The following is a 230,686-nucleotide window of genomic DNA, read 5'->3' as shown; positions in this document are numbered from 1 at the left end:
GGTGGCGGGTTAAAAGGAAAGTAACGTGAACGGAACAGTTGTTACACAGAAAAGATCCAAACGAGAGAGAATCCATCGGTTCATTGATAGATACCGAATCGAAACTGGTCTCGCCATTTCTGCCTTTTTACAAGCCATCATCATTCTCTTTTGGTTCACTCCTCATTTGGAAACCGATAGTTTGGATGACCTTGTAGAAGAAGTTGCTTTCATCGACAATGTCCAAATCCAAGAACCATCTACCGATTCCAAACCAACCGATGGTGATTTTGATCTGACTGACAAAGAAAAAGAAGAGAAAAAAGAAGACCCACGCATTGCCGGTGCTTCTGATCCCATCGTTTCGGGAGCAACATCTCCAGTGGATTTATCACCTAACGTTCGCCCAGAATATACATCCGATGCAAAAGCTCTTGGTGTGACAGGAACTATGACTTTGGAAGTGATCATTGGAAATACTGGCGAAGTGTTAAGAGTTCGCTCCGTAGGAAAACAGTTAGGTGGCGGTCTTGAAGAAGAAGCCATTAAAGTTTACCGAAGAAAAAGATTTTCTCCATCGATCCTAGAGGGAAAAGCCATCACCGTGAAGGTGCTTGTTCCCATTCGATTTACTTTAAATTAAAATTATCATTGGGGCGAATCCACCACCAAACGGTGGTGGACCGGGCTCTCCGCTGCAATCTGCAAGCAGGATTTCCGCTACGATCCCTTTCGCTATTCTGGTAATTCCAATACCTTATCTTCTTCTTCCATAGGTTGTTTTGGAATTTCTATTTTTTCGATTCGGATTTCATGAACAAAATCAGGATCTTCAAACTTATCTAAAATACTAATACGTCTCGGGTATTGTTTGTCGTTCCAAACTTCATAGTATCCGTATTTGATCACACCTTTATAAAAACTAAAAAGTTCCCGGTAGGTAAACTCCATCCATTCCAGGGCTCCGCTTGTTTTTTCAAAGTAACCAACATATTGGTCTGTGTCGGGAGTGGCATTCACCTGCACAGAGGTAAAATAAACTACTTCATAGTCCTGGCCTAATTTTTGACTGGGTCCTGCATATTGGATGATGGGGTATTCTGTCAGTCGCCAAGGCAGTGTTAGATACAAACGAAGGGATTCTAAATAAACTCGAACTTCATCGTCACCAGTAAAAACTTTTCCAGTATCAGCAGCAATTTGGTAAGTGTCTTTTTTGACAAGGCCGAGGATCAGGCCTTTTTTTTCACCACCAAGGAATTCCACTTCCATTGCATCTTTTTCCAAATCCAAATACACACGTAGCCTTTGTTCCGATTCTTTGATCGGTGTAAAAAATCGAACAAATTTAGAATGCCAAACATCTTTCAATACAAATTGAATATGTTTGTAACCTTTCCAATCGCCAGGTGTGAGTTCTTTCACAGGGGGATTTGTGATGATAAACAATCCCTTCTTTTTTAATTCAGGATTAAAACCTTCTTTTTGTAAGGTGGGAGGGCGTAGATCAGCCAAAGAACAAGAAATAAAAAATAAAGAAATGGAAATGAGTAAAACATGGAAACGAAACATTGATTCCAGAGTGAAGCAAAAACGATCCTCTGTCAATAGGGAAAGTGAGTTAGAAAAAATCGAAGTGGGAAAGAATCAAAAGATTTGAAATTTCAAAAGAAACTAATGAAAGAACTGTTAAAAGAAAGAAGAGATTTGGACACTAAAGAACAAAAGAGATAAGGTCGGAATCCCGACCCTCTCTTTTTAAATGATACTTATGCTTTTGCAGCACCTGTTTTTTTGATCGATTCAGCAACTTCGTTGATTTTTGCTTTTACGGATTCGATTTTTCCTTCAGGCATTTTTGCTTTGATTTCTTCAGCAATTTTGTTGTAGTTTTCTACGATTTTAGAACGAGTTTCGTCGTAGTTTTTTCCAGCAACACTAGAGAATTCTTTAATGTCTGTTAGGATTTTGTCAACGGATTGGCGAATCTTTACAGAATCTTCCGTGTTGTCCAAAGCACCTTTGGATACTAATTCATTGTAAGTTGTTTCCAACTGAGTTTTTGCTTTTTCAAGACCTTCTTTTCCAGATTGGAAAAGTCCGATTCCTGCGTTAAGAATGTCCATGATTTGTTTTTCCATAATTTAGCTCCTGGTTTTCACCTATTTGTGCAGCGCACAACACAGTTATGTGCATTGCACAAAATCTTTCAAGAACTTTTTTATCCCATTTTGTAAATTTTTGGATTTTTTTTTCGTAACCCAGTTTACGGTTCATTTTTATAGAATGGTTCTGACATGAAGACGCTGAATTCTCCAGCCAAGATACAAACGGAAATCAAAAACATCCCGATGGTACACTTAACAGATGTTCATGAGGATGCCCAAAATCCCTATTTCTATGCCGGCCGTTTGGAAGAATTACCAAATGAATTCCAAAACTTTGATAGTTCCCATAGGCATTCGTATTATGCGTTATTCTTTTTTACAGAAGGAGAAGGAAATCATTCCATCGACTTCACTTCCCATTCGATTACAAAAAATAGTCTTTTCTTTTTAAGGCCGGGCCAAGTCCATTCTTGGACTTTTTCAAAACCTGTGAAAGGTTTCGCCTTAAAGATTTATCCTGACTATTTATCCGAACAGGCAGGTCAGGTCACAAACTTTCAAAACTATCCTTTTTTCCAATTGGGAAATGAAAATTCGAAACTAGTGGTAGAAGAAAGAGAACAGTTAAAAAACGATTTTGAAAGATTACTCACCGAAAAAAATTCAAAATCAAATTCTTCTATGATCTATCTTTTGATACAGTTGGTTTTGCAACAATCACTGAAAGAATTTAATACATCCTTTACAGACAAAGTGACCGTCGATTCCAAGTTATGGGATTTTTTTCGTTTATTAGAAAATCATTTTAAAGATCAAAAAACAACTTCGTATTATGCAAAACAAATTGGAACTTCCTCTGGAAATCTAAACCAATTATGCCAAAAACAATATGGAAAGTCCGCAAAAGCAATCATCCAAGAAAGGCTTATTTTGGAAATCAAACGACTATTACTACATTCTGATTTGAATATCAACCAAATTGCTCTGACTTTAGGTTTCTTTGACAATTCTTACTTCAGTAAATTTTTTAAAAACCATACCGACAACTCACCTGAAAATTTTAGACGTCTGAAACGAAAACTACCATAAAAATCAAATTCTCTCCATTTACCAACTTTCTATTTTTCCGTAAGATACAACCAACACTTAGAAAAGGAATTAGAAATGTTAGAAAAGTTATTCTACACAGAATCAAGTTGGCTTTTTACCTTACTCAGATTGGTTTTAGGTATTGTGATTTTGCCACACGGATTACAGAAGTTATGTGGATGGTTTGGAGGGTATGGATTTTCCGCTACTTTGGATTTTTTTAAATCGGAAGGGATCCCCTACGCCATCGGTTTTTTAGTCATTGTGGCAGAATCTTTCGGGGCACTTGGACTCATCTTCGGATTTTTCACAAGGCTTTCTTCGTTCGGGATTGGACTTACCATGATCGGAGCAGCCATTTATGTAAGAAAAAACGGCTTTTTTATGAATTGGTTCAACCAACAACCCGGCGAAGGATTTGAATATCACATCTTAGCCATCGGAATTGCAGTGATTTTGATGTTCACTGGCGGTGGTCAACTAGCAATTGATAGTTGGGTTGCCCAAAAAATCAATTCTAATTGAATCCCATAGATTCCTACAAAATAAAACGTTTTGAAAGATAGAAGGAAAGCGAATTTAGCGAAATCACATTAACGTAAAAACAAAACAAGTTTCAACCAAATCTAAATACAAAGTTTTCGATTGTTTCGTTTCGATCATTCGAAACCGAGAGAATCTTTAATGTTTTGTATTTAGATTTCTAAAGCGCTGATGGGCTCTTGTTGTTGGGCCATGATGGATTCCAAAAACTTTACATAAGCGGCGCGACCTGGATACTCTACTTGGTTGACTCCTGTTTTGACAGCAGCTTCTGCTACGGCCGGAGCCACATGGTAAAGAACCCTTGCGTCCAAAGGTTTTGGAATGATATAGTCAGCACCAAATCGAATTTCTTTTTCGTTGTAAGCTTCTGAAACTTCGATGGGAACCGGAAGTTTGGTGAGTTCGCTTAACGCATAAGCCGCAGCCAATTTCATTTCCATATTCACAACCTTTGCACGAACATCTAATGCTCCGCGAAAGATAAATGGAAACCCAAGTACATTGTTGACTTGGTTATGATAATCACTGCGTCCTGTTGCCATGATGAGGTCTGGTCTTGCACGTTTTGCATCTGGATAAGGAATTTCTGGATCAGGATTGGCAAGAGCAAACATAATTGGTTTCTCAGCCATTGTTTTTACCATTTCTTCTGTTACGACATTAGCAACAGACACTCCAATAAATAGATCCGTTCCAGGAAAAATATCTGCTAACGTTTCTGCATCGGTGTTACGAACAAAAGGAAGTTTCGATTCATGTAAGTTGGTTCGTTTGTGATTGATCACACCACGAGAATCCAACATATATATAGATTCATGTTTGACTCCGATATGTGTTAACATCTCAGCAATGGAGATGGCAGCAGCACCTGCTCCATTGATCACAACTTTGATGTTACCAGCTTTTTTACCGGTAATTTCTAATGAGTTTAATAAGGCAGCAGTAGAGATGATTGCAGTTCCATGTTGGTCATCATGAAACACAGGAATTTTCATACTTTCATCTAAAGTTTTTTCGATATGGAAACATTCTGGGGCACGAATGTCTTCCAAGTTGATACCACCAAACGTTGGTTCAAGGGCCTTAACAATCGTAATGAATTTTTCAGGATCGGTTTCATTGATTTCAATATCAAAGACATCAATGCCGGCAAATTTTTTAAACAAAACTGCCTTTCCCTCCATCACTGGTTTTCCAGCGGAGGCTCCAATATTACCAAGACCTAAAATAGCTGTTCCATTGGTGATGATTCCGACTAAATTTCCTCGGTTTGTGTATTCATAAACGAGATCAGGTTGTTTTTCGATTTCAAGGCAAGGGTAAGCGACTCCCGGTGAGTAGGCCAAGGACAGGTCGTAACTGTTCTCCGTTGGTTTTGTCGGAACTACTTTGGTTTTTCCTTTCGGAAACCTAGAGTGATACTCAAGTGCGCTATTTTTCATGGTCTATTTTCCCACGATTTATGATTCAATGGAAAATCCTAGAATAAATTGGAGCAATGGCCTTTCAAAAAAGGTTGATGGAAGTTCTATGTCCCTTTAGATAAAGACCTTACGAAAAGCCATAGGGGGCAAATTTGGAACTAGTTGGAGAATTTTTTGGAACTGCTGTTCTCATTCTACTGGGTGACGGTGTGGTTGCCGGTGTTTTATTAGAAAAGTCAAAGGCGAAAGACGGGGGATGGATCACGATCACCACAGCTTGGGCCCTAGCGGTCTGTTTTGGGGTTTTGGTGGCAAAGGCCTTGGGAAGTCCCGGTGCCCATTTGAATCCTGCTGTGACCCTTTCTGTTTGTATCCAGTCAGGTGATTTTTCCAATTTTCTCCCCTATTGCCTCGCCCAAATCGCAGGGGCTGCCCTCGGTGCCACTCTTGTTTATTTGCATTACCTTCCCCATTGGAAAGAAACCAAAGATTCTGGAAAGATTCTAGCTGTGTTCTCTACTGACCCTGCCATCAAACACACTCTCTCTAATGTCATTAGTGAAGGACTTGGGACCTTTCTTCTCATCCTCGGAATCCATGCCATCTTCTCTCCGTTCAACGGCGGTGCCACAGGAGTTATGGGAACTGGATTTGTAGCACTCCTTGTTTGGGCCATTGGACTTTCTATGGGTGGAACGACTGGTTATGCGATTAACCCTGCTCGTGACTTAGGACCAAGGATTGCCCATTGGCTTTTGCCCATTCCCAACAAAGGAAACTCGAATTGGAAATATGCATGGCTTCCCGTTGTGATCCCGTTAGTGGGTGGTGGACTTGCGGCAGTTGTGATTCGGTGGGGGATCTTGTAACAATAGTTTGATTGCAAAAATTTGACGGAGAGGCGGGAATGGAAATGATTTTTATGCGTTAAATAACATTTTTACTAAGGAAAATAAATGAAGAAAAAAACTTTAATTTTGCTATTCACCATCTTCGCATTTTCCTCTTTAATTCCAGAGGAAAATACTAGTTTAAGTTTAGATGATTTCAAAAGCCAACTTATGGAATTACAAAGTTTAATTGATAATGAAAAAGAGTTTAAAAATGCCTTGAATGGATTTCTAAATTTAAAAGGTAAATTAATCAATTCTAAAGAGAATGATCCTTACATTATTGGTTTAGAAATATCTATTCTAAAAACAGCATTATTATCAGGGAATCGAAACTTAGCTGCGGATCAGCTAAACAAACTAAATCTTTTGCCAAATTCACAATTCATACATATGGAAAAATTTGATAAAAAAACGAAGGGTCTTGAATTGATTTTTTGGGAATATGGATATACACAGCCTGATTTATTTTTTAAATTCAAACATTTTACAAATTATTCAAAAAATAGTCCTGATGAAAAATTTAATTTCATAAAAAGTCAAGCTCTACTATATTCGGACCTACTCAGAGGAAGACTAAATGGAACTTCTTCTACTACTACCTATGGAGATCAGTATGTTCAATTAATTTACTTTGATGAATCTATTCCAAATACTGCGAAATTAATTTTTCTCCAAGAACTCGCAAATGTATTAAATGGAAGCGCAAAAGGAAATGCACTTTTAAGCCTTGCCCTAATGCACGAGAAAAACGAAAATTATAAAGAATCTGAATTTTGTGCGAAAGAATGCATAAACATTCTCCAACCAATTGAAAAAGATCGGTATTATAATGAAGTTCTTATCTCAAAATGCAAAAACCTTATAAACAAATAAATACATCGCATAACAAAAATATGAGATACAAAAAGAAGAAATTTATATTTCCGTGAAACAAATTTGTTAGGTGACTGTTAATTAAGTAAAACGGAATCTCATAAAAAATGAAAAACAAACTTTTGCTCTTTCCATTACTCATTCTCCCCTTCCTCGCAATTTTCGCTACAGAATCAGAAACTTTAGATACTTTTCGTGGGATTAATTTTTCAACCACTGAAGCACAAAAAATAAAAGCAATGTCCATTTTCATTCCGCAAGCTGCAAAAAGGTCCGACTCCATTCATATGAAGGATAAGTATCCAATCACTTTCTTTAAAGCAGACTGCATCCAAGAAAAAGAATGTTTTTCCTTACTCATTGCTGTATCTGTCATACCAGAATCAATCAAATCCTTTGATACATTGGTGGAAGAATCAAGGGCTGCTGATTTTGGCAATCCACCGTACGAAGTGAACAAATGGGTCGAACTTCTCACATTCAAAACAGAAAAAACCAAAATCCTAATGGGACCTGGGGAACTACTGGGAACAAAGATAAACACATTTTATTATATAAAAGATACCAATGAAACTTATAGAGTTTCCATGAATCTAATCTATCATCCTAAATTTCCGGATGAAGAATGGCAGGACATCTTAATGCATTCGTTTCTCATTTTAAACAGTATCAATATTGAATCAAAAACAAAGTGAAAAACGATCACACTAAAAAAGAAAATCTATGAACCAATACGAATCTACATTCAATCAAATCATAGGGGAATACAAAAAACTTTTTGGCAAATCAGCAAATGTCACTATCCCATTTGAAGGTCAGAAAAAAATACAAAAGAACATTCGTATTTTCGATTGGTTTCAAATGAGTAAAAACAAAAAAATCGATTTCTATGATCGGTTTGGTGACATTGAAGAAGAAAATGTTTTAGGTAAATACATTATAGACAATGGAGATGACGAGATATTCTCACCGGAACTAAGGGAGGGAGTTATTCCTTTCGCTTATATTGTCGATGATGGAGCCACTGGAAATGATTACCAAGCAGAAGGAATTTTGATGATCGACCTTCGCTCTGCAAATCGTCCTGTTCTCATTGCCGAAGTGGATGGTACAATTGACGGACAGGCACCATTCAAAATAGTTTCGTTTGAATCTTTAAAGATAAAGTCCGGTAAAATTAAAGCGGAAGATTAGAATTTGAAAAAAGTCCTACTCTTACTCGCAAAAGGCTTCGAATCATTTGAAGCCAGTGTTTTCATTGATGTCATTGGTTGGAACCTTGTTGATGGAGACAAAACTACAGAACTTTATACTTGCGGTTTTACAAAAGAAGTCACAGGATCCTTTGGCATTAAACTCAATGTAGATTGCTTAATCAACGAAGTAAATATTAATGAATTCGATGCTTTAGCCATACCTGGCGGCTTTGAAGAATATGGTTTTTATGAAGAAGCTTATCACCCAGATTTTCTCGAGTTAATTCGAGATTTTGATAAACAAAATAAAATCATAGCATCTATTTGTGTGGGAGCTTTGCCCATTGCAAAGTCTGGTGTTTTGAACAAAAGAAAAGCAACCACCTATAATCACAAAAACAGTATTAGACAAAAACAACTGGCAGACTGTGGTGCCAATGTTCAAATGGAGCCGATCGTACTGGATGAAAATATTATCACAAGTTGGAGTCCTGCGACTGCAATGGGAGTTGCTTTACTTCTTTTGAAAATATTAACCTCAGAAAAAAACGCAAATTATATTAAAGAAATAATGGGTTTTTAGAATCGTTTATTTTGGATTATCAATCAACGCTTCATTCTCCAAACAACCAAGTAGGCTATACGAATTGCCATTAACTGAACAACCTAAGTCCTGCCTACCCAAATCTGATAAGTCTAATTCCCGTTCTGTACCTTTTGAAATGCAACACAAGCATTTATAGTTTCGATTTTTCCTTCTTGTAAGTCCTTACAACTAAATAACATTATTTGTTTATGACATTCTTTATATGCCGTTTGAATCGCTAACGGATCCGCACCAATTAGTTTATAAGCATTACTTTCACGAAATCGTTTTTGGCATTGAGTTTCTTCTAGTCTGCCTTCAGTAAATTTTTTTAAATTTTCAGGAATGGACTTCCATTCTTTGTCAGCGCACTCTCTATACTTTCCGCAAATCTCAGCAGTTAAACTCAAAGATTCGTTTTGCCACTCTAAGTTCATAATCCCTTTGTCTTTTTTACAGGATTCAGTTGTTACTAGAACTAAGATAGATAAGAAGATACTTACTCCATTTTTCATATTCAATTTAGGAAGAGAAATATATATTTGGCTGTTAATCGTAGATCGCTTATTATCCGTCGTCGCTCGGGATTTATGCGTAGTGCGTATATTCGAAAAAAGTAAATTTAGTAAGTTCATAAGTTCCTTTGGTTTTCCTTTGTTATTTTCCAGTTTCGGTTGTTTCTTTTTTGCGAATGAGAATTTCAATTCTCTCTTCTTTGGCTTTTTTTTCTGGCGTATCTGAGTCTTTTACTTTTTGAAACATAGCATAACCTTGAACAGAGACCTGTTCTTTAGGAATTCCATATTCGTTCACTAATTTTTCTGCAAGTAAAGAGGCTCTATGGGAATGATAGTCCCATGAATTTTGAAATTTGGATTTATCAATTTGTGATTCGTAAGGGATTTGTACACGAACCACAATATCTATATCCATTCCTTTGGATAATTCAGCCAATTGTTCAAAGGCAAATTTTAAATCAGGATCAGCTTTTAAAATATCATCGGATGCCAAATCAGATCCAGCAAACGTTAATTTAAGTTCTTCAGTTTCTGCAAGCCCCAATTTCAATTTAGCTTTTTCGCGAAGTGTCTTTAAAGCGAATCCAATTCTTTCCCAAAGTCGAAACACTTGCGACTTCGGTTCCATCGTATCATCTTCTAAAATTCCCGAGCCGCCATCCAAAAGTGCACCAACAGAGCTGACATTTAAGCCAAACCCACGTTTGATATCCTTAGCAACTTCTGTTAATCGGTTAGCATCTACCTTACTGATTGCATACAAAATAATAAAAAGCCCAAGTAACAGAGTGATCATATCGGCATAGGTCAACAACCAACGGTCATGCGCCTCTATATGTTCTTCTTCTTTTGATACAAATCTAGAACGTCTTCTCATACTTCCTCTTTGAGGGCCGGAAATGCTTTATGTAAAAACTCCCATTCCTTTTCTTGGACTATTGCATAAAATTCGTTAAACAATTCTTGGTTTACTGGCAACGTAGCATAATAACCTTGTTCTACTTTTTTAAACAAGGGATAAACTCCAAGTAATCTTGACATCATAGCTGCAGGTTTAATGACATATGCACTTACTGGTTTATGTGCTAATTCATAAAATTTTTTAAGGTTAAAAAGTACAACTTCTAATTGTTTTCTCCTAGTTTCACGTTGGTCTAACTCGCAAAATAATGAAAAATACTCGTCTTGGTTGATTTCCTTTCCCAATTCCCAACCTTTATTGAGAAGAAGTTCAGCCATTTGGATATCCAACTCATCTGTTATTGTATTGAGTTCCATGAGACGTTCGACGTTTTCTCTAGTACCTTCCTTCATCATGTTTTTCACTTTGTCATACGTAGTAAAAGCTAACGTTTCCCATTCTTCTTTTCCATCCAAATTATATACGGTTTCAAAAAAGAATTTTGCCATCCCAATTGTTTCGTTACGGTGAAAAAAATCATAGTAGTAAAGATGAAATCGATCCACTTGCACACGAACGATTTCTCTTCTAGCTAGTGCAACTTCTTCCGTTAATTGGTGTTTCATTTCCGCTTAGTTCACCGGTGTTCCTAAAAGATAAGAAGGAAATCCTTGTTGGTCGCGTTCAAAAGGTGCAATCGAAAACTGATTGGGTATAGAAACAATTTCATGATAGAACTTGTATGTGGAACGAAACAAAATCTTTGGAGTCGAAGATTCTTTCGGAGTATAATAGAATTTTACTCCATAACGAAAGTTATTTGCCCATCCTTCTTTTGTAACTTCTAACAATGGATATTCGGCTGGGATTTTTTTGTTTTGGACAACATTAAAAACAATGTCACCTTTTTTATATAACCGAACTCCTTGTGTTTCACCTGCCAATCGAACATTGCCAGCTTCAGGGAAGGACAATGATAAGTATGTTAAACTAACATAGTTTCCACGATTCTTTAGTTGCAAAGTGACAAGCGATTCTTTTCCGACTTCAAATTTTGGAACAACTTCTAAAGATACGAAAGAAGGTACTGGTTGCATGGGAAGGTTTGGAATCATTTCCCAACCATTAAAAACAAATTCTTGAGAGTAATTTGGATTCGTCGGAAAAATTCGAAAGGATTTGTCTTTATTATTATACTCAAAGTCGACTCGTTTACTTCTTATTAATTCTTCGTGTTCTTTGAGTTGAAATCCGTCCCAAATTTTTTTGCCTTTTCGATAACCCATAGGAACAGAAAATAAACCTAACGGAGGTTCTTCGGCCAATACTTCAATAAACACGGAATTAAAGTTGTCTCCCGGAAGTTCCGAAAGCACAATCCGACGTATACAATCACCAGCAAAGGAAACTTTCTCCTTTCCGGGTGCTGATCCAGGAACCCAAGTTTTGAGTTTTCCATCGTAAAACATCGCGCCTAAATTTTGCAAAAAGAATTCCAACTTCCATTGAAAGACCCAACTCGATCCATCTTTACGAAATGCGGCAAGAACCTCACTGGTTCCCGATTGGAATAAAACCAAAGTTTCCATTTCTGGAGTTTCATCCAAATTGATCTGTTTTTGGCCTAATACACGAACCTGCCTGCCTTGATCATCTCCATAGACGGCTTGTCGGATTTCGGAATCGGAAGGGACTTCCTTTTGAGAGCAAGACACGAAAGAAACAGATGCGAAAAGTAAAGCGACTGTAATTCGAAACAAAATGGATAATTTCATAGGAATTCTTTCATTCCAGCACAACAAAACTCCAATTCAACCTTTTTTGCTTTTCCTTTCTCACTCCTGTGTTTTACTCGTCTAAGTATTAAGAATTGGGGACGACATTGGTTTCGACTGTTGTTGGCTTGGATTCAGTGGCACGTAGGGGTGAGGGACCTCTTAAAAACCTTCAAAACAATAACTGCAAATAACGAATTTGCTCTAGCAGCTTAATTTTAAGCTCTACGGTTTCACTGGCTGTTTCCTTAGGTGGCCAAGAAACCGACACCTCTCTAAGGACCTTTCGGATTTGTCGCCCGCTTCGAACCGGATTGAACATTAAGTAGGATAGGAATTAGTCCCCCGTTTGTAGGGTAAGTCTTTCCGAAATTTATTTGCAAACTAAACGTGTAGAAGCTGCATTTGAGGATGATAGGACCCGGGTTCGACTCCCGGCGTCTCCAAAGTTTCAGCGTTCGCTTCTCGCGTTTGCATGACCCTCCGTGACCAGAGCTCCCGCACGAACGTATCTCTTTAGCGTTTTCGAAGCAGACGCCATCACTGGGTTATCACGAAATCGTGTTTATATATTTGATATCAATACAGTCAATTTTATCGTTTAACCATTGCTTTACGATACAAATCGAACGATCAAGCCGGTTAGTTAGAATGTTATCAAATAAGTAAGTAGATTCTTTGAATCATTTCCATTCTAAAATGGGCATGGTATTATTTTATGAATTCTAAACCTTACTTTGAATCAGTTTAAAGCTATAAAATGAAATTAAACTATAAATTGGCAAGAAAGCTAAATTGTGCCATGTAAGTATATGAGTGGATGTTTCATTAGGACAAAAAAAAGAAATTCCAATTTGGGAAAATGCAAAAGGCAACACATAAACCGATAATCGATATAATATGGTAGGTTCGATAAACCCTTTTTTTAAATAAAAATTTAGAAGAATCATAGGAATAATTGTTATCAAGAGAACAAATTCTACGCAACTCGAACCATGATTTTTCAGTTCTTCAGAAAGAGACGAAAATAAACCCTTCTCTGAGAATGAAACGGATAAAATCAAAAAACAAAACCAGCTAACGAGAATTAAATTATGAAACAAATAGTCAAATCTTGATTGTTGTCCTGGAATGTTTCTTTTAAATAAAACAATTCCACAAGAAAGAAAAACTGTCGCTAAGGCAAGATTTGATTGCCAAAATCGGGGAATATGGTACTGCCCTCGAATGATAATCGAAAAAAGTAAGATCGCAGACATAGTTAATAAAGAGAATAAAGTCCAACGCAAGAATCGATACTGAGGACTTTTTAAAGGAGATACTTTTTTATTGTCTTGCGTAAGGACTTCAATTAATTCTTCAGTCTTCATAAATCGCCTCCCGGACGAAGTCGAATGATTTTATAGATTCTATGTGCTGCAGTTTTTACTGCAGATTGTGACATAGACATAATTCTCGCAGTTTCAGCGATTGACATTTTCTCCAACTTTAAAAGACGAAAAATCAATCTTTGTTTTTCGGAAAGATTAACCATTATTTTCTCAATTCGTTCCTTGGAATCATCTTCAAAAGGTAAATGTTGATTTTCAGGTAAGTACTCATTAGACAAAATGAATTCTCTTCTTTTCTTTCGTCCTTTTTTTCGAATGTAGTCAATTATCTTATAATTTGCAATTGCGTACAACCAAGGTAAAAAGGATCTGTCAGGTAGAAAAGTATGCTTGGAAAGATGAACTGCAATGAGAATTTCCTGAAGAACATCTTCTCTGTCGTCTGAATCATAAATTTTTACGGCAAGAATTCCCCTTACAATAATGTCTATTTCTTCCAATAATTTCTTATAAGAAGATGAATCTCCCTCTTGGGAAGAACGCATCAAACCGGCTAATTCATCCGATGAGATCCTATTCTTGGATAATTTCAGCACTCTTCTTTCATCTGAATGTTCCGTGCATAAATCAATTTATTTATAAAAGCCAATTTTTTTTTTCGCAGATGTAACTTTTTCATCTTTCAAACGAAAGAAAATACAAATCAAACGAGGAGTTTATTATGAATTACAAATCAGGAATCCTTTTAGGTGCAGCCTTGGCTGGACTTACTTTTACATCTTGTATGAGTGCTAAGACCCAAGTAGCAGAAAAAGCAGAAGGTGAATGTCACGGAATCAATGCCTGCAAAGGTCAGGGAGATTGCGGAGGAAAGGGACATGCGTGTGCAGGTAAAAATTCATGCAAAGGCCAAGGTTGGAAGGGCACTTCCGAAAAGGAATGTGCAGAAAAAGGCGGAAAATTCGTTAAAACATAAGACTTTTGGAAAATCAAACTTCCATATTTGGTGTTGGTCTCAGACGAGAGCATTATCCATATCTAACTGAAAAACCAATTACAGATATAGATTGGTTCGAGGTCATAAGTGAAAATTATATGAACACTGAAGGACGACCTATATCTGTATTGGAATCCATACGTAAGGACTATCCTATCACATGCCACGGAGTTGGTATGTCTTTGGGAAGTTCAAATGAAATTGATCCAAATTACCTTAAAGATTTAAAAGCACTGATTGATAGATTGGATCCATTTCTTGTATCGGATCATTTGGCATGGAATCATTGGAACGGCATCAAATTGCATGAGTTAATCCCTGTTCCTTATCACGAAGAATCTCTAAAGATTATAGCGAATCATATAGATTATGTACAAAATGAACTACAAAGGCAGATTGCAGTAGAAAACATCTCAGCATACTTCAATTATACTACTTCAACGATGAATGAAAGCGAATTCTTAAGTTTACTTGTTCAACAGACAGGTTGTTCGATTCTCCTAGATATAAATAATATTTACGTTAACGCAAAAAACTTTCATTTCAATCCAGTAGATTTCATAAAAACAATTCCTAAAGAAAGTATAGCTCAGGTTCATTTAGCAGGTTTTACAGATATGGGAACTTACTTATTCGACACACATGCAGAACCCGTACATCAGGAAGTCTGGAATTTATTTGAAACATCTTTAGAACTTATACCAGAAAATATCCCGATCATGATTGAATGGGATGAGAATGTTCCTGAGTTTCATAAACTGGAAGCTGAACTAAACAAGGCACGGCAAATCATGAATAAAAGGGATAAAAATGAAACTAGAAAAATTACAAAACCTGTATTGTGAATGTATTTTATCTAATAGAGATTCCCCATTCCAAAGCCAAATTAATGCGTGTGGGAATTTGTCCATTGCGGAGGCTACATCTGTTTATAAGAATGCCTATTTATACCGAATGAAGGAAGTCATGGCTGACAATTTTGAAGCCGTCAATTTTGTATTAGGTGAAAATTTATTTGATTTAGCTATTGAAAAATTTATACAAATAAACAACCATAAGTCCTATGATTTATCCAAATACGGAGAAAATTTTCCCTCCTTTTTGACGGAAATGTTTCCTGAATTCCCTTTTTTAAAAAATTTAGCTGAATTTGAAATCCAATTTACTGATTGTTTTCACACGAAAGAACATCGGAGTTATGATTTCAGTGTTATTAAAAATCAATATGATTTGGAAAATTCAGTCTTCGAGTTTGGAGAAACAGTAATACTCATTCAAAATCAATTTTCAATTTATTCAATTTGGAAAAATAGAAAATCAAAACTACCGCCAGATACTTCCAAAATCGAAAACCAAGAATTTCTACTTTTATACAAACAAAATTCGAATATTTATGTTCTTTCACTAGAACCTTTTGAATTCCATTTTTTGGAATTACTACATAAAGGTGAAAGTATCAACATTTCATTGAAAAAAATAGATTCAATTTTCCAATTAAATCCTGAAATCATATCCAATCTTTTTGGAAAAATATCAACTTCAGGAATCATTAAAAACATTTTTATACAAAAAGAAATAAAAGTTTAAATTTAGAACTTTTAATAAAATTTCATTTAAAAGAAATTATACTTTATAATGGATCCTTCAAAGGAAAGAACCAAACTGAATCTTTGGCCATTCACCAAACCACGCATGATAATAAAGAACATAGATTCCAAATGATATTCCGCATAAGATAAGAAAGACAGCAGTTTTCCGAAAGACCAAAAGATTTCCCATTTCCACTGTCATTTTCAAAACAATCTTAGTGAGCCTATCAATGATAGAGAACAAAAAGAAAAAGAGCAATAGGATCACAGCCATACCAATCAAAGTCACAACAGGTTTTTCATATAAGTTCGTAAGACCCAATACTCGTCCGTTGATGATTGTTACAATTAAATCCACTGCAAGTATACAAAGTAAGCGAAAATAAAAACCTAAAAAACGATGGAAGAGGGATTGTTTCGATGAAGTTGACATGGAATAAAATCTAGGGATCCAAATCAAGTTTGCAAGTATGATTTATCGAAATTAACTAACAAAACTCATAAATTGTACGTTAGCTGACTCATTCTAAATCAGATTTATATCATAAAAACTGAAGTTTTTTCAAGAATTTCTAACCTAACACCTGAAATGTTCTAGATTTAAATATATCGAATATTATACTTTGCCGGTAATGCAATTTTTGATTCGTACAACTTGTCTGATTTATTTCTTTTGTATTTCTTTTTCTCTCTTTGCCGAGGAACCTGCCAATGACAAACAAAAGGAAGGGAGAGAAACCAAACCAGCCAGCCAAGAAATCAGAGATCGAAGAATTCAGATTCAAAACGACTCAATCATAGAACCTCCTTTGCAACCACTCCCGCCAATTCCATCAAAAGAATTTTCTCTCAAAAAAGATAACGGAGCAAAATATTTCACCTTTTATCCGGGTGTCCAAGCCAACTTAAGTGATTTAAAGATTGTATCTTCAACTGGTGGAAGAGCTGTTATGGTGGATGACCAAAGGATGGATCAAAATCTTTCCTTTCTTTATGATTTAAAATCTCATGAGTGGCAGGTGGGAGAAAACTGGGGGTTATTCATTCTAAATCGAAACGTTAATTTCCGACAATCCAAACAAAAAATAACAGATATTACCGAAACAAATATGGCAAGTGAAGGAGAATCTGGTTCGTCCAATCGATCTTCCCCAATCAAACAATATAAGAACCAAGACTTAGGAACAGAAACTTTTGGTAGTTACCATATGTTACTTCCTGCAATTTATTACGGTCAAAAAGGTAACGATAAATTTAGAATTGGTTTAGGTTTAGGTTATTCAAAAGTCAACATACAAGGTACTGCTGATTTTAACGATGGGAATGGATATTTTAATAATATAATGATATTTAGTGGAGGAAGAAATCTCGATGAAAAAATCGACAACATGGGTCGATATTCCTTATTGAACAATGGAAACATCGATGGAGATCCATACCGTGCCTACCTATTGTCTAATTTATCTTATGGAAATAACTTAGAGGCACTTGGAGCTTATACATTAATCAAAGGAGATGTAAACCCAAAAACAATCAATCCACTATTAGCTTTATACTATGCACAAGCTACTGGAAATAATTTAAACCCACTTGAACTTTATGCTTTGTTAACCTTAGGAATCGGGAGAGTTAATTCCTCGACAAACTATGCAAAAAGTTTTTACTTTTTTTGGGAGATTCCCATTGGTGCGATCAATTGGAGATTGGGTTTAGGTGGACCATTCTATGCACAAAACGGATACAAAATTTCTTTTACAACAGTTGAAATGTCTTTTTATATGCCGATCGAATTTTAGTCTTTTGTATGTATTAACTTTGACTTAAATATTCCACTGAACCAGTTATACAAAAGATAACTTCTTTTTCATAAATAGAACCAGCTATCAATTACTTCATTACAGGAATATAAATCATCTCTTCTGAACTCGGATCATTATTTTTATATTTGTCTCCCATCACTTCAAAATGAGGACGTTGGTCCAAACTATATCCCGAGCTTGGAAACCAATCCTGAAATATTGATTGGTAAAAAGGTCCGGCATGACTTGGTAAACCATGATACAAAAATCGAACATAAGTTCCTTTCGGAATTTTTATGATTTCCAGTCCATCGGATAAGGTTGGCTCTTCGCTCACTTCCACTCCGGCCCATTTCATAAAACGATTAGATGGATTAAAACTATGAAAATAATCAGAAGGATAAATCGACATGGAAATCAAATTATTGTCCAATCGATTCGAAATGAAATTTAATTTTGGCATGAATGTTTGCCACAAAGTTTGGGTTTGATTCTCCAAAAGAGAGATTTCTAATTTCATTCCGACAATTATTTTTTGGTCAACTTCTACTATTTCTGAATCCATAAGCATAACATAAAATATTAATTCTATTTAGCAATACCTTATTGCGAAATATCTATGTCTCCATCTCTTTTAATTGTTTTGCATCACGAGCGGGTGATGCTCCAAAAAATCGAGAATATTCCCTATTGAATTGCGATGTACTTTCATAACCAACATCTAATGCAGCATCAGTCACAGAATAGCCACTATAGGTTAAAAGTTTTCTTGCTTCCAGGAGTCGTAATTGTTTTTGAAATTGAATCGGACTTAAGCCAGTGATGGATTTGAATTGTCTATGAAAGGTCGTGATTCCCATACAAGCTCGATTTGCCAATTGATCTATTTCAAAACTATCTGTAAAATTTTGTCTGACCCATTGGATGGCTTGGTGAATGCTCGAACCTTTTTGATGAGAATGAAATAATTGCCGGAGTCGCCAACCTTCTGGGCCAATCAACACATGGTATAAAATTTCTCTTTCGTAGACGGGGGCTAATGCTCTGATATGTTCCGGTGTTTTCATTAACCGTAACATTCGTAACCAAGCTTCTAAAAAAGGAAGAGTAGCAGGACAGGCAGAAAATTCATGATTATTTTTATTTGTCTCTAAGTGATCAGGAGTATCTTTTAATAAATCCAATAAGACTTTTTGATCTAGTTGAATCGCAACAGACAAATAAGGAGAACCATTGGCGGCTTGTCTTACATAACCCGTTGCAGGCATTTCTGTGGGGATGACAAAATAGGATGGTCCTTCCAAATGAACCACCTGTGTACCAATTGAAATGGTTTTTCCACCTTGGACAACAAGACCAATTAACGGTTCATAGACGGCCGCCAATTGGTGTGTCGGAACTTCTCCTTGGATCATGAGCACACGCGGAAGCCCTGTTTTTGTAGGTTCTGTTGTGGCACCTTGGCAAAGTCCCACAATTTCATTTAGTATTGCTTGCACAACTCATCCTAACACAAAAGATTCTTTTAGGCACCCCATTCCTCAAAAAATACGATTTTTGGGCCAATTTTTTTAACCAAAAAATCTAGATCGGTAGTTTTAGGCAATTATTTGGTAAAATCGGATCTTGTTACGAAACTTCCCTTCGGTTATATTTCTTATCATAAAACTTGCAATCAATGAATCCTTGTTTCCCTGAAAAAGAAATAAATCCTTTTCTCACATTACAAGTGTTTATTGGTAATCAAGCTTATAAAAGGAGTTTATTATGAAAATAGCAATCATCACCGGTGGTAGCAATGGAATTGGGAAAGCAACAGCTCTTGAACTTGGCAAACGAGGAATTAGTGTAATCCTTACTTATAATTCTTATAGGGACCGAGCGGAAGAAGTCGTCAAAGAAATTGAAAAGAACAAGGGAGTTCGAGCCATTGCTTTGAAGTTAGATCTAACTAAGAAGGAAACCTTTTCCATGTTTGTTGAGGAAGTGAAAAACAAACTTACAAACACTTGGAACCGGTCCAGTTTCGATTACCTTGTAAACAACGGTGGGATTGGTGGACCAATGGCATTTACAGATTTAACCGAAGAATACTTTGAACAAATTTTAAATACCAACTACAAAGGCCCTATCTTTTTAACACAAAAGTTAATTAGTCTCATGGAAGATGGAGGTGCGATTGTAAACACTTCGAGTTCCTCTAGCACAAAAGCTTTTGTCGGTTATTCCATTTACGGATCTTTAAAAGCAGCATTGTCTACTTGGACTCGTTACTTAGCAAACGAACTAGCACCTCGCAAAATTCGTGTGAATGCAGTATCACCTGGCCCCACACATAGTAATTTTGGCGATGGAGTATTTGATAAATATCCAGAATACATCAAACCATTGGCCGATCAAACTGCCTTTGGACGCATTGGACTTCCCGAAGACATTGGGAAGGTCATTGTTAATTTTCTTTCCGATGATTTTGGCTGGGTCACTGCCCAAGACATTGAAGTTTCGGGAGGACATTTGTTATAAAATTTTAAAAGAAACAACCCTCTCTGGATGAGGGGGTATTTTGCAATCGTTAAATGCTCATCGATAACATGCCAAATTCCAGATTAAACGCAGGAAAAACTTTGGTTTCATTCTTTTATGATTTCGAAGTTGATTTTACTGCTCCACACATAAGATAACGGATGCAGCATTACAATCTCCTAATGTAGAAGTGAAGACTGAAACGCTATTTGCCGCAACACCTGCATTACCAGTTCCTGTTCCATCTGTCCAACGATTGCAATGGTTATTTGTACGAGTTGTCCAACCACCTGTTGCAAGGCCCGTTAAGGTATTCGTGAGTACGTTCACATCCACATGCACCAGCTGTGAATTGAAAATTCCGACACTATCGGTAACTGCAAACTTTGTTGAATCTGCCGCTCTAAAATAGGATGTATTCGGCTTTAAAATCCAATCCACATGTTCGGAAATTCCACCACTACAATTCGAAGTCGTGCAGGCAACCCGATTCACATCATCTACCAGAAACGCTTTGTAGACCGCAAGCCTTGGCAATGGTGGTTTTTTAGGATCACTCATACAAATCGCATCAGCTCCAGCGATCCCAACTCTATTTCCATTATAGGTATTGGCTGTAGAATAAAACCTACATTCAGTACAAACGGGAATCGTTGTTTGGCAATCAGAACTTTGCCCCGTGAGACAAAGGAGTGCTTCGTTTGCGCGGAAAGAATCGGATTCAAAATCTTTTGGATTATTGAGTTCTGGTTTAGTACAATGGATGAAAGCAACAATTACAATGAGAAGGCCAAAACGCATCTTTACATTGTATCCTGATTGTATTTCCAATCAACCAAGAATTCCATTCATTCTTATAGAATTTCTCAACATGTGTTTGGAAAGATTTTATTTACTAAAACAATTGATCAATAGAACCAGTTGAAGTTTCATTCATTCAATCCAAGATCATTGTTCATAACAAAATACATGTTATATGATTTTTGAACATTAGTACATAAACCAAAATCCTTCCAACCTGAAAAAACAATTCTGCTTTTGGGGCGTTCCCAATCTCAATCTATTAAAACATTTTATTTTTCAAAGGGTCAGGCTCCTCCGGGGTGCGCTTACGCTCCCGTCCCCCACCATCTAACGATGGCAGGTGACCAAGCCCTCCGTATCCTTAACGCGGTTTTATGGGTATATAAACCAATCCTTCAGAACGAAGATGTAAACAAAATTCTTGACCAAATCAGAAAAGGGCAATACAACTTCTGAAATGGTTGCTCAAGCGCTGCTGTTCAAAACAATGTCTGTGATTTGCGAATGGCAGAAGGAGATTTCAAACCAGAGTTATCTCCCAAAAAAACGGATTCAATTCAATCGCTTTCCATCCATTAGGATAAACAACAAAAGAGGATAACGATGAGAAAACTAATTATGTGGAATGTGATCACATTAGATGGCTACTTCGAAGGAGAAAAGAACTGGGACTTAAGTTTTCATGGACTTGTTTGGGGAAAAGAACTCGAAGAGTTTAGCCTAATCCAACTTCGGTCAGCCGACATACTTGTGTTTGGTGCCACAACCTACCAAGGTATGGCCGATTATTGGACGAACGCTCCAGAAGATGAGGGAGAAGTTGCAAAATTCATGAACGAACTCCCGAAACTTGCCTGCTCCACAACTCTTGGAAACGCCAAATGGAAAAATACCACTATCACCAAAGATGCGGTGAGCGAAGTTTCTAAACTGAAAAAGGAAGGGAGTGGGGATATGTTTGTATTTGGAAGCGGGATCCTTTCTGCATCACTGATGAAAGCAGGTTTATTTGATGAATACCGTATCTGCATTGCACCTACATTTTTAGGAAAAGGAAGGCGACTTTTTCTAGAAGGAATTCCAAACAAAGAATTGAAACTCATCGAAACAAAACCACTTTCGACTGGTGGTGTCATTCTCACCTATATACCATAAGAAAAAAAATCTGGCATCGATTCGCTAAAAGGAAGTTTTACTATGACGACAAATAAATTTGAAGATTCTCTAAAAGATGGACCTCATCATCAACTACAACGGCTCCTTGGCCACTGGCAAGGAAACACAAAAACCTGGTTTGAAAAAGATGTTTTAGCAGATGAATCAGCGGCAGAAGTCACCATCACTAGTGTGTTTGGTGGTCGTTTCATTTCTCTGGATTACCGCAGTAGCCTGGAAGGAAAACCCTTCGAAGGAAAGATGATCATTGGATTTGATATTCCTTACAAAAGATACACAAGCTCTTGGATTGATAGTTTTCATATGGGAACTCAAATCATGTTATCGAGTGGAGAATCAAAAGGAAACGGATTTTCTGTCTTAGGTTCTTATGGCAATCCTGAGTATGGAGAAGCTCTTTGGGGTTGGAGAACCGAAATTCAGGTCCTCAATGAAAAAGAATTTTCTCTAACGGCTTTTAATATTTCACCCGATGGCGAAGAATCAAAGGCGACAGAGACATTTTATAAGAAAGTGGGGTAAGCGCTAACTAACACCTCTAGAGTTGGTTGACCCTTCCTGTCTCCCTGCCATCTAACGATAGCAGGTGATAGGTCCCATCTTTTCCTTAACATGAGATTGTAAATTACTTTGCAAATTCAAAAAACTATTGTTGTCTACCTTCAATGATTTGTAACAAAATCACAATGGCAATCCCCAATCGTCGGTCTAGTGCGTTTGCAGTATCGGATGAAAAATCTATATTGAACTGCGGAACAAAAGGATTAAAAGTTTGTTTTAATACTCCCACATGATTCTTGTTGATTGTGATGAAAAAAGTTTGAGGAATTAAATTAGTTAAAAAACGGCGAAGGATTGCTTTCAACATACTATCTTCATCAATAGAGCCAATCACTTGGTCTTTGGTGTCTAAAATTTCCCAAGAATCTTTTAATATCGATTTGAATCCTTTTCTACGAAGTGATCCAATAGGTTCATTCGAAGAAACATCCACAACATCGTAAATCGCAGAAAAATCGATCATACTACGCGCTTTTATTTTTAAAAGTTCTTTTGTTTTTGTTTCATCTGCGTAAACTGTAATGTCTTCTTTTAATTTAAAAGCTTTCTGTTTTACGAAAAAGAGAAGGTTGTTTTTGTTCTCATCAAAAATACGAATTTCACCACCAAAGATTTTCAAAAAACTTTTTTTAGCAAAATATTTGTTAAATGTGTACTGTTGCATAGGCCACGATTCTATCGAATCTCAGACAAACTCAAGTCAAAAAATAACACAATTTGGTTTCCGAGAATCAAAAAAGTACTTTACGAAATTAAACGAACGGTCGTACTTTTATTTATGGGCAAGGGAGAGGACACAAAATCAATGATTTTGGACAAAGCAGTCCAAATGGCAAGCATCCAAGGATTGGAAGGACTTACCATAGGATCTCTTGCCGATGAATTGGGAATGTCCAAAAGTGGACTATTTGGTAAATTTGCTTCCAAAGAAAATCTCCAAATCGAAGTCCTAAGGGTTGGAAGCGAACTATTCCGAAGGAATGTTGTGTATCCTGCACTGAAAACCAAACCCGGGTTAACCAGACTAAAAACAGCGTTTCAGATGTGGTTGTCGTGGGCAAATACGGATAGCCTACCCGGAGGATGTTTGTTTTTGTCATCTAGTTCGGAATTTGACGATAGGCCCGGTGTGGTAAGAGATCATTTGAAAAAAACACAACTCAGTTGGCAAAAGACTTTAAAACAATTTGTACAAGATGCAAAAGACACTTTAGAGTTAGATGCGAATACAAATGTAGACAAAATGGTGCAAGAGATCTGGGGACTGATCTTAGGTTTTCATTTTTATAACCGGCTTTTGGAAGACAAAAACGCTGAAAAAAGAACCAAACAAAGTTTTAACGAATTAATCAAACGACACCAATACGATATTTGAAAAGGAATTGAGATAGAATTTTTTACAAGAGGTTTTGAATTATGGAAACAAATAGCACGATCGTTCGTACTTTAAATAGGTCTTACCCATTCAGCATGGACGAAAAATGGGCTTTTGCGAGAAGGAAGCCCGCATTCTTGGGTTATGTGGCCGCTGGGTATTTTTTATCCACACAAAAACAAAAACCTTCCAGAAAGGAAATGGATGTGTTATCTCTAGCAGAACAAAAAGAATTTCGAGAAAAAGAACATCGCATCCAATACTTTCACTGGAAGGGAGAGAAAGAAACCGTACTTCTTGTCCATGGTTGGAATGGACATACGGGAAATTTTGCAAGAATTGTTCCTGCCCTTATTGAAGAAGGTTATAATGTCATTGGAATTGATTTGCCTGGACACGGCTTTTCTTCAGGTCGATATTCTAATATTGTTTTATCTGCAAAGATGGTACGTAGACTCGTAGAAGAAATTGGAAATCCAGATTATATCATTACACATTCATTTGGTGGAGCTGTCGCAACCGTAGCACAAGAATTAGGTGTAAGTGCCAATAAATTGATTTACATTGCTCCACCCTTACGATTGGAAATTCTTAGAAAAAGTTTTAGTACATACTATCAATTGACTGAAGATGAAAGTGAATCCATGCGAATTATTTTAGAACGAAAGGTGAAACAACCTCTCAGTAGTTTGGATTTAGGAAAAGCAGGACCAAAATTTGATAATTCCCTTCTTGTGATTCATGATGAAGATGATTTGGAAATTCCTTTTGCTATGGGGCTTGCGGTTTCAAAGGCATGGAAAAATTCTAAGTTAGTCCAAACAAAAGGGCTTGGTCACAAAATGATTTTGCGTACCGAGAGTGTAAAAGATGAAATCATTGGTTTTTTAAAAGAAGGATGATGTAAAAATATAAAAGTGAAACCTAATCTTATAAAAATGAAATTAGGTTCACTTGGTTTGGATCGAAATTTTAAAATTAAGAACTAACTTTGGCTCATAGATGCCAATTTATTGGATTCATCTTTAATCATTTCGATATGTTCTTCAAGGTCTTTGGAGGCACGGCTAATTTCGTTGACCTCCATTTCTAGTTGGACAATTCCTTTGGATGCTTCTTTTTGACCGAGTAACTGTTCTTTGGTGGATTCAGAAATTTGTTTGGATAGTTCACGAATTTGTCCCAGTTCTGTTAGAATGGCAGAGAGAGTATTTCTTTGCTCTACATACAAGCGGTTCATGTCTTGGATTTCAACCAAAGTTTGGTTCAAACGATCAATTTGTGATTTTGCCAACTCACCAGTTTCTTTGGATGCATTTCTAGCATTGGCAATGATTTCTTTGGAACTTTTAACTACGACGGAAATTCGTTTTACGTTGTTTTTCGTAAACTCAGCCAGTTTACTAACTTCATTTGCCACAACGGCAAATCCTTTTCCAACATCTCCAGCCCTTGCCGCTTCAATCGATGCGTTTAACGCTAGTAAGTTTGTTTTTTCTCCAATTTCAGCAACGATATTGTTGATTTCGTTAACCTGGTCAAAAGAAGATTGGATGGATTCCAAATGGTTTGCCGTTTGGTCAGCTACTTCTGTCACAGACATACTTTCTTTTTTGTTGATCTCTGCAATTTCAACAAGTCGTTCACTTTGAACAAGAATTTGGTCCACAGTTTCTTTTAGAATTTCGGTATCTGCTACCATTCCTTGGACTTTATTGTTTTGTTCTTCAATGGAAGATCCATTTGATTCGAATGAACTGGAGAGTTCGGAAATAACAGCAGTGATTTCTTCTAAGGAAGCGGCCTGCGATTCTAATTTCACAGATGTTTGCGAAACAAAGTTACTGAAGTTGGTGATAGAACTTTCGAGTTTGACTGCTGCATTTGCTGAAATTTTATTTCTTTCTTTGGTTTGGTTTAAAAGAAGTTCCGCTTCATCCGCTTTGATTTCAGCAAGGGAACTAATCTTTGTTAGGAGCTGCACCAATAAACTAACAATATAACCGGCAATCATAATAAATATTGGCTTCATTACTTCGCCCGCCATACCTACATAACCCAATTGACGAGAGAGCTCTGGGTCAACAGAAAGTTTGATTCCTCCAATTGTTACAGCGCAGTACAAAGCAATTGCGGAAGTAGTGGCACCGATAAATGAGTTTAATAAAACAAATTTTCGATCACCTAAAAAACCAGAGTAGATAGCATTAAAAAAGAAAATGAAATACACCACTGCATTGGCAAGTGCTGCTTGTGCTTCTTTTAAACTAAGAGTACAGTCCATAATGATAGTGCCACCAAGGACTAATGTATCAAGTAATATCAATGATTTATGAAACCAAGTGGGAGGGTTTGATTTTCTTTCTAAAAAATAGGCAACAGCACAATAGAATCCCATGGTGCATGTTCCGACCATATGGATCAAAAACATCTTTGGTTGGAACTCGTCCTTGGCCCCGATCATAGCGAGAAGGAATAAAAGAACCAAACCAAATCTGATTCTGTTAATGATGATTTTCCCTTGTTTCCAAAGATCTGCAATTGATAACACTAAATACCTCGATTCATTACATCACCAGAATGGTGATTAGGCGCAATATTTTATTGGTAATATTCATCTACGGATCAAAACACTTAGAAATGATCTGTATTTTTGCAATTTTTCTAAGAAATTTACATTTTTTAAACTGGAACGAACCGTACGGGCAGACAAACCTCCGGCAATTTGTGGGGACATTAGAAAGAATCTAAAACCTTAATTTTCTCTTTTCGGGAAAATACGAGATGATTGACTCATCCAAAAATGAAAAGGATGGAGAAGTAAGTTATGACTGCAGGGTATTCTGGAAAACCACTAGTTGAAAAGTTAGGGATCAAAGAAAATATGATCCTCCATTTCATCAATCTTCCCTCCAAAGATTTTACCAAAACCTGGGGCAGTTTTCCCAAACAAATCCAGATCCTAGACAAACCAAAATCCGGAATGGATATGATTCATTTTTTCACCACAACATCCAAAGAGTACAATGAAAAGTTACCAAAACTAATCAAATTCCTAAAACCAAATGGAATGATTTGGATTTCTTGGCCGAAAAAAACTTCGAAGATTCCTTCCGATATGAATGAAAATCTAATCCGAGATTTTGCCTTTGAGTTGGGACTTGTGGATATTAAAGTTTGTGCCGTGGATGAAACATGGTCGGGATTAAAATTGGTCATCCGAAAAGAGAATCGATAAAAAAGAAAAACAACCCCTCCTATTGTGAAAAAGCTCAAAAACGAATTATATTCGTTTTAAGGTTTCAAAATTAACCCCAATGATTCCGAAAATAGAGATAGTTCACAAAAACATTTCTCCAAAAAAATCCAAAAAGATTTGGGATAGAAATAGTTAGTACAAATCGTCCTTATATGTGGTTTGACAAATGAATTCGAAAGATCATGACATATGATTCTATTTGTTTTTGTTAGGATAGGAGAAAATGAAATTCAATAGCCTAAAGATCGTAATCATCACCCTGAGTGTTTCTGTCATTATGGTTTTAACCGTAGGGGTCTCGTCGTTTGCGTACTTCATAGGCAAAGAATACATTGTCAATGCCTATATCGGCGAAATGAAAAACATCGCAAGGCTCTCCGGCAAACACATTCAGAATTTTTTTGACGAACAATTTCTTTTAGCTGAACTAACTGCCTCTAATCCAGAATTTGCAGAACGTTGTATTAAAAAAGATCGAAAGTACCTAGATCTTCTCCTAGCCAATATCAGTCATAAATTTGGATTTTACGAAAATGTTTTTTTGTCCACAGCGGAAGAGAACCCAATGGTTTTTTCTGATGCCACTGGCAAGGCCATTGGATTTCGATGGGGCAACACAGGTTTTGATGCCAATATCAAAGCTGTTCTCGAGGGAAAACCTCTTTTGAGTAAAGTAAATCGTTCCCCCGTTACCCAAGAGCCAGTAGCCGTATTGACCATGCCTGTGTTCCAAGGAAAACAAGTGGTGGCAATCTTTGCCTTTGCAATTTCTCTCAACCATCTCACTGATGAAGTCGTAAAGGATGTGAAAATTGGGAAAGAAGGTTTTATTGCAATTACGGATAAAGAAGGACAAGTCATCGGACATCCTGATAAGTCGTTAATCTTAAAGTTGGATCTCCAAAAATTAGATTGGGGAAAAAAATTACTCTCTCTCAAATCCGATGAACATATGGAATATTTTTTCGGCAAAGAAAAAATTGCGACAGTGATTGATGTAGGCCAATACAACATAAGACTGGCTACCATTGCGTCCAAAGGTGAAATCCTTACCGTTGTTCATGATATGTTATTGAAGATAGGTGTCTTTGCCTTTCTTATTTTGGCTCTTTCTGTTTTTGCTTTGTATCGATTGATCACCCAAAGACTGAAACCCATTGCAGGACTTAGAGATCTTTTCAAAAAAATGTCTGCAGGTGACCTAAGCCAATCACTAGCCATCATCCACGATGATGAAATTGGAGAACTCAGTGGTGATACCAATCTCTTTTTACAGAGTCTTCGTAAAAGTGTATCAGAGATTCAATTTATATCGCAGGAGCTTGCTTCCAGCGCAGGACAACTTTCCTCTAGTTCTGATAGTTTTTCCGGAGGTGCACAAGCAACGGCAGCTTCCACCGAACAGATGTCAGCTACAGTAGAAGAAATGTCTGCGAGTATGGAAAACATTACTGGTTCAATTGATATCCAACATCATAACATTTCTCAATTCCAAATAAAAATCCAAGAACTTGCAGATAGTGTCAAACGTGTTGCAGATGAAATCAATTTGACTTTGGGTCGAATGAAATCCATATCCAACCAGGCAAAAGAAGGCGAAGAGTCGCTCACTGGTATGAATGATATGATTAGCAATATTTTAAAATCATCAGACGAGATGAAGGCCATCATTGCCATTATCAACGAAATTTCAGACCAAACACAACTATTGGCACTCAATGCTGCCATTGAAGCGGCTCGGGCCGGAGATGCAGGGAGAGGATTTGCTGTGGTGGCGGAAGAGATTTCCAAACTTTCCATTCGGACCGCCTCTTCTATCAAATCGATTTCAGAAATGATCGGCAAAAACTCAAAGGAGTTGGATGGAGGGGCTAAAAGCATCCAGTCTTCCACTTCTCTCATCCAAGAGATCATCCGAAACATCAATGGAGTTTCCGAAGCTATGGATTCACTCTATACGGTTATGGGCTCTCAATCAGAAATCAACCAATCAGTTTTGGAAAACTCAATTGTTGTGAAAGGGGAATCGGACCAAATCAAAGTGGCGGCAGATGAACAAAGAGGGGCCGTCAGAGAAATTACCGATGTCATCACCCAAATCAACGAACATACCGTCAACACGGCTGCAGGGGCGGAAGAAATGTCTTCTTCAGCGAGAAATCTTTCCAATACGGCTGACAAATTGAAAGGGATTTGCGACCAGTTTCAATTGTAGGGAACTAAAGCGGAAGGGATCGTAGCGGAAATCCTTTCCGTAGGAAAGATTGGAGCGGAGAGCCCGGTCCGCGCCAGCGGAGCCGCCTAACAAACCGAATCGAATCTCCAATTCGTTGATCATCAATCCGTGATGTTTTTGTAACAATCTTCCTTTTGGTTTGTAACAAACCGAAGTTTTGCTAAAAAAACGAACAAATTTTTCCCTATCCTGGGACCTGTAACCAAATTGTAACATTTCTGTCATCCAATCCCAACAGTACTTCAATACGTTTGTAACCAGACTGAAACATTGAATCGGACGAGAACCTCCGGTGTCATAAATCCAAATCAGTCATGACTAGAATCGAATGAAGACTATCTCAAAAGCCATTTTGGCCTTCCTCATCTTTGTAGGGACAGTTTCTGCGGAACCAGAAGCTCCCCAAACGGAAGCCAAAGACCATAAAAAAGAAACGAAAGAACCACAAGCGAAAGTTTACCAAGAGTTTTACGAAGACACGGAATCGGGCCAAATTTTTACCAAACCAGGCCCCAACCGAGTGAAAGTAGAATACAACCGTCCTTTAAAGAATGGGAATACAACTACCCTTCCCGATGCCTTTGCTCACAGGCCCGATGATACGACCAAAGAAAAATTAACGATTTATGGTCGGATTCAATTTCGCGGAGTTTCAGGATCGCAGGACTCTCTTTTCAATAATGGACATCGTGATTTTAATACCGTGGATTGGAACTTCCGTCGTTTACGGTTGGGTGCTCAATATGAAAACGATTGGTGGGGAACAAACATCCAACTTCGTTTGGAAAATATGCTCAACCGACCAGATGTGGTCCAAACTACTAGCACTTTAAACTATTTGGATGCCAACGGTAGACCAGCTACCACTAGTTATGTGACAAATACTAGATTAAAAGACAACCGTGGTTATATTCACGAAGCTTTTGCTTATGCAAAAATTCCTTACGGTGGTTTACGATTTGTGTTTGGACAATTGCCTACTCAATTCAGCCGGGAGTATTTACAATCTTCTGCAAACTTTGTTACTTTAGAACGAAGTATGATCGTGAATGCCATTCCTCAGTTTGATAATGGTGTGATGATCCAAGCAACTCCTCTGAAAGAAATTGATCATAAATGGGAAAGATACTTACAACTTTCATTGATGGTGAGTAATGGAAAAGGTGGTGGTGGTGACTACGGAACAGGGAGAAGACAAGATTTAACGACCGCTAACCGATATGGTGCAGTGAACACCTCTCCTATTTACTACGCTCGTGCACAAGTAAACGTGTTTGGTGGACTCAAACGAGAGTCTGATGGGAAAACTGTGAACTGGCAAGAAGGGGAAGAAATTTTCCAACGAGAATTGAAATGGTCTGTTGGTGCGGGTTATGTCCAAACTCAGAACTTAATCACGCCAGCACTTTATGTTCCGGAATACACTCCAGGGACAACCAGTGGAATTCAATTGTTAACTGCCCAAGGATCTAATCCCGATCGAGGAAGTTTGGATGCCAATGGAAATCCTAACTTTTTGGTTCAGAACTCTGTTCCAACCCTGGCTCGACCGAAAATGGGACTTGTGGGTCATACATACGATAGTACCTTTACTTATAAAGGATTCTACTTGTCTGGCGCCTATACAAAGTTTGGTGGAGCAGCTTCCAATGATTTATTTGGATACCATGGAACGATTGGTTACAATATTCCCTTTTTGGATCGTTACTACATCATGCCTGTGTTTAAATATGAATTTATCCAAGGTGATTTCAATCGAAATGGAAAAGTGGATCCTACCGATTCATTACGAGTGTATTGGGCAGGTTTGAACTTGTTCGGTGACAAACACCATTTTAAAGCTCAACTTTATTACCAAGTCCTTGGCAATCAGTTTGATGTAAATCCAAGCACGGGAAATGCAATGCCGATTGATGATAGAAGAGTTTACCTACAATTCCAGGCGAACTTTTGGACCGGAGTTGTTTCTCCTGAAGCTTACAGTTATAGACCAAACTAAGAGGAACTCAAATGAACATGAAATTAAATTTAATGATACGATTATTGATTATCTTAGTGGTTTCTAACTTTGTTTGGAATTGCCAATCGAAAGAACAAAACAGAGAAGATATATCTTCCCTTGTGATCAATAACTTACTCAATGGTGTTGCAGATCGAAATAAATCACTAGTAGTGTTAGAAGTGGCCGATCTTGGAGGATCTTTTACTGGAACTTGTTTTGATACATTTCAGTTGAACGGAGGAAATATTGGGCCAACCGCTTATTTCAACACTCCACAAGGAGGGGCTGGTGGACTCTTGAATACGAACATAAAAAAGTATGCAGTTTCTACTTCTTCTTGTTCCGATTTGGGTTTTGCTAGTGGAACCAATTTTGGATCTACTTCACAACGACCCAATCCAAATGATTTGTTTACATTCAAAATGTTTACCTGCGATCCAAATAACAATCCTTGTACGAAAGCAGCGATCACTGCTTCAGGATTTTGAATTTAAGGAAAACTAACTCCAAATAAGGTTCTCTTCACAAAAGGATAAAATCACTATCCTTTTGTGAATTTTGTAACGATCACAACTTAGTTAAAACAAGTGGTTCCTTTGGAAAAGAAGTTACTGTTCAGAAATAACTTAGGTTCGGCTTAACTCTCACTCAAAAAAAGATAGAATTGAAACTTCTATAGAAGAAGATATCGTCCGGCGAACGTACAGAAATCGAATGTACGTTCTTTATTGGAAATAGATTTTTTATAGGAATCAATGAGGATGAATTATAATAACGACTACCAAATCGTTTTAGGTCTTATCTTAGCGCTGATGATCTTCGGTGTTGCATTAGAACTTAGGTTCATAGCCTTTCGAGCAGTATTACAACGACCTGTATCTGTTTTCGCCGGACTCATCGGCCAAACTCTTTTTTTACCATGGATCACGTTACTCATCACACTATCACTTGATTTGCCCGCAGGAATTGAGTTGGGGATGTTACTCGTCGCAGCAAGTCCTGGTGGAAACCTATCAAATATCATCACTCACTTAGCACATGGAAACACTGCACTTTCCGTTAGTATGACGGCAGTTTCTAGTGCATTTGCAATCATTACATTACCGCTTAACTTTACCTTAACGGCACATAGCAATCCAGTTACAAAAGCTATGATTTCGGGAACTGGAGAATTACATATTGATAGTCTCATGATTATCAAAGGTTTAATTATTTTACTCCTGCTTCCTTTGGCATTAGGAATGTCCATTGGTAATTTTGCAACGAAAGTGGCTCACAAAATCACTCCATTTTTCAAACGGATTTCATCTGTTATCTTTTTGGTGTTTTTAGTGGTGGCTGTCGGTGGTAACTGGAAAGTTTTTTTAGACAATATTGGATTTGTTTTTCTGATTGTTGTCTTTCACAATTTAGTAGCCCTCATCATTGGTAATTTAATTGCCAGGGCCTTCCAACAAGACATTCCCAATCGACGTGCCATTACCATTGAAGTCGGAATGCAAAATTCGGGACTTGCTCTTGGTCTCATCCTCACACAGTTCCAAGCAGAACCAAACATGGCTTTGGTGGCAGCCTTTTGGGGGATTTGGCATATTGTCTCTGGGCTTTTGTTAGTTTTGTTTTGGCGAAAATTTTCCCCTATAGAAGGAACTTAAGATTGAGGGTTTTAATCACTGGTGGTGCCGGTTATATCGGCACTACACTCATCAAACATATAACAAAACACTTTGCCGATTGGAAAATTCTTACGACAGATATCAGACCACTCCAAGGATTGGAACCTATTCCCCATTTGGAATTTCAAACTCTAGACATTAGCCAAAGGGATGAGGTTATCAAATTAATCCAAACATGGAAACCAGATTCCATTGTTCACCTTGCATCTATTATAAATCCACCAGCAGGAATGAGTGAAGCCATCCAACATAAAATCGATGTCGAAGGCACAAAAAATGTGTTAGATGGTGCTATTTTATCTCAAACCCAACAAGTGATCATCACAAGCTCTGGTGCAGCTTATGGATACCATAAAGAAAACAAAGATTGGATTGAAGAAACAGATCCCATCCGCGGGCATTCCGCTTTTGCCTATTCCAGACACAAAAGAGAAATCGAGGAAATCCTTTCTGAATACCGCATTCAGCACCCTGGATTAAAACAACTGATCTTAAGACCAGGAACCATTTTAGGAGCCACAGTGAATAACCTAATCACTGATATGTTTCGAAAACCGTTTGTAATGGGTGTTTGGGGACATTTAAGTCCTTTTGTCTTTATCTGGGACGAAGATGTCATCCAAATCATCACCAAGGGGATTCTAGAGAAAAAAGAAGGTGCATTTAATCTTGCTGGCGATGGAGCAATGACTCTCAAAGAAATTAGTTCTATGATCGGGAAAACTTACGTTCCCATTCCCGCCTTTTTTTTGCAGGCAGCGCTTTTTGTATTAAGGTTATTACGCCTCACCCAATATGGCCCAGACCAAATTGATTTTTTGCGTTATCGACCTGTTTTATCTAACAAACAATTAAAAACTGTGTTTGGATACACACCAAAATTTACATCCAAAGAAACTTTCATTCAATATTTAAAAGCCAAAGGAGTTCCTTACCATGAAACTTAAACATATTTTGTTTTTAGTTCTATTCGCCTATGTTCCGTTATTTGCCATTGAGATTGAAGTAAAAGATTCTTCCGGAAAACCTTTAGACCTTGTGATGGTGACAGTGAAAGCTGAAAAACCACAAGTGCCTCCACGAGATGACCATGGGTATCCGCCAGAAGGATTGGAATTTACCATCACTCCAGAAGTGACTATGTTTACAAATCCCAATGGACGAATCAACCTACCCTTTCCTTATGCACCGTCTGTGATTGTTCGATTGAGAAAAATTGGATACAAAGACCAAAACCTAAGGACCTTTTCCTCAAGCTCATTCCAATCGTTTCGAATGGAAAAGGTTGTAGACATCAATCTTCTTGTAAGCCAATACCCTTCCAATAGTTGGGTGGCTGCACTTGATTTTGGTGAGGATAAGGACTTAAGAAAAACCTATTTAGAACAATGTGGATTTTGCCACCAACAAGGTAGTTTTTTTATGCGACGTGCCTTTACTGCTGGTGACTGGGAAGAAATCATCAATCGAATGATGGGTTATGGAGCAAGGCCTCATGGCAAAGCCAAAAAAAAGCTCCCCACTCTTTTATCCAATGCTTATATCGATTTACTCAAACATCCAGAAAGAGTACAACCTGGCCGGACCTGGGGAAAAGAACTCCACGGTGCTGTCATCAGAGAATGGCCAATGGGAGATAGTTTTTCCCAAATGCATGATCTACTATATCATAAAAAAACAGGACTTGTATATGTTGGTGATAATATCCAAGACAGACTTTGGGAAATTAATCCTAACACTGGTAAAACGGTAGTATACAAAGTACCAAAACAACCAGATGACGAATTGGGTGGACTCTTACCAGGAAGGTTACGTTCTTTTCAGAAACATGAAACTTATGTTGGATTACATTCCTTAGCAGAATCACCTGTTGATGGTCATATATTCATCACACCTTCTCTTCAAAAACGAATTACCGAATTTGATCCAATCACAAAAAAATTCACTGACCATATGTTTGATGATGGATTGTATCCTCATACCGTTCGTATTGATGACCAAGATCGTGTTTGGTTTACTTTAGCACTGTCAAACCAAATCGGAATGTTCGATCGCAAATCAAACAAATTCAAAAATTATACCTTACCCGCAAGAACCAAAAAGGAAAGTTTTAGTTTATGGATTAGTGGATTCATTGTAAAACTAATGAACTGGGGTTTCCCTATGCATTTGTTGCCTGTAGATGAACGAGTGAGTGGAATGCCGCTTCCTTATGGGATTGACATTGCACCGAATGGAAATGTTTGGTTCACTCGTTTGCATGCAGATACCATTGGAGTGATCAATCCAAAAGATGACAGTTTCCAATTAATTGAAACTCCTTTCCAAGGACCGCGCCGCCTAAGAATTGATAAAGACAACCATATCTGGATCTCCGCTTTTCCTGAAGGTTCCATTGCAAAGTATACACCTGAAGATGGGAAATTTAAACTTTATCCTTTGCCAACAGCCATAGATGGAGTAGAAACTCCTTATTCTTTGAATGTTGACAGACCAAGAAACATTGTATGGGTGAATGGTACGTCTTCAGACAATCTTATGGCAATGGATATCAAAACAGAAGAATGGAAAGTATATCCAATGAGCCGAAAGGTTACCTTTACAAGAGATGTTGAATTTGGTCCAGACGGCAAAGCTTACACTTGTAATGGCGCCTTTCCAAGTTGGCAAATTGAAGATGGCCAACCAACCCTGATGGAAATAAAACAATCAAAATGAATACAAATCAAGAATACAAACAAGGACAAATTGTTCGATTTTTGATGGCCTCTTTTTTAGGATTTTTAGCAGGCCACCTAACAAACTACAGTGTAATTTTATATGCGCAAGACGTTTGGAATGCAGATGCACTAGCTGGAATCGGTTTTGGATTGAGTTTTGGTGTTCCTCTAATTCTTGGATGGTTTGCCGGAGCTTGGTGTGACTCCTATTCCCCACAAAAATTAGCCCAAGCTGCCCATCTTTCCTTTTTAATTGCTTTGGGATTGTTACATTTCTCTTCACAAATGGACGGACAAATATCGGTCGTTTTATTTTTGTTTGGTGCTGGTTTTGTTGGTATGGGTTGGTCAGTGCTTGCTCCTGCTAGGATGTCGCTATTGGGAAGGCTTGCTGGGGAGCGCCAAGTAAAATTGGCAGTCGTTTTTAATATTTTAGTAATGCTTGGATTTGGAGCAGCGCCCCCTATTTTAGCTTTTTGTCGAAAAATTCATTCTTGGGAAATGGTTCACCTAACTGGAATTACTTTATTTTTAATTGCAATGGTTCTTCTATTGGGAATTAAAACTGATGGTCTCGGAAAATCTTCTTCCGCTTGGGATCGAATTTTAAGAGGGGTTTCATACGCAAAAAATCATCCTCTTCTCAAACAAACCTTACTCTTTTCTATTGTTATCTATTGTTCGATGGGGCCTGTTCAAGTGATGATGCCTCGATTTGCCAAAGGAGTATTAGAACTTGGGGAGTTAGAGCGTGGTTTCTTTTTAGGAGGTCTTGCTCTTGCTCTCTTACTCGGTGGAGGAGTTTCTTTGAAACTAGCAAAAAAAGTTGGTTATGGGAAGATGATTTTCCTTGCAGGACTTTTTTGTGGTTTGGGTTTTTTAGGTATTGGATTTAGCACAATCGTATGGGTATCTGTTTTGTTTTTGTTATTCAGTGGGTTTGGCGCCGGAGCAAGCATAAGCCTTATCGTCGCCATCTTACAATCAGAAGTCACCACAGAATATAGAGGTAGGCTTGTGAGTTTATATACAATCACAAGCCAAGTGATTCCTGCTTTGTCTGGATTGTTGTCGGGACTATTGTTAGTAAAGGTTTCGATTACGGCAGCAGTTATTTCTGCAGGTGCCGTAATCACTTTAGTTGTAGTTCTCAGCGCAATCCGATTAGAAACATTGAGAAATTATAAAACTTAGATTACCACTGCTGGTACATTTGTTCTGCAAAACCAGCAAGGTCTTTGACTTCTAATTTTGTGCCGTTGTCAAGAACCACATAACCGTTGTAATGTCCAAATGCTTTATTCAAATAAGCTTCTGTTTTTAGTAAGTCTAAAATTTCTGAAAAAGTAAAATTTTGGTACAATTGTTTTAAGAATCCGACCATTCCCATTAAGTCAATGTCCGAATGTAAGAGATATAACGGTGTAAATTCTAATTCAAGACGACCTTCATTGCTAATGAATTTCCAAGGTTTTTTATAGTCAGTTACATCATATTTCCAAGTAACTTTATCTAATTTATGAACCTTTCCCTTGTATACAATTCCATTCTCTGTGGCGTCTGTGGGAGTTCCAAATCCATAACCCAAATTTAAACTGAGTAATTCCCCGTGAACAAGGCCAGCACCTGCCGCCCATAACCATTTGTTTTTTTCAGGCCAAGTTCCCCGACCCCAATCCAAAACCGCATAACTTTTGTTATCAAATTCATACGTTGTTTTGTTGTATTGGATAGAACCTTTGCAAAGAAAACTAGGCATTTTATATTCATAAAAAAATGTAGATTCCGAAAATGGAGTAATAACAGCCAGTGCTTCTGGAGCTTTTTCTTCTAATTCCAAATTACCTAAAATTACTTCAGATTTCGAGTCACCAACGATAGAGTATTCAATGAGTCTTTTTCCTTTTTGTTTCGTAATCCGAATGAACTGATCTCCTTTTTTGAATTCAATTGGATCAGTTGTATTGGTTGGAAAAAAAATCTCTCCTGGTCTTACTAGCTCCGTTTTTGAAAAAATAATTTTTCCTGTGGAAAAATCTAAAAGTTCAATGCTACCCATTGCCAAATTACCAATGTCTGTAACAGTAACCGCTCCACCAAATTTTTCATTGTAAAAAGTATAATGTTCCCATCTTTTATATCGTTTGGGGTCTACTTTGATACGAGATTCTTCGATTTGAAAATTAGGATATCTAGACCAACCTGATACATTTAGTTTTCCATCAGCTAACAAAAGAGAAATTGGGCTTTTGATTTCTTTCTGAATGGTGGCTTCCGGTCCGGGTTCAGGAATCAAAATGATTGTTTTCCCGTGTTGGTCTACAATTTGACCAGGTTCTAATTTTGCATTAGAACAATTGAATATGCAGAAACTCAGGAATATTATCCCTAAGATACTTATCAGTTGTGGTTTCAATTGAAACATGTATGTTCTCCAAAAATACAAATCTTAACTTAGGATTCACTCAAAGTCAATAACTCTTGCGATTGAAATCTAATTTGTTCCACATACTGCTCCAAATTTCTGGAAGCATTTGAAATTTGATTTACCTCATCTTCCAAGGCAAGAATTCCTCGGTTCACCTCAGTTTGTCCTGAAATTTGTTCTTTTGTGCTGAAAGAGATTTGAGAGGACAAATCGTTGATTTCATTCAAACGACTTAAAGTATCACAAATGATTGTTTTTTGTTTTTCAAACAACTCAAACATGTAACCGACACGTTCCATTGTTTTTTCTAACTTTTGAATTTGATTTGTAGTTAAATTCCCTGTTTGGGCTGAAACTTCGGTGCCGGACAAAATAAATTTTCTAGAATTTCCAACAACCTCAGAAATGATTTTTGCATTTGTTGCAGTGAAGTCCGCAAGTTTACTGACTTCGCTTGCGACCACTGCAAATCCTCTCCCCACATCTCCAGCACGAGCCGCTTCAATCGATGCATTGAGAGCTAGTAAATTGGTTTTTTCACCTATCTCTGCAACAATTTGATTGATTTCATCCACTTTATCGAAGGAAGACTTTATTGAACTTAAGTATTCACTTGTACGTTTTGAAACGTTTGCAATTTCCGTTGTATCTTTTTTGTTTTCAGCGGCGAGCAAAATCAGTTCTTGATTGATATTGCTAATGGTTGCGACCAATTGATTTAAATCATTGGATCCTGAAAATAAATCTGTTATTTTTATGTTTTGATCATCGATGATTTTCGCATTGGATTCAAAGGAAGAAAAAAGTTCTGTATTGATCGCTGTCACTTGTTCTAAAGAAGCTGCTTGAGATTCCAATCTTTCTGCAGTTTGCGAAATATAGTTACCGCAGTTTTGAATAGAGGATTCCAAATTTTTCGCAGCATCTTGCAATAGCTTTTTTTGTTGAATAGACCTTTTGAATAATTCTTCCGATTCATTTGCTTTTTCAATTCCTTTATCACTAATCCGAATCAAAAGAGCAATCAACCTTGAAAGTAAAACTCCGCTCACAATAATAAATATTCCTTTCATTATTTCGGCAGAAGTACCTACGTACCCAGTTTGTATATATAATGTTGGATCTTCAGTTGGAAACAAACCTCCGTAAGTCACAGAAATATAATATGATAAAAATACTCCGACTCCAGCCAAACATCCATTAAATAAGACAAAACCTGGATTACCTAAAAAACCAGAATATATCAAATAAAAATAAACAACGAGTAAGACCGCCGTGTTGTTTAATGCTGATTTTGCTTCGATAGGTCCCATACTACAATCGATGGATGTGTTGATTAAATGTATTCCTATATCGAAAATGATTAAGAGTTTATGAAACCACTCTGGTGGTGTACCATAACGAAGCCATAAAAAACAAACTAAAGCATAAATTCCCATTATGATTGTTCCAGTCAGATGGAGCAAGAACATAGCGGGAGGCATACTCTCTTTTGTTCCGAGCAAAGCGGCAAAAAAAAGAAAAAACAATACAATTCGTATACGATTGACTGTTACTTTTCCATTCTGCCAAAGAGCTTCTATACTCATTGTTAGTTTCCAGTAAACACTGGTTTTCGACGGTTGGTGAAACTATCTAATGCTTCTTTTAAATCCGTTGAACCCAATAGTTTTGATTGTAACTCAATCTCAAGTTCTAAACTTTGATCCAAAGGAATTTTGTCACCCTGTTTGATTATTTGTTTGGTGATTGAAATGGTTTGCGGAGGTAATGATTTAAATTTATTTGCAAACTGAGCTACAGCATCATCCAAATTTTCTGGGATTACTACCTTAGTTAACAAATTATGTTGGAGTGCTTTTTCAGGATTAAACTTATCACCTAACATTACTATTTCATTTGTAGCAGCAATGCCTGCATTTCGTGTTATACGATTTGTTCCCATAAGAACAGTTAAACCCAATTTCACAAGAGGAACAGAGAATACAGATTTTTCACTGGCGATTCTAAAATCACAACATTGTGCTAACATAAAACCGCCTCCCATACAAAAACCTTGTATTTTGGCTATCGTAGGTTTGGGAATGTTTTCAAATGCGGTAAAACAACTTTGCATTTCGCGCATATGTCTTTTAAATTCTTCTGCATTGATTTCTGCTGCTTTGTTTAAAATTTCAATATTCACTCCAGATGAAAAGTGTTTACCAGCTCCTTCTAAAATGATGACCCAAACTTTATTGTTATTCTCTAATTCTTTACTCAGACTTTTGAGTTCAAAAAGAGAATCCATATCCATCACATTCATATCATTGGTTTGTAATCTGACCGATGCGATCCTATCCTCAATTTCTACATTCCAAGATTTATACATTTATCTTTTTTCCCCACCTATTTGCGATACATCGATTCAATTTCATTATGATATTTTTCTTGCACTCGATTCCGCTTCACTTTCTGCGTTTGAGTCAATTCATCATGAATTACAAATGGATTTTGTAAGATAAAAAAATTTGTGATCCTTTCAAAAGATTTGAACCCATTTTTATCTGAAACAAATCGTTTCACTTCCTCTTTTATTAATTTTAATAAATCATCTTCTTCATTAAAAATACAATTGTTCAAATCCAAAGATATTGAATGTAAATGAAGGTAAGATTGAACTTTATCTAAATTTAAAAGGATCAGAACTGATAATGATTTTTTATCTTGTCCTACAACAACTGCTTGGTCGATAAATTCACTTTGTTTTAAACAAATTTCAATTGGTTCCGGTTCCACGTTCTCTCCACCAGAAAGAACAATTGTATCCTTTGCTCTGCCAGCAAATTTCAGGGTTCCTTGTGCGGTATAAACAAGTAGATCACCGGAATTTAACCAACGATCAGTTGTTAACACAGCCTTAGTTTTTTCTTCTTCTAAATAATATCCTTTCATATTATGAAATCCATGATGATGAGCTACACCTTTGATTCCTGGTTTCGTTATTACGTTTCCTAAATCATCAATCAATTTGATAGTTACCCCATGAATTGGTTTCCCAACGTTCCCTACAGAAAAATCATTATAGTGTCTTATTGTTGAAACTCCAGAATTCTCGGTCATACCATAAACTTCTAATATAGGCATGCCAATCGCATACATAAATCGATCCACTTCCGCTTGCAAAGCTCCTGCGCCGGCAAAAGCATACCGTAACTTTCCACCTAATACAGATAAAATTTTTGAAAGCACTAATTTCGAAATTGGTAACAAAGGAAAATAAACAACTAGTTTGATTAGATGAAAAATTTGTGATAAAATTTGGAAGGTTGTTTTTGGTGAATTCAATCGGGGGATTCGATCGAAAGCCTTATCATAACAAATGGAATAATTTACTGAATTCCATAAGAGTGTCTTTAAAAAATATTTTTTGAAAAAAATACTTTTGTGAATCGTATCTTTTATTTTATCGTAAAAACTTTCCCAAACGCGTGGAACAGTAAACAAAATCGTTGGCTTTGCTTTTGCTAGATCTTTTCCAAGTTCAGGAACACTTGTAAATGCAATCTTAATTCCTGAATAAAAACAAATAGTTTCAAAGATTCTTTCTCCACTATGCCATGGAGGTAAAAATCCTAATGTGACATCACCTTCGCCAACTTGTACTCCAGTTTTCCGAAACTCAGCAACTAAAGAATTAATTTCAAAAAGAATACTTCCATGAGTCAACATTACACCTTTTGGTTTTCCTGTTGTCCCTGATGTATAAATGATAGTGGCTAAATCTTCTTCCTGAATTTCTTTTCCTCTCTGATGAAAATTTTCATCGTTTATCGTGACACCGTATTTTTTTAAATCTGAGAAGTTTAATACTGGAATGGCTAAATCAGTTTTATCACATTTTGTATCTCCAAATAAAATGATGGTTTCTATTTTTAACTTTTTTAATTCAGGAAGAAACTTTTGCAGAGCTTTTTCCGTTTCAATGAAAACAATTTTACATTCTGCATGTTTTAAAATATAACCTATATCATCAAGTGTTGCATCCGTCCCACGAGGAACATCAACACAGCCAATATTAGTAATTGCCATACTCACTTGTAACCATTGATGGCCTACATCCGCTATGATCCCTACTCTATCTCCCGCCTTTGCATTTAGATATAACAATCCCTTTGCTATATTTTCAACATTAGAAACGAATTCATTATAATTGATATCTTGATATTCTTTTTTATGATCTTTAAAACTTTGAACAGGCAGAGAACCATAAAGACGTCTCCCTTCCTGTGACAAGTAATACAAAGTTCTTTTTTCTAGATTGGGAACTTTCATAATCATTCCTAAACGTTTATGTTCATATGATCTAATAAGATTTTATCTTTTAACTTTTGAGGCAAAAAGCGATTGAGTCCCAAAAAGAAAGTACTCATAAAATCAACTTGATTGAATAGTTTTGGTCGGTTAGACACAATTACTTTTACAATTCTTTCTGCCGCTTGTTTTGGATTTGTTGCTGAACGAATTAAATCATTATCTCTATCAATAAACCGCACACATCGTTCGAAATATGGAGAATCTTTTTCTGGTAACTTTTGAGCCTTTGCCGCAAAATTCGTCGAAACTTGAGCCGGTTGGATCATTGCAACTTGGATTCCAAAAGGACTTACTTCATAACGTAAAGAAGACACCATTCCTTCAATCGCAAACTTAGTAGCAGAGTAAATGGACTCAAACGGAAATGGGACTTGCCCTACAAGCGAAGACATAACGATCAGTTTTCCTTGATTTGCCTTTCTCATCGAAGGGATAAATGCTTGGAGTAATCTTGCGCAACCAATAACGTTGATATCAAAACATTGTAGTGCTTTGTTTAAATCTACCTCTTCAAATGGACCAAAAAAGCCAATTCCAACATTGGAAACGACTGTATCGACTGTTCCAAACTTTTTTATTACACTATCTTTAAACTTCAGGATTTTTTCTGATTCAGTAATACTGAGTGTTTCTAAATGAAAATTAGCGTTTAACTTTGTTAATTCGGATGACAAACTATCTAAATATTTTTTTTCAACATCAAAACCGCAAATAGTATATCCTTTTGCAGCCAACATAAGAGAAACTTCTCTGCCCATCCCTTGTGCAATTCCACTGATTACAATTACCTTACTCATTTTGTTGATTCTCCTTAAGAAACAGATTACATTTTTAAAATAGAATTTTTGAAATCAGGGTATTGAAAGGTATAACCAACTGATTTTAATTTTTGATTATCCATACAATAATCTTTATATAAGTATTTAATTGCTTCAAATTCTAAGTCAGGTATCTTTCCCCTTAACTTTGCAAATGGTGCCTCAAGTTTGGCTAACACCTTTAGAATACCCAGAGGAATATTGATTTTATTAATCTTCGAACCAAATGCAATTGAAGCGAGATCCAATGCTTCTCCTAAACTTGGCTGGCTATCATCAGCAATGTTAAAAATTTCACCAAAAACATTTTCCTTTTCCGATAAAAAAATAGCGGATGAAGAAACATCTTCAACCCTAACGTTTGCTAATTTCTGGTTCCCATTCCCTGGTATCCCGGCAATATTTCCTGGTCGAGAAAACACTTTTCCTGCACCATCATTACAACCTGGACCATAAACAGTGCATGGCCTTAAAATCACTGCCTTCAATCCTTTTGCAATTTTGATTAATACAATTTGTTCCCCATCATATTTACTCTTCGCATAAGCATCCATAGGATTACAGAAATCGGTTTCTTTAAAAGGAGTTCCACGATAAGTTCCGTACACACTAGAGGAACTAAAGTGAATGTAAGCTTTTACTTTATTTTCTAAAGCAAAATCAGTGATTTTATCTACAGCGTTGACATTGATAGGTTTCAAAGTTTCATATGGAGTGCTAAGATTACAAATTCCCGCCACATGAAATACTCGATCCACACCTGTAAATAAAGTTTTTAAATCTTCTTCATTACGAATATCAGACCGAATATATTCTATATTTTTGTTACTTAACGAATTGATTCTATCATTGTGAAGATCCGTAACTCGAATTTTCAAAGATGAATCTTTCGAGAGTTCCTTTAAAAGTGCAAAACCAATAAAGCCGTTTGCACCCGTGATTAATGTTATTCCTGAAAATTTCATTTTAATAGTGGTAGGAAGGTCTTAAAATTTCTCTCGCAACATTATTTAACATCACTTCCGAACTTCCACCACCGGCTAAAAGTGATTTCACTTCTCTCACATAACGATCATAAGGACGGTTGCGATAACATGCATGTGAACCAGTTAATGTAAATGCCTTGTTAACTGTTTCATCAGCAATCACTCCTGCTAAGTATTTAGCAATTGAAGTTTCCAAATTATGATTCACTTTTTGATCATGTAACCATGCTGCTTGGTTTCTTGCAAGTTTGGCTGCTTCTAACTCAGCTGTCAATTTAGCAATGATCCATTGGATTCCTTGAAAATCAGAAACTCTATTTTCACCAACCTTTCTAGACTTTGTAAAGGATACCGCATGTTCTAAACAACCTCGAGCAATTCCAATTAACTGTGAAGCTACACCCAAACGGCTTAGTTTAAAAATTGCCATAAAGGTTTCAATTCCTCTGCCTTCTCTCCCCAAAACAGTATCGGCAGGGATACGACAATCTTCAAAATGTACATCATACATAGGAGCTGAACGTAAACCAATAGGGTCTTGTTTTTCATAACGAATTCCTTTTGAATCTTTATCGACTAAGAATTCCGTTAAACCCTTATCAGTTTTTGCCAAAACCATCATCAATTGAGCTTCCTTCCCCAAATTGATATGAACTTTAAGACCATTTAACACCCATTCATTGCCATCTTTGACTGCTGTCGTTTGAATGTTTTGAAAGGAAGAACCTGCATCTGGTTCAGAGATAGCTTGAGCCGCCATAATTTTTCCTTTTGCTAATTCTGGTAACCATTTTCGTTTTTGTTCTTCCGTTCCAACCGCTAACAATCCTTGTTGTGCTTGGATTAAATTTTGAGGACCGTAAATAAGCTCTTTTGCTGTTTCTTCCATAATGATTGTGTATTCAACAGCACCTTTACCCAAACCGCCGTATTCTTCTGGAACAATCACGCCAGTCCAGCCTTTCTCACCTAACGCATTCAAGACATCCCAAGAAAATTCACTGTCTCTTTCTTCGATGTCTCTTTGTGGATCTGCTCCTGCAATTTTCGCATAAGTTGCCACTGCTTCTCGCAATCGGTTTTGTTCTTCCGAAAAATAGAAATTCATGAAACTAGTTCCTTCTGATTTTTTTTTGATTTTAAGTAAAAATAATATGTAGCAAGTGATGAAGTTACGGGAACAAATAGAGCATATAAAAGTGGCATCCAAAGAATTTCATTAATCTGGTTTTCAGGAAAACTAAGTAAGATGACAGCTATCGTTAGTGGTCCATTTTGAATTCCTGTTTCAAGTGATACTGTTGTACTTTGGCGTTCCGTTAAATTGAGAAATTTACTAAATACATAACCAAAGAAATAACCTAAAACCGTAATAAGAATAGCGGAGATGTACATTTCCCAAGTTGTTTTATTTAGTAATTCAAAGTTTTTTGGAATCATAACGACTAGTAAAAATAGGATCATCAGAATTCCTAAAAAACTTCCGATCTTTTCAATTTTTAACGCCAATCTTTGATTAGATGATCTTATTTTAATACCAAGCAAAACTGGAATGATTAAAATAATAATAGAACCAATTATACTTTTGTAAGGAATCTGAATTTGTTCTGCGTTAAATCCTGAACAATACAACCAAAACAAAAATGGCATCATGATTGCTGCAAGAACCGTTGAAGTAATCGTCATACTAATACTTAAGGCAACGTCACCTTTTGCATAATAAGTTAATAAATTTGAAGTGGTTCCACCAGGTGTACATCCAACCAAAATCAGTCCGATAGAAAACATAGGTGACAATCCAAAGATGTTGGACAAACCAAAGGCGATGAGAGGCATAAAACCGAATTGAGATAACATTCCAATCATCAATGGCTTTTTAGATTGAACTGCTTTTTTAAAATTTTCTAAGGTTAAGGTTGTGCCCATCGCAACCATTAGAAAAAAAATCATTGAAGCAAATAAAATTTCTTCTACTCGCGTTAACATAGAATTAGGTCATCTCCCTTGCCAGTTGATTAGCTAATTTCGAAGCAATAGAATAAATTGTAAAACTTGGATTCACTCCAAGACTTGTAGGAAAAATGGATCCATCAATCACTGATAAATTTTTTAAATGATGAAACTTACCAGAAGTATCAACTACGGAAGTTTTTGGATTTTTACCCATTGGATTACCACCTAACGGATGAGTGGAATTCACAACTGTGTTAGGAGATTGAATGGTCATTGATTCAATCCCTTTTTTGGCTTCCATCCAAGAGGAAAATGGAGAAACTGCATTGTTTGCAGGAACAACTGTCTTGGCTCCCGCAGCAAACTGACATTCCGCCATCGAAAGATAAGATCGTCTGATTCCATCAATCATGTAATCATTCAATGGATAATCAAGGATTGGATATCCGACATCATTTAAACTTACTGTTCCACCTTGGCTATCTTCATTAAATCCATCTCGAATTTGCGATACTAACACATGCAAGTTTGGATAACTTTTCACATATGCTTCAAATTCTTCTCCCACCAGTTTACGTAAATTCATCAAAACAATTGGTTGTGCTCCAACTGCTTCTATATTGTAACCAGCCCTTCCTGTGACTCCATCCTTCCATAAAAATTCATCTGATGCGACTGATTGTGGAGCTCCAAAAAATCCGAAAACGGAAGAAGGCATTTCTGCCACTGAATAATTGTGTAATTGTACAAAAGTTCTTTTCCCAATCAATTGGTAAGGATCGGGAAGTTTTGATCGTAACAATAAAGCAGGTGAATTGATCGCTCCTGCACTGGTTATAAAATGTTTTGCAAACAAACGTATTTTCGGAGTTTTTATTCCGTAAACAGTGGCTGGTGTACAATTTAAATAATCGATTCGATTGTCTTTCCATTCATAACGAACTGCTTTCGTATTATAGAGTAAGGTTGTGTTTTCTTTTAATGCAGAAGGGATAGTCGTCACAAGTTGGCTTTGTTTGGCATCAACTGGACAACCTAATCCACAATAACCTAACATATGACAATTTTTAACATTTCGCGGAATTGAACTATAACGCCATCCCAACTTTTTTGCACCAAGACTTAGTAAATTATTGTTTTGATTATGTGCTTCCCACGTATGAATGGAAAGTCTTTTGGATGCAACTTCAAACCAAGGTTCCAGCTCTTTTGAACTATAACCCTGAATCCCCAATTCATTTTCCCAATACTCTAAAGTTTCCTTTGGCGTTTTGATACAAGTAGTCCAATTGACCACTGTTGATCCACCGACAGTCCTTCCTTGAACAACTGTAAATGCTTTGTCTTTTGTTGGCCGAGTTGCACCTTCAAAATACAATCGATTAAAAGTAGATAGTTCCTTTAGATCAAAATCTTTACTCGTCTCATAATTTCCTTCTTCAACGATGATAACTTTGAACCCAGCTTTGGATAAAATTTCTGCGCTGGTTCCACCACCAGCACCAGATCCAACAATGACAAAATCTGCTTCTAAATCTAAATCTTTCTGCAAATATGAAGCGTTGATTAATTTATCCATGGCGTAATCCTAAAGCATGTTCTGGGCCGGGATAACCGACATGTTTCCACGAATAAGATGTTTCAAAAAACCCTATTGTGATCATTGATTGTAATAAAAAGAATAAAGAACGAAACAAGGTGATATAAGACATTTTCCATTGGTTTAAGGTTCTAATGACGATTGTGCGATCACTCTGTGCCCAATCATTTCCAGACCCAAACAAATACCATCTAACAAATCTTAACTTTAAAAATTGAACTGCTTCTAAAATTTCATCTTGTGTGTGGATTGGTAAGGTATACAAATAGGAATCAATTCCAAGAATCACTTCATTGATCACCTTTTCTTTTTCCAAATCATCCTTGGGAAGAAATGAAAACAATAAAGCATCACTCAAATGAAAGAAAACTTCCTGAGCTTCTGGATCTAAAAATCGACAGGAGATCCCTCTTCCTGTGATCACAGAGCTTGGTGATGGTTTACAATTCCAAGTGGATAGGAACAAAAAAACCGCCCCAAAAGCTGATGTTTTGACAACAGTTCGCCTAGATATCAGATTTTTTCTCGAAATTGCCATTACCAACTCGTATTCATCCTCGTAAAATAATGAATGAATATTCATTCCTTTTTTTACTTTACAAGTACTTTTTTAAAAAAAGAATGAAACACGAGATTTAGAGATTGAATGATCTCTATTCAAAAAGGAACAATACATCCAATCTGTTTGGATGGTAGCGAGCACCATTGGTCGAAAAGTCGTCAAAATTAAATAAAAGTGAAGAGATCCTTACTGCTGCCCTTGAATTATTCACAGCAAAAGGATTTGATGGAACCGCAGTGCCACTCATTGCAGAACGAGCCAATGTGGCAGCCGGAACTATTTATCGATATTTTGCTAGTAAAGAAGAACTAGTCAATAGCCTCTTCCAACGTTGGCAAGAGAATCTATATGATAAAATCAAAACGAATTTTCCGATCGAGCAAAGTCCCAGAGAACAGTTTCATTTCATTTGGCAATCAATGGCCGAGTTCCAAAAAGAAAATCCACTGGCATTTGATTTTTTGGAAATGCAGTATAATCTTCCGTATTTGGATAAGAAGAGTATTGAAAAACGAGCTACTTTGTTAAAATTTCTAACTCGTTTCGCACATAACAATCGTTCTATATTTAGAAAATTGCCACCAGATGCTTTAATTGCAATTGTTTGGGGTGCCTTTGTTGGGTTGGTCAAAGGTTCCAGAAGTGGAAAAATTAAATTGGATCCTGGTTTTTTAAAGGAATCGGAAGAACTAATGTGGAATGCGATTCGATTGCCAAACGAATCAACATCAATCTAAAGCCAAGTCCACAAAAAAAGAATAACCCATTTCATTCACGCGTGAGAAAACAATTACATTCTTTTTTAGTTCCTTGTCCCAATACGGATCACTCACTTGCCAATTCTCTGAATCACGAAATACTTGTTTCACATGTTTATAAAAAAAAGGCATATAAGACCAGTTTTTCTGAATTAACAAAAGGTTTTCGTTAAATCCCATTTCACTTGTACGTTCATAATACGGAGACACTTGAGTGCCCAACCAATCTGTCACATAAACTCTTTTTACATGAGTATCAATTTTAAAAAAAGAATTAGGGTCAATGATGACTCGATTATCCAATTTTATTGTTTTTAAATTGATAGTATTTAATTTCGATTTGATTTGTTTTTCAAATTCAATCTCACTCGCAACTTCCTTACGTTTTTTTTCATGATACAATTGTAGATGAGGTACAACTGTATCACAAATACCTTGTTTATCATGAGCTAAATCAGAAGGCCTACCTAAAAAATATCCCTGCAAAAGACTTGCTCCAGAACTAATTGCTCGATACAACTCTTCTTCTGTTTCAATTCCTTCAAAGAGTAATTGAGATCCAATGCTCAACGAAATTTGTTTTAAATATTCTAAGATCGATTGGTATTCTCTTTTCTCGATTGATTTTTTTAATAAATTCAAATCAATTTTTATGATATCGGGTTTAATAGCACCTAATCGCTCTAAGTTGGAAGATTCAGAACCAACATCATCCAATGCAATTCCAAAACCCTGTTCTCGTAAAAGTTCAACCCCTGCTGCCAAAACATCAGTTCCATAACTTCCCGACTTTTCTGTAATCTCAATGACGATTCGATTTAACGGAATCCCATAACTATTGACCAAATCTGAAATGGGTAAGGTATTAGAACGGCTTTCTTCATATTCCAAAATCACTTGGTCCGGAGACATATTGACAAAGAGTAAATCATTCGTTGTCTGAATTTTTGTCAGGGCAAGTCCAAGCAATTGCCTATCAATCAAACTCATCCGAAGGGCCGAAACATGTGGGTCGCTGAATTCAGGAATCGAAACCAAATTCCCACTTTCATCTCGTTTCCGACCGAGGGATTCATATGCGACCACCGTCTGTTCCTCAACGGAAAAGATCGGTTGGAATAAAGGGACATAATGATTCACTTGCATAGATTCTAAAGTCTGCATGGGTTTCCTTGGGAACCAGTATCCGTTTTAACGGAATAATATTCAATAAATTAAACTATTTTCTTCCCTGAACTCAGTTCTGGGCCTTGCAGTTGGGAACAGGACAAGTCTTGACCCCATCTGCGCCCTTCTTAGACTCACTGGAGAGGCAAAGATCATACCTCTGGAAAGAATGAAACAAAAGACAAATACCCGATTTTTGCCAAAGGGCTTAACCATCCTTTATGAAGACAGAGACATCCTAGTCGTAGACAAACCCCATGGCCTTCTCACCATTGCGACCGAATCTGAAAAATCAAAAACCGCCTACGCTGCACTTATGGACTATGTGAAAAAAGGGAGCGAACGATCCAAAAATCGAATCTTCATTGTTCACCGGTTAGACAGAGAAACTTCGGGAATATTGGTATTTGCAAAAACAGAAACCGCAAAACAAACTCTCCAAGAATCTTGGGAGAAAACAAAAAAAATTTATCTAGCTGTCAGCCATGGTGTTTGGAAAGAAAAATCTGGAATGATTCAATCTTATCTTGTCGAATCCAAAGCCCATCGAGTTTATTCCACTGACGATCCAGAATTAGGAAAACTTTCTAAAACAAAATTCAAAGTCCTCAAAGAAACAAATTTATATTCATTATTAGAAATCGAATTATTAACAGGCCGCAAAAATCAAATTCGTGTCCACTTATCAGATAAAAAACATCCAATTGTGGGTGATACAAAATACGGAAATGACACAAGAACTTATCCAAGAATGGCATTACATTCTTTTTCAATTCAATTGACTCATCCCTTCAAAAAAGAAGTACTTACATTTGAAACCAAAATCCCAACTTATATTTCGGGTCTTGTTGGTGGATATGAAAGGAAGATAAATGAATCATAAAGGATTTATTTTTGATATGGATGGTGTGGTTGTAGACAATCATTCTTTTCATTTCAAAGCATGGATGGAATTTTCTAAAAAATATAATTTTCCGTTAAACTCTGAAATCTATAGAGATACCTTCAATGGCAAAACCAATGCCGATCTCTTTAGAATGATTTTTGGAGATATCTCTGACAAAGAATGCAAACAGTATGGTGATGAAAAAGAAAGTTGGTATCAAACTTTATACAAAAAAGAAATGAAACCACATACAGGTCTAATTGAGTATTTATATTTTTTGAAAGATAAAAAAGTTAAAATTGCTTTAGGAACTTCTGCTCCTCCTATGAATGTAGATTTTACTTTAGATAATCTTTCACTTCGACATTTTTTTGATGTGATTGTGGATGGAACGAGAGTTGACCAAGGCAAACCACACCCCCAAGTATACCAATTATGTGCAAAAGAATTGGGACTCGAACCTAAAGAATGTGTGGTATTTGAAGATTCACTCGCAGGTTTACAATCAGGAAAATCAGCTGGATGTTCCATCATCGGAGTTGCCACTTCCCATACAGAAGCAGAATTAAAAAATCATGTAAACCAAATCATACCAAACTTCGCTAGTCCAAAAGTGTTTCTTTTATAAACTTTTGTTATTCTTGAAAGTCGGTAAGTAAATTCCCTTGTTTATTGGATAAATCAATTCGAATGACGGCTGTTCTACCTTCGTCTGTATAAGAAAGGTCGTCAAAAGATAACTTTCGAGCCATAAAAATCCCACGACCATGAGTTTTGAAAGCGTTTTTGGTCATTGCTTCCACTGACAAGTACCTTTGCCAATCAAACCCTTTCCCTTGGTCACTCACTCGAATTTCAATTCGTTCCTCGTTTTTTTCAAAGGTAACTTTTACAAATTTATCTTTAAACTCAGGCGTATCCAACCTTCTAAAAATTTCTTCCATAAGTTTATCATTGTCATGAAGTTCTGACTTTTCTTGGTATGAGATACCTAAGTTTCCATGTTCAATGGCATTATTCAGAATTTCCATGATTCCAGTTAACACGCGTTCTGGGTCTGGACAAGCATTTGCGAGGAGTGGTGCCAACTCATGAGACTCGCGAATGGAACGAATACGAAACTCACCGGTTACCATATGACGAAGAGCCCCCATTCCTTTATGGAGATCTTCTTTGGCTCTTTGTAGTTTGATAAAATGTTCAACCGCTGTTTGGACAATACGAATTAATAAAGTTCTGGAATAGGGTTTTGTTAAATAATAAAAAGCACCGGCATCCAAACCTTCTGTCATATCCGTGACTGAACTCATTGCTGTTTGAAAAATAACGGGGATGTCTTTGTACTTTTCAGAGCGTTTGATTTTTTTTAAAAGTTCGATCCCATCCATCTTTGGCATAAGTCGATCCAAAATGATTGCATGAAAAAGTGTAGAACCAGAACTAAGGATTTGAAATGCTTCTTCACCATCCTTTGCTTTCACGACGGTAAATCCTTTGTCAGAAAGTGACTCATCAATGATCATCAAATTGATCATTTCATCGTCTACTGCTAGTAAGTTAATCATCGGAGTTCCTCACGAGAACAAGGAATTAACATAGTAAAAATTGCTCCCTTTGTTTCATGGTTCTCGGCATACAACAATCCGTGATGGTCATTGACAATCTCTCGGGAGATGGATAATCCAAGCCCCGTGCCCTTTGTCCCCGCTTTCACCTGTTTGGACTGGATGAATTTTTCAAAAATTTTATCCAAATCTTCCGGAGGAATCCCCGGTCCAAAATCGCGAATCTGTATTCCGATACCGTTGACATATGACTGAGTTTTTCTCGGAATAAATTCTCTTCTGAACATACTAATTTCAATATTAGTGTCATTTGGGATGAATTTTAATGCATTTGAGAGGATATTTCGTATCACCTGTTGAATTCTTTCGTAGTCGAACTCGGCTTCCCATCGTTCTTCCTTATCTAATAAGACAACTGTAATCCCTCTTTTTTCCAAAATGACTCGCATTTCGTTGATCACAAACTTTGCAGTTTCTTTCAGACAATTTTTCTCAAATAAATAACGCATTTTGCCAGATTCTAATTTGGCAATATCTAACAAATTTTCCAGTAAACCTAACAATCGTTTACCGGAAGAATCAATAATCTGAAAATACTCCTTAATTTTTTCTGGAGTGACAGTGGCTGATTTTTCTTCTCCTAGTTCAGCATAACTTAAAATGGCATGGATTGGTGTTTTTAGTTCATGAGAAATATTAGCTAGAAAAAGAGATTTCATATAGGAAGCTTCTTCCGCAATATTTTTGGACATTTTTAAGTCCATCGTTTGGCTTTCTACCAACTCTTCCAAATGATTTCTATATTGGTATAATTCTTCTTCTTGGATTTTCCTTTGACTAATGTCTCGTAATATCCCTGTAAACATTTTCCCTGATTTTGTTTTAAATTCACCCACAGATAGTTCACAAGGAAAAATTTCACCTGACTTTCGTAGTGCGATAAGTTCCCGACCCACTCCGATGATATGTTGAGTACCTGTAGCTTTATACCTTCGTAAGTACTCATCATGTTTTTCTTTGTATTCACCAGGTATGATTATTGTAACATTTTTACCAATGACTTCATCATGAGTATATCCAAAGGTATTTTCTGCTGTTTTGTTAAAAAATTGGATAATACCATCATCATTAATGATGATAATGGAATCGGCGGCATTTTGTGCCATAGAAAGGAATCTGGATTCACTTTCTAAAAACGCATTCTCCAAACGTTTTCTTTCCGTAATGTCCCTATGGTTGGACATGATATATCCTTCATAGAGAACTACAAATCGAACTTCCACATGTCGGATGTTTGGTTCTTCACCATAAGAGTATTCTTTCCAAAAGACTTGGCTTTTTTTCTCAGATAAATAAGCCAATGCTTCTGCAGTAATTTCACGTAAATAAGGAGGTAGGCCCACATCGATGTGTTTGCCAAGTAGTGTTTCTGGTTTATCTCCAATATTGACAAACCTGGATGTTTTATAATCAACGATGATTCCATCTCGGTTGATTTTGAGCCAAAAATCTGGATTGGACCTAAGTAGGTTTTCCAGTTCCCGGAGTACGGCTTCCGGCGGAAAGTCGGAAGGGTTCTGCCAGATTCGGGAAAATGAAGAATTAGGTGCCATTCAGTAAGGTCCTGATAATGAGTCTCTGAAAGAACGCTATTTTCGGAAAGAAATTGTAAGAAAAGAGTGCGAAAAAAGAATCAACGTAAGGATTCTCCTCTTGTTCTACAACCACCTGATCAAACCTATCTTGTTTCATTTAGATCCAGAATCTGCACACCATTTGGCTGCAACCTTCCTTTCGCTTTCACAAAAGATCCCTTTTTTCCATAAGACTCTTTCTTCAATCTTTGAATACAAATCGAAACGACTGGAACAAACCATTCAGGGAATCCATTTCCCCAATCCATTAGGACTTGCCGCAGGATTCGACAAAACAGCTGAACTTTTTCCCACAATGATTCATATGGGTTTTGGATTTATCGAAGTAGGAACCATTACTGCAAAAGGACAACCAGGCAACGACAAACCAAGACTCTTCCGTTATCCCAAACACAAAGCCCTCATCAACCGAATGGGATTCAATAATCCTGGGGCCGACATTGCCGAATCGAATATAAAGAACCAACAAAAGTTGGGTGTACGTGGAATCAATGCGGGAAAATCAAAAGTCACTGAATTAGAAAATGCTGTTGGTGATTATGTTTATACATTAAAGAAATTGGTTCCCTATGGGGATTATGCTGTGATCAATATCAGCTCTCCCAACACTCCAGGCTTAAGAACACTCCAAACGAAAAAAACTCTTATCGATCTCATCGAAGGTATCCTATCTGCTTTTGATCACAAGTTTCCAATTCCCTTGTATTTAAAATTTGCTCCTGATCTATCAGAAGAAGAGTTAATCGAAAATCTAAAGGTTTGTTTGGATTATAAAATCAGTGGAGTCATTTTGACCAATACCACACTTAACAAAGAAATCCTTGGGGAAAAAAATCCAGAAGAAGGTGGACTCTCTGGTGGACCACTTTTCGAAAGGTCACTTCATTTTGTTTCCCTTGCTTACAAAACTCTAAAGGGAAAAATTCCGATCATTGGTGTCGGAGGAATTGACTCAGGAGAAAAAGCAAAACAGATGATGGAAGCCGGTGCCAACCTAGTCCAAATTTACACTGGTTATATTTATGAAGGACCGTTTCTTCCTTACCAAATTTGTTCCTATCTCGACAAAGTGGTAAAAGAAAAAAAACTAAATAACATCTCCGAACTTGTGGGATCAGGAAACTAATTATGACAACAAGTCCTGGAACAAAAATCTGCACTCATTTCGGAACCTGTGGTGGTTGTAATTATCTAGACATTGATTACACCAAAGAACTTCGAAAAAAAGAACAAAACATCAAAGAGCTTTTTAAAACCTATCGCCATTTGGAATTTCGTACGATTGTTCCCAGTCCCTCACCAGAATATTACCGTCACAAAATCCAACTTCCTTTTGGACGTAGAAACATAGCCAACAAAACCTTACTCACATTAGGTTTATTTAATAAAGAATCTACTTTTGTTCTCGACCAAACCGAATGCCAAATCCAAGACCCAGGCCTAACCGAAATTGCACTGGCCGTCAAACAATGGGCTAGGCGAGAAGGACTTCTCCCTTACAATGAAAAATCCAAACGAGGGATGATGAAATACCTCGTTGCAAGAAAATCTTTTTCCACAGGAGAAATCATTCTTGGGATTGTCACTGCCAAAGAAGATCTCCCTCATGCCAAAGATGCCTCCAAAAGACTCCACACTGCCATCCAAAACCGAATTGGAAAAACAGGAAAGTTTGGAAAAATTGTAGGGATCATCCAAAACATCAATACAAAACACACAACAATGGCACTTGGCCGCGAAGAACATCTGTTATGGGGTAGGCCCTATATCCACGAACATTTTGGAAAACATAAATTCCGCGTGGGCCTTTCTACTTTTTTGCAAGTCAACCCCATCCAAACACCAAGTTTGTACAATTTGGTTCTAGATGAAATCGAACCAAACTCCCGAGTCATTGATGCTTATTCGGGAATCGGAACCATTTCGTTTTGGATTTCAGGAAATTGCAAAGAGGTGATGGGAATTGAAGAAAATCCCAACTCACACAAAACCGCATTAGAATCAGTCAAATTCAACAAAATCCATAATGTACGTTTCCGCAAAGGAAGGGTGGCCGAAGTGTTACCAACTCTTTTCGGAAAAAACTATGATACCTTAGTCCTCGACCCTCCGCGCACAGGACTCGGTGTCGAAGTGGCAGAAACCATTTTGGGTATGGGTTTCAAAAAAATTGTATATGTGTCTTGTGATCCAATGAGTCTCAGAGAAGATACAAATCTTTTGGCAAGGCAATACTTCTTAAATTCTGTGCAACCAGTGGATATGTTCCCAAGAACCGACCACGTAGAAACCGTAGCCGTTTTTAGAAACAAAAACCTCACATAACATCCATTACAAATCCAGAGGCTTTTTTACTAAAAGCCATAATGGTAAAACTTGGATCCACACTGACTCCTGTAGGAAAAACAGAAGAGTCAGCCACAAATAGATTTTGGAACCCATGCACTTGGTGGCGAGAATTCACAACGGAATTTTCGCTCGATTTTCCCATCCGGCATCCACCGGCAGGGTGGGGAGCTGCCATTGGAAATTCCGCAGGTCTCCATGCGAGAGCATCAATTTCTTCTTTTTTAGGAAGTTTGGAATATTTACGAAGTTTCATACCCGCAAGAAAAACTTCTTTGGCACCGGCTTCAAAGTTTAACTTCATTTGTTTGAAAGTGAGATCACTAAAGATTTGTTTGGTGATCTTTCCAAAAGGATAATGAATTTTTCGTTTTCCAAACAGATCCACTTCGATAGAACCCAGTTCCCCATCCACATCATCAATCCAACCAATGGTTCCACCCAAATGTTCCATTTGTTTCATATAATAAAAATGATCTTTTCCAAAACTAGGAATAAGAGCCGCAAGAGTGGCGGGTTGCAATTGGTTTGGCATTAACATATATCCACCCTCTTTGTACTTTCCATTTTGGTATCTGGCCAATCGGAAATCCTCAACACCATAAGCTGCGGGAATATTTCTCCATTGTACGATGGGTTCTTCATATAACGCATGTACCATGGGAGAAGGATTGATTGCCAAAAACTCACCAAGTGCCGGTAATCTTTTTTTGAGTCCATTGCGAAGTAAAAAAGTAGAACTGCCAAAACCACCTGCGGAAACACAAACAGCTTTGGATAAAAAAGTGATTTTTGTCGCCGTTGGCCGAAGGGTTCTTCTGTCTATCACCACGGCTTCGAGGCCAGTGACTTTCTGACCAACATAGTTTAACTTTTCGGCACGCAGGTCGGTATACACATCGGTTCCCAGTTGCACGGCTCTTGGAATATGAGTCACAAGTTGTGACTGTTTGGCCCCAAACATACAACCTTGCATACAATGCCCAGATTTTTGGCAGTTTTTCCTAGCCTGAGGAACTGCATGTCCTTCCCAACCTAATCGCTGTGAGGCGCTACGAAACAATCTGTTCATTGGGTTAAAGGATTCTTCACCCGCTGGGGTTACATGAAGGTCTGTTTCCAATTCCTGCCAATAAGAATGTAGGTCTTCCGGAAGATGGTTTTCGATTCCATATTTACGATTCCATAATAACAGCCTGTCATCTGGGGTTCGGTAACTATCGGCCCAGTAGTGAACTGAGGCCCCACCCAAATTATTTCCATACACGAGGTTGATCCCACCATCTGCCGTCGTATGAAAATTTCTCTCCGCAGAAACCTTGCCAGCCATATTGAGTTCATTGTTATCAAAGGTTCCTGTGTGGTAGTTTCCTCCTTGTTCCAGGAGAGCGACTTTGATCCCTTTTTTGGAAAGTTCATAGGCCATTGTCGAACCACCACAACCAGAACCAATCACCACTACATCAACAACAATGGTTTCCTTATTCGCATAACTTTTGTAATCTCTATATATTCCCGGTTTCATTTTAAACTTCCTTCCCATTCACTAAATTTTGGTAGTGGATTCTTGCTTCGCTCCATTTTTCAGGAGGATTGGCAAAGGGACCTGGATAAGATATGGGTGCCCAAGTCAACTTGTGACCGTAATAAACAAGACAGACCAGTAGTTTTAAATTTCCAACCACTGCACGAACGATATCTGAATCAGTCTCTGCCAACAGGGACAAAAGTTCTTCTCGTTTTTCTCGAGAGAGATTTGAGAAAAAACTAAAATGCCCATAAAAGAAAGGAAGGTATTCCAAAACCATGACTGCAGAATGAAAGTCTTCCTGGATCTCTTCGGAAACAAAATACAACTCTTCATCCAATCTTCGCATTACGTTTGCTTCTTCTAAATTTGGCATTCCCGACTCAGTGATGGGAAGGACTACCTCCGAAAATGCAGTGACAGTTTTTGTTTCTGAATCACTAAAATAAAAATAACGAATTTTGGATTTAATGCCCGCACAAAAAAGTAACAAGGCCAAAAAGGATTTTCTAGAGATAGAGTACATAGATTCTTCCTTGGTTTTTTTCTTCTTTCACAAGATTTAATACTGATTTTCCAGTTAATGTCAAAAAGGCATCTCCGCTGGCGACAAGGTCCCAAATTTCACCTCGGAAAAACACATTGATTCCTGCTTTTACCTTTGGATCTTTGAGACGACCACTCATCGCATATTTTTTCCAAGCGGCACGCTCAGAAATGGAACCAATGTCTTTGGGATCTACATCTTTTGGATTCGCATAACCGTTGTAACCCTGCCATTTGGTTGTCCAGGCATCAGCCGGCGATACAAATGAGGGAACTGCAAGTAACTCCGATTCCGTTTTTTTTAATTCCTTATATACTTCAGGAAACCAGGAATCGGCGCAGACCATTGTGTATAACTTCCCAAGTGGGGTTTGGTAACTTGGATTTTCCTCTAACTTACCTTCTTTTAAGAATTCTTTTTCATCAACAATGGGAAAGAGTTTGCGAACCATCTGATCATCCACTCTACCATCGGGATGAAAATAAAAACTTACGTTTTCTAAAGGCCCATCGGTCGGAGTGATTTTCCCTTCAATGACTTTTGGGTGAGGCAAAACAATCGAACCAGCAACGATGGACACTCGATACTCTCTGGCAAGTCTTGCAAAAACAGATTGGTATCTGTCAGACATTTGCCATGCCTTCATACGAAATAGTGTTTCTTTTAATGTGTCACTTGAGTAAGAGTTACTGAAGAGATAGTGCCAAAGAAAAGAACCGAGGTTATGTTTTACCAAAACTTCCATTGCTTCTTGGATTGTATTGGTTGCAAAAATGGATTTATCCTCGGCAGTCACCACAAGCCAGGTTCCAATGTATTCCGGTAAAACAACGATGCTACGATCCACAAAGAGAAGTTCATTTTCCTTTGCCATCCGAAAGTATTCGTTCAAAGCCAGATAAAAACTATCTTCTGTTGCGTAACTATACTTGTTGAGATAGGGTTCCATCCCTACAAAACTTCCACGTTTTGCCATTCCCTCTTTTTGGATGTATATCTTTGGGTTAGGTACGTATCGGGAGATTTCCTCTTGCGGAACAATTTGCTTTTGGCAGTGGATCGTAAAAATGAAAATGCTTACGAAAACAGAAAAAGAAACGGGAAAACGCATCCACCAAATCTACTACACAATTTCGTTTCAGACAATATTTAATTGTGTTCTTGGTTTTTTCTTTTATTTTGACCTTATTCTATGAAAGAGAAACCTGCTCCCAAAAAAATTGTTCTCGCTTACTCCGGAGGACTCGATACGTCCGTCATCCTGGCTTGGTTGAAAGATACCTACGGTTGTGAAGTCATTGCTTTTTGTGCCGATGTTGGTCAAAAAGAAGAACTTACCGGTCTGGAAGAAAAAGGAAAAAATACCGGAGCTTCCAAAGTGTACATCCAAGACCTACGTTTGGAATTTGCACGAGACTTTATTTTCCCTGCAATTCGCGGGAATGCCATTTATGAAATGCGTTATTTACTCGGAACCTCTCTGGCACGTCCTCTCATTGCAAAAGCAATGGCAGAAGTTGCTACAAAAGAAGGTGCGGATGCTTTCTCACATGGAGCGACAGGAAAAGGAAACGACCAAGTTCGTTTCGAACTCACTTTCAAAGCACTTTCACCTAACTTACAAATCATTGCTCCTTGGAGGACTTGGGATTTTGGTGGCCGTGCAGACCTAATTGAATACGCAAAGAAAAAAGGAATTCCAGTTCCTGTAACAGCTGCTAAACCATACAGCATGGATAGAAATTTAATGCACCTTTCTTTTGAAGGTGGAATTTTAGAAGATCCATTCAATGAACCGAAAGAAGATATGTTTATCTTAACTGTGTCTCCTGAAAAAGCTCCTGACAAACCAACCTATTTGGAATTGGATTTTGAAAACGGAGACTGCGTTTCTATCGACGGAAAAAAAATGAATCCTCTCGAAGTGATGGAAACCTTAAATGATATAGGTGGAAAAAATGGAGTGGGCCGAGTTGATATCGTAGAAAACAGACTTGTCGGAATCAAATCTCGCGGGGTTTATGAAACTCCTGGTGGAACCATCCTTCATATTGCTCACCGCGATTTAGAATCCATCACACTTGATCGTGATACCCAACACAAAAAAGATGAACTCTCTCAAGAGTTTGCTCGTTATATTTACAATGGCCAATGGTATTCCAACCAAATGAATGCTTTGCGTGCTTATATGGATTATACACAAAAGTATGTCAATGGAACTGTACGAATCAAATTGTACAAAGGAAGTTGTACGGTTGTGGGACGAAAATCCAACAAATCTCTTTACAATGCAGGCCTTTCTACATTTGAAAAAGAAGAATTGTACAACCAATACGATGCCGAAGGTTTTATCAACCTATACGGACTGCCTATGAAAGAATGGGCAAGGGTAAACAAATAAGATGAAAAATATCGCCGTATATCCAGGTTCTTTTGATCCGTTCACCAACGGTCATCTCGACATCATACGGCGAGCCCATCCGCTTTTTGAAGAGATCATTATTGCTGTGGCCATTAACTCAAAAAAAACTTCCTTATTTTCTTCTGAAGAACGTGTAGAAATGATCGGGCAAGTTTTTAAAGGTTGGGACAAAATCAAAATAGATACCTTCGAAGGTCTGACTGTCGATTATTGCAAAGAAAAAAACTCACGTGTGATTTTACGTGGGCTTCGTGCGGTAACTGACTTTGACTACGAATATGCGATTTCGCTTATGAACAAAAAATTAGCACCAGAAATCGAAACTTATTTTTTGATGGCTGACAATGAATACTCTTTTGTGTCATCTACCATCGTCAAAGAAGTAGCAAGACATGGAAGAGCAGTATCCAATCAAGTTCCAGACATTGTGGGCGAAGCCCTTACCAAAAAATTCTCCATCTAATTTGGAAATGAGGATTCTATGAAAACACGTTCTTCTTTTTTTTATGGATTCACCATACTACTGTTTGGTTCCCTTGGATACTTTCTTTTACAAGCAGGAACTCTTCTTGAAGCAGCAAAAAACATTGTCATTGTTACCAATGAACATTTGGATACGGAAAATTTTTTCAATCGTTTCCATCATCCATTAGCACTTCTATTCTTACAAATCATCATCGTCTGTGGTGCTGCAAGATTTGTAGGATATATATTTTCAAGAAAACTAAAACAACCTTCCGTCATGGGAGAGATTGTAGCCGGGATTTTACTTGGGCCATCACTTCTTGGTTACTACTTCCCAGAAACCATGGGATTTTTGTTTCCACCATCAAGCCTCCCCACTCTTGGAACCTTAAGCCAAATTGGTTTGGTGCTTTTTATGTTCATCATCGGAATGGAACTTGATATCTCCGTTCTTAAAAACAAAGCACATTCCGCTGTTGTGATTAGCCATGCCAGTATCATCTTCCCTTTCTTTTTGGGCATGATTTTGGCTTATTATTTTTATACTGATTATGCGCCTGAGAATGTAGGATTTTTGTCCTTCTCACTTTTTATGGGAATTGCAATGAGTATCACTGCCTTTCCAGTGCTCGCAAGGATCCTCCAAGAAAGAAATCTGACACGAACACCACTTGGTGCGATGGTTCTCACTTGTGCAGCAGCAGATGACATCACTGCTTGGATCTTACTTGCGATCATAGTCACCATTTCCAAAGCAGGAAATCTCAACACGGCACTTTTCACCATTGGATTGTCTTTTGCTTATATCCTAACAATGATTTATCTAGTGGCACCTTTTCTCAAACGATTGGGTTCCATTTATATTTCAAGGGAAAACTTAACAAGAACCGCAGTGGCTCTTATTTTGATGATTTTATTTTTGTCCTCTCTGGCAACAGAAGTCATAGGAATCCATGCACTATTTGGTGCCTTCCTTGCTGGTGTGATTATGCCAGCGGAAGGAAATCTTAAAAAACTCATCGCAGAAAAGATAGAAGACATCGCTGTTATTTTATTTCTCCCCATTTTCTTTGTGATCACAGGCCTTAGAACAGAAATTGGCCTACTCAATGGTTCTCACCTTTGGATGGTATTTGGTCTTGTCATCCTTGTGGCTGTGGTGGGTAAATTTGTGGGAAGTGCCTTTGCTGCCAAAGTTTCAGGTTCGAATTGGGAAGATGCCCTCTCCATCGGAGCCCTTATGAACACAAGAGGACTCATGGAACTTGTGGTCCTCAATATCGGATACGATCTTGGAATTTTAAGTCCTGAAATCTTTGCGGTTTTTGTGTTAATGGCTCTTGTCACCACCCTTTCCACAGGACCTTTACTCGATGGAATTCAAAAGTTTTTCTCTAAATCAGAAAAACGAGTTCCTACCGAAAAACCTGTGGATCGCAAGTTACGAGTGTTAGTGGCCTTTGCCCAAGAAAAAATGGGAAAAAGTCTCGTTCGGTTTGCTTATTCCCTTTCCGGTAACCAAAAGAAAAATTTGGAAATCACTGCTTTACACATTTCACCAAACGACTCTTTGTCTAATGAAGAAATTCGTCGTTACCGTGACGCCAGTTTTGAATCCATTCGCCAAACAGGTGCACAAATGGGTGTCCAAGTCCAAACAGAATATCGCATCACTGACAATGTCACTTATGAAATTGTCAATTTTGCCAAAATCAAACATACAGATATTTTACTCATTGGTGCTGCCAAACCCCTATTTTCTCGCAGTTATACAGGTGGAAAAATCAAAGGAATTCTCAACTATTGCCCCGCAACGGTTGGAGTGCTCATTGACAATGGCTTGGAATCAGTGGAAAAAGTAGCCATCCTTTACAAAGGGGAAAAGGATCCCATTCTTGGATTTGCCCAGAAGCTAACATCCCTCAAGGGGATGAAGTCGAACAAAATCAAGGTGGAAGACCTAGTACAACCCGAAACAGATCTAAGTCCCTATCCGATCGCCTTAAATAAAATCACCGGGTATTCATTGATTCTCATCGATCTAAATGTTTGGGAAGAAATGGGATTTGAGAAAATGGATCTCCTTCCAACTTCATTTCTTTTGGTTCGTTTTTTAAGCACCTAAAGATTCGATTGCTTTTTTCGGTTTCTCCATGCTTTTGGAGATATGGAAAGAACTTTTATCATGCTTAAACCCGATGCTGTGAAAAACAAACACATCGGTGACATCCTTCAAAGAATTGAAAAAGAAGGATTTAAAATCCTAGGAATGAAATTCCTAAAACTCAGCCTCGAAGACGCAAAACAATTTTACGCAGTTCATGCAGCTCGTCCTTTTTACAATGACCTTTGCACTTACATGGCTTCAGGTCCAATCGTTGCTTGTGCTCTTGAAAGAGACAACGCGGTAACACATTGGAGAGATGTGATCGGTGCTACTGATCCTAAAGAAGCAAAAGCGGGAACTATCCGTGCTCTCTTTGCAGAAAGCAAAGAAGCTAATGCGGTTCACGGTTCTGACTCTGTGGCAAACGCACTTCAAGAAATTGCGTTTTTCTTCAAAGGGTATGAACTTAACTAAGTTCGAACCAAACAAACAACCGGTTCTTTAGGGAGCCGGTTCTTTTTTCCCGTGTCCACTCAGTTTTCTGATATCTTAACAAATTCCAAACAACTCTTTGATTCTTTTTTTGAGTCCTATACTAAAGAATTGTTTCAACCTCGCACTCGCATAACAGATGCTTGCCTATATAGTTTGCAGGCCGGTGGAAAACGAATTCGACCTATCTTTGTTCTGAATTCCTTTTTTCATCCAGACCAATTACCAAAAAAACTCAATACCAAAGAACATCTCTCGGTTTACTTAGCTGCCCTTGCTGTCGAATGCATTCATACCTATTCTCTCATCCATGATGATTTACCTGCGATGGACAATGATGACACCCGCCGGGGAATGCCCACTTGCCATATTCAATTTGATGAAGCAACTGCCATCCTTGCTGGTGACACGCTGAACTCTTTGAGTTTTTATTTATTGTCTTTATTTGAAAACATTGACTCCACTGCCATCCGAGACTCCATCCAAATCCTCCACAAAGGTTCTGGAATGAATGGGATGATCCTGGGACAAATGGAAGACATCCAAGAAGAAAAAAATCCCAGCTCCAAAGATAAAGAATCAAAACTCGAATCCATCCATGAAAAAAAGACGGGTGCTCTGATTGAAGCCTCCTTCCTTTTGGGAAATCGATTACGCCCGGATTGGTTAGATAGAGAGTCCGTGATCGCAAGTTATGCGAAAGAGATTGGCTTATTATTCCAAATTACCGATGATATTTTAGATGTAGAAGGAAACCTGAAGGATCTCGGAAAAACACCTGGAAAAGATGCCAAAGCCGGCAAATTAACCTATCCTAGTCTTTATGGGATGGAAACTGCCAAAAGGTTAAGAGATGAATCCGTATCGAAAGCCATTTCTCTTGTTGCCAACCTTCCTTCCCTAAACAATGAATTCTTTTTAGGATTACCTAAATACATTGCCGAAAGAAAAAATTAGACTGGATGAATACCTCGTTCGCGAAGGTTATGCGATCGATTTAAAATTAGCACAATCGTTAATCCTTTCTGGGTCTGTACTTGTCAATGATGTAGTCATTTCAAAAGTAGGGACAAACATTAGTTCAAAAGATATCGTTCGGACCAAAGAAAAAATCAAAACCTATGTTTCTCGCGGGGCTTACAAACTTCTTGGTGCCTTTGATTCCTTTTCAAATGCCAACATCCAAAACAAAACCTGCATCGATTTAGGTGCTTCTACCGGAGGATTCTGTCAGGTTCTTTTGGAAAAAGGTGCGTCCCGCGTGATTGCTGTGGACGTGGGTTATGGACAATTAGCACAAAAGATTGCAAACGATCCTAGAGTTACCGTATTTGATCGCACACATTTAAAAGACTTAAAAATAAACCAGTTAGAACCCTTAACAAAAGAAACATGGATTACAATGGATTTAAGTTTTATTTCCCTTGTGCCTGTCTTTCAATCCTTAGTTTCCCTTTTCCAATCGAAACCCGAAATCGTTTGGCAAGGAATTTCCTTATTCAAACCTCAATTTGAGGTGCATCCGTCAAAATTGGAAAAAGGGGTTTTGAAAGATTCGCATCATATTGGTTATACGATTCGATCTGTATGGCGAAAACTCAAAAATTTAGATTCTAAATTAAAATTTTTAGGACTAGCAGAATCCCCCATCCAAGGTGCTGATGGAAATCGGGAATTTTTGATTCGATGGGAATGGAAAGGGTCGATTGAAAAATCTTAAGCAGTAAAACCGGAAACCGCTTCTTTCAGTTGTTCGGAGGTGAAAGGTTTCATTAGATAAGCATAGGATGCGTTTTGGTTGATTCTATGTCTGGCGGTATCATCTAAAAAACCCGTAAGAAACAACACAGGAACAGAAAACTGCTCTCGCAAAGATTCAGCTGTTTCGATCCCGTCTAAAGAACCTTCTAAATTGATGTCCATCAAAATCAGATCAGGAACTTTTTCCGAAACAATTTGAAATGCCTCATCCCCGGAAGGTACGACCGCAATCACATGAAAACCGAAAGATTCGATTTTCTGTTTGATATTGAGTCCGAGGAAGGGTTCATCCTCGACGATGAGGATGTTCTTTTTCGTCATATATGCTTTATTTTATAGGGGGGGGTCTGTTAAAAAGTAAAAATACTCTATGGCAGATAAAAGTAGCAAACAACCCGAAAATGTCCCAGGAAAATACTATGTCGACCAGACTTGTGTTCCCTGTAACGACTGCATTAAGGAAGCCCCTAGTCTAATGCAGTACAATAACGACGAAAGCCATATTTTCTTTAAAAAACAGCCAACTACACCTGCCGAAGAAAAACAGGCAAAAGCCGCAATGGCGATGTGCCCCGTCGATGCCATTGGCGACGATGGTGAATAATTAAGTATTATAGAATATCCTAATATTCTTTGCCACCACATCAGGTTTTTCCAAATGAATTGCATGCCTAACTTTTGGAATCCATACCAATTTACTTTTTTTAATATAGGAATTTATTTTTTTCATCATAAAAGGTGGGGTAATCTCATCTTCTGCCCCTGCTAAAATCAAGGTTGGAATTTTGATTCCTTTCATTTTTACATCAAAAAAAATCTCATCTTCCCTACGTAATGTATTTTCTTGCAAATATTCATTTGGTTTTTCGTTCCAAATAGTAACAAGCGTATGGCGAAACAAATATCCTGGTTCAGGGAATTCTTCTCCATATAAATAACGTAACAATAAAATAACTTGTTTTTCCGTCTTTGGGAAAAGGATTTTGCGCATTCTTTCGCGTTCAGGATGTGGGATTCCACCCGGAGCCAAAAGGATTAGTTTTTCCACTCGGTGTTGAGTATCCTGCAAAACTAAATGCTGTGATGTGAGACCGCCCATCGAATGACCCACAAGACAAATATCTTTTAGCTCCAATTTTTGAAAACATTCGAGCAGTAGATCGGCCCAAACATCAATTTGGTAAAGATATTTTATTAAAGGTAGTTTACTTTTCCCATATCCTGGTAAATCGAAAACATATAGAGGATAACCATCATTTAACAGTTCTTTGACGACTCGACGAAAACCAAAACTTTCGTCGAGTAATCCATGTAAAAAAACAATTGGTTTTTTGTTTCCCTTTCCAAATTTCCAATAAAAAATTTTATGGCCTCCCATCGCAACGAAACAGGGTTCGCCGCCCATATTTTTCATTGATTTACGTCTCTGGGACTGATAGTTTCGAAAAAGGCTTCGGTAAAAATATTTAATCATAATGTTGAATTCAAAAATTGAAAGACTATCGCAGCTACTTTCCCATTCCCAGAATGGTTTGGTTTTCGTCGATCTTAAATCGAACCAAATTCTTTATCTAGATGAAATCACCAAGGAACGATTGGAGATTCAAAATCCAAATTCTTTGAAAATTCAAAACATCTTTTGTGACCACGAACTATTAATTTCTGAAATCCACACCCACCCGCAATCGAAAAGTGAATATAAGTGGTTCCTAAGAAAACAAAATTCAGAAAGGATTGTTACCTCTGTTCATTTTTCCTCCTTAGCTGAATTTTTTGATTCTGATACAGAAATTTACGCCATAACAATCAATTGGACCCATGAGTTTACAAAGGAACAGTCGGAAGTCATTGACCATTTAGAAATTCCATTTTTCCAAGCTGACCTAGGCGGAAACTTAAAATATGCGAATACAAAATTCATAGATTTTTTTCGTTTATCAGCAAATCAAATTCAATCATATCATATTTCGGACATTCTTCCGCTATCAGAAGAGTTTACAAAAGAACTCTTAGTTCAAAATACAAAAAGAATTTTTGAATTCAAATTGTACAATGGAGAATTGATTACCTTACAATTACAAAGTTTTATCACAAATGAACATGGAAAACCAAATGGTTTAACTGTTCTTTTACTTGATCTCTCTGAATTACAAAATGCGGAACGAATTATAAAATATGGTGAAGATAAACTAAGGACATTCTTTGCAACTATGAACAATGGATTTGTCATTGTAAATCAAGATGCAAAAATACTAGAAATTGCTCCGATTTTTAAGTTTTTACTGTTTCAGGTTTTTGCCTTTGAAGTTGGTGAAGATATCTTTCATTTTTTTGATGAAAACATGAAATCAAAACTAATGAACGTGTTGCAGACTGTTGTTGAAAATCAAAATATCCAAACTACTGAATTTGATTATGTTCTTTTAGGTGAGGAACGAACTTTTGAAATTCGCTTTATTCCTGTAAGGCGATATGACCCAAATGATAAAAAAATAATGTTGGTTTTTTCCGATATTACGGAAGCCAAACGAATGGATCGACAACTTATCGAATCCATGAAATTTGCAAGCATCGGTGAAATTGCAGCGGGACTTGCTCATGAAATCAACAACCCACTTCAAAGTGCTCTTTTGTATTTAGATGATTTGATTACTGTCGATGAAACCGATCCGAGCGAACGAAGGAACATTCTCAAAAAAATTGAATCCGCAAATTTACGAATTCGAGATTTGGTTAAGGCTTTACTTGATTTAGGTAGGATGGAAAGTCCCAACCGTGATTTTGTATCACCCTATTATATTTTGGTGAGAACAAGTGAACTGGTGGAAGTAAGTTGTCGAAAAAAAAATATCAGTTTTACCCGCCATGCAGGTCCAAATTTACCAGGAATTTTTGTTCGTTGGCAGGAAATTGAACAAGTACTGATTAATTGTGTGGTAAACTCCATCAATGCTCTTTCCGAAATGGAAAAAACTAGGCAATTTCCAAAAATCGAATTGGGTATCGATTTAGTCAAAAATCAAAAAAAAGAGTGGGTTGTATTTTCAGTAGAAGACAATGGACCTGGAATTGATGACGATACTTTGGAAAAAGTATTTTTGCCATTATTTACAACTAGAAGAAATAAACAAGGAACAGGTTTGGGGCTTTCTATTTCTAAAAAGATCATCACCGATCATGGCGGTGAGATCTATATTAAGACAAAGGAAGGAACGGGGACAAAGGTAGAAATCTATCTTCCTGCTCACACAGATGACAATGGATAAAATTTTAATCGTCGATGACGAAGAAGACATTCGAGTTGCTTTAAAAAGAGTTTTATCTCGTGAAGGCTACCAAATTGAACTCGCCGAATCTGCTTCCGAAGCTATCCAAAGGATATCTTCAGGTGAACCTTTTTCAGTCGTTATTTCTGATATTCTAATGTCAGGGATGTCTGGAATTGATTTCACAAAATTTATCGCCGAAAAACAAATCAATTTACCGGTAATTCTCATCACTGGAAATCCTAATCTTTCTTCGGCTGAATCAGCAATTCGTTATCATGCATTCGAGTATATATCCAAACCTGTAGACAGAACTCAGATCCTATCCGTCGTAAAACGAGCATTAGAAGTTAAAAATCAAAAAGATTCCGATTTAGAAAAACTAATGTTATCTGAAAAATTAGAAAAAGCTCTTAGAACTCAAAATTTAGATTTAAACCGACAAAATGCTGCTATATTAAATGCAACTTCCGATGCAGTGATCACTATTGATTCTAAATTAACGATTGTTTCTGCAAACAAAGCTAGTTTTGAAATGTTTCGATTTCATACACCTCTGGATCTCATTGGACAGTCTGTTCATCTTTTGTTTACTGAAAATAAAATGCAAAAGTATATGACTCAGGTTTCTAAAGTTTTAAGTGAAGAGGAAAACAAATCCACCCTTCAATTATCTGATGTAACTTTACTTCGTTCCGATCTAACTACTTTTTTAGCAGATATTGCAATTTGTTCCTATAGTTTAGATGGAGATACTTACTATACAGGTGTCATTCGAGATGTAACACAAAAAAAAGTGATGGTGGAACAACTCATTCATTCCGAAAGAAGGGCTTTTTTATCTGTTGTGGCCGCAAGCATTGGACATGAAATCAACAACTCTCTTACCGCCATCCAAGGTTTTGTAGAGATGGCCTCTCGAGAAAATGCAGACACAATGTTAAAAGATCGAGCATTAAAAGTCACTTTAAACCAAACCGAAAAATTAAGAGCTTTAACTTCCAACCTATTGCAACTTGGGAAATCATTAAAATCAAACAATGAACAATCCAAAACTTTAAATTTGAACAAAGAAATTTCTTCCGTCCTCCAAGTCTTTAAAGAAACAGCTAAATTAAAATACTGCCAAATCAAAAGAGAAGAAACTTCGGAAGAAATTCCGATCCAAATGAATTCGGATCAATTTGCCTTATTACTTTCCAACATTCTTCTTAATGCTGCGGATGCTACCAATAACATTGGTACAATAGAAATCTCAACCTATCAGGATAAAAGATACTCTCACCTAATTGTCACAGATGATGGGGAAGGTATGTCTCCAGAAACCTTAGATAAAATTTATGAACCATACTTTACTACTAAAGAATTAGGAAAAGGTACTGGTCTTGGAATGTTTGTTGTCAAACAAATCGTTGATAATTTCGATATTCAATTAGAAATTTTATCTTCGCCAGGCAAAGGTTCTAAATTTCATTTTATTTTTCCTAAGCTTTTAGAAACATAGTAGCTTCAGTGTATCCAGGATTAAATGACTCACAATTAGAATTGGTTTTTTCCCGTTATGGTAAAAATTCAAACATAGAACCATTACAAGAAGAAGCATCCACACGTAGGTACTTTCGAATTACAACTTCTCAAAAAAAAGAAGAAGTGGTTTGTGCCGATGAAACACTAAATGAAGACTTTATCATTCTATCCGAGTTTCTGAATGCAAATGGAGTTTGCGCTCCAAGAGTTTTAGAAACAAATATAGAACTCGGACTTACATTTATGAGTTTTGAAGGATTAAATGATTTTAGTTCTTACGCTCTAAATGATTATAAAATTAAGTTTCCAATACTAATTGATCTAATTTTAAAACTCCAATCACTCGATCCACCCTCTCTAGTGCAAAATCGAAAATTTGATACTGAAAAACTTAGTTTTGAAACTAATTTAACTTTGGAAAAATTTGAAGGATTTAGAAAATTATTTCAAATCAAAACAGAAATATCCAATGAAGGTAGAGCCTTTATTGAAGAAACAGTTGGTTATTTAAACAAATACCCTATAAATGTTTTTACTCACAGAGATTTTCACTGTAGAAATATTTTAATATCGCCAAATTCTGATTATGCGTTAATTGACTTTCAAGATGCAAGAATGGGAGTCCCACAATACGATTTGGCTTCCATCCTATACGATGCTTATTACCCGCTGCCCAGAGATTTTCGTTCTTTAATGTTAAAGTCATTCCAAAAACGAAATATCGACCAATCCAAAAAATTCAACGATACTTTTTATCTCCAGGCCTTGCAGAGATCCTTTAAAGCTTTAGGAACATACTTCCGAATGGTGACTGATCATGGAAAAAATAAATTTAAACCTTCGATCATTTCCTGTCTGAACCAATTAGAAGAAATCATTCAATTAGGAATGTTTGCCGATTCACTATATATTTTTGTCAGAAGTCTACGTGAAGAATTAAGCCGCCATAAGGACTTTAAGAATTTATGAATGCATTTGTGTTAGCAGCAGGATTTGGAAAACGTATGGGAATTCTCACCGAAAGTTGTCCGAAACCTCTGTTAAAAATTCAAGGTATTTCCCTTCTGGATTATAGCTTGTATCTTTTGAAAAAATGGAATACTTCGAAGGTTTGGGTCAACACACATTATTTAGGTGAGCAAATCAAATCTCATGTTCAAAACTTTTCGCAATTCCCAATTGAAGTTTTAGAAGAAAAAAAAGAAATTCTCGGTACAGCGGGTGGAATTCGAACCGGTTTACCTGAAAATTTTTACAATGAACCAATCCTGTTAATCAATCCAGATACATTGTTTTTCCCGAATCCAAATTTTTTACCAAAATCCCAATTACCCCTATCGATAAAAATTCATTTATATCTACTTCCAATTCCACCAAATCAAAACTATACGAAAATTGATATCAATGAAAACGGAAAATTGACCTTTGGAAAAGGATCCAATTATTACATTGGCCTAGCATTATTAAATCCAAATTGTCTTATCCATTTGGAAAAAAACAAATATTATGATCTATCTGATATTTTTAAGGAATGCGCAAACAAAGGAGAGATTACCGGAGAAATTTTCTCCGGTACGGTTCTTGATTTAGGAACAAAAGAACTTTGGGATTCTTATATCACAAAAGATATATTTGGAACAGAACTCTCCAAAATTCAATCGTTTGTAAATTCATCTTATATGGCTTAAGATTTCTTCTTTTCTTTTTTCGAATCCTTTTTTGCCAAGTAGGGCAAACATATTGTTTTTATAGTCTTCAACACCTGGTTGGTCAAATGGATTCACACCTAACATATAACCAGAGACCCCACAAGCAAATTCAAAGAAATACAATAATTCCCCAACAATCTCTTCATTCAAAGTAGGCAAAGTGATTTCCAAACAAGGAACTCCACCGTCTCTATGGGCAATCAAAGTTCCCAACATAGCACTTTGGTTTACCTCAGAAAGTTTTTTACCGGCTAAATAGTTCAAACCATCACGATCATCCTGTTTTTCCGTTAAATAAACATCTTGTTTGGGAGCTTCTACTTTGATGACAGTTTCCATCAAAAGTCGTTCTCCATCCTGAATGTATTGACCCATGGAATGTAGGTCTGTGGTGAATTGAACTGATGCAGGAAAAATTCCTTTTCCTGTTTTTCCTTCACTTTCGCCAAACAACTGTTTCCACCATTCAGATAAAAAGCCTAAAGCAGGAGTATAACTTACCAATATTTCAGTTTTTTTCCCTTTTGTATAAAGAGCATTTCGAATCGCAGCGTAGATAGTGGCTATATTTCCATCAGATGCTGATTTTGATTTTAATTCGGCTTCCATTTGTTTTGCGCCATCAATGAGTTTGTTGATGCTGAAACCGGCCGCAGCAATCGGCAACAACCCAACAGGAGTAAACACGGAGTAACGTCCACCCACATCATCAGGAATCACAAAGGTAGGGAACCCGTATTCATTAGCTAATTGTTTTAAAGCTCCCTTTTCTTTGTCAGTAGTTGCAAAAACTCTTTTTTTTACATTTTCCCTTCCATACTTACGTTCTAAAAGAGAAAGTAACAGACGAAAGGCGATCGCCGGTTCCGTTGTGGTTCCCGATTTAGAAATAACATTTACAGAAAATTCTTTATTTTCCAGAAAAGCCAAAAGTCGAGAATGATAATCAGCATCCAAATGATGTCCGGCATAAATGATTTTTACGGATTTCTTTTGAGTCTCTGGAGCACTAAATTCAGGAGTTAATGCTTCGATCACTGCTCGTGCCCCTAGATAACTACCACCAATTCCAACAACTACCAAATACTGTGAGTGGGACTGAATGGTTTCTGCGGCCGCTCTTATCTTTTGGAGATCATCGCCGCTAATTTTTCCTGGTAGATCAACCCAACCTAAAAATTCATTTCCGGGTCCTGTTTTTTGGAGTAAGGTTTGGCGCGCTTTTTCCGCCTTTTCCAATTCATTTTGAATCAGAGTTTCAGTAAGAAAAGATTTCGCAAATCTATCCGAAATTTTTAAGTTCGACATAGCACCAGTCCTTGAATAAAGTATAGCATCGAAAGGAAGATGAAGTGGATTCTTTAAGAAGTAAAGAAAATTTGAATCAATTTGAATCAATATTTGGAAAAACAAATCAACCGCCTCGTTTATTTCAGGCACCCGCTAGAATCAATATAATAGGGGAACATGTTGATTATTTGGGTGGAACTGTTCTCCCAGCAGCCATTGATTTTTTTGTCCAAGTATTATTGCGACCCAATGAATCTCAAAACTATCGTTTGCATTCGGTTTCCTATAACGAAACAGTAGAACTCAAAAAACCATTATCACCCAATTCAAAATCTCCATGGGTTGACTACATTGCTGGTGTCATTTTTGAAATTGAAAAAAAAGGCCATGTTGTTCCTGGATTCGACTTAATCGTAGATGGAAATATTCCACAGGGTTCTGGACTTTCTTCCTCAGCTGCTTTTGAAGTGGTCACTGGTTATGCGATCAAAGAAACTTTCGGATTTTCGTTATCACGAGAGGAGATTGCATTAATCGGACAAAAAGCTGAAAATAATTTTGTGGGAACCAAATGTGGGATCATGGATCAATTCATCATTGCGGTAGGCAAAAAGGATGATTGTATTTCCTTAAATACTGAAACTCTAAAGTATTCATACCACCACTTCGACTTAGGAAACTACGAATTTTATCTAATCAACTCTAACGTTAAACATAGTTTAAAAGATAGTGCTTATAACAAACGCAGGTCGGAATGTGAATCGGCATTGGTAAAAATTAAAGCAAAGTATCCAAATTTTACACAATTGTACGATGTGAAGCTTTCAGACTCCGAAATTGAACAATGTCACCTAACAAAAGAAGAAACAAAAAGAACCAAACACGTTACTTCTGAACGAGAACGAACCAAAGTTGTGATTGAAAATTTGGAATCAGGTAATTTCAAAGAAGTTGGTTCTGCACTATTTCAAACTCATTGGTCTTTATCTAAAGAATTTGAGGTCTCTTGTCCCGAAATTGATTTCATTGTTGATTCTTTGCAGAGCCTAGGCGTCACTGGTGCGAGAATGATTGGTGGCGGATTCGGTGGATGCGTACTCGTACTAGATACCAAAGACCATTTTTCTAAAATTGAAGAAGTTTTGAAAAAAAGTTATCAACAAAAGTTTAACGTTGCGATAGACTTTTACAAGTTTCAAATTTCAGACGGGGTAAAGGAAGTTTTGATATGATCGAAAACTGGAGTGATTACACAGTTGAAAGTGGAGATTTCAAAATGGAAGTCCTCCAACAGAGATTTGTCCCCCTCCCAGAAACTGCTGTTTACTTTGAATTGTCAGGAGAAATCAACCTATACAATTCACAGGTGATGAAAGAAAATTTGGAAATTCTTATTTCCAAAGGAATCAATCACGTCTTCTTAAACTTTGAACAAGTCAGTTATATTGATAGTTCTGGACTTGGAGTTTGTCTGGGAATTCATTCTAGACTGATGAAACAAAAAGGATACATTCGAATCATATCTCCTTCGGAAAAAGTAAGATACGTTTTGGAATTAACAAAACTAAGAAGCCTGCTCCAAATTTTTCCCACTTTGGAACAAGCTGTCAGTTCAGACTAAAAGTAAGTCGGAAAAAGATATTTTAATTTGTTTATTTGTTCCTGGTTTCTCTTTTCAGGAGCAGTCACCAACGAAAACTTTGTGCTTCCCACAAGACTCGTGTCATCTGACTTTCCTAAAAGATCAATGAGTGCAGAGAGTAATTTCTTTGCTGTGTCTGCATTGGCACTTAAGTTCGCAAGAACCATTTCCAAAGTGACATGGGCTTCATCTTCTTTCCAACAATCGTAATCCGTTGACATACAAACCATTTGGTAAAGAATCTCTGCTTCTCTTGCCAGTTTTGCTTCTGGAAGGACAGTCATGTTGATGATATCTGCTCCCCAAGATCTGTACATATGAGATTCGGCTCTTGTTGAAAACAATGGCCCTTCCATACAAATCAGTGTTTTGTTGGAATGAATGGGAAGACCGATTTGTTTTGCTGCTTCTTCTACTTTTTTACCAAGACCTGGTGAAAATGGATCTGCAAAGGGAGCATGTGCCACCATACCATTTTCAAAAAAAGTTGCTGCCCGTGCTTTTGTGCGGTCAATGATTTGTGAAGGAATCACAAAATCTCTTGGAGCAATTTCTTGGCGTAAACTTCCGACAGAACTAAATGCAATGATTTCCTCTACGCCTAACTGTTTTAATGCGGCAATATTGGCTCGGGCTGGAACTTCACTTGGATTTAAAAAATGTCCTTTTCCATGTCTTGGCAAAAACGCAATTTCTTTCCCCTTAAAACGACCAATGGTGATCGTGTCAGATGGTTTGCCCCAGGGAGTTTCTGGATGGATTTCTTTGATAATTTCCATTCCATCAATTGAATATAGGCCAGTTCCACCAATGACCCCGATTTTCACTACATTTGCCATATGAATCCTCTTAAAGTGCAGTTTTCCCCCAACGATTTTGGTTGCATTCGTTTTTTACATTCGAAGACTGTAGAATGCTCATGGGAGAATTCATGAAATCCAAAATATTGTCCTTCACCACTCTTTCACTCCTGATTTTTACAGCAGGTATTACCTCGGATTCTGCTTTTGATATGTCCACACAATCGGACCGCAAGTCTGTCAGTGTTACCATTTACAATGGAGGAATTGGCCTTGTTCGAGAAACTCGTCAATTGAATTTATCAAAAGGAATTCGAACTTTACGTTTCGAAGATGTTCCTTCTCAAATCATCCCACAAACTGTAAGAGTGAAGGGAGAAGATCCTAAAAAACTCACAGTCTTTGAACAAAACTACGAATACGATTTAATTTCACCAGAACGGTTGATGGACAAATACATTGGAAAAGAAGTCACCCTTTACAATGAAACCAAAGAGAAAACAACATCCGTCAAAGCGACCCTGATTTCAAACAATGGAAACCCAGTGTATAAAATTGGAGATGAAATTTCTCTTGGATACAACGGAAGAGTGACTGTTCCTACCATTCCTGAAAATCTTTTTGCAAAACCTACACTCGTTTGGAAATTGAAAAACGATTTAGAAAAGGAACAAAACTTAGAAGTTTCTTACCAAACGAATGGACTTGGTTGGTCGGCCGATTATATCCTTGTTTTGGATAAAGAGGAAAATCTCTGCGGTCTGAACTCTTGGGTGACTTTAAATAACAACTCAGGCGCTGAATTTAAGAACGCAACTTTACAACTCGTAGCAGGAAAGGTGAATTTAATCTCCAACCAAACGAATACCTATGCAATGCAGCCTCGCTCCGTCAAAAAAACAATGATGAAAGAGTATGATGAGTCTGTCGCAGCACCGGAATTCAACCAAGAGAATTTGTCTGAATATTATTTATATACTTTGGACCAACCAACAAACATTGGTTACAACCAAACCAAACAAGTCCAATTGTTTCAATCAGAAGGAATCGAAATCAAAAAGTATTTTGTTTTTGAAAACCTACCCATGTATGAGGGAAATGAAAAAAATTTCAATAACGCAACCATCAAATACATCTTCAAAAATGCGAAGAAAAACAATTTAGGTCGCCCTCTCCCACAAGGAACCATTCGAGTTTTCAAAGCAGATTCCAAAGGAAGACAACAACTTCTAGGTGAAGATACAATCGATCACACTCCTGAAAACGAAGAAGTGAAAATTCGAACAGGACAAGCCTTTGATGTTGTGGCAAATGGAAAACGACTCTCAAACGAAGTGTTCAAACTTTCTCGTGGAGATAAATCAACTTACTCCGCAGAAATCCGAAATAGAAAAAAAGAAGAAATCGAAGTTCGGTTTTATGCAAGCCTATGGGGTGATTGGACGATCACAAAATCCTCTCATAAATTTACAAAAGAATCCGCAACAAGAGCTTATGCAGATGTTCCTTTAAAACCAAACGAAACAGTCACTGTAGAATATACTGTAGAGACTAAGTACCACTAATGGAAAATAAATATGACGTAATCATTATCGGTTCTGGTATTGGTGGCCTCACGGCCGCCTCTATCCTTTCTCAAGTTGCCAAAAAGAAAGTGCTAGTTTTGGAACGTCATTTTAAGTTAGGCGGTTTCACCCATACCTTCAAACGACTTGGAAAGTTTGAATGGGATGTGGGAATCCATTATATTGGGGACTTGGGGGAAGGTTCGATGTTACGAACTCTTTTTGATTCCATCACAAAAAAAGGTGTGAAGTGGAACAAAATGCAAGAGCCGTTCGAAGTTTTCGATTATCCCGGTTTTAGTTTTCCTGTGTACGGAAAAAAAGAAAAATTTGTATCTGACTTAAAACTTAAGTTTCCTTCAGAATCAGAAGCCATTGACAGATACTTTCGGGATGTCGAAACCTTTACCCAATGGTTTGGAAGGCATTTTACTCTCAAAGCCTTACCATCCGTATTTGAAAAGGCTGCAAAATTTTTAAACTTAAACCATATCCCTACTCCTTATATCACCACCAAAGAATATATGGACACCCATATTCAGGATGAAAACTTAAGGGCACTTCTTTGTTCACAGTGGGGTGATTATGGTCTACCTCCAGCTACATCTTCCTTTGCCATTCATTCCATGATTGTTGCACATTACTTTAATGGTGGTTATTTTCCGATTGGTGGTTCTTCCAAAATTGTTGAATCCATTGAACCCATTGTGGAAGAAAACGGTGGGAGTTTAAAAATCCTCCATACGGTTAAAGAAATCCTTATCGAGGGAGACAAAGCAATCGGTGTGAAAGTTGAAGTTCAAAAAGGTAAAACTTTTTCTGAACAGGAATTTTTTGCAGATGTGATTGTTTCGGATGCAGGTGCATATACCACCTACAACAAACTATTACCAAAAGAATATTCTTCTTCCTTTCAAAAACCTTTGGAAACTCTTAGCACACAAGGAACAACATCCATCACATTGTATATTGGATTTAAAGAATCTCCGACAAAACTCGGATTCCACGGCGAAAACCATTGGATTTTCCCTGACATAAACCATGACGCTAGTTATGCGAAACGAAATGATTTGGCGGAGGGGAAACCTCCTATGATGTATCTTTCCTTTCCTTCTTTAAAAAATCCGGAAGCAGAAGGCCACACTGCCGAAGCGATTAGTTTTGCCGACTACTCGCTATTTGCCAAATGGAAGGACGAACCTTGGAAAAAACGGGGAGAAGAATACAGCCAACTCAAAGAAACCATCACCGAAGGGATGTTAGAATTTTTAGAAAAACGATATCCTGGGTTCCGCGATTTAATCGAATTCACAGAACTCTCCACCCCCATCACTACTGAATTTTTTACCGGACATAAAGAAGGGTCCATTTATGGACTTTCCTGTACACCGGAGCGCTTCAAACAAGAATGGTTAGGTGTGAGGACAACGATCAAAAATCTTTACCTAACGGGAGCGGATGCCTGCTCTCCTGGAGTGGCAGGTGCCCTAATGGGTGGTGTTGCTGCTGCTTCTGTGGTTTTAGGACTAACGGGGACACTTCGGCTGATGAAAGAACTTTTCCAAAAGAGCCAAGAAAGCAGTTGACAATTGGTTTAAGATTTGATAGTTTGATATTAAATTAATGGGAACAAAATTCAAAGGATCTAAAAAAGAAGTACAGGCGCTGGATGCGTTCATTAAGTTGAAACGAGCTGCCGAGTCTCTATCTTCCCGACTCATTTCTGAATTTACCAAATGGAATATTTCAGAAAGTCAGTTTGGAGTTTTGGAGACCTTGTACCATTTGGGACCACTTTGCCAAAAAGAACTCGGGGACAAAATTCTAAAGAGTACAGGAAACATCACACTTGTGATCGATAACTTGGAAAAAAGAAGTTTAGTGGAACGTGTCCGAGGGGTGGAAGACAGAAGGTTTATTTCTGTCCACCTAACAAACGATGGGAAAAAACTCATTGAACAAGTTTTCCCTGATCATGTAAAACGGATCACTTCTGAGTTTGCTGTTTTATCACCTGAAGAACAAGAAGTTCTAGGAAAGATCTGCAAAAAACTCGGAAAAAAAACCGAAGCCATCTGTAAGTAAATTAATCACGGTAATCCATTACCAATCGAAATCCAGCTCGCCTATCTTCGGATAGGTTGGGAATCCCGCCGTAAGATCTAGCCGTCGCCGTCGAATTTTTTGCTGAATCGGAATAAGAACCGCCACGAACCACTTTGTAAATTTTTCCAAAAGAAAAGTTTTTGATATGATGTCCTGGATACAATTGATAATCACTGGATGTCCATTCCGGTGCATTCCCACACATTCCGATAGCTCCATAGGGACTTGCACCCTCTGTGGATAATTCTAATACAGACTGAGCTTTCCCAATTTTTGATTCTCTCGTATTGCAATACAAAGAATCGTATTCATCTCCAAAAGGATATTTGGTCGCAATGATTTGGTAACCTAAGGTTTCATCTCTGTTGGTGAATTCAATCACACCAGGCCCTCGGGCCGCTTTTTCCCATTCCCACTCCGTAGGAATGCGTTTTCCCACCCAACTTGCATACCGCTCCACTTCCCTATAAGTCAAATGGACCACCGGAAAGTCCCCTTCTCCGTCGGGATATTTTCCACCAATCCAATGAGGGGGACTTTGAGTATTGGTTTGTTTTAGAAAATAAGCATATTCTGCATTGGTGACTTCGTACTTATCGATATAAAAGGATGGGATCTCTTTTAAGCTGGAAGGTTTTGGTTCTAAAAAATAAGGATTAAAACTATCACTGGAAGGATCAGTTCCTTGGCCGTATAAAAAAAGACCTCGGCTAACAAGAACCATTTCCTTTCTATCCTTAGGATGAAAAACAGTTTTTCTAGGTGGAGTAAATCTTCCTTTAAAAAAAGCATCTGGTTCTGTAAAAAAATCTTCTTCAATATAACTAGAAATATAAGCGTCAGTTGTGATCTCTTTCATTTTTGAATCTAGATCAGGTTTGTAATCACCTACTAACACCACTTCAATGAATTGATTTTTTTTATTTATATGTTTTTCTTCCCAGACTGTATCTCGGACGACAAGAGACCCTTGTTTGATATTGGTAAGTTTTTGATACACGGGAAATTCCTTTGTATCAGCAAATAAAGACTTAATTTCACCAAGTGAAAGTTTTGAAATCCTTTGGTTACGATAAATTCGAACTTTGATCCAAAGTCTATTTTTATAAACACCGACCACTTCGCCTTTCCAAAGTTGAACTTTCCTTTTAGTCGATGCAAAAGGTGATTCTTCCGAAGTTTCCTCTTGTGAAACCAAGGGTGAGATCACAATTCCCCAAACGAATAGAATCATTAACAAGTTTTTCATACTGTCTTTTATCATCATCGGCCTATTTTGCCGAAACCTTTTGATTGAAATTTCCTGTGCGTGTATACAATCTGTGGGAAAGGAAAATGCGAAATTGATCGAGTTTCAGTACAAACGAGAGAAGGAAAATATCTTAATTTCCCTCAAAACGGATTCTACCCAGATTGGTACCTTCCACCGAATCGCTACGATCATTTATGCTCTTAAAATGGACATCCTTTCCGGCGAACTTAGTACAGTTATTGAGAAAGGCAGAGAATTTACAATCGATTCGTTCATTTTACAAGCAGATGGTGGGGATACCACCCAGGCAGCTTTCAAACTGGGAATGATGATGGATTCATTATTTTCAAAGAATACCAAGTTTGAAGAAATTTTGGAGAAATTACAAATCCAAGAACCAGCCGTTGCGACCTTCTTTCGTGAAACACCAGAATTTATTTTTAGCGATCTTCCAGAACGAAATGAAACTTGTCTGTATTTGGAAAGTAGTGCGGGAAGAGGTTTGTTGTATTATGTATCTCGCATTTTAATGCAAAACCAAATTAACATTCGTAGTGCGACCATTGAAACGGACTTTGAAACAGGCCGGGCCAAAGATAGTTTTTATTTAACAGATGCATCGGGGAAGATGTTTGCTTCTTCTGATCTTGCTGACAAAATCAGAAGAGAAATTCTAGCCCCGATCCAATCGAACTCTCGTTAGAGATTAGTTTTTACAAAGGACTTTCAAAGAAGTAGCTTTGTCTACTTTGGGAGCCTTTCCGTTAGAAAAACGGTAAGCCAAACCAGACTTCTTGTCCACTTCAGTTTTGGTCCAATATTTCTCTTCGCTAGATTTGATCTCTTTGGGAGCTGTTGCAGCAAATTTTACGAGATCATCTTTAGAAGGAACCACACCACCTACTGATTTACAATACGCAGCTGCTTCAGACCATTTTTTAGAAGCTACTTTGTCTACTAGGAACCCAGCAGTAGATTCTTCTGCAGCTTGCGCCTCTTCTACTTTTTTCTCAGGTTCTGCAGCCACTGGTTTTGTTTGTGCATCCGCTGGAACAGAAGCAGTCGCCACTGGAGTTTGTGCCTTTGTTTTGAAATATTTCACGTATCCTAAGTACCCGATCGCAAGTACTCCGGCGAGAACCAAAAATAGATACACTCCATTTCCTGATTCTTTCGTTTGGGATGATCCTTCGGAATGAGATACCGGGGATTGAAGGGAAACTTGAGCTGACTCATCGTTTCTGAAAAGCGATGCACTTTCGTTTCTTGTAGATTGTTTCTTAACCGTATTTGTTTTCTTAGCCGCTTTTTTAACAGCCTTCTTCTTAGCGGCAGATGATGATTTTTTCGTTGCCATAATGATAATCCTTATTGCCGAGACAATTCTAATTATAGTTATCACATAAAAACAAAAAAAGCTGAAGAACTTCTTCTCAAATTTGTTTTTTTTTAAATTTTTTTTAAGTGTGTTTCCCTTTCTCCTACGAAATCGTGATCCTAGATGAAAGAAGTTCGTATTGGTCTATTGGGTGCCGGAGTTGTCGGCACTAGCTTACTCCAACTCTTGGATAAAAACCGAGAAAAAATCCAACGTCATTATGGAATCAACTTACAACTAACGACCATTGCCACCCGTAGCCCGGGAAAACTCCAAGGTAAAACGAACGTTCCTGTAACAGACGATGTACTATCTGTTACAAATCGTTCGGATATCGATATGATTGTTGAATTGATAGGCGGAACCGATACAGCTTACCAAGCCGTTCGTTCCGCATTAGAAAATGGTAAAACCGTCATCACGGCCAATAAGGCATTGTTATCCGAAAAAGGTCGGGAATTGTATCCAATCTCCGCAAAAACAGGAGCTGAGCTAGGTTATGAGGCAGCAGTGGCTGGCTCCATTCCCATCATCCGCACTTTACGAGATGGACTCTCGTCCTGTGAATTTGAAGTCATTTGCGGAATCCTGAACGGAACTACAAATTTTATATTAACCAAAATGGAACAAGAGGCCTGGGATTATGCAACGGCACTGAAAAAAGCACAAGATCTGGGATTTGCAGAAGCAGACCCAACCTTCGATGTGGAAGGGATCGACGCTGGTCATAAAATCAGTTTGCTTGCAAGCCTTGCCTTCCGTGAGTACGTTTCGTTCGCATCCCTTTCCGTAAAAGGAATTTCCGATCTACAATCATTGGACATCCAGTCCGCACTTTCTCTTGGATACCGAATTAAACTTTTAGGAATCTCTAAACGAAGTTCGGCGGGTGTTCTCACAAAAGTCCATCCGACACTTGTTCCTCTCGACCATCCATTAGCAAATGTGATGAATGAATCCAATGCAGTTTTCTATAAAACCAAAGAAGCCGATTCAGGTATGATCACGGGAAAGGGAGCTGGGGGAATGCCGACTGCAAGTGCGGTTCTCTCCGACATCATTTACTACGCATCCCGACTCGGAAGCAAAGATATCGCAAAAGAGAATAATCTATTTCCGGAAGCGAAAGCCTTTCCAGAGCCTGACAATTTGGTTCGTTATTACTTACGTTTTTCCACAGTGGACAAACCTGGGGTTCTTGCTGAAATTTCTCAGGTGCTTGGCCGTCATAATATTTCAATTGCATCCGTCCAACAGAAGGAGTCCACCTCAGAACCTGTGTCTGTGATTGTTGTCACACACGGGGCAACAGAAGGGGAATTTCAAAAATCTCTGCAGGAAATTGATACTATGTCGACCATCATCAAACAGAAAACTGTGGCCATCCGGCTTTTGGAAAAACTGTAACTCGCCATGGCGGATTTACAGTTTCCATCCCTGGATCTCAAAACAGAATTCATTGAAATCAAAGGGGAACGAGTTCTGGTTGTTTCCTTTGTAGGCCAGATCACCAATACTAATGCATATGAGATCAATCGGAATATATCTGTGATCTTCAGAGATTCCGTGTTTAATATCATTTTGGAATTAACCAAATTGGATTATATCAACAGCATTGGGGTGGCGACACTCATCGGTATCATCAAAACAGTAGAAAGCCATCATGGAAAAATTATGATAGGGGGGCTCAATCATTTTCTAGAAAATGTGATTCGGCTAATGGATTTACCGCGTAAGGTTCAGATTTTTAATACCAAACAAGAAGCCATTACAAACTGGGAACCGTAACCTGCGGACTCGGTTCCTTTTTTTTCCAAAGTTCTTCTTCAATTAAATCCAAAAGATGAGAAAGTCCTTCGCGGGTTACCGCAGAAACAAGGAGTGCTTCGTTTTTTTCAAAGGAGGCTCTTGTTTCCTCATCCAACCCATCTGCTTTGTTAAAAACTACCATTCTCGGAATTTCATTCAATTGTAAAGAATTGAGAATGGTATCCACAGCTTCCATTTGTTCCGCATAATTAGAGTTTGTGGAATCGACCACATGGAGTAATAAATCTGCATCTCCTAATTCCTCAAGAGTTGCCTTAAAGGCTTGGGAAAGATCCGGTGGAAGGTCATGGATGAATCCCACCGTATCAGAAATGATGATTTCTCTTTCTTCTGGAAAACGAATCCTACGAGTTGTAGGATCCAAAGTTGCAAATAATTTGTCTTCGGCAATGACAGTCGAATTGGTGAGAGCATTGAGCAGTGTTGACTTTCCGGCATTCGTATAACCAACAATTCCCACAATGGGGATTTCATTTCGGGAACGAGCCTTGCGGTTTAATTCCCTGCGACGTTTGAGATCTTTTAGTTCATTTTCCAAACGAGTGATTTTTTCTTCCACACGTCTGTTTCCAATTTCCAACTTAGTTTCCCCAGGCCCTCTACCACCGATACCACCCGTTAGGCGACTCATATTGTCATCCAATTCGGAAAGTCGGTTTTTTAAATATTTGAGTTGGGCAAGTTCTACTTGGAGTTTTCCATCTCTTGATTTTGCATTTTTGGAAAAGATATCCAAAATCAGTTGGGTGCGATCGATGATTTTTAAATCACTGGCATCAGAGATTTTTTTGGCCTGGGAAGGTGTGAGTTCCAAATCAAAAATCAAATGTTCAATGTCTTTGTGTACTGATGTTAAAATGATTTCTTGTAACTTACCCTTTCCCACAACAGTTCTGGGATCGGGATCTCTTTTTTGGACATAGGTATCCACAACATGGATTCCAGCTGTGCGACAAAGTTCTTTGAGTTCTGCCATCGAATGTTCCGGTGAACGTTTCATTTTCCTGACATCATACACACCCACAAGGAAGGCTCTGTTTTCTTTTTGAGATTCTTTGAGGTTGGAAGTTTTTTTTGTGAATTCGGATTCGAGTGCTTCCACTTGTTCCGAATATCCATACTTCAACTGGCCTGGGTATTGTTTGGGAGAAAGGATCCAAGGTTCCTTTGCATCGGGATCTGGATTGATAAAGGCTGAAAAAAAGAATTTGGGAATTCCATCAGAACCAACACAAGCGGCGGTAATGGAATCAAATCGGTTGAGAACAAGGTCCATCAAATCTTCTTGGTTTAACGGATGTTCTTTGAGGTGCGTGTGAAAGAGTCGAAGGCCACGAAGCCTAGAATGGGCTACGCGATAACGATCCAAGTGCGGAATTTCGATGGAGTGATCATTCCCAACAATCAAATGAGTGACATAACCTGTCCTTTCGATGAGGAGGCCGATCTGCCTACCAATTTCCACTGAAATCTCACCCACGAGCCTTGCCAGGTCCATGGAGATGATAAAATCCTCCCGAAGACGCCTTTCGGAGAGAGATTTTAACTTTTTTACCTGGTTTGGCTTGAGACCAGCTAGATTGCCGCTAATTTTACTTATAGTACGTATCCGATATTCAAAGTATGGAAGTAGGCTATCAGATGTTTCAAAAGGGTCAAGACATAATTTGGAAGAGCAGTTTATGGGTGGTCCTTGTTCTGTTGATAGGTTGTTCCAGTTCCAAACCATACCAGTTAACAGATGTTTCACCAAAGTATAAAGAATACCAAGGAAGTGATTTAGATCCTCATAAAACAAAGGATGTGATCATCCCTGTCACCAATAATCGTAAATATGATGATTTTATACAAGAAGCGCATAAGACCATTGCTCTATTAGAATTTGGCGAAAATGTTGCCCTTCGTGCTGATAGCAAAAAAACTGTAGGAGAGCCTGTTACGAAAGAAATGCAGGCAGCCGCCTATTTGGAAGAAGATCTTCCACAAATTGTATCCAAACTTCCTGGACTTTTACAAACCAACCAAGACTTAATTGATAGCACTCCCAATGATTTTGATGGGCCAGCCATCGGACGTGTGAGTCATGAATTAGGTAATATTTTAGACTCACTTAAAGAATTTAATTCCAAAGCCATTGGAATCCAAAATGCGATCCGACATTTAAGATCTGACTCAGGGAACTACAACCAAGGAAAAGAAGTTACTGAAGTAGAAACTAAACCTGTTGTGGCAGATCCTGTGATTGCACCAGTAGAGGAACCGAAGAAAAAACCGGAAAAAATTATTTTCAAAAAAGAAGATACAAGTTCAAAGATTTCTATTAAAAGACTCAATCGCAAAACAAAAGTTACAGGAAAAGCCAAAGCGAATGAACAAATCAATGAACTAGTCAAAAAAGAAGAGGAAGAAGTTCTTTCTGATGAAGAAAAAAAAGACAGAGAATATACGGACCAGATCCGGAATGGACTTGTCCAAGTATTTCAATGGGAATATTACCGCAAACCTCAGAAACTAGAAAAGATTTTATCCACACATCCTATTCCACGTGTTCGCTCTGCTGCTGCTCTTGCACTGGGTCGTTTGAAAGCAGGCCGGGTCAGTTTACAGAATGCTATTGATAAAGACGGATACCAAGTAAGACCTGCTGCTTATAAAGCATTGTCTGATCTTGGAGACAAAAGGTCCCTATCTTATTTTATCGCAGGAACGAAAGCAGAAGATCCAGAAGTGATTGCTGTGAGTTATGAAGGTCTTGGAAAAACAAGAGACCCAGCTGGTAGGGAAATGATTCTCACAACTGGTCTTGCCTCCGAATATGTTGTGATTGTTTCTGGTGCACTCCGAGGACTCGCTTATCATAAATTAGATGCTGATGTTGAAGTTTTTGATAAATTTTTAAAGTCAAACGATAATGAAATCAAAGAAGCAGCACTCGAAGCACTGGCCATCCATGGAAGTCGAGAAAGCCTAAGAATTTTAGAACGAGTTGTGGTGGAAGAACCAAGTCTTGCGCTGACGGCTGTCGATGAAATTAGCAAAAATCCAACCCTCTCTGCCACATTTGCTCTCATTCGATTGAATGAATCCCAAACCGATGAAAAACTCAATAAACGAATTGGGGAATCATTACTTCGTCGCAAAGCTTTTGGCAAATATGCAATCATCTTAGTCCAAGATGATTATCTTCGAGCAGAACCAAACGAACGTTCGAGACCATTGTCTTACATTAAAAATAAAGAAATTGGTCTGATCCTTTCTGAAACGAAAAAGGAATTTGCAGTTCGAATCGGAGAAGATATTTTAACTGATAAATACATCCAAGTCAAAATGGAATCCACTCTACCTGGTGCTCGGGGAGCGTTTGTCACTGGTTGGGTGTTTTATCCAAAACTAGATATCATTGAAGTGAAACAATTGGGAAGTGATGGAAACTCTGGAAAATATTCCAATTTGAAAAAAGGAAAACATAATAATCTCTTCAACCCGATTGAAGAGATTAAAGTCCCTAGAAAGGAATAGATTTTCCTTTAGAAAGAGCGGTGGGAACCCATTCCACCGTACCTTGTTTGAGTGGGACTTTGGGGATCATCCAATGAAGCCCACAAAACCAAGGTAAAAACAAAGAAGAAAACGGCATCACACCAAACACGTCAAAACCAGTGGAAGCAATCACAAGAATTCCCTTGTAACCAGATTTATAAATTTGGCGCATCATCCAAAGCCCAGATGTTTGGGTTTCCATAGTCACATCAGAAACAATCATATCATAGTTTGGGTTTTTTGAAAAAAGGTCATATCCTTCTTTTGCATCCACAGCACGATCCGAGGATATATTTTTGGAGTCGAAATATGATTTTAAGTTATTCGCATAACGATCATTATCATCAACGATTAAAACTTTTTTCATATTTGGATCTCCGCTTCAGCAAATTGACTATCGTATAATTTTTTATAAATTCCGTTTTGAGAAAGTAAGGAATCATGATCCCCTTGTTCCTTGATCTCACCCTCTTCAATCACAACTATATTTTTTACACGTCGTACAGTGGAAAGACGGTGGGCAATGATGAAAGTGGTCCTATTTTTAAAAAGTCGTTCCAAAGCACGACTCACCAACCTTTCGGATTCTGCATCAAGAGCACTCGTTGCCTCATCTAAAATCATAATTTCTGCATTTCGTAACAAAGCACGAGCAATGACAAGGCGTTGCCTTTGCCCCCCGCTGAGATCAAGGCCTCGCACCCCAATGACGGTATCATAACCGTTTTCCATATTAGTAATAAAATCGTGAGCGTTGGCAAGACGGGCCGCACGAACTACTTCTTTACGAGTGGCAGCTCCCGTCCCATAAGCAATGTTATCGGCAATGGTTCCGTGAAAGAGAAAAATTTCCTGAGTGACAATTCCAATTTTTTTACGCAGAGAGTTAAGAGAAAAATTACGAATGTCGATCCCATCAATACAGATCTTTCCTGCGGTAGGATCAAAGAACCGGGGGATTAAGTCCATAAGCGTTGATTTACCAGATCCACTGGTTCCAACAAAGGCATAGGTTTCACCCAGTTTGATATCCAAGTTGATTCCTTTTAGAACTTCCTGATTGGTTCCTGGATACGAAAAATGAATGTCATCAAACTGAATCCCCTTCTCTATTTTTTCGAGGACAACTTCATCTCCATGTTCAACAACTTCCGGATCTCTATCGATAATTTCAAAAATCCTTTTCCCTGCTGAATTGGCTTGGGTGATTTTACCGACCATTTGTGAAAGTTGGGTGAGAGGGCGGAGTAAAAATAACAAGGTAAGTAGGAAGGCCATAAATTCACCTTGTGTGAACTTACCTGAATAAATGAATTTGGCACCCATCGCAAAGTATCCAAGCACCACGATGGATGATGTAAGCTCCACGAGACTTGGTGCCATCTGTAAGTAAAATTGTCCTTTAAAAGTCCTTCGGTAAACCTTATAGTTGATGTTATCAAATTTTTTAAGATCTTGTTTCTCTTGGCGAAAGGTTCTGATGACCTTAATCCCTGAAATGAATTCTTGGATATGGCTATTGAGGTCAGCGAGTTTTTCTTGGAACCTTGCTGTAGAAGAAGATATTTTTCGTGTAAACAAAGTCACCGGCATAATCACCACAGGAATTGTGAGACAAGCGAGGAGTAATAATTCTGAATTTAAATAAATCAGAATCATTAAATGAGTGACTACATAAAAGAAATTAATGACCGCATCACGTAAGTTACTCGAAATAACAGCGGCAACAATTTCAGCATCATTGATGACCCGACTCATAATAAGTCCCGTTTTTTCCTTATAAAAATAAGTCAGAGGTAACCTTTGGACTTTTTGAAATAGTTCTTGGCGAATGTCTCGAACGGCCTTATATCCAGCAGTAGCGATGCAAAAAACAGATAAAAGATAAGTTCCAAGTTTTAAAAGATAAAGTGGAAAAACGGCAATACAAACCGCCCAAACCACTTCCTTTGGCTCCATATCTTCAGTGAATTCGTTGATTTGAAGTTTTGCTGAAATGATCAAACGTTTGATTCGTTCCAATCCATCCAAACTATCAGTCCCCAGAAGCACCTCTTGGACTAAAATTGTTTTTTCAGGAAGAGTTAAATCTAAGTGAAAACGATTGTTTTTATCTCCACCTAACGAATCAAATAAGGGAATAAGTGCAGTTAGAGAAATACCATTCAAAACAGCTGTCAAAAGTGCAAACACAAGCCCCAATACAAATCGTTCTCGGTAATGCACAGAATAGGACAAAAGTCTAAAAAAATATTTCATGTGATGACTTCCTCATAGAAGTTACGAAGTAAGGTTTCTCCATGTTCGGTGAGGATGGATTCTGGATGAAACTGAACCCCAAAGACCTTATTCCATTTTCTGTGACGAATTCCCATTATGACTCCATCCTTCGTTTCGGCTGTCACTTCCAATTCATTTGGCAAAGAAACTTTTGACACAGCCCAAGAGTGGTACCGGTTGGCCATAAATCCATTGGGGATGTTTTTAAAGACACCCTGGCCATTGTGGATAATCTCTGAAGGGCGTCCATGGAATATGTCTCTTGTTTGTTCGAGTTTGGCACCAGTGACTTCAGCCAAAGCTTGGTGTCCTAAACAAATACCAAGAACCGGCAAACATTCATAGAAGGATTGTAAATGGGAGATAAGTTTTCCAGAAGTTTTAGGAAGCCCAGGACCAGGTGATAAAACCACAGCTTTGTATTTTTCATACAAATCTGCCGGCAAATCTTCATCATGGCGCATTACAGTTGTCGGTGTGATTTGGTTCAGGTATTGGTACAGAATATAAGTGAATGAATCGTAGTTGTCGATGAGAAGAAACATACTAGGAGAGAACAAGTGGAATTGGAATCCAACCCACTTGTTCTAAATCCAATTTTTTATGCGTTAGGAGTTTCGATCCCAACTCCATCATTCAGAAATTTGGAAATGATCACACGTTGGATCTGTGAAGTTCCTTCGTAGATTTGGAAAATCTTTGCATCACGCATCAATTTTTCTACAGGGTATTCTTCGTTGAATCCGTATCCACCAAAGATTTGTACTGCATCTGTTGTCACACGCATAGCCATGTCTGCACAAAATACTTTTGCAATCGATGCTTGGTATGTGTTTCTAAATCCGTTATCGATAAGCCAAGCTGATTGCCAACAGAGAAGTCTTCCTGCTTCAATATCGCGAGCCATTTCAGCGATCATAAAACTTACGCCTTGGTTTACAGAAATTGGTTTTCCGAACGCATTACGCGTGTTTGCGTATCGAATGGAATGGTCAAGTGCAGCTCGAGCCACACCCACGGCACCAATTGCCACTGCAGGACGAGTTTTGTCAAAAGCACCCATAGCAATTTTGAATCCCTCACCCTCTTTTCCAATCATGTTTTCTTTTGGAACTTTTACGTCTTCAAAAGTGACTCCACGAGTGTCGGAACAACGTTGTCCCATATTTTTTTCTTTTTTACCAACGATGATTCCTGGAGTTTTTGCATCTACGATGAATCCAGTCATACCTTTGTGGCCCGCATTTGGATCTGTTTTTGCTAAAACAAAAAACCAGTCCGCATGACCTGCGTTAGTGATCCACATTTTAGATCCATTCACAATGTATTCGTCACCCACTCGTTTGGCAGTGGTTCGAATCCCAGCTACATCCGATCCTGCACCTGGTTCGGTGACGGCATAAGCAGCAAGAGTAAAAGTTTCAGACATTGGTTGGATGAATTTTTTCATTACATAGTCATCAGCCCCAAGTAGAACAGGTGCTAATGCGAGATTGTTTGCAAGGATGGCCGTTGCCATACCTGAACAACCGTAAAATAACTCTTCTGAGGCGATGAGTTCGTCCAAAACACCGAGGCCAGCCCCACCGTATTCCACGGGGATGTGCATATTCATAAGGCCTACGTCAAAAGCTTTCTTTAAAATTTCTTTTGGATATTCACCGGTGTGGTCATGGTGTTCCGCTTTGGGAATCATTTCATTTTTGGCGAAATCTCTTGCTAAATCGCGGAGGGCTTTTTGTTCATCGGTGATGGAAAAATCAATCATGGTGTGCCTTATAGATGTTTTTTTACAGTACTTTGGAATTTTCTCTCTGAGTCAAGAAACTAGGGCGACTTAAATCTGTTGAAAAATCTTTTGAATCCAAAATCCTAGCCATGGGAGAAAACAATGTCAGGACACTCGAAATGGGCGACGATTCGAAGAAAAAAAGGGGCCATTGATGCGAAAAGAGGGGCCATCTTTACAAGGATTGCCAAAGAAATTTCCGTAGCTGCCAAAGAAGGTGGTGGAGACCAAGAAGGAAATCCAAGACTTCGCCTAGCGGTTACAAAAGCAAAAGCTGCCAACATGCCAAAAGACAATATCGAACGGGCCATCAAAAAGGGAACAGGTGGTTTGGAAGGTATGGTCTATGAAGAGTGTCTGTACGAATGTTACGCACTGGGTGGAGTTGCCATCATGGTGGATGTCCTCACTGATAAAAAATCACGTACTACTCCCGAAATTAAAAGCATTCTAACCAAACTTGGTGGTTCCCTTGCCAATGCAGGTGCAGTTTCTCGCCTTTTTGAGCGCAAAGGGCAAATCACACTTAAGGCAGACCAAATTTCCGAAGAAGCTCTCTTTGATCTAGCACTGGGTGCCGGAGCCGAAGACATCCAAGTCAATGATGGGATGTATGTGGTTCTTACAGCTCCTGCTGAATATGAAGCGGTTCAATCGGCTCTTTCCACAAAAGGTCTGAACATGGAAGAATCGGAAATTAAATACATTCCCATGACCACTGTTGAAGTGAACGACAAAGAAACAGCTGAAAAGATCATGAAGTTAATTGATAACTTAGAAGCCAATGACGACGTCCAAGGTGTGAGCTCTAACTTTGAGTTAGGTGACGGAGTGGAACTCGATTAACCTACCAGCGATTCGAGTAAATTCTGACATGAAGTAGTGAAAACAAAATGATAGGACGATTTATGTCGCCCTGTCATTTTTGAACTTGGAAGAGATCCTTCCTAAAAGGGAATCTTTCCCATTGGTTTATCTTTTTTTGATCATCCCGGCAATGAAGATGAGTAGAATGGCTCCCACCACTGCCACGATTAGTTCCGCAATCAGGTTATTCGTAATAAAACCAAAAAACCGAAATACAATCCCGCCTAAAAAGGAACCTACAACTCCGATGACCAAATTGGCAATGAGTCCAAATCCTTTCCCGCGCAAAATACGACCAGCAAGCCAACCTGCTACAAGACCAATCAGTAAAAACCAAATAAAACTAAACATAAGTTACTATCCTTGTTGCCTTTTCTTTTGAATTCTCATAAATTTACAAGAAGTCGTTAGAGAATCAATTCATATACGAAGGCTACATTTGAAAAATCAACTTTTAACAGGTCCCTATTATTTTGGTATGAAGGACTTGGACGTGTTCAAAAAACATTTTATCCAAGAGAACCAAGGGAAACCTCTTTTCCTCATTCGTTTTGAAAACATAACCGGCATAGAACTCACCGATTTTTTAGATCTACTTCGAACCGATTTTTATTCCTGTTTGGATTTAGAAGATATTAGTTTTGGATTTCATTACATAGAAAAACAAAATATTTTAATTATGGGAATCTCTCCGCTTTTCGAATGGGACATTGAACGATTTCCAAATATAGAAAATTCAGTTGGTAAATTCCAACAACAATGTTTACAGAATAAAATTTTATCATTTCATTTTGGAGTTTCAAGAACCCAATCTAATTATATTTCCGATAGTGATGAAATTTATAAAGAACTCTATAAATCCTCTGAAAAAAACCTTAACGACAATTTAGTACGTTGGAGTTGGACATATTATAACAAAGCCAATACTTATATTTCTGGATCTGTCCATGAAGCAATGATCCAACCCACAGTTATTTTTAATCCAAAAGATAAAACTTATGCTGTGAAAGGAGGAGAAGTTTTCCTTGGTGGAGGTGCTTATATTGGTTACAAAGATTTGATCAATGACATTCCTTCCGACCAAGATTTAAATCGTATTGAACTTTTGATTTTAGAAAAGCTGATCATAGCTTGCGAAGGGGCACCGGGTTTATTAAAATTTAATATTTCACCACAATCTTTAATCGATACTTTTTCGAATATGGATCGAGTGAATCGACTCAAACGACTCATTCAAAATAAAGACCTACTTACTGAAAATATTCGATTTGAACTCGTAGAAAAACCATACGACGATTCCCACTTTCCACTAAAAGATGTATGCCATGCATTTTATTCCCACGGAATGAGTTTTGCTGCGGACGATTTTGGAGTCAAAAGCCAATCTCACCAAATAGTTTTGGATCTCGGAATTATGATCAAAGAATTCAAATTAGATCCCATCAGTTTTAAATTTAAAATGGAAGAAGACCAAATTAAGTTTTTAGACAACTTGGCATTTATCGATTATTGTAAACGCCTAGCTGATAACCGGGAGGCCGTGATTACTGCAGAAGCCGTGGAGGATTACGATACTTTGCGATTTCTTATGGAGCACCAGGTCTACCAGTTCCAAGCAAATATTTTATTTGGAAAAATGACTGTCTCAGATTATAAAAGAGATTTTGAACTTCTACACTCAATTCACGAGGATGTCGTGAAAGAAGTATTGACAGATAAAATTTTGTCAGAAAAACAAAAGAAAGTCGGAAATTTGTTTCGAGTTGCATCAGAAGAAGGTTTAATTTAAAATTCATTTATGCATTTTATCATGGCCATTGAAAACGATCCAAATTCAGCTCAAGATTTGGAAAATATCTTTCTTGGTTTACGCCAACGAGTTGTCATAACAAAATTTTCGCAAACAGTTCAGGAGTACGTAAAATCCTCCAACCCTGATATTATATTAATGGGTTTGTCTTTTAAGGACAAAAAAGAATTAGAATTTGTTTTAGAACTTCGTCGCGATGTAATCACACATAATATTCCTATTTTGGCAATGATTCCGAAAGAAGATACGAACTTTATTACGAATCACAAAGCTCTTGGATTTACTGATTATATGGTTAAACCATTAATCAAACAACCTCTCCTTGATAGAATTCATTCGCACGTTGAAGAATATAAATTCAGTGAATCTTCGAAAACAAGAGACAATATGTCTTTTGTAGTTGTGGATCGGGGACATGGAAGAGTTCTGTTTCAATGTCGTGCCAATCTCAAACGTTATGTATTTCCAGAATTCAAAAAGATATTTACACCAAATTTTTTGAAGTCCATTCATGCAGAACGAATTTGTTTTGACGTTCGAGTTGTTCCTGAACTTGGCAAAGAGGAAGTAGATGTATTCGAACGAGTAATGAAACTTTTTTCTAATCACGAAAAGATTGTGTTTATAGCAGGCCGTCATATGGGAGCCTTCATTGAACATGCGTCAGATGATGAAAAAATGTTAGTATTTATGGCTCCAAACGAATTCGATGAATACGTTAAAATGGAAGAACAGAAAAAAGAAGAACAACGTAAAAAAGAAAAAAAGGATAAATTTACAAAAGAAAGTGGCAAAGAAAACCCACCAGCACCTCCAACCTCTTTAGGTGATGTAAAAATAGAAATTCCAATTGGTGGTGCACCAATCCCAGTTGTATCAGAAGAACCAAGTAGTTCTGAACCACCAACCGAATCTTCACCTGATTCTGATTTATCTGAAAAACCTCCGCAACTATAGATTTTATAATAACAAAACAAAAGAAGTAACCAATGAATTACAAACGTGAAGTCATAGACATTCCCAACGGCAAAGGCGAAATCATTCGCTTTCAAATGAACGACCAAAATTCACTCACAGGTCAAAACATGAGAGATCTAGGTGAAATTTTAAATGAAATCAAAGCCGACAATTCCAAACGAGGTGTGATCTTAACCACAGACAACCCTAAGTTTTTTTGCAATGGCCTCGATGCAGAAAACCTACTTTCTACCAGTAGAGACAAACTCATCGATGAAGTCGGTGGCATTGTTATCTTATTCGGTGAGTTAGTTAAATTTGATAAACCGCTTATTACCGAAGTTACTGGTCATGCGATGGGTGGTGGTGCTGTCATTACTGTTGCTTCTGATTTTAAATATATGTTGGATGGAAAAGGAAGGATTGGCTTTACAGAGGTAAATGTTGGACTTCCACTTCCGGGAAGCTTTATTGATCGCATCAAAATGTGTGTGGATCCTAGGTATTGGGCAGAAGTATGTTTGGAAGGAACAACTTACAAAGGTGCAGAGGCAAAAAAAATTGGCCTCATCGATGAGATTGCACCGACTCCAGAAGAGATTCGTAAAATTGCTTTAAAGAAACTGGAAACACTTTCAAAAGTTCCGCAAGCCGCTTACAGAGCGACAAAGAATACTTTGAATGGAGCACTGATTGCACACCTAGAGCAATATAAAAAAGACACAACTAAATCCTTTGAACAACCTGGTGTCGTTGATAATTTACTCGAAGCAATGACAGCTCTGAAAGAAAAACGGAGACCCGTTTTTAAATAAAATTTCTGAGAACGAGGGGAAATTCTGGAAACACCCCTCGATTCTTATAAGTCTTTTCACCATAAGAGCCGAAAATTATAGTGAAATCTGATGTTGCGTTCTTTCGTATTAGTACTTATAGTTTGTTTTTTCCCTCTCTCTGCAATATCTATTTCTGATTTCCCACCAGGGTTTGTTTTAAAAAATCCTTATCTTTGGCCTGTCAAAGGATATGATTCCATTACAGGAACCTTTGGCGAATTTAGAACGGGCCATTTTCATATGGGACAAGACTTTTCCACAGGAGGAAAAATTGGAGTCCCAATCTTAGCCGTTGCAAAAGGCAAAGTCACTAGAGTCCAAAGACGGTGGACTAGCATTGGTTATGCGCTTTTTTTACAACATGACGATGGAATGACATCTCGTTACGGCCATTTACATAAATTTTCTCAGAAAATTATCAAACAAATTTTAAAATCTAAACAAGCAAAACGTTATAAAGACAGAACTGATTTTGACATCGCCCTTCCAGAGGCGGTGGATGTTGAAGCAGGGGAAACCATTGCATTTTCTGGTGATACTGGTGTTGGCCCACCGCACCTCCACTTTGAACTTTTTAAAGACAACGTTTATTATAATCCTGTGCACTACGGTTTGGGTTATAATGTTGCGGAACCCATCGTGTTCAATGCTCTACGGATTACACCACAAACTCCTAGAACTTTCATCAATGGCAGAAATGAAACTGTAGAAATTCCTTTTTATGAAGCCAGTGGCAACAGATTCGAATTATCCGAGTCACCTACACTTTTTATCCAAGGAAAAGTCGGGATTCAAATAGCAATCCATCAAAAATCAAATAGTAATCGTCTTGGGATTTTCACCTTAGATATGTTAATCGGTGAGAACGTTTTACAAGGATTTCAATTTTCAAAAATCTTAAAAGAACATACAAGAAAAAATGTTCTATTATATGATAGTTCCGTGAGTAAACCCAATGGAAATCCATTTTCCTATTATTTGCACACAAGAGATGGAAACGATCTTCTTGGAATGCGAAGTAATGGAAGAGAACAGGGCCTACTTGATAGCGAACAAATGAGAATGGGAGAACCAAAAGAAATCACAATCCGAGCCACTGGTATGGGCGGACAGATGTCTTTTGCGTCCTTTTATATTCTAAAAGACCAAGGTGATTATAGTCATATAGTCACTAAAGAATGGAAATACAATGTATACTACGATCGTTATACGACTTTCAAATCGAAAGATACAAAAGTAGAATTGTTTTTTCCTGTGAATGCTGTGTACTCAAAAGCATTTTTTGAAATTGAAGCCCAGGAACAAATTCAAATCAACACAAAAGGTCTCAATCAACTTTCGAGTGTATATAAAATTGGTCCTGATTTTAAGGATTTTAATTTAGGTTATGATCTTTATGTGAAAGTTCCTAAAACAAAAGACATCAACTCAGCAGACTTGTATGAAGTGTTGGCTGATGGGAATGTAAAAAAAATCAACGGATCGTCTTTTAGTTCTTGGGGCCAATTTTTTAAAGTTAGGCTACGTAAAACAGGGCTCTTTGTTGTTTTATCAGACCAAACTCCTCCTACAATCTACTTACACGAGTTAATGAATAAAACAGTCTATCCTAGAGAAGACTTTGCTTTGTATTTAAAAGCTGTGGATGTTGGTTCAGGAATTATGCCAGATGGATTTGATATCACAGTGGATGGAATTCCAGGCAAAGCCGAATTTTTTCCCAAAGATGGTCGTTTGGAAATCTTCGAACCTGAAATTTTATACGAACCAGGGAAACATACTGTGCTTGCAAGTGTCAGAGATTTTGCAGGAAACTGGAGTTCAACAGTTCGTTATGATTACGAAATCCAAACACCGCCAGTTCCAGAAGAAAAGAAAAAACCAACAACAGATCCACTTGTGGTTGAAACAACAAAAGAGAAAAAAGCAGTAAAAGAAACAAAAACGAAACAATCTTCACCTAAGGCGCAAAAGACGGTGAAACCGATTACAGTCGCACCCAAGGCAAAGGATAAAAAATCTACATCCCGATAGCCGCACCACCGTCTACACGGAGGTAAGTTCCAGTAATGTAAGATGCATCGTTACTTAAGAAAAATTTCACAGCAGATGCAATCTCTTCTTGTTTTCCCGGGCGTTTGAGTGGGATTACAGAAGGATCTGTCAACTTATCTTGTACTTCTTTCGAAAGTGTTCCAGTCATTTCTGTTTGTACATAACCTGGACAAACTGCATTCACTAGTACGTTTCTTCCTGAAAATTCTCGAGCAGAAACTTTTGTTAATGCAATCACTCCCGCTTTAGAAGTGGAGTAGTTTGCTTGGCCTGGTTGACCAGTGAGTCCAGAAACAGAAGAAATGTTTACGATCCTACCAGAGTCAGATTTTAGAATGAGTTTACTTGCGGATTTAGTCATAAGGAAAACTCCCTTACAGTTCACATCCATGACAAAGTCATATTCTTGTTCAGACATACGAATGAGAAGATTGTCTTTCAAAACACCTGCGTTGTTCACAAGAAAATCCAATTTACCAAAAGCCTCTTTTGTTTTGCTGATAGCAGCATCACAGTCTTCTGGTTTTGTAACGTTACAAGCAACTCCAATTGCTTTCACACCAAATTTAGCTTCTACTTCTCTTGCAGCTTCTTCAATTTTTTCCTGATTCAAATCAACAAGCACCAAACTTGCACCATGCGATGCGATTCGGTTTGCGATTGCTCTTCCCAAACCAATGGGAGAGGCAGCTCCCGTTACCAGTGCTACTTTTCCTTCGAATTCTTTGGACATATGCCCCCCTAGGATTTATTACTAGATTCTAAACTTGAATTTCGAACATCGTTCGGCAATCGTAAAATTCCCAGTTGAAAGAGAAGTTTCTAATGAAAGACTGCCCTTATGATCGATCGATACAGCCATCCAGAGATTTCTGCCATCTGGGAATTAGAGAACAAATTTAAGATTTGGACAGATATTGAAATTTATGCCTGCGAAGCCCGCGCCAACCGCGGAGAAGTTCCCAAAGAGGACCTAGAAACCATCAAACAAAAGGCAAAATTCAATGTAGATGAAATTCTAGAAATAGAATCGAAAGTACATCACGACGTAATCGCCTATTTGACAAACTTAAACTCTTATATAGGACCAGCAGGCCGACATGTTCACTTTGGCCTCACATCCAGCGACGTTGGTGACACTGCACTTTGCGTACAAATGGTCCAAGCAATGGACCTTCTCATCCAAAGAACAGAAACTCTTTTAGAAACCACAAAGCAAAAAGCAAAAGAGTACAAAGACCTTCCTTGTATCGGACGTTCTCATGGAATCCATGCGGAACCAATGACACTTGGTCTTAAGTTTGCTCTCTTCTATGCGGAGATGACTCGAAACTTAGAACGGATGAAAGATGCCCGCGCACAAGTGGCTGTAGGCAAACTATCTGGAGCTGTCGGAACTTATTCCAATATTGATTTAGAAATTGAAGAATATGTGTTAACCAAACTTGGATTAACCGTTGATCCTATTGCTACTCAAGTCATTTCTCGTGACCGCCATGCCTTCTATATGTCAGTACTCGGTGTGGTTGCTGCAAGTTTGGATCGAATGGCAACTGAGATTCGCCTCTTACAAAAAACAGAAGGGCGCGAAGTAGAAGAACCTTTTGCCAAAGGCCAAAAAGGATCTTCGGCTATGCCTCACAAACGAAATCCAGTTGTTTGCGAAAGAATTTCTGGAATCTCCAGAGTCATTCGATCCAACGTAAACGTTGGATTACAAAACGTAGGGCTTTGGCATGAACGAGATATTTCTCATTCTTCTGCCGAACGAATTGTCCTTCCAGATTCCACCATTGCACTCGATTACATTTTGGAAAAAATGAATTTTGTCCTAAAAGGACTTCATGTGTATCCTGATGCTACAGAACGTACATTAAATGTAACACGTGGACTAATCTTTTCACAAAAAGTATTGTTGTGGTTGATTGAAAAAGGTGGAATCACTCGTGAAGATGCCTACTTAATCGTTCAAGAAAATGCAATGGCAGTTTGGGCAGACCAATCCAAAAATCTTCGTGACCTTTTGAAACAAGATCCAAGATGTTCTGCCATCCTCAAAGAAAGTGACCTGGATGAAATTTTCCAAATCAAACCTTATTTGGAAAGAATTCCGCTCATCTTCAAACGATTGGGGATTATTGATTAATTTCCAAACAAATCAGAGAAGATGAAATTTCCATAGTAAGTGGAAACCTGATTCAAATTAGAAAAGGATATAATCTCATGGCCGGACAACAAAATGTTTTTAAAAGATTAGTCGGTAAGGGATTATATCCTTCGCAAATGGCTTGGATGTTACTCCTTCCATTTCGAAATCTTTACTTATCTCCAGCGAAACTGGCAAGTCGATTGGGTCTTAAAGATGATTCTATCGTTTTGGAATTAGGATGTGGTCCCGGTTATTTTAGTCCCTTCATTGCAAAAAAGATTCCAAAGGGAAAACTTTACCTTGCAGACATTCAGCCAGAAATGCTTCAAAAAGCACAAAAGCGAGTGAACCAAAAAGGAATCAAAAATGTTGAATTATTTTTGACTGAAAAGGAATCCCTTCCATTTCCAAATAACCATTTTGATGTAATTTATCTTGTAACAGTTCTTGGAGAAATTTCGGAACCTAACACGTATGCAAATGAAATGTTTAGAGTTTTAAAACCAAATGGAATTGTATCGATATCCGAACAGGCTGGTGATCCAGATTCCTTATCCCTTTCAAACGTTGAAAAAGTTTTATCACCAGCTGGATTTCGTTTAAAAGAAGTTTTCGGAAAAGCCAGGACATTCACCGCCAACTTTATCAAAATCTAAATCAGAGATTTTCTTCCAACCATTGGATCAAATCTTTTAACATCTCTCTGTTAATACTATGGCCTTCTTCATATTCCTGATAGTGAGGCTGAATGCCAATTGATTCCAAATATTGTTTTACGGAGCGCGCATATTCAACCGATAACACTCGATCCTTGGTTCCGTGAGAGATAAAAATCTTCTTTTTTAAAAGATCATCTGTGACCTTTATTATTTCCTTATTCTCTTCCAACAACCTTCCGCTTAAGGCAATGATCCCTTTGATTTTATCTGGATAAAGTAATCCAATGGAATAAGACATGATGGCTCCTTGACTAAAGCCACCAATCCAAACATTGGATTCATCATATTGATGATTTAATTTAAGATAATCCAAAAAATCTAATAAAAGCTTCCTACTTTCTTTTTCTTGCTCCAAATTGATCTTAGGTTGGCCTGTCGTGAATAATACTTCATACCAGCCAAAACTATTTGGACCCAAAGTCAAAGGGCCGCGGAGTGAGACCACCAACAAAGAATCAGGTAGATAATTTGATAAAGAAAATAAATCTTCTTCGTTACTACCGACACCGTGTAACAATAGAAGGAGAGGGGGATTCTCAGTTGTTATCTTTGGTTTTCGAACTAAAAACTCGAGTGGCTTTTCCATTTTATACCTTATCCTAGTTCAAATCTGGGTCGAGTCTTACTGAAGTCATAGTTAAAGCACCTGCTACCGGTTTATCATTAAAAAATGATATGGTATCAAAATCGAGTTTTGTTCCTAATGTGTATAACAATGGCAAATAATGTTCTGCTGTTGGGATCGCCCATTCAAATTCTTTTCCATGATTTCTAATTTGAATTAAGGAATCATTATCTCCCTGTAAAATCCAATTTTTAACCTTCTGATTGACTTCCATTGCCCAATCAAATCCATACACTTCGTTCAGTCTATCCCAAGCCACCATACGCAAGTTATGTACAATATTCCCACTGGTTAAAATGAGCACACCGTGGTCCCGTAGAGGAGCCAACTCTTTTGCCAATTGAAAGTGTTTTTCCGGTGAAGTTTTATAATCCATACTTAACTGTACGACAGGAACATCAGCATTGGGATAAATATGTTTGATGACACACCAAGCACCATGATCCAAACCCCATTCGTAATCTAATTTTACATTTTGAGATTTTACCAACGACTGAACCAGTTTTGCTAGTTCAGGGCTACCAGGAGCAGGATACTGCACATCAAATAATGCTTTTGGAAATCCACCAAAGTCATGTATGGTGGGAGGATTTTCCATGGCGGTGACAAACGTTCCGTCCGTCACCCAGTGTGCGGAAATACAAAGAATGGCTTTCGGCTTGGGAATTGTTTTACTCAGATTTCGTAATCCTTCTACAAATTCATTTTCCTCGATCGCATTCATTGGGCTCCCATGCCCCAGAAAAAGGGAAGGAAGTGTTTCTGAACTTTGAAAAATACCCCAATTTTCTTTGTTTTCTGCGTGATTCATGCTGGTTTCTGGAATGTTTAGATTCCATTTCCTCTATTTAGATAGTTTAATATTAAATCATTTATTGTCAACCTAGTTTTCATCCTAGGGAGTAAATTTCTTCTTTTCTTAGTTCAAAGGTCGTCGGTAAAATACCAAAAATATAACCAGGAGAAAATGGAAGTGTGAATACAAATATGCAAAATCATGAAAAAATTTCGTTCATATTGAACGAACTAATTACAAATTATAATACTTCATCAATCCAAGAAGTTTTTTCTAACGAATACATTGTTCATACCTCCAAAAAGGATTACCAAGGGCATAAGATCATCATCAAGTGGACCAAGGATTTACATAATTTTTTGGCTAATTTAAAAATAGTCAAAATTCAATTCTTAGTACAAACTGATGAATTCATCGTATGGAAAAGAACCTTACGGGGAAAAATAAAACCGTCAAAGAACAAAAACTTAAAACAAGGCAAATCAATTCAGTGGGATGAAATGATAGTCTCAAAATTTAAAAATGGTTTTATCATAGAAGAATGGAATAATTCAGAATTTCTCGGCGCACTTATTTCCTAACCAGCTTAAATCGTGCAGTAGTCCTATATAATGAAAGTTTAATTCAAAAAGTAATAGTGTTTGGTGGGATTGGAAAAGAAGGATTTGACGAAGCAAAAGTAATGAAAGAATATTTAATAGCAAACGGCTTAAATGCAAATCAAATCATAGAAGACAATCTAGGTTACACTACGGAAAAATCTGCAAATAATTTAAAGGAAATCTTGAAATCGCATGAATCGGAACCAATTCTTATCATTTCGCAGTATTATCATCTTCCTAGAGCAAGTTATCTAGTAAAAAGAGCAGGATTCCAAAATGTCAAAACTTCCTATGCTAGGTATTCTGAAATCCGAGATTTCTATTCTGTCTTCAGAGAAACCATTGCCCTACCTTACGTAATGATTCTGAATTTATAAATTTCACCGAAGAACTTTGTCATGAGAAAAATAATCGTACTCGAATTTCTTACCCTTGATGGTGTGATCCAAGCTGGCGGTGGGCCAACAGAAGATACCAGTGGTGACTTTGTTTATGGGGGATGGCAAGTTCCCTATTCAGATGATGTAATTAATAAGGTTATGGAAAGGCAAATGAACATGCCCTTTGATTTGTTGTTAGGCCGAAAAACCTTTTCTATTTGGGCACCATATTGGCCCGAACATAGTGAAATCTGGCCAAGTGTTATGTCTGTAACGAAGTATGTTGTTTCCAATACGATGAAATCTCATACATGGAATCCCTCCATCTTTTTAAATGGAAACGTAGTAGATAAAATCAAAACACTCAAACAGGGAGATGGCCCAAACTTACATGTTTATGGAAGTGCCAACCTTGTTCAAACTCTGATGCAACATGATCTGGTGGATGAGTTTTGGTTAAAAATCTATCCACTAACACTAGGTAGTGGCAAAAGGTTATTTGCCGAAGGAACCATCCCTGCCGCCTTTAAACTTATGGAGAGTCAAATTTCGCCAAGTGGAATTATTATCGCTAATTACAAACGAGCAGGCGCAGTTCAGACTGGAAGTTTTTAAATGATTACTACCTAAGTATTTATAGAAATGAATCTATTATGAATCAAGAAACAAGCATAAACTTAATCGATACACAACTGAAAGCATATAACAATAAAGATATTCATTTGTTCCTGCAATGTTGGGACAAAAATGCAAAAATATACCTACATCCGACTGCTTTAATTGCAGATGGACTTGACCAAATCAAGGAAAGACATATAATTCGTTTCCAAGAACCAGACCTTTTTGCGAGGTTGATTTCTAGACAAGTGTTTGGTGATAAAATTGTAGACCAAGAATTAGTTACTAGAAATTTTCCAGAAGGCAAAGCTGTGGTCGACGTATTAGCAATTTATGAAATAAAAAAGAAACTGATTGTTAATGCTTGGTTTTTAATTGGTGATCCGAAATTTTAGCGTAAAATTTTTAAATTCAAAATATAGGTGAATAAAAATGGTAAACCTGTTCAAAAAGAATATAGATTTTACAGGTAACTTCAAATCTTTAATTCCCTTTGTCTTTTTCATTCACTGTAACTATCTGTCAATGGGGCCAGATTTCATCAATGGATTGGAAGCAAACCAAAGAATTTCCAGCAAAGTATTTTCTAAATTGCACAGTTGTAGTTTGGTAAACTATTCATATAACGAAAGCGATATGAATCCTGATCCTCTCCGGAGAACTCTTTCTAAAGAAACAAACAACTCTCTTTTTTTTTTATACATTTAATTGCTCGCTTCGAAGTTTTAAATCACTATTCTCATTACAAAACTGAAGATATCGACAGATGTGCAAAAGATATTGAATTTTATCCATGTGACCAATTCACCACAAGGTGGTTAAATGATCCTAATTTTGGTATTTTCATTGCCAGTCTTGTATGTTATGATGTGAAGGCATACATTTCACCGATTAAAAATATAATTATACGTTTAGATGAATTAGAGGAAAAAAATTAAGAGAGGAATACCATGGCAGCACCAAAGAAGAAGAAAACCAGTGGAGCTAAAAAAAAATCTAATCCTAAAAAACTAGATTATCGAGCAAACCCAACGCATAGCATTACACCTTTTCTAATGTTTAATGCAAATATTGAAGAAGTGGCAAAGTTCTATGCATCGGTCTTTAAAAAGTCAAAAATCATAACTGCAAACCCAATGCAAGGGGAGTTCATTTTAAACGGCCAAAAGTTTACTGCTTATAATGGTGGACCTGAGTTCAAATTCACTTGGGGAGTGTCCTTTATGATCAGTGTAGAAACTCAAAAAGAAGTTGATTATTATTGGAATGCTCTTTTAGCGAATGGCGGAAAGGAAAGTATGTGCGGCTGGCTTCAAGACAAGTTCGGTATGTACTGGCAAGTGACCCCAAAAATTCTTTTAAAACTAATTTCGCATAAAGATCCAATCAAAGCAGAACGTGCCACGCAAGCCATGTTAAAAATGAAAAAAATAGACATAGCAATGTTGAAAGAAGCGGTAAAGTAAATAAAATTTGTTTCTACTTTCTCATCGAAAAATATCAGATAAAGATTTAGAATCTGCTTCCATCATTTGGGATTTTTTAACTCAAAAAGATGACCTTAATAAAGCAGATTTAATTTTTGTCTTATGTAGCCATGACATAAGAATTGCTAAGTACGCTTGCGACCTCTACAAAAAAGGTTATGCCAACTATATTCTATTTTCGGGAGGACTCAATTTTTTTACTAAAAATGTATTCTCTGATTCAGAAGCTGATTCTTTTGCTCAGATTGCAAAGAATGAAGATATTCCTTTAAAAGATATCATCATTGAAAATGAATCTACCAACACAGGTGAAAATATTCATTTTACAAAATCTTTGATAAAGAAAATAAATATTACAGTAAACTCGGTAATAGCCATTCAAAAACCTTCTATGACCTTAAGAGTTAAGTTGGCTTTGAACAAACAGTGGCCAGAAAATAGGTTCATCATCTCTGCACCAGAATACTCTTTATTAGATGCACCTCATCGATATATGAATCTTTATATGATTATAAACGAAATCGTAGGTGATTTACAAAGAATCATTTTGTATCCCAAATTAGGTTTTCAGTCTGAAATTTTTATTCCTGAGTCAGTTGAATATGCCTTCAATTATCTCATTTCTCGTGAATATAACTTACATTTAATTCGCTGACTAAAAATTTATCTTTGGAGAAGTATAACAAAATGAACAAATTACAAATTTATTTTTTCCTTATTATTCTTTTAAACCTTTTTTTGCCATTTAAAAATGATGCGATTAATCTAAACAAAAATACAATCAAACTTGACTGCCAAAAAAAAACTTTTAGGTGTATTTGAATATACTTATCCAATTCCAGGAAAGTTCAATGTTACAGATGTAAAAATCATATATACGAAAAACAAAATTTATACTTTTAGAGAGTATCCAAAATTTTATTTCGCAGAATGTATCGAATGGATGGACTTGTGTACTTACAAAACATACAAATGTGAGCTTCATGATCCAATTCTTGATGAAAAAACAGAAGATACTTCCATCTCGGTAGAACATTTTACTCAAATTGTTGGTAATAAATTCTATTTCAAAAGATTTAAAAACCAAAAACTAACTAATGAAGGTTATATTAAAAAAACTTCAAATGATATACCGACTGAATTCAATAACAATTGAATTTTCAATAAACATATCTCCCTAAAATAAACGGAACTATCTCGAACTCAAACTAAACTGACGTTAATTGTTTATCTGAAACTAAATTATATTTCAGTTTGATTTTTTCTATTTTTTCTTCCATAGATTTCCACAATGATTCTTTTTCTGGATGGAAGGTACAAAGCACACCTTGTCGCACCAAATCAATAATTTCATCGATAGAAAAATCTAAGAAACGATAGAGTTTAAAAAATTCATAAGTAAGATTAACATTAAAGATATCAGGATCATCTGTATTGATACACAACATCAAACCTTGGTCATAATAATATCGAACTGGATGGTTTTGTTCTTTACGAACATATTTTCCAGTAAAAACGTTTGAAGTCACACAAATCTCAATTGGAATTCTATTTTCCTTCATGTAACGAACAAGTTCAGGATCTTGGATGGCAGAAGTCCCATGACCAATTCTTTCCGCCTTACATAGATTTACGGCATCCCAAATTGCCCAAGGACCATCATCTTCTCCGGAGTGGGCCACACATCGTAATCCAGATTCGCGTGCTACTTTGAATACTTCAGAATAATCCTTAGCTGGACCCATAAGTTCAGCTCCACCAAGTCCAATTCCAATGACTTCTTTATGTTTTAATCCCAAAACACGTTTCAGATTGTTCATTGCATTCTCTGGACCAAAGGAACGAGAAACATCAACTAACAAGCGAATGGTGATTCCATCTTTGACTTCAATTTGACGAATACGATTTACCATCACTTCAACCATCTCATCAAAATCTAATCCATTTTGAATGAACTTAGAAGGAGCAAAAAACGCCTCACAATACACAATATTATTGGAACGTAGGTAATCAGCTAAACTATCGATAAAATACCCAAGGTCTGAAGCCTCTTTTACTGAACCTTGCACAAAGAAAAACACCTGTATAAAACCATTCAAATCTTTGAAGTTGTATTTATCTTCAAATTCTTGATCTGTAACTTCAACGCCGTTCTTTTTATATAGGAACTTTAAAGTTTCTTTATTTACACAAGCTTCCAGATGTAGATGTACTTCTGTTTTTGGAATTTCTCGAATGAAGTTGATGACATCTTGTTCATTCGGATGGGCAACAGATAAATCCCCAGCAAGTAAAGACTTTCGCTCTTTTAAAATGGATGATTCATCAGCGGGTTCCAATCCTTCTTTGGAAAGTAACCAAAGTGGTGGATGTAAAATCGGGAGTTCCATCAAGGAAACTCGTTCGTTTAACAAAGTATTAATTTGTTTATCGAATGTAAGCTGGATGGTAGGCGAGTACGGTCTGTCAGCTGGCAGACGACTCTTCAAACGATTGAGTTCTGCAATGTCACGGTCAATGACGGCAATACGATTTAAAATCTCAGAAAAAGGAACTTCCATGTTCCAGGAAAGAATGCGAAGTTTCCTAGGTGTCTACAAGTAGATTTTTAGAGCTTGGGTGAAAATCCCTATTTAGCTTTCAAAAATCCCGTCGATAGGAAGTTTGGGGGCGGAAAAGACTGGAAATTTTTTCCGAATTATGTCGTATAAATGAATATGCTCACATCTCGCAAAACCTTCCTACCGTTTGCTCTGCCTTCGATTTCCGAAGATGCGATTGAAGAAGTCGCCCAAGTGCTTAGATCGGGCTGGGTCACTTCAGGTCCCAAAGTCAAACAATTCGAGATGGAGTTTGGCGACTTTGTTGGTAGCAAAGAAACCATCGCTGTCAACTCAGCCACTGCTGGCTTACATTTAGCCTTAGAAGCCATCGGCATGACTTCAGAAGACGCTGCCATCACTAGTTCCATCACCTTCACAGCTACAGCCGAGGTCATTTGTTATTTCGGAGCAGAACCCATCCTAACCGACGTTGATCCCATTCACAATCTCATGACTCCAAACAGTTTACGAGAAACCATTGAATCCAAATGCAAATGGAACGGAAAAGAACTCAAAAGCAAAAAAACAGGAAAACGTATCAAGGCAATTATGCCGGTTCACTTAGCAGGATATACTTGTGATATGGAAGGCCTCATTTCTATCGCAAAAGAATACAATTTATACGTAATTGAAGATGCTGCCCATGCCTTCCCAGCAGTTCACAAAGATAAGATGATTGGAACTTGGGGAGATTTTACTGTTTTTAGTTTTTATGCCACCAAAGGAATCACAACTGGAGAAGGGGGGATGGTCACTACTTCTCATAAGGAAGCCGCAGAACGAATCCGAAAGATGCGACTACATGGAATTAACCGTGATGCGTTTAACAGACCAGGTTGGTATTATGAAGTGGTGGATGCTGGTTATAAATATAATATGACCGATATCGCTGCAGCTCTCGGAGTCGTACAACTAAAGGAATCACATGGATTTTGGGAACGTAGAACAGAAATTGCAAAACATTATAATGAAGAATTTAGTTTATTAAAAGGAATCAAACTTCCTAAAGAAGATTCAAATGGAATTCATAGTTGGCATCTCTACCGCATTGAAGTAGATCCAAAAATTGCAAAAGTAGGGCGGGATACATTAGTAGAAGAGTTAAAAGAAAGAAATATTGGGACAAGCCTTCACTTCATTCCCATCTTCGAACATCCTTATTATAAAAAAACTTTCCAATACAATCGTAAAGAATATCCAAATGCTTGTCAGATGTATGATAAATCGGTTTCACTACCGCTATTTGCCGGAATGACAAAGTCCGATGAAAAAGATGTGATTGATGCAGTAAAAGATATTTTAGGATAACTAAAGTTAATTGAGAGACTGTGCGGTTCGGTTCAAATAAAATTCCGAATCGTACAATTTAAGTAATTCAACTAATCCTAAAATAAAATCGGTATCTGTTCCATCTGCTTTTCTACGAAGCCAAAATCCTACAAGTTCCTTCACGATTTGAGCATCAATTGATTCATCACCCTTCCTATAAACAAATCTTGATGATTCTTCTGGATCCTCATTGTCTGTAAAAGCAGGATACAAAAATAAAATAAATCGATCCTCTTCTACTAACATCAAATAACGGTCTGCTTCTTTTCTAAAAAACTTAGGATTAGAATCTAATTTCTGATAAACAATAAAAAACTCTCGGGCTGTGCTTCGAATCGAACTTTCATAAATGGGTAAAGTGATTGCATACAAAGTTTTGTTAGTTTTTGCAGGAAGGAGAAATTCTCTCAGTTTTATTGGAAATTCTGGATGATAATGTCCGAAGGCATTGGTCGAGTTTAATTCTAGATAGTATTTTGTATGTGGACCGGATTCAAAAATCGGGATATCCAAATATTCTGAAAGTTTTCGAAAACTTAAAATAGTTTGGATCTTACAAAAGATTTTGTGATAAGAAATTTCCTTTTCACAATACAACCCCAATTTAGGAAATTGAATCCAAGTAGACTCAACTAAATCTCGAAATTTTGTTTCCCTTTCTATTGTTTTGTCGACAAACACTGAATCAATTTTTTGACTCAGTGGTGAACACACGATTAAAAAGAATACAGAAAGTTTACTTAATTTTATAAGTAATTTCTGCAGGCAAATTTTCCCATTCTGAATTAACATCCTTTCGAAAGTATACTGGAGAAATGGATGATTTGGAATTCAAACTTTGAAATAAAATCAAATCCGTTTCTTTTTTTTCGAAATACCGTTTGTCCGTATTACTTCCCAGTCCCAAATCAGCAATTGGTATCCAACCGTAACTCAAAAGAAAAATAGAAAGAGAATCTTGAATTGATTTTGGTTTACCTTTTTCAAAACGAATCATTCGAAATGGTTGGATTGGTACTCCTAATTCTTTCATTTTATCTTTAAAATCATTAATACTAATACTTGTTTGTCGTGCCTGGTAAATTGCATCCAAATAGTCACGGGGCAAAAGTTTTAGCTCTTCTTTTGTTTTTTCATAAAAAGCAGTCACATCCCCTGGATACACAGCCTCTTTATCTAAATATTCATCAGTAACATAATATTTGATAAATTGGTTTTTTGAAGAAAACTTATATTTTACTATTTGTTCTCCCGGTAAATCTTCAATGGATAGTTTTTTCAAATGCACTCGATTTCGTTGGATGAACGAAGGTTGGTAAGTAGCATCTGTAAATTTTACGCCACGAATTCTTTGTTGTTCATTTGAAGGTGGATGGAGAATTGCAATCTGTGCCTTAGACAAAGAAACAGAATCCAATTTGAATTTTAATGATACTTCTAAGTTGTATTCTTCTTCACCAGAAGCAATGAATCGTTCTGTTTCAATGAAGGGAATGTTTTTAATTTCTTTATTTTCACGATCGACCACCCAAAGTTTAGAGCCACTGAGTAAAACCCCACGCACAGAACGAAGATTTGTTTTAATGGATCCAGTGATTTTACCGGATTTGGTGTCGTATCGATAAATACTATTGTCAGCTGAATCAGAGATCCATAATGAATCTCTCCCATAACAAATGTCACGTGGTCTTGTTCGATCGGTAAAAAAACCACCAATTAAAAGTGAAGAAGACTGGTCATAAATTTGAACCTTTCCTGAATCCAAATCTAAAATATAATAATAGTTTCCTACGCTGGCAATCCCTGCCACATTTGAAAGGGGAATTTGAATTTTGTCAGTGATACCACCGGAATTTGGATCCAATTTCAAAATTTGTTTTGGCGCTACAACAAGGAGTTTTCCCTCGCGAGAATCAAAACTAATTCCACGAAGGTTAGCAAGTCCTAAGTTAAAAATCTCTTGTTCGCCAATTTCATTGATTTTGATAATGGCGCGACGATTGGTATCAATATACCAAAAATTAACTCCATCCCAAGCAAGACCATATGCTTTGTCTGAAAGTTTGTATTCTTTGCTCTCTTGCGCAAAAAGACTCAGTGAAAGTGCTAAAAATAAAAATAAAATACGAATCATAATTCCAATCCAATGTAATGAGTCATCAGACGAAAAATATCGTTGAGTAATGAAGAATCATTAAACTCTGATCCTAATATAATTGGTTTCGGAACAAAAATAATTAGGAATGCTACTAACATTGTAACTCCAAAATAAAATCGAAATTTTCCAATCCCTGACACAGAATCGCTGATAAATGGATGTTCTACCTTAACAACAAAATAGATGATAAAACCCCAAAGTAACCAAGTAAAATGAATTAAGGAAAAAATAAGAAATAATACAAATAAACGATGAATCCATTTTCGGTATTCTTCGCCAAACATGGAGTATATGACATGTCCTCCGTCTAATTGTCCAAAAGGCAAAAGATTTACTGCTGTGATGAGAAGTCCTACCCACCCTGCTTTTGCAAGCGGATGTGCTTGGATATCCATTGTCGAAAGATCAATGGGTCCAAGAATCCATTGTGTTGTAAAATAAGTGAACAAACTATCTCCAAAAAATAAAAAACCAGAACGATCGAAATCAGGCGGAATTTCGATAACCTTTGATAGACTAATACCCACTAACCAGGCAACCATCGAAAGAACCAAACTCGCGGTAGGTCCACCGATTCCAATATCAAATAATACTTTTTTGTCTGGTATCTGTTGTTTGATTTGGATAACAGCACCCATAGTACCAATTGGTCCAACTGGCAATGGAATAAAAAAAGGCCACGTTGCTTTTACTCCATAAAATCTTGCTGGAAGATAATGTCCCATTTCATGAGCCAGTAGTATCAACAAAAGTGAAGCAGAGTATGGCCAGTTCTCAAAAAACATAAGTTTATAATTCTCTAATGTTTGCGGAACCTGAGGATTTAGAAAAATATCTGAGAATGTTAACGTAAAAAAAGTTAAGATAAATAGAAGAATGTGTATTGTTTTTTTTGATTCCAAAGTCGGAACAACCTAGAAATTTATTTCTACTCGAAAGATTACAAAACCTAACTATAGAATCAATTAGAAACAGAATTGCCATTAGAAATTTGACAAGTATCGATCAAACTGAACTTCATTCAGAGATTAACGATCCTATGAGCATTTGAAAAAACTGTGTCATTTCCAATCAAATTGGCAAAGTTCTTTGTGATTTTCGGAATTTACAAAAAAGAAAAATTTCTTCCGCAATTCAGGTCATGGAAATCCATTGAACAAGTGAATTTTCTGTTCCCATCCACAATCCCAATCTCCATTAAATCTTTCCCAACCTTCGGAAAAGTTGACTCGTCTAATCAGTAATTTTAAAACCAACTAATCAATGTTCGAAAATATAAGAATCATCAAAAAATTTGACCCTGCAGCAAAATCCTATTTGGAAATTGTTCTCTGTTACCCTGGTCTACATGCCCTATGGCTGCATAAATTTGCACATTTGCTTTATTTACTCCGATTGCCCATCATTCCAAGACTCGTAAATTACATTAGCAGGTTTTTAACCGGGATTGATATCCATCCTGGCGCAAAAATTGCCCCAGGAGTTTTTATCGACCACGGCTCCGGAGTTGTCATCGGAGAAACTGCCATCGTAGGAAGCGGATCTTTGATTTTCCAAGGAGTGACACTTGGAGGAACAGGAAAAGAATCTGGCAAACGGCACCCTACCATTGGTAAAAATGTCGTAATTGGTGCAGGTGCAAAAGTTCTCGGAAATATCACAGTCGAAGATCATGTTCGTGTCGGTGCTGGATCAGTTGTTATGCGAAATGTTCCCGCTGGTTGCACTGTGGTTGGAATTCCAGGAAAAGTTGTCAAAGCAGGCGACGTTGCCTCTGACAGCGTGGAACAAATGTTAGAACACAATCAAATGCCGGATCCAATTGCTAAAGTTTTTTCTGTTTTACTGGAAAAAGTGGAAACACAACAACAACTCATTAACAAATTATATGAGAAACAACAACTTCTAGAAAAATCATCCACAGATGCTCCAGAAGATGACCGTTTCATCCAAGAGTTCATTCATGGAGACGGAATTTAAAATTCTTTTAAGAGTTCTGTTTTTTTCCTTTCATATTCTTCATCAGTAATGAGCCGATTCTTTCTCATTTCCTCTAAGGCTTTTAGTTTTTCGGGAACTGTTTTCCACTGGTCGGTTGGAGGAGGATTCTCCTCTTCTTTTGGATACCGAAAAAGAGGAGGATTAGGCATTAAGGCCGGCACATTAAACACAACAACGTTTCCATAAATGGAATTTTTTGATAAGTTTCTATTTTTATAAATACTAGTATGTTGTTTGTCTTTTAACCAAAGTTCTGGCCGGTAGATTGGTTTGATTTCTGTAGGATGAAAAATCACCCAGTCTTCAAATGAATACTGTGTTTGAAAACTGATGTTTGTATTGATCTCGTGAAATAACAAAACCAATCCCTCTTCTGTTCCTAAAATATAAAAACTTGTTTTTAAAATTTTAACATTGGGAGAAAGAATATCATCTAGTTTAAAAATACACAAATATACCTTGGGTTCTGGGTTTGTTACAATTCTCTCTGCAAACTTTTGGATTTCAGGAAGAAAGGAATCTGGAACCAGGACTTCCCAATCTTCATACGCAAGGACTCCGCGTTTGTATTGAATGGACTTTAAAACGGTTGGTAGCGCCTCAAAATTTTTGGTATTGATTTTCAGTTTAGAAATTTCTTCGGGAAAAATATTCCTCCATTCCTCTTCTTCTACTTCAAAAAAAGCCAAAGATGCGGAAGAATCAATCAATTTGATCTTACTAGTGAAACTGGAACATCCCAAAATAAAAAAAATCGGAATCAAAACGATGGAAATTTTTGCACTTGCCGTTAATGAATTCATGAATACATTAAAAACCGTGACTCGGTTGGTTCTTTTTGTATTGGCATTATTGTTTGCTTCAAACGAAGAATGGAGTGCAGAGCCCATGCCACAATTTCACATGAAGGACCAATATGGGCAATCGTATTCTGAAACCTCAGTGAAAGGAAAACCAGTGGTCATAATGGGCTGTTTTCTTCGCGACCTTGAACTTTGTAGAAAACTTGGCAGAAAATTATATTGGAAAATGCAAAATTTACTTTGGAAGGATAGTTCCAAAGTTCAGTTCCTGCTCTATTTAGATTTTCGTGAAACCAACAAACTTGTAGAAGATTATTTAGAAGAATCAAAAACTAAACAATACGAAAGTATTCTTTTAGATCGAAAAGGACATCTAACTGATGGTCTAAGAAAAGGCGAATCGTATTTAAGAATTTATAACAAATCAGGCAAATTGATTTTTTCCTCATATCAGGAACATATGGAGAATGATCTCATCGAAGAAATATATGGTATTCTCAAAAAAGAACTATAACATAAAAAAATATCTAATCTGGGCTTTCGTTTTTTTCTTTGTCACAAATTGTTTTCAAAAAAATGAAAACCATTATCAATTTTGGAAAGGTTATGACCATTTACAACGTTCTATAAAATCTACTTCCAAAAATGAAATCTACTTTGCTGCACTTGCTGGTAGTTTAAGTGAAGAAAATGAATCACAACTCCTAAAAACAGCCGACGGATATCCTTTCCTCTCTCTCTACGGAACACTGGATCAACAACAAAACTGGAATCTTCATTGGAATGAACCAGAACCACCTAAATATGATTATCTGGCTAAAGTAACATTCACTCCAAAACTTTGGGAGGAAAAAGAAATATACACTGTGGAACGAAAAATCATCCATAAGTTAAACGGATATCAACCCAGAGATTTTTTTACTTGGTTACACGATTTTGCTTTAGCAATTGATGATCATAATGCTTATCAATCATTAAAGTCAACATCACAAAACCTTCAATTTCTTTGTGACGTTATGCAATGCCATGTCACAGAAAATGCAGAATGGCATACATTGGAATTTACAATCAATGATGATACCAAAGCGCAATTTCCTGGTTTTTATAAACGAACAGGATCAAGATTGGAAAAAACCAGATTAAACCTTGAAATCTGGGACAAATTCAATCCAACCCATAAATTAAAAATTACAAACCAAGGGAAAACCATCCAATTTCATTTTCCCATCAATCCACCTAAAGAATATTTTGTATCTCCAAAAGAGATTCATTTTTTGGGTGATATTGAAATCAAATCATTTGGAATTACAGCCAAAATTCAAAATTTGGAATACAAACTAAAAACAACTTTTGATAAACAAACAGACACACTAGATGGACATTTTGTACGCATTGGAAAAAAAGAAATTAATGGAAATTTTTTCTATGTCATTCCTCAGGGTTTTGTAAATTTTTTCATCCCAGGAAATATGGATGAATACTTTAGTGATTTTTTCACCCTACTCATCCAAGGAACCCAAGGCCGGGGTGGATCACAAATCCATGTTACCTTTAGAAAAACTGAAAAGGGTCAAATTAATACAATCACTACTTATAATGAAATCAAACGAAAACGGTTTTCATTGTTTGGTGGAGACGATTCCCAAAAGGCAAGTAACGATTTTGATTTTTTTGCTTCCTGGGAAGAAGCAATGTTAAAGGATCTAAAGTAGAATCAAAAAAAATTGATTCTACTTTTTAAATTGAATATCCACTAGTTTTCGTTAGATGGCAAAACTAAGAATTAATAAAATTTCTCAGTAAGTCTTTGCCTTCTTCTGAACCAAAAGATTCTGGATGGAACTGAACCCCTTCAATTTTTAAGGATTTATGACGAAGGCCCATGATCTCACCCTTCCCTTCCCCGGCAGAAACCCGAGCTGTGATTTCTAAATCCTTAGGGAGTGAAGTTTCTTTTGCCACCAAGGAATGATAACGCATAATTTCTATACCTTGTGTTAAGCCAGAAAAAACACCCTTTCCATCATGTTCAATAGGTGAGAGTTTTCCATGCATAGCTACATTGGCTCGAACCACTTCGCCACCAAACACAGTTGCCATTCCTTGCATTCCGAGACAAATTCCAAGCACAGGCGTAGTTTTACCCAATTCCTTTAGAATATCGGCACTCACTCCAAAATAAGCGGGGTCTGCAGGATGGCCCGGACCAGGTGAAATGATAATCTTATCATAGTTAGCTGATTTAATCCATTCAAAAGGTTTTTCATCGTTTCGGATAACATCCAATTGAAAAAGTTCTTCTCTCTCTTCGAGGATTTCGCCTACGATTTGGTATAGATTGAATGTAAAAGAATCATAATTATCTAGAATGAGCACTTTCATTTTGGTTTCTCCGTTTCCCTGTTATACCGGCAACTTTGTTTTGTCATTTTGGTTTGCTACTCCACTAAGGAGCTTTATGCAAATCTAAAGCTTTGCGAACCGAAGCCATTTTATTGATGATTTCTTGGTATTCGTCTTCTGGTTTGGAATCAAAAACAATCCCACCTGAAGCACGAACAAATCCTTTGTTTCCATTTACAAAAAAACTTCGAATCGGAATGGCAAAGGTACAATCTCCATTCAAACCAAAACTTCCCACAGCTCCGCCATAAGGCCCGCGAGGTGATTTTTCAATTCTCTCAATGATTTTCATCGATTCAATTTTGGGTGCACCGGAAAGAGTACCGGCTGGAAACGAAGAAGCTAATCCCGAAAACATATCTTCTTTTGAAGAAAGAATTCCTACCACTTCACTAGAGATATGTTGCACATGAGAAAACCTTTTCACATCAAAACGCCTACGCACTTTCACTGTGCCAAATTTTGCCACTCGCCCCACATCATTACGATGGAGATCAATTAACATATTGTGTTCTGCAATTTCTTTTGGGTCGGTTAAAAGTTTACGAGCAAGAAGAGTATCTTCTTTAGCATCAACTCCGCGTTTGGTGGTTCCTGCCAAAGGAAAAGACTCCATTTCTCCTTGGCGCAAACGAAAGAGTAGTTCTGGGCTTGCACCCAAAATAGCACGAGATCCAAATTTTACATAATACATATGAGGAGATGGATTGATTTCCCTTAGTGTCTCGTAAATTGCTAATGGGTTTCCTTCTACTTTATATAATTCTTCAAATCCAATTTGGCATTGGAAGGTGTTTCCCGCTTTTACTTCTTCTAAAGCTTCTTCCACCATCTGCTTATGAACTTCCTTAGATAAACCAGCCTGCAATAAAGAAACCTTTGCTTGTGGTTTTTGGGATTTGTCTTTTTTTATCTGTTCTAAGATTAAATTCACTTCTTGGATGCGGTTGGTTCCATTATCAAAGTAAATGAGTTCCCCAGTAAATTTGTCATAAATGAGTCCATCCAAATACAATCCAAAAATCATAGCCGGAAAATCAGGATGTGGTTCGAGCTTCAGTTTTGGCTCAAAGAATTGCATACTTTGGTAACCAAGATAACCGACAAATCCACCCGCATAACTAATGCTTAGCGAATTATAATCCGTAAGCTCCCGTAGAGCAAAATAAGGATTCTCAACAGAATATTTTTTACCATCGATTTCTAAAATTCCAGGTTCTCCCAAAAAGAGATGAGAAGGTTGGAATCCAATCACAGAGTAACGAGAGTCGTATTGGTTGTCCCCTGCTGATTCGAGTAGGAAACAATTCTCATATTTGGCTTCAATGACCCGAAAGAGTTCCCAAAACTCGATTCCTTCCGGCAAGGTTAGAGAAGTGTAATTTGGTTTTTTGGGGATCTTGATTTTCGGAAGTGTTTGGCTCATAAAAAACTCTGTATTAGGTACCAAGATTCATTTTGAATCTTTTAATGAAATAAAAAAGGCAGGTCCGGATTCCGGAACCTGCCTTTTGCTGTGCGATTCTTAAATCCGTTCTTATTTTAAGTTTTGGTTTGCAAAGTCCCAGTTTACTAAATTCCAGAATGCTTCTACGTATTTTGGACGAGCATTGCGGAAATCAATATAGTAAGCATGTTCCCAAACATCGATTGTTAGCAAAGATTGGAGTCCATCTTTCAAAGGGCTACCCGCATTGCTTGTGTTCACGATTTCAACACCGTCACCTTTTTTGACAAGCCAAGTCCAACCTGATCCAAAGTTAGTAATGGCAGATTGAGAAAACTTTTCTTTAAACACATCAAAAGACCCAAAGGATTTTGTGATTAAATCAGCAACAGCACCTGTAGGAGCTCCGCCACCCTTAGGGGAAAGGGAATGCCAGTAGAAAGTGTGGTTCCAAATTTGAGCTGCGTTATTAAAAATTCCACCAGATGATTTTTTTACGATCTCTTCAAGTGTTGCATTTTCAAACTCAGTTCCTTTGATGAGGTTATTGAGGTTTGTAACGTAAGTTTGGTGGTGTTTTCCATAATGAAACTCTAAAGTTTCAGGTGAAATGTGCGGAAGAAGTGCATCCTTTGCATAAGGAAGTTCTGGGAGTTTATGTTCCATGATCGGTCTCCTGATGGATTCAAGTGTAATTGTATTTTGTATCTAGTATGGATCGCAAAAGCAAATCGTAAACTAAAAAAGTAGAACGATTCTAATCGTTCGCCTCTATTAATTTCGACTGACTGTAGAACGAACTGTCTTTAATAAATTTAAAATTTCCGAGTGCAAAACTCCATTGGAAGCTACTAACTCAGGAAGTCCTGTATAATAATGGACTCCATTTAAGTCGGTCAATTTTCCACCTGCTTCCGTTAGAATCACTGAAATGGCTGAAACATCCCAATGTTTGACAGTTTTTTCCCAAATGGCATCCATCACACCTTCTGCAATGAAACATGCATCCAAAACAAAAGAACCCGTTCTACGAAAGGACCTTGCATAGGTTAAAAACCCGGATAAGTCAGCCATAATCTCTTGGATCATATGAGCTCTTTTTGTGGGAAGATTGGGAGAAAAAATGGCTCGGTTTAGTTCGGAAATTCTGGAAGTAACAATGGGTTCTCCATTTTTATAAGCGCCCTCACCCAAAACAGCGGAGTATACAGATTCTTGAGGAGGGACAATGACCACACCACCAACGGGTGTTTCTCGATGTTCCAATCCAAACGAAATGGCATACAAAGGAAGTCCCCGAACAAAATTCATCGAACCATCCACTGGATCCAAAACCCATTTAAAGTCACCACCATCAATGGCAGGTTTATCTTCACAAATGATTCCATCTTTCGGAAAAGACTTCTGTAAAAAACGAATCAAAATATCACCTAGTTTTCCATCGGCGGCATCAATACGTTCTTTCTCATCTGCATCCGTTTCAGAACGAATTGAAGAAACTTCTCGTTGGATTTTTTTAGCTTCATGGATGATACCCATCGCATTTGCTTTTACGTATTCGATCCGTTTGATGGTTTCATCTACGGGGAAATTAATGGTTGGTGAAGAGATTCCCATACTACCTACTTTTTATTTATCGGATGATTTTTGAATGACTTTCCATAAAATATTACCGGACTTCGACTGTGTCCTTTCCACTTCAAAAGAAGTGAGATATTCATGATATTTTTTTAACGTATCTTCAGGAATTCCTGCTTCTGTTTCGGTGAGGATTGGATAAAAATTTTTAAATTGTTGGATGGTTTTTGGCAAACTAGGGATTAAAAACCGAAGGGACAAAGACAAATAATCAATTCCGATCGGAGAATAGATCCTACCTAATTTCCAAACTTCAGAGCTAATACCTAATTCTTCTCGGATTTTCGATTCCGTTTCCGAAAAATCAATTTCATCAAAAATTTCTGAAAACCTTCGGATTGGTTTGTTATCATCTTTTTCCGATTCAACACGAAATATCCCACCCTGAAATCGTTTTGCTTCAAAGTCAGTAATGTCTTCCCCATCTTCTTTCGTGGAATGAAGGTGAATGATTTTGGTTTGAAAATACAACCGATCAGTGATAATGGAAGGAGTCATATTTTGTGAGCCAGGTTTTTTGATTTCTTCCGACTTTGCCCCACCCAAGTACAACATATCCACAGAAAACACATATAAAAAACGGGAAGATCCAAATAACATAGGCCGAACAAAAAACAATTTTCCTGTTTCTCGTTTGGGTCTTGGTTCGGGTAATAAACAAGTTCCTTCTATGGCTTCAGGAATATACTTTAAAACAGTTTGAACAAAATCTTTGATATCACCAAACTCGGGTTGTGTGACTGAAGTACCTGGGATAACAAATCGATCAGGAAACTGAATGTAAGGTGTATGTAGATTATCCACATAAATTTCACCTGGTTTATTTTTTCCGGATGTTTCGTTTAAAATCCGATTGATTGTTTTAAAATCTTGTATTCTCATTTTCTATTTTAAAATACCAAAGTTTTATTTGGGAATTCTTTTGATTTTGTAACCAAACGGCTTTAAAATCGAAAGTCCCGCCAACTTATATCGGTTAGAGTGGTTCATTGTAATTTCATAATTGAATTGTTTTCCTTCTCGGTAATGACGTTCAATTGTCGCACCAAGAAAACCAAAGGGAACCCCTGCTTCCTTCAATATCTTTCTATACAATAAAATAAAACTTTCAGGTGTGAGAGAGGTTCCCACATAATAAACTTTTCCTTTACCAAAAGAATTCACAGTGATCGCAGCTTTACCGGAATAAAACTTTTTTGAATCATTGTATCTAGCTACGACTTTGGCAGTTGTTGGCTCCAAAATTTCACAGAACTTGGATCCCTTAAGCGGTAAAATTCCCATTCGAATTCCCACTTTGTCTGTTGCTGGTGCTTCAAACTGAAACACCTCCACTCCAGTCATTTCTCCAAAAACTCCCGGAACTGGCTCTTCTACCATCCAATGGTCTTTGTCTTTGATTCCCGCCCGATAACCAAGAACCAAAGTTCCTCCATTTGTTACGTAAGTTTTTAATTTTTCTACAATCGATGGATCGAACATTGTATAAAGTGGCAATGTTAATACTTTATACTTTGACCAATCGTTTTCTGCACTAATGGGAAGAGAATGAGCGTTTACATTTAAAACATTGGTCCCTGCAAACCAAGTAGCAAGTTCAATATCGTATCCGACTTGGGCAAAGGGAACCGGTGAAAATTTTAAACCATCACTCAAAGGTTGGTGTTTGTAATTACGTGAATTTTCAATATCGTGTAAAATTGCCACTTCAGCTTTGTAAGGTGAATCAGCAATATCCGAAGCAAACTCATTGATATCTTCTATTGTTTTTTTTAACTCAAAATATTTGGCTGTTTTTCTTTTTCCGTGATCCAAAATTCCATAACAAAGTTGTTCCTGACCGAAACGTGCCGTGCGGTAACGAAAGAAATAGATTTGATTCGCACCGTTCACAATGGCTTGCGTGAGCCAAAGACCAATTTGCCCTGGTGGTGGAAGATAACCTAAAGTATCATGACCTTGTACACCAGAGAATTGTTCCATCACAGTGTATGGTTTGTTTTTTAAACCTCTCGAATACTGTTGTGTGGCAGTCACCAATGGATGTGGATATGGTTCTTGTTGGTTTCCCCAGACAGGATAGTTATCCCAAGACACATAGTCCAATTTGGAAAACAACTTTTCCATATCAGTGATTGGTAAAAATGGAGAAGGATAAAGATTTGTAGTGAGTGGTTTTCCTTTGCTGTATTTTCTTAATATTTCTGCTTGGAAATGAATGTAAGAAACTAGTTCGTCCGATTGGAATCTATAATAATCTTGGATCATTGCCGGGTTGAAATTACTAGCCACATGAGCCGCTGGCAATGGAATTTCGTTCCAATCAGTGTATAAAACTCCCCAAAAAACGTTCCCCCAACGTTTGTTAAGCGAATCTAAAGTTTTGTATTTTGCCTTTAACCAAGTTCTAAAGTTCTTTAATGCTAAGGGTGAATAATCAACATCGGATCCTTCGTGCCCTGGTTCATTGTCAATTTGCCATCCGACAACTGCTGGGTGGTTTCCAAAATGTTTGGCCATTGCAGTAACGATTCGTTCCGTTGCTTTTTGATAAGCAGGAGATGAAAAACAAGCCTGGCGTCTAGTTCCAATCCCTCTAATGATCCCATCTTTAGATACCTGAACAATTTCTGGAAATTTTTTGTACAACCAAGGCGGAAAGGTAGCTGTTGGTGTACCAAGAATGGCAGTCATTCCGTGGTCTTGCACTTTTTTTAAAACCGCATCAAACAAAGAAAAATCGAATTTTCCTTCCTTGGGTTCCATGAGTCCCCAAGCAAATTCTGCGAGTCTTACCGACGAAAGACCCATCTCTTTCATAATTTTTAGGTCTTCATCCCAATCCTTAGGGTTCCATTGTTCGGGGTAATAACAGGCGCCAAAGATCATATTTTTCCTTTTTGCGATTGCAGAATCTATCTTGTGACACAGACTGAATCAGAAAACACCCCTTTCAATCAAATAATGTCTGACCAAGTTATTTTAGGTATATCCAACACCCACCACTATCGATTTACTTTAGTCGATTTGACAGAAACAGCCAAAGAACCTATGTTTCTTCATTCTCTGAACAAAGAAATGTCCGTATTCCTTTCTAAAACCATGATGGGTGCGTTGTTTCTCGCAGAGATGACAAAAAACCAGCAAAAGGTAAGCATCCAATGGAAGGATGATTCCAACAAACAAGCCTTAGCCTACAGCGATCGATACGGTAAAATGAAATCCGTTGCGTATTCGGCAAGCCACGAAGAGGGAGATATCCGAAACGAATTTATTTTGGGCCAAGGGATTATGAAAGTAATTCGTTGGGATTTTGATTCAGATACATACCAGTCTTATACAAACCTAGTAGAAGACACATTCGAAGTAAATTTTATCAAATACTTAACTGAATCAGAACAAATCAAAGCCATCGTAGGAATGGAAGTTTATCCTTTTGATTTTCCTGGAAATGATTTTTCCGCAAAAGGTTTGTTCTTCGAAGCACTTCCCGATGCACCAGAAGAAAGTTTTAAGTATCTGATTTCCAAAATCCAACCCCTTGTCAAAAAAGAAGCTTTTTGGGGGCTCAGTATTGATGATATGCTAACCTCTCTCCAAACAGAGATCGGTTCTGAGTTGGAAGTCTTAAGTAAAGAGTCTCCCGAATTTTTATGTGATTGTTCCAGACATAAGGTAGCAGATATCATTGCTTCCCTTGGCAAACAAGAAGCAGATTCCATCATTGATGAATTTGGAAAAATTGAAATTACATGTGAATTTTGTAGAACTGCCTATCAATTTGATTCCTTCGATGTGGAGAAATTCTTTAATCAATGAAAGCCAATTTTCTCTCTCTTAGAGAATCGGAACTAAACCCAGTATTTATAAGTTTGGACCAGTTGGTGGATCAATTTCTAAAAAAACACAAATTCCCAGTTCTTCTGATTTCGGGAGAAATGGGCGCAGGCAAAACTACTTTTATCCGAGAATGGTATAGCCGATTTGGAACCGAAAGTTCTATTAATTCGCCTACTTTTTCTTTGTATAATATATATGATTCGCCTAACTTTCGCTTGTATCATTTTGATTTATACCGGATTAAAGTTTTAGAAGAACTAGAAGATTTGGGATTTGAAGAAATCTGGGGAAAAGAAGGAGTCTCTGCGATCGAATGGTGGCAAATTGCCGAACCTTATCTTCCAAAATCCAATCGAATCCATTTGTCAATTGAATCAGATTCCATAGAATTTCGTTCCTATTCTTTGGAATGGTCAGAAAAGGAAATCCAGTGAACGTGCTCTACTTCGACACAACCCAGGATTGGATTCAGGTTCTGGTTGCTACCCATACCGACGGATCCCCATTGCAGATCCTTTCAGAACAAACGGAAACTACACCCAAGGAATCTTCTTTTAAGTTAGTCGAATACATTCGTTTGTCACTGGAAAAGGCAAAAATTAAAAAGCCAGATCTTATCATTGTAACAAATGGGCCAGGCTCTTTTACTGGTATTCGCATAACAGTGACTACAGCAAGAGATCTTTCCCAATTATGGAAAATTCCAGTATTCGGTATGGATAGTTTAGAAGCTTACTTAATAGGGATTGCCGGAGAGAAAATGACCGATGAAACGTCCTTACTTTGTTTGGATGGGAAACAAGGAAAGTACTACACAAAGTATAAATCCCTCAAAGGTTTTTCAGATTCTTTTGATCTGACTCCCGAATCCATCGAAGCAAAAATCAAAACAAGTGAATGGACACCTAACAATTGGTATTATACTGGAAATTTGCCAGTGTTTTATCCCCCCACTGCAACAAAAATTGAAGCGACAAACCTTAATCTTTCGTCTATACTACAGTATAGTTTGAAAGAGTATTTCAAAACAGACCCTAATAAAAACGACTATTTATCTCTCCTGCCCAACTACATCCGCGGGACCTACGTAGATCACAAATGAATTTATGGATACCTATAAAATACAAAGAAAAATCATAGAATTTCTGGACCAAAAGTCTGGAAAGGACATCACAAGACAAGAGATCAAAAAAAAATTTACCGAATCAAGTGAATTCAAAAGACCCGATCCGAAAACGAAGAAAGTTAAATCCTTCAAACGCAAAGAGAAAGTTCCTAGAAAAGAAATCGAATTTTTAATCGATCAACTTTTCAATTTGTTAGAAGCAGAAGGACTACTGATTCCCAATAAAAAATACCTAACAGTAGCAAGTCCGTTTCGCCTAACAGGGAGAATTTCCATTTCTCGACGGGGTGATGGTTTTATTTCCCTTCCTTCCAAAAATGAAATTTTCATTCCAGGACCAATGACCAATTCCGCCATCACTGGTGACAAGGTAGAAGTCATTCCCTTGGGAGTTGGTAAAAAAGACAGGTTAGAAGCAGAAGTCACAAACATCGTCAAACGAGGCCGTGTTCTTTACCGAATGCGAGTTAGAGAAAAAACAAACAAATTTGTTTTTGGAAACTTTCTCGATATGCTTGGAGAAGGCAAAGAAGGAGTCCTTCATGTTAAGTCTATTTTAAAAGACACTTTTGATTCGATTCAAGTGAACGATATTTTAATCGTAAAATTTAAAGAAGGAGCCATTCCTCAGGAAAATCTTTACGATGTCAGTTTTATTCGCTTCGAATCGGACACAAAAGAAGACGGCGATTTACAACGGATTTTAATGAAATACAATTACGATCCTGTGCATCCAGACTTCATTCCTTTAGAATTTCCTGAAGAAGTATCAGAAAAAACAGTTTCTGATTGGAACAGCAGAACCGACTTACGAAACTTATATGCTGTTACGATCGATGGAATTACAGCCAAAGACTTTGATGATGCCATCAGTTTTGTCGATGAAGGAAACAGGCTTCGTGTTTGGATTCACATTGCTGATGTTTCTTATTATGTAGAAAAAGATTCGCCTCTAGATAAGGAAGCTTATGAAAGAGCCACTTCGGTTTATTTAGCAAACCGTGTAGTTCCTATGTTGCCACCCATTTTATCTGAAGACCTTTGCAGTTTGGTAGCCAACACCAATCGACTTGCTTTTACCGTAGAAATGGAAGCAAGTAAAACTGGTGAAATTTACAATGCAAAGTTTTATAAATCTGTGATCAAAGTGAATACAAGATACACTTATGAAATGGCTGAAGAAGAAATCAAAGCCAAAGATCCACAAAATTGGATGTATCAAGTTTCACAATTCACAGAAGCTCTTCGCAAACGTAGAATGGAAGCCGGTAGAATTGATTTAAATTTACGGGAAACCACAATCACTTGGAATGAAAGAAAAGAACCCGTTGGGATTGAGAATCGAGAACGCCTAACAAGCCATATGCTCATTGAAGAGTTAATGTTATCTGCCAATCTAAAGGTGGATGAGTTTTTAAGAAAAAAGAAAGTCCCTTCCCTTCACCGAATCCACGAAGCAATGGACGAGGAAAAATTAGAGACCCTCAATCATTTTCTACAATTGAATGGATACAATATCCAAATCAAAGATACAAGCTATGCTGAAATCATGAAGGCAGTAAAAGAGATTGAAGATGGTTCTGTTGGAAAAATTTTCAATTATCTACTGTTACGAAGTTTTATGCAGGCGTATTATGGATCGGATCCTCTCGGGCACTGGGGACTTGGTTTTAAGGACTATTGCCATTTCACATCTCCCATCCGAAGGTATCCCGATTTAATTGTGCATCGTGTGTTGCATGCTACACTCTTAGAAACAGATAAATCTTATTCTGAAAATGAAATAGCGGTGATGGGTCTGCATTGCTCGGAAGAAGAAAGAAGAGCAGCCGATGCGGAACGAGACATCATTAAAATCAAATCCTTTCGTTATTTGGAATCTACAGGAATAAAAGAGTTTAAAGGTTTTATCGTTGGGATCAGACCTTCTCAAATTTTTGTAGAATTGGATATTTCTAATTTGGAAGGAGTTTTGGACAAATCGGAATTCACCGATGAATTTGAAGTAGTGATCAAAAATGATTTCTCTTTTTATTCGAAAAAATATTCCAAAATATTTTTTATAGGTGATCCAGTAACAGTAAGCCTTGATCGCATTGATTTTGAAGAGATCAAAGTTTTTCTTAAATTAAAAGATTTCAAAAAAGACGAAGCACCACTGAAAAAGAAATAAAGACAATCCTCGAATCGATTTTATAAAGATAGATTCGGGATTTCTTCTCGTTTCCAAACTTTTCTAAAAAACTTTCGATCATTTACCTGGATAGACATGATCTTTTGAATGATGGCTTCTTCGCTGATCTGATAGGTCTTCATCAAATCTCTGTCCAAAGATAATTGAGAATGAGCTACCCATTTCACAAGAGAACGTTTTGTTCTTTCTGACTCAGGGAGAAGTTCATTCACAGTCGAGAAGAATTGTTCATGACTTAAGAAAAGACCATTGGAAATTTCTGGCATGGGTGCTGCACCGTGATCTGCTGTTACCAGCATTATAAAGTTATCACCAAAATTAGTTTTTAGATATTCGAATATAGTTTGAATTTCTTTATCCGTAGCTTTTAAAACTTGTTCTGCCTCTTTTGATTCCCATCCATACAAATGACCGACGGCATCCGTAGCCTTCAAGGTTACATAGGCAAGATCGGTGATACCATCCTTATCTTTTTTTGTATTGATTATTGTTTCTGTAATGCTGTCTCGAAAGAGGGCTCCATCCATCTTTGCCTGAAATTCAGAACCTTGGAAGTGGTGGATTTTTGCGATCAAATCGATTGGATCTTTGGCTTCAAAATGAGTCGATATATCTTTTTTATGATTCAAATAGAATTGGTACAAGTTATACTTTTGTACTGATTTAGGAACAAGGAAGGCATCGTTATACGTTGACCATGATAAATTTTTCACATCTTGCCAATAAACAAAATCGTTATCGGGAAATTCTGTTGCCGAATTTTTTGAAATTGGGGAAAATAGTTTTCCATGTCCTGCCATACCCACAGCTGCCCTTGCCGCATAACATTGGCTTATGATGACAGGTTCATTATTCTTTGAAAGATCCCATTCATCAGCAAAACTCGGGACCTGCATTTCGTTCAAATCCCAATCTTTGTTTTTTCCTTGGTAAACGGGTCTATGGAGAACCTTTCCATCTGCATATGTATAAATTTCATTCGAGAAAATTTTTGAGTCTTTAGGAAATGCTCCGGTTCCAATCGCCATATGGCCCACAGCTGTATGTGATTCCAAGTGAGCCACTTTTGCTTTTTTAAAGTATGCAGAGTTGTTTTTTAAATCTTCAAGAAATGGATAAGCACCTTTATGTGCTTTGTAAAGCTGTCTTCCACCTTGGTCAACAACAACGGTAACGATGATTTCTGGTTTCACCTTCTCGTTTTGGAATATTTTTTCCAAATAGGATACATCGATTGTATTCTTAAATTGAAAATCTAAGATTTTTCCATAGATAGAAGGAATGTGTTGTTGGTTGATCTCATCGGAGTATTGGCCATTTCTGATCCACTTCGGTCCATAAATCCAAATGGGGATTTCGGTATCATAAAAATATTGAGTATAATGCGATGTGTAGTTTACTTCTTTCGAAAAATGTTCGTCTTCCGCATCCAATTGCCATTGGTTTTTCAACTCTTCCCAAGATAGATCATGGTCTTCTAAAATATTTTTTATTTCTTCTTTGGAATAATGGGAAAGAGTGATTGCGTCCCTTGCCTCTCTATCAAAAATATTGAATGGAAATGGAGCTAAGATTAAATCTGTATCAGGTTGTATCGATAGATAGGCAGCACGTTTATAATCCTTTTCCCAACCACAATTGGATAAAACCAAAATCAGACCAACTATGACTAAAATATTTCGTTTTTTATATTTTGGGTTTATCACTGTTCCCTTCCTATCTTGTTACACTCTTCCCGATGTTTACTTTACTAGGCAAGTGAGAATTAAAGTGGTTGGAGATCTCATGTGCCATAACTCACAAATCTCCTCTTATTATCTTTCAAAGACTAAAGAGTATGATTCTAGTAGTAGTTTCGAATTCGTTTCAAATTCATTACAAGATGCTGATTTAACCTTAGGAAATTTAGAAACAACAATCGCAAATGATCCAAATGAATTTACTGGATACCCTCGATTTGGCTCTCCAATCGGTTATTTAAGAGGAATCAAAAATGCAGGTTTTGATATTTTATCAACAGCAAACAATCATTCTGCGGATAAAGGAGCTTTTGGAATTGATTATACGATTGATTCGGTAAATCAAATGGGAATGGTTCCTATTGGGACTTTCAAATCAAATTCAGATTATCTAAATCGAAAAGATTTTTTTATCGAAGTGAATGGAATCAAAATTGCTATTTATAATTATACATATTCCACAAATGGAATTCCTGTCAAAAATGATCGAATCGTTAGGCTTTTGAGTGAAAAACAAATTCAAGAAGATGTTAGTTTTGCCAAAGAAAATGGAATCCACTTTGTAATCCTTTGGTATCATTATGGAACTGAATATGAAGAAAAACCAGACAAGTCACAAACCAAATGGGTTCAGATAGGTTTCGATGCTGGGGCCGATATCATCCTTGGAGGGCATCCTCATGTAGTGCAAAGAATCGATCACTTCCAGGAAGAAAAGAATGGAGAGGACCGACTTGTGGCCTATTCCCTTGGAAATTTTTTGTCGGCACAAAATAGAGAAAATACTGATGGTGGGATCATTTTATCTTTTTCATTAGAGATAAACTCACAGAAAGAAAAACAGATTAAAAATGTAAGTACAGAATCTGTTTGGGTTTACCCACACGGTTATAAAATCATTCCCATTGTGAAATATGCGCAGAAGGAAATACCAATCAAACTTCCTAAACATTCAGAAAGAAGAATGTTTGGGTATGAATCACACCTCAAAAAAATGCAGGGTCTCAGTTTTTAATTGAACCTAGTTTTTCAACCTAACTAGAAATTTCACCGGCAATAAGATCATATCCCTTACCTTCCCGAATCAAATCAATTGAGTCATCATTGATTTGTAAGATTGTGGATAGTTCCATTTTGACAATCCCACCATCGACAATCCCATCCACCTGGTTCCCATAAATAGATTCTAAATCATCAATATCGATGATGAACTCATCATCACAAAAAGCAGAAGTGGAAGTGAGAGGGGAATCATGGATTTTTAAAAGTTCACTTAGGTAAATATGATCGGGTATACGAATTCCAATTTGTTTGTCTTTGTGATGGACTACAGACGGTTTTGGTAGATTTTTATTCGCTTTTAAAACAAAAGTAAAGGGGCCAGGTGTCACTCGTTTCATCAAACGATAAGCAGAATTTGGCAAATACTCAATGAAATTTGATGCCATAGAAATGTCTTTGCACATCAGAGAAAGTGGTTTGTCTTTGGGAAGTTTACGAATATCGTATATTTTCTCAACTGCCAGTTTAGAGTGTGCATCAGCTATAATCGCATAAACAGTGTCAGTTGGAAATATATAAACGGCTCCATCCTTCAATCTGTCCGAAATTTGTTTGAGTTTTCGGATTTCGGGATTTTCTGGATGGAGGTATAGAATCATACGGTTTCACACAACAGCGTTTATTGTGCTGTGAGTCCCCCATCAAGAACAAGACACTGACCCGTCATATACGAAGAAGAATCAGAGGCTAAATAAATGGCCGCTCCCAGAAGCTCTTCTGGTTTTCCAAGTCGCCCCATAGGAATACCAGCAAGCACTTGTTTCATGATGAATTCTTTATCTTTGATCATATCTGTCATTTCGGTATCAATGAGCCCCGGACAAATGACATTCACACGATAACCATTATTACACCATTCGATAGCAAGGGCTTTTGACAAAGTAATGACCGCTCCCTTTGTCCCGGAATATACAGAAGCCAGTTTACTTCCCACCATACCAAGAACCGAAGCTACATTGATGATGTTTCCACCTTCTTTTTTATGATGTTTGTAATATGCTTGGCAATTGCGGAAAACACCCACATAGTTTGTTTGAACTATATTTTGTAATTCCTCTTCTTTGAATCCAGAGGCTGGAGTATTCGTTGCAATACCGGCGTTGTTGATGAGTGTATCAAGTCTTCCATGTTTTGCTTTGATTTGACCGATGATTTCAAATGCTGCACCTTCACTGCGTACATCAAGGACCACTCCGTTGATTCCTTCTTTAGCCATCCACTCAATGGATTCTGGTCTAGAACCCGCTCCATAGACTATGGCACCAGCGTCTCGAAAACCGAGGGCTAATGTTTTTCCGATGCCTCGGCTGGCACCAGTGATCAAAATCGACTTTCCTTTTACATCAAATAAACTCATTTTACCTCATGATTGGAAGGATAACAATCGCTAGCTTGAGGTTTTGTGTCTTCCAAAAGTTTTTTATAATCTAAAGTATTATCATCCCGAACCAAATCTCTTCTTATGTAGTGTGTTCCTTTTTCATAATAATCCGCAACGGGATTACAATCTTGGATGTCTTCCGAATAACCTCGTTTACATCCAAAAACAAAAACGATCGCCCATAAAAAAATAGCCAAAAGTCGAGGACTCATCATTATGAAATGAAACAATATCCCGTAAGGAATAGCAAGAATTTGTTTATACTCAAATCGACATCACCAAGGCGAATCCAAATACTCACCGATTTAGGATTTTTGTTCCAGGTGGAACCAGCAAACATTGATGAGTCTCAAAAATTCAAAGAACCCGCACTCCAATACTTAGAACGAATGGTTCACTCGAAATTAGGCAACAATGGAAACCTAAACCATCTTTATTTGGCTGCTGATACCATTGTTGTATTTCAAAATGAAATTTTACACAAACCGACCGATCTGGAAGATTCCGTTCGGATCCTCAAAACACTCTCTGGAAAAAAACATTCCGTATTTTCGGGGGGCGGTTTGCAGGCTGGCTCGAATGTTGATTTTTTCTTCGAGGAGACAATCATCGAATTTAAAAATTGGAGTGAGGTGGAGATTCGAGATTATATTTTGCGATGCCAACCTTTCGATAAAGCAGGCTCATATGGAATCCAAGATGAAAATGGACCCGTAGCCACAAAGTTTGGATCGTATACGAATGTGATGGGATTTCCCCTCCGAAGTTTTTTAGCTCGTTCTTCGGTGTGGTTGCCTTTTTGGGAAAAGTCTTTTAAGCGTAAAGATTGACCAAATTTCCAGGTTTGTAAGCTGCTTTTGCCTCTGGACTTGTTTGGACTTCAGTTGCTTTTTTTTCTGTTTCACCCGAAACATACTTTGGCTGATAAGAGCGAGATTGAATTGCTTCTACCTGCTCCACAGCTTGGGTGTTGTATGTGGGAGACACATACATATATGGTTCGCCTAGTCCTGAAACTCTTGCCACATTACTTGAGATTTCCATACTATGAATATCGCCTCGATCCTATCGAAAGATTAGACCGGATTCACAAAAATGGAAACAAAAAAATCGCAAGCGAGAGAATTTAGCTCTCTTTTCCAATTATTCAAAACCCAGACCAGCAATCTCCCGCAATTTTTTGCCTATACAGGGGAAGATTCTTATGAATTTGAACTCATCATCGATCATTACAAAGAGGCCCTTTCGAAATCTTCGGGCCCTTATGAAATCATTCTCATTGTATCTGAATCCGGAGAACAGGCAAAACTTTTTGCGGAGCTCTTTACTCCAGATATGTTTTACCCAAGAAAACTCATCATTGTCAAACAAGCTGCTGCACTATTTAAACCCATACTTGATACAAAGGCGACACAAGAATGGAAAGATTTTGCTTCTGGATTTCGTAAAAACATAACCGCAGTTTCTGATGAAATTTTTCTCATTGTCCATTACGATGGAAAAGACATCCCACAAAGTTTGGTCCAACTCTTTCAAGGAACCTTAAACTATTACAAAACTAAGTTTTTATATCCGAGTGATTATCCCAAAGTATTCAAAGAAGTCTGTGACCAAGAACAAGTGCATTTTGAACCCAATGCTGCCGATGAATTCATCCATCGAATTCCTGCAAACGTAGGTGCTTATCTTAAAAGCGTAAAAAAACTCAAACAATACTTACATCGTTCCAAGTTTACCATCGAAGATGTGAATTCCGTTTTATTCAGTCAGAATGAACTAAATACCAATGTGCTTGTAGAAACATTAGTTCAAAAACGAAAGGTTGATTTTTTTAAAGAATTTACCAAGTTCAATGATCAAAACTCTGAGATCCTCAGTTTCTTAACAAGGCTCAGTTACAAACTAGATGAAATTCGCAAAATCAAAGTTATACGAGCAAGACACAACGGTGAAGTTCCTATCCCCATTATGGATGAACTTTTGAAAACAGGAAGTTATTCCGATGCGAGAAAAAATTTTGTAAGAAGGCAATTGGTTTCTGATTCCGCTTTATTTACAGATAAAACTTTAGATTTATTTTATGACCAAGTGATTGAAATGAATATCAAATTCAAATCAGGGCTTCGAGACGAAGTAGGTAGGAATTATTTTTTACAAAAAATTATGCATCTTTTTTCGTTACTTCAAGAAAGATCTTCCAATTGATATTCATGTAATTTGCGATACAAATTCCTTTCAGAGATTCCAAGTAATTTGGCAGCTTTTTCTCGATTTCCTTTCGTATAAATCAAATTGGCTTTGATGATTTCCTTTTCATAACTTTCCAAACTAATTCCAGGTCTCACATCTAATTCTGTAAGTTGGTTTTCAAAAAAATGCGATGGGATCTGCTTCCAATGTAATTGTTTGCCGGATGAAAAACCAACCAGTGCAAAAATTATATCTCGCAATTCAGAAAGATTTGTGGTGAACGTTTTGTTTTTAAAAAAAACAAAAAACTCTTCCTCCATACCGGAAATTTTTTTACCGAGTTCTGTATTTGCCTCTTCTAAAAACTGAGAAACAAATAAGGGCAATTCCGAAATTCGTTTTTTCAAATTCGGAAGTTCAAACCGAAAGGATTTTAACTGGTCATAAAAATCTGCATACACATTCTTTTGAGTTAGAATTTCGAGTTCTTCTGAATGAATTTCCCAATACAAATATACTTTTGATTTTTCTTCATATTTTTCTGACTTCCACCATTGTTGTAATAATAATACTTCTTCCGGTTTTGCCTTTGTGATGCGATCCATCAGAATGGTCACCATCTGTCTGGATGATTTGATTTTTTCTAAAGACTCCGCAAAGGCAAAAGGATATGAAAAATCAAAACTTACTACATTACTGGAAGAAATATTTCTTTGTTCTAAACTTCTTTGGATCCAAAAACTTTTCCCTACACCCCTTTCTCCAATGATTAACATTGGTAAATTGGAATTTGAAGTTTCTATCCATTGGTTGCGAATCTTTTGGATATCGGATCCGCTAAAAATCCATTCTGAAGTTTGTTTACTTCTTTTTGATGACACTCACTGTCCCTTGCAAGTAACCGTTAAATTCTCTAATTTTGTTTATATCCAAAAACTTTTTCGCCTGCGATGGTTTCACCATCAGTGTCTTTGGATAGGTAGTATTTATTTTTAACAAGTTGGTTTCGGCAGGAGCATTTTTCACTCCCCATGTGGATAGAGGATCCAAAACAAAAGTCGTTTGGATTAAATACTCTTTTCCTTTTGTTACCACCACGTCATAAGGCAGCTGAATCCAAATGGCTTCTCCTTTTGATTCAACAAGAACCGTCTGGAATCTATCCTTTTCAGTTTGGTCTGTATTGGATTCTGTTCGCAGAATGTATTCTAAATCGGTTTTAATTTCTTCTTTTTCCAAAACCCGTTTGTCGGAAATTTTTTCATACGCCAGATACAGATTGTAAGGTGTGACCACATCGACTGCCGCACGAACCAAAGAAGCATCATATTTTTTGATTTGGTTTTGATTCCAATTAAAAGGCATTGGTAATTCTTCAATAGAGGAATACACATTGAATTGGTTTAAATAGAGATATTCATATCCTTCGGAAGTTCCGATTTTTTGGTATTCGGTGATTCCAACAACACGACTGTTACTTGCTTTGCCAATTCTTTGTAATTCTCGAATTGTACTTAGTTCAGAATGGTTGGGAACTAATAGAACTGGTTCAATTTCCATATGTCGTAGATCATTCAATGCCATGATGATTGAACCGGATTTGTCCTTCACTGCAGAAGAAAGAAGCAAAAACAGTTTTCTTGATTCTTTTTTCCCAGTAGAAATTTTCGACTTTAAACCTTGTAAGGCGGATACAATGGACTCAGCTTGGTTGTTTCCTTGCCATCCCGTTTCTTCCATCAATTTTTTAATTTCTATATGTTCTTTTGTTGGTGGGATGGTGACAATTTTATCTTTCTTTATAAGTGTCACACCTAAGAACAGCCCGTCCTGATCATACAAAGAAGACAGACTTTTTAAAACATCTTTTTTGTAATATGCATAAGAAGAATGAATGTCTATCAATAGGTTGATTTCATAATTGGGAGCAATTTTGTTTTTCTTTTCATAAAACCGAGGAGGTAGAAATCGAAAACTTTTTTCGTTATGTTTTTCATACGCTAAAACAAAGTTTGATATGAGTTTGGATTGGATGGTTTGTCTTGTTTGGTTTTTACAGTTAAAAATTACCGTTTTGACAAGGATTGGATTTCCAAAATCAATCTGATCTTGGACGACAAAATGAGAATCCCACTCAGTACAATAAGAGAAAAGATCCTGATCCTTAAGTTCGTTTTCTTCATTCCATTCGGATTCATTTAAATAATTTTCAACAAGTTTTGGATCTGTAATTTCAGTAAAAAAATTTCGTTTGATATAGTGTCGTGAAAGACGGGACAATTCAAACCCTGCCTCTCGTCTTGATCCAAGGACAGGTGGTACTTCTCCGGAAATGTAAGCTGGCAGGATAGAAATTTCTTTCCCGAAAATAAATTCGGGGAAGAACGCAATAAAAATCAAAATCAATGCATAGGGAATTCGGAGGGGGCGGCGAGACATAAAATTAGAATCGGTCCATTCACGGAAAATGTAAATCTTTATCCTGCAGGCATCATTCGTTTTCTTTGAGAAAAGATTGACAAGGGTTTTTTATAGGATCAAATTCTTCGGAAAAGGAGTAGATTCTTTATGAAGAAATCGCTTATCGTATGTGCCTCTCTAATCGCATTTGTTGTATCTTGCGGATCCAATGATGGAGGCAGAAGAGACGCTACGACCGTAGGTAAAAATGGTTGGATTTTTGAAGGTTGGGCTTGTGCACCTGATGCCGCTGCTGCAAAACGTGGTGAGAGCCCTGCTGAATATTGCAAAGGGAAAGAGAAAGAATACGATTATCTTTACATGAAATTTTCTGCACGTGCTTCTGACAAAGCTATCAAAGCTAACTCGGTTGCAATGAAACAATCCACTTGCCGCGAAGCAGCTCGTCTTCAAGTTGCTGGTGATGGTTTGAAAAAAATCTTAGGTGAATACTTAGAACAAGCTTCTGGTGTATCTGATGGTCAATCCACAGGTTCCGTAATTGTTTCTGAATCAAAAGGTATCATCAAAGGTGTTGGGGTTTATGACTGCTGCTCACTTAACAATGAAACAGGAATTTGCGCAAATGTTGGCGAACCTGAAACTTGGGAAGAATGTCAGTGTGTTGGATACTTGCGTTATGCAGGTGGACAAAAAGCTCTTGAAGCAAAGGCAACTGCAGCTCAGTAATCTGACTGTTTAGCATTCAGTTTCAAAGAAGGCCTCCTTTTTAGGAGGCTTTTTTTTTAGATAAATAGAAAGTTACTTTTTTAATTTTGGATCAAAGTAGTGTTTATGGATGAACTCCTGCACTACCTTGTGTTCCGCCGCAGCCAAAGGTTGAAAGATTACCGAAGTAGTTTTACCTGCTGTTCGATGTACGGTACCAATAATTTCTAACGGATTTTGGTGAAGCGAAAACTGAATTTTTACTTGGTCACCTTCATAAAAGATTGCAGTTGTTTGGAACGCAAGTCCACCTGTTCCCAAATCAGAAAGATGTCCAGTAACGCTTGAATTTTTTGATTTGATGAGTTCTACCGTACAAGGTACATCCAACTTCACACGTGCATCTTTACGTTTTTGTTTTGCTCCGCCATACTTACTATAACTATCAGAAAATATTGACTGCTTTGAATCTGCCATTTTAACTTCCTTTATGCGAGACTAACAAACGTTTCACAGTTGATATTCTCGTTTTTTATTTCGCTTGCTTCCAAAAATTTGGAATCCATTTCTACGGACTCCAATCTATCTATAAATTGATTAACGTTTGTAACGGATAAAAGTTCTCTTTTTGTTTCTTCAGGGAATCCTGTATTCTCTATATATCGTATAAAATGCTTTCGAAAAAGTATCAAAGCATAATCATCTTCGGAAGGATAAAAATTTAGCATTAGGTTTAAATGTTCCAAAATGACTTCTTTGATTTCGAACCAACCAACTTCTTCTTTTGGCTTTTCTGAAAAAATCCAGGGATTTCCAATTGCCTTGCGACCGATGAGAACAAGATCCACACCGTAAGTTTTTTTCTTATTTATTGCCTCTGAGAAACTGGCCACATCTCCATTTCCAAAAATGGGAACATTTGCTTTGGATTTGATTTCACCAATTGCATTCCAGTCAGCTTTTCCAGTATAGGCCATTGCCTTCGTCCTTCCATGCACAGAAATCGCCGATACACCCGATCCTTCTAATACTTTGACTGTTTCTAAATAATTTAAGGAATGAGAATCCCAACCAAGGCGAATCTTTGCAGTAACAGGAAGCTTTGTTTTTTTGCGTATTCCTTCGATCATAGCACCTGCCAAACGAACATTGCGTAAAAGCCCTGCTCCTGATCCGTGGTGGGAAACTTTGGCCACGGAACATCCCATATTCAAATCAATGACATCGGGTTTTTTTGAAGCTGCAATTTCAGAGGCATTGACAACCGTTTCTAAATCGGAGCCGAAAATTTGAAAAAAAACGGGTCGTTCTGTTTCTAAATAACGAAACATATCCAACGACTTTGTATTTCCCATTAGCAGTTGTTCTGTGGAAACAAATTCCGTATAGGCAAAGGCAGAACCAAAACGCCTAGTAATTTGCCTGTAAGGACTGTCTGAAATCCCAGCCATCGGAGAAAGAACAACATCACCTTTGATTGTTACTCCCCCGATGGTAATCATAATTCCTCTTTATTCCGAATCGGTCTCTGTATCTCTAACAACTGCAAAGTCTTTCACAAAGTCTTCATCTTTGGTATTAACAACTTTGACTCCCATGGCAGATCTTCCAACCATTGAAATGGTTTTCACTTCAACTCGGATGGCCATCCCTGATTGTGTGATGACAAGAAGTTCGTCCTCTTCTCTTACGGAAGAGACACCTACTGCCCGCCCATTCTTTTCGCCTATCTTTAAATAGGTCATTCCCTTCCCACCGCGACCTTTGGTAGAAAATTCTTCGAAGTCAGTGCGTTTACCAAATCCGTTTTCGGAAACACAGAATAGATTCGTTCCTGGTTCTACTTTTGTAATTCCCGCAATGGCATCATCATCTTCCAACTTCATTGCTGTGACACCAGAAGCAGTTCGACCTTGCGAGCGAAGTTCGTTCAAATTCATTCGAATCGCGAGTCCATTTTTACTTCCAATAAATACATCGTAGTTACTTGGATTGGCAATTACATCGATTAGTTCATCACCATCACGAAGTCCTATAGCAATGATTCCGGATTTTTTAGTATTAGTAAATTCATCCAACTGGATCTTTTTCACAAACCCATCTCTTGTCACCATGAGCAAATAGGATTCATCAAAATTTCTGAAAGTGAATAACGAAGTAATGATTTCATCATCATTCAAATTGATCACGGCTTTTAATGATTTTCCTCTGGCTTCTTTTGATCCAATTGGTAGTTCATATACTTTCATTAGGAAAGCTCTACCTTTATTGGAAAAGAGCATTAAGTTATCATGAGTCATAGCACTACTTAGTTTTTTAACAAAGTCTTCTCTTTTAGTCGAGATTCCCTGGACTCCCTTTCCACCACGTTTTTGGCGACGGAAAGTATCCATAGGAAGACGTTTGATAAACATATCTTCTGATAACTGAACCACTACTTCTTCATCTGCAATCAAATCTTCTGCATTAAAAGTAGAAGATTCCAAAGATTCTAAACTAATCTCTGTTGTGCGATTATTCCCAAAAGATTGAGAAACTTTTCCAAGCTCGTCACAAATGATAGATTTCACTCGTTCTGGTTTGGCAAGAATGTCCTCTAGGTCAGCAATGAGAAGTCGAACTTGTTCCAATTCTTCAATGATCTTTTGCACTTCTAAAGAAGTTAAACGTTGCAAACGCATTTCCAAAATCGCATCTGCTTGGATTTCAGAAAGGGAGAAAGTTGCCATGAGGGAACTTTGTGCTTCTTTTACATCTTTGGAAGCACGTATGATACGAATCACTTCATCGATATTATCAAGAGCAATGCGTAATCCTTCTAAGATATGAGCTCTTTTTTGCGCTTTATCTAAATCAAATTCCGTACGTTTGACAACGACTTCATTTCTATGATCTGCATAGGATTTTAGAATTTCTTTTAGTGAAAAGATTTTTGGGCGATTGTTTAAAATCGCAAGCATTGTAATTCCATAACTCACTTGTAGTTGTGTGAGTTTGAAAAGTTGATTTAGAATGACCTGAGCGTTTGCATCTTTTTTAACATGAATCTCAACTCGAATTCCCTTTCTATCGGAAAGATCTAAAATTTCAGAGATACCTTCTATGATTTTCTCATTCACAAGTTCCCCGATTTTTTCGAGTAAGTTCTTTTTGTTTACTTGGTATGGAATTTCATTAATGACAATGATCTCACGACCCTTGTTGTTTTCGATGATATCAACTTTGGACCGAATGCGAATGGAACCTTTTCCTGTGGCATAAGCTTGGTATAAACCTTCCCCTCCGATAATAGTTCCACCTGTTGGAAAATCTGGTCCCGGAAGAATTTTCATTAGTTCCGGCAGTGTGATGTCTGGGTTTTGAATGAGAGCAATGACAGCATTTACCGATTCTTTTAAGTTATGCGGTGGAATATTCGTTGCCATACCTACAGCAATTCCTGTTGAACCGTTTACTAAAATATTTGGAAAATTTGCTGGTAAAACATCAGGCTGTTGTCTCGTATCATCAAAGTTTGGTGAAAAACTTACAGTATTTTTTTCGATGTCTTTAAGAAGTTCTTCCGCAAGTTTCGTAAGTTTAGCTTCTGTATAACGATATGCCGCAGCATTATCACCGTCGACAGATCCAAAGTTTCCTTGCCCATCGATCAAAGTTTCTCGCATGGAAAAAGTTTGTGCCATACGAACCATTGTTTCATAAACTGCTGAGTCACCATGTGGATGGTAGTTACCAATCACTTCCCCAACAATTTTCGCTGATTTTACATAAGGACGATCTGATCTCCAGGCTCTTTCATTCATCGCATGGAGAATACGTCTATGAACTGGCTTTAATCCATCCCTAACATCAGGAAGGGCTCGACCTACAATTACACTCATCGCATAATCAAGGTAAGCTTCCTTCATTTGGTCTTCAATTTCCACCGGAATGACCCGCACACCAGATTTAAGAGCGCCGGCTACGTCTGGTCTACCGGAAAGATTCAGTGCTAAGGTTTTGTTTGATTCGTTTTCTTGGCCGTTTTGTTCGGTCATTTTTTTATCCTAATTCCGATTAAAGATCTAAATTTGCAACTTTGTAAGAATTCGCTTCGATGAAACGACGACGTGGAGATACTTCATCACCCATAAGAATATTAAATGTATCTTCTGCTTCCACAAAGTCTTTTAACTTTACTTGTAACATAACACGTTCTTTTGGATCCATTGTGGTGTCCCAAAGTTGTTCTGGATTCATCTCTCCAAGTCCCTTGTAGCGCTGGATCACAACTTTGTCATTGGGTCTTGCTCTAAGAATTTCTTCCTTTTCCCTGTCAGAGTAAACATAGACAGCTTCTCTTCCAAACTTCAAAAGATACAATGGAGGTTGTGCCACAAACAAAGATCCTTGTTCGATGATTGGTTTCATATACCGGAAGAAAAAAGTAAGTAAAAGTGTTCGAATATGAGAACCATCCACATCCGCATCTGTCATAATGATGATTTTTTTATAACGAAGTTTTTCCACATTGAATTCATCATCTCCAATTCCTGTTCCCATAACTGTGATTAAAGTGCGAATTTCTTCATTAGATAAAATTTTATCCAATCGTGCTTTTTCAACGTTTAGAATTTTACCTTTGAGTGGAAGGATGGCTTGGGTATTTCTATCTCTTCCTTGTTTTGCTGATCCACCCGCCGAGTCTCCCTCGACAAGATACAATTCGCAATGTTCAGGATCTTTTTCAGAACAGTCGGCTAGTTTTCCGGGAAGGCCACCACCTTCTAAAACAGTTTTACGTCTTGTCAAATCACGAGCACGTCTTGCTGCTTCTCTTGCTTTCGAAGCTAAGATACATTTTTCTAAAATCTTTTTGATCACAGCAGGGTTTTCTTCAAAGAATCGATTGAGACCCTCACCTGTAATTGTTTGCATAAGACCTTTTACTTCCGCGTTCACTAACTTTTCTTTTGTTTGTGAGTTGAACTGTGGTTGTGGGATTTTGATAGAGATAACAGCACAAAGACCTTCTTTGATGTCATCCCCTTGTAATCCATTGGGTTGTTTTTTGAAAAGAATTTGGTCTTTCTTTAAATGGTCATTTAAAGTTCTCGTAAGAGCGGTTCTAAAACCTTCTAAGTGAGTTCCACCTAAGTTGTTATTAATCGCATTGGTAAAACAAAAAATATTTTCGCTATAGGTATCGCAGTATTGGAGAGCAATTTCTGCCCAAACATTTTCTTTTTCACCGACAAAGTGCAGAACTTTGTGCAAAGGATGTTTTGTTTCCGTTATATATTCTACAAAAGAAACAATCCCTCCATCAAATTTAAATTCATGTTTTGCAATTTCGTCTTTTCTTTGGTCTTCAATCCGAATCAGAAGCCCTTTGTTTAAGAATGCGATTTCTCTAAATCTTGCAGAAAGGGTATCAAAAGAAAAATCAACAGTAGTAAATATAGTATCATCCGCTTTAAAACGAACAACTGTTCCGCGGTGTGTTGTATCACCGATAATTTTTACATCTTCAACAGGAACTCCTGCTTGGTATTTTTGGTAGTGTAGTTTTCCATCTTGGTGGACTTCTACTTCTAAATAAGTGGAAAGGGCATTCACGACAGAAACCCCTACCCCGTGCAAACCACCAGATACTTTATAGGCATCGTTTTCGAATTTACCACCAGCGTGTAAAATGGTTAATACCACTTCAATTGTGGACTTACCCTTATCCGGGTGAATTCCAGTCGGAATCCCACGCCCATTATCCCGAACTTCTATGATATGGTCTGGTAAAATGCGGACATCAATTTCTGTACAATGGCCTGCCATTGCCTCGTCCACAGAGTTATCCACAACCTCATAAACCATCTTATGTAGGCCGGACTCATCTTGGGTTCCGATATACATTCCGGGGCGTTTCCGGACCGCTTCTAGACCCTCTAGGATCTTGATTTTCGAGGCTGAATAGGCATTTTGATCGGTTTGGTTGGACATAAATTTATGAGATACCCTATAGGAAGTATCCTAGAAAGACCCTCGAAGGGCAAGTGAAATCGGGGAGATTTAAGTGACTTAAGACCTGGGATTTTGGAATTCGTTTCCTGTTTTAAATTGAATTTTTTCCAATAAAACTGGGTTCGTAATTGCATTTGCTTTTGTTAAAATTTCGGTTTTTTGGAACTCCAATTCCTGAGAAATCATGGAATGTCGACAAACAACTGTGAGTTTTTTCCCATCAATGGATTTCGGAAAACTTTGTTTCCCAAAGTAATCCCCTACAATTTCGTTCCAACGAAGTCGTATGGTTTTCAGAATTTGGTCCCGAAAGACAGCTTCCCTATCCATGCCCATTTTTTCTAAACTTTGGAAGAGTTCTGAAAGTTCGACTTTTTTCATTTCTCTGAAAACACCTTCACTTTTCCTGCTTCGACTTGATAAATTTCTTTATCAACTGTTAGGTTACCGACATATTCATGAATTCCTTCTAAATCTGTGGTTGTAAAAAATGCCTGTCCACATTCCGAAATCAAATTCACAAAGTATTCTCTTCTTTTGACATCCAGTTCCCGAATGATATCATCAATCAGTAGGACAGGTGCTTCTCCCGTTGTGTCACGGATCATCTGGAAACAGGCTGTTTTCAGAGCTATCACAGCACTTCGTTTTTGGCCTTGGGATCCAAACCCACTCAAATCTTTATCATCAAATCCAATCGGAAGTGTATCGCGATGATTTCCGCAACTCGTATAACCGATGGCTCTGTCTTTTCGTAGATTATCGGTTAGTTTTTGCCTATGTTCTTCTTTGGATGCGATATTGGGTTTGTAAGTTAAAAAGAAGGGATCTTTTCCAGAACTTAATTGTTGCAAATTTTTATGAAAGTACCCGGCTAAGGTTTCAATTGTCTTCATCCGAATTTCTCGAATTTCTGCATCGTGTTGGATGATGGGTTCATCCCAAATTCCTATTTCCCGATCGGAAGAAGTTTCTTTTTTCAAAGCCGCGTTCCTTTGTTTTACCAAACGATCATATTCGATGAGTTGTTTTAAATAATACCGATTGGTAGAAGAAATAAAGGCATCAAGAAAACGGCGACGTTCTACATTTCCATCTTCAATGATCAGGATATCCGGTGGACTCATCACAATCGAACGAAAGTATCCTACATAGTCAGAGATTTTTTTAAATTCTTCGCCGTTGACTTTGAGTTTTTTTCGTTTGGAATAGGAATGTTCAATTCCATATTCAAATAAATACTCATTTTCTTCCGATTCAAATTCAGCACGAATGAATGTATCTTTTGTATCCCAACGAAGGAGTTGGTTTTGGTCTGATTCGCGAAAACTTTTTAAATAAGAAAGAAGTGAGATAGATTCGAGAAGGTTTGTCTTACCTTCTCCATTGTTTCCAATAAAAAAAATAAGACGTGATTTAAATGTTAACTGAGTTTCTTCGTGGTTTCGAAAATTCTTTATGTAAATTTTCTTTAGAAACATTAAAGTTTCATTGGCATAATGACAGAAACAAAGTCACTATCAGATGGATCTTTAAAAAGAACAGGAGCACTAGAAGTTGTAAATTCTAAAATCACTTCAGGGTCATCCACAGCTTTTACTACATCACTCAAATAATCACCTTTAAACGCAATGGTGATTGCTTCCCCATTGTATTCAATTGGCATATTATGATCAAACATCATGGTTCCAGGATTCGAAGAACTGATATTCACATTCCCTTTTGTAAAAGCCAAACGAATTTGTTTCGAAGGTTCTTCTGCTGAAATCAAAGCTTGTTTTAAAAAAGTCAAAAAGTCAGCTTTTACAACTCGAACAGATTCTGAAGTTTGTTTTGGAATGACTTGTTCGTAGTCAGGAAAGTTTCCATCAATGAGTTTGAAAAGAAGTTCTACGTTTCCAGATGAAACATAAATTTGTTCTTCTACAAAACCAATCTTTGCAGTTTCTTTTCCTTCCATCATTTTTAGCATTTCTCGAACTGCTTTGTGAGGAATGATCACTCCATTTTTAAATGGGAATTGTTTTGGAAACTTACGAACAATTTTAGAAAGACGACGACCATCCGTTCCAACAACAATTAAATCTGTGTTGTCTGGTTTTAAAAAGAGACCGTTAAAAACAAAACGAGTTTCTTCAATCGCCATCGCATAAGAAGTTTTACGAAACATCTCACGAATGGTTTGGCAAGGAAATTCAACCACACTTGCCTCATCCACTTTTGGAATGGTTTTGATATCTTCTGAATCTATTCCATTCACTTTAAATTTAGTGTCCATCTTACCACTGGCATCAGTGATAGTTGTTTCCGAGTTTTCTGATTGGTCAGTGGTAGTCAGTAAACTAGTATCAAAGTTTAAGTTTTTAAAAATACTCGATAACTGTTTTGCGGGAAGCGATGCCGTTCCTTTTTCTCCAATGGTGGAGGGAACTGAAGTTTTAATTGCGATCTCAAGATCGGTCGCGGAAAGATACACTTCATTGTCCCCAGTTTGGATTTTGAGATTGGAAAGAGCTGACTTGATTTCTCTAACTGAGATGACTCCATCCACTGAGTTGATTGCTTTTAGGAATTCTGTAGTATTGACAGTGAATTTCATTTTTCCTCTTCTTCTTATTTATATTATATATCTTTATATATATTATGTCGTTTCCGTTGGTTCTGTCAGTATGTCGATAAAGCCTGGAAACATCAATTTTTATTGAATTATGTCAGGTTTTTTCCTTTTTGCAACTGTCAATATTTATGTCACTTTGAACAAGTCATGAAAAATTTAAGGGACAATAAGGACTGACTATGTCCTATCGACAGTTTATCGACAGGTAATGGTCGGATTAGTCACAGGTTATTGGAAACTTATCTTATGTTTGATGCTATGAAACAGGTCTTCCCATTGGGATTCTGTTTTCATTCGCTCTTTGAATTTATCAATCCCGTGGATGACGGTCGAATGTGTAGTCGAAAAAATTCTTCCAATTTGTGCCTTCGGAACATGGAGGACATCATGGAGGAGGAGCATACAAAGATGTCTTGGTGGGATAAAATCCGCTTTTCGACTCTTTCCTAGTAAATCCTTGCGCGCAGTGTTGGTTCGTTCACAGACAAGATCAATGACCATGTCAGGACTGAACCCAATTCGCTTTTTATTCGTCAGAAAACGAGCTTCCGCGATCTCCTGAATTTTCTCTTCCGTAAGCAAAAAGTATTCATAAGCCTTTTTGTACAAAACTAAATCGTTTACGATTCCAATGAGTGCCCGTGAATCCCCTTCCAGTCGTTCTGCAAGCCAATGAAGGAGTTTGTCACTCGCAGGAATATTGAATTCAGAAAAATTGGTCCGTAAAAGTTCAACCCGAAGTGCTAAATCATGGGATTTGACATCTGCTTGGAGGCCATGCACAAATCGAGATTTTAACCTTTCGTGTAACGGAAGTTCGTAACTCGGTCTATCAGAAGCGATGACAATTTGGCGTTTCCTATCATAAAGAAAATTGAAAAGGGCAAAAAACTCCTCTTGAGTTTTTTCAGCCCCACCATTCAAAAACTGAATGTCATCAAAGAGTAAAACATTATAAGATTGGTATCGAATTTTGAAAGATTCCAGTGACTCACGATTGTTCTGACGAACTGTAAAAATAAATTCGTTTAAAAAAGAGGTACTGTTTACATACCTAACGGTTTTCCAAGGATCCTTTTTTTTGATCTCATTTCCGATCGCATGTAAGAGATGCGTTTTACCCACACCCACAGGCCCAAAGATATAGAGTGGATTGTATTTTCCCGGTTGTTCTGCCACACTTTTTGCGGCTGTGTAAGCAATGCGATTGGAATCAGAAGTGATATAATTGCTAAAAATGAATTCCGGATTTAGGTCTGAGTCAGACTCATCAAACTTGGATTGGATGACTTCTTTTAAAATTTGTGTAGAAGTTTCAGATTCCGCTAAAATAGAAACACGAAAACGATCACCTACTACTTGATAAACGGCGTCTTCAATGAAAGTTGTATACTTTGTTTCCACGTGGCGTTTGATTCCCGTGGAGGGTGCCGTCAAGTGAACCACTTGGTTGTCCCATTTTTCGAATTTGAGTGGTGCAATGAAATTGGAAAAGTACTTGGGAGGTATCTGTTTCGATATTTCTTCTAAAATTTCTTCCCAACGTCTGTCCAAGTTTCCCCGCCCTAAATGTGAAATCGGGTACTATACTTTTAGCAAGTAGGTAGAATTCAAATGAAAAATCGGAAAACGATCCAAACTAGAAAAAATAGTCGAACCGGATAAAAAAATTATGTCCCTTATTTGGTTTGACAGAAATTGTTCTTATAATTCTTGTTAGGTGTTCTTTATTTCGAACTATTTTTTATCGAGCTTAAAAGATTTTTTTGATTAAGTCGCAAGTCTTAAAAAAAGTTGTGATAAAAGAACATACTCTAAAGCAGGGATTTCATAATGAAGTTTCATTTTGAAGTCTAGGATGGCTTCGATCCTTCCTACATTGGCTTCAAAGTTTTTTTGTCTGTATTCATAAAGAAGTAACAAACAAATCATCTCTAAAAAATCAATTCCAGTAAGTCCTTCTTTGTTAGAACGAAATTCTCCAAGTTGGTCTCTTACCCAGTTTTCCAATTTAAAAAGTAAAATCGAATCGTGACAATGTTCTCTTACATTCTCATGCCACTCTTCCAAAAATTCATCAGAGATTTCAAAAGGATTGAGCGATCCACCATAGTAGAGTTTGGATTCGGTCATTTCATCTCTACGAATTTTTTTGATTTCATCTTGTGTGAGATAATTGAAGGGAACACAAACCGAACGGGAAACAATGGTTGGTTTTAAGTTTTTTAAATCGTTTACAATGAGAATGAACTTTGTGTGAGGAGGAGGTTCTTCTAAAGTTTTCAGAAGAGTTGTTTCTGCTTCATTGTTAATTCGATTTGCTTCAGGAAATAATACAACACGATATTCGGAAGTATGTGGTTTGAAAGGAATCCTAGCTGATAACAACCAACGAATGGTGAAATCTTCTGGATCTTTTTCTTTTCCAATGGCTATGTTTTTTCTTCTGGGAAATTGAATGAAGTCGGGATGGACTCCTTTCATAAATTGTCTGCAAGAATCACAAACACCACAAGAGGTTCCTTCTAAACAAAGAAGTTGCCTTGCAAATCGTTCTGCTGCCGTCCACTTCCCCACTCCATCGGGTCCGTAAAAAATAATAGATCCAGGAATTCGTGACCTATCTTTTAAAAAAGATTTTAGATAAGTCAGTGCAACATCTTGGCCTGACACTTGGTCGAATGAAAACAAAGCATCAGCCATTGGTCTTTAGTATACCGGAGTGAGCCAGCTCATATAGTTCGATTGCTCTCCTCGAACCGCTTCAAAAAAGATCGATTGGATTTTTTTAGTGATGGGTCCGATGTTTCCATTTCCAATCACACGACGATCCACTTCTTTCACCCAAGCCACTTGTACACCTGTGCCTGAAAAAAATAATTCATCAGCAATATAAAGTTCCGAACGAGCAATGTCTCTTTCGATTACTTGGTAACCTAAGTCTTTTGCAATTTGAATGATACTACGACGAGTGATCCCTTCTAAAATAGAAGAAGGAATGGTTGGCGTATGAATGACTCCATCACGAACAATAAAAAGATTTTCTGCAGAACCTTCTGATACAAATCCTCTCGCATCTAAAAAGATAGCTTCATCCATTCCATTTTGTACAGCTTCTGATTTTGCAAGAGCTGAGTTCACATACCCACCACTCACTTTGGAAAGAGTGGGAATTTGGTTATCAGAAAATCTTTGCCACGAAGAAACCATAGTGGTTAGTCCGTTTTGTGTATCGAGGTAATCATCCAACTTCAATGCATAGATGGTGATGTCTGCTTTCACATCATGGAAACGAGGAGAAAGTTGTAAGGCAGAAGTGTAAATGAAAGGTCTTAAGTATACATTTTGTTTAGCTTCATTTTTTCGAAGGAGATCCAAGATGATGGATTGGATTTCTTCCGGTGTGATTTGGATTTGCAGCTGCATGATCTTTGTGGAGTTCACAAGTCGTTTGCAATGTTCTGGCAATCGGAAGACATAAAGATTTTTTTTCGCTTCGTTGTAGTATCCACGGATTCCACCGAAGACGGCAGTTCCATATTGTAAGGCATGGGTTTGGACACTGACTTTCGCATCAGCGGAAGGAACGATTTTTCCTTCGAAGTATGTATAAGGGAATGAATTCTGAGCCATTGAGATTCCTATCCTTCCAATCTTCTGGAGTTTCAAAATTAGAAAATGAATTTTATCTTTTTTTCTCTCGAAGCTTAGGCCGATGATTTTGATATCGTTCTAAGGAGTAGATTGTCTAATCTCTCTCCCTCGTTTTTTTATTAGAACTGAATCACTAAGAAGACATAATATGAATCCATCCTTTTATCCTAACCAATTTGATTGTATCGTTGTTGGAGCCGGACATGCCGGAACAGAAGCTGCTTATATTTCTGCGAAAGCGGGACTCAAAACTTTACTCATCACAATGAACTTGGATACCATCGGGCAGATGAGTTGTAATCCTGCGATCGGTGGAATTGCCAAAGGACATATGGTTCGTGAAGTGGATGCACTCGGTGGACTGATGGGTCGGGTGATTGATCAAACTGGAATTCAATTTAAGATGTTAAACACATCGAAAGGTCCTTCCGTTTGGGCTCCCCGTGCACAAGCTGAGAAAAAACAATACCAGCTCATGATCAAACACCAGTTGGAAAAGTTACAAACACTCTCGATCCGACAAGACACAGTTGAGGATTTGCTTGTGGAAGGAAACCAAGTGACTGGTGTCATCACTGGCCGTGGTTTTACTTTTTATGCAAACCATGTGATCTTAACTACAGGAACTTTTTTATCCAGTGTGATTCATATTGGAACTTACCAAAAAGAATCGGGTCGTATTGGGGAACCTACAACCAAAGGACTTTCTCATACACTCGCTCGTTTTGAATTGCGACTCGGAAGATTAAAGACAGGAACTCCCGCTCGTGTTCATAAAAATTCCATCAACCTTGAGGGACTTGAAATTCAAGACGGAGATGAGAACCCGCGCCCCTTTTCTTTTTCAACTAGTAAGATTGATCGCAAACAAATTCCTTGTTACATCACTTATACCAATGACACCACTCATGAACTCATCAAACAAAACTTAGAATACTCACCGATGTATTCGGGTCAGATCAAAAGTGTTGGCCCAAGGTATTGTCCTTCGATTGAAGATAAGGTGGTTCGGTTTGCGGAAAGAGATCGCCACCAAATTTTTATCGAACCGGAAGGATACGAAACCAACGAGATGTATCTCAATGGAGTTTCCACAAGTTTGCCTGAGGAAGTACAATGGAAGTTTCTTCGAAGCATCAAAGGTTTAGAAGAAGTGGAACTCATGCGTCCTGGTTATGCCATCGAATATGATTTTGTAGATCCAACAGAACTAAATCCCACACTTGAAACCAAAAAAGTAAAAGGTCTTTATCATGCAGGTCAAATCAACGGAACCACAGGTTACGAAGAAGCGGCGGCCCAAGGACTTGTTGCTGCTTATAATGTGATTCGTTCTGTAAGAAAAGAAGAACCAATTCTTTTCAAACGAAGTGAGTCTTACATCGGTGTGCTTGTGGATGATTTGGTTTACAAAGGTGTCGAAGATCCTTACCGAATGTTCACAAGCCGCGCCGAATATCGCCTACTCCTTCGCCAAGACAATGCGGACCAAAGACTGATGCAGTATGGATATGAGATGGGACTTGTGGACGAGTCTCTTTATACAGATATGAAAGATCGGTATGCTCGGATCGATAAAATCAAAACGCAAATGTTTGTGACATCGATGAAGCCAACAGAGGAACTCACAAAAGTTTTGGAAGAGAAGAAGATTGAGAATTATAAGTTTGGCCACACGGTTGCTTCGTTTCTGAAACGATCTGATATCAAAATTGAAGACATCGAAACCTTTCTACCAGAACTAGAAAACTTAAATGAAGATGAAAAAGCAGTTTTGGAAATGGAAGTCAAATACGAGGGATATCTGAAACGAGAGTTGGAGACGATTGAATACCGTAAGAAGTTTTTAAACTTTCAGATTCCGAATGATTTTGATTACGCAAGTGTGAAAGGTTTGAAGACAGAAGCTGTGGTGAAGTTAGAAAAACACAGACCGATGAATTTAGAAAATGCTCTCCATATTTCAGGAGTAGATCCTTCTGATGTGGATCTTCTCCTCTATCATTTGGTGGACAGACGATAACTAAAAAACAAACGACGAACTTTCCTTAAAATCAAAAAGCCAAGAGGGATATTCCTTCTTGGCTTTTTTTTGTGTTTAGATTTCTTCGAATCGATTTTCGCAATTTAAAACTCTTTTGAGGTGCATTACAGAATTTCAGAGGCAGATTTTTGAAAGACTAATGATGCGAACTTTTAACTATCAGAAATCAAACTTTGAATTCAGATAAACCTTTCGCTATTTTACCTTGAGAGTCTTTTAAGTTCAATACTCAACATTCTTTGTTTTCAAATTACCGAATTTGAACATTCGATTACTAGACCGATCCCTACAATCTTTTTGAAAATCTATCTATTCGTAGACAAGCACATGGGTCTTTTCGAGAATCCAGTTGTCCCCTTGTTTCACGTGAAACGAGTGGGACTCTAAACTTCCATCGGCCATGTATTTTAATTTATGCACACGTCGGGTCTCACCTTGGAAGAATTCTCTTTCCACTAAGTTTCCTTTAGCATCAAACTTGAAATGAATTTCACCAAGTCCTTTCTTTTTGTCATCGGTGAGATATTGAATTTGAACATTCGGACGTTTAGGATCGATTTGAAATCGGAAAGATTCATTGTCTTTGGTTTCTAAGTTTTTACCTTCAGCAGCAAAAACATTTCCTTCGCCGTCACTCTCAATCGAATAAACAATCAGTAGTCTCCCTTCTCCGTCTTTCACGTTCATCTTTTTCAAAGAACGACCTTTGAATTGAAAATCCTTTCGTTCGACGAGATGACCACCGTTGTCATAAACTTCTTCGCTAGAAAGTAAACCATCGGTGTAACGGAAAGATGTTTTGCCGTCACCTTTCCCTTCTTTATCCGAATATGTTTCGGTGATTAATTTTCCATCACTGTTGTATTCGTATTCAGCAACATAAACAACCTGTCCTTCGCCGTTACGGACAATTTCTTTGTTTGGAACTTTTTTAACTTTTTTGAACAAGTAGGCATCTTTGTGGGACCACTTACCCGGAGTGTAACCTAAAATAGGAAAGGAAAGGATGATTAAAAAACTAATGATTCGAATCATGGAAAAGAGTTCTCCTACAGGAGACATCGGCGAATTCATTTAAAACGATAATACGATTATGTCAGAAAAAACCATCCAAGAAGAAATCCAATCCATCATCCCTGACCTGTTTCCTAAGTTGGAACCAGAGTTCGATTGGGAATTAGTGAAAAACTTTTATGAGTTTCTAAAACGAGACAACGAGAAAGGAGGATTCTTTTCTCGAAATGATTCAGAGAAAATTCTAGAGAGACATATTATCGAATCCCTGGTCTTTGTTTGGAAATTGAAAGTTACCGGATTTGTTTCACGTGAAACAAATGTGGCCGATGTTGGCACTGGGCCAGGTCTTCCCGGTTTTCTTTTTGCTCTCTTAAAAAAAGCACCGCATGTTTTTCTCGTGGATTCTCAAAAACGAAAGCTCGCACTTCTTGAAACAGAAATTGAAACTGGAAGCCTTTCCAAAGTCAAAAAGCGAGTGGACTTTATCTACGCACGGACAGAAGAGATTAGTTCCAATTTTGATGTAGTCACTTCAAGAGCGATGGTTCCTTATCCCTACATTGCTGAAGTCACAACACGAATGGTAAAACAAAAAGGAATCTTATGTCCCTTCCTTGCACAACCCTATCAAGATTTGGAAAAGGAGACAGAGGTTCTTAGCAATAATGGTTTCTTTATGAAAAAAGAAATCCCCATTCCTGAATTAGAGTTTGTGGGAAAGAGACATATAAAAATACTACAAAAGAATTCCCTTCCGAAAAAGGGATTCCCCCGCGACTGGAAAGAAATCGTAAAGGAGACGAAAAGCAAGAATGGGTAAAATTGTTTCTATCAGTAATCAAAAAGGTGGAGTCGGTAAAACGACAACAGCGATAAACTTGGCATCCAATCTTGTTGATTTGGGAAAAAAAGTTTTGCTCCTTGATATCGATCCGCAAGGAAACTCAGGCTCAGGTCTTGGGTTGGAAGTGCAGTCTTTACAAAAAACAACTTATGAAGTTTTGATTGGGGAACTCTCTGCAAGAGAAGCGGTTCAAAAAACATTCGTAAACAATTTGGATATCATTCCTTCCAACATCAACCTCTCCGGTTTGGAAGTGGATTTCCTCGGAATGGAAAGAAAGGAATTCAAATTGAAAGATGCTTTAGCATCTGTGAAAGAATCTTATGATTATATTCTAATCGATTGTCCTCCTTCACTCGGTGTTCTTACTATCAATGCCCTCTGTGCTTCTCAGTCAGTGATGATCACTTTGCAAACAGAATACTTTGCATTGGAAGGATTGTCGCAGCTCATGCGAATTATTTCTCTCGTGCAGTCGCAATGGAATCCATCACTCGCACTCGAAGGAGTACTTCTCACGATGTATGACAAACGAACTAACTTAGCAAACCAAGTTGCGGAAGATGTTCGAAACTATTTCAAAGAGAAAGTATATGAAACTGTCATTCCAAGAAATGTAAAATTATCAGAAGCACCTTCTTTTGGAAAACCAATCAACTATTATGATCCAGATGGTGTGGGTGCAAAAAGTTATAAAAGTTTAGCGGAAGAAATTGTAGGGAAGGCATAAGGTTATGGCACTCGGCAAAGGTAAAGTTTTAGGAAGAGGACTTGGGAATTTAATTCCTGTAAATGAAAACAATGTTGAGATTTCTAAAGAGGAACAAACGGGCCTAAGGGAAATTAAAGTCACAGAAATTTTACCAAACCCACACCAACCAAGAAAACAATTCTCTGATGCTTCCATCCAAGAGTTATCCAATACCATCACGGAACATGGAGTGATCCAACCCATCGTTGTGCAAAAGAATCCTTCGGGTTCAGGATTTCTTTTGGTGGCGGGAGAAAGAAGATTACGTGCGTGCAAACTTGCAGGCTTTGCTAAAATCCCTGCGATTGTTCGTGATCTTTCCGAAGCGGATATGATGGAACTTGCCCTTATTGAAAATATCCAAAGAGAAAATCTAAATCCTATGGATGAGGCTTTGGCCTATCAAGCCATTATCGACAAACGAGGATTAAAGGTAACTGATCTTGCGACTCGTGTTGGAAAAAACAGAGCTACCATTTCTAACTTAATTCGTCTTCTCTCCCTTCCTAAATTATTACAAGACTTAGTGAAGGAAGGAAAACTTTCGGAAGGACAGGCCCGCCCTCTTCTCTCTATCCCTGATCCTAAAAAACAATTGGAAGTGGGCCAGAAAGTAATCGCTGAAGGTTGGAATGTTCGAGAGGTAGAAAATTTTGTTTCTAATCTTTTACACCCAGATAAAAAATCGAAGTCGGCCTCTATGGGTCCTGACAAACGAGATGCGAGTATTGTAAAATTAGAATCCAAACTCAGAAACAAATACAGTTCCAAAGTGGAAGTGGCCCACAATGAAACGAATGGAAAAGGGAAAATTGTTTTTTCTTACGCCAACCTAAATGATATGGAAAGAATTTTAGAGCAGCTCGGTGTGAAACTGTAGTTTCGCTAGTCGCTCATACAATTCACTTTTTCGAATGAGTTCGTCATGGGTTCCGACGGACTCAATCTCCCCTTCTTTAATTACCACAATCTGATCCGATTTTACGACTGTGGAAAGTCTGTGAGCTATCATAATGGTTGTTCTTTCTTTCACTAAAAAATCTAAAGCCTGCTGAATCATTTGTTCTGATTCTGAATCAAGAGCCGAAGTGGCTTCATCCAATAAAAGAATTCTTGGGTTCCGAAGGATGGCTCTTGCAATTGCGATCCTTTGTTTTTGTCCGCCGGAGAGTCTTGTTCCTAAATGTCCTAAGTTGGTATCATACCCATTCGGAAGTTGGTTTAAAAATTCCGTAACATAAGCACTGGCCGCAGCCTTTTCGATTTCTTCGAAACTTGCATTTGGTTTTCCGTAGGCAATGTTCTCTCGTAAAGTTCCGCTAAAGAGAATGGGTTGTTGCGGAACAAAGCCAATGAGAGATCTTAAATCTTTTAATGCCAATTCTCTAAGGTCGACACCTTCGATAAGAATTTTTCCAGCAGTGGGATCATAGAATCTGAGGATGAGTTCAAAGAGTGTACTCTTTCCACCACCAGAGGGACCAACAAGAGCTGTAGTTTTGTTGGCAGGAATTTCTAAATGAATTCCTCGGATGGCTTTGTGTTCCGGACGAGATGGATATGAAAATTCCAAATGATCCAAATTGATTTTTAATCCCTTCTGTTTTGAGGTCCCGTTGAGAGATAAAGATCCATTCCCTTCCGTTGGATGTAAAACGTCTGCGATTGGTTTTGGATATTCTGGATCTTTGATTTCTGATTCGGATAAAAGAAGTTCCATCAATCGTTCGGTGGCACCAGCAGCCCTTTGTAAATCTCCAAGAACTTCAGAAACGGCACCAACACTATTGGCTACCATGATTGCATAAAAAGAAAATGCGATGAGTTCCCCACCGGTAATTTTTCCTTCGAGTACATCTGTTCCACCAATCCATAACATGACGCTGATTCCAGTAAGGATGAAAAGAATGACTGCCGCAATCAGAAGAGCTCTTTGTTTGATGCGAGCAACAGCCACATCGAAGGCTCCCTCGACAGTGTATGAAAACTTTTCAATGTCTTCTTCTTGGTGGTGGAAGGATTGTAGGATTTTTATATTGAGAAGGGATTCACTGACGTAAGTTCCAATGCTTGCAATTTTGTCCTGAGTGGTGCGGGATAAATTCCTTACTTTTTTTCCAAAGAACAAAATAGGAAACACAATGAAAGGTACACTGAAGAGAACAATCATCGTGAGTTTCGCATTGGTGATAAAAAGAAAAATAATTCCACCGACAAACATCAAAACATTTCTAAGGGCAATGGATGCGGAGGATCCGATTACTGTTTGGATGAGCGTTGTGTCGGTTGTGATTCGCGATTGGATTTCACCGGGAGAATTGAGTTCAAAAAAACTGGGATGGATGAAGATGATATGTTTGAACACATCCCTTCGAATGTCTGAGGCCACTCGTTCTCCAATCCATGAAACTGCGTAATGACGAATGTAAGTTCCGATCGCAAGGAAGATTCCGACTAAAATGATAAAGGCAAGTGAGTAACCTAATTCTTGTTTGGATCTAGCAGAAAACCCTGCATCCACCAAATGGCGTAAACCCTGTCCGAGCCCCAAAGTCACTCCGGCCGTAAAAAGCAGAGCCAGTGAGGAAAGGGTCATTTGGAATCTGTAAGGTTTTAAATAGGAAAAGGTTTTAGAGAGGACACGGAGATTTTTTGACTTAGCGCGGTCTGGAGTATGCAATGATTTATCCTTTTAGATCAATCAATAGACCCCTAATTTCATCTAATTGTTTCAAAATCACGAAAGCGCTGTTGTTGGGAGAAAACATGGTTTTGGCAAGGAGATCCAATTTTTCATCCACAACCTTTACATAACGTACGTCTTTTTGGTCATTTCGTCCTCGTTGGGGCGCTTGCATGACCTTGTAGTTTTTTTTAAGGATAAGTTCTGCGATTTGTTTGATATGTTTTTTGTAGGATTCAAGGTTTCTGTGGTTGGGATCTTTGATGAGTTCCTTTTCCAAATCAGGTAAATCCTTCCAGAGTTCGTTAAGTTCTCTGGTTTCTTCTTTTCCAGAAGGAACAATGGATTCTAAAATATCTAAAAAACTTTGTTTGGATTCATCAACTGGTCCAAAAGAACCAGAGAGTTTTTCTTTGGACCCTTTTTTTGTCTGAGTGGAGACAGACTTAGGGTTGTTGTTTTGAATGATCATAAACCCGCCTAATGACGAGTGGGATTAATTGTGCATTTTCCGTGAAACACTACACCTTCTTCTACGATGAGGCGTGGAGTGACAATGTCTCCTTCCAATCGACAGCTAGAAAGTAATGTAACTCGTTCTGTTGCATAGATGTTTCCGCGGATTTCTCCTCCGGCAACCACCACTCTTGCTTTGATATCTGTATCGACGATTCCGGATTTTCCTATAAGTACCTTTCCGGTAGTTTCGAGGACTCCACGAAATTTTCCATCGATACGAATGAGGCCTGGGAACTTAAATTCGCCAACGAACTCGGCGCCTTCCCCAATGATGCTATTAACTAAAAATTCTTCTTCTGTAGATGGATTGGACATTATTCTTGAATTTGGTTGAGAAACGAAAACGGATTCAACGCTTGGGTACCAACATGTACTTCATAATGAAGATGGTAAATCGGATTTTCTGGTGATTTTCCAACATAACCTAAGATGTCACCCTTGGAGAGTTTTTCATTTTTCTTAACGCGAATTCTATCAAGGTTGGAGTAGATGGTTTTCCAACCAAAACGATGTGATAATTTTACGTAGTAACCTGTGGCTGGAGAGTATCCTGTATCAAAAACAATTCCAGGAGCAGTTGCAATGACTTCTGCACCAGGAAAGGATCCAATGTCTAGTCCTCTGTTGAGTTCTTCTTTTCCAGTGACAGGTGAAATATATTTTCCAAAAGGAAATAATACATAACCTTTTGTTGGCCAAATGGATGGAGTGTTACGAATGATACTCTTTCTTTTTTTGATGAGTTTGATGATCTCTTCAGAAAGTTCAGAGGATAATTTTAAATTATGAATGTCTTCTTTGATGCGAAAGGATTCGTCCGTGATGTCGGATTGAGGTGTTCCTTGTAATGCGAGAAATTGTCCTGCTTGTCCACCCATCCCTTTGGAAACTCGAGAAGGATCTCCGCCGAGTTTGATATAGAGGTTAGAAATTCTTTCGTAGTAGTATTGGATGGTTTCGTGAAGAGAGTTAACCTCTTCTTTCATCTTGGAAGATTGTCTGATAAAGTCTTTGTTTGTTAAATTGAGTTCTGTGAGCTGGTGGATGGATCCACTATGTGATAAAACATTCACAGCGCTGATCACAAGAAGCACTACCATGATTCCGATGAAGATGGAAATCGCTTTGTAAGATATAACAAAGTTAATGGTTCTACGATCGGTGTGAGGAATGACCATAATTGTCAGACGTTCACGACCTTTTTTGTCTAGGTCCTCGTAACGTTGGGATAACTTAAGCTTCCATTCCTGGACTTTATACCGTAATCGGTAAAAAATTAGATGTAGTCTTTGTTTTACTTCCACGTTCTCTTTTAGACCTTCGACTATTTAAACAAAACTTATCGTACCCACTATATCTTTCGATTGAATTTTCATTTTCATCCAGTGGAAATTACAAATCTTGCTATTTATGGGATATTCGACCATAGACACTCATTGCCACTTAGACATAATTCGAGAACAAGGCCAAGAGATTGAAGAAACACTGGCGAAATCCCGAACGGCTGGTGTAGACCGTATGGTCCAAATTGGGATTGATCTACCAAGTTCAATCGAAGCGGTTCGTATTTCAGAAACACATTCAAAAGATGATTTAGAGATTTTTTATTCGATTGGTTGTCATCCTACGGAAATTCATGAATTCCCTAATGCAGATCAAATTTTAGATTTAGCAAAATCCCGAATGGAAGATCCAAAATTTTCGGCGATCGGTGAGATTGGTGTCGATCTCTATCATGATGCTAGCACACGACTTGCACAGAATGAAGTGTTACGTAAATTTTTAGAATTTTCTTCTGAATATAAATTACCTGTAGTGATCCATTCTCGCGATGCATTTGAAGATACTTATGAAGCATTGAAAGAATATAAATCAAAAGCTTTTGGTGTGATTCATTGTTTTACTTATGATTATGAAGCAGCGAAACAATTTGTTGATTTAGGTTATTACGTTTCCTTTTCGGGGATCGTTACGTTTAAGTCAGCGACAGATATCCAAGAAGCTGCACGTAAAATTCCACTGGAAACCATTCTCATTGAAACAGATGCTCCCTTTTTATCACCCATGCCACATAGAGGCAAACGAAATGATTCTTCCCATTTACCATTTGTTCTTGAGAAGATGTTTTCACTTCGAACAGAAACCAATGCAGAAGTAGCAGATCGCATTTATCAAAATTCATTAAAATTCACACAAAGAAAGGCTTATCACCATGCTTGATATCAACCGTATTGTTCAAAACCCTGAAGAGTTACTTTCCACCTTACAAAAACGAGGTGTTGCCTCCACAGACATTGAAGCAAAAATTAAATCTATCTCTGAAAAACAAAGAAAGCTAAAACTAGAAGTGGAAGACCTTCGTGCTGAGAGAAATCGAGTTTCTAAAGAAATTGGAATTCAAAAATCACAAGGAAAAGATATCACAGAAATTTCAGCTTCGATGAAAGGAGTTGGTGATCAGATCAAAGCAATTGAAGAAGAACTGACTAAACAGGAAGAATCTTTGCATGATTTGAATTTAGGGCTTCCAAACTTACTAGATCCATCTGTTCCAGAAGGAAAATCAGAAGCAGATAATGTACTTGTCCGACAGTGGGGAGAAGTTCCTAAACTTTCCTTTGAAGCTAAAACCCATTTTGATATCGGAGAGGTTTTGGGAATTTTTGACTTTGAGCGTGGAGTTAAACTTTCCGGTGCGAGGTTTTATACCTACCGTGGACTTGGTGCCAAATTAGAAAGAGCGCTTATGAATCTCATGCTTGATACCCATACTTCTGAAAATGGATACGAAGAGATGTGGGTTCCCGTCCTTGTAAACGATGAGTCGATGACTGCCACAGGACAACTTCCTAAGTTTGCTGAGGATTTTTACAGGCTCGAAAAAGACGGACTCAATTTGATTCCCACTGCGGAAGTCCCACTCACCAATTATTACCGGGATGAAATTATTTCAGAAAAAGAATTACCAATCTCTGTTTGTGCACATACATCTTGTTTTCGGAGAGAGGCAGGGTCTTATGGGCGAGATACACGTGGTCTTGTGCGAGTACACCAATTCCAAAAAGTGGAACTTGTGAAGTTTGTAGAACCGGAAAATTCGCAAAACGAACATGAAAAAATGCTCCAAGATGCTGAATCTATTTTGCAAAAATTGAAACTTCCCTACCGTGTGATGTTACTTTGTAGTAAGGATATGTCTAGTGCCTCTTCCAAAACCTATGATATTGAAGTTTGGATGCCTGGACTTGGTCGTTTTATGGAGATTTCCTCTGTTTCTAACTTCAAAGACTATCAAGCAAGACGGGGAAAAATTCGATACAAGTCAAAGGAAGGAAAAAACCTGCTCGTCCATACTCTGAATGGTTCCGGTCTTGCGATCGGTCGAACACTCGCTGCAGTGATCGAAAACTACCAATCGGCGGATGGAACCTTCCAAATTCCGGATGTATTGAAACCATACATTCGTTAGAAATTTAGGGCAGATGACCGAGGTGTCAAATGCCCTATTCGCTTCTATCCCAGCCGTTCAAGAATAAAAAATCAAACTTACTTCAATCTGTATTTGTAAAGCGGGGTGTTTATACGCAATGCAGATACTCGCTTTGTTCGGGGGAATATGCGTCCCACGTAGAAAAGATGATAAATGGTGGTTATGCGAATAGCGGATATCTCCTTCCTTACTTTTTTCCCCATACCAGCAACCATCCGGGTAATATGCGTGATTCGTTTATTTCCAAAAATATATTCCAAGGAATGCCTGTGATTTTTAAATCTCTATTGAATTTTAGATTTTCCAATTTTATCACCATTCTATCCTTTTGTCTTTTTTTCTCCCTACCGATGGTTGCTCAAGTGCAACCTAGCGAAGCAAGTCTCGTGGTAGCTCCTATCCAAGGACCGATCAATACTGAATTCCAAGAATTTGGCCCAACGATGACTCCTGATGCCAAAACTTTGTATTTCTATTCCAAACGTTCTAATCGTGGTTATACGGAAATTTTTAAATCGGAACGAAAAAAAGATGGGACTTGGGATTTTCCAGAGGAAGTGGATGTTTTGAATTCTCCATTTGATGACCAAAGCCCATTTATCTCTCGGGATGGAAAAACTCTACTTTTGTCATCCAATCGAGATGGTTCCGTAGAAGTGGTGTTACCTGATGGGAAAGTGGGTATATCCAGAGATTTGTATGTTTCCAATTGGGATGGAAAAAGTTGGAGTAGTCCTGTAGCATTGCCCGCTCCTATCAACACAGAAGAAATAGAAGAAAATCCACATTTACTCGGTGACACTTTACTTTTTACCAGATATCCATTTGGAAAACCAAATTTGGCAAAAGTATATTTTAGCCAATATATAGGAGAGAAATGGTCTACTCCAAAACTTCTACCATCACCAATTAATGATAATTATGCGACAATTGCGGTCGCTTTTAATGACGACGGCAGTATTCTTTTCTTTTCATCAAATCGTCCAGGGGGAAATGGTGGGTTCGATTTGTACATGGCAAAGATAGATGGGGATTCGTTTAAGGATGTCGAGAATTTAGGTGCTCCTATCAACTCAGTTGAAGATGAAGCTTACATTGTATTCCAACAGGTAAAAAAAACATTTTTGTTTTGTCGCCGAGTGGAAGGAAGGTCGTTTGATCTTTTTACTGCATCAGTTCCGAAGCAAGAAAACATAGTGCAAAAGAAATTGGAAGAAACGAAAAAAATCTCTTTGGATTCGGTTTACTTTGAAAGAGCTTCGTCCATTTTGAGACCTGAATCTTCCGTGCCTTTGGATGCTATTGTTGACTATCTCCATGAAAATTCAGATAAAAAAATGAAGGTTATTGGCCACACAGATCTAACAGGAACTTTTGAAGATAATATGACACTTTCAAAAGAAAGGGCAGATTCCGTTAAACAATATTTAGTCTCTAAAGGTGTTGATCCAAAACGAATTTTAACAGAAGGGAAAGGACCAACCCAGCCAATGCTCCAAGGCACGGATGAGGCCTCCTCTAGAAAAAATCGTCGAACCGAATTTGTCCTAATCGATCCTTAATTTTTCCTTGCCGTTTCCATTTCCGAAGAAAAGGTAATGGGGATGTCACCTCTTCTAAGGATCCAATACATTGGGTTTGTATCCCTTTGGGCATTTTTTTTCACCGCTTCTATTTCAGGTGAGCCGAGTCAGGTTTTGGAAAAAATTAAAAAAACCAAAACACTGACTGTTTCAGTAAATGAATTTTATGATCCATTTTATATTGAAAATCCCAATCCGAATTTTCCCGGATTAGATGTGGAACTTGCCCAAGAGTATGCAAAATTTTTAGATGTTGATTTAAAAATTATTCCTCTTCGCACTTTTGATCAACATGCTAGAATGTTAGAGAAAGGTGATACACAAATTGCAATGGCTGGAATTTCATCTTCCATCAATCGTTTTAGAGATGTATATTTTACAGATCCTTATTTAATTTCGACACCGGCTGCTTTGGTGAATCGCACGGCACTTCCACCTGAGCCAGAAGGTCAGATAGTCACAGTCCAATTGTTTCGTAATTTGAATGACCTAACGAATATTACAGGAATTTCCTATTCGGTCCTTGCAAATAGTTCCAATCATCAATTTTTACGAGATGCATTTCCTAAAGCACAAATCTTTTCTTATTTCACAAATGAAGCTGCACTAAATGAATTAAAAAAAAATAATGTGAATGCTTTCGTAGCGGATTCCTTTTATATCCAAGCACTATTACAAAAGGACTCTTCACTTCGTGCGAACTATTTGCCTATTCTCGGAGTTGTGCAAGAGGACCATATCAGTATGGCTACAGCCAGACGAGATGTAGAATTTCTTTATAACTTAAATTTTTTTATCAAAGAACTGAAGCGAACCGGCAAAATTCAAGGATTGATAAACAAATATTTTAAATCCAACCAATGGGTTAAAAAAGAATAACAACGAATGTCATTACGAAATTTATTTTTATTTTATCTAATTTTTCTTTTGATACCTTGCAGTGTTTTGATTGCACAAGAGGAAGAATCACAAAGAACTTTTATGAATTTTAATGGATCTTTTCGTGTTCGTGCAACAAATGTTGGAAGAGATGTCTTATTAGAAAGAAAAACACCAGTCACTCCAATTACCAATTTAGAAAAGGAAAATACAGAACGTCTCCAATCAGAACAACAAACCATTCAATCTGATTTAGAGAGGAGACAACAAGGTTTACCAAGTCAAATCACTCCTAGAAAAGAAGACGTTAGTTATTACGATTCACGTTTTTTATACAATATGAGTTTCTCTGCCAACAAATATGTAGAGGGAGTTTGGGGGATGCAAGTTGGTGATATTCCATTTGGAGGGAAAGGTTTAAGGGCAACTGGTCCAGATGGTTTTGACCCAGGTCTGGTAGGACCAGGGTCTGGTGGAGAAAGAGGTCGAACCGCTGCGGTGAATGTCCAAACAAACTTTCTATATTTAAATTTTCGAATCCCTGAATCGGGACTTTTTATCAAAGTAGGCCAACAACTTTTTAGCTCTGCACAAGGTAGGGTTTTATTTTCCACTGGAACAGGAGTGAGTATCCTTAAAAATTTCCAATTCTTACGTTTGTCTTTGGAAGGTGGAATTTTGCGAGCACGCGACCAAAGCTTTATGGACGTTGATAAAAATGGATTTGCGGACAAAAATTACCAAAGTTCGAATATCTATTACAATCGATTGAAATTTGAATACTTTCGAAATATCCGTAATGAAGTGTATGCTTACTTCTTAGATGATAATGATAAGTCTGATAATGAAACAGCAAGACTTGCATGGTATGGAATGCATAACGAATTCAATTTTCAAAAGTTTTCCTTTATCGTTCATGGAATATTGAATACGGGAACTGTAAAAAAATTACGAGCCGTTACCGATTCAAATGATGTTACAATTTATAATACAACGCAAAGATATTTTATTAAAGGTGGTATGTATGATTTTCAATTTACATATCGCTGGAGTGAATCGCTTAACTTTAACTTAATTGCACTTGGCACTACTGGTAGACCAGGTTATGACGAAAAAGGCCACGAAGCCAATTTAAAAGGCAATGGATATCGTACTTTAGCACCAGGGTTTTCTATTTCAAATATAGCAACCGACTTTACCGGTGGTTATGCATTGTTCAATGGTTCCAGTTTTTCTGGTTTGAATGAATATGGATTTTATTCTAATATAATCGCCTTCGGTCCTTACCAATTTACTTTAGGTTACTATCAACTTTGGGCGACAAAATCACCGGAGATTCGGATCAATCGGGAGTTTAGTGAACTCAATGGATATAGAACATCCACTTATATGGGGATGGAATATAATTTTAACATTCGTTATAACGTTACATCTGATTTCCAAATCATTTTTAGATCTGGATATTTTGTAGCTGGAGATGCCTTATTTGTTTTGCTTGATTCAAAATATGGACGAATCCTAAGAGAAGGATTTATCGTATTCGAACATAGGTTTTAATTTTTTTGTCCGAATCTACTTCGGTTTGTTTAGCTAAAATTTATCCTAAATGTTTTGAAAAAAAATAAGAATATATCTTAGAGAAATCAAGTTCAGTTTAAAGTGTTAATCTTGATTTAATCGCTTTTCCCAAAGTGTATTGATCAGAATATTCCAAAGTGCCACCAATAGTGATCCCATGAGCAATCCTTGTGATTTTAATGTCCATTGGTTTGATCACAGTCGATAGATAAGAGGCTGTCGCATCACCTTCGAGTGTTGGGTTGGTTGCGATTAATACCTCTTTTACTTCTCCATCCTCTAATCTTTGTATTAGCTGGCGAATCCGTAATTGGTCAGGTCCAATTCCATCTAAAGGAGAAATGGCACCATTGAGTACATGGTACTTACCAACATATTCTTTTGTATTTTCAATAAAGAAAATGTCTTCTGGTTGTTCGACGACGCAGAGTATTCCGTTGTCTCTTCTATCAGACAAACAAATAGAACAAACAGGGTCTTCTGTCAGTCCGCCGCATTCATCACAAAATCGTAGTTTGGTTTTCGCTTCTTCGATATTAGACAACCAAGCACGAAAAGTTGAAGGATCCATTCGTAAAATATGAAATCCGATTCTTGTAGCACTTTTTTTTCCTATTCCGGGAAGGCTAGAGAAAGATTGGATTAGTTTTTGGAATTGTGGATCAGACAGGAGGAAACCCTCCATCTTTTTGCATTTGGTTGAAAACACCTTCAAAGTCACTAGGATTGAAGCCGAGAACATTTTTCATTTCATGAGCCATGGTTTCTTTTGCTTTTCTTTGCACTTCGTTTGTGGCAGAGAGGATCAAATCTTCTAACATTTTTTTATCATCAGCATTGAACATGATGGGATTGATATTGAGGTTAGTGAGTATACCGTCCGCAGAAGCAGTCACTTCTACCATACCGGCACCTGCAGAGGCAGTGACTCGAATCTGTGCTAGACGTTTCGAAAGTTCTTCTTGTTTTTCTTTGATATTGCCGAGTTGCGAGAAAGCTTCTCGCATTTGTTTCATTTGCTCAAAAATTCCCATACGTACCTTTGGACTTATAAATTCTTAAATTGGTTGGGATCAACTTCCATCCCGGAGAACTTTTCTTTCAAAAGTTTTTCCATATCCTCTGGGTTGGACGGCGTCGCGGCTGCTGGTTTCGGAGGGATTGACTTTGGTTCCGAAGTTTGTTTTGTCTCTACATCGAAATTTGGTTTTGGCTGCGATGGTTGTTTTATTTCCGGTTCCCGATTCTCTATTGGTTTTTCCGAAATTGTTTGTGCTTGTTGCATGTTCGCTACAGTATTTTGTTTTTGCGTAACAGTAGTAGTCGCTGCGGTAACCACTTTTTTTGCAGACTCTAAATTGTCTGGAATATGAGAAATGTCACCTTGAACCAGTTTGGTGAGCTCAGATATTTTTGCTAAAAGTCCTGATACACTTGGTTTCTCTCGATCCAAGATCAATTTTCGAAATTGAATTTCTAAATAAACTTTCATCTCGTAAGAACTTCGGAGTTTCATCAGATTCAATTTTTCATGTACGGCAAAAATTCTTTCAGCGAGTAAAACCAAAACTTCACGGTCCAATTCTCTATAGTTTTGTTTTAATTTTTGTAAGTCTTCTTGAGGGATATTGATGGATTCTCGATCTGCTAAGTTGTCTTTAATCAGTAATAGAGAATTTAAAAATTCGATAAAGTCCCATACAAACTTTCCTAGATCAATGCCTGCTTGGAAAAGATTTTCCAGTGTTTCAAAAATTTGTGCACTTTGGGAAGAATCTAATAATTGGTTTAAAAAATCAGTAAAGGTATCAATTCCATGATACCCAATCATCTTTCTTAGTTTGACGCCTGTTAGATTGCCATCGGTGAAAATAACAGCTTGTTCCATAAAGGAAAGTGTATCTCGAACAGAACCGTCCCCTTTTTTAGCAATCCAGAACAATCCTTCGGAATCATACTTTAGGTTTTCTTTTTCACAGAGAGTTTCGATGTAGTTTTGTAAAACAGTAACAGGAACTTTTCTAAAATGAAAGTCTTGGCAACGCGAAAGGATGGTTTCTGGAATTTTATGGTATTCGGTAGTTGCTAAAATAAAAACAACATGGGCTGGCGGTTCTTCTAAAGTTTTGAGAAGAGCATTAAAAGCCGCTCCACTCAGCATATGCACCTCATCCAAAATATAAACGCGATACTTCCCACCCATCGCATTGAATTTTACATTCTCGCGTAACTCTCGGATATTATCCACCCCGCTATTGGAAGCGGCATCAATTTCAAATACGTCATTCGAATTTCCTTTTGTGATTTCTAAACAAGAAGTACAATCGTTACAAGGCTCAACCCCATCTGGGCGTTCGCAGTTGAGACGTTTGGCCAAAATTCTTGCGATGGTTGTTTTACCAACACCACGAGGGCCAATGAAAATATAAGCATGACCAATCTTCTTTGATTTGAATGCGTTTTGTAAGGAACCAACAGCAAGGTCTTGGTAAATTACATCGCGAAAGAATTGGGGTCTGTATTTTCGAAAGAGTACTTGGTGGTTTTCGCTCATGGAAGTCCGTGTTTCAAAGGATAGGAGATAAAAATTGGTGAATCACTTTGATCTTGGAAGTTCGTATGTTTGAGGCAATGAAATATTTATGAAGGGTATGGATATTTTCTTCTGAAATTGGGGGAACAGATTTGAAAAGGCTAATGTAAGGACCAGGAGAGATTTTCCATTAGTTCAATTCAGAGTGGAAATCGAACTTAGGATGGAAGGAAATCGGTGTAGAACCTGGCGGAGAGACCGGGATTCGAACCCGGGGTGCTTTTGGCACACATGCTTTCCAAGCATGCACAATAGACCACTCTGACATCTCTCCAATGGTTTCTACTGGCTTCCATAAAATGAAACGGTCAAAAGAATTCTACCTTTTCTCTTTGAAAAAACTCAGAAATTCAAATTTTATGTGGGACCTTGGGATGAGGGTACACTTCGGAAAATGATTCAATAAATAAATAGATTCGGTTGTATAAGAAGAAATTCCTTCCCCTGGTTTTGCCGGAACAAAATAAACCACTTCTGGAATTTTTACCCTCAAAATGGCACCAGCACAAAGTAAACAAGGTTCGAGAGCCGTAATCAAAATATGATCGGTAAGATATCGACCTTCCGTTTTCGAAAGAGCCTCTTCGATTGCTAAAATTTCGCTGTGTTTTGTAGGATTTAATGTTTGTTCGACGGAATTAAAGGCTGCAGAAATTACTTTTCCATTTCGTGTGATGATTTCTGAATAAGAGGGAATTTCTTCTGGGTGGTTAGAAATGGCTTCTGTGTAGCGGCCAAGAAACGATTCGAATGCTTCCACGCGCGCCCAAGAGGATTTGAACCTCTAACCTTCTGATCCGTAGTCAGATACTCTATCCAGTTGAGCTATGGGCGCAATGAATGCTTGAAGCATTTTTACCCAGTCCAAAAGAACGGGTATCTCTATGCTTTTTTTTAAGCGGATGGAGTAAATCAAAAATCCAGAAATTCCTAGATAAAGTAGTACAGAAAGTAAGTGAATGGTTGCAGCCAAATATAGACCTACGAAGGGCAAAACGGATACAACTTGTGCGAAGAGAAGGATCAGTAAGAACAAACAAGTATTAACTGCAGAATACAAACAAACAGTCACAAATTCCGGAACATTTCGTTTCCAAGTGAATACGGGAACCCAAGAAAAATACAGAGGTAGAACTGCTAAAATTTTTGCCGCTTCATCTGTCAGTAAGTAGGCCTTGAGTGTCTGGATTTTTTCTTTGATTTGGGCGGTATTCATGGCGGTATCAACGGAGACGCAGGGATTCGAACCCTGGGTACGATTGCTCGTACGACGGTTTAGCAAACCGCTCCTTTCGGCCACTCAGGCACGTCTCCAGCGACTCGGAGAAGGTAGGATTCGAACCCACGGTGGGATTACCACGACGGTTTTCAAGACCGCTGCTTTAGACCACTCAGCCACTTCTCCAAGAGTACCTATCCGTTATGTTAAATGCGAGTGCAGTGTCAAATGAATATTCAATGAATGGTTCTAGAGAATGGAAAAGTTGCGAATAAAACTAGAAAAGTGGGTAAATGGTGGTTTCTGTTTAGCGCACCACGAGGGTCATGCTGTCTTTGTTGAGGGTGGAATCCCGGGAGAATTGGTAGACATAAGTCTTTATAAGACTGGAAACAAAGAATGGTTTGGAACTGTTTCGGAAGTGATTGAACCGGCTGAAACGAGGATCACATCAGATTGTTCGGTTTTTATGGAATGTGGAGGTTGCAGTTATCGCCATATTTCCTATCAGGATGAGATCCAAATCAAAACATCACTTTTAGAAGCAATGTTTCCCGAATGGAAAGGGAAACTCGAAGTGGTGATCGGGCCAGAAAATCAATACCGAAACAATGTGCAGTGGCAATCCAATGGAAAAGAAATTGGGTATTTTGCAAAAAATAGCCACCGAGTCATCAATGAATCTCAATTTGTTTGTAAAACTGTCGATAAACGACTGTTATGGGCTGAAATTCCCCAAGGGATTAAAAAGTCAGTATCAAAACAAAAATCGATCCAACTTAGACTTTCTTCCAAATCCGTTGTCAATTATGAAAGAGACCAGACTGAAATTGTTTTTTTTAATACAAAACTAAAAGTTCCCGAACGTGGATTCTTTCAAATCAACAGGTTTCTTTTAGAACCTTGGTTAGAAAAAATCAAATCCTTATTACCAGATTCTGCACAAATTTTAGAGCTTTTCTGCGGTTGTGGCACTATTGGAATATCAATACGGGAAAAAATTGCCTCTCTGTATGGGATGGAATCTCATGAAAAAAGTATTCGTTATGCAAAGGAAAATGCGAAAACAAACAATGCATTGCAGTTTGAATATGAAGTCTGTGATTTGTATCAAAAACATTTACCGAAACATGCTGCAAAGTTTCCGATATGGATTGTGAATCCACCGAGAGCTGGACTTTCCGACGGAATTGTGGAATCCGCTTCTTTATTTGCACCAAAACAAATTGTATATTCTAGCTGTAATCCAAGCACACTGAAAAGAGACATTACAAAACTAGAAAAGATAGGTTATCAATTGCAATATGTGGGGTTGTTTGATTTTTTTCCAAGAACCCAACATTATGAAGTTCTGGTAAGTTTAAAAAAATAACCAACAACTCACAAACCTAAATTTGTGAGTTGGATGAATCCAATTTCTGTTATTTTTCTTTTGTTGTGATTTTAAAAGGAAGATAAGCTGGGCAAAATCCGATAGCAGAAGTTGCGATCATTACAAGGCCGATTGCAAACAAAACGATTGCTGTTGTTCCTTCTACGACCCCACCTAAATAAAGACCACCTAATACCAAGCCAACGACCACTCGAATGATTCTGTCATAAAGACCCATATTTTGAAACATATTCAATCTCCTTAAAGAACGTTTGACGAAAGAAAGTGAATGGATTCTTATTTATTTTTTTGTAACCATTCTAAAATCAATTTAGTCACTTCATCTCTTTTTTCCCAATGTAAGAAATGTCCTGCGTGATCGAAACCAATTTTACGAAACCCACATGGAAAGTCTGATTCGTCGAGCAAGTGTTCGAATAAATTTTTATGAAAACATCCATCGCTTAGTCCATAGAGAATTTGTGTGGGTACTGTAATTTTTGAATCCAAAATTCCTAAAATACTTTCCCGACCGGATTCAGTGAAAAGATCATTTAAGTTTCTATAGTAAGAAAGTGCAGAAGATAAAATTCCCGGATTTTGGAAATTTGCTTTAATCTCAGCTAAATGGTCTTGGTTTGGAGTATATCCGGGTGACCAATCTTTCCATAAAAAATCAACTAAAGCAAAATCATTGGTTCGAATTGTAAGTTCTGCTAAAAAAGGAATTTGGAATAGTAAAACGTACCAGGAATGAATTGTTTGTTGGGGTGCCCAAAGAAAGGAATCTTGGTAGGTTCGAAGTAAAGGGACTCCTAGACTTGTGATGGATTTGATACGATTCGGATAATACATCCCTGCAGCATAGGCAATGACTGCACCCCAATTGTGGCCTACGAGATGTACTCGGTCCCAAAGTCTATCCTCCATCCATCCTAAAATATCATCAACTAAATCGACCACATGTAATTTATGTGCATGAGAAATTGTCGACGGTTCATAGCCTCGCATAACAGGAGCAATGCATTGGAAACCCTTTTTACCAATCACTTCCATAATGGGTGCAAAAGTTTTATGGTTATCTGGAAATCCATGTAGGAAAAGAACAGGTTCTCCTGTTCCAGTTTCTAAGGTGGTAAATAAAGTGGATGAATTTCTAATTTCCGAATGGTGCATTGTTATTTACCAACTTCTCTTTTTTATACGTCGTCCGAAAGAATTGTAACACAATCTCTCTTGTATCCAAGTCCTTACTTAAGTATCCGTATTGTTTTTCATTTTGGTAATAAAAACCGTTTGGCCAAATATGACCGCCACCAGGAATCAAATAACCTTCTACAATTTGGTCAGACGAACAATCCGTGAATTTTGTGTATTGGATGTCTCTTTTCCAAAATTTGTTCATATGTCTTTTTTTGGATTTTGTTTCCTCTTTGCAGGAGAAACTTGATGTCCAATATTCTAATGATTCTAAATAGGAAAGAACATCGCCTGCGGCAATTCTTTGCGATTGGTTATTGGGATCAGCAGGGATGGAAACGGTTCCTCCTTGGTAGGGAACTACATCATCGGACATTCCCATAATGAAACCTATTGATTTTTGTGGAGGAGGTTCACAAATTTCTTTTAATCCCCTGGATGTCACTGCTGCCACAGAATAACCTGAGCTAAACAAATCAGGTGCTTCGCATAACAAACGTTGAGTCATAAAGCCACCATTGGAAATTCCCACTGCATGAATTCGATTGTAATCAATGGAATGTTCAGAATCCAAGTGACGAATCATATCTCGAAAGAAATCTACATCTTTTGTATTTCTTTTGTCTGTGATGGAATGAGGAATTTTTCTTCCATCATTCCATCGGTTTGCATAACCATCTGGATACACTGCAATGAATCCATATTCCTCTGCTTTTTCAGACATTCGAGTGAGATAAATCATCCCTTCCCCAGTTCCACCGCCACCATGTAATAGAAATACCACTGGCAATTTGTTTTCATTTATTTGTTTGGGAATGTAATAGCGAAAGGAACGTAAGATTCCATCAGATGAGATAGATTGTAGTTTGTGTTCTTTAACCGGAACAATCGAAGGTAGCGATTTACAGAAAAATAAAAATGAAACCATAATCAAAAGTAGGTATAACTGAATCTGAACAAAAATCCGCTTCATAAAAATAAAGATTCAAAGGATCTGATGGTTTCTGTAAACTTTGGATCACCTTCTAGTGGATACTTTGGATGAAATTCTTTATCAACTGTGGGATCATAAGGACCAGACTTTCCTTCAAAACAAACTGCTGTTTCCGACAAACAAACCAAACTATGCCAAACACCGGGTTGTAAATCAATCCCCCGTTTTGGACCAGTGGCTGAAAGTTTATGATTTTCTTTTACTTCGCCGTTTTCATCAAAAATCAAAAAACCAATTTCTCCTTCGAGGATGATGAAGGTTTCGGGTTTTGGATCCGACAAATGTCTGTGAGGTGGAATGTATGTATCTTTTGAAAGAACGTTTAAGAATCGTTGGTACACTTCCTTTTGTTCGTGGAAGTTAAAATTAGTACGTTTTCTTTCTGCGTTTTGGGCTTTTTTAACGAGAGTTCCGATTAAGTCGGAATCAATGACTTGTATTTCCTGCAAGTTGACCTTCCAATTCCTGCTCGATGAAGGCTAACATATCCGGAACACAGGCCGTACAAGTATCAGCCGCTCCCATCTCGCGGGCGACTTCTAGTATAGGGCGGTTTGTATCTTTGACAACATTTAAGATAGATTCAAAGAAAACTTCTGCACAGTGACACTTGATCATGGTTCTGAGAATCAGTCTCTAAGCTGGCAAACGGTACGACAAGAATTTTTTTGACCCAATGGGTGCAAAAATTTCGCGGAAATTCAGTAAATGTGAATCAGGTTTTAGCCTTTTTTTCTTTGAGGATTGGTTCGTACACCCGTTCCAAGTTTTGGATGGCCAACTTCCACTGGAACCTAGCCGCATTTTTTTCCCCTAAACTTTTGAGTGCATTCAGTCGTTTTGAATCTTTCAGTAATGCGAGTAGTTTGGTTTGGAAGGAATGGGAATCTTTGGGATCAAAGGATTCGTAACCATTTCCTAAAACTTCTGGTAAAACGCTGGCGTTGGATGAAAAGACGGGAGTGCCAACACTTTGTGCTTCCAAAACGGGGAATCCAAACCCTTCAAACAAAGAAGGATAGAGAAATACTTTTGCACCTTGGTACGCCAGAGGAAGTTCTGCATAAGGCAGATGAGATAAAAAATAAATCTGATCGGGATATCTCTTTTGGATTTCTAAAAATTCTTCTGGGATTTCTTCCTTAAGGCCACCCACAACTAACGGTAATGAAAGTTTCTTTTTTTCCCAAAGAGATTCTAAATTGGATAATAAAAATGGAAAATTTTTATGAGTTTTTCCAATTCCCACAGTAAACAAATAAGATTTGGGAAGTTTGTTTTTTTTAAGAAATTGTGAAAGTTTCGTAGATGGTTGTTTGGAAAATTTTTTCAAATCAATTCCATTGTAGACTACAGAAATTTTTTCTTTCGAATATCCAAAACTTTTTACTAAATCTTCTTTCGTGTATTCCGAAACAGTGATGATTTTGCGAGCAAACCATTTGATCCAACGAAAAACAATTTGCATATACACTCGTTTGACGAGAGAGCTATGTGCGGCCTTAAAATGATAAGGAATCAGATCGTGAATGGTAACAATGCATTTATGAATGTATGGAAAGGGAATGTTAAAATGAGGTATGTCCAGAAGATCCATCTCGGCCATTCTCGGGTGACCTAAAAATTCTTTTGGAGAATAGATACTTGTTTTGTATTCAATGATACTTGCGTGCCGAGGAAGATTGTATTTTTTTAGAATCCTAGGATCACCAAAGATAAACAGATCGGCAATCTCATTGGAAATGGGCCAAAACTTCAAAATATGTTGGATCCGAATCCCAATCCCTGAGTTTTCGATCATCCGTGCATCGTATCCAATTTTTAGCCGCATTCGTTATTGATTATGTCCTTTAGAATTAATTTAAAAAAAGGAAATGTATCTTTTCCTTCGAAGTCAAGTCTAGTCAAATTAGTAGTATATATTCTGCATTCATAATTTGGGATGTAGGATAGGCGGAACGATCAGACAAAAGGAATCGGATGGAAAACTTAATCGAAGAAATCCTAAAACAAATTGGTGAAGATCCTTCAAGAGAGGGTCTTGTGAAAACGCCCAACCGTGTGAAAAAGGCTTATGACTTTTTGACCAGTGGGTATAAGGCTGATTTGAATCATATTGTGAATGGAGCGATCTTTGAAGAAAGCACAACCGGTATGGTTTTGGTAAGAGATATCGAGATGTATTCTTTATGCGAACACCACTTACTTCCGTTTTATGGAAGAGCCCATGTAGCTTACATTCCGAATAAAAAAATCATAGGAATCAGTAAAATTCCAAGGATTGTCGATGTGTTTGCCCGTCGTCTCCAAGTACAGGAACGTCTCACAGACCAAATCGCCCAAGCCATCCAAGAAACTTTGGACCCACTCGGCGTGGGTGTTGTCATCAAAGCTAAACATTTATGTATGATGATGCGTGGAGTGGAAAAACAAAACTCAGAACTCTTTACATCTAGCCTACTTGGTCTATTCAAAACAGATCCCACCACTAGGAGTGAGTTTTTGGATTTGATCCGAACCGGTTCCCATTAAGTTCAATTTTTAAATTCAAATTTTCAGATTCATGCTGGACTTTTTTAAAAAAAAGTTCAGCATTCTTTCTCTAGAGGGAATCTATGCCGAAAGAAAGAATCGTGGCACCGTCCAAAGACTTCGCAAAGTTAGCGAACGTTAGTTTAAAAGAATACAAAACAAAATACAAAGAATCCATTGAAAAACCGGAAAAATTTTGGGCCGAACAAGCAAAGCGCCTAACTTGGTTTAAAAAATGGACCAAGGTTCTCAAACACGATTTCGCTAAGGCCAAAGTGGAATGGTTTGTCGGTGGGAAACTCAATGTTTCCTATAACTGTTTAGATAGACATTTAGATTCTTCTCTAAAAAATAAAGCCGCTCTCATTTGGGAAGGAGACAACCCTGATGAATCGAGAGTCCTTACATACCATGACCTCCATCGCGAGGTGAATTACTTTGCAAATGTTCTAAAAAAATTCCATGTAAAAAAAGGAGACCGGGTTCTCATTTACCTTCCTATGATTCCAGAGCTTGCCATTGCGACACTGGCTTGTACTCGCATTGGAGCAGTGCATTCTGTTGTCTTTGGTGGATTTTCTCCAGAAGCACTTCTTGGTCGAATTGAAGATTGTAAACCAACACTAGTGATCACGGCAGATGGCGGGTATCGCAGTGGAAAACCAGTCGAACTCAAAAAAAATGTCGATGTTGCCTTAGAAGAAAGTAAATACAAGGTAAAAGATGTAATTGTTGTTAAGCGAACAGGGGATGAAGGAAACCTAAATTGGAAAGAGGGTCGAGACCACTGGTATCACTACCTAATGAAAGAATCCGATATCAAAAAAGAATGCACTCCTGTGCCGATGGATTCCGAAGATCCGCTTTTTATTCTTTATACTTCTGGTTCGACGGGAAAACCAAAAGGAGTCCTCCATACAACGGCCGGGTATCTACTTGGTGCCAATCTCACCTTTGCCACCATCTTTGATTATAAGGAAACAGATACCTATTGGTGTACGGCAGACATTGGTTGGATCACAGGACACAGTTATATTCTTTATGGACCATTATCAAATGGTGCCACCTCTCTCATGTTTGAAGGGGTTCCTAGTTATCCAGATGCCGGTAGGTTTTGGGATGTGATCGATAAATACAAAGTCACTGTATTTTATACAGCACCGACTGCCATCCGAGCTCTTATGCGAGAAGGAATTGAACCTATCAAAAAAAGATCTTTGGCATCTTTACGTCTTCTTGGTTCTGTGGGTGAGCCCATCAATCCAGAAGCTTGGGAGTGGTATCATACCAATATTGGAAAATCAAAATGTCCGATTGTCGATACTTGGTGGCAAACAGAAACCGGATCCATTATGATCTCTGGTGTTCCTGGTGCGATCCCACAAAAACCAGGTTCGGCGAGTTGGCCATTTTATGGAATCCTACCAATCCTTGTGGACAATGAAGGTGTGGAGATCAAAGACAAAGGAGAAATCTCTGGAAACCTATGTATCGCCAAACCTTGGCCTTCCATGATGCGCGGGGTGTATGGAGATCCAAAACGATTCTTTGATACCTACTTTTCACAATTCAAAGGTTATTACTTCACAGGTGATGGTGCCAACAAAGACAAAGATGGATACTTTCGGATCACAGGACGAGTCGATGATGTTCTCAATGTTTCGGGACACCGCATTGGATCAGCCGAGGTGGAGAGTGCTCTCGTTGAACATAAATCAGTTGCCGAAGCAGCGGTGGTAGGATTTCCACATGATATCAAAGGCCAAGGAATTTATGCCTATGTGACTGTGAAACATGGTGTGAACACCAACGATGCCTTAAAAAAAGAACTGATCGCTATGGTGGAAAAAGTGATTGGTAAAATTGCAAGACCAGAAGTCATCCACTGGGCTCCGGGACTTCCGAAAACCAGGTCAGGAAAAATCATGCGCCGAATTTTAAGAAAAATTGCCAATAACGAATTTGATACTTTGGGAGATATCAGCACTCTAGCTGATCCATCCGTAGTACAATCGTTAATTGATGATAAAAAGAAATTCCATAGTTAAAATTAGATTTTTGGTACTTTCAGTTCTTCTTCCTTCGTTGAAAACTAACTAGGAAGAAGATGGTTTTAAAATCACAACTTCTTTTAAGAGCTGGGTCTTGCTTGTTTAAAGATCCTGCGGGAGGGCAGAAAAAACTCCCATCACCCGCAGGAATTCCGTTTCTTCAAATTCCATATCACGGTCTTTTAATTTTTGACGATACTCTTTTGCTTTGGTTGTATCTCGTTTGGAAAACCAATGGATACAAAATAACAAATACTCTCTATTTTTACGATACGTGTTTTGGTGGTTTTCTAATTCGGTAGCCGTGAGTTTGTTTTGGTTTTTAAAATCTTTCACCAAAGAATCGATGGCAAGGGTGTCTCTATCTTTTCCAAGATTTGCATAACTTTGACGAATGAGAAATAAAATCTCTCCAGCATCCGAATCTGGATAAAATTTCAGTAAATTGTAAAATCCTCTGCGAAATAAAGACAAGGCTTCTAGGTATCTTTGTTTTTCTTGGAGAAACACTCCGTAGCGAGTGAAGTATCTTGTTTCATTCAAAAAAATGGTCGTGGTCCATTGGTAAGCTTGTTCTAAAAGTTCGGATTCTCTTCCTCTTCTGGCAAGGATCAAGGTTTCGTACATTGTCTCTTCCCTGGGAAAATAAACCAAATACCGCAAACTCAAATCATCTGCTTCTTTCCATTTTTTGTTTTTAATATTTTTCAAAAGACTCGCTTGTAAGGCATCTTTTTCAGAAACAAAAGTTTTGTCTGATTCTAAAAATTGCATATAGGATTCGTAGTCCGATTCCAAACCAAGTTGTCTAGATAGAATGGCTGCAGTATACAATCTGTACTTTGCATTGGGTTTTTGTTCTAAATACAATTTTGTATAGAACAAAGCCTCTTTTTGTTTTCTTTCTTTTTCGTAAAAATCGGCGACATACAAAACCAAGTCCAATTGGTCTTTTTTCTTTTTAATGGATTCTTCATAGGCATGAATTCCGTCGAAGACTTGCCCAAGTTTCATATGGGCACGTGCGGCTAAATTATAGTAGCGAAAGTCTGGATCTGGATTTAATTCTTTGGCCTTGATAAGAAAATCGAAGGCTTTGGCAGGGGTTTCTTGGACAATTTTGTCTTCTGCCATCCGCAAAAGATCTTCGTATCCATAAAAAACTTTAACAGGGTTTAGAACCTCTGGTTCTGCTAAATTTGGACTGGAAACCAGAAATAGACTTGTTACCAGAACACCAAATTGCCATATTCTCCTAGACCGAAGTATCATCTATGGATTCTCATCGGTCATCTTCTAAATAATCTTAGAAATTCAAATAAACAATCTCAAAGAGGATCTCATGAATGTAGAGTTAATCATCATCGTCATGGCACTAGTTTCCATTGTCACGGCGATATTCTACGCAGCTCGGGTGGTTCGCATCCAAGTGGGCGCAGGCGGTGGTAGCGAAAAAGAAACCGCTAAATTGAAAGAAATCTCCGCAGCAATCGCAGAAGGGGCTATGGCCTTCCTTCTCAGAGAATACCGAGTCATTTTGCTATTTATCAGTTTCATGACGGTTCTCATCTATTTACTTTTGGATAACCCAAAAACCGAGTTCAACGAAGGAATTTATACAGCCGTTGCTTTCGTTTCTGGTGCCCTCATTTCTTGCCTTTCTGGTTTTATTGGAATGAAAATTGCGACTGCTGGTAACGTTCGCACCGCAGAAGCCGCAAAAACTTCTCTATCTCGTGCCTTCCGAGTGGCATATGACTCTGGAGCCGTTATGGGTTTCGGACTCATTGGTCTTGCTGTTCTTGGAATGATCGGACTTTTCCTTCTTTTCACAGGAACAAACGTAGGTGTTGCCAAACACATCCTTATGGAATCACTTGCTGGTTTTGGTCTGGGTGGATCTTCTGTTGCACTCTTTGGTCGTGTGGGTGGTGGTATTTATACCAAAGCCGCTGACGTTGGTGCTGACCTTGTAGGTAAGGTAGAAAAAGGAATTCCAGAGGATGATCCTCGTAACCCAGCAACCATTGCTGATAACGTAGGGGACAACGTCGGTGATATCGCTGGTATGGGTGCTGACCTTTTTGGTTCGGCTGCGGAAGCCACTTGTGCGGCTCTTGTGATTGGTGCAACAGCATCCGCTCTTGCTGACAATAACTCTGCTCTACTCTATCCACTTTTGATTTCTGCGATTGGAATCCCGGCTTCCCTATTAACTACTTTCTTTGCTCGAGTGAAAGAAGGTGGAAACGTAGAAAAAGCTCTCAAACTCCAACTTTGGATTTCTACATTCATCGTAGCCATTGCACTTTATTTTGTAACAGACATCTTTATGATCGATAGTTTCCAAATCGGAGACAAAACCATCACTAAGTGGAATGTTTTTACATCAGTCGCATTAGGTTTGTTTGCTGGTATGTTCATTGGTTGGATCACTGAGATTTACACTTCTCACTCTTACAAACCAGTGCGTGAAGTAGCAGATGCTTGTGATACTGGTGCTGCCACAAACATCATTTACGGTTTGGCACTTGGTTACAAATCCACTGTAGTTCCTGTGATTCTACTAGTGATCGTGATTGTTGTTTCCAATATCCTTGCGGGTATGTATGGAATTGCGATCGCTGCTATCGGTATGATTTCTACCATTGCGATTGGTCTAACGATTGATGCTTACGGCCCTGTTTCTGATAACGCGGGTGGAATTGCTGAGATGGCAGAACTTGGAAAAGAAGTTCGTGATAGAACGGACAACTTGGATGCAGCGGGAAATACCACTGCGGCCGTAGGAAAAGGTTTTGCGATCGGTTCTGCTGCTCTTACTTCCCTTGCTCTATTTGCAGCTTTTATCACAAGAACACAAAATGCTTCTAAAGAAATGGGTGAAGGTGCGATTGATTTAACTTCTATCGAACTTCTTGATCCTTTGGTGTTTGGTGGTCTTCTTTTCGGTGCGATGCTTCCTTTTATCTTTTCTGCAATGACAATGAAGTCGGTAGGAAAAGCGGCTCTTGATATGGTAAAAGAAGTTCGTCGCCAATTCAAAGAGATCCCTGGTCTTATGGAAGGAAAAGCAAAACCAGAGTATGCTAAGTGTGTAGACATTTCTACTTCTGCTGCGCTTCGTGAAATGATCCCTCCAGGTCTTCTTGTTCTTCTTAGCCCGATTGTTGTTGGGTATTTGTTTGGTGTGAAGTCGCTTGCTGGTCTACTTGCTGGTGCACTCGTTTCTGGTGTGGTTCTTGCAATTTCTTCTGCTAACTCTGGTGGAGCCTGGGACAACGCTAAAAAATACATCGAAAAAACTGCTGGTGGAAAAGGTTCTGAAAAACACAAAGCTGCGGTTGTGGGTGATACAGTAGGAGATCCGTTCAAAGATACTTCTGGACCTGCGATCAACATTTTGATTAAACTAATGGCGATCACCTCACTTGTGTTTGCTGAGTTTTTTGTAACAAAAGGTGGGATCATCTTAAATTTCTTTAAATAAAGAAATCTTTCGAGATCACAAAAAGTCTGGTGGAGAATTCCTTTGGAAGCATCTACCAGATTTATTTTCCTTTAATGGAAACAAAAAGAGCCGGCGGAAACGTCGGCTTTTTTTATAGGGTGGTAAAACTAAAACTGGTGTTTGTGCCGAGAGTTAATCCAAAGATAGATTGGATGTTTTGGTTTAGTGTGATGGTATACGTTGTACCCGTGATTAGGGCACTTGCCGGGGTAAGGGTTATGGTTCTGTTGGAAGCTCCTCCACTAAGACTTGGACAAGATGGAGAACAACTAATATTGGTATTGAGTGAGGTGGATTCAATGGCTTGGGTCATCACAATGGTGATTGTAGGATTTAAGGAAATACCTGTAGCTCCATTGCTGGGATTTGTTGATTCAATGGTAAAGTTGGCTGAGGTCTGTGTGACCAATGGAAGCACCAAAACTCCCAATAGAGATGGCTGTGGCTCAGGGAGACAAGTCAGGGAGGAAAAAACAAACAGGATTGAAATTTGAATTTTCTTCCACATACTCATTGGTTCTAGATTTAGTTTCGACTAATTTCCCTTGGTTATTGTGCATAGTTTTGCGTAAATCCCCAAGAAATTATAACTTTCTAGCTCAATAGACGTAATTTCTCTCATATTTCCATTCTTTTGGGAGGTTTCAACAGACGCATCACCGAGAGCCAGAAGCCCGAGGTAGGATTTTGCACAAGCGATTCCTTCTTTTGATCCGGAGAGGCCGGTCTCCATCATCCCGATCCTTTGGTCTTCATATAAGAGGCCTTGGGTTCCAAATCCTGAACTTGCGCAGGTGAGTGAAAAAAAAGAACATAGGATGAGGATCAGAACAAAGATCCTTTCTTCGGTGGATTTATTTTTTAAGTTCTTGGTCCAGAATTTTTGAGAGTTTGTTTTGTAAGAGGATGATATCATCATATAGTTTTTCAATTTGTTCTTCTTTCTTTCGAATCTTATCTGTAAGGGCATCCAATGACTTATTGGTAGCATTGTTCTTTTTGGAATGGAATTCTTTTAATTTGGTTTCTATTTCTTCGTAGATTAATCCGCTTTTTATTTTTTTTGCGAATTCATTGAGTGAGTCAATATTCTGTTTCATCGGCCTACGATGTGCAAACAAAGTTCTTGGAAAAAGAAATACTGATTTTTATAATAATGATCTAAACTATGGATTTCTTTTGGGCGCGATTGACGAGGGATATAATCCAAACTTGCATTTCCAATGCTCACCAAACCGAAGTAATTTGTTGTACAGGATTCAACAAACGTATCGGTTGGTGATGGTACTTTTCCCGTAGAGTACCATCCTTCTTGGCCTTTGTTTTTGAATAAAGTCATCGAAGGATTTCCAATTTGAATACTCAAACATTGCAGTATGAGGAAAACCATTGGGAAAAACAAAAAACGTTTCATACTACTGGCTTGTATCGAAGAAGTAGAAATAGGAAAAACGAATTCCCCGATCCATAGCATTGTCTGCTTTTGGAAGAACACCCAATAAAACCGAAAAACTAAAAGTTCCAAAACTTTCTGTATTCATTGAGATCCCTGGATAAAGATTAAAGTATCTTAGGTTTTTATCAGCGATTTTGTCCAAAGGTTCTCTATATTCAAGTTCCGTAAAAATTCGCACCGAGTCTGCAATGGCAAAAGATGGCGCAATTCCAACTTGGTAATAACGTTTGAATTCTTCCAAACTAGATTCTTTTCCATGTCTATTTGTTTCTGTTTGAAAACGAAACTCTGACATAATTTGAAAAATGCCATATTTATAACCCAATCCAAAGTTTGGTCGGATTAAATAGAAATCTGGATTTTCTCTTTCTCTAAATTCGGTATTTCTTTTTTTATCATATAGTCTCAATCCCGCTCCAATCAAAAATTGGGAAGAACCGTTTTCAAATATTTTACCATATTTGATTCCAGCGTTCCAACGATCCCAAGTGATTTCCTTTGCAGTGTCAGTTTGCGAATATTGGTTTCTACCGATTGAGGTAACCACTGAAAAGGATTCTGTGAATTTATACTCCCCTTCGATGTTTAGGTTTTTGTTAATTTCTTTGACTTGATTGAAGTCTTTGTCCCAATAACTGAGATTTCCTCTGAGTTTTGTATAAACAGCAACAGGTTCAATTTGAAGTGGGTGCGCAAATCCACTGTTTGCTGGTTGTGAAAACAATGATGAAGTTACAAAAAGAAAAAAGAGAGTGATGATTTTATTTTTCATATTACAATCCTACATTAGTGATTGGGTAGATAATTCTTGCCAGCTTATCAGCAAGTAGCGTATAACCTAAGTTATTTGCATGGATGCAATCCAACATTAGTTCTGCACGAGAGTTTGGTCTTCCTCCCAACGTACTTCGCAAATCTACATAGATTAATGAAGGTTCCTCGCGAGTTATTTCCACTAGAAGATTGTTGAACGCATCCACCTGGGTTGAAGTAAAGACGGCAGCATCAGGAACATTTAATCCAATTTTATCAAACTTTGATTTACAACCTTCTTCCGAACCAGCAATCACAGGTGGCATATATGGGTTGGGATAATCGTAACCATGAATGATCCATTTTATTGGCGCTCCACCAAATCGAGCAATTTTATAAGCATTTCCAGTAATGATTAACTGTTTGAGATTTGCTTTGATTGTTGCAAAACGTTGTGCTTGTACTGTGTCGATCTTTCCAATATATTCAGAAAGGTTTGCTTGAATATCATTTCCACCCAAAGAAAGAAGGACTACTTTCATATCAGCCCCACCTTGATCAATGACCTGAAATTGAAGTCCTTGGCTAACGACACCTTGTAAGGTTTTTCCACCCAAGGTGGCACCTGCAAATTTATAATGGTATCGATTTTCCAATTGTGGTCTAAGAGTTTCCACCATTGGGAATCCGAGAAGAATGTCTGTCCAACTATCACCAATGATTCCCGTTTTTGCAGGAGTTTCTCCATTGCAAATGGCATATGTAGTACATAAAAGATTTGCACCGATATCTTCGAAGTAATCCTTTTTTGTATCACAATGAATGAGGAATGCGGACATTCCTAACAAAAGTGTGTATTTAAGTTTTTTCATTTGGTTTTGTTTCCTTCCAGATATGGTCCATGATAAATGCGCAAGATAGATCGCCGGTCAGATTTACTGAAGTTCTACACATATCTAAAAACCGGTCAACTCCAAAAAGAATAGTGATCCCTTCGATCGGGATTTGGAAGGTATAAAGTATGGATGCGAGGATAACAAGTCCAACTCCCGGTGTAGCGGCTGTTCCAATTGAAGCTGCTGTTACTGTACCAACTAACAAAAATAAGTCTAAACCAGTCAAATCAACTTGATATACTTGGCTGAGGAATACTGTGGCTACGGCTTGGTACAAAGCAGTTCCATCCATATTAATCGTAGCACCGAGGGGTAGAACAAAGTCAGCGACTGTTTCTTTTAATTTTAATTTTTCTTTTGCCACCTTTAAGGAATAAGGAAGGACGGAGCTGGAACTAGAAGTAGAAAAACCAAGTAAGGGGATTTCACGAACTTGGTTCAGAAAACGTAACGGATTTTTCCTCGTAAAAAGAAACACCAAGATCCCATAAAAAAATAAAACACAAAGAAGTCCGAGGAGAACGGTTCCTATATAAGAAACTAAGCCTGTCACAAGTGAAAAACCAATTTGGACCATGGCATAACTCATAAGTCCCAAAACAGCTAAGGGTGCTAAGTTCATTGTCACTTTAACCACCCAAAGACAAAAACTTTCAAGAGAATGACAAAATGCTTTTAAGGCTGCTCCAGAGTCACGGGAAGTCAGAAAAAAAATTCCTAAAATCATTCCGAAAAAAACAACAGATAACATTTGTTGTTTGGACCAAACGTTTACTAAATTTTTTGGTACGATATTGGCAATGATCTCCGGTATGGATTCTTGTTTTGCATCCAAATTTGTTGGAGGACTACTTTGGTTTGAAGATATTGTTTGGTTCTGGATGTGATTTCCTGGTTTGAAAACGAGGGTGAGGGAAATTCCAATGCTTACAGAAACTACTGTTGTAAAAATAAAATATAATAAGGTTTTACTTCCTAAATTCCAAAGATCTTTTAGGTTTCTTAAACTAGAGACTCCAAGTGCAATTGAAACAATTACAAGTGGAATCATAATCATTTGTAATAGGTTTAAAAAAATATCTCCAGGTAGTTTCATCCACGGTAGGTAAGGTTTTAAACTAAGGGCAGATACAAACCCAGATTCCGGATTCAAAATGATTCCGAAAAATAAACCTAACATTAAAGAGACGAGAATCTGGATCCAAAAGGGAATTTTGGGAAATGACATTCCCAAATTTTATCTTTTGGAAATTCTATGTAAATGAAATTAAATGCTTATGTAAGTTTGGAAAAGTCGAATTTTATGGAAAATTTTTGCACCATTTTTGATTTTTCGAATTTCGACAGTGTATTCGTCTTTTGCTCGTTGGATTTCTTTCATTGTTTTATGAAGGACTGCTTTCTTTTCAGGACGATTGTCCCATTTATAAGCTGCTTCTTGGCGCATCAATTTTTCTTCTAACTGACGGATGGTTTTTTGATGAGAAAGTTCTACTTTGTATTCTTCTTTTTGAAAAATAGATAAGGTTTCCTTTCTAAGGATTTCTTTTTTAGTTTCAGCTTCAGTTTCTACAACTGGATAACAATGAATAAATGCTTCTTCTAGTTTTGAAAGTGCTAATTCTTTTTCAGGAACATATGTTTTGGCTTCTGCCCATTCCGTAGGTTTTTCCGTTAGTACTGAAGTTCTTTTTTTCTTTAAATCAAATTCAACGAAAAAGAGATCCTTTCGTTTTAGAGAAAAATCAAATTCAACTTGGAAAACAAAAAGGATTTTTTGACCTAAGGCACTTGAGAGTAGGTATTTCTTTTTACGCCCAACATCACTTTGTGTGAGTAATTCCGTTACTTTTTCGACAAAGGGGTGACCAAATGCCATAAATTCGAGAGAATCATTGGTGAGTGCTAAATCGGAATCAAAAGTAGCTTTTTTGATTTTTCCTTCGGTGTTTTTGTATTCGTAGGATCCTTTCCCAACGGCAGTTAGAGTTCCTGGTAAGTGAGATTGGAAAAATTTTGAACCTTGTGCGACTACTTCTTCGAGATGGCTGTTATTCCATTCTCTTTCTTCTAATGTATGGTCGTAATAATCTTTTAAATTAAAATCTAAAACTTTTGGAGTCACAAGGGCGTTGAGTTTTTCAAATCCTTTTTGGGCGACTTGGATGCGAAGGTCAAATTCAGTTTCTAATTCTTCTTTTGTTTTTGTCCCGGTTACGAATTTCATAAGGCTTGAGTTAAAATCAAGTTCCTCTTCAATCGTACCAAGAAGATCGTCAGAAGCCCCAATGGATTCTTCAAACAAACGAATTTTGTTTGTCAGTACTTCTAAAATTCTTTCAGCAACCGTATCTTTAGAAGCAAAGTTAAAGATATAAACATTGTCTTTTTGACCAAAACGATGGATCCTTCCAATTCGTTGTTCGATCTTGAGTGGGCTCCAAGGTAAGTCATAGTTAAAAAGTATGTTAGCAAATTGTAGGTTACGACCTTCCCCGCCAGCTTCTGTACAAATTAAGATCTCATAGTCTTCTTTAAATTTTTGAATAGCGACTTCTTTTTCATCCATACTCAAAGAACCGTGGAATGGAGAAACTTTGAAGTCTGGTTCTAGGACTGATTGTAAATGATCTTGTGTAGTTCTAAATTGTGTGAAGATGATAAATTTTTTATGACCTTCTTTTTTAAGCCGATAGAGAGTTTCTTTTAGTTTTTGAGTTTTTTTATCTTCTTTGATTTGTTTTCCCAAATGGATGAGGCGATTGAGAGTGAATAACTCTCGTTTGATCCTTTGGAAACTAGACATTTCTTCATCTTCTAATTCGGTGATGAAGTCTTCGACACCTTCTGTTTCATCTAAATCCCAATCATCTAAAGTGGTTTCATGTTCTTTCATGTAATGGAATTTGGATTCCAACATAAACTTTCTTTTTTGTAAGGCAGAAAGAAGGGCAATGACAGAAGAGTCCAATAACTTTTGGAATACAACCATCACAAAACCAATGGCACGATTTTTGGTACCCATGGCCATATTGTATTCTCGTTTTACATACTCAGTGGTCTCATCATAAAACGCTCGTTCAATGGGAGAGAGATCGATCCGAACTGTCTTTGCAAAACGTTTTGTAAATCCACCTACTTCTACTTTCCGACGGCGGAGGAGAACTTTGGAGATTTTTTCCTTTAAGTCCCCTTTTTGACCAACCACATAGTCATTTACGAATGTATGGTAAGGCCCAAGGATATTGGGGTCCACTAAGTGTAATAGATAAAATAGTTCTTCTAATTTTCCGCGAAATGGAGTGGCTGTGAGAAGGAGGAGGCATTCTGTTTTTCTTGCAATTTTTTCAGCAAACAAATACCCGCGAGTGATTTTGGAATAATCTCGACGAAGCCTATGTGCCTCATCAAAAACAACAATGTCCCATTTTGTTCCTAGGATTTCTTCTGCATACCTTGGATTTTTGATAAAATCGATGGAGGTAATGATTTTGTTAAAGTTTCTCCAATGATCGGGTCCATTGGTAACAAAATTTCTTCTGCGAACAATGGCGAACTCTTCATTGAATTTGTTTTTCATCTCTTGTTGCCATTGGACAAGGAGAGGGGACGGTGCCACCACAAGCACACGTTTGAGGCCACGACGAAACATCAGTTCTTTAACTGCAAGTCCCGCTTCAATCGTTTTCCCAAGCCCCACTTCATCCGCTAGAACAAATCTTGGTTTTAAACTATTGGCTACAATGAAGGTAGATTCAATTTGATGAGGGAGCAAACGAGTTCTAGAATTAGAGAGAGAGGATAATTTATTAAAATTATAAGTGAGTTTGAGTTGGCTTGCATCTAATGCTAAGTCCATTGCTTTAGGAAATTCTTCCCAAACACGGAGAGAATCAGGGTATTGGTTTAAAAACTGTAAGTTTTTGTTTGATTTGTTGACTGTTCGAAAAATTTCTTTGGATTCAAAGAATAGTTCCACAGAAGTAGGAGATTCTTTTGTTACTTTTGCAAGACCTAACTCAGGTTCGTCGATGAGAAACCCATACTCGTTTGTTTGTTTTGGTTCAACCGTTGTTTCAAAATCTAAACTTAATTGAGTAGGGACTTCCATCAAACTCCTTTCTGATTTCCCCAAAGCACTTTGTGAATTTGAAGCGACAAACGACACTTAGGTGGGTTGTCTACTTTAATCCATTCGACCAGTTCTTTGGCATCCACTTCACCGTGGACGGGCGAATACAATATATTTGTGTGTATTTTTTTTTCGCGAATGACTTCGATACTTCTTTCAAAGTCGATTCTATCTCGCACAACGAACTTGATTTCGTCAAGTGAATTATGTCTCTTTTCTAGAATCTGGAAATTTTCCTCATCCATCCTGTCTTCCATCCCCGATCCAGGAAGTTTGTAGTCCATTGTGAAAATAAAAAAAGGATCTTCTGTGATTCGTTCACTTCCATTGGTTTCCACTCGGGAAGCAGGGTAGGGCAAACCAGCATTGGTTCTATATTGGTAAATTTTGTTTGCGATGGAGAGAGAAAGATCCCGATTTTTTCCTTCTAAGGGTTCACCACCAGTAAGCAAAACTTGGTATCCGTGATGGGGATCTAAATTTTCTAACTCGGCCCAAATGGAATCTAAACTTTTTTCTGAACCTTGATTTGGTCCCAATGCATAAGCTGTGTCACACCATAACGTTCTTGATTCTGTTTTGCCACAACGTAAGGAGCATCCAGCAAAACGAATGAAGACTGTAGGGATTCCTTGTGAAATTCCTTCGCCAGAAATGGAAGAATAGACTTCGTGAATTTTTCCAAACATTGTGATGATTCCTTCTATGTCAGAATAAAGTAAATTGTTCTTGCGAAAACATTTATTCAGAATTTGCTTTTTATGGTCATGTTTGTAGATGCTAAATTGGAATTCCCTTTGATCCACGAAAAAGAGGTACAAGAGAACCATCTTTTACTAAGGTTTCGGACTCCGGCCAATCCAAAGATTGACGAACGCAAACCTTTGGTCATTGGATTAACCATTGATAAAAGTTGGTCCATGAAGGGAGAAAAAATGGAAGCAGTTATTGATGCTTCTTGCGCTCTTGTCAATTGGCTCACAAGGCATGATGCTGTTGCTATCATTGCCTATTCTGCAGATGTACAAATCATCCAACCAGTCACTCAGCTAACAGAAAAAGTTTCTGTTACGGATAAAATTAGAAACGTCCAAGTCGCTACTTCTACAAACTTGAGTGGTGGGTGGTTGTCTGCATTAAAAAGCCTAACCCAATCAAAAATTCCAAATGCTTACAAACGAGTGTTATTACTCACTGATGGCAATCCCACTTCTGGAATCAAAGAAAAAGAAGCATTGGTAAAAATTGCAGAAGACCATTTGGCTATGGGAATCTCCACCACAACCATAGGCGTTGGAAACGATTTTAATGAAGAGATCTTAGTTGCAATTGCGAAAGCTGGTGGTGGAAATTTTCATTATATCGACAACCCAGAAAAAGCTTCTGATATTTTCTTTGATGAATTTGGAGATATAGGGGCTTTGTATGCACAAGCCATTGATGTCGAATTACAACTGGCTCCTGGTGTTCGATTGAAACAAGTTTTGTCAGAAACATCTCACCAGATAATGGAAGAATTTGATGAGTTTCTTGGTGATTCCAAAACTATATCAAGACAAAAAATCAATCTCCAAATAGGTGATCTGAGAGCTGATGATATTCGTAACTTAGTGTTACGTTTGGAAATTGATGATCGGGTAAACCAAACCGAATCTCCTTTTTGTGAAGTAACCGTATCTTATTATAATTTGTTACAACAAAATGCTTTAGAATCTGTAAAAGAAAACTTTCAGTTTCCCAAAGGAAATAACAAGGGCAAACAAGATCCAGATGTTTTGGTTGAGATATTGATCGCAAATGCAACAACAGGGATCAAAGAAATTACCGATTTTATCAAACGAGGCCATGTAGAAGACGCCAAAGCTTTGTTATTTGGCCTCATTCAAGATATTAAAAATAACTTACACTTTGCTCCCAATGCACTTGGTTCAGTCCTTGGCCGTCTTCAAATTTTGGAAACAAAAATCACTACCAAGTCAGATGATTTAAACAAACATTTATTTATGAATTCACAGATCATGATGAAGGGACCAGAAAAATTGGATCTAAAGGATGTCATCCTGCATGATGAAATTTTTGAATATCGTACAACTGGTGATATTGATTTATACAAATGCCCTGAAATCAAACTTCTATTAGAGCAAAAAATGTCAGAAGGGTTTCGCTATGTCGTTTTTGATTTTGCCAATACATCTCATATTGACTCATCAGCCATTGGAATGGTGATTCAGATTGTGGGTTGGCTCAGAAGGCGAGGTGGTGAACTTGTGGTTGCCAACATTCATGATTCGGTAAAAAAGATTTTCGAAATCACTCGGTTGTACAACCACATCCGTGTCGCAGAAAGTCTTTCCTCTGCTAAAGAAATTTTACAGAGGATCATTTATGCAAATGAAGGCGATAAAAGACCTAGTTAGTTTATGCCAACCAACGTTCTGCTTCTTCGATTGCCTCTTTCAAATCACCAACAAGTGCCGGAGCAATGGCGATACCTTTTTGAGTAGGTTTTAATTCTCCATTGGGATCTGTATACCAAACTCGAATGTTAAAAAAAGTTTGGCCTTTGTATTCGGAGATTTCTACGCGGATGACTTCTCCCCGTCCTTTGTCAATGTCTCGAATGATTCCTGTTTTTGCCATTTTAGTACGTCTCTACAAAAAGTTGTTCTTTTTCTTCCAGGTCTTTTTTAAATTCATCATACGAAAGACCAGTTGCGCAAGCTGACATGATCTCTTGTATCACTCCTTTTTCCATTCCCTTCGGACCGCCACAAATATAAAACTTACCGTTTCCATTGACAGCATTTTTAATGGCTTCTGCGTTTTCTTTTGCCCGGTGAGTGATGTACATTTTCCCACCATCGAAAGAATTTTTCTCTTCCCGGCTAATTGCTGTTACAAAATGAAAGTTAGGATGGTTTTTTACCATATCTTCAAAATAGTCACGAAGTACAATTTCGTCAGAATAAGGTGCTCCGTAAACCAACCAAACATTTCCTTGGAAGGAAATTAACTTCTGAACGAGGAGTTCTTCTACCATTCCAAAAAAAGGACTGATTCCCGTTCCTGTTGCAAAAAAGAAAATATCACCAGAAAAGTCAGTTTGGGGAAGTAAGAATTTTTTCCCTGCAGGTCCAGTCATTGTCACTGTATCGCCTGGTTTCAAATCACAAAGGTAATTGGAACATACTCCTTTGTGGAGGAGATTTCCATTTTCATCGTACACATTGTCCCTTTTGACAACGAATTCAATATTGTCCTTTGTCTGTCCAAAACTGAACGATGGTGAGGCGATGGAATACAAACGGATGGTATACGAAGGATCAGCCGAGCCTTTCGCTTGTTTTTCTGGATCCACTCCTGGCGGAATGATCCCTGCACTTTGCCCAATCATATAGGGATAAGTATTGTGATCGACGGCAATGGTGATTCGGTGTACGGCAGAATCTCCTTCCTTTGCCGGTCGTTTTCCTTTTCCTGGTTCGGGGGTCAAACGTGTGTTGGCAATGACTTGGGCTAGGATGGGATTGGATTTTTTAAAAAGATTGATTTGAGGGGTAAGCAAGGTCGTCCTCGTAACAGGTGGTTTTTGGTCAAGTTTGGCATTCCGATGGTTCGGGAAAAGGAGAAGTTAGAGTTTTCATTTTTCCTCCCCGGAATTATGTCTCTTCTTGACTCCTTTTTTGGAGTTTTTAAACTTTAGTCATTCCGGCCCCCTCGCCGATCCTAAAGACAACCGGGAAAACAAACTGCATGAGATCGACTGAAGCACAAGAAAAGAAACCATCTTCATTTCCAAATACCGTTCTTCATCATAAATTGGAATCATTCACAAATACGATGATCCAATCTCTACAGACTAAAGCGAAAGAGGAAAAATCTTGGGCAGTTCTTTCCATGTCTGGGGAGATATTAGCCCAGGGCCATCGGTTGCCACAAGTAGATCGCAATTCAGATTCTTTATTTTCAATTTAATTACGGAGGGTCCTATGTTCACCCGAAGTTTCCATTCCATTTTTAAAGTCCAACTTGCAATTGTTAGTATACTTGTTTTGCTGATTTCAGCACCTGTGCGCCTTTTCTCAGAACCGTACGGGATGGCTGGTTGTGGACTTGGGTCCATGGTTCCAGTTTGGAAAAATGATATTGGGCAAGTGCTCGCTGCCACAACGAATGGGAGTCTGTCGTCGCAAACATTTGGAATTACTTCCGGTACATCCAATTGTACAACTGATGGAATTGTAAGGGCTGACCGTGCCCAAGAAGTTTTTATTACTTATAATGAAGTTCCTTTGGAAATAGAAACTACTCGTGGAAATGGAGAAAGAATCCAGGCCATCGCATCTTTGTTAGGTTGTCCAACTCATAGTAATGAGTTGGGGAAGTTAATGAAAGAAAAACATACATTTATTTTTGATCATTCAAAAGACTCTGAATCGAGTGTCCGGTCCAAAATCATTTTATCTAGATTAAAGGCAAAAATTGCTGAAGATTCTGAATTAAAACAAGCTTGTTTGTACTAATCGCGTAACACCCGAGATATTTCGGAATTATAACGATGTGCCGCTTCTGTTTGGTTCAGATAACCATAAGCACCTAATTCAAATAAAAATGCAGCAGTGATTCCATAACCACCATCAGAGACTGAATCACAGCCTTTTTTTCCCGCAGGATGAATCTTCCAATCACGAGGGTTCAAAAATTGGAAATTTTCTGGGCAAACCACATGACTATAGTTTTTTCCATCAGCATGTCTTGCTTCATGTAATAATACAAGAACTCGATCCAATCGATTTAAATTAAAGAAACTACGGCCAAGCAAAACATCACCGTCATGGTACATGGCAACATAGTCACCTGTAGATCCATAAGAATATTTTTTGATCCTTGATTGGATCCAACGAGAAAGTTTTTTTCCTGAGAATCCAAATTTAAAAATAGATTCGAATTGTGTAAGATGATTGTAAGTAGATTTATCGATTTTGATTCGTTTAGGTTCGAGAGTCTCTAAATAAGAATAAGATTCTTTTAAAATTTTAGATTGTTTTGCATTTAACTTTGATTCGTCGGAGTACAAAGGATACCCCGATAACCAATAAAGAACAAAAACAATAAAAACTGCTTTATACGAATTGAGTTCAAAAAGTGGCTTGGAGTCCACCATAGTAAAACCTGGGCCGAATAGGATTGTAAGTAAGCTCGTATTGGTCCAGGACGTTGTCTACTCCTAAAAACAGGGACATCCTTCCATCGAAGAATTTTTTCTCCATCCGTACGTTCAGTAATGTAAACGGTTTCCCATAGACAACTTTGTTATTTTCTTCAACACTTTTGGTTTGTTGGTCAATGAGGGCGGTGCTAGAACCGGCAGTGAATTCATTGGTAGTGCTATAAAAAGGCCTTTTGTCCAAACGTTTGGCACGGAGGGCAAATTCCCAACCACCAGGAGCATTTACAAAAAAGTTCATTGTTCCTTGGTGTAACGCCCTTCCTTCTAAGGGTCTATCCGTTGTTAGGTCCCTCGTGTCGGTTTGGTTGTAACCCAGTTCCAATGCAAAGTATTTGAGAAATCGAACCCGAGATCCAGCTTCCACCCCTCTTGTATAGGCACGTTGGATATTTTTTAGTTGGAAGTTAGCAAATTCACTGGTTCTTGTTCCAAAACTATATTGGATAAGATCGGTAATGTCATTGCGAAAGACACTGAGCGACAAGGTCCAAAATTTAAAAGGCGTATATTCAATATCAGCATTTACAGTTGTAGATCTTTCAGGTCTCAGTTTGTCATTTCCATCAACTACATAACCCACACCTGGATTTTCGAAACGTAAATAAAGTTCTCGGAACGAAGGAGGCCGGAATCCTTTTCCGTAACTGGCTCGGAACACTAGATTGCTTGTGATATCTACTTTGGTTGCAATTTTCGGAGTTGTTTGTCCACCAAATTGGGAATCCACATCATGGCGAACCCCTGGAACCAGTCGCCAAACAAAACCTTGTCGCCAAACCACCCATTCATCTTGAATGAAGGCAGCTCTTCTAGTTCGGAATGCATTTCTTCTTTGTAATCTGTCTGATTGTAATTCTTCTGAGTAAGATTCTACCCCAGCAGTGATCATATGATCATTGTTTATTTCATGATCAATTTGGGCGACACCTTGTGATGAGAATTCATTTGTGAGTTCTTTTACGTCTAGTTCGTTCGAATTTCTTTGGTCTAATTTATAGTGGTTTTCCCATCGAGAGAAATTTCCACGTAAGGAAACCATATTTCGTTTTCCATAAGCATACTCAATGGCACCTAACGCAAGAAAGTCGTTCGTGAGATTGGTTCTATCAAAAACGCCACCATTGCTTCTGGAATCAACACCTGCCTGATTACGGTTTAGATAATTGATTCCAGTTTTGACCTTGAATTTTCCATCAGGATTGAAGGTCATATTCCCACCGACGTTGTTATCTTGAAATGCGTTTCCAGTTGTGGCTGGAGTTTTTGGATCTAAATCATAAGCGGCCGATTGGTTGAATCCTCCAAAAAAATTGGAAGCCACAAATTCATTTTTAAATCCGACATCAGCGATTAAGTTTTTTTCACCTTGGGTTCCAAAGTTTGTTTGTCTTCCGTTTCCATAAGTAGTTCGGAATTGGTAGTGTTCTGGTTTTTCTGCTTGTTTGGTAATGATATTGATGACACCGCCAATGGCATCGGCACCATACAAAGAAGAGGAACTGCCTTTTACAATTTCAACTCTTTCGATATTTTGAACTTTGAATCGAGTGAGGTCAATTGTATTGTTCAATCGACCTGCTATCCGTTGTCCATCTACAAGAAACAATACATACTTGGAATCAAGGCCCAACATTTGGACCTGTGACCCACCAAAAAACGGCGTTACATTGATTCCCGTTTGAGTATCTAGCACCTCACCTAAGTTACGCGCACCAGTTTGTTCAATTCGTTTTCTAGAAATAACTTCTGTAGCCACGGCAGAATCTTTGAGTCTTCGTTCTCCGCGTGATCCTGTTACCACAATTCCATTTTTATTGTCCAAATCTTTGAAACGGTCAGCTTCTTCCGTTGGAGTTTCTTCCTTGTTTCCTTCTTCGGTAACGGGAGCTGGATTTTGTGTTGTTTGGTTTGGATCTGTAGGAGTTGTTTCTGTTGGTGCGGGCACCGTCGTTGTGTTAGGTGTTTTTTCCACGGTTTTTGAATTTTTTCCGTTTTCGCGTGGACGTGTTTGAGAATGGACCTCGCCAATGAATAATAAAAATAGGCAAAGGATTGGCAATAGAAACGGATTAAAAAAATACATTAGGGAAGTTTTTTCCATCGGATGGTCGGATAACCAGAAGTTCCTGCATCACTATAATAATTTTCGATATGAATTGCGTAAGTCGCAAGGCCTGTTCCAGAACGGATGAGAAAGATATCAGGTTTTGGAGTTAAATTTCCAATCGTATAATAATACCATTCAGTGACGATTGCGTTACCCACATAAATAGCTCCAGCTCCACCAATACCTTGTGTAGTGGTAGCCACATCCACCGTGAAACTATTACAACCTTGGCTACTTGCTGAATTAGAACTTGCAACTGCAAAATTTGTGGTATTACTTGTGCAAGCCCCACCAAGTCCGAAACGATTGGTTTCGCCCGAATTTGTAGCAGCTTTGTATCTGTTAAATGCGATATCCCAAGTTAGGTTATCTTTTTCTGAAAATGGGATTTGTTTGTTCCCTTCAAATTGAAAGTAAATATAAAAATCTAAATTAGTTGCGTTGAACCTTGTTGTATAACTCCCGTCACCGTTGGCACGGGAAAATACAATTTTATCCAAAGCATTGGGATTCCCTGCATTGATCAAATTTGTGACCAATTGATTTACAAAAAGCTCCTGGTCTGTCAAGGCACTCTCTTGCCTTGCGCAGAAACTAGTTAATAATAGAATACAACCAATGCTAAGGAATCGAATCACGGTTATGGAGCGAAAGTATAGTTCACCGCTGCAGATTGTCCATTTCTTGGAATCGCATAGATAAATACATAATAATCACCAGCACCTTGCGTACCATTGAAAGTGATTGCTGCAGTTTGGTTCGTGATTTTATAGGAACTTGGGAATTCACTATTGGAATCAGTTGCCGTTGCAATTGAAAAGTTAGCTGGAGTTGCTGCAACATTGGAAGTTGTCAAAGGGCAAGCAGATGCTTTGTAAACAATGATAAATGCACTTCCATTGACACCAAGAGTTGTACTGCCATCTGAAGTTAGTTTGATTGCCGCTGTAGTATGCCCTACAATTGGAACAGAACCTAATTTAGAAATGGTTCCTGCAGTGGTTCCAGTCACATCTGTGGTCCAAGTGTTGATGGTTGCTTTTCCGGAAGCAGAAACAGAGCAATCACCAGCAGAAGTTGTGAGTCCCGCAAGTGCAACGAGAGTTGCTGTGTTGTCGTCCTCTTTCTTTTTCTCACACTGAAAGGTAAGTCCTGCTACCAAGCTCAAAACGAGTAGTAATTTTGTTTTATTTTGAAGGGATTTCATAGAACCTCGGTCTTTTTTATCCAAACTTGTGCATTGGAAATGAGAATCAAATTCATTTTATAGTTTTCCCTTTTTTTTCGAACTCTGACAAAATGGTGACAGATGTCCTGGTTCAGGAGCGACTCTGGTCTTTTTACTTTCATTCTAATTGATTGGATGGATCTGAAGGATCGAAATCAACTATCAAAAAAATCAATTGTAAGGAAAACGATTTTTCGTCTACTATGCCAAGGTCATGTCACTCAAACAAATTACCATCTATATAGAAGAGTTTGATCATGATTTTTATAATCGCATACTACGCGACATAACAAACATTGAAACCTGCAATGTACATAGCTTTCATTCGATTTTAGATATCAAACCAGGCACAATTCAAGAATCGGCTGTTTTTCTTTTTTGGAACGACGCTACAGTTTTAGAAAAACAAAAATTTATTTTTGAACAATTTCCCGAATCACCTTACATCTTACTTTCCATTGCACCTTTATCCCCTTCTGAATTAGCAAGAGCAGCACATCCAACGTTTTTACATTTATCCGAACCATCGTATACAGTGAGTATCTTAGATTTAGTACTAAATTTTGCGGAGCGATTGATAGAAGATATGAATCGATCGATTGCTTATGACAAAATTAGAGAAAAGGTAATTGTCCTTCAGAATGTTTTTGAAGAGTCCTTGGACATTCTAATGCAAATTGATCCAGGCACGAAACAGATCATCAATGCAAACAAACAAGCAGTTGTCGTTTTGGAATATCCCTTGGAAGAAATCGTTGGGAAAGAATTTTCTTTCTTTATGCCTCCTGTGGAGGTGGATGAAGATGAAGAGTTTCAAGGGAATTTGATAGAAAGTACTGCTTTAAAAACAAAATCAGGGCATTTGATTCCTACAGAATCTTCGTTCCGATTGTTTCCTGTGAATGGTAAAATGGCAATTTGGGCAACGTTTCGCGATATCACGGAACGAAAACGCTCACAAGAACAAGTTAAAAATCAAAAAGCTTTTTATGAATTCATTCTAGACAATCTTGATTCTGATATTGCTGTGTTGAATTCAAATTTTCAATATGAATATACAAATCCCGTGTTTTTATCCAACAAAGACATTCGGAAATGGATCTTCAAAAAAACAGATGAAGAACTGGCTGCACGATTGGATTTACCAAATGACTTTCATGAAAAACGAAAAAAGTATTTAGAAATTGCAGCTAAAGAAAACGAAATTGTTCAATTTGAAGAACTCATTCAGGATAGTAACGATAAGGTCACATATCTTTTAAGAAAATACATCCCTATTGATGATACAGAGACGGACCAAAAAAGAATCATTAGTTTTGGTGTTGATATCACCGAACGAAAATTATCCGAAGAAAGGATTACTTACTTAGCTTATTATGACGCACTTACTGGCCTTTCAAATCGTACATTATTCATTGATCATGCAAACCAAGCTTTAAAAAATCATAAATCTACAGAAACTTTACTGGCTTTCTATTTTTTCGACATCGACAATTTTAAGTTTATCAACGACAGTTTGGGTCATACAAAAGGGGATATTCTTTTGCAAATGGTCGGTGCAAGACTCAAACGAGTGATGACTGAAGTTGATACTGTTGCACGATTTGGTGGCGATGAATTTGCCATTTTAAAGGTTGATGTTCCCAATAAAAGTGCGGCCGCTGAATTTGCACAAAAGATTTTAGATATTCTCAGCCAACCATTCCATATTATGGGTCGGGATTTATTTACAACGATCAGTATGGGAATTGCACTTTCCCCCAATGATGGAATTTCTTCTTCTGAACTTTTAAAAAATTCTGATATGGCAATGTACAAAGCCAAAGAATTGGGCCGAAATAATTATAAATTCTACACAAACGAACTCATTCTTCGCTCAGAAAAACGTTTGTACATTGAAAATTCTTTGCGAAAGGCCATTCAAAACGAAGAGTTAGTACTTTTTTTCCAACCGAAAATTTCCACTCTGACAAACCAAGTTTGTGGAGCAGAGGCACTCATTCGTTGGAAACATCCAGAGCGAGGATGGGTTCCTCCTGTAGAATTTATTCCTGTCGCAGAAGATTCAGGCATTATCGAAAGGATTGGAGATTGGGTATTAGAAGAAGCCTGCCAATTAAAAAAAGAATGGAAAAAACAAAATCTTCCTGCCTTTCCTGTCAGCATCAACGTCAGTGGAAAACAACTAGCGCGCGCTAATTGGTCTCATCGTGTACAATCAACCATCCTACAATACGATATTAATCCAGAAGAAATCGAGTTAGAATTAACAGAAAGTTCTATCATGGAAAATCCTGAAAAAAGCATAGAAGCATTTGAATATTTATCCGGACTTGGGATTAAAGTTTCAATTGATGATTTTGGAACTGGTTATAGCTCTTTAAGTTATCTTAAAAAAATCAATGCAGATGTTTTAAAAATTGATAGGTCTTTTGTAATCGATTTGGAACTCAATGAAGACGACCGAGCCATCTGTAAGGCCATTATCAATATGGCACATTCCTTGGGGATGGAAGTGATTGCGGAAGGAGTTGAAAATCCTGCACAAAGGGATTTACTCCATGATTTAGGCTGTCATATGATCCAAGGATACCTTTATAGCAAACCGCTGCCTGCCCTTGATTTTGTGGAATTCGTTAAAAAATTTAACGAATCTGCTCAAACAAAATAGCCGAAATTGTAAATGATGATACGTTTTTTGTCTTTATTAGTTCTAATTTTATCATTTGTACGTGCTGTTCCAGCTGAATCTCGCGAGGTCAAAAAAAAACCAGCCACTCGTGCAGTTCCTACAAATTACTTTGTAAAAAAAGAAGAAAAAAATTTTTCACTGCTAATGGAAGCGAGACGATTTGGAAGAGGAGAAGTTATCTTCCTTCGTTTGACTCCTAAAGATAAAAAGTGGATCAACGAATCGTATAAGGTTAGTTGGTTGGGAAAGGATGTGATCCTTACCAAAAAAGAAAAGAGTATGATTGCTTTTTTACCGGTCTCTCCTGACACTCCTGCCGGCGCAATGACCTTGGAAATTGTATCAAAAATCTTTTTTGTCAAACGTGGGCAAAAACAGTACCAAATCATTTTAGAACCTACCAAATTCCAAGTGATCAAAAAAAATCAGCAGATCAAAGTAGATGAAAAATTTGTTACGAAAGAACTGCCGAAAGAAACTTTAGATTTCATTCAAGAATGTAAAACTGCAAAAGAAGCAGCATTTGCCAAACAAAGCCAATTACAATTTATAAATAATTTCAAAAATCCTTTGGATAAAATATTCATTACCAGTAAATTTTATGTTAGGCGAGATTATAATAACAAACAAGGCAGACCTCATGGTGGTGTAGACTTCCGTGGAAAAACCGGGACACCAATTTTTGCGATCCAAGATGGGATTGTTGTACTTGCTAGAAAAACGTATTATGAAGGAAACTTCACAATCGTTGATCATGGGAATAAAATATTTTCATTTTATATGCACCAAGATGAAATTAAGGTGAAGGTTGGAGATGTTGTGAAGCAGGGACAAGAAATTGGAACTGTTGGATCCACAGGGATGTCTACGGGCCCTCATCTTCATTTGGGCGCTAAGGTAAATGATACCTTAGTGGATCCACTTTCTTTAATTGCTTTGCAGTCGATTTCCGAATCGCATTGATGATAAAAATTCACGAATGCCTTGTTCGTGAATTTCACCTTTTTCTAAATTTTCTGTAATGTGAAACAATAGTTTATCATGATTTGATGTTTCCACTAGGATGAAACCTGTTTTCGCATAACGAGGTCTTAAGAGATCAAAAAAAGTCCAAAACTTGGAAGTGACAATCGAAGGTTCTAATTCTTTTTGTTGGATTTCTTGGATGTCTTCAATATCCCCTTTGCTCACTTGTATTTTGAGGAATTCAGAGAATTCGGCAATGGCTTGGTTTTCTTGGAAACCTAAGTAGTCAGGAAAGTAAAAAATTCTTACAAAAGGATATCTTTCCGCATCTTGATCACTGAAAGCAAGAAGACCTGCAATTTGCCCAGCTCCCGTTTTATTTTCCATTGATAAGTCTTCTGGTTTAAAAAAATAAAAACCTTGGGGTAGAGTAAATCCAAACTGAAGTTCCTCATTCCAATATTGATTGTTTTCTGTGACGACCCAATCATTTAGATCTTTTTCTTCAATTTGGTATTTGTTCTTAAAAAGTAGATAAGCGGATAAAACTTCCGCACCTTGTAATGCTTTGAAGGCAATGAGTGCATTGCTTGCGATGAGGCATGCTGCCACCAATAATCGTGCATATTCTTCGAGACGTAACACACGAATGAGAAAAGCAACAGCTACTAATAAAAATAAAAATACAGTACCGGCTTCAAAAACCAAAACTTCAGCAAGCCATAGAGAAAAAATAAATAATACAACGACACCTAACTCAATTAAAGGGTGAAACGTATCAGCCCAATATCGCTGAATCACGTATAAACTTCCGTAAGTAATAAAAAGTCCGACGATCAGTGAAATTAGGCAAAGGACAAAAATGTAATGCCAAGGCAAATGAGATTCATGGTAAATGAAAAAGGGGATGGCTATGATGGAATAGAGTATGAGTAAGTTTCTAGAGGTTTTAGGTGCCAAAAATTTGGTAAAGAAACCACTTGCACGATTTTTGATTTTGGTTAGTATTTGCAACATGTCGGCGATCACAGACTTCTTTCAAAAAATCCAAAACCAAATTCTTGAAATCCAAACTACCATCAACCAGATCAAAACCAGTTGGGAGAATTTTCAAAAGTTTTGGGATTTGTTTTTTACTTTAGTCCCTTGGGAAGTTCTCCTTCTACTGATCTTTTCTGTCATCCTCCTTTCCATTTTCAATTCAGTTTCTCCCAAAACTCCAAAGGCAAACCTTACCATTGCAATTTTGTTACTTTCTGCACTTTGGATCTATTTTTGGGGATTGTTTTCAAAAGAAGTTTCCTATGGAAAGGTAATCTTTGCATCGCTCTACATTCTTGTTCCCGTACATGCGTTTGGACTTTTCCAGATTTTGTATCTTTTTGGAAAAAAACTCTATTGGAACAAAAGACGGATCCAACCGAAAACCTGGGACTCGGCTCTCCACCAACTTTCTCTCGACTACCACCAATTACTAGGGAAAGCTCATTTGTACCATGAAGAAATCCAAGAGAATCGTGGCAGTTTGCGGAAAGAAATCGAACAGATGGAACGGTCGATAGCCGGAATCAAATCATTACTTTTCCAAGAGAAACAATCACAAATTGAGAATCCAGAAGGAATCTGATTTGGTCGATTGCGGAAAAAATGAAAGTTATAAAAACTATATTGGGAATCAACTCAAACTAGTGACTCCCAATAAAACCTCAGACTAAAAGAAATAAAAAAGGAAACTCGATAAGGAAAGAAACCAAAGAAAAAAATCAAAAAGTAGGGTTTTCATATTCAGTGATACAAATTCTCTAGAGTTTTCCGATTCATTTCATTTGGTCTATCAATTGATAAAGTAATTATTTTCCGACTACCACTGGATAAAATCCAATTGCAGATTGTACATCATGATCATGTGCTGGGATGATTTGTAGTTTTGGATTGTTTTGAATTAAATGATGAACCCTTGCGATTTCTTCTCCGAGACTGGCTGTATCAAAATCCACAATCCATCTAGCACCTCGTGGTTTGTGTTTTGATTCTGTAAAACCTTCTTTGCGCCAAACAATATCACCAGTAAGAAAGAACACTTCTCCATTGGCAGTATGTAAAAATAAACCTACAGAACCTTCACTATGTCCTTTCATGGGAACAAAAACAACCGTCCCATCTCCATACCAGTCGATACTTTTCGCATAAGTTGCGTAAGGTTTATCTGAAAACTTTAAATGACTCCATTTGATTGAATCTCCATCAAATTGAGATGGAATATAACCTAATTCAATTTTAGGATCATTTAGTTCCTCAGGTAAACTATGTATTTTTGCCCATGGAAAATCTTTTAAACCACTCGCATGATCCCAGTGGAGATGGGAAAAGAATACATCCTGAATGGATGTAGGTGTCATTCCATTGGATTCCAATTGTTCGTAGGCAGTTTGGAAAGGTTTGTAATCCATTAAAAGTTTTAGATATAACGGAAATACTTGGAACTGTTCTTTGACTTTGGTTCCGAGTCCGGTATCAAACAAAAAATTTCCTTTGGGATGTTGGATGTAAAAAGCAGAGTGGGCGACTGTGACAGTTTTGAATATAGACCCACCTTCAATCACAAATCCTTCTAAAGTTGTAGCTTCTCCCGTTTTGAGGATTGAAAATACCAAATTTGATTTTCCATTTGGTTTTGGAATGTTTGCAGAATTTGTATTCTCCTCAGGAGAGTAGGATGGAATCGATTCTTTTGGATATCCAAGAAAGTATAGAAAAAATATACTGATGGAGATTAAACTTAGCGTTAACAATACTTTGGTTTTGGACATAAGTTTCATTTTGCTTGCCTTTAATAAAATTAGTTTTGTTTGAAAAGTAATTCAGCAGTTTTTGCGGCCACTCGCAATGGCTCTGGTGATTTTTGTAGTTTTGCCAATAACAAAGCACCTTCCCATAACGAAAGCAGAGAAAGGGAAAGATTTTTAGCCAATCGACTTGTATAACCTTCCTCGATTAAATAATTCTCAAATGTTTTTAACCAGAGAGAATAAACTTCTGCACAGACATTTGAAACTGTCGGAACGGAGCCGGAAGTTTCCATTGCAGTTGTGGCAATGGGGCAGCCTTTTTTATAATCACTGGAGATAATACGGGTTTCTAAAGCATGAAACACTTGTTTGATGGCTTGGGTTGGAGAATCTGAATTGTTAAGAACTGATTGGAAAAACAAATTCAATTGGTTCCCAGAATGCAGCAGGGCAAGGCTTGTGAGTTCATCTTTTCCACCTGGGAAATGAAAATAGAGAGAACCTTTGGGTGTTCCCGTTTCCTTCCCAAGTTCCGTAAGTCCCGTTGCTTCATACCCTGTTTCTTCCAAAAGTCCCGACATGACTTCGATCATTTTTTGTTTGGTTTCTAAACCTTTTTTGCCCACAATCCCAGTGGTTTTAAAAATAATAGACCGGTCAACATAAAAAAATTCCCCTGGTATCCAAAGTGAAGTAAGAATTGGCATAAGAGGGGAAATTTCTCTCAGAATAAATCTCATTGTTTTTTCTAGACCCGGCCGATAAACTAAGTAGTACGGATTTCGGGAAGAAGTATGATCAATAAGAAGCCATCGCTTACAGGAAGACAAAAGGCCGCCATCTTTTTGGTTGCGGTTGGAAACGAAGTGGCCTCCGAAATCTTCAAACACCTCCGAGAAGACGAGATCGAACAAATTACGTTCGAAATTGCTCGTTTAGATAAGATCACTCCAGAAGATAAAGAGAAGGTGCTCGTAGAGTTCAATGAACTCATGATGGCCCAAGAGTTTATCACCAATGGTGGTATTGACTTTGCACGTGGACTACTCGAAAAAGCTCTCGGAAACCAGAAAGCCATCGATATCATCAACCGGTTGACATCGTCCTTACAAGTAAGGCCCTTTGACTTCATTCGTAGAACGGACCCTGCCCACCTCCTCAACTTTATCCAGGGGGAACATCCGCAGACCATCGCCCTCATTCTTTCTTATTTGGATCCGCAAAAAGCATCCAATATCCTTTCGAACTTGCCACACCAGATCCAAGCGGAAGTGGCAAAACGAATCGCAACCATGGACCGTGTATCACCAGACGTACTCCGCGAAGTAGAACGGGTGTTAGAACGTAAACTCTCCACTCTTGCTTCTGAGGATTATACCTCTGCTGGGGGTATTGATTCTGTAGTAGAAATTTTGAACTTGGTAGACCGGGGAACAGAGAAAACCATCATCGAAGCCCTGGAAGAAGAAGATCCAGAACTTGCCGAAGAGATCAAAAAACGGATGTTCGTATTCGAAGATATTGTTTTACTTGATGACCGTGCGATCCAAAAGGTAATGCGCGAAGTCGATAACACCGATTTGGCGAAAGCGTTAAAATCTGTAGATTCTGAAGTACAAGATAAAATCTTTAAAAACATGTCAAAACGTGCTGCTAACTTACTCCGCGAGGATATGGACTTTATGGGTCCAGTTCGTTTGAAAGACGTGGAAGATGCGCAGCAAAAGATTGTAAACATCATCCGTAAACTGGAAGAAGCGGGCGAGATCGTTGTGGCTCGTGCGGGAGAAGACGAACTTGTAGTCTAAGCTACAAGTTGTTTTTCACAAATGAAGTGATTTAGAACATAAGAATTTATGAATTCTATTTGATTCGATTGCTGAATTTTCCCCATTTAGGTGGAAATTCAGCGAGTGCTTCTTTGGAAGTTAATTCATTTCTTTCTAATTTTTGATTTAGAGTGATGAGTTTGTGTAGGTTTCCCATCGAAAAGGAAAGTTCTGTGATATCAAAATCATCCAAACGAACTTTGGCATTTCGGCAGAATAGTTTGAGTTCGGATAAAATTAATGTGACCCTTGCGTTGGCATAACGAGCTACGATCTCTTCGAATTCTTCTTCATTAAAAAATTCTTTTTCTAAATCATAATCGAATTCTTGTTTGATGAGATCAATCAGAGAGAGGCCAAGTTCTTTAGCAACTAAAACGACATAATCAAACTTGGACCGGATCCAATCATCGGATTCTAAAAGTTCTAATGCGGAACGAGGAATATTCAATTTTTCTGATAATTCAACTCGTGTCAGTTTTCGTTTTTCTCTGTAGTTTCTGAAATGATTAACTTTTTCCATGTTTTTAAAAAAAAATCAAAATTACCGTTATTAACGGTCTGAAATGACTCCAAAAACGTTTTGAACGGTTTAGAAGAATAAGATTCGAATGGATTCGGTTGACTTACAGAAGGAAAGAACCATTAGGCTCAAGTTACGCTAAATTTCCTTTCTAGAGTCCGCCATCGAGGTTAGCCTAGGTGGTGTGCTCGTTTTTTCCACCTTTTTCTAGCTTTGTCCCATCGAAAATGTGTAATAACCTGACCTTTTCTAAATTCAGTTTTTTATACAAATTTGAAGAAATTTTCTTCTATGATGCAATAATATCATAAGATAGTATTCTCCAGGAAGGAAACCATTGATGAGCAAAATCCAAAAATTTAAAATTAGTTTAATCTTGATAAGTATGGTCACTTTTATTTTGAGCAACTGTGCCTCAGTGGATACACCGAGTCGTTTGCGCAAAACAATTGATTTACAAGGGCACCGAGGTGCAAGAGGACTCAAGCCAGAAAATACATGGCCTGCTTTTGAAGAGGCAATCAAATACAAGATGGTCACTTTGGAATTGGATACCGTTCTTACCAAAGACAAACGCGTTGTCATTCATCATGATTCCGATACTAATCCGATTATTTGTCAAAATGCCAATGGAACTGAGATAAAAAAAACTTCTCTGTATGAATTAACGTTGGCTGAATTACAATCTTACGATTGTGGTTCCAAAAAAAATCCAAACTTTCCGAAACAAATTCCGGTTCCTGGAACCAAACTGCTTTCCTTAGAAGAATTTTTTGAAAAGGTAATACTTGCTGAAAAAAAATCAAAAGAGGTTTATGAATTTAATATCGAAACCAAATTTCCTGATGATGGTTCTGCACCAGATAGTTTAGTGAAAGAACATACAGAAAAACTGATTCAAATCATTGAAAAGTATAAAGTAGTGGATCGCTCCACCATACAATCTTTTGACCTTCGTACTTTAAATTTTTCTAAAACAAAAAATGCAAAAATTAAAACCAGTGCTTTGTTTGTTCCTACATACTTCCAAGGTTTTTTAATGACAATTGGATTTGGAAATGGATATAGAGAAACAATTTTGTCTGCTGCAAAAGACAAACAAGCTGATATCATTTCCCCTTATTTTTTGTATGTCACACCAAAGTTTGTAAAAGAGTCGCATGCCAAAGGAATGTTTGTGATTCCCTGGACAGTGAATACTGAAAAGGAAATGAAACGACTTGTTTCCTGTGGCGTGGATGGAATTATTTCTGATTATCCAGATGTATTGGATTCAGTTGTTCGCCCAAAACCTTAAATTCCCCAAACTATAGTACAGAGTGAAGAATAAAGAGAGAGGTAATTAGTTGCCTCTTTCTCGATTCGATAGATCTCCAGAATTCCAGAAGTGTTAGCTGCAGAACCAATACTTGCATTTCCACTTGTAAAAAAGAATCCATATCGTTTCACACAAGACTTTCCTTTTTTTAAAGGAAGTTTAGGTAAGTTCCGTTCTGATAAACCTAAGGAATAAGATGCATAGAGAAGACCTGTAGGACCTAGTCCTTGGGGTTGTCCTAAATTGGCACAATGACTAGTCCAAAGAGCGAATAAAATCGAGAGGATTGCTGCTGCGAATGTTTTCTTTTTTGATTTGGAACTTAACTTCATTCGTTACCGGAAATCTCTACACAAAGGTTCGCATACATTCCCAAAATGGCAAAGGTAGTCCAATTGGTTTCTGTAACATTTTGAATTTTGGATCTAGATTTCAAAAACTCTAAAGAAGCATCTCCAAAAGAAATTAGCCCGAGTACAGAGTGTACGCAAGATGTAGCTCTTCGTTTAGAAAATTCTCCGGTTCCAAAAATTCCAATTTTTGTTTTGGTATATAAAAACCCTCGTGGTCCAAACCCTGGGGAAGCACAGTTCCCCAAAAACAAACTGAAAAGAATCAGAAATGGAATAGAAAAATGGAAAGTTCGATTCAATGAAATACCTTAGTTGGCGATTAGATCTTTATGTTTGTTTTTCATTTCGATACATTTTTTTTCTGAATCAATTTGTTTTAAAAGAGTTTTTTTGACCGTAGCCGGGAGACGGGGATGGTTTCCAGTAAACTTTTTAAGGATGAGTAGTGTTTCGTCCGTACAAAAATCAGGTGCCAAACTTTTTGCAAAAGCATCCAAATAGTTTTCATCTTCTCCGTTGTTAAACTTGTCCAAAGCATCCAAATAAGTATCTAAGAATGTTAATTGAATCTCTTTTTGATGTTCTGGAAAAAGAGAATAGGAAACCACTCGAAGAGTAGAGGAGGAATACTGACTCGACTTAGGATTGAGTAAAATTTGGATCCATTTTTCTTTTACAGAACGATTGGGTTCTGCCCCTTCTGCCGCCAAACTTGAATTTACTCCTCTGCTTGAAGGATCTATTTTTTTCTCACGATCAATGATATTTTGGATTTGAGTTCTTTCAGTTTCTAGAGAACTCAGCTTTACAATAAGATTCCATCGTAAGTCTTGGTCGATTTTTAAACCGCTAACAGAGAGTTTGTTTTCCAAAAAGTCGTACAATCTTTTTTTTGCATTGGTCGTATAAGTTGAATCAACAAGCGATACAAACAAATATCTTTGTTCATCACTTCCCGATTTTGCTTTTAGAAGTTCATCCCAAATGAATGTTTGTAAGGCGTTCAAATCACGAATTCGTTTTTCCTCTGGAAACCAAAAACGACTAGTGAAATAGGTTGAACCGTTATCACCTGCCACTCTAGATAAAATCCAACGTTTGATTTTGATATCAGTTTCAGAGGAATACAAACGAATCGCTGTGTCTTTAAATTCATCAAATGTAATATTAGCTAATTGCACTTGCCTAAAGTAATCAGTCCACAAGATGAGTTTTCTCAATGGGTCTGTGTCAAATTCTAAAACGTATTCTAAACTTTCTTTGTTTGATTCTGTCCATTTCCAAATGGAAAAATCATGATCTTCCGCATTGATAAAAGTATAATTGGGACAGGTTTTTACTGGAAAAATTGCGTTTGTGGAACGGCCTGAATACACCACAGGAACTTCTTCAAAGGAAAGTTGTTTGTTTGGTTTATCAAAAAAATAAAGCCCTAAAATGGTTTTGTGGTCACGGAGTTTATTTTCTAAACCTGGAGCTGATTGTACAATTTTCCAATAGAATTGGTTCTCAGCACAAATGGTGGTTAGTTCCACTTGGTTAGTTCCTTTGGTTTCTAACCAATCTTTGGACCATTTCTTCATTGGGAAACCACTGGCAAATTCTAACTCCTTTAAAAAGTCAGTGAGTGTAGAATTTGAATAAGAATACTTTCTTAAGTAATTTTGGACCCCTCGTTGGAAAGAATCCTCTCCAATAAAATAAACTAGTTGTTTGAGAACAGATGCACCCTTTCCATAAGTGATTCCATCAAATTGTGTGAAAGCCTCTTCTGTGTCTGAAACTTTTGCTTCTACAGGATGGTTTGTGACAAAACTGTCTTCATCATAAGCCCATTGTTTCATTTTTTCAAAAAAACTAATCCAGGTTTCTTTGAATTCGGAATTTTTGGCTTGGGCTAAACTCGCCATATAAGTTGCAAAACTTTCATTCAACCATAATCCGTTCCACCAACGCATTGTGACCAAATTTCCAAACCACATATGGGCCATTTCATGTAAAACTACATCTGAGAGATTTTCTCTTTGGGATCTTGTCATTGGCGCACGAGATACAAAACGTTCGGAAAAAGTAACGGCTCCTACATTTTCCATAGCTCCAAAATTAAACTCTGGAACAATGATCTGATCATATTTTAAAAACGGATATGGGATTCCAAAATAAGAATTAAAAAAAGCAAATCCTTCTTTGGTAAAGGTAAACCAATCTTTTGGATCTACATACTTGGCTAATGACTTTCTAACAAATAGCCTAAGAGGAATGGATTCAAAGTTATCTTCCCATACTTGGTAAGGGCCTGCATGGAGGGAAAAAACATAAGTTGAAATTTTGGCCGATTCAGGGAATGAAAACGAAATTTCATCTAGGTTGGTTCCTTTGGTTTGCCCATTCGGAAGGGTTGTGGAAATAACCTTCCAATTTTTCGGAACTGTCGCATTTAGTTTGAATGTTGCTTTTAAATCGGGTTGGTCAAAACAAGGGAACATTTTGTTCGCATGGAAAGCTTCGAACTGAGAATACAAATACACTTCTTTATCATCTGGGTCTGTGAATTTATGTAAGCCGTTTCCCGTTTTTGCATAAGGAGTTTCAAATTCAACAGTGAGTGTGTTGTTACCAATCATCAGATTGTTTGCTGGCAATTGGATATGGCCGTTTTCGTAAGGAAGGTTGGTAAGATCTTCTTCGTTCAAAACGATACTTTTGATTTTTCCTTGGTAATAGTCCAATCGAAGGTCTCGGAGTTTTTTTCCAAAAAAATGGATTTTGACCTTTCCTTCAAAACTATCTTTTGGGGTTAGATGGACATCCAATTCGTATTTGATATTTTCGATGATTTCAAATCTAGTTTCTGCCTCAGATTGTGTTAGGTGGTAGACCGGTTTTTTGAGACGGCAATCTAAAATCAAAACGATTGAAAGTATAAAAAGTGTTTGTAGGATTTGTTTCATAGAAGCTCCGTCTCGTTAAGGTTGAAAGTTACGAAATAAAATGGCCCAATCAATAGACTTTCGATTTTTCCATTCTGGTTCACTATAGTATTTGCCACCAACCGAATTTAAAATCATTTCCATATACTCTTCGCCTGGATCAAAGTCTTTTGCGTTTAGGAAAATGGAACCACCCCATTTTTTCTTGGCTTGTGTATGGCTAAAAACTCCCGTTAAATCTTCTAATTTTTCATTTGAAAGGGGAATTTTGTATTTGGTAGTCAATTGGATGACAAGATCCTTTACAGTTTTGATTTGGTCTGGTTGTTTGAATAGTTCATCCGTATCTTTTGCAACAATTTCGATTTGAATGCAATTGTCATTTGTCCCGGTTGCCGCAGCCGCTCTGTCTTCCAAAACATCGACTAATTGATAAGCTTTACCATTGTTGTCCACCATTATGGATGCGGTTAGGTTTCTTGCTTCTAAAGTACGTAAGGATTTAAAATATTCAGAAATAGCAGTGTAATGTAAAACAACACAACTCGGTTTGATTTTTCCACGAAAAATGTACTTAACACGGTAATCTTCCGGAGGAAATCCCTTTTCATCTTTTTCTAAACTGGCAATGTTGATTTTTTCTGCTTTGGTGATTCCTCGTCCATTGGTGGGTTTAAAAGTTTCTTTTAGTATTTCTTTGTTTTCTTTTTTTAAGACCCAACCTGTGACAAAACGATCTTTCCAATCATCTTCTTCAAAAAATTCACCATCGATTTCAGAAAGGATTTGTTTGAGTGCAAGTTCACTTCCGCAAGGAGAAAAATCCACAAATCCACCAAACCTTCGTTTGGTTTGATTATGAGTGAAAACTCCTTTTTTTGATATAACATCGTAATTGGATTTGGGGATGTTTAATTCATCTGTCAGATAAGAAATGATCTGATTCAAAACTCCACGTTGTTTTCGGTTATTATAAAGAGTTTCTTGTGTCCCTTCGTAGACTAGATGTATGGATTCTAAATCAATTCCTGGAGCCGCTGACCATTCATGGTTTAAAAAGTTAGGGTCACCATATATGTTTCCATCAGAGTCCACATAAATGTGAAACATAAATTGATTTTCAACAGAAAGTCTTAGTAATTCAGGTAACTTTCGTTTTCCAGAATTGTGTAAGACAATGGCAGTAATCGATTTAGGGTCTCTAACTTTAGAAAGTAAGTTCCATTTTACATTCCTTGTCGACTCAAGTTCGTTATAGGACACTAAACCTTTGATTTGAATGGATGGATAGTCCGGTGCCTTTCGAAAAATACCAATACATCCGGTGGAAATAAGGAAAATGAGTGATAATTTTACAAGATTCTGACACAATGGGTTCAAAATCAAAGCAAGGAAAAGAGACTTGGAGCCGTATACACCCTTTATTCTATCGCGAAATCGTTTCTTAAAATTTTCTCTCAAATGTTTTGCCCTAACCGCAGTTTCGATTCATGGAGTGAATTGTGGACCTGGAGTGAACACACCCACTCTTCGTGGAATTTCTCCAGAACAATACCATAGTTTTCGTAGCTTGCAAGAAGTCTTCCTAAGCGACAACCCCATTCCGAATTTTGATTTGGGTCTTGCTTTGGATAATTATGTATACGGACATCCTTATCCCATTGAGACAGAAAGCGTTATACAGTTGTTAGCTAGTGTTCCATCTTCCATTTTAGCGGCAATGGCTCTTGACTTTTCTTTTACTCCGATTGTGAAACTTCCTATGGAAGAAAGGATCAAACGATTACAAGAATGGAAACATTCCTCCCTCGGTCTCAAACGTGGGGTTTATGCGATCCTTAGACAAATTTCATTTTTCCTTTTAAGTTCTGACAAAGAATACCAAAAATTTGTCGGTTATATCCATTAAGGCGGACAATCAATGGGAATTCCAACTTTTAACCAAAAAATCATTACTCCAAAAAATCATACAAATATCATCCAAGAAAACCAAATCCAAAATGGAAAATGGGAACTGACTGCAGATGTTGTGGTCATTGGCTCTGGGGCCGGTGGTGCTGTTGCAGCGAGTGAACTTGCAAAAAACGGATGGAAAGTTGTTTTAATTGAGGAGGGAAGTTATTTCACACCTGCCCAATTCAATTCTGATGAATTCATTTCCCAAGCAAGACTGTATCGGGATGCAGGATTCATTGTTACAGAAGAACAAACTTTATCGATTTTACAAGGTAAGTCCATTGGAGGGTCTACAACTGTCAATTGGCAAACCTCATTGTATCCACCTGACTATGTAACCAATGAATGGAGTGAACGTTTTGGATGGCAAGGATACTCCAGAGATGAAATGGATCCTTATGTTTCGGAAGTTCACGAGAGATTGGGAGTACATGAAGTACCAGATAACTTAGTCAATGCGAATAATAATGTGTTACGTGTGGGTGGAAAAAAAGTAGGTCTCACTCCGCAGGTACTTCGTAATAACAATCGTGGTTGTATTGGACTTGGCCGTTGTGGTTTGGGTTGCCCGATCAATGCAAAACAATCTGCATTTTTAACTTGGATTCCGGATGCCATTGAAGCTGGTGCCATTGTTGTTTCGAACATGCGTGCAGCTAAAATCAAAGAAGGCAAAATTAAAACTGTAATTGCAGAGTTTACACCTGATGCGTACGAAGCGGCTCCCAAAGAAGTCATTCAAATCATGGAAATCAAAGCACCGGTTGTGATTGTCAGTGCTGGCGCGATCGAAGGCCCTGCTCTTTTACAAAGGAGTGGGATTGGAAATGGTTGGGTAGGCCGAAATTTAAAAGTCCATCCCACATCTACCATCTTTGGGAAATTTGACTCAGAAATCAAAATGTTCCACGGTCCGCCACAATCCATTGTGATCAAAGATGGTCACAACCAAAATGGAACTGGTTACGGATATTGGTTGGAAGCAGCTCCTTACCGTCCCACATTGGCATCTTCACTCGTTCCTTTTTACGGCAAACAACAGTTTGATGTAATGAAAGATTTTACGAATTACAATGCTGGGATTGTCCTTGTTCGAGATGGCGCAGATGGGGAAGCCAATGCAAGTGTGAAGTATAGTTTGGGAAGACGAAAAGTTTATTTTGAGCTAACACCAACAGACGGCCTCAATATGTTACGTGGTCTGAAAGCTCTTGCAGAAGTAACTGTGGCAGCTGGTGCCAAAGAATTGATTTTTCCTTTTACCAGATTCACAGAACCTTACAAGGTAACAGGAAACGACAACTTTGATTGGATTTTGAAAGAAAGCACAAAACCAGGGGATCTAACCGTCGGTTCGGCGCACCCGCACGGGTCCATCCAGTCCGCAAACGATCCAGAAAAGGGTGCAGTTGATTTAAATTTGGAAATTTATGGTCATAAAAACATATTTGTCATGGATGCCTCAGTTTATCCTACAGGACTTTCGGTGAACCCACAAATAACGACCATGAGTATCGTTCTCAGAGCCTCAAGAAATTTGGCTTCGCAAAAAGAAGAAAGAACGAAGGTCTAACTTTTTTCCAAAAATCCCTTTCATTCCCATGGGTTCCAACTAGTTTGGAATCCGTGCGGAAATATCTTTCCTTAGTTTTTATCTTTGTAATCTTTCAACCTACACTCTTCGCCATTGACAGTGACGCGATGAAGGAAGGAAAAAAGGCTTTTTCAAAAAAAGCTTATGGCGAAGCGATTAAAAAATTTACAAAACACGCCGACTCACACCCGCAAGACGGTGAAGCTTATATGTATTTGGGTTATATCTATGAATATAAAAAAGATTACCCAAAATCGATTCAAAACTTTAGAAGAGCCGCAGATTTGGATTTGGACAAAGACCAAAGAAAAACGGTCCTTTTGAAACTTGCACTTTTTTTTAATTACCACCAAGACTGGAATTTATCAGCAACATACTCTTCTCGTTATTTGAAATATGATCCAAAAAACGAAGAGGTTCAAAAGATCTACAATCGAGCTGTAGGAAACAAAGGGAATCCTTCTTCACAATCGTATTCACATCCAACAAAAGTAGAAACCAAACCTACAGAACAAAAACCATCAGAAGCCAAAAAAGATTCGGTTAAAAAACATGAAGATGTTTCTGATGACTCGGAAGCAACAAAACCTAGCGAACACTATGAACAACTCTTGGCAAACCAACCAAATTTAGAAGATGTACGTTGGGATTATGTGTTGTCATTGTTTGAAGAAAAAAAATACGACAAAGCAGAAGCCAATCTTAAGATCCTGATCGAAAAAAATCCATCTAGGTCTAGATACCATTATAAATTGGGGATTGTCAAACTAAGACAGGATGATCCCAAGTCTGCAATTGAATCATTTGAACGTGCGAAAAAAAATCCATTTTCAAAAGACACTAATGTATTTTTGTATTATGTTTATTTGAATGAAGGTATCGCATTTCAAAAATTAGCTGAACTAGATAAAGCAGAAACTTCCTTCCAACAAGCTTACAAACAATTACAAAAAGATCCTCCTCTTTTGGCTTTGGGAAGGTTGTATGAACAAAAATCAGATTGGGAAAATTGTATTTCTTATTCTGACAAAGCACTTTCTCTAAACCCAAATCAAATAGAATCCCATATGTTTCGTTTTGTTTGTATGTTTGAAGCTGGTAAAAGAACCAAAAAGTTTGAAACTAGTTTTGCAAAATATGCGGAATTCATTGATTCCAAATTTCCGGATTTAAAACAAACCCCTGAAAAATACCAAATGGGTTTTATCAAACTGGCGAGACGGTATACGGAAACCAATGCATTTGACAAAGCAGAATCTTATTTTTCCGTTTTGGAAAAAGATCCGACTCGGTCCGAGTCCCGGGAATTTTTATTCTATCGTGGGCGAAATTATTTTTATTCAGGCAAATTGGACTTAGCCATTTCGATTTTACAAAAAGTATCGGGGTCTTCTTCCGGATATTATCTTCTGGCTAGATGTTATTCTAAAAAAGGGGATATTTCTAAAACCAAAGAACAATTTAAGTTAGCTGCAGATTTGAAACCAGAGTATTGGACTTCGGATTCTTTAGAAAAGGATTTTAAAGATATTTGGAAAGATAGTTCTTTTAAAGAATTTATCCAAACAAAAGCGGGAACTGTAACTTCTCAAATCCAACCATAATCTTAAAAGAAATCTTTTATAACTCAAATAACACAAAATTATAAATCCTCGGAATGAATCCCCGAGGTTATCATTTTCTAATCTTCTTTAGATTCTTTTCCTGAGCCTGGACTTTTAAACAAATCTGCCCTAAGTTTTTTAAAGGTTTCCACTGAAATTTGACCAGGTGCCTTTGGTTCACCTAATGTCATATAGGTGAAAGAAGAGTGGAATTTATCTCCAAAAACTCGAGAGATAAGCCCTAGTTCACCCATACAAATTCCTATCATTGTATTTGATTTTGATAATAGTTTGATATCGTTTAAAAAATCTGCAGTTTCTTCTATATCTTCAGGTGTGATTGCAAACTTGAAGATGGGGTTTTTCTTTTTCACTGGTTTTGCTTTATGAATGAAATTGGTCATTTCATTTGCAAGGATGGACTTTTTAAAAGAATGATAAGAATAAATGATTCTATAGTTTAAAGTTTCGTAATTCCGAAAAATGGTGTCTTCGCGATTGAGCTCGATATCAAGATAGTTGGCATTATCATTAAAATCTTTTAATATCCCTTCAACATCTTCATGGAAAAGTTTTACATAGGAACGTACACTGCTATCTTCTGCCCTTCTATAAGTAAAAAGAACTGGAAGACCTAAAGCTTTTAGCTTTTTTTTCATTTCTTTTTGAATATAGTTTCTGGAAAAAAGATCCAATCGGACTTCGATGATATCAACGTCCTTTACATCTTTTTTTTGTAAATGGCGAAGGTCATCTTCACCAACAGAAGCTACAATTTTATATGAATCTGGCATAATGATTTAAAGTCCTTTTTGTAATAAATCGTGTAGGGAGATCATTCCCACAAATAAACCTTTTTCGTCCACAACGGGTGCAACGGATATTGGTCGTTCCCGGCTTTCCATTTTGATTAAAACATCATATGCTTTTTCTTCTGGTCGGAAACTACTAGGATTTGCATTCATCATTTCCTTTGCAGTGACAGTGGGTGAAAGAGTATTTTTAGTCAAAAACTTTCGGATGTCAAAATCTGTAATCAAACCAATTAATTTGGAATTTGAGTCTACAACACCGGTGGCACCAATTCCTTTTTCAGTGATTTCTTTGAGAATAGTTTCTAGATTGGCATCGACCGGGATCGAAGCATTTTTATCCCCTTTTCGCATTACATCTGATAGATGCAAGGAAAGGCGTTTTCCTAATCTTCCTGCTGGATGGTACAAGGCAAAATCATTGGCTTGGAAATTCTTTAATTCCATGAGTGCCACGGCAATGGCATCCCCAAGGACTAAGGCAATTGTGGTACTTGAAGTAGGTGCCAAGTCCAAAGGACAGGCTTCTTTTAGAACTGGTGTGATGATGACCACATCGGAAAGGGAGGCTAATTTTGATTTTGGGTTGGCAGTGATTCCTACTATCTTTGCTCCAATTTTACGGAGTGTAGGCAAAATATAATTCAATTCTTCCGATTCTCCACTTTTGCCAATGGCAAGAACCACGTCATCTGGTCCAACAATTCCCGAATCCCCATGCGAAGCATCTGTTGGATGTAAAAAGTAAGCAGAGGTTCCCGTGGAAGAAAGTGTATGGGAAATTTTTTTGGCAATATCGCCTGATTTCCCAACACCAGTGACAATTACTTTGCCTGTGGATTTTAAAATCAGATCAATACAATCTTTGACGGATGGATCCAATTGGTCACGAAAGTGAACGAGAGATGATATTTCATCATCTAGTGCTTGTTTTACGATTGAGATAGTATCTTTTTCTTTCATACGATTAATTCCTCCCAGGCCAAATCATCCACTTTGATTTCATACGTAACAGCAGCATCAATTCCTGGAATCCTAAGAACCACTAAGGTTTTATTTTTAACTTTTAAAATTTCCATTGTTTTACCAATCAGAGCTCCATTGATGATCCGGACGGTTTTACCTTTTCCCAAAACTGATTCAGGGCTTACTTTCAATGTATCTGCGTATTTTTGAAGGCCAGTTTCTAATTGATCCAAATCGTCTTGGGTCACCGTTGCTGGTTGGCCTTTATGAAATACAAAATGGTGGGAACCCGGTAATTGGAGGACTTTATTTTTATCCCGCCAGAAGACAATTTTAACAAAAATATAAGAAGGTAGAACAGGGACTTGGATCCACTTAAATCGATCCGTCCATTTTTTTCGTTCCTTGCGGATGGGGAGATAGTTCTCCAGGTGGTATTTTTTTAAAAGTTCGCTTAGTTTTTTTTCTGCTCTGGGTTTTGTATACACAATGTACCAAGCACTTTCTTCTATGGGGGGATTAGTCTCGGACATCTAAACGGAACCTAATGGGTAGAACAAATTCTTTACCTTTGGAATGTTGGAACTGCCAATCGGCGAGTTGCCGACGCACCTGTAAATCAAAGACACCATACCTACATGGGGTGACCACTGCAATTTTTTCCAAAGAACCATCTTCTTTGATGGTCAATCGATACACACAAACATCTTCTAATTTTTGTTCTAAGGCTAGTGCCGGATAACTGAGGCAGTTTTGGAATTCTGAAATTTCATCTTCAATTGTTTTTGTTCCTTCTTCTTTTGAAGGATTTTTGGAAGAGGAAGATGAGGTATTTCCGATCCCTGTGGAAAATTGTAAATCTATGGTGGATACGCTACTTCCCTTTTTCCATTTTAAAAATGGCGAATCTATGTCCCTTTTTAGGTTATAACCGAATAGAGCGAAAACTAACAAGAGGTGAATTCCAAAAGTGATGGAAAGAGCCTTGTATTTCGAACCTTCAAAGAGGGTGTGCATTCCAAGTTCATGAAAAACTTTATTGGAGAGAATGCAATCTCCATTTTCATTGTCCGTATATGCCTTCAAGTTGGGGAAAAATTTTCAGAGTATCAACATTTGGTGAGTCTCACGGAACTTCTGTTGGAGTTGTCGTGGATGGAGTTCCTGCCGGCTTACCATTTCCAGAGGAAGAAATTCAAAAGGATTTAACACGCCGTAGGCCAGGCCAAAATGATCTTACCACTCCAAGGGATGAAAAAGATCGGATGGTTGTGGAATCAGGAGTGTTCCAAGGTAAAACAACTGGTAGTCCCATTCTCATGAAAGTGAACAACCAAAACACCATTGGAAGTGACTATGATGAAATGGCCCATGTGTTTCGGCCATCTCATGCAGATTATACATATTCGGAGAAATACGGACATAGAGCGCATGTGGGCGGTGGAAGGTCTTCCGTTCGAGAAACCATTGGTAGAGTAGCAGCGTCAGGTCTTGCCCGTGTGATTTTAGAGAGAGAGCTTGGAATCTCAACAGTAGGTTGGGTGGATTCGATTGGCCCAATCGATTCTCATATTAGTGAATCTGAATATCCTATTTCTAGAGATATCGTGGACAACTTCCCAACAAGATGTCCAAAAAAATCGTCTAATGACGAAATGGAGACTCTCATTCGAAAACTTAGAGATGAAGGAGATTCTGTTGGTGGAGTTGTCAAAGTTGCCGTCAGAAACTTACCACCTGGTTTAGGAGATCCCGTATACGATAAGTTAGATGCTGATTTGGCAAAGGCAATTTTGTCTATTTCGGCATGTAAAGGATTTGAAGTGGGATCTGGATTTACTGGTACCCGCCAAACGGGAAGCGTTCACAACGATGAATTTTATATAGAGCCGGGAACTGGAAAAGTCAAAACTAGAACTAACAATTCTGGTGGTATCCAAGGTGGAATATCTAACGGAATGGATTTGATCCTTCGTGCCGCTTTTAAACCAACTTCGACCATTAAAAAAGAACAAAAAACCATTAACGATAAAAATGAAGAAACCATTTTAAAAGCAAAAGGGCGACATGATGCTTGTGTACTACCAAGAGCTGTTCCTATTGTGGAAGCTGTGGTAAATCTTGTGTTAGTGGATGCTTATCTTTACCAAAGAGCCTTACAGCCAAAATGGTTTTTAAAATATGCAAATTTAGATTCTATTCCAGAACAATAAAGGAATCCTAAAACAGATGAATCGACCAAAAGTTTATAAAGTCCTATTACTTGAAGATGATGAAAGTAGTGCCAAACTACTATTACATACTTTAGAAAGATATAACTTTGACGTCACTCATGTTGTGGATGGAATGTCGGGGCTAACTAAAATCAGAAACAATAGTTATGACTTGATCATTAGTGATGTCAATATGCCCTATTTGGACGGAATTAGTTTTTTGGAGAAAGGCAAAGATATGTTAAAGATGACCCCTGTCATCATGTTAACTGCTGTTGGTGAAAAAGACCAAGTACGAAGAGCGGCTCTTAGTCACGTGACTGCTTATCTTTTAAAACCCATTGCAAACCAAGCCTTACTCGAAAAAATTGCACAAGTTTTGCAGCTAAAACCAGAAAACATCATCGACAAAAAAGCATTTCCGTTGGTGGTTAATGTCACGGAACTATCAATTTCACAAATGGTTTTGGACATTCAGGGTTGTCCGGGCAAAAAATCCACTGAGGAAATCTTTGATCGGTTTATGTTGTCTTTAGGAGGAAGAGGGTCTTTCACCAATTTGAGAATCAATCTCGATAACGCCTTCTTTTACGAAGTCAGATCCTTACAAATTTTGGATGATCTGATCGCAAAAATTCTCAAACAGACCAATATCCGAGCCAGTTCCTTGTTTTTAGATTCGGAATTCTTCAATAACCATGTAGTGGATTTGCAACCATTCTCCTATCTTTCCGAGGTAAATATAATTTCAAAATGAAGGTTTGACAAAAACCAAAGACCTAGGTCTAATCAAACCTAGGGGGCCTGTTCTTTGGTTAAGATAAAGATAGACGGAGTCGAATACGAAGTCGACGAAAAGAAAAACCTCATCGACGCCACAAAAGAAGTAGGAGTCGAAATCCCTTACTTTTGTTACCACCCAGCACTCAGCATTGTCGGTATGTGCCGCATGTGTCTCATTGAAATTGAAGGTGTTCCTCGTTTACAAGCAGCTTGTAATACTCCTGTAAAAGAAGGAATGGGGATCATTACTAAGTCAGACCGAGTGATAGAAGCTCGCGCTGGTACAATGGAATTTTTACTCGCAAATCACCCGTTAGACTGTCCCGTTTGTGATAAAGCCGGAGAATGTCGTTTGCAAGATAACGCATTTGGTTCTGGTTCAGGACATTCAAGGTTTGAATTCGATAAAAGAAATATTCCTCAAGAAGAGATTGGAACCAATCTCATCATCAATCATAATCGTTGTATTGTTTGTTATCGTTGTGTTAGATTTGAAGAAGAAAAGGTTGGTCAGTCTAATCTTGGACTTTTTGAAAGAGGAAATCATTCCATCATTGGCCTGGCAAAATCAGAACCAATTGATCACAACTACCAAGGTGCTTTGGCAGATATTTGTCCAGTGGGAGCACTCCTAAATAATAAAACATTATTTAAGTCGCGTGTTTGGTGGTATAAATCACACAAATCAGTATGTCATGGATGTTCCACAGGTTGTAATGTAACAACGAATGTACGAGACAATAAAATGTATCGTTATATGGTTCGTGAAAACTATGACCAAGGTATGTTTTTCCTTTGTGACAAAGGAAGATTTGATTTGGATTGGATGAATGAGAATCGTCTTCATAGTTATTTGGAAGCGGGAAATCCTTCAACTTCCAAAGAAGTCATTTCTAAAATAGTAGATCGTATGAAAGCGGCGAAGTCGATTGCTGTTCTTGGTGGAGCTCATGAATCCAATGAAACGCTGGAATCACTAAAAAAAGGATTTGAGTTAGTTTCACGTGAGTTAGGTGGGAAATCCATTCAATGGGAATCCCGTGTGACAGATGCACAAAACAAAGAAACCGAACAAGTGGATTTTTTACTCACAAAAGACAACCACCCTAATACAAAGGGAGCTGTTGATTTGGGGATCACATCAACTTCAGGAATTTCGGGAATTGTAAATGCAGTTAAATCAGGTGCCATTGATTTAGTTTTCGTATTGAAAGAGTCAATCCCAGAAGGAATTGATCCATCAAAGGTAATTTCTTTTGACACTAATTTAACTGAAGCTGCGAAGAGCGCTAGTTTGGCGGCTCCAATTCAAATTTTTGCAGAATCTGCTGGTAGTTTTACCAATAAAAACGGCCTAAAACAAAACTTTGAGCAGTCGATGAATCCAATTAAGGGATTGTTAAACGCTTCTGGTGTTGTGGATTTGATTATCCAAAAACTAACTGAAAAAGTGGAGGCATCTGTTGGGAACCGTTAATGTCAACAACGTAGCCAAAAAACATCAGTTTTCTTGGTATGAGAAGTTTTATTTTTGGTCCATCGGCAAAGGCCTTTGGATCACTTTAAAACATTTCATTAAGGTAGCTTTTTTCAACAAACAAGTAACCATCGAATATCCTGATAAAAAACGCCAATATTCGACTCGCTTTCGTGGAATGCATTCCATGAAACGAGATGAAAAAGGCAGGGAACGATGTACTGCTTGTTTTTGTTGTATGTGGATTTGTCCTGCCAATGCCATTCATATTGAAGCAGCAGAAGTACCAACGGATCGTCAACACCTTCACCCTGAAGATAAGTTTGCTAAGAAGTTTGAAATCAACTTACTACGTTGTATTTTCTGTGGATTATGTGAGGAAGCCTGTCCTAAGGGTGCGATTTACTTAGACGGAACAGGCGAGATGGCAGCAGACAATCGTGAAGATTTATTTTTAACCAAAGAAAGAATGATGGAAAAAACTGGCGGACCGATTCTCGGCCAAAGGATTTAAATTTATTTTTTCAATTCTATTTGATCACCCGGTTTTTGTTGTTTCATGACGAATCCGGGTTTTTTATTTTTGATTCAATTTAATTAATACATTTGTGAATTTACCTTCTTTGATTCAAAAATTCATCCTTAGATTTTTTGTTCTAAATATTCCAAACCAAGACATCGTAACCAAAAGTTTTAGATTTATTTTTTGTCTATTATTTTGGATGATAACGGTAACATTCAGTTTTCCTTCTAGACTTTCTGCAGAAACAACCATTATCGAAAACGAAGAAGACGAAAGACGTGTTTTGGAGAATCATGCTTTTGAAAAGTTAAGGTTTGGCCTCGCCAATCATATTCACTACTATAAAGTAAAAAAAACAAAAAACACAGTTGTAGAGCAACGATCCGGTCGCAAACGTTTGTATGATCATAATTTGATTTTACGTTCGATTTTTCGTAATCGAATTTTACACCATGAGTATGGATCCATAGGACGTTTGTTAGATGGAGCTAGTTTTATAGATTTTGGAAGTGCCATTCTTTATGAAGAAGGTGCAGTCACTGTTCGTGATTTATATGAAGACCAGTTCCTTTCCCGTTATATCAAAAAGATTGTGGCAACCGATATCAATGACCCGGAATACGATCATACACGTTATATAGAAATTCATCTTACGGAAAGAGAACCTTTCCCTTTTGCATTTAACGAGATTCCTTACCGGTTGGATGATCCATCTTATATCCGAATTTTAACAAAATTATATACACCAAATGAATTTTCACCAGTGATCTTTCGCAGTACCAATTCCGGTCCTGATTTGTTTTATACTGTGGAGGAGATGCGGGAACATTTTCGTTCGGTTTTAGAAGCAAATCCTCACCGAACGATCCTTTACTTTTTTAATCGTTATATATTTTTTAGAACCCCTTGCGAATCCAAATTCCAACTCCTGGGAACCATCGATGAGAAGGTGGGAGTGAACCATAGTTTTAGCGCTTGGCGTTATGTAGATTGGAACAAACGAGAATTTGCGGAGGCCATCGAACCCAATTTTCGCTATATTCGCATCGCCGAAGAACGAAATGAAAGCAAGGCCGACAGGCTCGATGCGATGTTTTCGGGCTACGGGTGCCAAATTCGAGCAAAATTACTCTACTACCGTCACAAATTCATGAAAACTATGACGAAATGATGATTTTTTTACTTTTCTTGTGAGGCGAACTCTGTACGTTTTTCCTAGAAACACCCAGAGAGAGGTAAACCCATGGGGAATTCCTATATTATTGATGCTGTCCGAACTCCGAGAGGAAAGGGCAAAAAACGCGGGACACTTGCATCCGTCCATCCACAAGAATTAGCTGCTGCCACATTAAAAGCCATCCAATCACGTACCGGAATCGATCCTAAAACGGTTGAAGAAGTTGTAATGGGTTGTGTATCCCAAGTTGCTGACCAAGCTGCATGTATCGCTCGTTATGCGGTTATGGCGGCTCATTGGCCAAAAGATGTTCCTGGTTATACAGTAAACCGTTTTTGCGGATCTGGATTACAAGCCCTTAACAACGTAGCAAACCATGTTGCTTCTGGAGCAATGGAAATTGGAGTTGGTGGTGGAGTTGAATCCATGAGCCGTGTGAAAATGGGTGATGATATGATGGGACGTGATTTTAATGTTGGTAACGATAAAATTGCTGCTCACTACAACCTAGTTCCACAAGGGATCTCTGCTGACCTTATTGCAACTAAGTATGATATTTCTCGTGAAGAGGCAGATCGTTTTGCTGAATCTTCACAACAAAAAGCACATGCAGCAGTTCAAAATGGTTACTTTAAAAAATCTGTGATCCCAATTACTTTGGATGATGGAACTGTTGTGACTGAAGAAGAAAACCCACGTTTGGAATCAGACTATGCTTTCCTTTCTAGCCTTGGTCCTGTATTCAAAACGATTGGTGAAAAAGAATTGGATGCGATTGCTCTTCGTTCTTACCCTGAAGTAACAAAAATTAACCACATCCACACACTCGGAAACTCTTCTGGAATCGTTGACGGTGCAGCTGCGATCCTAGTGACTAATGACGAAGGATTGAAAAAATACGGTTTGAAACCACGTGCAAAAATTCTTGCAACAGTGGCAACTGGTGAAGATCCAACGATCATGTTAACTGGTCCTGTTTCTGCTTCACAAAAAGCGTTGAAACAAGCTGGTCTTAGCGTAAAAGACATTGACCTTTGGGAAATCAACGAAGCTTTCGCATCTGTAGTGTTATACGTAAAGAAAACACTCGGAATTGATGAATCCAAAATCAATGTGAATGGGGGAGCGATTGCTCTTGGACATCCACTCGGAGCAACTGGTGCGATTTTAACTGGAACCGTACTTGACGAGTTGGAAAGAAGAGACCTTCGTTACGGCCTCATCACTCTTTGTATCGGTGGTGGTATGGGAATTGCTACGATCATCGAAAGATTGAAGTAAGATAATACTTTAAGAATTTGAAAAAACACGTTTGGATCTCGTAACTGCGGGGTTTAAACGTGTTTCGTTTATTACACATCACATTTTCAAAAAATACCAGAGTCTGGGCCACTTTGATCGAGTGGGCGATTTATGCGCAATACGCATAACAGACATACTGGCATTGTTGTTATTCTGCTATTTGAATCTAAAAACAGTGATTTTATCTCAGTTAGTGTTTTTTACGTATTGCGTTTATTTTACGATCATTTGAGAAATGTACTATGAGCGTAACACATTCATTCACAGGCACAATTTGTAACCAATGTAACTTTAAAGTAGCAGAGGTTTTAAGTGGTTGTCCGTCCTGTGGCAGTGAATCCACGGAAAGAGTGGACCTAAAAGAGAATGGAACCATCCATTCATTCACTGTTGTATATGTTGGATTTGGTCATATGGCGACCCGCGCTCCTTATGTTCTTGCGATTGTACAAACGGAAGAAAACGTAAAATTAACAACAGTGATTGAAGGTGTGACAGATTTTAATACGGTGAAAATTGGAGATAAAGTCCGATTCAAAGGAACCGATGAAAAAATCGGCCCTGTATTTCAATATTAGATTTTTTAAATTATCGCATTAGAACGAATCTAATATTCAATTCGAAAACTGGAAAACTTTTGATTTTCTAAATCCGAATTATCAAAAATGAAATTGCCAACCACTAAACATAAAATTAAACCGGATTCAAATTTCAAAGCCAATTCCAAACTAAAGTATCCTCTTCCTTCGGAAGAAATAACTTCCTATTATTTTAATCTAACGCCTGCAATGTTAGAAAAGTTTATGGAAATCCGAAATTGGATTTATGAACTTTCGCATGCAGATGAAAAGATTGGCGAAATTGCAGAATGTTTGAAATGGGGCGAACCTAGTTTTTTAACTCCAAAAACAAAGTCTGGTTCCACCATTCGAATGGCAAAAGTAAATGAACTTGAATTTGCTCTATACTTTAATTGCAAAACCACAATCGCAAAAGAAATCGCAATTGAATTTCCCGAATGGAATTGTGATGGGAAACGAGCTTTGTATTTTTCTGTGAGTCAAAAAATTTCTAAATCTAAGCTAATCATTTGTTTGAAAAAAGCGTTATTATATCATAAAAGAAAAGAGCAAAAATAAATCAGGAGTGAATAGAAATATTGTATTTGTAGATTATTTTAAAACTTCCATAAACTTATCAAATATATCTTTTTTTGAAACTGGTTTAGAAAGAAATCCACTAAAACCTGCTTCGACTATTTCTCTTTGTTCTTCCGAAGTAACATTTGCAGTAAACGCAATTATCGGACAAAAATTAAATCGATCCGAGTCTATCTTTCGGAAAATTTTTAATAGGTCAAATCCACTTAAATTTGGCATTTGGATATCCATTAAGACTATATCAAACAGATTTTCTTCATAAATGTTAACAGCTTCATTGCCTCCGGTAGAAAGATAAATATCAGAAATATTTTTTTCTAAAAACTTTTTAACAATAAGTAAATTTTCTTGGACATCATCAATGACAAATACTTTCAGATTTTCCATTTGTTTATTCGTTTGTTGGAATTGCAAATTTTCTAAATTTCTGAAAGTTGCAATCTCTAAGGGGATTTTGAAAGTAAATTCAGATCCTTCACCCAAAATACTATTAACAGAGATTGTTCCATGCATAAGTTCAACTAATTTCTTTGAAATTGCTAGTCCTAAACCAGTGCCCCTTTGAAAGATTTGATTTGTATCATGAGCTTGGTAAAACCTTATAAATAATTTACTAATCTTTTCTTCTGTCATACCAATACCAGTATCTCTTACTGAAAAGACAAAAAGCCTATTGTCTTCAAAGCTGAGTGTAAGTATAACTTTGCCTTTATTCGTAAACTTAAAAGCGTTACTTAATAAATTAAATAAAATCTGGGAAATTCTGTTTGAATCACCCTTAACGAATAATGGAACATTTTGATCTATTCGCATTTCGAAAGTTAATAAAGTACCCTTTGTTTTGAATTGAAAAATTTTATTTAAATCACTAAACAAATCATCAATTTTAAATTCATGAATATCAATCGATAAAAAACCTTGTTCTAGTTTTGATAAATCTAAAACATCATTCAAAACATTTAATAAAGTTTTGTTGGCAATGTTAAAAATTGATACATATTCTTTTTGTTCTGGTTTCAAATCTGACTCATCTAACAGTTGAGCCATACCTGAAATGATATTCATTGGTGTTCTAATTTCATGGCTCATGTTAGCCAAAAATTCATTTCTAGCTTTAACAGATTTTTCCATTCTTTCAATTGCTAAATTTAATTCGACAGTTCTCTCCTTAACTTTGTTTTCTAAATTTTCATTGAATAGAGTTAATTCATTAGTCAGTTTTTCGTTGATTCTGAAAGCTTCTGAATGTCGAACTGCTAGAATAATTCCTTGAGTAAAAATCATAAAAATTAATCCATAGGACGCAGTGAAAGGTATTTGAATTTTCTCCTGTATAATCATCATATCAATAATAATTGTGATTAATGCAATAAACATACTGCATAGTGAAATCCACGAATATTTTACTTTTTTATAAATCGCAAGAATGTTTAATGAAACTGTGAATATACAAATTAGAAGTACTATATATTGAAATTGTAAAACCGTTAAAGAAATGGAAAAAGTATCTACAAAAAGGGCATAAAAAAAATATAAAAATGAAATGATATAACTGATAGCTAAAAATTTATTTTTAAATGGATATGTTATTGGGAATGAAAAAAAATGGAGCGCAATACTTGGAGAAAAATACATTGCACTATATTCTATAAGAAGAAATAACTTATAATCACCATTTGGAAAATATTCTCTAAGTATTTGTTCGTTTTGAACAAAAGCTCTTATTAATAAGAAAAAACAAAGAAGTGCAAAAATTAAATTCGATTTATCGGATTTTCTGATTAGAAAATAGAAAATATAATAAAGGCTGATAATAAATAATACACTTATTGAAAATAAATCAGAGTTTCTCCTTTGATTAGAAATTGAATTTATAGTTTTTGGCAATCCTAAATATAAAGGTCTACCAACTCCACCTACCCTGTGCTCAAAATTTGATTCATGGATGACAATGTTTAGAATATCTGAATTTGAATAAATATATCCGATTGAAGGCGCGTGAACATTCTTAGAAGTTTCCTTTGTAGTTCCAAACTTACCTACGGATTGCGAAAGAACGCCGTTAACAAATATTTCATAAGCACCAGCATGATAGTCTGCTCTTAATATTAGAATTTTATTTTTCCATTTTTCTGGTAACTTTACTTGGAGGAAATACGTTGCATAGCCGAGGCTACCGATTTTTTCTCCATTCACAATCTTTTGATTCCAGGAACCAGGAACAATAATTGTTTCTAATTCGGAATTAAGATTTAATTGAAGTTTTTCATTTTTAGATTCATTCCAAAAAAAAATCCATTCGCCATTAAGCACTGCGAATTCATTTTGAATGTTTCCAAGGTCAAAATTTGATAAATCCAGAAATCCATTTTTTGCTACTGGTAAGTTTGAATGTAAAACGAACAGATTGCACTGACAAATAGTAAATTGTGTTATAAAAAAAAGAAATATTGTTATTATTTTTCGATTTTTTAAAACCACAACTTATATTAAATTTGTTACTAATCATTGTTTGTCTACAAGAAATACTAACCTATTTTTGTTGCTTAATTTGAACTTTGATTACAGATTTAAAAAAATTTAAAAATTGCCAGATTTTCTTTCGCCTTCTGGTTCTTTTTGTCCACGCCATCCACCACCAAGTGCTTTATACAAACCAACGTTAGATTCTAATAAACTGTATTTTAATTCATACACTTCGATTTGGGCTTCTAAGAAGTCTCGTTGTGTAAATAATACGTCAATGTAATCTATGCGGCCGGCTTTGAAAAGAATGTTGGAAATTTCAACAGATTCCTTTAAGTTTAAGACTTGTTTGGTTTTTGCCTCAAATTTTTGATTTAAATTTTTGATTTTTACAATTTGATTGGTTACTTCTGTAAAAGCTTTCAGAAGTGAAACTTCGTAATTGTATAAAGCTTGAATTTGAAGATTGTTTGCAGTTGCATAGTTTGCTTCAATTGCTTTTCTGTTGATGAGTGGTGCTATGATTCCACCACCTAATCCATAAGCTAACGATACTGGAGTACCTTTGAAATGTTTTGAATTAAAAGCTTCATATCCAATATTTCCATCAATCATTAGTGAAGGATAAAACCTAGCTCTTGCTACATCAACATCCAATTTTCTTGATTCTAGCATGAGCGTAGCTTGTTTGATATCAGGTCGATTTTCTAAAAGATCAATGGGTACTGATTTTTGAATCTCAGGTAATGAGATCTCTAAAAACTCTTCTGATTTTCTTGTAATTTTTTCAGGAAATCTTCCTAATAAGAAGTTTAAGCGGTTTTCTGTGATTGCGATTCGTTGGACGATGTCATATTTTCTTGCTAAATTTTTTGAAACTTCTGCTTCAAAACGTTTTACAGCTAATGATGTGGTTCGTCCTGCTTCTCTTTGAAGAACTACAATGTCTTTCACCTTGGATAAAACTTCAATATAGTTTTCAACTAAAGTAAGTTGATTGTCTAAAGCAATTAGTTCAAAATAGGTATCTGTTATTTCAGCAACCAAGTTGGTGACTACATATCGTTTGCCTTCAATTCCAGCCAAATAACGTAAATAAGCTGACTTGGTAGCATTTCTTAGTTTTTTCCAGATATCGATTTCCCAACTCATTACTAGTCCACCGTGCACAAAAAGTGTAGGTGAATTGGCATTTGGTGTGCTGAATCTTTCTTTTTGTTCAACGCCACCATCAGCTTGAAGAGATAGTTTAGGTAGGTATTCCCCTTGGCGGGCAAAAACTTCGTTATTAGCAATATTGATTTCCTGTTCTAATATGGCAAGTTCCTGGTTGTTTTCTATAGCAACATCAATGAGTTCGATTAACTGTTGTTCCTTGAAAAAATCCTGCCAAATTTGGTTCGCTAACTTTTCCGATTTTTCTGAAGTTTCCCAGTTTAAGAATTCTTCAGGAAGTTTTAAATCTTCCTTATCTCTTTGGAAGAGTGCAGGTATACAGGAAAAATTAAGTAAAAATACAATTGGTAAAATAATTCGTTTCATGTTATTTTTTTCCTCCTTTTATCTTTTTTCTTTCTTTCTCAGAAGTGATGTAACTTGATTCGGATTCCGAGAGGGGCATATTGTCTTCGCGATAGATTAAAGTTTTTCCTTTAGCAATGTTTGCAAAGATGATGTATAATCCTGGAACAATTACGACACCAAAGATAGTTCCAAAGACCATTCCACCTAACGCACAAGCACCGATTGTATGATTCGCAATAGCACCGGGGCCAGTTGCGAAAACAAGAGGTAACAAACCTGCAACAAAGGCAAATGATGTCATAAGGATGGGTCGGAATCTCGCTTTTGCACCTTCGATTGCAGCTTCAAAAACACTTAAACCTGCTTCTTGTCTTTGCCTTGCAAATTCAACAATCAATACTGCGTTCTTTCCTAGGAGGCCGATTAACATAATCATTCCGATTTGTGCATAGATATCGTTGGCAAGACCTAACAATTTTAATAAAAAGAATGTTCCAAAAATTCCTGGCGGAAGAGAAAGAATCACAGAAAAGGGAATAATAAAACTTTCGTATTGGGCTGAAAGCACTAGATACACAAAAACAATTACCGCTAAAAAGATAAATATGGCTTCGTTCCCTCTTGCAGCTTCGTCATAAGATAAACCTTCCCAACCAACTTCAAAACCTGAAGGAAGATTTTTGGAAGCTTCTCGGATTGCTTGGATGGCATCACCTGTTGTATAACCTTCGTTAGGTAAAACATTAATTACTGATGATGTATAAGCATTGTATCTAGTGATTTCATTAGCTCCTTGTTTTTGTTCCAACGATAAAAATGCTGAATAAGGAACCATTTCTCCTTTATCATTTGGGGTAAAAAGTTTTAAAATATCAGAAGGTAATCTTCTGAACTCTGGTAGGGATTGAACATAAACTTTAAAAAACTGGTTGAAGCGAATGAATCCTTGTTCATAGGTACTACCAACGAGGATATCCAAATTGTCCATTGCTTCACCAATGTTGACACCTTTTTGCATGGCAAGTTTTCGATCTAGTTTTACTTCGAGTTGTGGAAACTTAGCAGAATAAAAGGAGAACAAACCTGTTAATTCTTCTCTTTTTCTAAGTTCACTCATAAACTCTTCATGAACCTTGTCAAATGCAGTATAATCACCGCTATTTGTTTTATCCAATAAACGAAACATAACACCACCAGCAGCACCAAATCCTGGTACGGCGGGAGGTTCGAAGAATTCAATAATAGCACCAAAGTTTTTTGTGTTATGTTCGAGTTCTTCCATAACATCATGAACAGAGTTTTTTCTGTCTGACCAATCTTTTAAACTAATCAGACAAGTTCCAGCATTGGAACCTTCTCCTTCCGTTAGAATTTCATAACCAGCAAGAGAAGCTACCGATTCGACACCTTCAATTTTTAAAGCAACTTCTTGTAATTTGCGTGCGACATCATTTGTTTTTTCAATGGTTGATCCCGGAGGAGTTTGTATGACAGCGTAAATCATACCTTGGTCTTCGCCGGGAACAAAACCTGCTGGAACGAT

230 protein-coding genes, 4 tRNA genes and 1 other RNA gene (2 of these 235 only partly in view) are annotated in these 230,686 nt (G+C 37.6%); 111 read left to right on the top strand and 124 right to left on the bottom strand.

The genetic code is table 11. The annotated features are described in order from the left end of the window. Together EHR01_RS15485 and EHR01_RS15480 are read left to right on the top strand one after the other, a co-directional pair. A protein-coding gene (locus tag EHR01_RS15485) for an ExbD/TolR family protein (RefSeq protein WP_015677138.1) crosses the window boundary here: on the top strand, positions 1-24 show its 3' portion. Its footprint begins 399 nt before the window's first position; 24 of the gene's 423 nt are visible here — the last part of the coding sequence; its start codon lies beyond the left edge, outside the window; the stop codon is at positions 22-24. Between the two features lies 1 nt (position 25). Next, positions 26-622 carry an energy transducer TonB gene (locus EHR01_RS15480; RefSeq protein ID WP_135695984.1) on the top strand — a complete coding sequence of 199 codons (597 nt, stop codon included), beginning with the start codon at positions 26-28 and terminating at the stop codon, positions 620-622. 92 nt (positions 623-714) lie between these two features. Here the strand turns inward: EHR01_RS15480 and EHR01_RS15475 are convergent, their stop codons facing one another. Then, the gene (locus EHR01_RS15475) at positions 715-1,551 is read right to left on the bottom strand and encodes an LBF_0142 family lipoprotein (RefSeq protein WP_135695982.1); all 837 of its coding nucleotides are present in this window, start codon (positions 1,549-1,551) and stop codon (positions 715-717) included. Between the two features lie 197 nt (positions 1,552-1,748). Then, positions 1,749-2,120, bottom strand: coding sequence for a phasin-related domain-containing protein (locus EHR01_RS15470; RefSeq protein ID WP_004785689.1), 372 nt, complete (start codon positions 2,118-2,120; stop codon positions 1,749-1,751). Between the two features lie 156 nt (positions 2,121-2,276). Here EHR01_RS15470 and EHR01_RS15465 point away from each other — a divergent pair, with 156 nt between their 5' ends. Both EHR01_RS15465 and EHR01_RS15460 read left to right on the top strand, forming a co-directional pair. Next, positions 2,277-3,176 (top strand): AraC family transcriptional regulator, encoded by a 900-nt coding sequence (locus EHR01_RS15465; RefSeq protein WP_135695980.1) that lies wholly within the window; start codon positions 2,277-2,279, stop codon positions 3,174-3,176. A gap of 75 nt (positions 3,177-3,251) precedes the next feature. After that, positions 3,252-3,701 (top strand): DoxX family protein, encoded by a 450-nt coding sequence (locus EHR01_RS15460; RefSeq protein WP_135695978.1) that lies wholly within the window; start codon positions 3,252-3,254, stop codon positions 3,699-3,701. Between the two features lie 170 nt (positions 3,702-3,871). On the opposite strand, the gene EHR01_RS15455 is transcribed toward EHR01_RS15460, so the two are convergent. Further along, positions 3,872-5,164 (bottom strand): malic enzyme-like NAD(P)-binding protein, encoded by a 1,293-nt coding sequence (locus EHR01_RS15455; protein WP_135695976.1) that lies wholly within the window; start codon positions 5,162-5,164, stop codon positions 3,872-3,874. 134 nt (positions 5,165-5,298) lie between these two features. Between EHR01_RS15455 and EHR01_RS15450 the strand changes: the two genes are divergently transcribed. The 5 genes from EHR01_RS15450 (at position 5,299) to EHR01_RS15430 (ending at position 8,691) form a co-directional block, all read left to right on the top strand. Next, positions 5,299-6,015 carry an MIP/aquaporin family protein gene (locus EHR01_RS15450; protein ID WP_135695974.1) on the top strand — a complete coding sequence of 239 codons (717 nt, stop codon included), beginning with the start codon at positions 5,299-5,301 and terminating at the stop codon, positions 6,013-6,015. Positions 6,016-6,102: 87 nt separating this feature from the next. After that, positions 6,103-6,912: a hypothetical protein gene (locus EHR01_RS15445; RefSeq protein ID WP_135695973.1), complete on the top strand. Its 810-nt coding sequence runs from the start codon at positions 6,103-6,105 to the stop codon at positions 6,910-6,912. Between the two features lie 107 nt (positions 6,913-7,019). After that, positions 7,020-7,607, top strand: coding sequence for a hypothetical protein (locus EHR01_RS15440; RefSeq protein WP_135695971.1), 588 nt, complete (start codon positions 7,020-7,022; stop codon positions 7,605-7,607). A 28-nt stretch (positions 7,608-7,635) separates the two neighbouring features. Then, positions 7,636-8,106, top strand: coding sequence for a hypothetical protein (locus EHR01_RS15435; RefSeq protein WP_135695969.1), 471 nt, complete (start codon positions 7,636-7,638; stop codon positions 8,104-8,106). A gap of 3 nt (positions 8,107-8,109) precedes the next feature. Further along, positions 8,110-8,691, top strand: a complete 582-nt coding sequence (locus EHR01_RS15430; RefSeq protein WP_135695967.1) for a DJ-1/PfpI family protein — start codon at positions 8,110-8,112, stop codon at positions 8,689-8,691. 113 nt (positions 8,692-8,804) lie between these two features. On the opposite strand, the gene EHR01_RS15425 is transcribed toward EHR01_RS15430, so the two are convergent. From EHR01_RS15425 to EHR01_RS15410, 4 genes are all read right to left on the bottom strand, one after another. Next, positions 8,805-9,209, bottom strand: a complete 405-nt coding sequence (locus tag EHR01_RS15425) for an LA_2478/LA_2722/LA_4182 family protein (RefSeq protein ID WP_244310144.1) — start codon at positions 9,207-9,209, stop codon at positions 8,805-8,807. Positions 9,210-9,351: 142 nt separating this feature from the next. Next, a complete protein-coding gene (locus tag EHR01_RS15420) occupies positions 9,352-10,089 on the bottom strand; it encodes an OmpA/MotB family protein (protein WP_135695965.1) in 738 nt (245 codons plus the stop codon). Further along, positions 10,086-10,739 (bottom strand): FFLEELY motif protein, encoded by a 654-nt coding sequence (locus tag EHR01_RS15415; RefSeq protein ID WP_135695963.1) that lies wholly within the window; start codon positions 10,737-10,739, stop codon positions 10,086-10,088. Before EHR01_RS15415 ends, EHR01_RS15420 begins: the two co-directional genes overlap by 4 nt. Before the next feature lie 6 nt (positions 10,740-10,745). Beyond that, entirely contained in the window at positions 10,746-11,888 is a 1,143-nt protein-coding gene (locus EHR01_RS15410; protein ID WP_135695961.1) for an LIC13341 family surface-exposed protein, read from the bottom strand. Positions 11,889-11,985: 97 nt separating this feature from the next. On the opposite strand from EHR01_RS15410, the gene ssrA reads away from it, so the two are divergent. Then, positions 11,986-12,335, top strand: a transfer-messenger RNA (tmRNA) gene (gene ssrA, locus EHR01_RS15405). 278 nt (positions 12,336-12,613) lie between these two features. On the opposite strand, the gene EHR01_RS15400 is transcribed toward ssrA, so the two are convergent. After that, a complete protein-coding gene (locus tag EHR01_RS15400; RefSeq protein WP_135695959.1) occupies positions 12,614-13,258 on the bottom strand; it encodes an NrsF family protein in 645 nt (214 codons plus the stop codon). Beyond that, entirely contained in the window at positions 13,255-13,815 is a 561-nt protein-coding gene (locus tag EHR01_RS15395) for a sigma-70 family RNA polymerase sigma factor (protein WP_244310143.1), read from the bottom strand. The genes EHR01_RS15400 and EHR01_RS15395 overlap by 4 nt, the downstream gene beginning before the upstream one ends. A gap of 125 nt (positions 13,816-13,940) precedes the next feature. Here EHR01_RS15395 and bufA2 point away from each other — a divergent pair, with 125 nt between their 5' ends. Genes bufA2 through EHR01_RS15380 form a run of 3 tightly spaced genes read left to right on the top strand, consistent with a single transcriptional unit; the run spans position 13,941 to position 15,803 of the window. Further along, positions 13,941-14,195 (top strand): BufA2 family periplasmic bufferin-type metallophore, encoded by a 255-nt coding sequence (bufA2, locus tag EHR01_RS15390; protein ID WP_135695957.1) that lies wholly within the window; start codon positions 13,941-13,943, stop codon positions 14,193-14,195. Between the two features lie 5 nt (positions 14,196-14,200). Beyond that, entirely contained in the window at positions 14,201-15,061 is an 861-nt protein-coding gene (bufB, locus tag EHR01_RS15385) for an MNIO family bufferin maturase (protein ID WP_244310142.1), read from the top strand. Further along, positions 15,027-15,803 (top strand): HvfC/BufC family peptide modification chaperone, encoded by a 777-nt coding sequence (locus EHR01_RS15380; protein WP_135695955.1) that lies wholly within the window; start codon positions 15,027-15,029, stop codon positions 15,801-15,803. The genes bufB and EHR01_RS15380 overlap by 35 nt, the downstream gene beginning before the upstream one ends. 57 nt (positions 15,804-15,860) lie before the next feature. Here the strand turns inward: EHR01_RS15380 and EHR01_RS15375 are convergent, their stop codons facing one another. Next, the gene (locus EHR01_RS15375; RefSeq protein WP_135695953.1) at positions 15,861-16,238 is read right to left on the bottom strand and encodes a hypothetical protein; all 378 of its coding nucleotides are present in this window, start codon (positions 16,236-16,238) and stop codon (positions 15,861-15,863) included. Positions 16,239-16,446: 208 nt separating this feature from the next. On the opposite strand from EHR01_RS15375, the gene EHR01_RS15370 reads away from it, so the two are divergent. Then, positions 16,447-17,601: a hypothetical protein gene (locus tag EHR01_RS15370; RefSeq protein WP_135695951.1), complete on the top strand. Its 1,155-nt coding sequence runs from the start codon at positions 16,447-16,449 to the stop codon at positions 17,599-17,601. A 91-nt stretch (positions 17,602-17,692) separates the two neighbouring features. On the opposite strand, the gene EHR01_RS15365 is transcribed toward EHR01_RS15370, so the two are convergent. Both EHR01_RS15365 and EHR01_RS15360 read right to left on the bottom strand, forming a co-directional pair. Further along, on the bottom strand, positions 17,693-18,169 hold the full coding sequence (locus EHR01_RS15365) for a GyrI-like domain-containing protein (protein ID WP_135695949.1): 477 nt from the start codon (positions 18,167-18,169) through the stop codon (positions 17,693-17,695). A gap of 52 nt (positions 18,170-18,221) precedes the next feature. Further along, complete coding sequence (locus tag EHR01_RS15360) at positions 18,222-19,103, bottom strand: AraC family transcriptional regulator (RefSeq protein WP_135695947.1); 882 nt, start codon at positions 19,101-19,103, stop codon at positions 18,222-18,224. 268 nt (positions 19,104-19,371) lie between these two features. Between EHR01_RS15360 and EHR01_RS15355 the strand changes: the two genes are divergently transcribed. Beyond that, on the top strand, positions 19,372-20,127 hold the full coding sequence (locus tag EHR01_RS15355) for an SDR family NAD(P)-dependent oxidoreductase (protein WP_135695945.1): 756 nt from the start codon (positions 19,372-19,374) through the stop codon (positions 20,125-20,127). Between the two features lie 135 nt (positions 20,128-20,262). On the opposite strand, the gene EHR01_RS15350 is transcribed toward EHR01_RS15355, so the two are convergent. Then, positions 20,263-20,958 (bottom strand): DUF1554 domain-containing protein, encoded by a 696-nt coding sequence (locus EHR01_RS15350; protein WP_244310141.1) that lies wholly within the window; start codon positions 20,956-20,958, stop codon positions 20,263-20,265. Positions 20,959-21,534: 576 nt separating this feature from the next. Here EHR01_RS15350 and EHR01_RS15345 point away from each other — a divergent pair. Further along, complete coding sequence (locus EHR01_RS15345; protein ID WP_135695943.1) at positions 21,535-22,086, top strand: dihydrofolate reductase family protein; 552 nt, start codon at positions 21,535-21,537, stop codon at positions 22,084-22,086. A 42-nt stretch (positions 22,087-22,128) separates the two neighbouring features. Next, positions 22,129-22,629 carry a DUF1579 domain-containing protein gene (locus EHR01_RS15340; RefSeq protein ID WP_135695941.1) on the top strand — a complete coding sequence of 167 codons (501 nt, stop codon included), beginning with the start codon at positions 22,129-22,131 and terminating at the stop codon, positions 22,627-22,629. 124 nt (positions 22,630-22,753) lie between these two features. Here EHR01_RS15340 and EHR01_RS15335 read toward each other — a convergent pair whose 3' ends face one another. Continuing rightward, a complete protein-coding gene (locus EHR01_RS15335; protein ID WP_135695939.1) occupies positions 22,754-23,332 on the bottom strand; it encodes an LURP-one-related family protein in 579 nt (192 codons plus the stop codon). 114 nt (positions 23,333-23,446) lie between these two features. On the opposite strand from EHR01_RS15335, the gene EHR01_RS15330 reads away from it, so the two are divergent. Both EHR01_RS15330 and EHR01_RS15325 read left to right on the top strand, forming a co-directional pair. Then, on the top strand, positions 23,447-24,043 hold the full coding sequence (locus EHR01_RS15330) for a TetR/AcrR family transcriptional regulator (RefSeq protein ID WP_135695937.1): 597 nt from the start codon (positions 23,447-23,449) through the stop codon (positions 24,041-24,043). Between the two features lie 41 nt (positions 24,044-24,084). Next, complete coding sequence (locus EHR01_RS15325; protein WP_135695935.1) at positions 24,085-24,945, top strand: alpha/beta hydrolase; 861 nt, start codon at positions 24,085-24,087, stop codon at positions 24,943-24,945. Between the two features lie 83 nt (positions 24,946-25,028). Here the strand turns inward: EHR01_RS15325 and EHR01_RS15320 are convergent, their stop codons facing one another. Then, positions 25,029-26,594: a methyl-accepting chemotaxis protein gene (locus EHR01_RS15320; RefSeq protein WP_135695933.1), complete on the bottom strand. Its 1,566-nt coding sequence runs from the start codon at positions 26,592-26,594 to the stop codon at positions 25,029-25,031. 276 nt (positions 26,595-26,870) lie between these two features. Here EHR01_RS15320 and EHR01_RS15315 point away from each other — a divergent pair, with 276 nt between their 5' ends. The 8 genes from EHR01_RS15315 (at position 26,871) to EHR01_RS15280 (ending at position 37,130) form a co-directional block, all read left to right on the top strand. Next, positions 26,871-27,281, top strand: a complete 411-nt coding sequence (locus EHR01_RS15315; protein ID WP_135695931.1) for a DUF3052 family protein — start codon at positions 26,871-26,873, stop codon at positions 27,279-27,281. A gap of 244 nt (positions 27,282-27,525) precedes the next feature. Beyond that, on the top strand, positions 27,526-29,517 hold the full coding sequence (locus EHR01_RS15310; RefSeq protein WP_135695929.1) for a methyl-accepting chemotaxis protein: 1,992 nt from the start codon (positions 27,526-27,528) through the stop codon (positions 29,515-29,517). A 349-nt stretch (positions 29,518-29,866) separates the two neighbouring features. Then, positions 29,867-31,537, top strand: a complete 1,671-nt coding sequence (locus tag EHR01_RS15305) for a porin (RefSeq protein WP_135695928.1) — start codon at positions 29,867-29,869, stop codon at positions 31,535-31,537. A gap of 11 nt (positions 31,538-31,548) precedes the next feature. Beyond that, complete coding sequence (locus tag EHR01_RS15300) at positions 31,549-32,028, top strand: LA_3150 family lipoprotein (RefSeq protein ID WP_135695926.1); 480 nt, start codon at positions 31,549-31,551, stop codon at positions 32,026-32,028. A 273-nt stretch (positions 32,029-32,301) separates the two neighbouring features. Then, positions 32,302-33,195: a bile acid:sodium symporter family protein gene (locus EHR01_RS15295; protein ID WP_135695924.1), complete on the top strand. Its 894-nt coding sequence runs from the start codon at positions 32,302-32,304 to the stop codon at positions 33,193-33,195. A gap of 2 nt (positions 33,196-33,197) precedes the next feature. After that, a complete protein-coding gene (locus tag EHR01_RS15290) occupies positions 33,198-34,163 on the top strand; it encodes an SDR family oxidoreductase (RefSeq protein ID WP_135695922.1) in 966 nt (321 codons plus the stop codon). Further along, entirely contained in the window at positions 34,153-35,934 is a 1,782-nt protein-coding gene (locus tag EHR01_RS15285) for a Vgb family protein (protein WP_135695920.1), read from the top strand. Before EHR01_RS15290 ends, EHR01_RS15285 begins: the two co-directional genes overlap by 11 nt. After that, positions 35,931-37,130 carry an MFS transporter gene (locus EHR01_RS15280; protein ID WP_135695918.1) on the top strand — a complete coding sequence of 400 codons (1,200 nt, stop codon included), beginning with the start codon at positions 35,931-35,933 and terminating at the stop codon, positions 37,128-37,130. Before EHR01_RS15285 ends, EHR01_RS15280 begins: the two co-directional genes overlap by 4 nt. Position 37,131: 1 nt before the next feature. On the opposite strand, the gene EHR01_RS15275 is transcribed toward EHR01_RS15280, so the two are convergent. Genes EHR01_RS15275 through EHR01_RS15230 form a run of 10 tightly spaced genes read right to left on the bottom strand, consistent with a single transcriptional unit; the run spans position 37,132 to position 48,660 of the window. Next, positions 37,132-38,361: a DUF2804 domain-containing protein gene (locus EHR01_RS15275; protein ID WP_135695916.1), complete on the bottom strand. Its 1,230-nt coding sequence runs from the start codon at positions 38,359-38,361 to the stop codon at positions 37,132-37,134. A 29-nt stretch (positions 38,362-38,390) separates the two neighbouring features. Next, on the bottom strand, positions 38,391-39,953 hold the full coding sequence (locus EHR01_RS15270; RefSeq protein ID WP_135695914.1) for a methyl-accepting chemotaxis protein: 1,563 nt from the start codon (positions 39,951-39,953) through the stop codon (positions 38,391-38,393). 2 nt (positions 39,954-39,955) lie between these two features. Beyond that, on the bottom strand, positions 39,956-40,735 hold the full coding sequence (locus tag EHR01_RS15265; RefSeq protein ID WP_135695912.1) for an enoyl-CoA hydratase/isomerase family protein: 780 nt from the start codon (positions 40,733-40,735) through the stop codon (positions 39,956-39,958). A gap of 17 nt (positions 40,736-40,752) precedes the next feature. Further along, positions 40,753-42,678 carry an AMP-dependent synthetase/ligase gene (locus EHR01_RS15260; RefSeq protein ID WP_135695911.1) on the bottom strand — a complete coding sequence of 642 codons (1,926 nt, stop codon included), beginning with the start codon at positions 42,676-42,678 and terminating at the stop codon, positions 40,753-40,755. An 8-nt stretch (positions 42,679-42,686) separates the two neighbouring features. Then, entirely contained in the window at positions 42,687-43,517 is an 831-nt protein-coding gene (locus tag EHR01_RS15255) for an SDR family NAD(P)-dependent oxidoreductase (protein WP_135695910.1), read from the bottom strand. Positions 43,518-43,543: 26 nt separating this feature from the next. Then, positions 43,544-44,503, bottom strand: coding sequence for an NAD-dependent epimerase/dehydratase family protein (locus EHR01_RS15250; protein ID WP_135695908.1), 960 nt, complete (start codon positions 44,501-44,503; stop codon positions 43,544-43,546). 1 nt (position 44,504) lies between these two features. Beyond that, positions 44,505-45,632 (bottom strand): acyl-CoA dehydrogenase family protein, encoded by a 1,128-nt coding sequence (locus tag EHR01_RS15245; protein ID WP_135695906.1) that lies wholly within the window; start codon positions 45,630-45,632, stop codon positions 44,505-44,507. After that, positions 45,629-46,510 carry a bile acid:sodium symporter gene (locus tag EHR01_RS15240; RefSeq protein WP_135695904.1) on the bottom strand — a complete coding sequence of 294 codons (882 nt, stop codon included), beginning with the start codon at positions 46,508-46,510 and terminating at the stop codon, positions 45,629-45,631. Before EHR01_RS15240 ends, EHR01_RS15245 begins: the two co-directional genes overlap by 4 nt. 4 nt (positions 46,511-46,514) lie before the next feature. Then, positions 46,515-48,056, bottom strand: coding sequence for a GMC family oxidoreductase (locus EHR01_RS15235; RefSeq protein WP_135695902.1), 1,542 nt, complete (start codon positions 48,054-48,056; stop codon positions 46,515-46,517). Further along, positions 48,049-48,660, bottom strand: a complete 612-nt coding sequence (locus EHR01_RS15230) for a hypothetical protein (RefSeq protein WP_135695900.1) — start codon at positions 48,658-48,660, stop codon at positions 48,049-48,051. The genes EHR01_RS15235 and EHR01_RS15230 overlap by 8 nt, the downstream gene beginning before the upstream one ends. A 122-nt stretch (positions 48,661-48,782) precedes the next feature. On the opposite strand from EHR01_RS15230, the gene EHR01_RS15225 reads away from it, so the two are divergent. Continuing rightward, positions 48,783-49,376 (top strand): TetR/AcrR family transcriptional regulator, encoded by a 594-nt coding sequence (locus EHR01_RS15225; protein ID WP_135695899.1) that lies wholly within the window; start codon positions 48,783-48,785, stop codon positions 49,374-49,376. On the opposite strand, the gene EHR01_RS15220 is transcribed toward EHR01_RS15225, so the two are convergent. Beyond that, entirely contained in the window at positions 49,368-50,561 is a 1,194-nt protein-coding gene (locus EHR01_RS15220) for an EAL domain-containing protein (RefSeq protein ID WP_135695897.1), read from the bottom strand. The two genes, EHR01_RS15225 and EHR01_RS15220, sit on opposite strands and share 9 nt — an antisense overlap. A 172-nt stretch (positions 50,562-50,733) precedes the next feature. On the opposite strand from EHR01_RS15220, the gene EHR01_RS15215 reads away from it, so the two are divergent. Beyond that, a complete protein-coding gene (locus EHR01_RS15215; protein WP_135695895.1) occupies positions 50,734-51,447 on the top strand; it encodes an RluA family pseudouridine synthase in 714 nt (237 codons plus the stop codon). Next, the gene (locus EHR01_RS15210) at positions 51,437-52,078 is read left to right on the top strand and encodes an HAD family hydrolase (protein ID WP_135695893.1); all 642 of its coding nucleotides are present in this window, start codon (positions 51,437-51,439) and stop codon (positions 52,076-52,078) included. Before EHR01_RS15215 ends, EHR01_RS15210 begins: the two co-directional genes overlap by 11 nt. Before the next feature lie 7 nt (positions 52,079-52,085). Here EHR01_RS15210 and EHR01_RS15205 read toward each other — a convergent pair whose 3' ends face one another. Beyond that, positions 52,086-53,015 carry a response regulator gene (locus tag EHR01_RS15205; protein ID WP_135695891.1) on the bottom strand — a complete coding sequence of 310 codons (930 nt, stop codon included), beginning with the start codon at positions 53,013-53,015 and terminating at the stop codon, positions 52,086-52,088. Beyond that, the gene (locus EHR01_RS15200; protein WP_135695889.1) at positions 53,012-54,628 is read right to left on the bottom strand and encodes a sensor histidine kinase; all 1,617 of its coding nucleotides are present in this window, start codon (positions 54,626-54,628) and stop codon (positions 53,012-53,014) included. The genes EHR01_RS15205 and EHR01_RS15200 overlap by 4 nt, the downstream gene beginning before the upstream one ends. Positions 54,629-54,728: 100 nt before the next feature. On the opposite strand from EHR01_RS15200, the gene EHR01_RS15195 reads away from it, so the two are divergent. Beyond that, on the top strand, positions 54,729-55,796 hold the full coding sequence (locus EHR01_RS15195) for a quinone-dependent dihydroorotate dehydrogenase (protein WP_135695887.1): 1,068 nt from the start codon (positions 54,729-54,731) through the stop codon (positions 55,794-55,796). 2 nt (positions 55,797-55,798) lie between these two features. Continuing rightward, positions 55,799-56,995 carry a 23S rRNA (uracil(1939)-C(5))-methyltransferase RlmD gene (gene rlmD, locus EHR01_RS15190; protein WP_135695886.1) on the top strand — a complete coding sequence of 399 codons (1,197 nt, stop codon included), beginning with the start codon at positions 55,799-55,801 and terminating at the stop codon, positions 56,993-56,995. On the opposite strand, the gene EHR01_RS15185 is transcribed toward rlmD, so the two are convergent. Genes EHR01_RS15185 through EHR01_RS15175 form a run of 3 tightly spaced genes read right to left on the bottom strand, consistent with a single transcriptional unit; the run spans position 56,988 to position 60,202 of the window. After that, positions 56,988-58,541: an FAD-dependent oxidoreductase gene (locus tag EHR01_RS15185; RefSeq protein ID WP_135695884.1), complete on the bottom strand. Its 1,554-nt coding sequence runs from the start codon at positions 58,539-58,541 to the stop codon at positions 56,988-56,990. The genes rlmD and EHR01_RS15185 overlap by 8 nt on opposite strands. 1 nt (position 58,542) lies before the next feature. Next, a complete protein-coding gene (locus EHR01_RS15180) occupies positions 58,543-59,070 on the bottom strand; it encodes a hypothetical protein (protein WP_135695883.1) in 528 nt (175 codons plus the stop codon). Beyond that, a complete protein-coding gene (locus tag EHR01_RS15175; protein WP_208721794.1) occupies positions 59,054-60,202 on the bottom strand; it encodes a nitrilase-related carbon-nitrogen hydrolase in 1,149 nt (382 codons plus the stop codon). Before EHR01_RS15175 ends, EHR01_RS15180 begins: the two co-directional genes overlap by 17 nt. Positions 60,203-60,283: 81 nt before the next feature. Here EHR01_RS15175 and EHR01_RS15170 point away from each other — a divergent pair, with 81 nt between their 5' ends. From EHR01_RS15170 to EHR01_RS15145, 6 genes are read left to right on the top strand one after another with little or no spacing between them, the layout of a single operon-like run. Continuing rightward, positions 60,284-61,492, top strand: a complete 1,209-nt coding sequence (locus EHR01_RS15170) for an argininosuccinate synthase (protein ID WP_135695881.1) — start codon at positions 60,284-60,286, stop codon at positions 61,490-61,492. A gap of 1 nt (position 61,493) precedes the next feature. Next, positions 61,494-61,976 (top strand): pantetheine-phosphate adenylyltransferase, encoded by a 483-nt coding sequence (coaD, locus tag EHR01_RS15165; protein ID WP_135695879.1) that lies wholly within the window; start codon positions 61,494-61,496, stop codon positions 61,974-61,976. Between the two features lie 18 nt (positions 61,977-61,994). Continuing rightward, positions 61,995-64,103 carry a cation:proton antiporter domain-containing protein gene (locus EHR01_RS15160; protein WP_135695877.1) on the top strand — a complete coding sequence of 703 codons (2,109 nt, stop codon included), beginning with the start codon at positions 61,995-61,997 and terminating at the stop codon, positions 64,101-64,103. 42 nt (positions 64,104-64,145) lie between these two features. Further along, the gene (locus EHR01_RS15155) at positions 64,146-64,559 is read left to right on the top strand and encodes a nucleoside-diphosphate kinase (RefSeq protein WP_100788832.1); all 414 of its coding nucleotides are present in this window, start codon (positions 64,146-64,148) and stop codon (positions 64,557-64,559) included. Positions 64,560-64,610: 51 nt separating this feature from the next. Next, complete coding sequence (locus EHR01_RS15150; protein ID WP_135695875.1) at positions 64,611-65,534, top strand: polyprenyl synthetase family protein; 924 nt, start codon at positions 64,611-64,613, stop codon at positions 65,532-65,534. Continuing rightward, positions 65,515-66,297, top strand: a complete 783-nt coding sequence (locus tag EHR01_RS15145; RefSeq protein WP_135695873.1) for a TlyA family RNA methyltransferase — start codon at positions 65,515-65,517, stop codon at positions 66,295-66,297. Before EHR01_RS15150 ends, EHR01_RS15145 begins: the two co-directional genes overlap by 20 nt. Here EHR01_RS15145 and EHR01_RS15140 read toward each other — a convergent pair. After that, positions 66,294-66,659 (bottom strand): response regulator, encoded by a 366-nt coding sequence (locus EHR01_RS15140; protein WP_135695871.1) that lies wholly within the window; start codon positions 66,657-66,659, stop codon positions 66,294-66,296. The two genes, EHR01_RS15145 and EHR01_RS15140, sit on opposite strands and share 4 nt — an antisense overlap. Positions 66,660-66,708: 49 nt before the next feature. Between EHR01_RS15140 and EHR01_RS15135 the strand changes: the two genes are divergently transcribed. Continuing rightward, positions 66,709-66,942, top strand: coding sequence for a ferredoxin (locus EHR01_RS15135; protein WP_135695869.1), 234 nt, complete (start codon positions 66,709-66,711; stop codon positions 66,940-66,942). Here EHR01_RS15135 and EHR01_RS15130 read toward each other — a convergent pair whose 3' ends face one another. Next, on the bottom strand, positions 66,943-67,743 hold the full coding sequence (locus EHR01_RS15130) for an alpha/beta fold hydrolase (RefSeq protein WP_244310139.1): 801 nt from the start codon (positions 67,741-67,743) through the stop codon (positions 66,943-66,945). A 70-nt stretch (positions 67,744-67,813) separates the two neighbouring features. Between EHR01_RS15130 and EHR01_RS15125 the strand changes: the two genes are divergently transcribed. From EHR01_RS15125 to EHR01_RS15110, 4 genes are read left to right on the top strand one after another with little or no spacing between them, the layout of a single operon-like run. Further along, positions 67,814-69,604, top strand: coding sequence for an ATP-binding protein (locus tag EHR01_RS15125; protein ID WP_135695867.1), 1,791 nt, complete (start codon positions 67,814-67,816; stop codon positions 69,602-69,604). Then, a complete protein-coding gene (locus EHR01_RS15120) occupies positions 69,597-71,108 on the top strand; it encodes a hybrid sensor histidine kinase/response regulator (RefSeq protein WP_135695865.1) in 1,512 nt (503 codons plus the stop codon). Before EHR01_RS15125 ends, EHR01_RS15120 begins: the two co-directional genes overlap by 8 nt. Positions 71,109-71,116: 8 nt before the next feature. After that, on the top strand, positions 71,117-72,100 hold the full coding sequence (locus tag EHR01_RS15115) for a phosphotransferase (protein WP_135695863.1): 984 nt from the start codon (positions 71,117-71,119) through the stop codon (positions 72,098-72,100). Next, positions 72,097-72,819, top strand: coding sequence for an NTP transferase domain-containing protein (locus tag EHR01_RS15110; protein ID WP_135695861.1), 723 nt, complete (start codon positions 72,097-72,099; stop codon positions 72,817-72,819). Before EHR01_RS15115 ends, EHR01_RS15110 begins: the two co-directional genes overlap by 4 nt. Here EHR01_RS15110 and EHR01_RS15105 read toward each other — a convergent pair. Further along, complete coding sequence (locus tag EHR01_RS15105; protein ID WP_135695859.1) at positions 72,802-74,148, bottom strand: glucose-6-phosphate isomerase; 1,347 nt, start codon at positions 74,146-74,148, stop codon at positions 72,802-72,804. The genes EHR01_RS15110 and EHR01_RS15105 overlap by 18 nt on opposite strands. Positions 74,149-74,192: 44 nt before the next feature. Between EHR01_RS15105 and galK the strand changes: the two genes are divergently transcribed. Both galK and EHR01_RS15095 read left to right on the top strand, forming a co-directional pair. Then, positions 74,193-75,362 carry a galactokinase gene (gene galK / locus EHR01_RS15100; RefSeq protein WP_135695857.1) on the top strand — a complete coding sequence of 390 codons (1,170 nt, stop codon included), beginning with the start codon at positions 74,193-74,195 and terminating at the stop codon, positions 75,360-75,362. Continuing rightward, a complete protein-coding gene (locus EHR01_RS15095; RefSeq protein WP_135695855.1) occupies positions 75,359-75,751 on the top strand; it encodes an STAS domain-containing protein in 393 nt (130 codons plus the stop codon). The genes galK and EHR01_RS15095 overlap by 4 nt, the downstream gene beginning before the upstream one ends. Here the strand turns inward: EHR01_RS15095 and mtnP are convergent. Continuing rightward, a complete protein-coding gene (mtnP, locus tag EHR01_RS15090) occupies positions 75,748-76,611 on the bottom strand; it encodes an S-methyl-5'-thioadenosine phosphorylase (RefSeq protein ID WP_135695853.1) in 864 nt (287 codons plus the stop codon). The two genes, EHR01_RS15095 and mtnP, sit on opposite strands and share 4 nt — an antisense overlap. A 92-nt stretch (positions 76,612-76,703) precedes the next feature. Here mtnP and EHR01_RS15085 point away from each other — a divergent pair, with 92 nt between their 5' ends. Genes EHR01_RS15085 through EHR01_RS15075 form a run of 3 tightly spaced genes read left to right on the top strand, consistent with a single transcriptional unit; the run spans position 76,704 to position 80,222 of the window. Further along, positions 76,704-78,137 (top strand): DUF4139 domain-containing protein, encoded by a 1,434-nt coding sequence (locus EHR01_RS15085; protein WP_135695851.1) that lies wholly within the window; start codon positions 76,704-76,706, stop codon positions 78,135-78,137. Continuing rightward, positions 78,137-79,723, top strand: a complete 1,587-nt coding sequence (locus EHR01_RS15080; RefSeq protein WP_135695849.1) for a phytoene desaturase family protein — start codon at positions 78,137-78,139, stop codon at positions 79,721-79,723. Before EHR01_RS15085 ends, EHR01_RS15080 begins: the two co-directional genes overlap by 1 nt. 37 nt (positions 79,724-79,760) lie before the next feature. Next, positions 79,761-80,222, top strand: coding sequence for a MarR family winged helix-turn-helix transcriptional regulator (locus EHR01_RS15075; RefSeq protein ID WP_135695847.1), 462 nt, complete (start codon positions 79,761-79,763; stop codon positions 80,220-80,222). 1 nt (position 80,223) lies between these two features. Here the strand turns inward: EHR01_RS15075 and EHR01_RS15070 are convergent, their stop codons facing one another. Further along, positions 80,224-81,492 carry a formylglycine-generating enzyme family protein gene (locus EHR01_RS15070; RefSeq protein WP_135695845.1) on the bottom strand — a complete coding sequence of 423 codons (1,269 nt, stop codon included), beginning with the start codon at positions 81,490-81,492 and terminating at the stop codon, positions 80,224-80,226. Between the two features lie 94 nt (positions 81,493-81,586). Between EHR01_RS15070 and EHR01_RS15065 the strand changes: the two genes are divergently transcribed. Then, on the top strand, positions 81,587-82,198 hold the full coding sequence (locus EHR01_RS15065) for a hypothetical protein (protein WP_020776432.1): 612 nt from the start codon (positions 81,587-81,589) through the stop codon (positions 82,196-82,198). A gap of 3 nt (positions 82,199-82,201) precedes the next feature. On the opposite strand, the gene EHR01_RS15060 is transcribed toward EHR01_RS15065, so the two are convergent. Continuing rightward, positions 82,202-82,852, bottom strand: a complete 651-nt coding sequence (locus EHR01_RS15060) for a hypothetical protein (protein ID WP_135695843.1) — start codon at positions 82,850-82,852, stop codon at positions 82,202-82,204. 144 nt (positions 82,853-82,996) lie between these two features. On the opposite strand from EHR01_RS15060, the gene EHR01_RS15055 reads away from it, so the two are divergent. Beyond that, positions 82,997-84,280, top strand: a complete 1,284-nt coding sequence (locus tag EHR01_RS15055; protein WP_135695841.1) for a homoserine dehydrogenase — start codon at positions 82,997-82,999, stop codon at positions 84,278-84,280. Positions 84,281-84,286: 6 nt separating this feature from the next. Further along, positions 84,287-84,661, top strand: a complete 375-nt coding sequence (locus EHR01_RS15050; RefSeq protein WP_135695839.1) for an STAS domain-containing protein — start codon at positions 84,287-84,289, stop codon at positions 84,659-84,661. Here the strand turns inward: EHR01_RS15050 and hflX are convergent. Beyond that, a complete protein-coding gene (gene hflX, locus EHR01_RS15045) occupies positions 84,642-86,201 on the bottom strand; it encodes a GTPase HflX (RefSeq protein WP_135695837.1) in 1,560 nt (519 codons plus the stop codon). The genes EHR01_RS15050 and hflX overlap by 20 nt on opposite strands. 143 nt (positions 86,202-86,344) lie before the next feature. On the opposite strand from hflX, the gene EHR01_RS15040 reads away from it, so the two are divergent. Then, positions 86,345-88,222, top strand: a complete 1,878-nt coding sequence (locus EHR01_RS15040; RefSeq protein ID WP_208721793.1) for a HEAT repeat domain-containing protein — start codon at positions 86,345-86,347, stop codon at positions 88,220-88,222. Here the strand turns inward: EHR01_RS15040 and EHR01_RS15035 are convergent. From EHR01_RS15035 to EHR01_RS15020, 4 genes are read right to left on the bottom strand one after another with little or no spacing between them, the layout of a single operon-like run. Then, positions 88,209-88,610 (bottom strand): response regulator, encoded by a 402-nt coding sequence (locus EHR01_RS15035; RefSeq protein ID WP_135695835.1) that lies wholly within the window; start codon positions 88,608-88,610, stop codon positions 88,209-88,211. The two genes, EHR01_RS15040 and EHR01_RS15035, sit on opposite strands and share 14 nt — an antisense overlap. Further along, positions 88,607-90,502, bottom strand: a complete 1,896-nt coding sequence (locus EHR01_RS15030; protein ID WP_135695833.1) for an ABC transporter ATP-binding protein — start codon at positions 90,500-90,502, stop codon at positions 88,607-88,609. Before EHR01_RS15030 ends, EHR01_RS15035 begins: the two co-directional genes overlap by 4 nt. Further along, on the bottom strand, positions 90,499-91,068 hold the full coding sequence (locus tag EHR01_RS15025) for an anthranilate synthase component II (RefSeq protein WP_135695831.1): 570 nt from the start codon (positions 91,066-91,068) through the stop codon (positions 90,499-90,501). The genes EHR01_RS15030 and EHR01_RS15025 overlap by 4 nt, the downstream gene beginning before the upstream one ends. Positions 91,069-91,124: 56 nt before the next feature. Further along, positions 91,125-92,291, bottom strand: a complete 1,167-nt coding sequence (locus tag EHR01_RS15020; protein WP_135695829.1) for an acyl-CoA dehydrogenase family protein — start codon at positions 92,289-92,291, stop codon at positions 91,125-91,127. A 123-nt stretch (positions 92,292-92,414) separates the two neighbouring features. Between EHR01_RS15020 and EHR01_RS15015 the strand changes: the two genes are divergently transcribed. Beyond that, positions 92,415-93,158, top strand: coding sequence for a YebC/PmpR family DNA-binding transcriptional regulator (locus tag EHR01_RS15015; RefSeq protein ID WP_135695827.1), 744 nt, complete (start codon positions 92,415-92,417; stop codon positions 93,156-93,158). A gap of 126 nt (positions 93,159-93,284) precedes the next feature. Here the strand turns inward: EHR01_RS15015 and EHR01_RS15010 are convergent, their stop codons facing one another. After that, a complete protein-coding gene (locus tag EHR01_RS15010) occupies positions 93,285-93,530 on the bottom strand; it encodes a GlsB/YeaQ/YmgE family stress response membrane protein (protein ID WP_135695825.1) in 246 nt (81 codons plus the stop codon). Positions 93,531-93,618: 88 nt separating this feature from the next. Between EHR01_RS15010 and EHR01_RS15005 the strand changes: the two genes are divergently transcribed. The 4 genes from EHR01_RS15005 to EHR01_RS14990 all read left to right on the top strand — a co-directional run bounded on the left by EHR01_RS15005 (position 93,619) and on the right by EHR01_RS14990 (position 98,816). Beyond that, positions 93,619-94,968 (top strand): EAL domain-containing protein, encoded by a 1,350-nt coding sequence (locus EHR01_RS15005; RefSeq protein WP_135695823.1) that lies wholly within the window; start codon positions 93,619-93,621, stop codon positions 94,966-94,968. Between the two features lie 9 nt (positions 94,969-94,977). Further along, entirely contained in the window at positions 94,978-95,946 is a 969-nt protein-coding gene (locus tag EHR01_RS15000; RefSeq protein ID WP_244310138.1) for a response regulator, read from the top strand. A gap of 32 nt (positions 95,947-95,978) precedes the next feature. Then, positions 95,979-96,761: an enoyl-CoA hydratase/isomerase family protein gene (locus EHR01_RS14995; protein WP_135695821.1), complete on the top strand. Its 783-nt coding sequence runs from the start codon at positions 95,979-95,981 to the stop codon at positions 96,759-96,761. Between the two features lie 90 nt (positions 96,762-96,851). Beyond that, entirely contained in the window at positions 96,852-98,816 is a 1,965-nt protein-coding gene (locus tag EHR01_RS14990) for a M23 family metallopeptidase (RefSeq protein ID WP_135695819.1), read from the top strand. On the opposite strand, the gene EHR01_RS14985 is transcribed toward EHR01_RS14990, so the two are convergent. Beyond that, complete coding sequence (locus tag EHR01_RS14985) at positions 98,803-99,570, bottom strand: glucose 1-dehydrogenase (RefSeq protein ID WP_002972927.1); 768 nt, start codon at positions 99,568-99,570, stop codon at positions 98,803-98,805. The two genes, EHR01_RS14990 and EHR01_RS14985, sit on opposite strands and share 14 nt — an antisense overlap. A 108-nt stretch (positions 99,571-99,678) precedes the next feature. Here EHR01_RS14985 and purB point away from each other — a divergent pair, with 108 nt between their 5' ends. Together purB and EHR01_RS14975 are read left to right on the top strand one after the other, a co-directional pair. Next, the gene (gene purB, locus EHR01_RS14980) at positions 99,679-100,983 is read left to right on the top strand and encodes an adenylosuccinate lyase (RefSeq protein WP_135695817.1); all 1,305 of its coding nucleotides are present in this window, start codon (positions 99,679-99,681) and stop codon (positions 100,981-100,983) included. 77 nt (positions 100,984-101,060) lie between these two features. Further along, positions 101,061-101,642, top strand: coding sequence for a class I SAM-dependent methyltransferase (locus EHR01_RS14975; RefSeq protein WP_135695816.1), 582 nt, complete (start codon positions 101,061-101,063; stop codon positions 101,640-101,642). Between the two features lies 1 nt (position 101,643). Here the strand turns inward: EHR01_RS14975 and EHR01_RS14970 are convergent, their stop codons facing one another. Further along, positions 101,644-102,291 (bottom strand): alpha/beta hydrolase, encoded by a 648-nt coding sequence (locus EHR01_RS14970; RefSeq protein WP_135695814.1) that lies wholly within the window; start codon positions 102,289-102,291, stop codon positions 101,644-101,646. Between the two features lie 13 nt (positions 102,292-102,304). Next, a complete protein-coding gene (gene ygiD / locus EHR01_RS14965) occupies positions 102,305-103,141 on the bottom strand; it encodes a 4,5-DOPA-extradiol-dioxygenase (protein ID WP_135695812.1) in 837 nt (278 codons plus the stop codon). 176 nt (positions 103,142-103,317) lie between these two features. Here ygiD and EHR01_RS14960 point away from each other — a divergent pair, with 176 nt between their 5' ends. The 7 genes from EHR01_RS14960 to EHR01_RS14930 all read left to right on the top strand — a co-directional run bounded on the left by EHR01_RS14960 (position 103,318) and on the right by EHR01_RS14930 (position 107,369). After that, entirely contained in the window at positions 103,318-103,707 is a 390-nt protein-coding gene (locus EHR01_RS14960; RefSeq protein WP_167482963.1) for an ester cyclase, read from the top strand. Then, entirely contained in the window at positions 103,683-104,105 is a 423-nt protein-coding gene (locus EHR01_RS14955; RefSeq protein WP_135695809.1) for a YdcF family protein, read from the top strand. The genes EHR01_RS14960 and EHR01_RS14955 overlap by 25 nt, the downstream gene beginning before the upstream one ends. A 21-nt stretch (positions 104,106-104,126) precedes the next feature. Then, a complete protein-coding gene (locus tag EHR01_RS14950) occupies positions 104,127-104,723 on the top strand; it encodes a dihydrofolate reductase family protein (RefSeq protein ID WP_135695807.1) in 597 nt (198 codons plus the stop codon). A 38-nt stretch (positions 104,724-104,761) separates the two neighbouring features. Then, the gene (locus EHR01_RS14945; RefSeq protein ID WP_135695805.1) at positions 104,762-105,121 is read left to right on the top strand and encodes a nuclear transport factor 2 family protein; all 360 of its coding nucleotides are present in this window, start codon (positions 104,762-104,764) and stop codon (positions 105,119-105,121) included. Positions 105,122-105,676: 555 nt separating this feature from the next. Beyond that, on the top strand, positions 105,677-106,192 hold the full coding sequence (locus EHR01_RS14940) for a VOC family protein (RefSeq protein WP_135695803.1): 516 nt from the start codon (positions 105,677-105,679) through the stop codon (positions 106,190-106,192). Positions 106,193-106,199: 7 nt separating this feature from the next. Next, positions 106,200-106,868 carry a YdcF family protein gene (locus EHR01_RS14935; RefSeq protein ID WP_135695801.1) on the top strand — a complete coding sequence of 223 codons (669 nt, stop codon included), beginning with the start codon at positions 106,200-106,202 and terminating at the stop codon, positions 106,866-106,868. A 132-nt stretch (positions 106,869-107,000) separates the two neighbouring features. After that, entirely contained in the window at positions 107,001-107,369 is a 369-nt protein-coding gene (locus EHR01_RS14930; RefSeq protein ID WP_135695799.1) for a hypothetical protein, read from the top strand. Positions 107,370-107,421: 52 nt separating this feature from the next. Here the strand turns inward: EHR01_RS14930 and add are convergent, their stop codons facing one another. Then, positions 107,422-108,774: an adenosine deaminase gene (gene add, locus EHR01_RS14925; protein WP_135695797.1), complete on the bottom strand. Its 1,353-nt coding sequence runs from the start codon at positions 108,772-108,774 to the stop codon at positions 107,422-107,424. A 156-nt stretch (positions 108,775-108,930) separates the two neighbouring features. On the opposite strand from add, the gene EHR01_RS14920 reads away from it, so the two are divergent. Beyond that, entirely contained in the window at positions 108,931-110,124 is a 1,194-nt protein-coding gene (locus tag EHR01_RS14920) for a DegT/DnrJ/EryC1/StrS family aminotransferase (RefSeq protein ID WP_135697380.1), read from the top strand. Positions 110,125-110,130: 6 nt separating this feature from the next. Here EHR01_RS14920 and EHR01_RS14915 read toward each other — a convergent pair whose 3' ends face one another. Genes EHR01_RS14915 through EHR01_RS14905 form a run of 3 tightly spaced genes read right to left on the bottom strand, consistent with a single transcriptional unit; the run spans position 110,131 to position 113,205 of the window. Then, a complete protein-coding gene (locus tag EHR01_RS14915; RefSeq protein WP_135695795.1) occupies positions 110,131-110,826 on the bottom strand; it encodes a hypothetical protein in 696 nt (231 codons plus the stop codon). A 55-nt stretch (positions 110,827-110,881) separates the two neighbouring features. Then, positions 110,882-112,279, bottom strand: coding sequence for an NHL repeat-containing protein (locus EHR01_RS14910; protein ID WP_135695793.1), 1,398 nt, complete (start codon positions 112,277-112,279; stop codon positions 110,882-110,884). After that, positions 112,276-113,205 carry a site-2 protease family protein gene (locus EHR01_RS14905; RefSeq protein WP_208721792.1) on the bottom strand — a complete coding sequence of 310 codons (930 nt, stop codon included), beginning with the start codon at positions 113,203-113,205 and terminating at the stop codon, positions 112,276-112,278. Before EHR01_RS14905 ends, EHR01_RS14910 begins: the two co-directional genes overlap by 4 nt. A gap of 361 nt (positions 113,206-113,566) precedes the next feature. Between EHR01_RS14905 and cysE the strand changes: the two genes are divergently transcribed. Continuing rightward, positions 113,567-114,283 (top strand): serine O-acetyltransferase, encoded by a 717-nt coding sequence (gene cysE / locus EHR01_RS14900; RefSeq protein WP_135695789.1) that lies wholly within the window; start codon positions 113,567-113,569, stop codon positions 114,281-114,283. Here the strand turns inward: cysE and EHR01_RS14895 are convergent. After that, the gene (locus EHR01_RS14895; RefSeq protein WP_244310136.1) at positions 114,280-115,194 is read right to left on the bottom strand and encodes an SHOCT domain-containing protein; all 915 of its coding nucleotides are present in this window, start codon (positions 115,192-115,194) and stop codon (positions 114,280-114,282) included. The genes cysE and EHR01_RS14895 overlap by 4 nt on opposite strands. Here EHR01_RS14895 and EHR01_RS14890 point away from each other — a divergent pair. After that, complete coding sequence (locus tag EHR01_RS14890) at positions 115,193-115,621, top strand: hypothetical protein (RefSeq protein ID WP_135695787.1); 429 nt, start codon at positions 115,193-115,195, stop codon at positions 115,619-115,621. The genes EHR01_RS14895 and EHR01_RS14890 overlap by 2 nt on opposite strands. Further along, on the top strand, positions 115,596-116,819 hold the full coding sequence (locus tag EHR01_RS14885; protein ID WP_135697378.1) for an LIC10025 family lipoprotein: 1,224 nt from the start codon (positions 115,596-115,598) through the stop codon (positions 116,817-116,819). The genes EHR01_RS14890 and EHR01_RS14885 overlap by 26 nt, the downstream gene beginning before the upstream one ends. Before the next feature lie 64 nt (positions 116,820-116,883). On the opposite strand, the gene EHR01_RS14880 is transcribed toward EHR01_RS14885, so the two are convergent. The 6 genes from EHR01_RS14880 to EHR01_RS14855 form a co-directional block, all read right to left on the bottom strand. Then, complete coding sequence (locus tag EHR01_RS14880) at positions 116,884-117,489, bottom strand: anthranilate synthase component II (protein ID WP_135695785.1); 606 nt, start codon at positions 117,487-117,489, stop codon at positions 116,884-116,886. Between the two features lie 64 nt (positions 117,490-117,553). Continuing rightward, complete coding sequence (locus EHR01_RS14875; protein WP_135695784.1) at positions 117,554-118,936, bottom strand: anthranilate synthase component I family protein; 1,383 nt, start codon at positions 118,934-118,936, stop codon at positions 117,554-117,556. 111 nt (positions 118,937-119,047) lie between these two features. Beyond that, the gene (locus EHR01_RS14870) at positions 119,048-119,623 is read right to left on the bottom strand and encodes a superoxide dismutase (RefSeq protein ID WP_135695782.1); all 576 of its coding nucleotides are present in this window, start codon (positions 119,621-119,623) and stop codon (positions 119,048-119,050) included. 108 nt (positions 119,624-119,731) lie between these two features. After that, positions 119,732-120,574: an inositol monophosphatase family protein gene (locus EHR01_RS14865; protein WP_135695780.1), complete on the bottom strand. Its 843-nt coding sequence runs from the start codon at positions 120,572-120,574 to the stop codon at positions 119,732-119,734. A gap of 12 nt (positions 120,575-120,586) precedes the next feature. After that, positions 120,587-121,477 carry an LIC_10030 family protein gene (locus tag EHR01_RS14860; RefSeq protein WP_135695777.1) on the bottom strand — a complete coding sequence of 297 codons (891 nt, stop codon included), beginning with the start codon at positions 121,475-121,477 and terminating at the stop codon, positions 120,587-120,589. Between the two features lie 24 nt (positions 121,478-121,501). Then, on the bottom strand, positions 121,502-123,484 hold the full coding sequence (locus tag EHR01_RS14855; protein ID WP_135695775.1) for a beta-galactosidase: 1,983 nt from the start codon (positions 123,482-123,484) through the stop codon (positions 121,502-121,504). Positions 123,485-123,559: 75 nt separating this feature from the next. Here EHR01_RS14855 and EHR01_RS14850 point away from each other — a divergent pair, with 75 nt between their 5' ends. The 4 genes from EHR01_RS14850 to EHR01_RS14835 are packed head-to-tail and all read left to right on the top strand — an operon-like array spanning position 123,560 to position 127,734. After that, a complete protein-coding gene (locus tag EHR01_RS14850; RefSeq protein WP_135695773.1) occupies positions 123,560-124,414 on the top strand; it encodes an Hsp33 family molecular chaperone HslO in 855 nt (284 codons plus the stop codon). Then, complete coding sequence (gene tsaE / locus EHR01_RS14845) at positions 124,411-124,869, top strand: tRNA (adenosine(37)-N6)-threonylcarbamoyltransferase complex ATPase subunit type 1 TsaE (RefSeq protein WP_135695771.1); 459 nt, start codon at positions 124,411-124,413, stop codon at positions 124,867-124,869. Before EHR01_RS14850 ends, tsaE begins: the two co-directional genes overlap by 4 nt. After that, positions 124,866-125,537 carry a tRNA (adenosine(37)-N6)-threonylcarbamoyltransferase complex dimerization subunit type 1 TsaB gene (gene tsaB / locus EHR01_RS14840; protein WP_135695769.1) on the top strand — a complete coding sequence of 224 codons (672 nt, stop codon included), beginning with the start codon at positions 124,866-124,868 and terminating at the stop codon, positions 125,535-125,537. The genes tsaE and tsaB overlap by 4 nt, the downstream gene beginning before the upstream one ends. Positions 125,538-125,541: 4 nt before the next feature. Next, complete coding sequence (locus tag EHR01_RS14835) at positions 125,542-127,734, top strand: ribonuclease R family protein (RefSeq protein WP_135695767.1); 2,193 nt, start codon at positions 125,542-125,544, stop codon at positions 127,732-127,734. Between the two features lie 20 nt (positions 127,735-127,754). On the opposite strand, the gene EHR01_RS14830 is transcribed toward EHR01_RS14835, so the two are convergent. Beyond that, positions 127,755-129,461 (bottom strand): alkaline phosphatase family protein, encoded by a 1,707-nt coding sequence (locus EHR01_RS14830; protein WP_135695765.1) that lies wholly within the window; start codon positions 129,459-129,461, stop codon positions 127,755-127,757. Here EHR01_RS14830 and EHR01_RS14825 point away from each other — a divergent pair. Continuing rightward, positions 129,421-130,509 (top strand): CapA family protein, encoded by a 1,089-nt coding sequence (locus tag EHR01_RS14825; protein ID WP_244310135.1) that lies wholly within the window; start codon positions 129,421-129,423, stop codon positions 130,507-130,509. The genes EHR01_RS14830 and EHR01_RS14825 overlap by 41 nt on opposite strands. A gap of 19 nt (positions 130,510-130,528) precedes the next feature. On the opposite strand, the gene EHR01_RS14820 is transcribed toward EHR01_RS14825, so the two are convergent. The 3 genes from EHR01_RS14820 to EHR01_RS14810 are packed head-to-tail and all read right to left on the bottom strand — an operon-like array spanning position 130,529 to position 132,167. After that, positions 130,529-131,155 carry an L-threonylcarbamoyladenylate synthase gene (locus EHR01_RS14820; protein ID WP_135695763.1) on the bottom strand — a complete coding sequence of 209 codons (627 nt, stop codon included), beginning with the start codon at positions 131,153-131,155 and terminating at the stop codon, positions 130,529-130,531. Between the two features lie 20 nt (positions 131,156-131,175). Continuing rightward, complete coding sequence (locus tag EHR01_RS14815) at positions 131,176-131,913, bottom strand: SDR family NAD(P)-dependent oxidoreductase (RefSeq protein WP_135695761.1); 738 nt, start codon at positions 131,911-131,913, stop codon at positions 131,176-131,178. Continuing rightward, on the bottom strand, positions 131,910-132,167 hold the full coding sequence (locus EHR01_RS14810) for a hypothetical protein (RefSeq protein WP_238837326.1): 258 nt from the start codon (positions 132,165-132,167) through the stop codon (positions 131,910-131,912). The genes EHR01_RS14815 and EHR01_RS14810 overlap by 4 nt, the downstream gene beginning before the upstream one ends. A 24-nt stretch (positions 132,168-132,191) precedes the next feature. Between EHR01_RS14810 and EHR01_RS14805 the strand changes: the two genes are divergently transcribed. Then, complete coding sequence (locus EHR01_RS14805; protein WP_135695759.1) at positions 132,192-132,767, top strand: Maf family protein; 576 nt, start codon at positions 132,192-132,194, stop codon at positions 132,765-132,767. Here EHR01_RS14805 and EHR01_RS14800 read toward each other — a convergent pair. Further along, positions 132,751-132,981 (bottom strand): hypothetical protein, encoded by a 231-nt coding sequence (locus EHR01_RS14800; protein ID WP_135695757.1) that lies wholly within the window; start codon positions 132,979-132,981, stop codon positions 132,751-132,753. The two genes, EHR01_RS14805 and EHR01_RS14800, sit on opposite strands and share 17 nt — an antisense overlap. A gap of 51 nt (positions 132,982-133,032) precedes the next feature. On the opposite strand from EHR01_RS14800, the gene holA reads away from it, so the two are divergent. Further along, positions 133,033-134,142 (top strand): DNA polymerase III subunit delta, encoded by a 1,110-nt coding sequence (gene holA / locus EHR01_RS14795; RefSeq protein ID WP_135695755.1) that lies wholly within the window; start codon positions 133,033-133,035, stop codon positions 134,140-134,142. On the opposite strand, the gene EHR01_RS14790 is transcribed toward holA, so the two are convergent. Both EHR01_RS14790 and EHR01_RS14785 read right to left on the bottom strand, forming a co-directional pair. Further along, the gene (locus tag EHR01_RS14790; protein ID WP_135695753.1) at positions 134,121-135,008 is read right to left on the bottom strand and encodes a helix-turn-helix domain-containing protein; all 888 of its coding nucleotides are present in this window, start codon (positions 135,006-135,008) and stop codon (positions 134,121-134,123) included. The genes holA and EHR01_RS14790 overlap by 22 nt on opposite strands. After that, positions 134,989-136,566, bottom strand: coding sequence for an LIC10012 family protein (locus EHR01_RS14785; protein ID WP_135695751.1), 1,578 nt, complete (start codon positions 136,564-136,566; stop codon positions 134,989-134,991). The genes EHR01_RS14790 and EHR01_RS14785 overlap by 20 nt, the downstream gene beginning before the upstream one ends. A 129-nt stretch (positions 136,567-136,695) precedes the next feature. Here EHR01_RS14785 and EHR01_RS14780 point away from each other — a divergent pair, with 129 nt between their 5' ends. Further along, positions 136,696-137,277, top strand: a complete 582-nt coding sequence (locus EHR01_RS14780) for a lipoprotein LipL21 (RefSeq protein WP_002972335.1) — start codon at positions 136,696-136,698, stop codon at positions 137,275-137,277. A 72-nt stretch (positions 137,278-137,349) separates the two neighbouring features. Here EHR01_RS14780 and EHR01_RS14775 read toward each other — a convergent pair whose 3' ends face one another. From EHR01_RS14775 to EHR01_RS14730, 10 genes are all read right to left on the bottom strand, one after another. Beyond that, positions 137,350-137,733 (bottom strand): PilZ domain-containing protein, encoded by a 384-nt coding sequence (locus tag EHR01_RS14775; RefSeq protein ID WP_135695749.1) that lies wholly within the window; start codon positions 137,731-137,733, stop codon positions 137,350-137,352. Positions 137,734-137,744: 11 nt separating this feature from the next. After that, positions 137,745-138,758, bottom strand: a complete 1,014-nt coding sequence (locus tag EHR01_RS14770) for a tRNA dihydrouridine synthase (protein ID WP_135695747.1) — start codon at positions 138,756-138,758, stop codon at positions 137,745-137,747. Positions 138,759-138,767: 9 nt separating this feature from the next. After that, on the bottom strand, positions 138,768-141,293 hold the full coding sequence (gene gyrA, locus EHR01_RS14765; RefSeq protein ID WP_135695745.1) for a DNA gyrase subunit A: 2,526 nt from the start codon (positions 141,291-141,293) through the stop codon (positions 138,768-138,770). Positions 141,294-141,312: 19 nt separating this feature from the next. Next, entirely contained in the window at positions 141,313-143,232 is a 1,920-nt protein-coding gene (gyrB, locus tag EHR01_RS14760) for a DNA topoisomerase (ATP-hydrolyzing) subunit B (protein ID WP_135695743.1), read from the bottom strand. A 78-nt stretch (positions 143,233-143,310) separates the two neighbouring features. Continuing rightward, positions 143,311-143,634: a DciA family protein gene (locus EHR01_RS14755; RefSeq protein WP_135695741.1), complete on the bottom strand. Its 324-nt coding sequence runs from the start codon at positions 143,632-143,634 to the stop codon at positions 143,311-143,313. Beyond that, a complete protein-coding gene (gene recF / locus EHR01_RS14750) occupies positions 143,631-144,734 on the bottom strand; it encodes a DNA replication/repair protein RecF (protein WP_135695739.1) in 1,104 nt (367 codons plus the stop codon). Before recF ends, EHR01_RS14755 begins: the two co-directional genes overlap by 4 nt. Next, positions 144,734-145,852 carry a DNA polymerase III subunit beta gene (gene dnaN / locus EHR01_RS14745; protein WP_135695737.1) on the bottom strand — a complete coding sequence of 373 codons (1,119 nt, stop codon included), beginning with the start codon at positions 145,850-145,852 and terminating at the stop codon, positions 144,734-144,736. Before dnaN ends, recF begins: the two co-directional genes overlap by 1 nt. Before the next feature lie 246 nt (positions 145,853-146,098). Then, a complete protein-coding gene (gene dnaA / locus EHR01_RS14740; RefSeq protein ID WP_135695735.1) occupies positions 146,099-147,424 on the bottom strand; it encodes a chromosomal replication initiator protein DnaA in 1,326 nt (441 codons plus the stop codon). A gap of 216 nt (positions 147,425-147,640) precedes the next feature. Further along, positions 147,641-148,573 carry a DNA polymerase III subunit delta' gene (locus tag EHR01_RS14735; protein ID WP_135695733.1) on the bottom strand — a complete coding sequence of 311 codons (933 nt, stop codon included), beginning with the start codon at positions 148,571-148,573 and terminating at the stop codon, positions 147,641-147,643. A gap of 6 nt (positions 148,574-148,579) precedes the next feature. Next, entirely contained in the window at positions 148,580-149,503 is a 924-nt protein-coding gene (locus EHR01_RS14730) for a branched-chain amino acid transaminase (protein WP_135695731.1), read from the bottom strand. 169 nt (positions 149,504-149,672) lie between these two features. On the opposite strand from EHR01_RS14730, the gene mnmG reads away from it, so the two are divergent. Further along, positions 149,673-151,547 (top strand): tRNA uridine-5-carboxymethylaminomethyl(34) synthesis enzyme MnmG, encoded by a 1,875-nt coding sequence (gene mnmG, locus EHR01_RS14725; protein WP_135695729.1) that lies wholly within the window; start codon positions 149,673-149,675, stop codon positions 151,545-151,547. 330 nt (positions 151,548-151,877) lie between these two features. Here mnmG and EHR01_RS14720 read toward each other — a convergent pair whose 3' ends face one another. Then, the gene (locus EHR01_RS14720) at positions 151,878-152,603 is read right to left on the bottom strand and encodes a hypothetical protein (RefSeq protein WP_135695727.1); all 726 of its coding nucleotides are present in this window, start codon (positions 152,601-152,603) and stop codon (positions 151,878-151,880) included. A gap of 58 nt (positions 152,604-152,661) precedes the next feature. On the opposite strand from EHR01_RS14720, the gene EHR01_RS14715 reads away from it, so the two are divergent. Genes EHR01_RS14715 through EHR01_RS14705 form a run of 3 tightly spaced genes read left to right on the top strand, consistent with a single transcriptional unit; the run spans position 152,662 to position 155,060 of the window. Beyond that, positions 152,662-153,405 carry an RsmG family class I SAM-dependent methyltransferase gene (locus EHR01_RS14715; protein ID WP_135695726.1) on the top strand — a complete coding sequence of 248 codons (744 nt, stop codon included), beginning with the start codon at positions 152,662-152,664 and terminating at the stop codon, positions 153,403-153,405. Continuing rightward, positions 153,398-154,159 (top strand): ParA family protein, encoded by a 762-nt coding sequence (locus EHR01_RS14710; protein WP_100743669.1) that lies wholly within the window; start codon positions 153,398-153,400, stop codon positions 154,157-154,159. Before EHR01_RS14715 ends, EHR01_RS14710 begins: the two co-directional genes overlap by 8 nt. Positions 154,160-154,163: 4 nt before the next feature. Further along, a complete protein-coding gene (locus EHR01_RS14705; protein WP_135695725.1) occupies positions 154,164-155,060 on the top strand; it encodes a ParB/RepB/Spo0J family partition protein in 897 nt (298 codons plus the stop codon). On the opposite strand, the gene EHR01_RS14700 is transcribed toward EHR01_RS14705, so the two are convergent. From EHR01_RS14700 to EHR01_RS14685, 4 genes are read right to left on the bottom strand one after another with little or no spacing between them, the layout of a single operon-like run. After that, complete coding sequence (locus tag EHR01_RS14700; RefSeq protein WP_135695722.1) at positions 155,034-156,860, bottom strand: ABC transporter transmembrane domain-containing protein; 1,827 nt, start codon at positions 156,858-156,860, stop codon at positions 155,034-155,036. The genes EHR01_RS14705 and EHR01_RS14700 overlap by 27 nt on opposite strands. A 4-nt stretch (positions 156,861-156,864) precedes the next feature. Continuing rightward, on the bottom strand, positions 156,865-157,335 hold the full coding sequence (locus tag EHR01_RS14695; protein ID WP_135695720.1) for a YaaR family protein: 471 nt from the start codon (positions 157,333-157,335) through the stop codon (positions 156,865-156,867). Positions 157,336-157,343: 8 nt separating this feature from the next. Then, positions 157,344-157,697 carry a bactofilin family protein gene (locus EHR01_RS14690; RefSeq protein ID WP_002972551.1) on the bottom strand — a complete coding sequence of 118 codons (354 nt, stop codon included), beginning with the start codon at positions 157,695-157,697 and terminating at the stop codon, positions 157,344-157,346. Beyond that, the gene (locus EHR01_RS14685) at positions 157,697-158,686 is read right to left on the bottom strand and encodes a M23 family metallopeptidase (RefSeq protein ID WP_100788911.1); all 990 of its coding nucleotides are present in this window, start codon (positions 158,684-158,686) and stop codon (positions 157,697-157,699) included. Before EHR01_RS14685 ends, EHR01_RS14690 begins: the two co-directional genes overlap by 1 nt. Before the next feature lie 106 nt (positions 158,687-158,792). Here EHR01_RS14685 and EHR01_RS14680 point away from each other — a divergent pair, with 106 nt between their 5' ends. From EHR01_RS14680 to EHR01_RS14660, 5 genes are read left to right on the top strand one after another with little or no spacing between them, the layout of a single operon-like run. Further along, entirely contained in the window at positions 158,793-159,602 is an 810-nt protein-coding gene (locus EHR01_RS14680; protein WP_208721791.1) for a TatD family hydrolase, read from the top strand. Further along, a complete protein-coding gene (serS, locus tag EHR01_RS14675; protein WP_135695716.1) occupies positions 159,595-160,851 on the top strand; it encodes a serine--tRNA ligase in 1,257 nt (418 codons plus the stop codon). Before EHR01_RS14680 ends, serS begins: the two co-directional genes overlap by 8 nt. Positions 160,852-160,880: 29 nt before the next feature. Beyond that, positions 160,881-162,434: an OmpA family protein gene (locus tag EHR01_RS14670; protein WP_135695714.1), complete on the top strand. Its 1,554-nt coding sequence runs from the start codon at positions 160,881-160,883 to the stop codon at positions 162,432-162,434. Between the two features lie 42 nt (positions 162,435-162,476). Beyond that, positions 162,477-163,334, top strand: coding sequence for a substrate-binding periplasmic protein (locus tag EHR01_RS14665; RefSeq protein ID WP_135695712.1), 858 nt, complete (start codon positions 162,477-162,479; stop codon positions 163,332-163,334). Between the two features lie 6 nt (positions 163,335-163,340). Next, a complete protein-coding gene (locus EHR01_RS14660; RefSeq protein WP_135695710.1) occupies positions 163,341-164,891 on the top strand; it encodes an alginate export family protein in 1,551 nt (516 codons plus the stop codon). Between the two features lie 97 nt (positions 164,892-164,988). Here the strand turns inward: EHR01_RS14660 and recR are convergent, their stop codons facing one another. The 6 genes from recR to EHR01_RS14630 form a co-directional block, all read right to left on the bottom strand. Continuing rightward, entirely contained in the window at positions 164,989-165,597 is a 609-nt protein-coding gene (gene recR / locus EHR01_RS14655; RefSeq protein WP_135695708.1) for a recombination mediator RecR, read from the bottom strand. Then, positions 165,575-165,940: a YbaB/EbfC family nucleoid-associated protein gene (locus EHR01_RS14650; RefSeq protein WP_208721813.1), complete on the bottom strand. Its 366-nt coding sequence runs from the start codon at positions 165,938-165,940 to the stop codon at positions 165,575-165,577. The genes recR and EHR01_RS14650 overlap by 23 nt, the downstream gene beginning before the upstream one ends. Positions 165,941-165,960: 20 nt before the next feature. Beyond that, a complete protein-coding gene (dnaX, locus tag EHR01_RS14645) occupies positions 165,961-167,466 on the bottom strand; it encodes a DNA polymerase III subunit gamma/tau (protein WP_135695704.1) in 1,506 nt (501 codons plus the stop codon). 226 nt (positions 167,467-167,692) lie between these two features. Beyond that, positions 167,693-167,779: transfer RNA gene (locus tag EHR01_RS14640), tRNA-Ser, on the bottom strand. 45 nt (positions 167,780-167,824) lie between these two features. Beyond that, positions 167,825-168,265, bottom strand: a complete 441-nt coding sequence (locus EHR01_RS14635; protein ID WP_135695702.1) for a nucleoside deaminase — start codon at positions 168,263-168,265, stop codon at positions 167,825-167,827. Position 168,266: 1 nt separating this feature from the next. Further along, positions 168,267-168,340 (bottom strand) — tRNA-Arg (locus EHR01_RS14630). A gap of 124 nt (positions 168,341-168,464) precedes the next feature. Between EHR01_RS14630 and EHR01_RS14625 the strand changes: the two genes are divergently transcribed. Then, positions 168,465-168,677 carry a hypothetical protein gene (locus EHR01_RS14625; RefSeq protein ID WP_135695700.1) on the top strand — a complete coding sequence of 71 codons (213 nt, stop codon included), beginning with the start codon at positions 168,465-168,467 and terminating at the stop codon, positions 168,675-168,677. Between the two features lie 55 nt (positions 168,678-168,732). Here the strand turns inward: EHR01_RS14625 and EHR01_RS14620 are convergent. After that, a tRNA-Ser gene (locus EHR01_RS14620) sits at positions 168,733-168,819 on the bottom strand. A gap of 7 nt (positions 168,820-168,826) precedes the next feature. Then, positions 168,827-168,910 (bottom strand) — tRNA-Ser (locus EHR01_RS14615). A 70-nt stretch (positions 168,911-168,980) separates the two neighbouring features. Here EHR01_RS14615 and EHR01_RS14610 point away from each other — a divergent pair. Continuing rightward, entirely contained in the window at positions 168,981-170,096 is a 1,116-nt protein-coding gene (locus EHR01_RS14610) for a class I SAM-dependent RNA methyltransferase (protein ID WP_135695698.1), read from the top strand. 49 nt (positions 170,097-170,145) lie between these two features. Here EHR01_RS14610 and EHR01_RS14605 read toward each other — a convergent pair whose 3' ends face one another. From EHR01_RS14605 to EHR01_RS14580, 6 genes are all read right to left on the bottom strand, one after another. Further along, on the bottom strand, positions 170,146-170,346 hold the full coding sequence (locus EHR01_RS14605) for a YgaP family membrane protein (protein ID WP_004785076.1): 201 nt from the start codon (positions 170,344-170,346) through the stop codon (positions 170,146-170,148). Positions 170,347-170,393: 47 nt separating this feature from the next. Next, entirely contained in the window at positions 170,394-171,272 is an 879-nt protein-coding gene (locus EHR01_RS14600; RefSeq protein ID WP_135695696.1) for an alpha/beta fold hydrolase, read from the bottom strand. Beyond that, positions 171,253-172,269, bottom strand: a complete 1,017-nt coding sequence (locus tag EHR01_RS14595) for a CE1 family esterase (RefSeq protein WP_135695693.1) — start codon at positions 172,267-172,269, stop codon at positions 171,253-171,255. The genes EHR01_RS14600 and EHR01_RS14595 overlap by 20 nt, the downstream gene beginning before the upstream one ends. Continuing rightward, positions 172,266-172,739, bottom strand: a complete 474-nt coding sequence (locus EHR01_RS14590; RefSeq protein WP_135695691.1) for a WbuC family cupin fold metalloprotein — start codon at positions 172,737-172,739, stop codon at positions 172,266-172,268. The genes EHR01_RS14595 and EHR01_RS14590 overlap by 4 nt, the downstream gene beginning before the upstream one ends. After that, entirely contained in the window at positions 172,717-172,908 is a 192-nt protein-coding gene (locus EHR01_RS14585) for a (2Fe-2S)-binding protein (RefSeq protein WP_100743687.1), read from the bottom strand. Before EHR01_RS14585 ends, EHR01_RS14590 begins: the two co-directional genes overlap by 23 nt. A 97-nt stretch (positions 172,909-173,005) precedes the next feature. Beyond that, a complete protein-coding gene (locus EHR01_RS14580; protein WP_135697375.1) occupies positions 173,006-174,091 on the bottom strand; it encodes a glycosyltransferase family 4 protein in 1,086 nt (361 codons plus the stop codon). A gap of 179 nt (positions 174,092-174,270) precedes the next feature. On the opposite strand from EHR01_RS14580, the gene folE reads away from it, so the two are divergent. Both folE and acs read left to right on the top strand, forming a co-directional pair. Beyond that, on the top strand, positions 174,271-174,822 hold the full coding sequence (gene folE, locus EHR01_RS14575) for a GTP cyclohydrolase I FolE (protein WP_135587995.1): 552 nt from the start codon (positions 174,271-174,273) through the stop codon (positions 174,820-174,822). 83 nt (positions 174,823-174,905) lie between these two features. Then, positions 174,906-176,870, top strand: a complete 1,965-nt coding sequence (acs, locus tag EHR01_RS14570) for an acetate--CoA ligase (RefSeq protein WP_135695689.1) — start codon at positions 174,906-174,908, stop codon at positions 176,868-176,870. Positions 176,871-176,975: 105 nt separating this feature from the next. Here acs and EHR01_RS14565 read toward each other — a convergent pair whose 3' ends face one another. After that, the gene (locus EHR01_RS14565) at positions 176,976-178,145 is read right to left on the bottom strand and encodes a tetratricopeptide repeat protein (protein ID WP_135695687.1); all 1,170 of its coding nucleotides are present in this window, start codon (positions 178,143-178,145) and stop codon (positions 176,976-176,978) included. 70 nt (positions 178,146-178,215) lie between these two features. Here EHR01_RS14565 and EHR01_RS14560 point away from each other — a divergent pair, with 70 nt between their 5' ends. After that, positions 178,216-180,363 carry a sodium-translocating pyrophosphatase gene (locus EHR01_RS14560; protein ID WP_135634539.1) on the top strand — a complete coding sequence of 716 codons (2,148 nt, stop codon included), beginning with the start codon at positions 178,216-178,218 and terminating at the stop codon, positions 180,361-180,363. 112 nt (positions 180,364-180,475) lie between these two features. Here the strand turns inward: EHR01_RS14560 and EHR01_RS14555 are convergent, their stop codons facing one another. The 9 genes from EHR01_RS14555 to EHR01_RS14515 all read right to left on the bottom strand — a co-directional run bounded on the left by EHR01_RS14555 (position 180,476) and on the right by EHR01_RS14515 (position 188,310). After that, positions 180,476-180,898, bottom strand: a complete 423-nt coding sequence (locus tag EHR01_RS14555) for an Ig-like domain-containing domain (protein ID WP_208721790.1) — start codon at positions 180,896-180,898, stop codon at positions 180,476-180,478. Between the two features lie 21 nt (positions 180,899-180,919). Continuing rightward, positions 180,920-181,303 carry a TRL-like family protein gene (locus EHR01_RS19375; RefSeq protein WP_244310133.1) on the bottom strand — a complete coding sequence of 128 codons (384 nt, stop codon included), beginning with the start codon at positions 181,301-181,303 and terminating at the stop codon, positions 180,920-180,922. Next, positions 181,239-181,484 carry a hypothetical protein gene (locus EHR01_RS14545; protein ID WP_135695683.1) on the bottom strand — a complete coding sequence of 82 codons (246 nt, stop codon included), beginning with the start codon at positions 181,482-181,484 and terminating at the stop codon, positions 181,239-181,241. The genes EHR01_RS19375 and EHR01_RS14545 overlap by 65 nt, the downstream gene beginning before the upstream one ends. Then, positions 181,481-181,723 (bottom strand): TRL-like family protein, encoded by a 243-nt coding sequence (locus tag EHR01_RS14540; RefSeq protein ID WP_244310132.1) that lies wholly within the window; start codon positions 181,721-181,723, stop codon positions 181,481-181,483. The genes EHR01_RS14545 and EHR01_RS14540 overlap by 4 nt, the downstream gene beginning before the upstream one ends. 76 nt (positions 181,724-181,799) lie before the next feature. Further along, positions 181,800-182,612: a hypothetical protein gene (locus EHR01_RS14535; RefSeq protein ID WP_135695679.1), complete on the bottom strand. Its 813-nt coding sequence runs from the start codon at positions 182,610-182,612 to the stop codon at positions 181,800-181,802. A 1-nt stretch (position 182,613) separates the two neighbouring features. Beyond that, entirely contained in the window at positions 182,614-183,465 is an 852-nt protein-coding gene (locus tag EHR01_RS14530) for an SGNH/GDSL hydrolase family protein (RefSeq protein ID WP_135695677.1), read from the bottom strand. After that, entirely contained in the window at positions 183,452-184,717 is a 1,266-nt protein-coding gene (locus tag EHR01_RS14525; protein WP_135695675.1) for a dicarboxylate/amino acid:cation symporter, read from the bottom strand. The genes EHR01_RS14530 and EHR01_RS14525 overlap by 14 nt, the downstream gene beginning before the upstream one ends. A 39-nt stretch (positions 184,718-184,756) precedes the next feature. Continuing rightward, on the bottom strand, positions 184,757-187,600 hold the full coding sequence (locus tag EHR01_RS14520) for a DEAD/DEAH box helicase (RefSeq protein WP_135697373.1): 2,844 nt from the start codon (positions 187,598-187,600) through the stop codon (positions 184,757-184,759). Then, positions 187,600-188,310, bottom strand: coding sequence for a 7-carboxy-7-deazaguanine synthase QueE (locus EHR01_RS14515; RefSeq protein ID WP_135695673.1), 711 nt, complete (start codon positions 188,308-188,310; stop codon positions 187,600-187,602). Before EHR01_RS14515 ends, EHR01_RS14520 begins: the two co-directional genes overlap by 1 nt. A 72-nt stretch (positions 188,311-188,382) precedes the next feature. Between EHR01_RS14515 and EHR01_RS14510 the strand changes: the two genes are divergently transcribed. Next, positions 188,383-190,038 carry a VWA domain-containing protein gene (locus EHR01_RS14510; protein WP_167482955.1) on the top strand — a complete coding sequence of 552 codons (1,656 nt, stop codon included), beginning with the start codon at positions 188,383-188,385 and terminating at the stop codon, positions 190,036-190,038. 1 nt (position 190,039) lies between these two features. Here EHR01_RS14510 and EHR01_RS14505 read toward each other — a convergent pair whose 3' ends face one another. Beyond that, complete coding sequence (locus EHR01_RS14505) at positions 190,040-190,261, bottom strand: transcriptional coactivator p15/PC4 family protein (RefSeq protein ID WP_004785453.1); 222 nt, start codon at positions 190,259-190,261, stop codon at positions 190,040-190,042. 1 nt (position 190,262) lies between these two features. Continuing rightward, on the bottom strand, positions 190,263-191,186 hold the full coding sequence (locus EHR01_RS14500; protein ID WP_135695671.1) for an FAD-binding oxidoreductase: 924 nt from the start codon (positions 191,184-191,186) through the stop codon (positions 190,263-190,265). A 188-nt stretch (positions 191,187-191,374) separates the two neighbouring features. Here EHR01_RS14500 and EHR01_RS14490 point away from each other — a divergent pair, with 188 nt between their 5' ends. Both EHR01_RS14490 and EHR01_RS14485 read left to right on the top strand, forming a co-directional pair. After that, positions 191,375-191,596 (top strand): hypothetical protein, encoded by a 222-nt coding sequence (locus EHR01_RS14490; RefSeq protein WP_135695669.1) that lies wholly within the window; start codon positions 191,375-191,377, stop codon positions 191,594-191,596. Positions 191,597-191,610: 14 nt separating this feature from the next. Continuing rightward, entirely contained in the window at positions 191,611-192,144 is a 534-nt protein-coding gene (locus tag EHR01_RS14485) for a DUF3015 domain-containing protein (RefSeq protein WP_135695667.1), read from the top strand. Here EHR01_RS14485 and EHR01_RS14480 read toward each other — a convergent pair. The 4 genes from EHR01_RS14480 to EHR01_RS14465 form a co-directional block, all read right to left on the bottom strand. Beyond that, entirely contained in the window at positions 192,141-192,785 is a 645-nt protein-coding gene (locus tag EHR01_RS14480) for a hypothetical protein (RefSeq protein WP_135695665.1), read from the bottom strand. The genes EHR01_RS14485 and EHR01_RS14480 overlap by 4 nt on opposite strands. Next, positions 192,760-194,934, bottom strand: coding sequence for a TonB-dependent receptor plug domain-containing protein (locus EHR01_RS14475; RefSeq protein ID WP_135695663.1), 2,175 nt, complete (start codon positions 194,932-194,934; stop codon positions 192,760-192,762). The genes EHR01_RS14480 and EHR01_RS14475 overlap by 26 nt, the downstream gene beginning before the upstream one ends. Beyond that, the gene (locus tag EHR01_RS14470) at positions 194,934-195,527 is read right to left on the bottom strand and encodes an HmuY family protein (RefSeq protein WP_135695662.1); all 594 of its coding nucleotides are present in this window, start codon (positions 195,525-195,527) and stop codon (positions 194,934-194,936) included. The genes EHR01_RS14475 and EHR01_RS14470 overlap by 1 nt, the downstream gene beginning before the upstream one ends. A gap of 71 nt (positions 195,528-195,598) precedes the next feature. Further along, positions 195,599-196,165 (bottom strand): LIC20153 family lipoprotein, encoded by a 567-nt coding sequence (locus EHR01_RS14465; protein WP_135695660.1) that lies wholly within the window; start codon positions 196,163-196,165, stop codon positions 195,599-195,601. Between the two features lie 235 nt (positions 196,166-196,400). On the opposite strand from EHR01_RS14465, the gene EHR01_RS14460 reads away from it, so the two are divergent. Together EHR01_RS14460 and EHR01_RS14455 are read left to right on the top strand one after the other, a co-directional pair. Further along, positions 196,401-198,857, top strand: coding sequence for a sensor domain-containing protein (locus tag EHR01_RS14460; RefSeq protein WP_135695658.1), 2,457 nt, complete (start codon positions 196,401-196,403; stop codon positions 198,855-198,857). Between the two features lie 12 nt (positions 198,858-198,869). Further along, positions 198,870-199,841 carry a M23 family metallopeptidase gene (locus tag EHR01_RS14455; RefSeq protein WP_135695657.1) on the top strand — a complete coding sequence of 324 codons (972 nt, stop codon included), beginning with the start codon at positions 198,870-198,872 and terminating at the stop codon, positions 199,839-199,841. On the opposite strand, the gene EHR01_RS14450 is transcribed toward EHR01_RS14455, so the two are convergent. Then, a complete protein-coding gene (locus tag EHR01_RS14450; RefSeq protein ID WP_135695655.1) occupies positions 199,806-200,861 on the bottom strand; it encodes a hypothetical protein in 1,056 nt (351 codons plus the stop codon). The two genes, EHR01_RS14455 and EHR01_RS14450, sit on opposite strands and share 36 nt — an antisense overlap. On the opposite strand from EHR01_RS14450, the gene EHR01_RS14445 reads away from it, so the two are divergent. Next, positions 200,860-201,471: a hypothetical protein gene (locus tag EHR01_RS14445; protein ID WP_135695653.1), complete on the top strand. Its 612-nt coding sequence runs from the start codon at positions 200,860-200,862 to the stop codon at positions 201,469-201,471. The two genes, EHR01_RS14450 and EHR01_RS14445, sit on opposite strands and share 2 nt — an antisense overlap. 223 nt (positions 201,472-201,694) lie before the next feature. Here EHR01_RS14445 and EHR01_RS14440 read toward each other — a convergent pair whose 3' ends face one another. Next, positions 201,695-202,663: an MBL fold metallo-hydrolase gene (locus tag EHR01_RS14440; RefSeq protein WP_135695651.1), complete on the bottom strand. Its 969-nt coding sequence runs from the start codon at positions 202,661-202,663 to the stop codon at positions 201,695-201,697. 20 nt (positions 202,664-202,683) lie between these two features. Beyond that, positions 202,684-203,373: a TetR/AcrR family transcriptional regulator gene (locus EHR01_RS14435; protein ID WP_244310130.1), complete on the bottom strand. Its 690-nt coding sequence runs from the start codon at positions 203,371-203,373 to the stop codon at positions 202,684-202,686. 54 nt (positions 203,374-203,427) lie between these two features. Here EHR01_RS14435 and fliG point away from each other — a divergent pair, with 54 nt between their 5' ends. Next, positions 203,428-204,441, top strand: a complete 1,014-nt coding sequence (gene fliG / locus EHR01_RS14430) for a flagellar motor switch protein FliG (RefSeq protein ID WP_004785217.1) — start codon at positions 203,428-203,430, stop codon at positions 204,439-204,441. Between the two features lie 55 nt (positions 204,442-204,496). Here the strand turns inward: fliG and EHR01_RS14425 are convergent, their stop codons facing one another. Beyond that, a complete protein-coding gene (locus tag EHR01_RS14425; protein ID WP_135695649.1) occupies positions 204,497-204,985 on the bottom strand; it encodes a helix-turn-helix domain-containing protein in 489 nt (162 codons plus the stop codon). Positions 204,986-205,325: 340 nt separating this feature from the next. Here EHR01_RS14425 and EHR01_RS14420 point away from each other — a divergent pair, with 340 nt between their 5' ends. Continuing rightward, positions 205,326-206,282, top strand: a complete 957-nt coding sequence (locus tag EHR01_RS14420; RefSeq protein ID WP_135695647.1) for a glycerophosphodiester phosphodiesterase — start codon at positions 205,326-205,328, stop codon at positions 206,280-206,282. Here EHR01_RS14420 and EHR01_RS14415 read toward each other — a convergent pair. The 4 genes from EHR01_RS14415 to EHR01_RS14400 are packed head-to-tail and all read right to left on the bottom strand — an operon-like array spanning position 206,279 to position 211,047. Next, on the bottom strand, positions 206,279-206,635 hold the full coding sequence (locus tag EHR01_RS14415; RefSeq protein WP_135695645.1) for a TRL domain-containing protein: 357 nt from the start codon (positions 206,633-206,635) through the stop codon (positions 206,279-206,281). The genes EHR01_RS14420 and EHR01_RS14415 overlap by 4 nt on opposite strands. After that, on the bottom strand, positions 206,632-206,955 hold the full coding sequence (locus EHR01_RS14410; RefSeq protein WP_135695643.1) for a TRL-like family protein: 324 nt from the start codon (positions 206,953-206,955) through the stop codon (positions 206,632-206,634). Before EHR01_RS14410 ends, EHR01_RS14415 begins: the two co-directional genes overlap by 4 nt. 9 nt (positions 206,956-206,964) lie before the next feature. Continuing rightward, positions 206,965-209,607 (bottom strand): aminopeptidase N, encoded by a 2,643-nt coding sequence (gene pepN, locus EHR01_RS14405; protein ID WP_135695641.1) that lies wholly within the window; start codon positions 209,605-209,607, stop codon positions 206,965-206,967. 15 nt (positions 209,608-209,622) lie between these two features. Then, complete coding sequence (locus EHR01_RS14400; protein WP_135695639.1) at positions 209,623-211,047, bottom strand: peptidoglycan recognition protein family protein; 1,425 nt, start codon at positions 211,045-211,047, stop codon at positions 209,623-209,625. On the opposite strand from EHR01_RS14400, the gene EHR01_RS14395 reads away from it, so the two are divergent. The 3 genes from EHR01_RS14395 to EHR01_RS14385 are packed head-to-tail and all read left to right on the top strand — an operon-like array spanning position 210,989 to position 214,740. After that, a complete protein-coding gene (locus EHR01_RS14395; protein ID WP_208721789.1) occupies positions 210,989-211,495 on the top strand; it encodes a hypothetical protein in 507 nt (168 codons plus the stop codon). The genes EHR01_RS14400 and EHR01_RS14395 overlap by 59 nt on opposite strands. Before the next feature lie 12 nt (positions 211,496-211,507). After that, positions 211,508-213,115: a GMC family oxidoreductase N-terminal domain-containing protein gene (locus EHR01_RS14390; RefSeq protein WP_135695635.1), complete on the top strand. Its 1,608-nt coding sequence runs from the start codon at positions 211,508-211,510 to the stop codon at positions 213,113-213,115. A gap of 44 nt (positions 213,116-213,159) precedes the next feature. After that, the gene (locus EHR01_RS14385) at positions 213,160-214,740 is read left to right on the top strand and encodes a tetratricopeptide repeat protein (protein WP_135695633.1); all 1,581 of its coding nucleotides are present in this window, start codon (positions 213,160-213,162) and stop codon (positions 214,738-214,740) included. A gap of 77 nt (positions 214,741-214,817) precedes the next feature. On the opposite strand, the gene EHR01_RS14380 is transcribed toward EHR01_RS14385, so the two are convergent. The 4 genes from EHR01_RS14380 to EHR01_RS14365 are packed head-to-tail and all read right to left on the bottom strand — an operon-like array spanning position 214,818 to position 217,535. Then, positions 214,818-215,534, bottom strand: coding sequence for a type I 3-dehydroquinate dehydratase (locus tag EHR01_RS14380; protein ID WP_135695631.1), 717 nt, complete (start codon positions 215,532-215,534; stop codon positions 214,818-214,820). A gap of 6 nt (positions 215,535-215,540) precedes the next feature. Then, positions 215,541-216,515 carry a KpsF/GutQ family sugar-phosphate isomerase gene (locus tag EHR01_RS14375; RefSeq protein WP_135695629.1) on the bottom strand — a complete coding sequence of 325 codons (975 nt, stop codon included), beginning with the start codon at positions 216,513-216,515 and terminating at the stop codon, positions 215,541-215,543. Then, positions 216,512-217,051 (bottom strand): UpxY family transcription antiterminator, encoded by a 540-nt coding sequence (locus tag EHR01_RS14370; RefSeq protein WP_135695627.1) that lies wholly within the window; start codon positions 217,049-217,051, stop codon positions 216,512-216,514. The genes EHR01_RS14375 and EHR01_RS14370 overlap by 4 nt, the downstream gene beginning before the upstream one ends. Further along, the gene (locus tag EHR01_RS14365) at positions 217,038-217,535 is read right to left on the bottom strand and encodes an LIC_10042 family TonB-like protein (RefSeq protein ID WP_244310128.1); all 498 of its coding nucleotides are present in this window, start codon (positions 217,533-217,535) and stop codon (positions 217,038-217,040) included. The genes EHR01_RS14370 and EHR01_RS14365 overlap by 14 nt, the downstream gene beginning before the upstream one ends. A gap of 59 nt (positions 217,536-217,594) precedes the next feature. Between EHR01_RS14365 and aroC the strand changes: the two genes are divergently transcribed. The 8 genes from aroC to EHR01_RS14325 all read left to right on the top strand — a co-directional run bounded on the left by aroC (position 217,595) and on the right by EHR01_RS14325 (position 225,132). After that, positions 217,595-218,731 (top strand): chorismate synthase, encoded by a 1,137-nt coding sequence (gene aroC / locus EHR01_RS14360; RefSeq protein ID WP_135695623.1) that lies wholly within the window; start codon positions 217,595-217,597, stop codon positions 218,729-218,731. Between the two features lie 16 nt (positions 218,732-218,747). Next, positions 218,748-219,488, top strand: a complete 741-nt coding sequence (locus EHR01_RS14355; protein WP_135695621.1) for a response regulator — start codon at positions 218,748-218,750, stop codon at positions 219,486-219,488. Positions 219,489-219,542: 54 nt separating this feature from the next. After that, on the top strand, positions 219,543-220,991 hold the full coding sequence (locus EHR01_RS14350) for an NADH-quinone oxidoreductase subunit G (protein WP_135695619.1): 1,449 nt from the start codon (positions 219,543-219,545) through the stop codon (positions 220,989-220,991). Continuing rightward, positions 220,978-221,505 (top strand): NuoI/complex I 23 kDa subunit family protein, encoded by a 528-nt coding sequence (locus tag EHR01_RS14345; RefSeq protein ID WP_135695616.1) that lies wholly within the window; start codon positions 220,978-220,980, stop codon positions 221,503-221,505. Before EHR01_RS14350 ends, EHR01_RS14345 begins: the two co-directional genes overlap by 14 nt. A 208-nt stretch (positions 221,506-221,713) precedes the next feature. Next, complete coding sequence (locus tag EHR01_RS14340; protein ID WP_244310199.1) at positions 221,714-222,685, top strand: hypothetical protein; 972 nt, start codon at positions 221,714-221,716, stop codon at positions 222,683-222,685. A gap of 72 nt (positions 222,686-222,757) precedes the next feature. Then, positions 222,758-223,972 (top strand): acetyl-CoA C-acetyltransferase, encoded by a 1,215-nt coding sequence (locus EHR01_RS14335; protein WP_135572852.1) that lies wholly within the window; start codon positions 222,758-222,760, stop codon positions 223,970-223,972. A gap of 263 nt (positions 223,973-224,235) precedes the next feature. Beyond that, the gene (locus EHR01_RS14330; RefSeq protein ID WP_135695614.1) at positions 224,236-224,571 is read left to right on the top strand and encodes a Zn-ribbon domain-containing OB-fold protein; all 336 of its coding nucleotides are present in this window, start codon (positions 224,236-224,238) and stop codon (positions 224,569-224,571) included. An 87-nt stretch (positions 224,572-224,658) separates the two neighbouring features. After that, positions 224,659-225,132, top strand: coding sequence for a hypothetical protein (locus tag EHR01_RS14325; RefSeq protein WP_208721788.1), 474 nt, complete (start codon positions 224,659-224,661; stop codon positions 225,130-225,132). A 33-nt stretch (positions 225,133-225,165) separates the two neighbouring features. Here EHR01_RS14325 and EHR01_RS14320 read toward each other — a convergent pair whose 3' ends face one another. The 3 genes from EHR01_RS14320 to EHR01_RS14310 form a co-directional block, all read right to left on the bottom strand. Then, positions 225,166-227,634, bottom strand: a complete 2,469-nt coding sequence (locus tag EHR01_RS14320; protein ID WP_135695612.1) for an ATP-binding protein — start codon at positions 227,632-227,634, stop codon at positions 225,166-225,168. Positions 227,635-227,733: 99 nt separating this feature from the next. Then, positions 227,734-229,161 carry a TolC family protein gene (locus tag EHR01_RS14315; protein WP_135695610.1) on the bottom strand — a complete coding sequence of 476 codons (1,428 nt, stop codon included), beginning with the start codon at positions 229,159-229,161 and terminating at the stop codon, positions 227,734-227,736. Between the two features lies 1 nt (position 229,162). Continuing rightward, positions 229,163-230,686, bottom strand: the end of a protein-coding gene (locus EHR01_RS14310; RefSeq protein ID WP_135695608.1) for an efflux RND transporter permease subunit. It continues 1,677 nt past the right edge of the window; the window shows 1,524 of its 3,201 coding nt (coding positions 1,678-3,201); its start codon lies off the right edge, out of view — the gene reads right to left on this strand; its stop codon occupies positions 229,163-229,165.

Origin of the sequence: Leptospira mtsangambouensis (assembly GCF_004770475.1) — a bacterium.
Lineage (GTDB): Bacteria > Spirochaetota > Leptospiria > Leptospirales > Leptospiraceae > Leptospira_A > Leptospira_A mtsangambouensis.
The sequence above is the reverse complement of the archived record's forward strand: the minus strand, read 5'-3'. Positions and strand labels throughout refer to the sequence as shown.

What these genes read in the sequence shown, in the direction of transcription:
- EHR01_RS15475 (WP_135695982.1), bottom strand. Translation starts at nt 1,551, where the DNA reads ATGTTTCGTTTCCATGTTTTACTCATTTCCATTTCTTTATTTTTTATT.
- EHR01_RS15470 (WP_004785689.1), bottom strand. Translation starts at nt 2,120, where the DNA reads ATGGAAAAACAAATCATGGACATTCTTAACGCAGGAATCGGACTTTTC.
- EHR01_RS15465 (WP_135695980.1), top strand. Translation starts at nt 2,277, where the DNA reads ATGAAGACGCTGAATTCTCCAGCCAAGATACAAACGGAAATCAAAAAC.
- EHR01_RS15460 (WP_135695978.1), top strand. Translation starts at nt 3,252, where the DNA reads ATGTTAGAAAAGTTATTCTACACAGAATCAAGTTGGCTTTTTACCTTA.
- EHR01_RS15455 (WP_135695976.1), bottom strand. Translation starts at nt 5,164, where the DNA reads ATGAAAAATAGCGCACTTGAGTATCACTCTAGGTTTCCGAAAGGAAAA.
- EHR01_RS15445 (WP_135695973.1), top strand. Translation starts at nt 6,103, where the DNA reads ATGAAGAAAAAAACTTTAATTTTGCTATTCACCATCTTCGCATTTTCC.
- EHR01_RS15440 (WP_135695971.1), top strand. Translation starts at nt 7,020, where the DNA reads ATGAAAAACAAACTTTTGCTCTTTCCATTACTCATTCTCCCCTTCCTC.
- EHR01_RS15435 (WP_135695969.1), top strand. Translation starts at nt 7,636, where the DNA reads ATGAACCAATACGAATCTACATTCAATCAAATCATAGGGGAATACAAA.
- EHR01_RS15425 (WP_244310144.1), bottom strand. Translation starts at nt 9,209, where the DNA reads ATGAAAAATGGAGTAAGTATCTTCTTATCTATCTTAGTTCTAGTAACA.
- EHR01_RS15420 (WP_135695965.1), bottom strand. Translation starts at nt 10,089, where the DNA reads ATGAGAAGACGTTCTAGATTTGTATCAAAAGAAGAAGAACATATAGAG.
- EHR01_RS15415 (WP_135695963.1), bottom strand. Translation starts at nt 10,739, where the DNA reads ATGAAACACCAATTAACGGAAGAAGTTGCACTAGCTAGAAGAGAAATC.
- EHR01_RS15410 (WP_135695961.1), bottom strand. Translation starts at nt 11,888, where the DNA reads ATGAAATTATCCATTTTGTTTCGAATTACAGTCGCTTTACTTTTCGCA.
- EHR01_RS15400 (WP_135695959.1), bottom strand. Translation starts at nt 13,258, where the DNA reads ATGAAGACTGAAGAATTAATTGAAGTCCTTACGCAAGACAATAAAAAA.
- bufA2 (WP_135695957.1), top strand. Translation starts at nt 13,941, where the DNA reads ATGAATTACAAATCAGGAATCCTTTTAGGTGCAGCCTTGGCTGGACTT.
- EHR01_RS15380 (WP_135695955.1), top strand. Translation starts at nt 15,027, where the DNA reads ATGAAACTAGAAAAATTACAAAACCTGTATTGTGAATGTATTTTATCT.
- EHR01_RS15375 (WP_135695953.1), bottom strand. Translation starts at nt 16,238, where the DNA reads ATGTCAACTTCATCGAAACAATCCCTCTTCCATCGTTTTTTAGGTTTT.
- EHR01_RS15365 (WP_135695949.1), bottom strand. Translation starts at nt 18,169, where the DNA reads ATGGATTCAGAAATAGTAGAAGTTGACCAAAAAATAATTGTCGGAATG.
- EHR01_RS15355 (WP_135695945.1), top strand. Translation starts at nt 19,372, where the DNA reads ATGAAAATAGCAATCATCACCGGTGGTAGCAATGGAATTGGGAAAGCA.
- EHR01_RS15345 (WP_135695943.1), top strand. Translation starts at nt 21,535, where the DNA reads ATGAGAAAACTAATTATGTGGAATGTGATCACATTAGATGGCTACTTC.
- EHR01_RS15340 (WP_135695941.1), top strand. Translation starts at nt 22,129, where the DNA reads ATGACGACAAATAAATTTGAAGATTCTCTAAAAGATGGACCTCATCAT.
- EHR01_RS15335 (WP_135695939.1), bottom strand. Translation starts at nt 23,332, where the DNA reads ATGCAACAGTACACATTTAACAAATATTTTGCTAAAAAAAGTTTTTTG.
- EHR01_RS15330 (WP_135695937.1), top strand. Translation starts at nt 23,447, where the DNA reads ATGGGCAAGGGAGAGGACACAAAATCAATGATTTTGGACAAAGCAGTC.
- EHR01_RS15325 (WP_135695935.1), top strand. Translation starts at nt 24,085, where the DNA reads ATGGAAACAAATAGCACGATCGTTCGTACTTTAAATAGGTCTTACCCA.
- EHR01_RS15315 (WP_135695931.1), top strand. Translation starts at nt 26,871, where the DNA reads ATGACTGCAGGGTATTCTGGAAAACCACTAGTTGAAAAGTTAGGGATC.
- EHR01_RS15310 (WP_135695929.1), top strand. Translation starts at nt 27,526, where the DNA reads ATGAAATTCAATAGCCTAAAGATCGTAATCATCACCCTGAGTGTTTCT.
- EHR01_RS15305 (WP_135695928.1), top strand. Translation starts at nt 29,867, where the DNA reads ATGAAGACTATCTCAAAAGCCATTTTGGCCTTCCTCATCTTTGTAGGG.
- EHR01_RS15300 (WP_135695926.1), top strand. Translation starts at nt 31,549, where the DNA reads ATGAACATGAAATTAAATTTAATGATACGATTATTGATTATCTTAGTG.
- EHR01_RS15295 (WP_135695924.1), top strand. Translation starts at nt 32,302, where the DNA reads ATGAATTATAATAACGACTACCAAATCGTTTTAGGTCTTATCTTAGCG.
- EHR01_RS15285 (WP_135695920.1), top strand. Translation starts at nt 34,153, where the DNA reads ATGAAACTTAAACATATTTTGTTTTTAGTTCTATTCGCCTATGTTCCG.
- EHR01_RS15280 (WP_135695918.1), top strand. Translation starts at nt 35,931, where the DNA reads ATGAATACAAATCAAGAATACAAACAAGGACAAATTGTTCGATTTTTG.
- EHR01_RS15275 (WP_135695916.1), bottom strand. Translation starts at nt 38,361, where the DNA reads ATGTTTCAATTGAAACCACAACTGATAAGTATCTTAGGGATAATATTC.
- EHR01_RS15270 (WP_135695914.1), bottom strand. Translation starts at nt 39,953, where the DNA reads ATGAGTATAGAAGCTCTTTGGCAGAATGGAAAAGTAACAGTCAATCGT.
- EHR01_RS15265 (WP_135695912.1), bottom strand. Translation starts at nt 40,735, where the DNA reads ATGTATAAATCTTGGAATGTAGAAATTGAGGATAGGATCGCATCGGTC.
- EHR01_RS15260 (WP_135695911.1), bottom strand. Translation starts at nt 42,678, where the DNA reads ATGAAAGTTCCCAATCTAGAAAAAAGAACTTTGTATTACTTGTCACAG.
- EHR01_RS15255 (WP_135695910.1), bottom strand. Translation starts at nt 43,517, where the DNA reads ATGAGTAAGGTAATTGTAATCAGTGGAATTGCACAAGGGATGGGCAGA.
- EHR01_RS15250 (WP_135695908.1), bottom strand. Translation starts at nt 44,503, where the DNA reads ATGAAATTTTCAGGAATAACATTAATCACGGGTGCAAACGGCTTTATT.
- EHR01_RS15245 (WP_135695906.1), bottom strand. Translation starts at nt 45,632, where the DNA reads ATGAATTTCTATTTTTCGGAAGAACAAAACCGATTGCGAGAAGCAGTG.
- EHR01_RS15240 (WP_135695904.1), bottom strand. Translation starts at nt 46,510, where the DNA reads ATGTTAACGCGAGTAGAAGAAATTTTATTTGCTTCAATGATTTTTTTT.
- EHR01_RS15235 (WP_135695902.1), bottom strand. Translation starts at nt 48,056, where the DNA reads ATGGATAAATTAATCAACGCTTCATATTTGCAGAAAGATTTAGATTTA.
- EHR01_RS15230 (WP_135695900.1), bottom strand. Translation starts at nt 48,660, where the DNA reads ATGAATATTCATTCATTATTTTACGAGGATGAATACGAGTTGGTAATG.
- EHR01_RS15220 (WP_135695897.1), bottom strand. Translation starts at nt 50,561, where the DNA reads ATGCAGACTTTAGAATCTATGCAAGTGAATCATTATGTCCCTTTATTC.
- EHR01_RS15215 (WP_135695895.1), top strand. Translation starts at nt 50,734, where the DNA reads ATGAAACAAAAGACAAATACCCGATTTTTGCCAAAGGGCTTAACCATC.
- EHR01_RS15210 (WP_135695893.1), top strand. Translation starts at nt 51,437, where the DNA reads ATGAATCATAAAGGATTTATTTTTGATATGGATGGTGTGGTTGTAGAC.
- EHR01_RS15205 (WP_135695891.1), bottom strand. Translation starts at nt 53,015, where the DNA reads ATGATTAACTTACTAGCAGTAGACGATGAAATGATCAATTTGATGATC.
- EHR01_RS15200 (WP_135695889.1), bottom strand. Translation starts at nt 54,628, where the DNA reads ATGGCACCTAATTCTTCATTTTCCCGAATCTGGCAGAACCCTTCCGAC.
- rlmD (WP_135695886.1), top strand. Translation starts at nt 55,799, where the DNA reads ATGACAACAAGTCCTGGAACAAAAATCTGCACTCATTTCGGAACCTGT.
- EHR01_RS15185 (WP_135695884.1), bottom strand. Translation starts at nt 58,541, where the DNA reads ATGAAACCGGGAATATATAGAGATTACAAAAGTTATGCGAATAAGGAA.
- EHR01_RS15180 (WP_135695883.1), bottom strand. Translation starts at nt 59,070, where the DNA reads ATGTACTCTATCTCTAGAAAATCCTTTTTGGCCTTGTTACTTTTTTGT.
- EHR01_RS15175 (WP_208721794.1), bottom strand. Translation starts at nt 60,202, where the DNA reads ATGCGTTTTCCCGTTTCTTTTTCTGTTTTCGTAAGCATTTTCATTTTT.
- EHR01_RS15170 (WP_135695881.1), top strand. Translation starts at nt 60,284, where the DNA reads ATGAAAGAGAAACCTGCTCCCAAAAAAATTGTTCTCGCTTACTCCGGA.
- coaD (WP_135695879.1), top strand. Translation starts at nt 61,494, where the DNA reads ATGAAAAATATCGCCGTATATCCAGGTTCTTTTGATCCGTTCACCAAC.
- EHR01_RS15160 (WP_135695877.1), top strand. Translation starts at nt 61,995, where the DNA reads ATGAAAACACGTTCTTCTTTTTTTTATGGATTCACCATACTACTGTTT.
- EHR01_RS15155 (WP_100788832.1), top strand. Translation starts at nt 64,146, where the DNA reads ATGGAAAGAACTTTTATCATGCTTAAACCCGATGCTGTGAAAAACAAA.
- EHR01_RS15140 (WP_135695871.1), bottom strand. Translation starts at nt 66,659, where the DNA reads ATGACGAAAAAGAACATCCTCATCGTCGAGGATGAACCCTTCCTCGGA.
- EHR01_RS15135 (WP_135695869.1), top strand. Translation starts at nt 66,709, where the DNA reads ATGGCAGATAAAAGTAGCAAACAACCCGAAAATGTCCCAGGAAAATAC.
- EHR01_RS15130 (WP_244310139.1), bottom strand. Translation starts at nt 67,743, where the DNA reads ATGGGCGGCGAACCCTGTTTCGTTGCGATGGGAGGCCATAAAATTTTT.
- EHR01_RS15125 (WP_135695867.1), top strand. Translation starts at nt 67,814, where the DNA reads ATGTTGAATTCAAAAATTGAAAGACTATCGCAGCTACTTTCCCATTCC.
- EHR01_RS15120 (WP_135695865.1), top strand. Translation starts at nt 69,597, where the DNA reads ATGGATAAAATTTTAATCGTCGATGACGAAGAAGACATTCGAGTTGCT.
- EHR01_RS15110 (WP_135695861.1), top strand. Translation starts at nt 72,097, where the DNA reads ATGAATGCATTTGTGTTAGCAGCAGGATTTGGAAAACGTATGGGAATT.
- EHR01_RS15105 (WP_135695859.1), bottom strand. Translation starts at nt 74,148, where the DNA reads ATGTCGAACTTAAAAATTTCGGATAGATTTGCGAAATCTTTTCTTACT.
- EHR01_RS15095 (WP_135695855.1), top strand. Translation starts at nt 75,359, where the DNA reads ATGATCGAAAACTGGAGTGATTACACAGTTGAAAGTGGAGATTTCAAA.
- mtnP (WP_135695853.1), bottom strand. Translation starts at nt 76,611, where the DNA reads ATGGCAAATGTAGTGAAAATCGGGGTCATTGGTGGAACTGGCCTATAT.
- EHR01_RS15085 (WP_135695851.1), top strand. Translation starts at nt 76,704, where the DNA reads ATGAAATCCAAAATATTGTCCTTCACCACTCTTTCACTCCTGATTTTT.
- EHR01_RS15080 (WP_135695849.1), top strand. Translation starts at nt 78,137, where the DNA reads ATGGAAAATAAATATGACGTAATCATTATCGGTTCTGGTATTGGTGGC.
- EHR01_RS15075 (WP_135695847.1), top strand. Translation starts at nt 79,761, where the DNA reads ATGGGAACAAAATTCAAAGGATCTAAAAAAGAAGTACAGGCGCTGGAT.
- EHR01_RS15070 (WP_135695845.1), bottom strand. Translation starts at nt 81,492, where the DNA reads ATGAAAAACTTGTTAATGATTCTATTCGTTTGGGGAATTGTGATCTCA.
- EHR01_RS15060 (WP_135695843.1), bottom strand. Translation starts at nt 82,852, where the DNA reads ATGGCAACGAAAAAATCATCATCTGCCGCTAAGAAGAAGGCTGTTAAA.
- EHR01_RS15055 (WP_135695841.1), top strand. Translation starts at nt 82,997, where the DNA reads ATGAAAGAAGTTCGTATTGGTCTATTGGGTGCCGGAGTTGTCGGCACT.
- EHR01_RS15050 (WP_135695839.1), top strand. Translation starts at nt 84,287, where the DNA reads ATGGCGGATTTACAGTTTCCATCCCTGGATCTCAAAACAGAATTCATT.
- hflX (WP_135695837.1), bottom strand. Translation starts at nt 86,201, where the DNA reads ATGGACCTGGCAAGGCTCGTGGGTGAGATTTCAGTGGAAATTGGTAGG.
- EHR01_RS15040 (WP_208721793.1), top strand. Translation starts at nt 86,345, where the DNA reads ATGTTTCAAAAGGGTCAAGACATAATTTGGAAGAGCAGTTTATGGGTG.
- EHR01_RS15035 (WP_135695835.1), bottom strand. Translation starts at nt 88,610, where the DNA reads ATGAAAAAAGTTTTAATCGTTGATGATAATGATCGTTATGCGAATAAC.
- EHR01_RS15030 (WP_135695833.1), bottom strand. Translation starts at nt 90,502, where the DNA reads ATGAAATATTTTTTTAGACTTTTGTCCTATTCTGTGCATTACCGAGAA.
- EHR01_RS15025 (WP_135695831.1), bottom strand. Translation starts at nt 91,068, where the DNA reads ATGTTTCTTCTCATCGACAACTACGATTCATTCACTTATATTCTGTAC.
- EHR01_RS15020 (WP_135695829.1), bottom strand. Translation starts at nt 92,291, where the DNA reads ATGATTGATTTTTCCATCACCGATGAACAAAAAGCCCTCCGCGATTTA.
- EHR01_RS15015 (WP_135695827.1), top strand. Translation starts at nt 92,415, where the DNA reads ATGTCAGGACACTCGAAATGGGCGACGATTCGAAGAAAAAAAGGGGCC.
- EHR01_RS15010 (WP_135695825.1), bottom strand. Translation starts at nt 93,530, where the DNA reads ATGTTTAGTTTTATTTGGTTTTTACTGATTGGTCTTGTAGCAGGTTGG.
- EHR01_RS15000 (WP_244310138.1), top strand. Translation starts at nt 94,978, where the DNA reads ATGCATTTTATCATGGCCATTGAAAACGATCCAAATTCAGCTCAAGAT.
- EHR01_RS14995 (WP_135695821.1), top strand. Translation starts at nt 95,979, where the DNA reads ATGAATTACAAACGTGAAGTCATAGACATTCCCAACGGCAAAGGCGAA.
- EHR01_RS14990 (WP_135695819.1), top strand. Translation starts at nt 96,852, where the DNA reads ATGTTGCGTTCTTTCGTATTAGTACTTATAGTTTGTTTTTTCCCTCTC.
- EHR01_RS14985 (WP_002972927.1), bottom strand. Translation starts at nt 99,570, where the DNA reads ATGTCCAAAGAATTCGAAGGAAAAGTAGCACTGGTAACGGGAGCTGCC.
- purB (WP_135695817.1), top strand. Translation starts at nt 99,679, where the DNA reads ATGATCGATCGATACAGCCATCCAGAGATTTCTGCCATCTGGGAATTA.
- EHR01_RS14975 (WP_135695816.1), top strand. Translation starts at nt 101,061, where the DNA reads ATGGCCGGACAACAAAATGTTTTTAAAAGATTAGTCGGTAAGGGATTA.
- EHR01_RS14970 (WP_135695814.1), bottom strand. Translation starts at nt 102,291, where the DNA reads ATGGAAAAGCCACTCGAGTTTTTAGTTCGAAAACCAAAGATAACAACT.
- ygiD (WP_135695812.1), bottom strand. Translation starts at nt 103,141, where the DNA reads ATGAATCACGCAGAAAACAAAGAAAATTGGGGTATTTTTCAAAGTTCA.
- EHR01_RS14960 (WP_167482963.1), top strand. Translation starts at nt 103,318, where the DNA reads ATGCAAAATCATGAAAAAATTTCGTTCATATTGAACGAACTAATTACA.
- EHR01_RS14950 (WP_135695807.1), top strand. Translation starts at nt 104,127, where the DNA reads ATGAGAAAAATAATCGTACTCGAATTTCTTACCCTTGATGGTGTGATC.
- EHR01_RS14945 (WP_135695805.1), top strand. Translation starts at nt 104,762, where the DNA reads ATGAATCAAGAAACAAGCATAAACTTAATCGATACACAACTGAAAGCA.
- EHR01_RS14940 (WP_135695803.1), top strand. Translation starts at nt 105,677, where the DNA reads ATGGCAGCACCAAAGAAGAAGAAAACCAGTGGAGCTAAAAAAAAATCT.
- add (WP_135695797.1), bottom strand. Translation starts at nt 108,774, where the DNA reads ATGGAAGTTCCTTTTTCTGAGATTTTAAATCGTATTGCCGTCATTGAC.
- EHR01_RS14920 (WP_135697380.1), top strand. Translation starts at nt 108,931, where the DNA reads ATGCTCACATCTCGCAAAACCTTCCTACCGTTTGCTCTGCCTTCGATT.
- EHR01_RS14910 (WP_135695793.1), bottom strand. Translation starts at nt 112,279, where the DNA reads ATGATTCGTATTTTATTTTTATTTTTAGCACTTTCACTGAGTCTTTTT.
- cysE (WP_135695789.1), top strand. Translation starts at nt 113,567, where the DNA reads ATGTTCGAAAATATAAGAATCATCAAAAAATTTGACCCTGCAGCAAAA.
- EHR01_RS14890 (WP_135695787.1), top strand. Translation starts at nt 115,193, where the DNA reads ATGCCACAATTTCACATGAAGGACCAATATGGGCAATCGTATTCTGAA.
- EHR01_RS14895 (WP_244310136.1), bottom strand. Translation starts at nt 115,194, where the DNA reads ATGGGCTCTGCACTCCATTCTTCGTTTGAAGCAAACAATAATGCCAAT.
- EHR01_RS14885 (WP_135697378.1), top strand. Translation starts at nt 115,596, where the DNA reads ATGGTATTCTCAAAAAAGAACTATAACATAAAAAAATATCTAATCTGG.
- EHR01_RS14880 (WP_135695785.1), bottom strand. Translation starts at nt 117,489, where the DNA reads ATGAAAGTGCTCATTCTAGATAATTATGATTCTTTTACATTCAATCTA.
- EHR01_RS14875 (WP_135695784.1), bottom strand. Translation starts at nt 118,936, where the DNA reads ATGAGCCAAACACTTCCGAAAATCAAGATCCCCAAAAAACCAAATTAC.
- EHR01_RS14870 (WP_135695782.1), bottom strand. Translation starts at nt 119,623, where the DNA reads ATGGAACATAAACTCCCAGAACTTCCTTATGCAAAGGATGCACTTCTT.
- EHR01_RS14865 (WP_135695780.1), bottom strand. Translation starts at nt 120,574, where the DNA reads ATGGGAATCTCTTCACCAACCATTAATTTCCCCGTAGATGAAACCATC.
- EHR01_RS14860 (WP_135695777.1), bottom strand. Translation starts at nt 121,477, where the DNA reads ATGAGAATACAAGATTTTAAAACAATCAATCGGATTTTAAACGAAACA.
- EHR01_RS14855 (WP_135695775.1), bottom strand. Translation starts at nt 123,484, where the DNA reads ATGATCTTTGGCGCCTGTTATTACCCCGAACAATGGAACCCTAAGGAT.
- EHR01_RS14850 (WP_135695773.1), top strand. Translation starts at nt 123,560, where the DNA reads ATGTCTGACCAAGTTATTTTAGGTATATCCAACACCCACCACTATCGA.
- tsaE (WP_135695771.1), top strand. Translation starts at nt 124,411, where the DNA reads ATGAAAGCCAATTTTCTCTCTCTTAGAGAATCGGAACTAAACCCAGTA.
- EHR01_RS14835 (WP_135695767.1), top strand. Translation starts at nt 125,542, where the DNA reads ATGGATACCTATAAAATACAAAGAAAAATCATAGAATTTCTGGACCAA.
- EHR01_RS14825 (WP_244310135.1), top strand. Translation starts at nt 129,421, where the DNA reads ATGACTAAAATATTTCGTTTTTTATATTTTGGGTTTATCACTGTTCCC.
- EHR01_RS14820 (WP_135695763.1), bottom strand. Translation starts at nt 131,155, where the DNA reads ATGATTCTATACCTCCATCCAGAAAATCCCGAAATCCGAAAACTCAAA.
- EHR01_RS14815 (WP_135695761.1), bottom strand. Translation starts at nt 131,913, where the DNA reads ATGAGTTTATTTGATGTAAAAGGAAAGTCGATTTTGATCACTGGTGCC.
- EHR01_RS14800 (WP_135695757.1), bottom strand. Translation starts at nt 132,981, where the DNA reads ATGGAAATCTCAAGTAATGTGGCAAGAGTTTCAGGACTAGGCGAACCA.
- holA (WP_135695755.1), top strand. Translation starts at nt 133,033, where the DNA reads ATGGAAACAAAAAAATCGCAAGCGAGAGAATTTAGCTCTCTTTTCCAA.
- EHR01_RS14785 (WP_135695751.1), bottom strand. Translation starts at nt 136,566, where the DNA reads ATGTCTCGCCGCCCCCTCCGAATTCCCTATGCATTGATTTTGATTTTT.
- EHR01_RS14780 (WP_002972335.1), top strand. Translation starts at nt 136,696, where the DNA reads ATGAAGAAATCGCTTATCGTATGTGCCTCTCTAATCGCATTTGTTGTA.
- EHR01_RS14775 (WP_135695749.1), bottom strand. Translation starts at nt 137,733, where the DNA reads ATGGCAGATTCAAAGCAGTCAATATTTTCTGATAGTTATAGTAAGTAT.
- EHR01_RS14770 (WP_135695747.1), bottom strand. Translation starts at nt 138,758, where the DNA reads ATGATTACCATCGGGGGAGTAACAATCAAAGGTGATGTTGTTCTTTCT.
- gyrA (WP_135695745.1), bottom strand. Translation starts at nt 141,293, where the DNA reads ATGACCGAACAAAACGGCCAAGAAAACGAATCAAACAAAACCTTAGCA.
- gyrB (WP_135695743.1), bottom strand. Translation starts at nt 143,232, where the DNA reads ATGTCCAACCAAACCGATCAAAATGCCTATTCAGCCTCGAAAATCAAG.
- EHR01_RS14755 (WP_135695741.1), bottom strand. Translation starts at nt 143,634, where the DNA reads ATGAAAAAAGTCGAACTTTCAGAACTCTTCCAAAGTTTAGAAAAAATG.
- recF (WP_135695739.1), bottom strand. Translation starts at nt 144,734, where the DNA reads ATGTTTCTAAAGAAAATTTACATAAAGAATTTTCGAAACCACGAAGAA.
- dnaN (WP_135695737.1), bottom strand. Translation starts at nt 145,852, where the DNA reads ATGAAATTCACTGTCAATACTACAGAATTCCTAAAAGCAATCAACTCA.
- EHR01_RS14735 (WP_135695733.1), bottom strand. Translation starts at nt 148,573, where the DNA reads ATGGCTGATGCTTTGTTTTCATTCGACCAAGTGTCAGGCCAAGATGTT.
- EHR01_RS14730 (WP_135695731.1), bottom strand. Translation starts at nt 149,503, where the DNA reads ATGGCTCAGAATTCATTCCCTTATACATACTTCGAAGGAAAAATCGTT.
- mnmG (WP_135695729.1), top strand. Translation starts at nt 149,673, where the DNA reads ATGAATCCATCCTTTTATCCTAACCAATTTGATTGTATCGTTGTTGGA.
- EHR01_RS14720 (WP_135695727.1), bottom strand. Translation starts at nt 152,603, where the DNA reads ATGATTCGAATCATTAGTTTTTTAATCATCCTTTCCTTTCCTATTTTA.
- EHR01_RS14715 (WP_135695726.1), top strand. Translation starts at nt 152,662, where the DNA reads ATGTCAGAAAAAACCATCCAAGAAGAAATCCAATCCATCATCCCTGAC.
- EHR01_RS14710 (WP_100743669.1), top strand. Translation starts at nt 153,398, where the DNA reads ATGGGTAAAATTGTTTCTATCAGTAATCAAAAAGGTGGAGTCGGTAAA.
- EHR01_RS14705 (WP_135695725.1), top strand. Translation starts at nt 154,164, where the DNA reads ATGGCACTCGGCAAAGGTAAAGTTTTAGGAAGAGGACTTGGGAATTTA.
- EHR01_RS14695 (WP_135695720.1), bottom strand. Translation starts at nt 157,335, where the DNA reads ATGATCATTCAAAACAACAACCCTAAGTCTGTCTCCACTCAGACAAAA.
- EHR01_RS14690 (WP_002972551.1), bottom strand. Translation starts at nt 157,697, where the DNA reads ATGTCCAATCCATCTACAGAAGAAGAATTTTTAGTTAATAGCATCATT.
- EHR01_RS14680 (WP_208721791.1), top strand. Translation starts at nt 158,793, where the DNA reads ATGGGATATTCGACCATAGACACTCATTGCCACTTAGACATAATTCGA.
- serS (WP_135695716.1), top strand. Translation starts at nt 159,595, where the DNA reads ATGCTTGATATCAACCGTATTGTTCAAAACCCTGAAGAGTTACTTTCC.
- EHR01_RS14670 (WP_135695714.1), top strand. Translation starts at nt 160,881, where the DNA reads ATGCCCTATTCGCTTCTATCCCAGCCGTTCAAGAATAAAAAATCAAAC.
- EHR01_RS14665 (WP_135695712.1), top strand. Translation starts at nt 162,477, where the DNA reads ATGTCACCTCTTCTAAGGATCCAATACATTGGGTTTGTATCCCTTTGG.
- EHR01_RS14660 (WP_135695710.1), top strand. Translation starts at nt 163,341, where the DNA reads ATGTCATTACGAAATTTATTTTTATTTTATCTAATTTTTCTTTTGATA.
- recR (WP_135695708.1), bottom strand. Translation starts at nt 165,597, where the DNA reads ATGGAGGGTTTCCTCCTGTCTGATCCACAATTCCAAAAACTAATCCAA.
- dnaX (WP_135695704.1), bottom strand. Translation starts at nt 167,466, where the DNA reads ATGAGCGAAAACCACCAAGTACTCTTTCGAAAATACAGACCCCAATTC.
- EHR01_RS14625 (WP_135695700.1), top strand. Translation starts at nt 168,465, where the DNA reads ATGGTTGCAGCCAAATATAGACCTACGAAGGGCAAAACGGATACAACT.
- EHR01_RS14610 (WP_135695698.1), top strand. Translation starts at nt 168,981, where the DNA reads ATGGAAAAGTTGCGAATAAAACTAGAAAAGTGGGTAAATGGTGGTTTC.
- EHR01_RS14605 (WP_004785076.1), bottom strand. Translation starts at nt 170,346, where the DNA reads ATGTTTCAAAATATGGGTCTTTATGACAGAATCATTCGAGTGGTCGTT.
- EHR01_RS14600 (WP_135695696.1), bottom strand. Translation starts at nt 171,272, where the DNA reads ATGCACCATTCGGAAATTAGAAATTCATCCACTTTATTTACCACCTTA.
- EHR01_RS14595 (WP_135695693.1), bottom strand. Translation starts at nt 172,269, where the DNA reads ATGAAGCGGATTTTTGTTCAGATTCAGTTATACCTACTTTTGATTATG.
- EHR01_RS14585 (WP_100743687.1), bottom strand. Translation starts at nt 172,908, where the DNA reads ATGATCAAGTGTCACTGTGCAGAAGTTTTCTTTGAATCTATCTTAAAT.
- EHR01_RS14580 (WP_135697375.1), bottom strand. Translation starts at nt 174,091, where the DNA reads ATGATCGAAAACTCAGGGATTGGGATTCGGATCCAACATATTTTGAAG.
- folE (WP_135587995.1), top strand. Translation starts at nt 174,271, where the DNA reads ATGGAAAACTTAATCGAAGAAATCCTAAAACAAATTGGTGAAGATCCT.
- acs (WP_135695689.1), top strand. Translation starts at nt 174,906, where the DNA reads ATGCCGAAAGAAAGAATCGTGGCACCGTCCAAAGACTTCGCAAAGTTA.
- EHR01_RS14565 (WP_135695687.1), bottom strand. Translation starts at nt 178,145, where the DNA reads ATGATACTTCGGTCTAGGAGAATATGGCAATTTGGTGTTCTGGTAACA.
- EHR01_RS14560 (WP_135634539.1), top strand. Translation starts at nt 178,216, where the DNA reads ATGAATGTAGAGTTAATCATCATCGTCATGGCACTAGTTTCCATTGTC.
- EHR01_RS14555 (WP_208721790.1), bottom strand. Translation starts at nt 180,898, where the DNA reads ATGAGTATGTGGAAGAAAATTCAAATTTCAATCCTGTTTGTTTTTTCC.
- EHR01_RS19375 (WP_244310133.1), bottom strand. Translation starts at nt 181,303, where the DNA reads ATGATGATATCATCCTCTTACAAAACAAACTCTCAAAAATTCTGGACC.
- EHR01_RS14545 (WP_135695683.1), bottom strand. Translation starts at nt 181,484, where the DNA reads ATGAAACAGAATATTGACTCACTCAATGAATTCGCAAAAAAAATAAAA.
- EHR01_RS14540 (WP_244310132.1), bottom strand. Translation starts at nt 181,723, where the DNA reads ATGACTTTATTCAAAAACAAAGGCCAAGAAGGATGGTACTCTACGGGA.
- EHR01_RS14535 (WP_135695679.1), bottom strand. Translation starts at nt 182,612, where the DNA reads ATGAAAAATAAAATCATCACTCTCTTTTTTCTTTTTGTAACTTCATCA.
- EHR01_RS14530 (WP_135695677.1), bottom strand. Translation starts at nt 183,465, where the DNA reads ATGAAAAAACTTAAATACACACTTTTGTTAGGAATGTCCGCATTCCTC.
- EHR01_RS14525 (WP_135695675.1), bottom strand. Translation starts at nt 184,717, where the DNA reads ATGTCATTTCCCAAAATTCCCTTTTGGATCCAGATTCTCGTCTCTTTA.
- EHR01_RS14520 (WP_135697373.1), bottom strand. Translation starts at nt 187,600, where the DNA reads ATGGAAGTCCCTACTCAATTAAGTTTAGATTTTGAAACAACGGTTGAA.
- EHR01_RS14515 (WP_135695673.1), bottom strand. Translation starts at nt 188,310, where the DNA reads ATGTTTGGAAAAATTCACGAAGTCTATTCTTCCATTTCTGGCGAAGGA.
- EHR01_RS14510 (WP_167482955.1), top strand. Translation starts at nt 188,383, where the DNA reads ATGGTCATGTTTGTAGATGCTAAATTGGAATTCCCTTTGATCCACGAA.
- EHR01_RS14505 (WP_004785453.1), bottom strand. Translation starts at nt 190,261, where the DNA reads ATGGCAAAAACAGGAATCATTCGAGACATTGACAAAGGACGGGGAGAA.
- EHR01_RS14490 (WP_135695669.1), top strand. Translation starts at nt 191,375, where the DNA reads ATGAGATCGACTGAAGCACAAGAAAAGAAACCATCTTCATTTCCAAAT.
- EHR01_RS14485 (WP_135695667.1), top strand. Translation starts at nt 191,611, where the DNA reads ATGTTCACCCGAAGTTTCCATTCCATTTTTAAAGTCCAACTTGCAATT.
- EHR01_RS14480 (WP_135695665.1), bottom strand. Translation starts at nt 192,785, where the DNA reads ATGGTGGACTCCAAGCCACTTTTTGAACTCAATTCGTATAAAGCAGTT.
- EHR01_RS14475 (WP_135695663.1), bottom strand. Translation starts at nt 194,934, where the DNA reads ATGTATTTTTTTAATCCGTTTCTATTGCCAATCCTTTGCCTATTTTTA.
- EHR01_RS14465 (WP_135695660.1), bottom strand. Translation starts at nt 196,165, where the DNA reads ATGAAATCCCTTCAAAATAAAACAAAATTACTACTCGTTTTGAGCTTG.
- EHR01_RS14460 (WP_135695658.1), top strand. Translation starts at nt 196,401, where the DNA reads ATGTCACTCAAACAAATTACCATCTATATAGAAGAGTTTGATCATGAT.
- EHR01_RS14455 (WP_135695657.1), top strand. Translation starts at nt 198,870, where the DNA reads ATGATGATACGTTTTTTGTCTTTATTAGTTCTAATTTTATCATTTGTA.
- EHR01_RS14445 (WP_135695653.1), top strand. Translation starts at nt 200,860, where the DNA reads ATGTCGGCGATCACAGACTTCTTTCAAAAAATCCAAAACCAAATTCTT.
- EHR01_RS14450 (WP_135695655.1), bottom strand. Translation starts at nt 200,861, where the DNA reads ATGTTGCAAATACTAACCAAAATCAAAAATCGTGCAAGTGGTTTCTTT.
- EHR01_RS14440 (WP_135695651.1), bottom strand. Translation starts at nt 202,663, where the DNA reads ATGAAACTTATGTCCAAAACCAAAGTATTGTTAACGCTAAGTTTAATC.
- EHR01_RS14435 (WP_244310130.1), bottom strand. Translation starts at nt 203,373, where the DNA reads ATGAGATTTATTCTGAGAGAAATTTCCCCTCTTATGCCAATTCTTACT.
- fliG (WP_004785217.1), top strand. Translation starts at nt 203,428, where the DNA reads ATGATCAATAAGAAGCCATCGCTTACAGGAAGACAAAAGGCCGCCATC.
- EHR01_RS14425 (WP_135695649.1), bottom strand. Translation starts at nt 204,985, where the DNA reads ATGGAAAAAGTTAATCATTTCAGAAACTACAGAGAAAAACGAAAACTG.
- EHR01_RS14420 (WP_135695647.1), top strand. Translation starts at nt 205,326, where the DNA reads ATGAGCAAAATCCAAAAATTTAAAATTAGTTTAATCTTGATAAGTATG.
- EHR01_RS14415 (WP_135695645.1), bottom strand. Translation starts at nt 206,635, where the DNA reads ATGAAGTTAAGTTCCAAATCAAAAAAGAAAACATTCGCAGCAGCAATC.
- pepN (WP_135695641.1), bottom strand. Translation starts at nt 209,607, where the DNA reads ATGAAACAAATCCTACAAACACTTTTTATACTTTCAATCGTTTTGATT.
- EHR01_RS14390 (WP_135695635.1), top strand. Translation starts at nt 211,508, where the DNA reads ATGGGAATTCCAACTTTTAACCAAAAAATCATTACTCCAAAAAATCAT.
- EHR01_RS14380 (WP_135695631.1), bottom strand. Translation starts at nt 215,534, where the DNA reads ATGCCAGATTCATATAAAATTGTAGCTTCTGTTGGTGAAGATGACCTT.
- EHR01_RS14375 (WP_135695629.1), bottom strand. Translation starts at nt 216,515, where the DNA reads ATGAAAGAAAAAGATACTATCTCAATCGTAAAACAAGCACTAGATGAT.
- EHR01_RS14370 (WP_135695627.1), bottom strand. Translation starts at nt 217,051, where the DNA reads ATGTCCGAGACTAATCCCCCCATAGAAGAAAGTGCTTGGTACATTGTG.
- EHR01_RS14365 (WP_244310128.1), bottom strand. Translation starts at nt 217,535, where the DNA reads ATGCACACCCTCTTTGAAGGTTCGAAATACAAGGCTCTTTCCATCACT.
- aroC (WP_135695623.1), top strand. Translation starts at nt 217,595, where the DNA reads ATGCCTTCAAGTTGGGGAAAAATTTTCAGAGTATCAACATTTGGTGAG.
- EHR01_RS14355 (WP_135695621.1), top strand. Translation starts at nt 218,748, where the DNA reads ATGAATCGACCAAAAGTTTATAAAGTCCTATTACTTGAAGATGATGAA.
- EHR01_RS14340 (WP_244310199.1), top strand. Translation starts at nt 221,714, where the DNA reads ATGATAACGGTAACATTCAGTTTTCCTTCTAGACTTTCTGCAGAAACA.
- EHR01_RS14335 (WP_135572852.1), top strand. Translation starts at nt 222,758, where the DNA reads ATGGGGAATTCCTATATTATTGATGCTGTCCGAACTCCGAGAGGAAAG.
- EHR01_RS14330 (WP_135695614.1), top strand. Translation starts at nt 224,236, where the DNA reads ATGAGCGTAACACATTCATTCACAGGCACAATTTGTAACCAATGTAAC.
- EHR01_RS14325 (WP_208721788.1), top strand. Translation starts at nt 224,659, where the DNA reads ATGAAATTGCCAACCACTAAACATAAAATTAAACCGGATTCAAATTTC.
- EHR01_RS14315 (WP_135695610.1), bottom strand. Translation starts at nt 229,161, where the DNA reads ATGAAACGAATTATTTTACCAATTGTATTTTTACTTAATTTTTCCTGT.